The organism is Herbihabitans rhizosphaerae (assembly GCF_004216555.1).
Taxonomy (GTDB): domain Bacteria; phylum Actinomycetota; class Actinomycetes; order Mycobacteriales; family Pseudonocardiaceae; genus Herbihabitans; species Herbihabitans rhizosphaerae.
On sequence record NZ_SGWQ01000002.1, the window covers coordinates 612,216 to 816,207 of the forward strand.

General features: G+C 69.4%; 224 protein-coding genes, 5 pseudogenes and 1 riboswitch (1 of these 230 running past the window's edge). Of the genes and pseudogenes, 93 read left to right on the top strand and 136 right to left on the bottom strand.

What is annotated here, in order from left to right; genetic code table 11:
- The 4 genes from EV193_RS08495 to EV193_RS08510 all read right to left on the bottom strand — a co-directional run.
- Window positions 1–511, bottom strand: partial view of a winged helix DNA-binding domain-containing protein gene (locus EV193_RS08495; protein WP_130343428.1) — the 5' portion only. It extends 707 nt beyond the left edge of the window; the window shows 511 of its 1,218 coding nt (coding positions 1–511); the start codon lies at window positions 509–511; its stop codon lies off the left edge, out of view.
- 21 nt (window positions 512–532) lie between these two features.
- Window positions 533–1,207, bottom strand: coding sequence for a response regulator (locus EV193_RS08500; protein WP_130343429.1), 675 nt, complete (start codon window positions 1,205–1,207; stop codon window positions 533–535).
- Between the two features lie 5 nt (window positions 1,208–1,212).
- Window positions 1,213–2,922, bottom strand: a complete 1,710-nt coding sequence (locus tag EV193_RS08505) for a sensor histidine kinase (protein WP_130343430.1) — start codon at window positions 2,920–2,922, stop codon at window positions 1,213–1,215.
- Between the two features lie 150 nt (window positions 2,923–3,072).
- Complete coding sequence (locus tag EV193_RS08510) at window positions 3,073–3,630, bottom strand: histidine phosphatase family protein (RefSeq protein ID WP_130343431.1); 558 nt, start codon at window positions 3,628–3,630, stop codon at window positions 3,073–3,075.
- 34 nt (window positions 3,631–3,664) lie between these two features.
- A riboswitch (cobalamin riboswitch) is annotated at window positions 3,665–3,791 on the top strand.
- Between the two features lie 32 nt (window positions 3,792–3,823).
- Between EV193_RS08510 and EV193_RS08515 the strand changes: the two genes are divergently transcribed.
- Both EV193_RS08515 and EV193_RS08520 read left to right on the top strand, forming a co-directional pair.
- Entirely contained in the window at window positions 3,824–4,042 is a 219-nt protein-coding gene (locus tag EV193_RS08515; protein ID WP_130343432.1) for a CbtB domain-containing protein, read from the top strand.
- Complete coding sequence (locus EV193_RS08520) at window positions 4,033–4,827, top strand: CbtA family protein (protein ID WP_242613222.1); 795 nt, start codon at window positions 4,033–4,035, stop codon at window positions 4,825–4,827. The genes EV193_RS08515 and EV193_RS08520 overlap by 10 nt, the downstream gene beginning before the upstream one ends.
- Here the strand turns inward: EV193_RS08520 and EV193_RS08525 are convergent.
- From EV193_RS08525 to EV193_RS08560, 8 genes are all read right to left on the bottom strand, one after another.
- Window positions 4,824–5,237 carry a hypothetical protein gene (locus EV193_RS08525; protein WP_130343434.1) on the bottom strand — a complete coding sequence of 138 codons (414 nt, stop codon included), beginning with the start codon at window positions 5,235–5,237 and terminating at the stop codon, window positions 4,824–4,826. The two genes, EV193_RS08520 and EV193_RS08525, sit on opposite strands and share 4 nt — an antisense overlap.
- Before the next feature lie 61 nt (window positions 5,238–5,298).
- A complete protein-coding gene (locus EV193_RS08530; RefSeq protein ID WP_130343435.1) occupies window positions 5,299–5,805 on the bottom strand; it encodes a hypothetical protein in 507 nt (168 codons plus the stop codon).
- Between the two features lie 40 nt (window positions 5,806–5,845).
- A complete protein-coding gene (locus tag EV193_RS08535; protein WP_130343436.1) occupies window positions 5,846–6,193 on the bottom strand; it encodes an SCO6045 C-terminal-like domain-containing protein in 348 nt (115 codons plus the stop codon).
- Window positions 6,190–6,996, bottom strand: coding sequence for an MbnB/TglH/ChrH family RiPP precursor modification enzyme (locus EV193_RS08540; protein WP_130343437.1), 807 nt, complete (start codon window positions 6,994–6,996; stop codon window positions 6,190–6,192). The genes EV193_RS08535 and EV193_RS08540 overlap by 4 nt, the downstream gene beginning before the upstream one ends.
- 5 nt (window positions 6,997–7,001) lie before the next feature.
- A complete protein-coding gene (locus EV193_RS08545) occupies window positions 7,002–7,904 on the bottom strand; it encodes a TIGR04222 domain-containing membrane protein (protein ID WP_130343438.1) in 903 nt (300 codons plus the stop codon).
- Window positions 7,905–7,908: 4 nt separating this feature from the next.
- A complete protein-coding gene (locus EV193_RS08550) occupies window positions 7,909–8,718 on the bottom strand; it encodes a TIGR04222 domain-containing membrane protein (protein ID WP_130343439.1) in 810 nt (269 codons plus the stop codon).
- 72 nt (window positions 8,719–8,790) lie between these two features.
- Window positions 8,791–9,213 carry a peptide-methionine (R)-S-oxide reductase MsrB gene (gene msrB / locus EV193_RS08555; protein ID WP_130343440.1) on the bottom strand — a complete coding sequence of 141 codons (423 nt, stop codon included), beginning with the start codon at window positions 9,211–9,213 and terminating at the stop codon, window positions 8,791–8,793.
- A 10-nt stretch (window positions 9,214–9,223) separates the two neighbouring features.
- Entirely contained in the window at window positions 9,224–9,544 is a 321-nt protein-coding gene (locus EV193_RS08560) for a hypothetical protein (RefSeq protein WP_130343441.1), read from the bottom strand.
- A gap of 95 nt (window positions 9,545–9,639) precedes the next feature.
- Between EV193_RS08560 and EV193_RS08565 the strand changes: the two genes are divergently transcribed.
- On the top strand, window positions 9,640–9,987 hold the full coding sequence (locus EV193_RS08565) for a hypothetical protein (protein WP_130343442.1): 348 nt from the start codon (window positions 9,640–9,642) through the stop codon (window positions 9,985–9,987).
- On the opposite strand, the gene EV193_RS08570 is transcribed toward EV193_RS08565, so the two are convergent.
- From EV193_RS08570 to EV193_RS08620, 11 genes are all read right to left on the bottom strand, one after another.
- Window positions 9,984–10,856, bottom strand: coding sequence for an endonuclease/exonuclease/phosphatase family protein (locus EV193_RS08570; protein ID WP_130343443.1), 873 nt, complete (start codon window positions 10,854–10,856; stop codon window positions 9,984–9,986). The two genes, EV193_RS08565 and EV193_RS08570, sit on opposite strands and share 4 nt — an antisense overlap.
- Window positions 10,857–10,864: 8 nt before the next feature.
- Window positions 10,865–11,080, bottom strand: a complete 216-nt coding sequence (locus EV193_RS08575; RefSeq protein WP_130343444.1) for a hypothetical protein — start codon at window positions 11,078–11,080, stop codon at window positions 10,865–10,867.
- 62 nt (window positions 11,081–11,142) lie between these two features.
- Entirely contained in the window at window positions 11,143–12,714 is a 1,572-nt protein-coding gene (locus EV193_RS08580) for an alpha/beta hydrolase (protein WP_130343445.1), read from the bottom strand.
- 53 nt (window positions 12,715–12,767) lie between these two features.
- Complete coding sequence (locus EV193_RS08585) at window positions 12,768–13,379, bottom strand: Asp23/Gls24 family envelope stress response protein (RefSeq protein WP_130343446.1); 612 nt, start codon at window positions 13,377–13,379, stop codon at window positions 12,768–12,770.
- Complete coding sequence (locus EV193_RS08590) at window positions 13,376–13,912, bottom strand: DUF6286 domain-containing protein (RefSeq protein WP_130343447.1); 537 nt, start codon at window positions 13,910–13,912, stop codon at window positions 13,376–13,378. The genes EV193_RS08585 and EV193_RS08590 overlap by 4 nt, the downstream gene beginning before the upstream one ends.
- A 13-nt stretch (window positions 13,913–13,925) precedes the next feature.
- Window positions 13,926–14,315: an Asp23/Gls24 family envelope stress response protein gene (locus tag EV193_RS08595; RefSeq protein WP_130343448.1), complete on the bottom strand. Its 390-nt coding sequence runs from the start codon at window positions 14,313–14,315 to the stop codon at window positions 13,926–13,928.
- Window positions 14,312–14,488, bottom strand: a complete 177-nt coding sequence (locus EV193_RS08600; protein WP_130343449.1) for a hypothetical protein — start codon at window positions 14,486–14,488, stop codon at window positions 14,312–14,314. The genes EV193_RS08595 and EV193_RS08600 overlap by 4 nt, the downstream gene beginning before the upstream one ends.
- A gap of 28 nt (window positions 14,489–14,516) precedes the next feature.
- Entirely contained in the window at window positions 14,517–14,753 is a 237-nt protein-coding gene (locus EV193_RS08605) for a hypothetical protein (RefSeq protein ID WP_130343450.1), read from the bottom strand.
- The gene (locus tag EV193_RS08610; protein WP_130343451.1) at window positions 14,750–15,061 is read right to left on the bottom strand and encodes an Asp23/Gls24 family envelope stress response protein; all 312 of its coding nucleotides are present in this window, start codon (window positions 15,059–15,061) and stop codon (window positions 14,750–14,752) included. Before EV193_RS08610 ends, EV193_RS08605 begins: the two co-directional genes overlap by 4 nt.
- Window positions 15,062–15,069: 8 nt before the next feature.
- Window positions 15,070–15,543: an Asp23/Gls24 family envelope stress response protein gene (locus EV193_RS08615; RefSeq protein ID WP_130343452.1), complete on the bottom strand. Its 474-nt coding sequence runs from the start codon at window positions 15,541–15,543 to the stop codon at window positions 15,070–15,072.
- A 119-nt stretch (window positions 15,544–15,662) separates the two neighbouring features.
- Window positions 15,663–16,412, bottom strand: coding sequence for a pyrimidine reductase family protein (locus tag EV193_RS08620; protein ID WP_130343453.1), 750 nt, complete (start codon window positions 16,410–16,412; stop codon window positions 15,663–15,665).
- A 34-nt stretch (window positions 16,413–16,446) separates the two neighbouring features.
- Between EV193_RS08620 and zapE the strand changes: the two genes are divergently transcribed.
- The 3 genes from zapE (at window position 16,447) to EV193_RS08635 (ending at window position 18,872) form a co-directional block, all read left to right on the top strand.
- Window positions 16,447–17,478, top strand: coding sequence for a cell division protein ZapE (zapE, locus tag EV193_RS08625; protein WP_130343454.1), 1,032 nt, complete (start codon window positions 16,447–16,449; stop codon window positions 17,476–17,478).
- Window positions 17,475–17,858 (top strand): hypothetical protein, encoded by a 384-nt coding sequence (locus EV193_RS08630; protein WP_130343455.1) that lies wholly within the window; start codon window positions 17,475–17,477, stop codon window positions 17,856–17,858. The genes zapE and EV193_RS08630 overlap by 4 nt, the downstream gene beginning before the upstream one ends.
- Window positions 17,859–18,125: 267 nt before the next feature.
- Window positions 18,126–18,872: a ceramidase domain-containing protein gene (locus tag EV193_RS08635; protein ID WP_341273148.1), complete on the top strand. Its 747-nt coding sequence runs from the start codon at window positions 18,126–18,128 to the stop codon at window positions 18,870–18,872.
- Here EV193_RS08635 and EV193_RS08640 read toward each other — a convergent pair.
- Window positions 18,792–19,517: an SDR family oxidoreductase gene (locus tag EV193_RS08640; RefSeq protein ID WP_130343456.1), complete on the bottom strand. Its 726-nt coding sequence runs from the start codon at window positions 19,515–19,517 to the stop codon at window positions 18,792–18,794. The two genes, EV193_RS08635 and EV193_RS08640, sit on opposite strands and share 81 nt — an antisense overlap.
- 2 nt (window positions 19,518–19,519) lie before the next feature.
- Window positions 19,520–20,758, bottom strand: coding sequence for an ornithine--oxo-acid transaminase (gene rocD / locus EV193_RS08645; protein ID WP_130343457.1), 1,239 nt, complete (start codon window positions 20,756–20,758; stop codon window positions 19,520–19,522).
- A 139-nt stretch (window positions 20,759–20,897) separates the two neighbouring features.
- Between rocD and EV193_RS08650 the strand changes: the two genes are divergently transcribed.
- The gene (locus EV193_RS08650; RefSeq protein ID WP_130343458.1) at window positions 20,898–21,776 is read left to right on the top strand and encodes a PPK2 family polyphosphate kinase; all 879 of its coding nucleotides are present in this window, start codon (window positions 20,898–20,900) and stop codon (window positions 21,774–21,776) included.
- Here the strand turns inward: EV193_RS08650 and EV193_RS08655 are convergent.
- The 8 genes from EV193_RS08655 to EV193_RS08690 all read right to left on the bottom strand — a co-directional run bounded on the left by EV193_RS08655 (window position 21,743) and on the right by EV193_RS08690 (window position 31,475).
- Window positions 21,743–22,876: an HNH endonuclease signature motif containing protein gene (locus EV193_RS08655; protein WP_130343459.1), complete on the bottom strand. Its 1,134-nt coding sequence runs from the start codon at window positions 22,874–22,876 to the stop codon at window positions 21,743–21,745. The genes EV193_RS08650 and EV193_RS08655 overlap by 34 nt on opposite strands.
- 293 nt (window positions 22,877–23,169) lie before the next feature.
- A complete protein-coding gene (locus EV193_RS08660) occupies window positions 23,170–24,177 on the bottom strand; it encodes a TIGR03842 family LLM class F420-dependent oxidoreductase (RefSeq protein WP_130343460.1) in 1,008 nt (335 codons plus the stop codon).
- A 10-nt stretch (window positions 24,178–24,187) separates the two neighbouring features.
- The gene (gene hydA / locus EV193_RS08665) at window positions 24,188–25,573 is read right to left on the bottom strand and encodes a dihydropyrimidinase (RefSeq protein WP_130343461.1); all 1,386 of its coding nucleotides are present in this window, start codon (window positions 25,571–25,573) and stop codon (window positions 24,188–24,190) included.
- A 10-nt stretch (window positions 25,574–25,583) separates the two neighbouring features.
- Window positions 25,584–26,426: a nitrilase-related carbon-nitrogen hydrolase gene (locus EV193_RS08670; protein ID WP_130343462.1), complete on the bottom strand. Its 843-nt coding sequence runs from the start codon at window positions 26,424–26,426 to the stop codon at window positions 25,584–25,586.
- On the bottom strand, window positions 26,419–27,963 hold the full coding sequence (locus EV193_RS08675; protein ID WP_130343463.1) for an NCS1 family nucleobase:cation symporter-1: 1,545 nt from the start codon (window positions 27,961–27,963) through the stop codon (window positions 26,419–26,421). The genes EV193_RS08670 and EV193_RS08675 overlap by 8 nt, the downstream gene beginning before the upstream one ends.
- A gap of 46 nt (window positions 27,964–28,009) precedes the next feature.
- Window positions 28,010–28,807: a hypothetical protein gene (locus EV193_RS08680; RefSeq protein ID WP_130343464.1), complete on the bottom strand. Its 798-nt coding sequence runs from the start codon at window positions 28,805–28,807 to the stop codon at window positions 28,010–28,012.
- Complete coding sequence (locus EV193_RS08685) at window positions 28,804–29,832, bottom strand: LLM class flavin-dependent oxidoreductase (RefSeq protein WP_130343465.1); 1,029 nt, start codon at window positions 29,830–29,832, stop codon at window positions 28,804–28,806. Before EV193_RS08685 ends, EV193_RS08680 begins: the two co-directional genes overlap by 4 nt.
- A gap of 23 nt (window positions 29,833–29,855) precedes the next feature.
- On the bottom strand, window positions 29,856–31,475 hold the full coding sequence (locus tag EV193_RS08690; protein ID WP_130343466.1) for a PucR family transcriptional regulator: 1,620 nt from the start codon (window positions 31,473–31,475) through the stop codon (window positions 29,856–29,858).
- Window positions 31,476–31,587: 112 nt separating this feature from the next.
- On the opposite strand from EV193_RS08690, the gene EV193_RS08695 reads away from it, so the two are divergent.
- Complete coding sequence (locus EV193_RS08695; RefSeq protein WP_130343467.1) at window positions 31,588–32,901, top strand: aspartate aminotransferase family protein; 1,314 nt, start codon at window positions 31,588–31,590, stop codon at window positions 32,899–32,901.
- Window positions 32,901–34,397: a CoA-acylating methylmalonate-semialdehyde dehydrogenase gene (locus EV193_RS08700; protein ID WP_130343468.1), complete on the top strand. Its 1,497-nt coding sequence runs from the start codon at window positions 32,901–32,903 to the stop codon at window positions 34,395–34,397. The genes EV193_RS08695 and EV193_RS08700 overlap by 1 nt, the downstream gene beginning before the upstream one ends.
- A gap of 1 nt (window position 34,398) precedes the next feature.
- Here the strand turns inward: EV193_RS08700 and EV193_RS08705 are convergent, their stop codons facing one another.
- Entirely contained in the window at window positions 34,399–34,863 is a 465-nt protein-coding gene (locus EV193_RS08705; RefSeq protein ID WP_130343469.1) for a hypothetical protein, read from the bottom strand.
- A 64-nt stretch (window positions 34,864–34,927) separates the two neighbouring features.
- On the opposite strand from EV193_RS08705, the gene EV193_RS08710 reads away from it, so the two are divergent.
- Together EV193_RS08710 and EV193_RS08715 are read left to right on the top strand one after the other, a co-directional pair.
- Window positions 34,928–35,137 carry a hypothetical protein gene (locus EV193_RS08710; RefSeq protein ID WP_130343470.1) on the top strand — a complete coding sequence of 70 codons (210 nt, stop codon included), beginning with the start codon at window positions 34,928–34,930 and terminating at the stop codon, window positions 35,135–35,137.
- Window positions 35,134–35,730 (top strand): nucleotidyl transferase AbiEii/AbiGii toxin family protein, encoded by a 597-nt coding sequence (locus EV193_RS08715; protein WP_130343471.1) that lies wholly within the window; start codon window positions 35,134–35,136, stop codon window positions 35,728–35,730. The genes EV193_RS08710 and EV193_RS08715 overlap by 4 nt, the downstream gene beginning before the upstream one ends.
- On the opposite strand, the gene EV193_RS08720 is transcribed toward EV193_RS08715, so the two are convergent.
- Window positions 35,727–37,436, bottom strand: coding sequence for a vWA domain-containing protein (locus tag EV193_RS08720; protein WP_130343472.1), 1,710 nt, complete (start codon window positions 37,434–37,436; stop codon window positions 35,727–35,729). The genes EV193_RS08715 and EV193_RS08720 overlap by 4 nt on opposite strands.
- A 126-nt stretch (window positions 37,437–37,562) precedes the next feature.
- Here EV193_RS08720 and EV193_RS08725 point away from each other — a divergent pair, with 126 nt between their 5' ends.
- On the top strand, window positions 37,563–38,147 hold the full coding sequence (locus tag EV193_RS08725; RefSeq protein WP_130343473.1) for a hypothetical protein: 585 nt from the start codon (window positions 37,563–37,565) through the stop codon (window positions 38,145–38,147).
- Between the two features lie 19 nt (window positions 38,148–38,166).
- Window positions 38,167–38,565, top strand: a complete 399-nt coding sequence (locus tag EV193_RS08730) for a hypothetical protein (RefSeq protein WP_130343474.1) — start codon at window positions 38,167–38,169, stop codon at window positions 38,563–38,565.
- Here EV193_RS08730 and EV193_RS33205 read toward each other — a convergent pair whose 3' ends face one another.
- Window positions 38,566–38,856: an SAV_915 family protein gene (locus EV193_RS33205; protein WP_165401289.1), complete on the bottom strand. Its 291-nt coding sequence runs from the start codon at window positions 38,854–38,856 to the stop codon at window positions 38,566–38,568. It lies immediately after the preceding gene.
- A 145-nt stretch (window positions 38,857–39,001) separates the two neighbouring features.
- On the opposite strand from EV193_RS33205, the gene EV193_RS08740 reads away from it, so the two are divergent.
- The 5 genes from EV193_RS08740 (at window position 39,002) to EV193_RS08760 (ending at window position 43,627) form a co-directional block, all read left to right on the top strand.
- Window positions 39,002–39,352: a VOC family protein gene (locus tag EV193_RS08740; protein ID WP_207222553.1), complete on the top strand. Its 351-nt coding sequence runs from the start codon at window positions 39,002–39,004 to the stop codon at window positions 39,350–39,352.
- Between the two features lie 78 nt (window positions 39,353–39,430).
- Window positions 39,431–41,482, top strand: a complete 2,052-nt coding sequence (locus EV193_RS08745) for a S9 family peptidase (protein ID WP_207222577.1) — start codon at window positions 39,431–39,433, stop codon at window positions 41,480–41,482.
- Window positions 41,483–41,513: 31 nt separating this feature from the next.
- On the top strand, window positions 41,514–42,464 hold the full coding sequence (locus EV193_RS08750; protein ID WP_130343477.1) for an LLM class F420-dependent oxidoreductase: 951 nt from the start codon (window positions 41,514–41,516) through the stop codon (window positions 42,462–42,464).
- Window positions 42,465–42,531: 67 nt separating this feature from the next.
- Entirely contained in the window at window positions 42,532–43,254 is a 723-nt protein-coding gene (locus EV193_RS08755) for an arsenate reductase/protein-tyrosine-phosphatase family protein (RefSeq protein ID WP_130343685.1), read from the top strand.
- Entirely contained in the window at window positions 43,241–43,627 is a 387-nt protein-coding gene (locus tag EV193_RS08760; protein WP_130343478.1) for a VOC family protein, read from the top strand. Before EV193_RS08755 ends, EV193_RS08760 begins: the two co-directional genes overlap by 14 nt.
- A gap of 49 nt (window positions 43,628–43,676) precedes the next feature.
- Here the strand turns inward: EV193_RS08760 and EV193_RS08765 are convergent, their stop codons facing one another.
- Window positions 43,677–45,251, bottom strand: coding sequence for a M28 family peptidase (locus EV193_RS08765; RefSeq protein ID WP_130343479.1), 1,575 nt, complete (start codon window positions 45,249–45,251; stop codon window positions 43,677–43,679).
- Window positions 45,252–45,660: 409 nt separating this feature from the next.
- Here EV193_RS08765 and EV193_RS08770 point away from each other — a divergent pair, with 409 nt between their 5' ends.
- Genes EV193_RS08770 through EV193_RS08795 form a run of 6 tightly spaced genes read left to right on the top strand, consistent with a single transcriptional unit; the run spans window position 45,661 to window position 52,679 of the window.
- Window positions 45,661–46,458 carry a TIGR03084 family metal-binding protein gene (locus EV193_RS08770; protein WP_130343480.1) on the top strand — a complete coding sequence of 266 codons (798 nt, stop codon included), beginning with the start codon at window positions 45,661–45,663 and terminating at the stop codon, window positions 46,456–46,458.
- Window positions 46,455–48,149 carry an acyclic terpene utilization AtuA family protein gene (locus EV193_RS08775; protein ID WP_130343481.1) on the top strand — a complete coding sequence of 565 codons (1,695 nt, stop codon included), beginning with the start codon at window positions 46,455–46,457 and terminating at the stop codon, window positions 48,147–48,149. Before EV193_RS08770 ends, EV193_RS08775 begins: the two co-directional genes overlap by 4 nt.
- Window positions 48,146–49,291, top strand: coding sequence for an acyl-CoA dehydrogenase family protein (locus EV193_RS08780; protein ID WP_130343482.1), 1,146 nt, complete (start codon window positions 48,146–48,148; stop codon window positions 49,289–49,291). The genes EV193_RS08775 and EV193_RS08780 overlap by 4 nt, the downstream gene beginning before the upstream one ends.
- Window positions 49,288–50,886: an acyl-CoA carboxylase subunit beta gene (locus tag EV193_RS08785; protein ID WP_207222554.1), complete on the top strand. Its 1,599-nt coding sequence runs from the start codon at window positions 49,288–49,290 to the stop codon at window positions 50,884–50,886. The genes EV193_RS08780 and EV193_RS08785 overlap by 4 nt, the downstream gene beginning before the upstream one ends.
- A gap of 9 nt (window positions 50,887–50,895) precedes the next feature.
- Entirely contained in the window at window positions 50,896–52,059 is a 1,164-nt protein-coding gene (locus EV193_RS08790; protein ID WP_130343483.1) for an acyl-CoA dehydrogenase family protein, read from the top strand.
- 8 nt (window positions 52,060–52,067) lie between these two features.
- A complete protein-coding gene (locus EV193_RS08795) occupies window positions 52,068–52,679 on the top strand; it encodes a TetR/AcrR family transcriptional regulator (protein ID WP_130343484.1) in 612 nt (203 codons plus the stop codon).
- Here EV193_RS08795 and EV193_RS08800 read toward each other — a convergent pair.
- The gene (locus EV193_RS08800) at window positions 52,676–53,068 is read right to left on the bottom strand and encodes a cupin domain-containing protein (RefSeq protein WP_130343485.1); all 393 of its coding nucleotides are present in this window, start codon (window positions 53,066–53,068) and stop codon (window positions 52,676–52,678) included. The two genes, EV193_RS08795 and EV193_RS08800, sit on opposite strands and share 4 nt — an antisense overlap.
- A gap of 51 nt (window positions 53,069–53,119) precedes the next feature.
- Between EV193_RS08800 and EV193_RS08805 the strand changes: the two genes are divergently transcribed.
- The 4 genes from EV193_RS08805 to EV193_RS08820 are packed head-to-tail and all read left to right on the top strand — an operon-like array spanning window position 53,120 to window position 56,503.
- Window positions 53,120–54,088 carry a helix-turn-helix domain-containing protein gene (locus tag EV193_RS08805; protein WP_130343486.1) on the top strand — a complete coding sequence of 323 codons (969 nt, stop codon included), beginning with the start codon at window positions 53,120–53,122 and terminating at the stop codon, window positions 54,086–54,088.
- A gap of 38 nt (window positions 54,089–54,126) precedes the next feature.
- On the top strand, window positions 54,127–54,783 hold the full coding sequence (locus EV193_RS08810) for a TetR/AcrR family transcriptional regulator (RefSeq protein WP_130343487.1): 657 nt from the start codon (window positions 54,127–54,129) through the stop codon (window positions 54,781–54,783).
- A gap of 29 nt (window positions 54,784–54,812) precedes the next feature.
- Window positions 54,813–55,742: an MBL fold metallo-hydrolase gene (locus tag EV193_RS08815; RefSeq protein ID WP_242613223.1), complete on the top strand. Its 930-nt coding sequence runs from the start codon at window positions 54,813–54,815 to the stop codon at window positions 55,740–55,742.
- Window positions 55,742–56,503: an alpha/beta fold hydrolase gene (locus tag EV193_RS08820; protein ID WP_130343489.1), complete on the top strand. Its 762-nt coding sequence runs from the start codon at window positions 55,742–55,744 to the stop codon at window positions 56,501–56,503. The genes EV193_RS08815 and EV193_RS08820 overlap by 1 nt, the downstream gene beginning before the upstream one ends.
- On the opposite strand, the gene EV193_RS08825 is transcribed toward EV193_RS08820, so the two are convergent.
- The 5 genes from EV193_RS08825 to EV193_RS08845 form a co-directional block, all read right to left on the bottom strand.
- Entirely contained in the window at window positions 56,481–57,491 is a 1,011-nt protein-coding gene (locus EV193_RS08825) for a methyltransferase (RefSeq protein WP_130343490.1), read from the bottom strand. The two genes, EV193_RS08820 and EV193_RS08825, sit on opposite strands and share 23 nt — an antisense overlap.
- 74 nt (window positions 57,492–57,565) lie before the next feature.
- The gene (locus tag EV193_RS08830; RefSeq protein WP_130343491.1) at window positions 57,566–59,212 is read right to left on the bottom strand and encodes a DUF6345 domain-containing protein; all 1,647 of its coding nucleotides are present in this window, start codon (window positions 59,210–59,212) and stop codon (window positions 57,566–57,568) included.
- 78 nt (window positions 59,213–59,290) lie between these two features.
- Complete coding sequence (locus EV193_RS08835; protein WP_130343492.1) at window positions 59,291–59,857, bottom strand: dihydrofolate reductase family protein; 567 nt, start codon at window positions 59,855–59,857, stop codon at window positions 59,291–59,293.
- A gap of 54 nt (window positions 59,858–59,911) precedes the next feature.
- The gene (locus tag EV193_RS08840) at window positions 59,912–61,216 is read right to left on the bottom strand and encodes a M20/M25/M40 family metallo-hydrolase (protein ID WP_130343493.1); all 1,305 of its coding nucleotides are present in this window, start codon (window positions 61,214–61,216) and stop codon (window positions 59,912–59,914) included.
- Entirely contained in the window at window positions 61,209–62,036 is an 828-nt protein-coding gene (locus EV193_RS08845; RefSeq protein ID WP_130343494.1) for a M55 family metallopeptidase, read from the bottom strand. The genes EV193_RS08840 and EV193_RS08845 overlap by 8 nt, the downstream gene beginning before the upstream one ends.
- Before the next feature lie 71 nt (window positions 62,037–62,107).
- Between EV193_RS08845 and EV193_RS08850 the strand changes: the two genes are divergently transcribed.
- The 5 genes from EV193_RS08850 (at window position 62,108) to EV193_RS08870 (ending at window position 69,085) form a co-directional block, all read left to right on the top strand.
- Window positions 62,108–64,027: an ABC transporter substrate-binding protein gene (locus EV193_RS08850; protein ID WP_130343495.1), complete on the top strand. Its 1,920-nt coding sequence runs from the start codon at window positions 62,108–62,110 to the stop codon at window positions 64,025–64,027.
- 12 nt (window positions 64,028–64,039) lie between these two features.
- Complete coding sequence (locus tag EV193_RS08855; protein ID WP_423202149.1) at window positions 64,040–65,080, top strand: ABC transporter permease; 1,041 nt, start codon at window positions 64,040–64,042, stop codon at window positions 65,078–65,080.
- Window positions 65,077–65,988 (top strand): ABC transporter permease, encoded by a 912-nt coding sequence (locus EV193_RS08860; RefSeq protein ID WP_130343496.1) that lies wholly within the window; start codon window positions 65,077–65,079, stop codon window positions 65,986–65,988. Before EV193_RS08855 ends, EV193_RS08860 begins: the two co-directional genes overlap by 4 nt.
- Window positions 65,988–67,640 carry a dipeptide ABC transporter ATP-binding protein gene (locus EV193_RS08865; RefSeq protein WP_130343497.1) on the top strand — a complete coding sequence of 551 codons (1,653 nt, stop codon included), beginning with the start codon at window positions 65,988–65,990 and terminating at the stop codon, window positions 67,638–67,640. Before EV193_RS08860 ends, EV193_RS08865 begins: the two co-directional genes overlap by 1 nt.
- A gap of 272 nt (window positions 67,641–67,912) precedes the next feature.
- Window positions 67,913–69,085 (top strand): HNH endonuclease signature motif containing protein, encoded by a 1,173-nt coding sequence (locus tag EV193_RS08870; RefSeq protein WP_130343498.1) that lies wholly within the window; start codon window positions 67,913–67,915, stop codon window positions 69,083–69,085.
- Between the two features lie 195 nt (window positions 69,086–69,280).
- Here EV193_RS08870 and EV193_RS33210 read toward each other — a convergent pair whose 3' ends face one another.
- The gene (locus EV193_RS33210) at window positions 69,281–69,439 is read right to left on the bottom strand and encodes a hypothetical protein (protein WP_165401290.1); all 159 of its coding nucleotides are present in this window, start codon (window positions 69,437–69,439) and stop codon (window positions 69,281–69,283) included.
- A 9-nt stretch (window positions 69,440–69,448) separates the two neighbouring features.
- Window positions 69,449–69,571, bottom strand: coding sequence for a hypothetical protein (locus EV193_RS34415; protein ID WP_278044168.1), 123 nt, complete (start codon window positions 69,569–69,571; stop codon window positions 69,449–69,451).
- 109 nt (window positions 69,572–69,680) lie between these two features.
- Here EV193_RS34415 and mptB point away from each other — a divergent pair, with 109 nt between their 5' ends.
- Window positions 69,681–71,255 carry a polyprenol phosphomannose-dependent alpha 1,6 mannosyltransferase MptB gene (gene mptB / locus EV193_RS08875; protein ID WP_130343499.1) on the top strand — a complete coding sequence of 525 codons (1,575 nt, stop codon included), beginning with the start codon at window positions 69,681–69,683 and terminating at the stop codon, window positions 71,253–71,255.
- On the opposite strand, the gene EV193_RS08880 is transcribed toward mptB, so the two are convergent.
- The 3 genes from EV193_RS08880 to EV193_RS08890 are packed head-to-tail and all read right to left on the bottom strand — an operon-like array spanning window position 71,252 to window position 74,634.
- Window positions 71,252–71,758: an MFS transporter gene (locus EV193_RS08880; RefSeq protein ID WP_207222557.1), complete on the bottom strand. Its 507-nt coding sequence runs from the start codon at window positions 71,756–71,758 to the stop codon at window positions 71,252–71,254. The two genes, mptB and EV193_RS08880, sit on opposite strands and share 4 nt — an antisense overlap.
- Before the next feature lie 51 nt (window positions 71,759–71,809).
- Window positions 71,810–72,721 carry a S66 peptidase family protein gene (locus tag EV193_RS08885; RefSeq protein ID WP_130343500.1) on the bottom strand — a complete coding sequence of 304 codons (912 nt, stop codon included), beginning with the start codon at window positions 72,719–72,721 and terminating at the stop codon, window positions 71,810–71,812.
- Window positions 72,718–74,634 (bottom strand): S9 family peptidase, encoded by a 1,917-nt coding sequence (locus EV193_RS08890; protein ID WP_130343501.1) that lies wholly within the window; start codon window positions 74,632–74,634, stop codon window positions 72,718–72,720. The genes EV193_RS08885 and EV193_RS08890 overlap by 4 nt, the downstream gene beginning before the upstream one ends.
- A gap of 114 nt (window positions 74,635–74,748) precedes the next feature.
- On the opposite strand from EV193_RS08890, the gene EV193_RS08895 reads away from it, so the two are divergent.
- The 4 genes from EV193_RS08895 to EV193_RS08910 all read left to right on the top strand — a co-directional run bounded on the left by EV193_RS08895 (window position 74,749) and on the right by EV193_RS08910 (window position 77,258).
- The gene (locus EV193_RS08895) at window positions 74,749–75,324 is read left to right on the top strand and encodes a DUF3090 domain-containing protein (RefSeq protein ID WP_130343502.1); all 576 of its coding nucleotides are present in this window, start codon (window positions 74,749–74,751) and stop codon (window positions 75,322–75,324) included.
- 1 nt (window position 75,325) lies between these two features.
- Window positions 75,326–76,120, top strand: a complete 795-nt coding sequence (locus EV193_RS08900) for an SCO1664 family protein (protein ID WP_479723863.1) — start codon at window positions 75,326–75,328, stop codon at window positions 76,118–76,120.
- 90 nt (window positions 76,121–76,210) lie between these two features.
- Window positions 76,211–77,113, top strand: coding sequence for a helix-turn-helix domain-containing protein (locus EV193_RS08905; RefSeq protein WP_130343504.1), 903 nt, complete (start codon window positions 76,211–76,213; stop codon window positions 77,111–77,113).
- Window positions 77,067–77,258, top strand: a complete 192-nt coding sequence (locus EV193_RS08910; RefSeq protein ID WP_130343505.1) for a DUF397 domain-containing protein — start codon at window positions 77,067–77,069, stop codon at window positions 77,256–77,258. The genes EV193_RS08905 and EV193_RS08910 overlap by 47 nt, the downstream gene beginning before the upstream one ends.
- On the opposite strand, the gene EV193_RS34420 is transcribed toward EV193_RS08910, so the two are convergent.
- A complete protein-coding gene (locus EV193_RS34420; protein ID WP_278044169.1) occupies window positions 77,238–77,366 on the bottom strand; it encodes a hypothetical protein in 129 nt (42 codons plus the stop codon). The two genes, EV193_RS08910 and EV193_RS34420, sit on opposite strands and share 21 nt — an antisense overlap.
- 59 nt (window positions 77,367–77,425) lie before the next feature.
- Here EV193_RS34420 and EV193_RS08915 point away from each other — a divergent pair, with 59 nt between their 5' ends.
- The 3 genes from EV193_RS08915 to EV193_RS08925 all read left to right on the top strand — a co-directional run bounded on the left by EV193_RS08915 (window position 77,426) and on the right by EV193_RS08925 (window position 80,193).
- Window positions 77,426–78,082 (top strand): alpha/beta fold hydrolase, encoded by a 657-nt coding sequence (locus EV193_RS08915; RefSeq protein WP_130343506.1) that lies wholly within the window; start codon window positions 77,426–77,428, stop codon window positions 78,080–78,082.
- A gap of 67 nt (window positions 78,083–78,149) precedes the next feature.
- Window positions 78,150–79,202 carry a MerR family transcriptional regulator gene (locus tag EV193_RS08920; RefSeq protein ID WP_242613225.1) on the top strand — a complete coding sequence of 351 codons (1,053 nt, stop codon included), beginning with the start codon at window positions 78,150–78,152 and terminating at the stop codon, window positions 79,200–79,202.
- A gap of 34 nt (window positions 79,203–79,236) precedes the next feature.
- A complete protein-coding gene (locus EV193_RS08925) occupies window positions 79,237–80,193 on the top strand; it encodes an MBL fold metallo-hydrolase (protein WP_130343508.1) in 957 nt (318 codons plus the stop codon).
- A 12-nt stretch (window positions 80,194–80,205) separates the two neighbouring features.
- On the opposite strand, the gene EV193_RS08930 is transcribed toward EV193_RS08925, so the two are convergent.
- From EV193_RS08930 to EV193_RS08940, 3 genes are all read right to left on the bottom strand, one after another.
- Complete coding sequence (locus EV193_RS08930; RefSeq protein ID WP_130343509.1) at window positions 80,206–80,562, bottom strand: SH3 domain-containing protein; 357 nt, start codon at window positions 80,560–80,562, stop codon at window positions 80,206–80,208.
- Between the two features lie 102 nt (window positions 80,563–80,664).
- Complete coding sequence (locus tag EV193_RS08935) at window positions 80,665–81,015, bottom strand: hypothetical protein (RefSeq protein ID WP_130343510.1); 351 nt, start codon at window positions 81,013–81,015, stop codon at window positions 80,665–80,667.
- A 217-nt stretch (window positions 81,016–81,232) separates the two neighbouring features.
- Entirely contained in the window at window positions 81,233–81,697 is a 465-nt protein-coding gene (locus tag EV193_RS08940) for a MarR family winged helix-turn-helix transcriptional regulator (protein WP_130343511.1), read from the bottom strand.
- Window positions 81,698–81,735: 38 nt separating this feature from the next.
- On the opposite strand from EV193_RS08940, the gene EV193_RS08945 reads away from it, so the two are divergent.
- Window positions 81,736–82,062 carry an alpha/beta fold hydrolase gene (locus tag EV193_RS08945; RefSeq protein ID WP_130343512.1) on the top strand — a complete coding sequence of 109 codons (327 nt, stop codon included), beginning with the start codon at window positions 81,736–81,738 and terminating at the stop codon, window positions 82,060–82,062.
- 4 nt (window positions 82,063–82,066) lie between these two features.
- Here EV193_RS08945 and EV193_RS08950 read toward each other — a convergent pair whose 3' ends face one another.
- The 3 genes from EV193_RS08950 to EV193_RS33215 are packed head-to-tail and all read right to left on the bottom strand — an operon-like array spanning window position 82,067 to window position 83,707.
- A complete protein-coding gene (locus EV193_RS08950) occupies window positions 82,067–83,002 on the bottom strand; it encodes a VOC family protein (protein ID WP_130343513.1) in 936 nt (311 codons plus the stop codon).
- Complete coding sequence (locus EV193_RS08955; RefSeq protein ID WP_242613226.1) at window positions 82,999–83,532, bottom strand: RNA polymerase sigma factor; 534 nt, start codon at window positions 83,530–83,532, stop codon at window positions 82,999–83,001. Before EV193_RS08955 ends, EV193_RS08950 begins: the two co-directional genes overlap by 4 nt.
- 4 nt (window positions 83,533–83,536) lie before the next feature.
- Entirely contained in the window at window positions 83,537–83,707 is a 171-nt protein-coding gene (locus EV193_RS33215; RefSeq protein ID WP_165401291.1) for a hypothetical protein, read from the bottom strand.
- Between the two features lie 74 nt (window positions 83,708–83,781).
- Between EV193_RS33215 and EV193_RS08960 the strand changes: the two genes are divergently transcribed.
- The 3 genes from EV193_RS08960 to EV193_RS08970 are packed head-to-tail and all read left to right on the top strand — an operon-like array spanning window position 83,782 to window position 86,387.
- Window positions 83,782–84,597 (top strand): DUF3097 domain-containing protein, encoded by an 816-nt coding sequence (locus EV193_RS08960; protein WP_130343514.1) that lies wholly within the window; start codon window positions 83,782–83,784, stop codon window positions 84,595–84,597.
- 20 nt (window positions 84,598–84,617) lie between these two features.
- Window positions 84,618–85,061, top strand: coding sequence for an NfeD family protein (locus EV193_RS08965; protein WP_130343515.1), 444 nt, complete (start codon window positions 84,618–84,620; stop codon window positions 85,059–85,061).
- Window positions 85,062–85,121: 60 nt separating this feature from the next.
- Complete coding sequence (locus tag EV193_RS08970; RefSeq protein ID WP_130343516.1) at window positions 85,122–86,387, top strand: SPFH domain-containing protein; 1,266 nt, start codon at window positions 85,122–85,124, stop codon at window positions 86,385–86,387.
- Here EV193_RS08970 and EV193_RS08975 read toward each other — a convergent pair.
- Both EV193_RS08975 and EV193_RS08980 read right to left on the bottom strand, forming a co-directional pair.
- Entirely contained in the window at window positions 86,384–87,604 is a 1,221-nt protein-coding gene (locus EV193_RS08975) for an MFS transporter (RefSeq protein ID WP_130343517.1), read from the bottom strand. The two genes, EV193_RS08970 and EV193_RS08975, sit on opposite strands and share 4 nt — an antisense overlap.
- A 1-nt stretch (window position 87,605) precedes the next feature.
- Complete coding sequence (locus EV193_RS08980) at window positions 87,606–88,481, bottom strand: sucrase ferredoxin (protein ID WP_242613227.1); 876 nt, start codon at window positions 88,479–88,481, stop codon at window positions 87,606–87,608.
- A 144-nt stretch (window positions 88,482–88,625) separates the two neighbouring features.
- Between EV193_RS08980 and EV193_RS08985 the strand changes: the two genes are divergently transcribed.
- Window positions 88,626–89,231, top strand: coding sequence for a GNAT family N-acetyltransferase (locus EV193_RS08985; protein WP_242613228.1), 606 nt, complete (start codon window positions 88,626–88,628; stop codon window positions 89,229–89,231).
- Here EV193_RS08985 and EV193_RS08990 read toward each other — a convergent pair.
- From EV193_RS08990 to EV193_RS09000, 3 genes are all read right to left on the bottom strand, one after another.
- Window positions 89,212–89,862, bottom strand: coding sequence for an alpha/beta fold hydrolase (locus EV193_RS08990; protein ID WP_130343519.1), 651 nt, complete (start codon window positions 89,860–89,862; stop codon window positions 89,212–89,214). The two genes, EV193_RS08985 and EV193_RS08990, sit on opposite strands and share 20 nt — an antisense overlap.
- 65 nt (window positions 89,863–89,927) lie before the next feature.
- Window positions 89,928–90,266: a YciI family protein gene (locus EV193_RS08995; protein WP_130343520.1), complete on the bottom strand. Its 339-nt coding sequence runs from the start codon at window positions 90,264–90,266 to the stop codon at window positions 89,928–89,930.
- 10 nt (window positions 90,267–90,276) lie between these two features.
- Complete coding sequence (locus tag EV193_RS09000; RefSeq protein WP_242613229.1) at window positions 90,277–91,572, bottom strand: RNA polymerase sigma factor; 1,296 nt, start codon at window positions 91,570–91,572, stop codon at window positions 90,277–90,279.
- Between the two features lie 129 nt (window positions 91,573–91,701).
- Between EV193_RS09000 and EV193_RS09005 the strand changes: the two genes are divergently transcribed.
- Entirely contained in the window at window positions 91,702–94,020 is a 2,319-nt protein-coding gene (locus tag EV193_RS09005) for an ATP-binding protein (RefSeq protein ID WP_242613230.1), read from the top strand.
- Here the strand turns inward: EV193_RS09005 and EV193_RS09010 are convergent.
- On the bottom strand, window positions 94,006–95,205 hold the full coding sequence (locus EV193_RS09010; RefSeq protein WP_165401292.1) for a PucR family transcriptional regulator: 1,200 nt from the start codon (window positions 95,203–95,205) through the stop codon (window positions 94,006–94,008). The genes EV193_RS09005 and EV193_RS09010 overlap by 15 nt on opposite strands.
- 371 nt (window positions 95,206–95,576) lie before the next feature.
- Between EV193_RS09010 and EV193_RS09015 the strand changes: the two genes are divergently transcribed.
- Entirely contained in the window at window positions 95,577–96,077 is a 501-nt protein-coding gene (locus EV193_RS09015; RefSeq protein ID WP_130343522.1) for an SRPBCC family protein, read from the top strand.
- Between the two features lie 54 nt (window positions 96,078–96,131).
- On the opposite strand, the gene EV193_RS09020 is transcribed toward EV193_RS09015, so the two are convergent.
- From EV193_RS09020 to EV193_RS09030, 3 genes are all read right to left on the bottom strand, one after another.
- Entirely contained in the window at window positions 96,132–96,563 is a 432-nt protein-coding gene (locus EV193_RS09020) for a YciI family protein (RefSeq protein ID WP_130343523.1), read from the bottom strand.
- 145 nt (window positions 96,564–96,708) lie between these two features.
- Window positions 96,709–97,062 (bottom strand): cupin domain-containing protein, encoded by a 354-nt coding sequence (locus EV193_RS09025; RefSeq protein ID WP_130343524.1) that lies wholly within the window; start codon window positions 97,060–97,062, stop codon window positions 96,709–96,711.
- A 57-nt stretch (window positions 97,063–97,119) separates the two neighbouring features.
- Window positions 97,120–97,287, bottom strand: a complete 168-nt coding sequence (locus EV193_RS09030; protein WP_423202143.1) for a WCX domain-containing protein — start codon at window positions 97,285–97,287, stop codon at window positions 97,120–97,122.
- A gap of 69 nt (window positions 97,288–97,356) precedes the next feature.
- On the opposite strand from EV193_RS09030, the gene EV193_RS09035 reads away from it, so the two are divergent.
- From EV193_RS09035 to EV193_RS09045, 3 genes are all read left to right on the top strand, one after another.
- Window positions 97,357–97,821, top strand: coding sequence for an SRPBCC family protein (locus tag EV193_RS09035; RefSeq protein WP_130343525.1), 465 nt, complete (start codon window positions 97,357–97,359; stop codon window positions 97,819–97,821).
- Window positions 97,818–98,156 (top strand): ArsR/SmtB family transcription factor, encoded by a 339-nt coding sequence (locus EV193_RS09040; RefSeq protein ID WP_130343526.1) that lies wholly within the window; start codon window positions 97,818–97,820, stop codon window positions 98,154–98,156. The genes EV193_RS09035 and EV193_RS09040 overlap by 4 nt, the downstream gene beginning before the upstream one ends.
- A 72-nt stretch (window positions 98,157–98,228) precedes the next feature.
- On the top strand, window positions 98,229–98,669 hold the full coding sequence (locus tag EV193_RS09045) for an SRPBCC family protein (RefSeq protein WP_130343527.1): 441 nt from the start codon (window positions 98,229–98,231) through the stop codon (window positions 98,667–98,669).
- Between the two features lie 141 nt (window positions 98,670–98,810).
- Here EV193_RS09045 and EV193_RS09050 read toward each other — a convergent pair whose 3' ends face one another.
- From EV193_RS09050 to EV193_RS09080, 7 genes are all read right to left on the bottom strand, one after another.
- On the bottom strand, window positions 98,811–99,260 hold the full coding sequence (locus EV193_RS09050) for an iron chaperone (protein ID WP_130343528.1): 450 nt from the start codon (window positions 99,258–99,260) through the stop codon (window positions 98,811–98,813).
- A gap of 18 nt (window positions 99,261–99,278) precedes the next feature.
- A complete protein-coding gene (locus tag EV193_RS09055; protein ID WP_242613231.1) occupies window positions 99,279–99,587 on the bottom strand; it encodes a VOC family protein in 309 nt (102 codons plus the stop codon).
- Between the two features lie 104 nt (window positions 99,588–99,691).
- Entirely contained in the window at window positions 99,692–100,930 is a 1,239-nt protein-coding gene (locus EV193_RS09060) for an MFS transporter (RefSeq protein ID WP_130343530.1), read from the bottom strand.
- 14 nt (window positions 100,931–100,944) lie between these two features.
- Entirely contained in the window at window positions 100,945–101,355 is a 411-nt protein-coding gene (locus EV193_RS09065; RefSeq protein ID WP_130343531.1) for a VOC family protein, read from the bottom strand.
- Window positions 101,356–101,360: 5 nt separating this feature from the next.
- Window positions 101,361–101,810 (bottom strand): helix-turn-helix transcriptional regulator, encoded by a 450-nt coding sequence (locus EV193_RS09070; RefSeq protein WP_130343532.1) that lies wholly within the window; start codon window positions 101,808–101,810, stop codon window positions 101,361–101,363.
- Window positions 101,811–101,898: 88 nt separating this feature from the next.
- Window positions 101,899–103,608, bottom strand: coding sequence for a putative bifunctional diguanylate cyclase/phosphodiesterase (locus EV193_RS09075; protein ID WP_242613232.1), 1,710 nt, complete (start codon window positions 103,606–103,608; stop codon window positions 101,899–101,901).
- A gap of 53 nt (window positions 103,609–103,661) precedes the next feature.
- Window positions 103,662–104,045 carry a hypothetical protein gene (locus EV193_RS09080; RefSeq protein ID WP_130343533.1) on the bottom strand — a complete coding sequence of 128 codons (384 nt, stop codon included), beginning with the start codon at window positions 104,043–104,045 and terminating at the stop codon, window positions 103,662–103,664.
- 67 nt (window positions 104,046–104,112) lie between these two features.
- Here EV193_RS09080 and EV193_RS09085 point away from each other — a divergent pair, with 67 nt between their 5' ends.
- The gene (locus tag EV193_RS09085) at window positions 104,113–104,907 is read left to right on the top strand and encodes a glycerophosphodiester phosphodiesterase family protein (protein ID WP_242613233.1); all 795 of its coding nucleotides are present in this window, start codon (window positions 104,113–104,115) and stop codon (window positions 104,905–104,907) included.
- 49 nt (window positions 104,908–104,956) lie between these two features.
- On the opposite strand, the gene EV193_RS09090 is transcribed toward EV193_RS09085, so the two are convergent.
- Window positions 104,957–105,631: a transglycosylase family protein gene (locus tag EV193_RS09090; protein ID WP_130343535.1), complete on the bottom strand. Its 675-nt coding sequence runs from the start codon at window positions 105,629–105,631 to the stop codon at window positions 104,957–104,959.
- 212 nt (window positions 105,632–105,843) lie between these two features.
- Here EV193_RS09090 and EV193_RS09095 point away from each other — a divergent pair, with 212 nt between their 5' ends.
- Window positions 105,844–107,286, top strand: coding sequence for an MFS transporter (locus EV193_RS09095; protein WP_130343536.1), 1,443 nt, complete (start codon window positions 105,844–105,846; stop codon window positions 107,284–107,286).
- Window positions 107,287–107,660: 374 nt separating this feature from the next.
- Window positions 107,661–108,005 carry an RNA polymerase-binding protein RbpA gene (locus tag EV193_RS09100; RefSeq protein ID WP_130343537.1) on the top strand — a complete coding sequence of 115 codons (345 nt, stop codon included), beginning with the start codon at window positions 107,661–107,663 and terminating at the stop codon, window positions 108,003–108,005.
- 64 nt (window positions 108,006–108,069) lie between these two features.
- On the opposite strand, the gene EV193_RS09105 is transcribed toward EV193_RS09100, so the two are convergent.
- The 9 genes from EV193_RS09105 to kdd form a co-directional block, all read right to left on the bottom strand.
- Window positions 108,070–108,762 carry a class I SAM-dependent methyltransferase gene (locus tag EV193_RS09105; RefSeq protein WP_242613234.1) on the bottom strand — a complete coding sequence of 231 codons (693 nt, stop codon included), beginning with the start codon at window positions 108,760–108,762 and terminating at the stop codon, window positions 108,070–108,072.
- Between the two features lie 70 nt (window positions 108,763–108,832).
- A complete protein-coding gene (locus tag EV193_RS09110; protein WP_130343539.1) occupies window positions 108,833–109,606 on the bottom strand; it encodes a polyprenol monophosphomannose synthase in 774 nt (257 codons plus the stop codon).
- Window positions 109,578–111,209, bottom strand: coding sequence for an apolipoprotein N-acyltransferase (gene lnt, locus EV193_RS09115; protein ID WP_130343540.1), 1,632 nt, complete (start codon window positions 111,207–111,209; stop codon window positions 109,578–109,580). The genes EV193_RS09110 and lnt overlap by 29 nt, the downstream gene beginning before the upstream one ends.
- Window positions 111,210–111,238: 29 nt before the next feature.
- The gene (locus EV193_RS09120) at window positions 111,239–111,667 is read right to left on the bottom strand and encodes an SSI family serine proteinase inhibitor (RefSeq protein WP_130343541.1); all 429 of its coding nucleotides are present in this window, start codon (window positions 111,665–111,667) and stop codon (window positions 111,239–111,241) included.
- Window positions 111,668–111,790: 123 nt separating this feature from the next.
- Entirely contained in the window at window positions 111,791–112,204 is a 414-nt protein-coding gene (kal, locus tag EV193_RS09125) for a 3-aminobutyryl-CoA ammonia lyase (protein WP_130343542.1), read from the bottom strand.
- Window positions 112,201–112,935 (bottom strand): lysine 5,6-aminomutase subunit beta, encoded by a 735-nt coding sequence (kamE, locus tag EV193_RS09130; RefSeq protein ID WP_130343543.1) that lies wholly within the window; start codon window positions 112,933–112,935, stop codon window positions 112,201–112,203. Before kamE ends, kal begins: the two co-directional genes overlap by 4 nt.
- Window positions 112,932–114,506: a lysine 5,6-aminomutase subunit alpha gene (kamD, locus tag EV193_RS09135; protein WP_130343544.1), complete on the bottom strand. Its 1,575-nt coding sequence runs from the start codon at window positions 114,504–114,506 to the stop codon at window positions 112,932–112,934. The genes kamE and kamD overlap by 4 nt, the downstream gene beginning before the upstream one ends.
- Complete coding sequence (locus EV193_RS09140) at window positions 114,503–116,092, bottom strand: amidohydrolase (RefSeq protein ID WP_242613235.1); 1,590 nt, start codon at window positions 116,090–116,092, stop codon at window positions 114,503–114,505. Before EV193_RS09140 ends, kamD begins: the two co-directional genes overlap by 4 nt.
- Before the next feature lie 201 nt (window positions 116,093–116,293).
- The gene (kdd, locus tag EV193_RS09145) at window positions 116,294–117,328 is read right to left on the bottom strand and encodes an L-erythro-3,5-diaminohexanoate dehydrogenase (RefSeq protein WP_130343545.1); all 1,035 of its coding nucleotides are present in this window, start codon (window positions 117,326–117,328) and stop codon (window positions 116,294–116,296) included.
- 78 nt (window positions 117,329–117,406) lie between these two features.
- Here kdd and EV193_RS09150 point away from each other — a divergent pair, with 78 nt between their 5' ends.
- On the top strand, window positions 117,407–118,819 hold the full coding sequence (locus EV193_RS09150; protein WP_242613236.1) for a KamA family radical SAM protein: 1,413 nt from the start codon (window positions 117,407–117,409) through the stop codon (window positions 118,817–118,819).
- A gap of 298 nt (window positions 118,820–119,117) precedes the next feature.
- Here the strand turns inward: EV193_RS09150 and EV193_RS34710 are convergent.
- A pseudogene (locus EV193_RS34710) lies at window positions 119,118–120,056 on the bottom strand (DUF222 domain-containing protein); the annotation flags it as partial.
- A gap of 231 nt (window positions 120,057–120,287) precedes the next feature.
- Here EV193_RS34710 and EV193_RS09160 point away from each other — a divergent pair.
- From EV193_RS09160 to EV193_RS09175, 4 genes are all read left to right on the top strand, one after another.
- Complete coding sequence (locus tag EV193_RS09160; RefSeq protein WP_130343547.1) at window positions 120,288–121,148, top strand: phosphatidylinositol-specific phospholipase C/glycerophosphodiester phosphodiesterase family protein; 861 nt, start codon at window positions 120,288–120,290, stop codon at window positions 121,146–121,148.
- A gap of 28 nt (window positions 121,149–121,176) precedes the next feature.
- A complete protein-coding gene (locus EV193_RS09165; protein ID WP_130343548.1) occupies window positions 121,177–121,407 on the top strand; it encodes a hypothetical protein in 231 nt (76 codons plus the stop codon).
- Window positions 121,408–121,543: 136 nt separating this feature from the next.
- Window positions 121,544–122,959 carry a S28 family serine protease gene (locus EV193_RS09170; protein WP_242613237.1) on the top strand — a complete coding sequence of 472 codons (1,416 nt, stop codon included), beginning with the start codon at window positions 121,544–121,546 and terminating at the stop codon, window positions 122,957–122,959.
- 84 nt (window positions 122,960–123,043) lie between these two features.
- A complete protein-coding gene (locus tag EV193_RS09175; protein WP_130343550.1) occupies window positions 123,044–124,102 on the top strand; it encodes a GDSL-type esterase/lipase family protein in 1,059 nt (352 codons plus the stop codon).
- Here the strand turns inward: EV193_RS09175 and EV193_RS09180 are convergent.
- Window positions 124,099–124,689 carry a TIGR03086 family metal-binding protein gene (locus tag EV193_RS09180; protein ID WP_130343551.1) on the bottom strand — a complete coding sequence of 197 codons (591 nt, stop codon included), beginning with the start codon at window positions 124,687–124,689 and terminating at the stop codon, window positions 124,099–124,101. The genes EV193_RS09175 and EV193_RS09180 overlap by 4 nt on opposite strands.
- Window positions 124,690–124,788: 99 nt before the next feature.
- On the opposite strand from EV193_RS09180, the gene EV193_RS09185 reads away from it, so the two are divergent.
- Both EV193_RS09185 and EV193_RS09190 read left to right on the top strand, forming a co-directional pair.
- A complete protein-coding gene (locus EV193_RS09185) occupies window positions 124,789–125,766 on the top strand; it encodes a helix-turn-helix transcriptional regulator (protein WP_130343552.1) in 978 nt (325 codons plus the stop codon).
- A gap of 43 nt (window positions 125,767–125,809) precedes the next feature.
- Window positions 125,810–126,493: an ArsR/SmtB family transcription factor gene (locus EV193_RS09190; protein ID WP_130343553.1), complete on the top strand. Its 684-nt coding sequence runs from the start codon at window positions 125,810–125,812 to the stop codon at window positions 126,491–126,493.
- Between the two features lie 42 nt (window positions 126,494–126,535).
- Here the strand turns inward: EV193_RS09190 and EV193_RS09195 are convergent, their stop codons facing one another.
- From EV193_RS09195 to EV193_RS09230, 8 genes are all read right to left on the bottom strand, one after another.
- Window positions 126,536–128,140 carry an MFS transporter gene (locus tag EV193_RS09195; RefSeq protein ID WP_423202144.1) on the bottom strand — a complete coding sequence of 535 codons (1,605 nt, stop codon included), beginning with the start codon at window positions 128,138–128,140 and terminating at the stop codon, window positions 126,536–126,538.
- Window positions 128,141–128,272: 132 nt separating this feature from the next.
- On the bottom strand, window positions 128,273–128,974 hold the full coding sequence (locus EV193_RS09200; protein WP_207222558.1) for a hypothetical protein: 702 nt from the start codon (window positions 128,972–128,974) through the stop codon (window positions 128,273–128,275).
- 8 nt (window positions 128,975–128,982) lie between these two features.
- Window positions 128,983–129,465: an Lrp/AsnC family transcriptional regulator gene (locus EV193_RS09205; RefSeq protein WP_130343554.1), complete on the bottom strand. Its 483-nt coding sequence runs from the start codon at window positions 129,463–129,465 to the stop codon at window positions 128,983–128,985.
- A complete protein-coding gene (locus EV193_RS09210) occupies window positions 129,462–130,598 on the bottom strand; it encodes a M24 family metallopeptidase (protein WP_130343555.1) in 1,137 nt (378 codons plus the stop codon). Before EV193_RS09210 ends, EV193_RS09205 begins: the two co-directional genes overlap by 4 nt.
- A gap of 9 nt (window positions 130,599–130,607) precedes the next feature.
- Window positions 130,608–131,858, bottom strand: a complete 1,251-nt coding sequence (locus EV193_RS09215; RefSeq protein WP_130343556.1) for an MFS transporter — start codon at window positions 131,856–131,858, stop codon at window positions 130,608–130,610.
- Window positions 131,855–132,436 carry a winged helix-turn-helix domain-containing protein gene (locus EV193_RS09220; protein ID WP_130343557.1) on the bottom strand — a complete coding sequence of 194 codons (582 nt, stop codon included), beginning with the start codon at window positions 132,434–132,436 and terminating at the stop codon, window positions 131,855–131,857. Before EV193_RS09220 ends, EV193_RS09215 begins: the two co-directional genes overlap by 4 nt.
- A gap of 49 nt (window positions 132,437–132,485) precedes the next feature.
- Window positions 132,486–133,079: a TetR/AcrR family transcriptional regulator gene (locus EV193_RS09225; protein ID WP_165401293.1), complete on the bottom strand. Its 594-nt coding sequence runs from the start codon at window positions 133,077–133,079 to the stop codon at window positions 132,486–132,488.
- A 113-nt stretch (window positions 133,080–133,192) separates the two neighbouring features.
- Window positions 133,193–133,738, bottom strand: a complete 546-nt coding sequence (locus EV193_RS09230) for a DinB family protein (RefSeq protein WP_130343559.1) — start codon at window positions 133,736–133,738, stop codon at window positions 133,193–133,195.
- 16 nt (window positions 133,739–133,754) lie between these two features.
- On the opposite strand from EV193_RS09230, the gene EV193_RS09235 reads away from it, so the two are divergent.
- Window positions 133,755–134,777, top strand: coding sequence for a 5'-3' exonuclease (locus tag EV193_RS09235; protein ID WP_130343560.1), 1,023 nt, complete (start codon window positions 133,755–133,757; stop codon window positions 134,775–134,777).
- A 6-nt stretch (window positions 134,778–134,783) separates the two neighbouring features.
- On the opposite strand, the gene EV193_RS09240 is transcribed toward EV193_RS09235, so the two are convergent.
- The 4 genes from EV193_RS09240 to EV193_RS09255 all read right to left on the bottom strand — a co-directional run bounded on the left by EV193_RS09240 (window position 134,784) and on the right by EV193_RS09255 (window position 139,325).
- Entirely contained in the window at window positions 134,784–135,101 is a 318-nt protein-coding gene (locus tag EV193_RS09240; protein WP_165401294.1) for a DUF4333 domain-containing protein, read from the bottom strand.
- Between the two features lie 88 nt (window positions 135,102–135,189).
- Window positions 135,190–135,834 carry a DUF4333 domain-containing protein gene (locus EV193_RS09245; protein ID WP_130343562.1) on the bottom strand — a complete coding sequence of 215 codons (645 nt, stop codon included), beginning with the start codon at window positions 135,832–135,834 and terminating at the stop codon, window positions 135,190–135,192.
- Between the two features lie 122 nt (window positions 135,835–135,956).
- On the bottom strand, window positions 135,957–138,746 hold the full coding sequence (locus EV193_RS09250) for a DEAD/DEAH box helicase (RefSeq protein WP_130343563.1): 2,790 nt from the start codon (window positions 138,744–138,746) through the stop codon (window positions 135,957–135,959).
- Between the two features lie 21 nt (window positions 138,747–138,767).
- On the bottom strand, window positions 138,768–139,325 hold the full coding sequence (locus EV193_RS09255; RefSeq protein ID WP_130343564.1) for an RNA polymerase sigma factor: 558 nt from the start codon (window positions 139,323–139,325) through the stop codon (window positions 138,768–138,770).
- Window positions 139,326–139,365: 40 nt separating this feature from the next.
- Between EV193_RS09255 and EV193_RS09260 the strand changes: the two genes are divergently transcribed.
- The 4 genes from EV193_RS09260 (at window position 139,366) to EV193_RS09275 (ending at window position 142,745) form a co-directional block, all read left to right on the top strand.
- Window positions 139,366–140,793: a serine/threonine-protein kinase gene (locus tag EV193_RS09260; protein WP_165401295.1), complete on the top strand. Its 1,428-nt coding sequence runs from the start codon at window positions 139,366–139,368 to the stop codon at window positions 140,791–140,793.
- An 85-nt stretch (window positions 140,794–140,878) separates the two neighbouring features.
- Window positions 140,879–141,253 carry an SAV_915 family protein gene (locus EV193_RS09265; RefSeq protein WP_130343566.1) on the top strand — a complete coding sequence of 125 codons (375 nt, stop codon included), beginning with the start codon at window positions 140,879–140,881 and terminating at the stop codon, window positions 141,251–141,253.
- Window positions 141,253–141,522: a hypothetical protein gene (locus EV193_RS09270; RefSeq protein WP_130343567.1), complete on the top strand. Its 270-nt coding sequence runs from the start codon at window positions 141,253–141,255 to the stop codon at window positions 141,520–141,522. Before EV193_RS09265 ends, EV193_RS09270 begins: the two co-directional genes overlap by 1 nt.
- Before the next feature lie 32 nt (window positions 141,523–141,554).
- Entirely contained in the window at window positions 141,555–142,745 is a 1,191-nt protein-coding gene (locus tag EV193_RS09275) for a WXG100 family type VII secretion target (RefSeq protein ID WP_130343568.1), read from the top strand.
- A 2-nt stretch (window positions 142,746–142,747) separates the two neighbouring features.
- On the opposite strand, the gene EV193_RS09280 is transcribed toward EV193_RS09275, so the two are convergent.
- From EV193_RS09280 to EV193_RS09305, 6 genes are read right to left on the bottom strand one after another with little or no spacing between them, the layout of a single operon-like run.
- Entirely contained in the window at window positions 142,748–143,632 is an 885-nt protein-coding gene (locus EV193_RS09280) for a diacylglycerol/lipid kinase family protein (RefSeq protein ID WP_130343569.1), read from the bottom strand.
- On the bottom strand, window positions 143,632–144,618 hold the full coding sequence (gene tatC / locus EV193_RS09285) for a twin-arginine translocase subunit TatC (RefSeq protein WP_423202145.1): 987 nt from the start codon (window positions 144,616–144,618) through the stop codon (window positions 143,632–143,634). The genes EV193_RS09280 and tatC overlap by 1 nt, the downstream gene beginning before the upstream one ends.
- 17 nt (window positions 144,619–144,635) lie before the next feature.
- Complete coding sequence (tatA, locus tag EV193_RS09290) at window positions 144,636–144,926, bottom strand: Sec-independent protein translocase subunit TatA (RefSeq protein WP_130343570.1); 291 nt, start codon at window positions 144,924–144,926, stop codon at window positions 144,636–144,638.
- A gap of 22 nt (window positions 144,927–144,948) precedes the next feature.
- Window positions 144,949–145,188 (bottom strand): bacteriophage holin, encoded by a 240-nt coding sequence (locus tag EV193_RS09295; protein ID WP_130343571.1) that lies wholly within the window; start codon window positions 145,186–145,188, stop codon window positions 144,949–144,951.
- An 18-nt stretch (window positions 145,189–145,206) separates the two neighbouring features.
- A complete protein-coding gene (locus EV193_RS09300; RefSeq protein ID WP_130343572.1) occupies window positions 145,207–146,178 on the bottom strand; it encodes a helix-turn-helix transcriptional regulator in 972 nt (323 codons plus the stop codon).
- Window positions 146,175–147,164 (bottom strand): helix-turn-helix transcriptional regulator, encoded by a 990-nt coding sequence (locus EV193_RS09305; RefSeq protein ID WP_130343573.1) that lies wholly within the window; start codon window positions 147,162–147,164, stop codon window positions 146,175–146,177. The genes EV193_RS09300 and EV193_RS09305 overlap by 4 nt, the downstream gene beginning before the upstream one ends.
- 92 nt (window positions 147,165–147,256) lie before the next feature.
- Here EV193_RS09305 and EV193_RS09310 point away from each other — a divergent pair, with 92 nt between their 5' ends.
- Window positions 147,257–147,619, top strand: coding sequence for an MFS transporter (locus EV193_RS09310; protein WP_130343574.1), 363 nt, complete (start codon window positions 147,257–147,259; stop codon window positions 147,617–147,619).
- A gap of 46 nt (window positions 147,620–147,665) precedes the next feature.
- A complete protein-coding gene (locus EV193_RS09315) occupies window positions 147,666–148,550 on the top strand; it encodes an aminoglycoside phosphotransferase family protein (protein WP_130343575.1) in 885 nt (294 codons plus the stop codon).
- Here EV193_RS09315 and EV193_RS34715 read toward each other — a convergent pair.
- Window positions 148,522–148,692 carry a hypothetical protein gene (locus EV193_RS34715; protein ID WP_423202150.1) on the bottom strand — a complete coding sequence of 57 codons (171 nt, stop codon included), beginning with the start codon at window positions 148,690–148,692 and terminating at the stop codon, window positions 148,522–148,524. The two genes, EV193_RS09315 and EV193_RS34715, sit on opposite strands and share 29 nt — an antisense overlap.
- Here EV193_RS34715 and EV193_RS34425 point away from each other — a divergent pair.
- Together EV193_RS34425 and EV193_RS09325 are read left to right on the top strand one after the other, a co-directional pair.
- On the top strand, window positions 148,645–148,773 hold the full coding sequence (locus tag EV193_RS34425; RefSeq protein WP_278044170.1) for a hypothetical protein: 129 nt from the start codon (window positions 148,645–148,647) through the stop codon (window positions 148,771–148,773). The genes EV193_RS34715 and EV193_RS34425 overlap by 48 nt on opposite strands.
- Before the next feature lie 322 nt (window positions 148,774–149,095).
- Window positions 149,096–150,364, top strand: coding sequence for an aminotransferase class V-fold PLP-dependent enzyme (locus EV193_RS09325; protein WP_130343576.1), 1,269 nt, complete (start codon window positions 149,096–149,098; stop codon window positions 150,362–150,364).
- Here the strand turns inward: EV193_RS09325 and EV193_RS09330 are convergent.
- The 9 genes from EV193_RS09330 to EV193_RS09370 all read right to left on the bottom strand — a co-directional run bounded on the left by EV193_RS09330 (window position 150,361) and on the right by EV193_RS09370 (window position 162,152).
- The gene (locus EV193_RS09330) at window positions 150,361–151,824 is read right to left on the bottom strand and encodes an NAD-dependent succinate-semialdehyde dehydrogenase (RefSeq protein WP_207222559.1); all 1,464 of its coding nucleotides are present in this window, start codon (window positions 151,822–151,824) and stop codon (window positions 150,361–150,363) included. The two genes, EV193_RS09325 and EV193_RS09330, sit on opposite strands and share 4 nt — an antisense overlap.
- Entirely contained in the window at window positions 151,821–154,685 is a 2,865-nt protein-coding gene (locus EV193_RS09335; protein WP_242613238.1) for an FAD-binding and (Fe-S)-binding domain-containing protein, read from the bottom strand. Before EV193_RS09335 ends, EV193_RS09330 begins: the two co-directional genes overlap by 4 nt.
- Window positions 154,682–155,935, bottom strand: coding sequence for an aspartate aminotransferase family protein (locus tag EV193_RS09340; RefSeq protein ID WP_130343577.1), 1,254 nt, complete (start codon window positions 155,933–155,935; stop codon window positions 154,682–154,684). The genes EV193_RS09335 and EV193_RS09340 overlap by 4 nt, the downstream gene beginning before the upstream one ends.
- Window positions 155,936–156,161: 226 nt before the next feature.
- Window positions 156,162–156,698 carry a helix-turn-helix domain-containing protein gene (locus tag EV193_RS09345; RefSeq protein WP_130343578.1) on the bottom strand — a complete coding sequence of 179 codons (537 nt, stop codon included), beginning with the start codon at window positions 156,696–156,698 and terminating at the stop codon, window positions 156,162–156,164.
- Window positions 156,699–156,867: 169 nt separating this feature from the next.
- Complete coding sequence (locus tag EV193_RS09350) at window positions 156,868–157,911, bottom strand: S1 family peptidase (protein ID WP_242613239.1); 1,044 nt, start codon at window positions 157,909–157,911, stop codon at window positions 156,868–156,870.
- An 87-nt stretch (window positions 157,912–157,998) separates the two neighbouring features.
- Window positions 157,999–159,159, bottom strand: coding sequence for a S8 family peptidase (locus tag EV193_RS09355; protein WP_242613240.1), 1,161 nt, complete (start codon window positions 159,157–159,159; stop codon window positions 157,999–158,001).
- A 224-nt stretch (window positions 159,160–159,383) separates the two neighbouring features.
- Window positions 159,384–160,520, bottom strand: coding sequence for an aminotransferase class V-fold PLP-dependent enzyme (locus tag EV193_RS09360; protein WP_130343702.1), 1,137 nt, complete (start codon window positions 160,518–160,520; stop codon window positions 159,384–159,386).
- A 23-nt stretch (window positions 160,521–160,543) separates the two neighbouring features.
- Window positions 160,544–161,338: a tryptophan 2,3-dioxygenase gene (locus EV193_RS09365; protein ID WP_130343580.1), complete on the bottom strand. Its 795-nt coding sequence runs from the start codon at window positions 161,336–161,338 to the stop codon at window positions 160,544–160,546.
- Window positions 161,331–162,152, bottom strand: a complete 822-nt coding sequence (locus EV193_RS09370) for a PaaX family transcriptional regulator (protein WP_242613241.1) — start codon at window positions 162,150–162,152, stop codon at window positions 161,331–161,333. Before EV193_RS09370 ends, EV193_RS09365 begins: the two co-directional genes overlap by 8 nt.
- Window positions 162,153–162,200: 48 nt before the next feature.
- On the opposite strand from EV193_RS09370, the gene EV193_RS09375 reads away from it, so the two are divergent.
- Genes EV193_RS09375 through EV193_RS09405 form a run of 7 tightly spaced genes read left to right on the top strand, consistent with a single transcriptional unit; the run spans window position 162,201 to window position 169,646 of the window.
- On the top strand, window positions 162,201–163,004 hold the full coding sequence (locus EV193_RS09375) for an LLM class flavin-dependent oxidoreductase (protein WP_130343581.1): 804 nt from the start codon (window positions 162,201–162,203) through the stop codon (window positions 163,002–163,004).
- Window positions 163,004–165,064: an oxidoreductase gene (locus EV193_RS09380; protein WP_130343582.1), complete on the top strand. Its 2,061-nt coding sequence runs from the start codon at window positions 163,004–163,006 to the stop codon at window positions 165,062–165,064. Before EV193_RS09375 ends, EV193_RS09380 begins: the two co-directional genes overlap by 1 nt.
- On the top strand, window positions 165,058–166,596 hold the full coding sequence (locus tag EV193_RS09385; RefSeq protein WP_242613242.1) for a benzoate-CoA ligase family protein: 1,539 nt from the start codon (window positions 165,058–165,060) through the stop codon (window positions 166,594–166,596). The genes EV193_RS09380 and EV193_RS09385 overlap by 7 nt, the downstream gene beginning before the upstream one ends.
- Window positions 166,593–167,300 carry an SDR family NAD(P)-dependent oxidoreductase gene (locus EV193_RS09390; protein ID WP_242613243.1) on the top strand — a complete coding sequence of 236 codons (708 nt, stop codon included), beginning with the start codon at window positions 166,593–166,595 and terminating at the stop codon, window positions 167,298–167,300. Before EV193_RS09385 ends, EV193_RS09390 begins: the two co-directional genes overlap by 4 nt.
- The gene (locus tag EV193_RS09395; protein WP_130343583.1) at window positions 167,297–168,124 is read left to right on the top strand and encodes an enoyl-CoA hydratase family protein; all 828 of its coding nucleotides are present in this window, start codon (window positions 167,297–167,299) and stop codon (window positions 168,122–168,124) included. The genes EV193_RS09390 and EV193_RS09395 overlap by 4 nt, the downstream gene beginning before the upstream one ends.
- 5 nt (window positions 168,125–168,129) lie before the next feature.
- A complete protein-coding gene (locus EV193_RS09400; protein ID WP_130343584.1) occupies window positions 168,130–168,540 on the top strand; it encodes a RidA family protein in 411 nt (136 codons plus the stop codon).
- Complete coding sequence (locus EV193_RS09405; RefSeq protein WP_130343585.1) at window positions 168,537–169,646, top strand: acyl-CoA dehydrogenase family protein; 1,110 nt, start codon at window positions 168,537–168,539, stop codon at window positions 169,644–169,646. The genes EV193_RS09400 and EV193_RS09405 overlap by 4 nt, the downstream gene beginning before the upstream one ends.
- On the opposite strand, the gene EV193_RS09410 is transcribed toward EV193_RS09405, so the two are convergent.
- From EV193_RS09410 to EV193_RS09420, 3 genes are read right to left on the bottom strand one after another with little or no spacing between them, the layout of a single operon-like run.
- Window positions 169,621–170,490 carry a spermidine synthase gene (locus EV193_RS09410; RefSeq protein ID WP_130343586.1) on the bottom strand — a complete coding sequence of 290 codons (870 nt, stop codon included), beginning with the start codon at window positions 170,488–170,490 and terminating at the stop codon, window positions 169,621–169,623. The two genes, EV193_RS09405 and EV193_RS09410, sit on opposite strands and share 26 nt — an antisense overlap.
- Window positions 170,487–170,837, bottom strand: coding sequence for an adenosylmethionine decarboxylase (speD, locus tag EV193_RS09415; RefSeq protein WP_130343706.1), 351 nt, complete (start codon window positions 170,835–170,837; stop codon window positions 170,487–170,489). Before speD ends, EV193_RS09410 begins: the two co-directional genes overlap by 4 nt.
- 48 nt (window positions 170,838–170,885) lie before the next feature.
- Window positions 170,886–171,314 carry a CBS domain-containing protein gene (locus EV193_RS09420; RefSeq protein ID WP_130343587.1) on the bottom strand — a complete coding sequence of 143 codons (429 nt, stop codon included), beginning with the start codon at window positions 171,312–171,314 and terminating at the stop codon, window positions 170,886–170,888.
- 457 nt (window positions 171,315–171,771) lie between these two features.
- Here EV193_RS09420 and EV193_RS09425 point away from each other — a divergent pair, with 457 nt between their 5' ends.
- The 4 genes and pseudogenes from EV193_RS09425 (at window position 171,772) to EV193_RS09435 (ending at window position 175,225) form a co-directional block, all read left to right on the top strand.
- Window positions 171,772–173,424 (top strand): M14 family metallopeptidase, encoded by a 1,653-nt coding sequence (locus EV193_RS09425; protein WP_242613244.1) that lies wholly within the window; start codon window positions 171,772–171,774, stop codon window positions 173,422–173,424.
- A 112-nt stretch (window positions 173,425–173,536) separates the two neighbouring features.
- A pseudogene (locus EV193_RS33985) lies at window positions 173,537–174,328 on the top strand (S1 family peptidase); the annotation flags it as partial.
- A gap of 135 nt (window positions 174,329–174,463) precedes the next feature.
- The gene (locus EV193_RS33990; RefSeq protein WP_242613257.1) at window positions 174,464–174,694 is read left to right on the top strand and encodes a proprotein convertase P-domain-containing protein; all 231 of its coding nucleotides are present in this window, start codon (window positions 174,464–174,466) and stop codon (window positions 174,692–174,694) included.
- 75 nt (window positions 174,695–174,769) lie between these two features.
- A complete protein-coding gene (locus EV193_RS09435) occupies window positions 174,770–175,225 on the top strand; it encodes a hypothetical protein (RefSeq protein WP_130343588.1) in 456 nt (151 codons plus the stop codon).
- Window positions 175,226–175,229: 4 nt separating this feature from the next.
- On the opposite strand, the gene EV193_RS09440 is transcribed toward EV193_RS09435, so the two are convergent.
- From EV193_RS09440 to EV193_RS34000, 3 genes and pseudogenes are all read right to left on the bottom strand, one after another.
- Window positions 175,230–176,150, bottom strand: coding sequence for an NAD-dependent epimerase/dehydratase family protein (locus EV193_RS09440; RefSeq protein WP_130343589.1), 921 nt, complete (start codon window positions 176,148–176,150; stop codon window positions 175,230–175,232).
- On the bottom strand, window positions 176,147–176,740 hold the full coding sequence (locus tag EV193_RS33995; RefSeq protein ID WP_242613258.1) for a dihydrofolate reductase family protein: 594 nt from the start codon (window positions 176,738–176,740) through the stop codon (window positions 176,147–176,149). The genes EV193_RS09440 and EV193_RS33995 overlap by 4 nt, the downstream gene beginning before the upstream one ends.
- Window positions 176,741–176,827: 87 nt before the next feature.
- Window positions 176,828–177,172, bottom strand: a pseudogene (locus EV193_RS34000) (alpha/beta hydrolase); the annotation flags it as partial.
- A 108-nt stretch (window positions 177,173–177,280) separates the two neighbouring features.
- On the opposite strand from EV193_RS34000, the gene EV193_RS09450 reads away from it, so the two are divergent.
- On the top strand, window positions 177,281–178,501 hold the full coding sequence (locus EV193_RS09450) for an alpha/beta hydrolase fold domain-containing protein (RefSeq protein WP_130343591.1): 1,221 nt from the start codon (window positions 177,281–177,283) through the stop codon (window positions 178,499–178,501).
- A 3-nt stretch (window positions 178,502–178,504) separates the two neighbouring features.
- Here EV193_RS09450 and ligD (EV193_RS09455) read toward each other — a convergent pair whose 3' ends face one another.
- The 7 genes from ligD (EV193_RS09455) to EV193_RS09485 form a co-directional block, all read right to left on the bottom strand.
- Window positions 178,505–179,410 (bottom strand): non-homologous end-joining DNA ligase, encoded by a 906-nt coding sequence (gene ligD, locus EV193_RS09455; RefSeq protein WP_130343592.1) that lies wholly within the window; start codon window positions 179,408–179,410, stop codon window positions 178,505–178,507.
- Window positions 179,403–180,833, bottom strand: coding sequence for a non-homologous end-joining DNA ligase (gene ligD, locus EV193_RS09460; protein WP_130343593.1), 1,431 nt, complete (start codon window positions 180,831–180,833; stop codon window positions 179,403–179,405). Before ligD (EV193_RS09460) ends, ligD (EV193_RS09455) begins: the two co-directional genes overlap by 8 nt.
- Window positions 180,834–180,841: 8 nt before the next feature.
- Complete coding sequence (ku, locus tag EV193_RS09465) at window positions 180,842–181,705, bottom strand: non-homologous end joining protein Ku (protein ID WP_130343594.1); 864 nt, start codon at window positions 181,703–181,705, stop codon at window positions 180,842–180,844.
- An 87-nt stretch (window positions 181,706–181,792) separates the two neighbouring features.
- Complete coding sequence (locus tag EV193_RS09470) at window positions 181,793–182,692, bottom strand: universal stress protein (protein ID WP_130343595.1); 900 nt, start codon at window positions 182,690–182,692, stop codon at window positions 181,793–181,795.
- Between the two features lie 7 nt (window positions 182,693–182,699).
- A complete protein-coding gene (locus EV193_RS09475; RefSeq protein ID WP_130343596.1) occupies window positions 182,700–183,650 on the bottom strand; it encodes an Acg family FMN-binding oxidoreductase in 951 nt (316 codons plus the stop codon).
- Between the two features lie 49 nt (window positions 183,651–183,699).
- Window positions 183,700–184,149 carry a GNAT family N-acetyltransferase gene (locus tag EV193_RS09480; protein WP_130343597.1) on the bottom strand — a complete coding sequence of 150 codons (450 nt, stop codon included), beginning with the start codon at window positions 184,147–184,149 and terminating at the stop codon, window positions 183,700–183,702.
- Entirely contained in the window at window positions 184,146–184,502 is a 357-nt protein-coding gene (locus EV193_RS09485) for a YybH family protein (protein WP_130343598.1), read from the bottom strand. The genes EV193_RS09480 and EV193_RS09485 overlap by 4 nt, the downstream gene beginning before the upstream one ends.
- Before the next feature lie 25 nt (window positions 184,503–184,527).
- Here EV193_RS09485 and EV193_RS09490 point away from each other — a divergent pair, with 25 nt between their 5' ends.
- Window positions 184,528–184,932, top strand: coding sequence for a winged helix-turn-helix transcriptional regulator (locus EV193_RS09490; RefSeq protein ID WP_130343599.1), 405 nt, complete (start codon window positions 184,528–184,530; stop codon window positions 184,930–184,932).
- Here EV193_RS09490 and EV193_RS09495 read toward each other — a convergent pair.
- The 5 genes from EV193_RS09495 to EV193_RS09510 form a co-directional block, all read right to left on the bottom strand.
- Window positions 184,895–185,455: a Uma2 family endonuclease gene (locus tag EV193_RS09495; RefSeq protein ID WP_242613245.1), complete on the bottom strand. Its 561-nt coding sequence runs from the start codon at window positions 185,453–185,455 to the stop codon at window positions 184,895–184,897. The two genes, EV193_RS09490 and EV193_RS09495, sit on opposite strands and share 38 nt — an antisense overlap.
- A 377-nt stretch (window positions 185,456–185,832) precedes the next feature.
- Complete coding sequence (locus EV193_RS09500) at window positions 185,833–186,063, bottom strand: hypothetical protein (protein ID WP_130343600.1); 231 nt, start codon at window positions 186,061–186,063, stop codon at window positions 185,833–185,835.
- A gap of 65 nt (window positions 186,064–186,128) precedes the next feature.
- Complete coding sequence (gene dprE2, locus EV193_RS09505) at window positions 186,129–186,872, bottom strand: decaprenylphospho-beta-D-erythro-pentofuranosid-2-ulose 2-reductase (protein WP_130343601.1); 744 nt, start codon at window positions 186,870–186,872, stop codon at window positions 186,129–186,131.
- 58 nt (window positions 186,873–186,930) lie between these two features.
- Window positions 186,931–187,095 (bottom strand): hypothetical protein, encoded by a 165-nt coding sequence (locus EV193_RS33715; protein WP_207222560.1) that lies wholly within the window; start codon window positions 187,093–187,095, stop codon window positions 186,931–186,933.
- Between the two features lie 25 nt (window positions 187,096–187,120).
- Window positions 187,121–187,327 carry an RGCVC family protein gene (locus tag EV193_RS09510; RefSeq protein WP_207222561.1) on the bottom strand — a complete coding sequence of 69 codons (207 nt, stop codon included), beginning with the start codon at window positions 187,325–187,327 and terminating at the stop codon, window positions 187,121–187,123.
- Window positions 187,328–187,920: 593 nt separating this feature from the next.
- Between EV193_RS09510 and EV193_RS09515 the strand changes: the two genes are divergently transcribed.
- The 8 genes from EV193_RS09515 (at window position 187,921) to EV193_RS09545 (ending at window position 194,317) form a co-directional block, all read left to right on the top strand.
- The gene (locus tag EV193_RS09515; RefSeq protein WP_130343602.1) at window positions 187,921–188,859 is read left to right on the top strand and encodes an acyl-CoA desaturase; all 939 of its coding nucleotides are present in this window, start codon (window positions 187,921–187,923) and stop codon (window positions 188,857–188,859) included.
- Complete coding sequence (locus EV193_RS09520; protein ID WP_341273149.1) at window positions 188,856–189,440, top strand: GNAT family N-acetyltransferase; 585 nt, start codon at window positions 188,856–188,858, stop codon at window positions 189,438–189,440. The genes EV193_RS09515 and EV193_RS09520 overlap by 4 nt, the downstream gene beginning before the upstream one ends.
- A gap of 29 nt (window positions 189,441–189,469) precedes the next feature.
- Window positions 189,470–189,661, top strand: coding sequence for a hypothetical protein (locus EV193_RS09525; RefSeq protein ID WP_130343603.1), 192 nt, complete (start codon window positions 189,470–189,472; stop codon window positions 189,659–189,661).
- A 5-nt stretch (window positions 189,662–189,666) separates the two neighbouring features.
- Window positions 189,667–190,119, top strand: a complete 453-nt coding sequence (locus EV193_RS09530; protein ID WP_130343604.1) for a DUF6292 family protein — start codon at window positions 189,667–189,669, stop codon at window positions 190,117–190,119.
- Between the two features lie 25 nt (window positions 190,120–190,144).
- Window positions 190,145–192,898, top strand: coding sequence for an ATP-binding protein (locus EV193_RS09535; protein ID WP_207222562.1), 2,754 nt, complete (start codon window positions 190,145–190,147; stop codon window positions 192,896–192,898).
- Between the two features lie 100 nt (window positions 192,899–192,998).
- A complete protein-coding gene (locus EV193_RS33220) occupies window positions 192,999–193,172 on the top strand; it encodes a hypothetical protein (protein ID WP_165401297.1) in 174 nt (57 codons plus the stop codon).
- A gap of 109 nt (window positions 193,173–193,281) precedes the next feature.
- A complete protein-coding gene (locus EV193_RS09540; RefSeq protein ID WP_130343605.1) occupies window positions 193,282–194,115 on the top strand; it encodes a helix-turn-helix domain-containing protein in 834 nt (277 codons plus the stop codon).
- Window positions 194,116–194,131: 16 nt separating this feature from the next.
- Window positions 194,132–194,317 (top strand): DUF397 domain-containing protein, encoded by a 186-nt coding sequence (locus tag EV193_RS09545; RefSeq protein WP_130343606.1) that lies wholly within the window; start codon window positions 194,132–194,134, stop codon window positions 194,315–194,317.
- On the opposite strand, the pseudogene EV193_RS09550 reads toward EV193_RS09545, so the two are convergent.
- From EV193_RS09550 to EV193_RS09570, 5 genes and pseudogenes are all read right to left on the bottom strand, one after another.
- A pseudogene (locus EV193_RS09550) lies at window positions 194,314–195,339 on the bottom strand (DUF222 domain-containing protein); the annotation flags it as partial. The gene EV193_RS09545 and the pseudogene EV193_RS09550 sit on opposite strands and share 4 nt — an antisense overlap.
- Window positions 195,340–195,478: 139 nt before the next feature.
- Entirely contained in the window at window positions 195,479–196,909 is a 1,431-nt protein-coding gene (gene der / locus EV193_RS09555) for a ribosome biogenesis GTPase Der (RefSeq protein WP_130343608.1), read from the bottom strand.
- On the bottom strand, window positions 196,896–197,549 hold the full coding sequence (locus EV193_RS09560) for a lysophospholipid acyltransferase family protein (RefSeq protein WP_130343609.1): 654 nt from the start codon (window positions 197,547–197,549) through the stop codon (window positions 196,896–196,898). The genes der and EV193_RS09560 overlap by 14 nt, the downstream gene beginning before the upstream one ends.
- Complete coding sequence (gene cmk / locus EV193_RS09565) at window positions 197,546–198,262, bottom strand: (d)CMP kinase (RefSeq protein ID WP_242613246.1); 717 nt, start codon at window positions 198,260–198,262, stop codon at window positions 197,546–197,548. Before cmk ends, EV193_RS09560 begins: the two co-directional genes overlap by 4 nt.
- Window positions 198,263–198,312: 50 nt before the next feature.
- The gene (locus EV193_RS09570) at window positions 198,313–199,014 is read right to left on the bottom strand and encodes a YqeB family protein (RefSeq protein WP_130343610.1); all 702 of its coding nucleotides are present in this window, start codon (window positions 199,012–199,014) and stop codon (window positions 198,313–198,315) included.
- A gap of 92 nt (window positions 199,015–199,106) precedes the next feature.
- On the opposite strand from EV193_RS09570, the gene EV193_RS09575 reads away from it, so the two are divergent.
- Entirely contained in the window at window positions 199,107–199,589 is a 483-nt protein-coding gene (locus tag EV193_RS09575) for a cation:proton antiporter regulatory subunit (RefSeq protein ID WP_130343611.1), read from the top strand.
- 7 nt (window positions 199,590–199,596) lie between these two features.
- The gene (locus tag EV193_RS09580) at window positions 199,597–200,775 is read left to right on the top strand and encodes a cation:proton antiporter (RefSeq protein ID WP_130343612.1); all 1,179 of its coding nucleotides are present in this window, start codon (window positions 199,597–199,599) and stop codon (window positions 200,773–200,775) included.
- Between the two features lie 1,160 nt (window positions 200,776–201,935).
- Here the strand turns inward: EV193_RS09580 and EV193_RS09585 are convergent.
- Window positions 201,936–203,687, bottom strand: coding sequence for an ORC-CDC6 family AAA ATPase (locus EV193_RS09585; RefSeq protein ID WP_130343613.1), 1,752 nt, complete (start codon window positions 203,685–203,687; stop codon window positions 201,936–201,938).
- 196 nt (window positions 203,688–203,883) lie between these two features.
- Window positions 203,884–203,992, bottom strand: a pseudogene (locus EV193_RS09590) (IS481 family transposase); the annotation flags it as partial.

Consider the following 203,992-nt stretch of genomic DNA (forward strand, 5'->3'; position numbering starts at 1 on the left):
GTGACAGTGCGCCCGCGATGCGCTCGGCCAGCTCTTCCCCGAGTTCGTTGATCGCCAGCCGCCGCCCCGCGAGCACGGCCTCGATCTCCTCGGCGGTGATCTCGACCGCCTCGTCGAGCCCCATCCCGAGTTCGTTCAGCGCCCCCTCGACACCGATGATCAGATGCACTCGCGCCGTCTCGGTGGCCGGCAGGACGCCGGTGGTGAACACCGACGCGTCGACGGTCGGGAAATAGAACGGCGAGCCACGCATGCACCAGGTCTGCAGCAGGCTTTTCTCCTCGCCGGCGAGTTCGTCGACTCGTTCCCGCGTCACATTGTCGACGCGGGCACCCAACGCGGCCAGTGCGGACCCCGGTGGACTGTTCTGAATCGCACACGCACCCGCCACCTCGTGCAGATCGGCGACCGGTTTCCGATTGGTGAGATGGTGTGCGTGGAGTCGAAACGCGATGACATCGCCGGTTTGCACCGTGACGGCTGTGCCGCCGGTGTTCTTACGAGCTGTCACGCCTCAGACGTTATCGGCCGGTCAGGCTCCTGGCGGCGTGACACCGTCGCCGCGCACTCGGGCGCCGCGCCTGCGGGTGGCGTACACGGCCGCCTCGGTTCGGCGGTCGAACCCGAGCTTGTGCAGCAGCGCGGACACGTAGTTCTTCACGGTCTTCTCGGCCAGGTACAGCTTGCCGGCGATCTGCCGGTTGGTCAGGCCCTCCGCGATCAGCTCCAGGATGCGCCGCTCCTGCGGGCTGAGCGTCTTGTACCTCGGGTCCTCCGCCTTGCCGTGCCCGCGCAGCCGCTCCAGCACCGCCGCGGTGACACCCGCGTCGAGCAGCGAGCCGCCTTCGGCCAGCGTGCGCACGGTCGCCACCAGGTCGGTGCCGGACACCTGCTTGAGCACGTAGCCCGCGGCACCCGCCATGATCGCCCCGAACAGCGCCTCGTCGTCGGAGAACGAAGTCAGCATCAGGCACGCTGGCGGCGGGTCCAGTATCGATCGCACCTCCCGGCACACGGTCACGCCCTCGCCGTCGGGCAGCCGGACGTCCAGGATCGCGACCATCGGGCGCACGGCGGGAATGCGGGCCAGCGCCTGCGCGGCGGTCGCGGCCTCGCCGACCACCTCGATGTCGTGCTCCACCTCGAGAAGCTGACGCAGCCCGCGCCGGACGATCTCGTGGTCGTCCACGAGGAAGACGCTGATCATGACGCTCACCCAACCCCTTCGATCGGCACGACCCAGGCGACCGTCGTGCCGTTGCCGCTGGCCGACTCCATGTCGCAGCGCCCGCCCCACCGGTGCGCGCGGTCGGCGATGTTGAGCAGACCGCTTCGGCGCAGTGGTTGCTCCGGCATCCCAGGCCCGTCGTCGGACACCCGGAGCGCCAACTCGGTCGCGGAGCGGTCGACCGTCACGGTCACGGTCACCGAGCAGGCGTGGGCGTGCTTGACGATGTTGGACAGCGTCTCGCGCAGGGTGGCGAGCAGGTCCTGCTGCATCTCGTCGGGGACCACCGAGTCGAGCGGACCGGACAGCCGAACCGTGGGCTCGAACCCGAGCGCCCCGGTCATCTCCGAGATGAGCCGCTGCACGCCACCGCGCACCCGCACCGGTCCGTCCGGCGGCTCCTGCAGCGAGAAGATGGTGCGCCGGATCTCCTGGATCGTCGCGTCGAGGTCGCTGACGAATCCGGTCATCCGGTCGGCGAGGTACGGGCGCATCACCCGGCTCAGCCCCTGCAGCCCCATGCCGATCGCGAACAGCCGCTGGATCACCTGGTCGTGCAGATCGCGCGCGATCCGGTCGCGGTCGGCGTACACGGCCAGCCGGTGCCGGTCGTCCTGCGACCGGGCGAACTCGATGGACAGCGCCGCCTGCCTGGCGAACGCCTGCGCCATCTGGACCTCGGGTTCCTCGAACCTGGCCTCGCCGCGCGCCCTGGCCAGCACGAGCACGCCGAGCAGATGCTGGCCCGCGCCGAGCGGCACGAGCATCGCGGGCCCGAGTTCCTTGGCGGACATCGGCACGCTCTCCAGCATCGCGCTGCTGAGCCGGCTCTGCAGCGCCTGCCCGAAGTCGTCCAGCACACGGCTCACGCCGGAGGTGAACACGTCACCGGCGATCGAGTCCGCGATCGGCAGGCGCAGTTGGGCGAGATCGTGGGTCAGTTCGCCGGCGATCATCTCGTGCAGCAGCCCGTCGCCGATGTCGTCCGGCATGACCACGGCGGAGTGCACCGCGCCGGCCACCTCCATGGCCCGCTCGGCGATCTGGCGCAGCCCGTCCTCGTCGGCCACTCCGCCCAGCAGTGCGGTGGTGACCTGGTGCGACGCGCGCAGCCACCGCTCACGTTGGGAGCTCTGCGCGTACAGCCGGGCGTTCTCGATCGCGATGCCGGCAGCCGCGGCGAGCGCCACCACGACGTCGACGTCTTCTTCGGTGAACTCGCCGCCGTCGAGCTTCTCGGTCAGGTAGAGGTTGCCGAACACCTCGCCGCGCACGTGCACCGGCACGCCGAGGAACGAGCGCATCGGCGGGTGGTTCCGCGGGAAGCCGGACGACGCGGGGTGCGCGTGCAAGTTCTTGAGCCGCAACGGTTTCGGGTCCGCGATGAGTTGCCCGAGGATGCCCTTGCCGGTGGGCAGGTCGCCGATCCGCTCGCGCAGTTCGTCGTCGATGCCGACGTGGATGAACTCGACGAGCTGGCGGTCGATGCCGATGACGCCGATCGCGCCGTACCGGGCGCCGACGAGATCGCAGCCGGATTCGACGATCCGGTACAGCACGTCCGGCAGCGACAGGTCGCTGGCGACCGACACCACGGCGTTCAGCAGCCGGTGCACGCGCTCCTGCGTCGCGACGGCGGCCGTCGCTCGGTCGATCAGGTCCTGGAGGAGGGTGTGTCCTCGAAGCAGCCCCATGCCAGCGGCGTAGGGGGGCGTCCCCTGTCGCGCCCCGTTCTCTTCCTTCGCCACCTGTTCCCGCCCACGCCCGACAATGCCTACGTATTGCAGTCGCGGAAACCCCCACAGGCGATACACGTCAACCGGGTGAAAGCGCCACCCGAACGTTTAGCCGTTCAGCGGTTGACCGATCGCACGCAGTGACCATCGGCGGCCGTCAGTGTGCAGGACCGTGACTGTGAACGGACGGATATCCAGGCGCCACAACGACTCAGGCGTCCCGGCGATCGCGTGCACGACAGCCGCTTTGATCATGGAACCGTCGGCCACGGCGGCGAGGCGGCGGTGCTCGCCGGGCAGTGCGTCCATCCAGGTGACGGCGCGGCGCAGCAGGGCGCGCAGCGACTCCCCACCGGGCGGGGAGAAATCGGGGTCGGCGCGCCAGGCGGCGGCCAGGCCGGGGTCGGACTCGGCCAGCTCGGTGATCGTCCGGCCGGCCCACGAGCCGTACCGCCAGCCGTCCAGCGCCGGCTCGGCGATCGTGTCCAGACCGAGCACGCCCGCGGTCTGGACGCAGCGCAGCGCGGGTGCGTGCCACGCGGCGTCGAGCCGGCCGAGGTCGGCGGCGACCGGGGTGTGGTCGAGCAGCGGCTCGTCGGCGGGGAAGGCGGCTCGCCGAGTCGCCTCGGTGACGCCGGGCGAGATCAGTGACAAGCGGGTCGTCACACTGACGGCCGATTCGTTGACAGTGCCACGTGCCTCAGAATAGGTTCCGCCAGTCCAACGACGGCAACGAGGAAGCCGGTGAGATCCCGGCACGGCCGCGCCACTGTGAACGGTCCAATGTGGACCGTGAGTCAGACCCTCCGTCGTCGCAGCTCCATCGACTGGGCCGCGTGTAGCCCAAAGGAGGTTCCCGATGTCCGTGTCCACATCGGTGTCCCAGCCCGCCGTGCCGCTTCCGGTTGCGGTTCCACTCCGCGCCGCCCTGCCGTGGGCGATCTTCGCCGGAGTCCTCATGCTGTTGGTGACTTACTTCGTCGGCGCCGAGCAGGGCGCGGTCTCCCTGGTCTCCGGGGAATGGGTGCACGAGTTCGTGCACGACGGCCGGCACCTGCTGGGCTTCCCGTGCCACTGAGCGATGACGCGACGTTCTCGGTTCGCGCCCTGCTCGTGCGGGGCCTGATCGCCGGGATCGTCGGAGGACTGCTGGCGTTCGGGTTCGCCGCCGTGTTCGGCGAGCCGTCCGTGGAGCGGGCCATCGGGCTCGAGTCGGCCCCGGCGGCCCACGACCACGGTGATCACGCCACCGCACCGGCCGAGCACGAGCACGCGGAGGAGGAGGTGGTCAGCCGCGGTGTGCAGCGCACGCTCGGGTTGGCCACCGCGACCGGCGCGTACGGGCTCGCGCTCGGCGGGTTGTTCGCGCTGGCGTTCGCCGTGGCGTACGGGCGAATCGGGCGGTTGAGTCCACGTGGGACGGTCGTGGCGGTCGGCGTCGGCGGGTTCGTCGCCGCGTCGCTGGTGCCGTTCCTGGTGTACCCGCCGAACCCGCCGGCCGTCGGCTCACCCGGCACGATCGGGGAGCGCACCGGGCTCGCGTTCGGCATGATCGGCCTGTCCGTACTGCTCGCCGTGCTGTCCGTCTACTGTGGACGCAAGCTCGCCGCGCGGTTCGACGGCTGGGTGGCGACGCTGCTGGCCGGCGTCGGCTACGTGATCGTGATCGGCGTACTCGCGGCGGTGCTGCCGGGGTTCGACGAGGTGCCGCCGTCGTTCCCGGCGAGCCTGCTGTGGGACTTCCGGCTCGCCTCGCTCGGCACCCAGTTGACACTGTGGGCGGGCATCAGCCTGGTGTTCGGCGTGCTCCTGGAACGAGGGCTGCGGCGCGAGTCGCGCTCGCTCATGGTGACGGCCGGCTAGCGCTGGCGTACCCGCTTGTCGGCGGTGACGACCAGGCCGGCCTGTGCGGCCCCACCGCACTCCGGGCCGTGAGGGTACGACATCACCGGGTCGATCGTCAGCCGCTCGTGCACGACCGGCTGACGATCGGCGGTGTACACGGTCAAGGTCACGTCGATCGGGGCATCCGGCATGTCCGGGAGAATCGCGATTCCCCATTTGCGGCCGGCCATCTGAGTGGTCGCCGGCGGCGTGAACATCTGCACGGCCTGCTCGCGGCACCTGTCGGCCCAGCACGCGCGGATCGTGGCGTGGTCGGCGAGCGACGGCTCGATGTCGACACCGATGCCGGTGATCGTCGCGACCGCAGGACAGACGTGCTCCGTGCCCGCATCGCAGCCGACGATCAGCGCGCCGGCCACGGACAGCACCGCGAGCATCGTTTGTGGGCCACACAACGGAGACGAGATCGGTGGCGAACAGGTTGCAGGCTTACCGCTGGCGTACCTGCTTGTCGGCGGTGACGATCAGACCGGCCTGTGCCGCGTCACCGCCGCAGCCGGGGCCGTTGGGATTGGCCATCACCGGGTCGACGGTGAGCTGCTTGTGTACCAGGGGCTCGGTGTCGGCGGAACGCAGCGTCAGGGTCACCTCGACGGGACTGTCCGGCATGCCGGCGAGATTCACGAAGCCGTGCTTGCCGCCCGTCGGTAGCGCCTGCGCACCGCACACGTCGGTCGGTGCGTTGCCGGTGCAGGTCGTCGGCGCGCTCCTGGTGGCGGGCGAGAGCGGTACGGTCTCGTCGCGGCAGGCGGTCGCCCAACACGCGCGGATCGATGCGCTCAGTACCTGATCGGCGAGCGGTGGATCGATGTCGACCGTGATGCCGTTGAGCGCGGCCATCAGCGTGCAGGCACGCGGCGCGGCGGGGCTGTTCCCACAGCCGACGAGCAGCGTGCCGGCCGCGGCCAGTGTCACGAACACCGTTTTCCGTGCCATACCTGGAAGACGGACTCGACCGCCCGATGGTTGCACGGTGTCAGTCTCGGCGGCGCAACAGGCGGGCCAGCGCGGACCGTTTCGGCGGCGCGCTGATCTCGCCACGCTCGCGCAGCCAGTCGGCGAACGCGTTGGCGTCGGCGCGCATCCCGGTGCCGACATGCCTCGGGTGCGCCCTTCCGTAGGTGTCGAACAGCTCGCGATAGCGGGCGCCGAGCGCCTCCGGCAGGTCCGGCCGCAGCATCGCCACCACCCGCCTTCGCTTGGCCAGCAAGGCATCCGCCTCGACGCGCAGCCGTTCGGCGTCGAATCCGGGCGGCACCTCGCCGCCGGCCAGCAGTGCCCGCAGCAGGGCGGCCTGCTGTTCGGCCAGCTCCTCCCGGCTCACGCGTGTGCCGCCAGCACGTCCCGGATCGAGGCCAGCTCGCCGGCCAGCTCCGCGTCGGTGGGGTAGAGGTCGTCGCGTTCCAGCAGCACACCCGGCGGGCGGCGGCGCGCGCACAGCTCGCCGAGCACGTCGAGCACCTCCTGCGGCACCGCGTGCGCGTGAGTGTCGTGGTAGACGCCGTTCACCTCGACGCCGCCCGCGACGTGCACGTAGGCCAGCCGTTCCAGCGGCAGCTCGTCGAGCATGGCGGCCGGATCGGTGCCCAGGTTGCGCGCGTTGGCGTACAGGTTCGCCACGTCGATCAGCAGCAGGCAGTCGGTGCGCTCGACCAGTTCGGACAGGAACCGCGCCTCGGTCAGCTCGGCGTCCGGCCACTCCAGCAGCGCGGCGATGTTCTCCAGCGCGAACGGGGTGTCCACAATGGACTGCGCGGTCTTCACGTTGGCCACCAGCACGTCCAGCGCCTCGCGGGTGCGGGGGAGCGGCATCAGGTGCCCGGAGTCCAGACCGCCGGCCCGCACGAAACACACGTGGTCGCTCACGAGTGGAGCGTCCACCAGGCGCGCCACCGCGGCGAGGTGCTCGACCCGTTGCGTGTCAAGGGGTTCCGCACCGCCGAGGGACAGCGACACCGCGTGCGGCAGCACCGGCACGCCACGCTCGCGCAGCACGCGGAGCGACTCCGGCAGGTGATCGGTGTGCAGGTTCTCGGCGACCACCTCGACGAAGTCCACGCCGGCCATGCGCTCCACCGACAGGTCGATCTCGGACCGCCAGCCGATGCCGACTCCCAGGTCCTCCATGCCGTTCATCCTCCGCAACTCGAACCGCCGCCGCCACAACTCGACCCGCTCGACGACGAGCAGGACGACCCGCCCGAATCGCCGGACGAGGCAGGCGGTGCGGACGGTGGGGCCAGCGCGTGCCTGACGTCGACGTCCGGGTGCGCGGCGAACCCGCCGATCCCCACGGCCGCGGCGATCGCCGGCAGCGCGGCGCTGTCCGCGTCGAGGGACAGCCGCCTCGGCCGGTCGGCGGTCGCGCCCTCGATCACCGCGCGGCCCGTCCTTGTCGGCAGCACCTCCTGGGTGAGGCCCTTCGCGGCGACCAGCGCGCCGCCGGTGAGCAGCAGCACGCCGAACAGCATCCCGAGCAGCGAGCCGACCGGGCGGTCCAGGGAGATTCCGACGATCAGCCTGGCCAGGCCGATCGTGAGGACGGCGAGGTACAGGCCTGCCACCGTGCGGCGGACCCGCATGCGCCACGCCGCCGGTACGACGAGCCGGTCGCGCAGCAGCTCCTCCTGGATCCGGTCCAGCCCTAGCAGCGGGCCGTCGGCCAGCGCGGTGACCACGATCGACGCGCTCGGTGTGCCCTTGCGCTGGACGGTGTCCAGCACCTCCTGTTCGAGCGGGTCGAGCGGCTTGTCGGTGCCCGATCCAGTGGTGGACAGCCGCCCCTCGCCGTTGATCCGCAGGAGCTGCCGGTGGGTCAACTCGGCGATGACGGTCTCCACGAGTCGCGCGCACCCGCCGGCGAGGTAGGCGAGGTGGTAGGTCGTGGGCAGGTTCGTGTGGTCGAACGGCTCGGCTCGGTCCGCGAGGCGGCGGATCACCAGCGCGCCGATCGCCGCCACCATCAGCGGCGCGAACATCGCCGCCGCGTAGATCTCGAGGAACTGCTCGCCGGACAGGCCCCACGGCTCGTCCATCAGCTCACCTCTCCGCCGACTGCGGCTGGGCCAGTGCCCGCATCAGACCGGCGTCCGGGTACATGGCCAGACCGCCGATCGCGACCGCCGCGGCCGCACAACCGAACGTGCTCCCTTGTCCGCCAAGGGAATCGGGACGTGCGTCGGCCACGACCGCCTTGCCGGTCCTGGTCGGCACCACGTCGTGGAACGGTATCCGGATGAGCACGAACGCGATCGCCATGAACACGAACGCGAAGACCACCAGCAGCAGCAGCGGCTCGACCGGGCGCTCGAGCCGGATGGCGTTCACGATCCTGGTCAGCCCCATGCCGAACACGCCGAGGTAGGCCAGCGCGACCGTCCACTTGAGACTCCGGCTCCACGCCTCCGGCACGATCAACCCGTTGCGCGCCAAGAAGTGCTTGGCGTCCTCGAGCGCGCGGCTGCCGTGGAACGGGTCCATCGTGTTCAGGTCGGAGACGACCTCGCCGGTGGTGGGCGCGCCGAGCTTGGCCACCGAGGCGAGCACGTCCTGCTCGAGCGGCTCACCGGCCGGCGAGCCGGTGGCCGACAGCCGCCCCGCGTCGTCGACCAGGAGCACCTGCCGGTGCACCAGGTTCGCGACGATCGTCTCGATCAGCCGCTGGTGGCCGTCCACGAGCAGCCCGAGGTGGTACGCCGTCGGAAGCTGCCGGTGGTCGAACGCGGTGCCGCGGTCGGCCCGGTGCCTGATCACGCGGCCCCACACGATGCCGATCAGCATCGGTGCGAACATCGCGGCCAGGTAGATGTTGACGAACGCCGGCTCCGAGACGCCCCACGGCTCGTCCACAGGTTCCCCAATCACTCGGCATGCGGCGGGAACCCTACCGTCCGGCGATCGGGGAAGTGGCTATTCCTGTGGCTATTCCTGGGGTGTCAGGCGCAACGCGATGCTGTTGATGCAGTACCGCTGGTCGGTCGGCGTGTCGTACCCCTCGCCCTCGAACACGTGGCCGAGGTGGCTGTGACAGCTCGCGCACAACACCTCGGTGCGCGCCATGCCGGCCGAGCGGTCCTCACGCAGCACCACGCTCTCGCCGGCGAGCGGGGTGAAGAACGACGGCCAACCGCAGTGCGACTCGAACTTGGAATCGCTGCGGAACAGTTCGGCGCCGCACGCGCGGCACTCGTACACGCCGGTCGTCTTCGTGTCGGTGTACTCGCCGGTGAACGGGCGCTCGGTGCCGGCCTCGCGGAGTACGGCGTACTCCGCGCCGGACAGCTTCTCGCGCCATTCCTGCTCGGACTTCACCACTCTCGGTGTCGCACCAACAACAGGTTTCATGGTCCCCACGCTACCTGCCGAGCAAGAACGTGACCGTGTCCCAGACGGCGACCATCACGCCGAGCAGGATCAGGCACACCAGCAGGCCGGCGGTGACCCGGCGGTGGCCGCCGAGCCGGTTCGCCGAGTCGGCGAAGTTGGAGACACCGGAGAGATACCCCTCGACGGTGTAGTTGGGCTGGCTGCGCTCGACCCGGTCGAGGTGCTCGGCGAACTCCCGGGCCTCCGGGTCGTCCGGGTCCAGGCCGATCAGGTCGTCGGTGAACCGGTCAGGCGACCGGTCCCGACGGCTGTCGTCGTCGGGATGGGGCAGCGGCGGGCCGGCCAGCATGCCTCCACGGTAGCTGGTCCTCGGTCGAACGCTCAGCTTTGACAGCGTGCGGCGGGCCATCTCACGTACCGTGGCGCTGACTGGGGGAGGTGCCCGTGCGGCGGAGATCTGGGCGGTTCAGCCGGCAGTGGCAGCGGGAACGGGCGGCGCGGGCGAACGATGAGCGCGAGGACGTCAACGCGCGGCTGCGCTGGGCCTTCGGCGGCAATCCGTTCGGCTGGCGTTGGCGTCAGCGTGGCGAGCGGGTGCTGCCCTATCGAGGCTTCCGCGCCGGCAGGGCTCGTGAGCGGCCCGACGACACCGGCTACGACGAGCCGGCCGCGCCAGAACCCGTGCGCGACGAATGGCACGGGAACCGGTGGCTCGCCGGCATGTCGGATCTCCGCACCAACGACGGCGTGATCGGCGACGATCCGGACGAGTATCCCGGCGAGCGGGTCTAGGGGCCTCGGCGGACGGCCAGCTCGGCGCTCACCGGACGGTGGTCGGACGCGAGCGTGTCCGGCACTGTCACCGCCCCGACGTGCATGCCGGGCGAGACCGTCACGTAGTCGATCCGCGCGGTCGGATCCGTTGCGGGATAGGTGAATCCGGGCCCGGTGTTGCCGGCAGCCGTCCAGCCGTCCCGCAGTCGTGTCCACAGTGGACGGAGTTCGGCCGCGTCCGGGCCGGCGTTGAAGTCGCCGAGCAGCAACCGTCGCGCGTGCGGCCGGTCCTCGCCCATGATCCGCAGCATCTCCTCGACCTGGGTGACCCGCACGGCGGGATCCGGCCGGTAGTCCAGATGCGTCCCGTACACGTGCACCAGCGCGCCCCGGGCGGCGACCACGATCTCCGGGAAGCCCGGCGCCGGCTTCGGTACCGGGTTCGGCTCCACGGTGGACAGCCGGGTGATCCAGTGGTTGCGCGCGTGCACGACCGGGAAGGCGCTCAGCATCGCGATCCCGAACTGCCGGCGCGGCGCGCCCGGAGTGGCCGGCGGGAGGTCGTAGATCGGCGCGAAGAACAGCCGCATGCCGAGTGCGTCCGCCAGCTCGCGCGCCTGATCGCGGAACTGGCTGCGCTCCGACCAGTGCACGTCGACCTCCTGCAGCACCGCGACGTCGGGGCGCTGTTCGGCGATCGCGGCGGCGGTGCGGGCCAGGTCCAGCTTGCCGTCCGCGCCGATCCCGGTGTGCACGTTGTAGTCGAGCACGCGCAGTGGCACGTCCGGCGGGAGCGGCGACGCCGAGGGCTGTGCCGCGGAGGACTGCGCCGCACCGATCGCCGTCAGGATGATCATCACCAGCAGCAACGGCGTTCGGCGTCGCATCGTGCTCCTCAGGTCGGCGCCTGGCTGGTCATCATCACGCACAGCTCGCACCTCGGCGTGCCCGGCGCGGGGTCGGTCACGTCCGGCGGGGCGGCGTGCGTGCACTTGGCACGGTAGTGGCGATGCGACAGCGGCGCGCCCACAACCATCGGGAAAGCGTGCAGCAATCCGTCGTAGCAGCTCTGCCACCACAGATACCTGATCTTGACCGCTGTCCGGCGCACGAGGTGGACATTAACCCGAGAGACGCCCGCTGCCCACCCGAGCGCCCGAACGGGTTAGCGGCTTACGGCGGGCAGACGAGTCCGTTGCGCGGAACTTGTCCGTCCAGGAGGAACGCACGGGCCGCGTCGGTCGCGCACGAGGAGCGGGTGAGCGCGCCGTGACCCGTTCCGTGCCAGGTCACGGTGGACGTGGACGACAGCCGGCCGGCCGTGCGCTCGGTGCCGACCTGGGGCGTCACCGGGTCGGCCGCGGTGGCCAGCATGACGATCGGCGGAGTGCCCTTGGCGCTGGGTGTCGGCACGGCCTGCGTCGGCACCGGCCACGGGCTGCAGACCACCAGCTCCTGCGCGACCAGCGCGCCGAACAGCGGCGACTGCGTCTGCCAGGTCTTCGCCGCCGCGTTGAACCGTTCCGGGGGCAATCGGCTGGACGTGTCGTTGCATCCGGTGACCAGGCCGATGTCCAGCTTCGGCGGCTGGCCGCGCACGTCGTCGACCATGGTCGTGGCGGCGGCGGACAGCCCGCTGGCGTCACCCGCGCGCGTCTTCGCCAGTGCTGCGGCGAGCTGCGGCCACTGCTCCGGCTCGGCGAGCTGCTGGCGCAGGATGCCGAGCACCGTGCCCGCCGTGATCGACCGCTCCTCGTCGATCGGCAGCGGCCGCGCGCGCAGCGACTCGAGCAGCGCGGTGACCGCGCCTCTCGGGTCCGGCCCGAGCGGACAGCCGCCCTTGGTGACACAGGCGGCGGCGAACGCGGAGAACGTGGCCTCCAGCCCGGCGGGCACCGGCTCCAGCGCGATCATGCGATCCGCGGACGGGTCGGGGTGGCCGTCCAGCACCATCCGCCCGACCGTGCGCGGATACCGCTCGGCGTAGGTGGTGAGCACTCGCGAGCCCTCGCCCCTGCCGATCGCGTGCAGGTGCGGCATGCCGAGGTCGTTGCGCAGCTTCTCCAGGTCCGACGCGGTGCGCCAGGTGTCGATCGCGGGCAGCCGGTTGTCCAGGTTGATCACGCACTGCTGACCGGCGCGGCGCGCGGCGTCCAGCACCGGCTCCATGTCCAGGCGCGCCGGGTCGTTGTCCAGCAGGGTGGCGCGGATCTCCTCCGGCACGCAGCGCACCGGCTCGGAGCTGCCCGTGCCCCTGCGGTCCATGCCGACCAGCGAGATCCGGTCCAGCATGTCCCGCGGCAGCTTCGCGGCGAGCAGGGCGGCGAACGCGGTGCCCGGCAGCCCGTCGACGTCGTTGACCACGACCACCGGCACCGGCCCGTTGCCCGCCTTGAGCAGCGTGAGGCGGGTGGTGCCGCGGCCCGGCGCGTAGGGCGAGTCGAGCACCGAACTCATCCGCGCGCACTCGACCTCGACGCCGGCCGGCAACGGCGTGGCGAAGCGTCCGGTGATGACGCTGTCACAGGTGTTCCACTGCACGGAGTTGCTCGACGGCGGGCGCAGCGGGGGAGGCGGCGGCGGGCCGGTCTGCGAGGTCTGCCCCGGCGGGACCGGCCCCTCGTTGGTGACCACCGCCGGCCTGATCGACGGCCCGGCGGTGCACCCGGCGACCGTGGCGAGCGTGCCGGCGGCGACCAGCGTGGCCACGGAACGCTTGCGGGGCAACGATTTCTCCTCGGTCACTACCTGAGTACAGCCCACAGGGTGTCACCCGGGAGGTGAGAACTCCGTGAGCGTCAGCGCACCCGCTGCCGTTCGGCGGCACCCAGCTCCAGCCGGACCGCCGTGGGCAGGTGCTCGACGCCGAGCGACTCGCGCGCGCGGCGCAGCACGGTGGAGTCGATCTCCCGCCAGATGGTCTTCACGTCGCTCCCGTCGCGCAGCCACAGGCTCAGCCGCAACGCTGGGTGCTCACGGTCGCCGACGGCGCGCACCCGCGCCCGGCTCACCCCGTCGACCTGCTCGGCGTCGGCCGCGATCGCGGCGGAGATCGCGCCGGCGGTGACGGTCAGCCCCTTGCCGATCGTGCTGTCCAGCGCCAGATCCGGGCGCGCCTCGGGGCGCAGCGACCGGAAGAACCACATCAACCCGAGCACCAGCATTGCCAGCCCGAGCAGAATCGCGGCGATGCGCGCGGTGAGGGCCTGGCGCACCAGCCAGTCGACGGCCATCGGGTCGAGCACCGGGCGCGCCGCGCGATAGGTGCCCAGCCACCCGGCGCCCACCACCAGCGCCGCGACACCGACCAGCAGCGCCACCAGACCGATCACCGAGGTGAGCACGCGTTCGCCTCGGTAGGAGCGGGCCAGCGCGGAGGCGGACCGGGATTCGTCGTCTGATCGGGTCATCGGCGGTCCCTCGGCGAGTCGACGACCACGGAGATCTTCGGCCTGCGCACCAGTGGCAGCGCGTCCACGGTCTCCTGCACCAGCTCCATCAGGCGCGGCTGCAACTGCGCCTCGGTCTCCAGCCGGGTGGTGGCGCGCACGCGGATCTTGCGCGCGCTGGCCGTGACCGACGCGGCCCGCACGTTGTCCGCCGAGCGCACCTGGAAGCCGACGATCCTGGCAAGCGAGCGCGGCGAGGTGGTGACGCTGACACCCTCGGCCGGGTCGTTGAGCCGGACCTCCTTGCGGCGCGCGGTGGCCGCCATCAGCAGGAGCAGCAGGCCGACACCGGCGAGCACACCGGCGGTCACCCGCATGGCGGTGGAGTTCCACGGCAGCGAGCCGAGCTCGTCGCGCCACCGCGGCCAGTCGATCAGCAGCGCGGGGTCGCCCGGCCGCGCCCATGCCCAGGCGATCTCGAGCACCGCCAGGCCGCCGGCGACGGCCAGCGCCAGCCCGAGCAGGCACGACAGGATCCGGACGACGACCCGCATGTCACCGCACCTCCTAGCGAACCCGTGGCGGAATGTCCGGCAGCAGCGCGGAGATCGTCACGTCGACCGAGCGCACCTGGTACGAGGTGAGCCGGCGGACGTCCTCGGTGACCCGCGCCCGCACGTCCTCGACGACCTCGCGCACCGGCGCGGGGTAGTGCAGCGCCAGCTCGATGTGCAGGTCGACGTCGTTGCCGTCGCCGCCCACCCGCACCGCCGATCCCTGCTCGCCGAGCCCGAGGCCGGCCACCTTCTTGGCCACCGTGGTCGTGCCCGGCACGCGGTCGGCCGCGTACTGCGCGATCTTGCGCACCACGGTGTGGTCGATGCGGAGCTTGCCCCGGTCCTCCGGCGGCCGGCGGACGGGGCCCTCGTCGCGGGCGCTGGGGGCGGCGTCGGTCACTTGTCCCGGCCCCTGCCGAACACGTCGCCGAGATCGAGCTCCCCGTCGAGGATCCGGCCGACGACCAGCCCGACGAAGCCGACGGCGAGTGTCACCAGGAAGGCCGTGAAGCCCTGCGTCGCCGCGAGGCCGAGCACGAGCCCCGCGATGATTCCGGTCTGGGTCGCGTTCATCTGGATTGGCTCCTCGTGGGTCGGATGGTCACACCACGCGTGTGCGGCGGCGCCGGCGCCACCATTTGTTGACCTGGACGGCGATCCTGCGCACGCCTCGTGGGCGGCGCACGACGACTACGGGTGGATCGGTGGTCGGCGGCGGGCTCGCCTTGAGTTCCTGGATCCCGGCGACGAACGCGTCCGGATCGCCGCCGCGATCCGGGTGGTGCGCCTTGACGAACGCGCGGTAGGCCGCGCGCTCCTCCGGCGTGCGCCCGCTCACGCGTCACCGTCCACGATGTCGGTGACCGTCACGTCCACCGCGCCGGCCCCGCTGATCGCGCGCACCCGCTCGCGAAGCTCGGCCACCACGGCCGGGATCGGGTTGCCGGCCAGCAGCACCACGGCGATCTCCACGGCCCCCGCCGACTCGTCCACGGTCACGCCGATCACCTTGCGGCCCGGCACGAGCGTGGCGACCACGCCGAACGGCCCGCCGTCGAGCCGCGCGACGGCCGGGTGCGCGAGCACCGCGTCGGCGATCTCGTCGGCCAGTTGGCCTGGCTCGGGCGTCGGGGTCGGCGGGGACATCGGCGAGATCACTCCACGCGGGACTGCGCGGTGGTGTCCTCGTCCTCGTCGGGCAGGTGGATGTCGTTCACGGCGATGTTGACCTCGATGACCTCGAGGCCGGTCATCCGCTCGACTGCGGTGATCACGTTGCGGCGCACCGCGCGGGCCAGTTCGACGATGCCGGCGCCGTACTCGACGACGACGTCCAGGTCGATCGCGGCCTGCTTCTCGCCGACCTCGACGGCCACGCCGGACGTCGACACGGTGCCCGCACCCGGGATGCGCTCACGCAGCGCGCCGAACGCGCGGGACACGCCGCCGCCCAACGAGTGCACGCCCGAGATCTCCCTGGTGGCCATGCCGGCGATCTTCTGCACGACGGTCGAGGAGATCGTCGTCTTGCCGTCGGAGTTCTCGTCCGCGAGGCGAGCGGGGGCCGAGCTCGAGCCGGAGATGGCCTTGCTCTCGTCGCTCTTGCCCGCGCCGCTGGTCTGCGCCATGGGATTGCGCTCCTTCCCTGGGAGTCGACCCGGTGATGTCCGGCGTCGCAGTGGTCTTCTCAGTGATCACCCTGTACCCGCACAAGCCTAGCCACAAACCGGCATGCGGTGCCGGGTGATCAACTAGACTTCACCCGGTACCGCAGCATCAAGAAGCCGTCCTCGGTGAGCACCGACGCCAGGTCGAGTTCGAGTGCCCGTTCGGACAGCGGCCCGACCGCGATCCGGCTCGCGTCCCCGCCGGTGATCAGTGGCGACACCGTGAGACAGAGCTGGTCCACGAGACCGTCGGCGATCATCGTGCCGAACAGGCGCGGCCCGCCCTCGCAGCACACCCGCAGCAGCCCGCGCTCGGCCAGTGCGTCCATCGCGGTGGGCAGGTGCACGCCGTCGTCTCCGGCGACCACCACGTCCGCACCCGCGTCGGCCAGCGCGGCGCGGCGGCCCTTGGGTGCCGCGGCCGACGTGATCACGATCGTCGGCACCTCGGTGTCGGTGATCAGCGGCGCGTCGGGCGCGATCGTGCCGCGTGCGCTGACCACGGCGATCGGCGGTACCGGGGCGAGCCCCAGGCGGGCCCGCCGCTCACCGCGCACCCCGCTCACGCCGATACCCCGATAGCCCTCGACGGTGGCGGTTCCCGCGCCGACCAGCACCACGTCACAGAGGTCGCGGCCGAACCGGAAGATCCGTTGATCGGCCGGCCCGGACAGGCCCTCGGAGCGTCCTTCGGCGGTCACCGCGCCGTCGGTACTGCTCACGAAGTTCACCTGGATCCACGGCCGCACAAGGTTTTCCGGGTACGCGTAGAGCTTCTCGAGGTGTGTGTCGTCCACCTCGTCGAGCGGCTCGGGCCACAGCTGTCGCACGGGTCCATCCCATCACGTGGCTACGCTCTGCGGCATGTCCGCCGCGCACTTGTGCGACCGCAGTCCCGAGGTCGACCCCGAGGAACTGGTCACCTCGATGACCCCGCCCCCGAGGTTCGACCGGGTCCGCTTCGACACCTACGTCCCGAACGAGAACGAGCCGAGTCAGGCGGCCGCGGTGCGCGCCTGCCGGGAGTTCGCCGAGCGGGTGGCCGCGCCCGCGCGCGCGAAGTCGGGCTGGCGACGGTTGTTCGGCGGGGGTGACGCCGAGCCGCACGCGCCCGGTCTGTACCTGGACGGCGGGTTCGGTGTCGGCAAGACGCACCTGCTCGCGTCGCTGTGGCACACGGTGCCCGGTCCGGCGAAGGCGTACGGCACGTTCGTCGAGCTGACCCACCTGGTCGGCGCGCTGGGGTTCGCCGAGGCCGTCGCCCGGCTGTCTCAGCATCGGCTGCTCGCGATCGACGAGTTCGAGCTGGACGATCCCGGCGACACGATGCTGGTCACCCGGCTGCTGCGGGAGTTGACCGACGCCGGGGTGTTCGTGGCCGCGACGTCCAACACGCTGCCGGACAAGCTGGGGGAGGGACGGTTCGCCGCCGAGGACTTCCTGCGCGAGATCCACTCCATGTCGGCCCGGTTCACCGTGGTGCGGGTGGACGGGCCGGACTACCGCCATCGCGGTCTGCCCGACGCGCCCAATCCACTGTCCGATGTGGACCTGGAGGCGAGTGCCGCCACCACGCCGGGGTCCACTGTGGACGGTTTCGCCGAGCTGTGCGCGCACCTGGCCAGGCTGCACCCGTCGCGCTACGGCCGGCTCGTCGACGAGGTCACCACCGTCCACTTGCGACAGGTCGAGCCGGTGGCCGACGAGGCGGTCGCGCTGCGTGTGGTGGCACTGGTCGACCGGTTGTACGACAGGGCGATTCCCGTTGTGGTGTCAGGGAAACCGCTGTCGGCGATCTTCACCGAGGAGATGCTGCTCGGCGGGTACCGGAAGAAGTACCTGCGCGCCACGAGCCGGCTGATCGCGCTCGCACGGGACGCGGCGGTCCACACATGAGCACGTTTCCGGGGAGGCCAGTCCTCGGGGTGCACGTGCGGCACATCAGGCAGACCAGTGGGCCGGGTCAGGTCGCCATCGTCGATGTCGACTTCGAGCCGGCTGCCGATGGGGTCACGATCGGTGTCGCCGCCGACGTCGACACCGGCGACTACTCGTTCCCGGAGGACGTGCCGCGGTACGTCGAGGCGCTCGGCGAGGGCGTCTGCGCGGAGCTGGCCGAGATCGGGGCGGCGCCAGCGGTGGCGGTCACGGTGCGGCGAATCCGCATGCACGAGGTGGACTCGAACGAGATGGCGTTCACGGTGGCCGGGAGGCTCGCGGTGCGGGAGGCACTCAGGCGCGACGGCGACCCGAGCGGTCCCCCTGACGCTCGTTGACCAACGACCACACCGACACCGCGCTACGTGATCCGCTCGCGCCACGCTTACCGGTGGATTCCGACTCGGCGGCATGCCGAGACGCGAGTTCGTGGCGAATCTGGTCGTAGATCGGAGTGTCGGTCACCCGAGTCCTTCCGTCGCGGTGGGGCAGAGGTACGCGCGCAGGGACCGTCGTACGGCGGCAGGTGGGCCACGTTACCCCTCGTGCCGGATCAAGCTCACAGCGCCACACCGAAACCGGCCCAGCCTCGTTAGGGTGAACCCGTGCAGCTGGACACCTACGTCGACAGCTACTGCGAGCGGCTCGAGCCCGGACTGTGGGGCGAGCCGCTCAACGCGCTGAGCAACCTGGCGTTCGCGGTCGCCGCGGTCGCGGTGTGGATCAGCCTGCGTACCACCGACGGCCGCCGCGTGCCGGCCAGTATCGCCGCGCTGCCGGTGCTCATCGCGTTGGTGTTCCTCGGCAGCACGGCCTTCCACACCACCGCGACCCGCTGGGGCGGCCTGCTCGACGTGCTGTTCATCGCGGTGTTCCTGCTGCACTACGTCGCGGTGTTCACGCACTGGTTCGCCGGCCTGCGCTGGCGGCTGGCGCTGGTCGGCGTCGGGGTGTTCGTGCTGTTCACCGGGCTGGTGTCGGTGACCCTGGGCCGGGTGATCCCCGGCGGCTCCGGCATGTACGCGGCGGCCCTGGTCGCCGTGCTGGCGTTCGCCGGCTGGCTGCGGTTCGCCGGGCCGGTCGACGCGCGGCCGCACTGGCGGATGTTCGCTGCCGCCGGTGTGGTGTTCGCCGTGTCGCTGACCCTGCGCACCCTGGACCGCCCGCTGTGCGACTCGATGCCGATCGGCACGCACTACTGGTGGCACACGCTGAATGCGATCGCGCTGTACCTGGTGTCGCGGGCGGCCGTCGCACGCTGGCGACAGGTGTCAGGGTTCCTCGAAGTGGATGGCCTTGATGAAGCAGTCGCGCGGCCGGCTGATCGCGAAGACGACGCAGTCGACCAGTGACTGGCTCGTGAGCGGATCCTTCGCGCTCCTCGGCGTGGTCAACCATTCCGGCGAGAGCGGATCGGTGTTGACGAAGTCCGGCGGGTAGAGCGAGATGACGCGGACTCCTTGCGAGCGCAGCCGCTTGGACAGGATCTCGGCGAACCCGCCCTGCGCGTTCTTGGCGCTGTAGAAGGCATCGTGCGCCGTGGAGCGCTGGTGGCCGGCGGTTCCGGCACTGGAGATCATCGTGAGGATGTCGGGCTTGTCCGACCGCAGGAGCAGGGGCAGGAAGGCCTTGGTCGCCAGGACCGTGCCGGTCGCACCGGAGGCGATGGTGTCGACGACGTCCGTGTCGGAGGCCGACAGCAGGTCCGCGCCGTCCAGGTAGCGGGCGCCGTTGTTGACCAGCACATCGACCCGGCCGGCGCGTTCCTCGACATCGCGCGCGAAGGCGGCGATGGACGGCGGGTCGGTGAGGTCGCAGGCGAACGCGTGGGCTCGTCCGCCCCGCTGGTCGATCTCGTCGCGGGTGCGCTGGGCGGCCTCCAGCGTGCGAGCCGACAGGAACACCTCGGCGCCGAGGTCGGCGAGCCGGATGGCCAGCGTGCGCCCGAAGTCGCGGCCGGCGGCGGTGACGACGACGCGGTGGTCATCGAGTGCCATGGTCAACGAGCCACCACCTCGGCGATCGCGTCGATGCCGTGGTCGAGATCCTCCCGGCTGATCACCAGCGGGGGAGCGACGCGCAGCGTGGTGTCGTGCGTTTCCTTGCACAGCACGCCCTTGCCGGCCAGTGCCTCGGACGCGTCGCGCCCGCTCGGCCCGCCGGGGGCGATCTCGACACCGGCCCACAGCCCGCGGCCGCGCACCTCGGCGACGCCGTTGCCGACCAGTTCGCCGAGCCGGGCGTGCAGGTGCGCGCCGAGGGTGCGGGAGCGCTCCTGGAACTCGCCGGTGGCCAGCAGCTTGATCACCGCGCGGCCGACCGCGCAGGCCAGCGGGTTGCCGCCGAAGGTGGAGCCGTGCTCGCCGGGCCGCAGCACGCCGAGCACGTCGTGCCGGCCGACCACGGCGGAGACCGGGAGCACGCCGCCGCCGAGCGCCTTGCCGAGCGTGTACAGGTCGGCGCGCACGCCCTCGTGGTCCAGCGCGAGCAGCTCACCGGTGCGCGCGAGACCCGACTGGATCTCGTCGGCGATCATCAGGACGTTGTTCTCGTCGCAGATCCGGCGCACCTCGCGCAGGTAGCCGGGCGGCGGCACGAGCACGCCGGCCTCGCCCTGGATCGGCTCGACCAGCACGGCGGCGGTGCGGTCGGTGATCGCGCCCTGGAGCGCCTCGGCGTCGCCGTACCTCACCACGGAGAAGCCAGGCGTGTAGGGCCCGAAGTCGTTGCGCGCCACCGAATCGGTGGAGAAGGAGATGATCGTGGTGGTGCGGCCGTGGAAGTTCGAACCGGCGACCACGATCTCAGCGGTGCCGTCCGGAACGCCCTTCACCCGGTAGGCCCACTTCCGGGCGACCTTGACCGCCGACTCGACCGCCTCGGCGCCGGAGTTCATCGGCAGCACCAGGTCGGTGCCGGTGAGTTCGGCCAGCTCACGGCAGAACAGGCCGAGCTGGTCGTGGTGGAAGGCGCGGCTGGTGAGCGTGACGCGGCCAAGTTGCTCGATCGTGGCGGCGATCAGCGCCGGGTGCCGGTGGCCGAAGTTAAGCGCGGAGTAGCCCGCGAGGAAGTCGAGGTACCGGCGACCGTCCACATCGGTGACCCAGGCACCCTCGGCCTCGGCGATCACGACGGGGAGCGGATGGTAGTTGTGTGTGCTCCACTGCTCGTCGAGCGCGACGAAGTCAGCCGGCGTGGTGGGCGTGCCCGCGGTGGGGCGATCGGCAGTCACGGTCATGCCTTCAGGCTAAGGGGCCGGATGCGTCTGGTTCATCCGCTGGGCGTTGCTTACTGCGGCACTTTGTTGCGCCGATCTCGCATCACACGATTGATTGTTGCGGCGCGCGAAATCGGGGTGACGCGTCTACTCTCCGTCCATGGGTAAGAAGGATGCCAGTGAGCCGTCCGTTCGGGACGCGTTGAGAGTACGTCGCGGCCGGACCCGATCGTTCGCACTCGCGCCGGACGACACGCCGGTCGGTCCGGGTTCGAAGGCCAAGGCGGCGAAGAATCTGGACGAGGTCGCCGACGAGTTGGCGGGCTTGCAGGAGGCGTTGTACGCCGAAGGTGTCACCGGTGGCGAACGGCGGGTTCTCCTTGTGCTGCAAGGGATGGACACGTCCGGCAAGGGTGGAACCATCCGGCACGTGTGCGGTCTGGTGAACCCGCAGGGCTTGTCGATCGCCTCGTTCAAGAAGCCCACCGTGGCCGAGCGCCGGCACCCGTTCCTGTGGCGGATTCGCCGCGAACTGCCCGCCGCGGGCCAGATCGGGGTTTTCGACCGGTCGCACTACGAGGACGTGCTCGTGCCCCGGGTGGAGAACCTGGTGCCCGAGGCCATCTGGCGCGGCCGGTACGACGAGATCAACGAATTCGAGGCGGAGCTCACCGACGCGGGCACCACGATCGTGAAGTGCTTCCTGCACATCTCCAAGGACGAGCAGGCCGAGCGGATAGCGGCGCGGCTCAACGATCCGACGAAGCAGTGGAAGCACAATCCCGGCGACCTGAACAGCCGCGCGAAGTGGGACGACTACCAGGCCGCGTACGCCGAGATGCTGTCGAAATGCTCGACCCGCACGGCGCCCTGGTACGTGATCCCGGCGAACCGGAAGTGGTACCGCAACTGGGCGGTCGCGAATCTGCTGCTGGAAACCCTGCGCGACATGAAGCCCCAATTGCCGGGACCGGACTACGACGTCGAAGAGGAACTCGCCAGACTTCAGAACGGTGGTTCGTCGGGTGGCAAGTCGTAGGTGCGGCCGAGTGGGCTGGTCCAGGTGAAGTGGCCCGGTTTCGGTTGTTCGACGGTCCATCCGTTGTCGTGTTTGGCGTGGTGGTGTTGTTCGCAGAAGGGGCCGAGGTTGCCGTCCCACGTTTCCCCGCCATCACCGTAGGCGAGCGTGTGGTCGATCTCGCAGGACACGGCGGGCCGGTGACACCCATGCCCGCGACAGGTCTTGTCCCGCACCTGGACGTGTTCGGCCAACGCCGCTGACGGATACCGTTTGCGCCCCAAATTGAGCACGGTGTTGTCGATCGGATCGGTGAGCATGCGCCGCCAGGTGGAGTGCTGATCGGCGAGTTCGCGGCAGGCTTGCGCGGTCAACGGCCCGTACCCGGCGAGTTCGCCGGGCTGATCGGAGATCCCGGCCAATACGGTGGCTGGCACGGTGACGTAGACGACGACTTTGCGGCGGCTGTTGTCCTTGCCCAGCAATAGATCCAGCGCCACATCAGCCCGGATCTGGGCGAGGGTGCGGTCGTCGCCGGCGCGCTTGATCTGCCGCGCACACCGGTCGATCAACGCATAGGCGGCCATCGTCCGATCGGACGCACCGGTGATCAACAGCTCCCCAATCCCGTCTTCGAGCGGTTCGTGGTGCACCGCCCGATCCCGCAACCGCACCTGCCGCCGCCGTTCAGCTCCTTCGGGATCGACCTTCACCACCTGCCGACGCGCCCGATCCACGAGTTGCTTGTGGGTCCGCTCCGCACAGTCCCGCAAGACGGCCATCTCCACCGCCTGCGCCTGCTCGCCCTCCAGAGAAGAAACAATGTGGAGAATCTTCTCCCCGGTGTATCCATCGATCGAGCCTTTCTCGATCGCAGTCACCGTGTCAGGCAATCGCGACACCATGCGCTGCGCGGTCTCGATCCGATAATCAGCTTGCGGCTGATCCATTTTCAAAGCGGCCGCCAGCTCCACACTCGCCATCCCCGGCCTGCCGTCATCACGCGATGGATAGGCCCGCCCGAATTCATCGAGCAAGCGAATCAGCCGCCCGTCGATCTCCCGCCGCATCCGCTGCAACGCGATGATCTCGTCAAGCACATCCCCAACCGTTTCGAACATACGTTCGAGTCTATCGGATCGCGACCCCGGAAAGCGTCACTCGACCAGGTGAAACCCGCTGGTCGATCGCCGTCACCAGAGGCGGCGCGGTACGGGCAAAAGGCAGGCGGAGCCTGCCCGTAGCGCCTGCGATTAGGGCCGATCGAGGCTCGCAAGTCAAGGGTGACGAGCGCTAGCGAGGAATCGGCGAAGCCGACGCCGAAGGCGCCCTTGACTTGTGAGAATCGGCCCGCACAATACCGCGCCGCCGCCTCCGATTACCCGCAGAGATCACCCCAAGCCCAGAACGCAGATCACCCCACCGCCGCCCCCACCCGAGGAATGATCTGCTCACCATAAGCCGCAAGCGTCTGCTCCCGCTGATCGTGCATCAGATAAACCGCGAACTGATCCGCCCCAATCTCCGCCAGCTCGTTCAACCGCTCCACATGCCGATCCGCCGTCCCCAACAAACAAAACCGATCCACAATCTCATCGGGAACGAAATCCGTCGACCGATTCCCCGCCTTCCCGTGATGCGAATAGTCGTACCCCTCACGCTCCCGGATGTATTCAGTCAGCTCATGCGGCACAGGCCCCGATTCGCCATAGCGCGCCACCAGATCGGCCACATGATTGCCCACCATTCCGCCAAACCAGCGAAGCTGATCCCGCTGGTGCGCCAGATCGTCGCCCACGTACGCAGGCGCAGCCACGCACATGGTGATCCCCCCAGGATCACGCCCAGCCTCCCGCGCCGCGCTGCGCACCGACTCGATCGTCCACTTCGCGATCGCCGGATCCGCCGTCTGCAGAATGAACCCGTCCGCGTGCTCGCCGACCAACTTCAACGCCTTCGGCCCATAGGCCGCCATCCAGATTTCCAGCCGCCCGTCGCGCACCCACGGAATGCGCACCGGTGACCCGTGCAGTTCGGTTTCCCGACCCTCCGCCAGCTCCCTGATCACATGCATGGACTCGCCCAACGTCGCCAGCGACGCGGGTTTCTGCCCGATCACCCGGCGCGCCGAATCACCCCGCCCGATCCCGCACACCGTCCGATTGCCGAACATGTCGTTGAGCGTGGCGAACAGGGACGCGGTCACCGACCAGTCCCGGGTACTCGGATTCGTCACCATCGGCCCGACGGTCAGATTCGACGTGTTCGCCAGAATCTGCGAGTAGATGACGAACGGCTCCTGCCACAGCACGCACGAATCGAACGTCCACCCGTACCGGAAACCGCGCGCCTCGGCCTCTTTCATCAGCCGTACGACATCGCTTGCCGGCGGGTCGGTCTGCAGCACCACTCCGAATTCCATGGCTAACCCCTCAGCTCAGGTACTGACACAGGTCGCGCCGCAGGAACCGCCCGTGGCCCGCACGACCGTGGAACTCGCCGCCGTCCACCACGATCTCCCCGCGAGACAGCACGGTGGACACGCGACCAGTGATCTCCATGCCCTCGTAGGCGGAGTAGTCGACGTTCATGTGATGCGTCTCCGCGGACAGCGTCTGCTTGGCCGCCGGGTCGTACACCACGATGTCGGCGTCCGAGCCGGGCGCGATCACGCCCTTGCGCGGGTACATGCCGAACATCCGGGCCGGGGTCGTCGAGGACACCTCGACCCAGCGCGCCAGGGTCAGTTCACCGGCGACCACGCCCTGGTGCAGCAGGTCCATCCGGTGCTCGACACCCGGCATGCCGTTCGGGATCTTGGAGAAGTCGTCGCGGCCGAGCTCCTTCTGATCCTTGAAGCAGAACGGGCAGTGGTCCGTCGACACGACCGACAAGTCGTTGGTGCGCAAGCCTTTCCAGAGATCGGCCTGGTGGTCCTTGGGGCGCAGCGGGGGAGAGGCGACGTACTTGGCGCCCTCGAACTCCGGTTTCGCGAGATCCTCGATGGACAGGTACAGGTACTGCGGGCAGGTCTCGGCGAACACGTTCTGCCCGGCGTCGCGCGCCTCCGCTACGGCCTCCAGCGCGTGCCGGGCGGACAGGTGCACGATGTACAGCGGCGCGCCGGTGACCTTGGCGAGCTGGATCGCGCGGTGGGTCGCCTCGCCCTCCAGTTCCGGCGGTCGGGTGATCCCGTGCTGCACCGGCTCGGTGCGCCCCTCGGCGAGTGCCACGGCGACCAGTTCATCGATCGCGATGCCGTTCTCCGCGTGCATCATGATCGTCGAGCCGGACTCGGTGGCCTTGCGCATCGCGCGCAGGATCTCGCCGTCGGTGGAGTACAGCGCGCCCGGATAGGCCATGAACATCTTGAAGCTGTTCACGCCGGCCTCGACGCAGGCGTCCATCTCCTTGAGCGTCGTGTCGTTCACGTCCGACACGATCATGTGGAAGCCGTAGTCGATCGCGCAGTTCCCGTCCGCCTTCTCGTGCCACTTGTCCAACGTGGACTGGAGCAGCGTGCCTTTCTGCTGCACGGCGAAGTCGACGATCGTGGTGGTGCCACCCCAGGCGGCGGCCTTCGTGCCGGTCTCGAAGCTGTCCGCGGAGACCGTGCCGCCGAACGGCATCTCCATGTGCGTGTGTGCGTCGATCCCACCGGGGAGCACGTATTTCCCGGACGCGTCGACAATGCGATCGGCCTCGGTGAAAACACCGGGAGCGGTGACCGCGACGATGGTTTCACCGTCCACCAGAACGTCGGCCGCCACGGTACCCGTCGAATTGACGACCGTGCCGTTTCGAATCAGTGTGCGCATGTCTTCCACCTCACGGCTGGGTCAGCGACTCGTAGGAATCGGGCCGGCGGTCGCGGTAGAACTGCCACAGGTTCCGCACCTCGGCGAGCCGGTCCATGTCGAGATCGCGCACCACCACCTCGTCCTCGGTGTCCGACGCGGCCTCGCCCATGAGCTGGCCACGCGGGTCCGCGAAGTAGGTCTGGCCGTAGAAGTCGTTGTCGCCCAACGGTTCCACGCCGACCCGGTTGATCGCGCCGACGAAGTACTCGTTGGCGACGGCCGCCGCCGGCTGCTCGAGCCGCCACAGGTACTCCGACAGCCCGCGCGAGGTGGCCGACGGGTTGAACACGATCCGCGCACCGCCGAGCCCGAGCGCCCGCCAGCCCTCGGGGAAATGCCGCTCGTAGCAGATGTACACGCCGATCTTTCCGACCGCGGTGTCGAATACCGGATATCCGAGGTTGCCGGGACGGAAGTAGAACTTCTCCCAGAACCCTTTCACCTGCGGAATGTGGTTCTTGCGGTGCTTTCCGAGGTATTTCCCGTCGGCGTCGATCACCGCGGCGGTGTTGTAGTAGACGCCCGGGTGCTCCTCTTCGTACATCGGCACCACGAGCACGATTCCGTGCTGCTTGGCCACCTCGCACATGAGATTCGTCGTGGGGCCGTCCGGGATCGCCTCGGTGTAGGAGTAGTAGTCGGCGTCCTGCACCTGGCAGAAATACGGGCCGTAGAACAACTCCTGGAGGCACACCACCTGCGCACCCTGCGAGGCCGCTGTCGCGATGTGGTCGACGGCCGCACGGATCATCGACTCCTTGTCCCCTGTCCACTTCTGCTGCACCAGGCCTGCCCTGATCACCTCAGGCACGTGCTTCTCCCTCCTGTACTCGAACGGGCACGCTGGCCCGGCGTTCACTCAATGGAGCCAGAATCAGATAGACGACGAAAGCCACGACGAGCCCAACCACCCAACTGTGGTCGTACAGCGGCCGCAGGAACGGGATCAGGCCGTCCGTGGGGAACGGGCCGGCCTTCCCGGCCGCCGTGTACGCGCCGCCGACCGCGATCATCGCGCCGACCACGGTCGCCACCAGGGCCGGCAGGTTCCACCCGGCGCTGAACCAGTAGCGGCCTTCGCGCCGGTACAGATCGGCCACCTCCAGTTGCCGGCGCGAGCGGAACCAGTAGCCGGCGATCAGCACGCCCGCCACCGGGCTGAGCACGCCGCCGTAGAACACCAGCCAGCCGTTGATGTAGGTGTCGGCGTCGGCGATCAGCCGCCACGGCTGGATCGCGATGCCGATCAGGCCGGTGATCAACCCGCCGAGCGCGAAGTTCACCTTCTTCGGGAACGCGTTGGAGAAGTCGTAGGCGGGGCTCACCACGTTCGCCGCGAGGTTGCACGACAGGGTGGCGAACACCAGCGCGATCAAGCTGATGATCACGATCACCGGGCTGGAGAACCGGTTGGCCAGCAGCACCGGGTCCCAGATCGCCTCACCGAACAGGACCACGCCGCCGGAGGTCGTGAAGATCGCCACGAGCGCGATGAACGACATCGTGGTGGGCAGGCCGAGTATCTGACCCATCACCTGTTTGCGTTGACTGCCACCGAATCGGGTGAAGTCCGGCATGTTCAGTGACAAAGTCGCCCAGAACGCGATCATCGCGGTCAGCGAGGGGAAGAAAACCTTCCAGAACTCCGCGCCCCAGCCGAGCGTGGACGGCTGCGACAGGATCGGGCCGACGCCGGCCTTGCTCACCACGTAGATCAACATGATCAGGAAGCCGACGGTGACCAGGGGAGCGGTCCAGTTCTCGAACCGCCGCACCGCCTCCATCCCGCGCCAGATGATCAGCATCTCGAACGCCCAGAACACCAGGAACGACAGCCACAACGTCCACGGCTTGCCCCACAGCGCGGCGGCGCCGAGCCAGCCGTCGCCGGCGATCTTGCCGAGGATGATGTAGATCGCCTGGCCGCCGACCCACGTCTGGATGCCGAACCACGCGCACGCGATGAACGCGCGCAGCAGGGCCGCGAGGTTGGCCCCGCGCAGGCCGAAGAACGCGCGGGCGAGTACCGGGAACGGGATGCCGAACCGGGTGCCGGCGTGGCTGTTCAGCAGCATCGGGACCAGCACGATCAGGTTGCCGAGCGTGATCGTGATGAACGCCTGCACCCAGTCCATCCCGAACCCGATCAGCGACGCCGCCAGCATGTAGCTCGGGATGTTGTGCGCCATGCCCATCCACAGCGCGAAGTAGTTGTAGGTGCTCCAGGTGCGCTTCTCGACCGGCACCGGCGCCAGCTCGGGGTTGTAGAACCGACTGTCCCGAATGGACGAATGGTCGTCGAGATCGACCCGCCCGTCCGGATGGGTGACCTGCGTGATCGCTGCCATCACGGCATCGTCATTGTGGTCGCGGTCACCCGGCAGAGTCACAGTGTCAACCGATGCAGGAGATGGTGAACACTCTGTCGGTTGCGCGGAACCAGCCTTCGTCCGCGAACACCTGCGCGCCCGCCGCCCGGAGTGCCTCGTCGGCACGCGCCGCGGCGACGAAACCGGCCGGATCGTCGCCGAACAGCGCACGCAGCGCCGAGGACTCGGCGAGCAGTGTCGACAACAACGTGGGCTGGTCGACCAGCCGTCGCGGGGTGCCCTGCGAATCGGCGAGCACGCCGCGGCGGTGCACGTAGAGGTACCCGCCGTCGAGCCGTTCGCCGGACCGCAGGGTGACACGAAAATCGTTGTGGGGCAACAGAACCCGGTGATAGTGCACCTCGGTGGCGTCGACCGCGGCGAGTTGCTCGGCGTCCAGGAACGCGACGACGATCGTGGTCTCGACGCCCGGGTCGGCGTACGGCGAGGCGGACACATAACCGGCGCGGCTGATGTGCGATGACACGCCGATACCGACGCCACGCACCCGAACCGGCACCATCGGCACGATCGCGGACGGCCCCAGCTTGTGGCACAACTGCGCCGGCGACGCGTTCGAGCCGACCGCGACCGACGGAACGCGCGCCGTGATCGGGTCGACCCCGAGCCCGGTCAACACAGAGTCGAGCGGCTGGCCGGCCAGCGGCCAGTCGCCGACACCGCCCGGTGCGACCGTGAACGGCGACAGCCGGCGGTCGTGCAACAGCATGGGCTCGGCCGGCGCGCGACCGGGATAGCAGAGCGGGTCGAGAGCCGGCACACGGTCGAATCCGAGTGCCTCGAGGCTTCGGTCCGCGGTCATGGGCGAGCCGGGACGGCCGTGGTCAACCGGGGGAGAACGTGCTCGCCGAACAGCCGGATCACGTCGAGCACGTCCGGCAGCGGCAGCCCGCCGATGTCCGCGATCACCAGGTGCGCGTCCAGTCCGAGCAGCGCGGCCAGCTCGTTGAGCCGGTGCGCGACCTCGTCGGGATCGCCGCAGACCGCCGGGCCGGCCATCAGCTCGTCCACGTCGATCGGATGGCCGTCGCCACGCCAGCGATCGGCGAAGCTCGCGTACGCGGACAGGTGCGGGCGCCACCGCTCGCGCGCCTCCGCCGTGGTCTTCGCGACGTGCAGGTGACTCGGCAGCGCCACCCGACCGGGTCCGAACCCGTTGGCGCGCAAGGCTTTCCGGTAGCGCGTCAGCACATCGACGTAAATCGCCGGATCGCGCAGCGTGCTCGGCAGCACCAGCGGTAGATCGAGTTCCGCGGCCAGATCGGTGGACACGGCCGACGCGCTGCCCACCCAGACCGGCGGCGCCGGACGCTGCACCGGCCGCGGCATCGTGGTGACCGACGACAGCCGGCCGCGGAACCGGCCGTCCCAGTCGACATCGCGTTCGGTGAGCAGCCGCAGCAGCAATCTGAGGTGCTCGTCGAACCGGGTGCGCAGGTCCTGCGGCGCCACACCGAACACGGCGTCCGCACCCGCGTCGACGCCCCGGGCCACGATCAGCTCGGCCCGGCCGCCGGACAGTGCGTCCAGCATGCCCAGCTCCTCGGCGACGCGCACCGGATCGCGGTGCGCCAACAGCGTCACGCCGGTGGACAGGCGCAGCGTCGAGGTCCGCGCCGCCACCGCACCGAGCACGACCTCGGGCGCGGACACGATGTACCGGGTGAAGTGGTGCTCGCCGATCGCCACGCCGGTGAAGCCGGCCTGCTCGGCGGCGACCGCCTGCTCGACCATGCCGCGCAGCCGCTCGGCCTCGTCCACGGCGACACCGGTACCCGGGTCCGGGAGGTGATCGCCGAGGATCAGCAGGTACACGTCGGCCGGCATCTTCGCACGATACCGGCGTTTGATCAGTCGCCGCCGATCTCGTGTGCCAGCAGCGCCACGTGCAGCGACAGCACCGACTCCGGGTCGTCCAGTGACACGCCGAGCACCTGTTCGATCCGCGAGAGCTGCTGGTAGTACGCCGTCCTGGAGACGTGCGCCGCCGCGGCCGCCGCCGACTTGTTCCCGCCGTGCGCGCAGTAGTGCCGCAGCGTGTCGAGCAGCCGGCTGCCGTGCGCCTCGTCCCGCGCGATCAGCGGACCCAACTCGCGGTCGGCGAACGCGGCGACCCGGCCGTCCTCGACGAGCAGGTGCAGCAGCCCGCGCAGCCGCACGTCGTCCAGCCGGTGGTAGGGCCGCCCGTCCGGTGAGCGCGCCGCCGCCTGCGCCACGTGCGCCGCCTCGACCAGGCTGCGCCGCGCGTCGGCCACCCGGTCGACCGTCGTGCCGACTGCCAGCACCACCGGCATCGCACGCGGGGAGGCGGGTGCGGCGTGGTGGATCTCCTTGGCCAGCCGCAGCAGCACCGCGTCCGGATTCGCTTGCGGTGTCAGGGAAAGCAGCGCGCGCACGGTCGTGTCGTCGACCACGCCGACGAGGGCGGAAACCCGGGCGCGCCGGGCCGCCAGCGCGGTCGCCTCGGCGAGGTCGCGCAGGACCTCCTGGGTCGCCATCGCCGGTGCCGGGTTGGCCGCGGCACTCGGGCGCACCGCGACGCCGATCAGTTTGCGGTTCTCCAGTGGCACGCCCAGCGCTCGGGTTCGCGCGGTCAGGTCGGCCGACGTGACGGGCGAGGCGAGCAGCTCGGTGAGCAGCGTGCGGTGCGCGTGCCGCTCCAACCCCTCCCGGTCGCGGGCCACCAGCCGGTGCACGGCCAGCGCCGACGCCGCCCGCTCGGCCACCACGACGTGCCGGTGCGGCGGCTGGTCCTGGCCCACCAACACGAGCCGCCCCCAGTCGTTGCCACGCGCGCCGACGATGGTGACCAGCCAGCCGGAGTCGGGGTCGAAGCTGGTGCGTTCGCCGAGCGTGACCGCCGAGGACCGCTCCGCCCAGTTCGCCAGCAGCTCGGTGGTGTCGGCGCCGGCGCTGTCGTAGGCCAGCACCTCGTGCGACAGCGTCTCCAGCACCACCGGCAGGTTCGCCATCCTGGCCACCTCGCGCAGCACCTCGGCCGGCTCGGCACCCGAGACGGTGAGCGCGGTGAACGTCTCGTGCACCTGCTCGGCCGCGCGCAGCTCGGCCACCTGGGCGTCCACGATCAGGCCCACCACCGCCTCGGTGACCGACACGAACCGGGTTTCCCTGGCCAGGGTGATCAGCGGCAGCCCGAGCGTCTCGGCCGCGCCGACCATGGCCGGCGGCAGCTCGCCCTGCCAGTGCCGCAGCAGCTCCACGACCACGCCGACCACGCCGGCGTCGGCCAGCTCGTCGATGTACCGGGTGAGGCCGGCCGCGTCGTCGGGCAGCGCGATGCCGGTGGTCAGCACCAGCTCACCGCCGCGCAGCAGGTGCGCGATGTCGGCCACCTCGGCCACGTGCACCCACCGCACCCGCTGATCCAGGCCGTCGGAACCCGCGGCCACGCTCGGGCGGCCGCCGCGGATCACCGGCAGGGCGAGCACATCACTGACGGTCGGGTACATCGCGGCGCACCTCCGCGAAGGTCGAGTCCGTTTTCACTGTGTACGGCGAGTGTGCCTATCGCGATACACCTTGTCCATGTGTCGCTCCGGGGCTGGTTGCGACACTGGCCGCATGACGAGCGACGAGCTGCTGACCCGACACAAGACCGTGCTCCCGAGCTGGCTGGCGCTGTTCTACGAGGAGCCGATCGAGATCGTCTCAGGCTCCGGGCGACGCGTGACCGATTCCAGCGGGCGCGAGTACCTCGACTTCTTCGCCGGCATCCTGACCAACGCGGTCGGCTACGACATCGCCGAGATCAGCGACGCCATCCGGTCCCAAGTGGACACCGGCATCCTGCACACCTCGACGCTGTACCTGATCCGCAACCAGATCGAGCTGGCCGAGAAACTGGCCGAGCTGTCCGGCATCCCGGACGCCAAGGTCTTCTTCACCACCTCGGGTACCGAGGCGAACGAGGCGGCGCTGCTGCTGGCCACCCAGTACCGGCGCAGCAACCAGGTGCTGGCCATGCGGAACTCGTTCCACGGCCGCGGGTTCGGCTCGATCGCCGTGACCGGCAACCGAGGCTGGTCGGCGACCTCACTCAGCCCGGTCAACGTGAGCTACGTGCACGGCGGCTACCGGTACCGCGGGCCGTTCACCGGCCTGTCCGACGCCGACTACATCAAGGCGTGCGTCGAGGACCTGCGCGAGGTGCTCGACACGATGACCGCCGGTGATGTGGCCTGTCTGATCGCTGAGCCCATCCAGGGGGTCGGCGGGTTCGCGCTGCCGCCGGACGGGCTGTACGGCGCGTTCGCGGAGGTGCTCGCCGAGCACGGGATCCTGTTCATCTCCGACGAGGTGCAGACCGCGTGGGGGCGCACCGGTGAGAACTTCTGGGGCATCACCGCGCACGGCGTGACTCCGGACATGATGACCTTCGCCAAGGGCCTGGCCAACGGGCTGGCGATCGGCGGCGTGATCGCCCGGGGCGACGTGATGGACTGCCTCACCGCCAAGTCGATCTCCACGTTCGGCGGCAACCCGGTGGCCACCGCGGGTGCCAAGGCGTCGCTGGACTACGTGCTCGATCACGACCTGCAGGGCAACGCGGCCAAGCTCGGTGCCGTGCTCAGGGACGGGCTGACCGAGGCGGCCGCGCGGCACGACGTGCTCGGCGACGTGCGCGGCAAGGGGCTCATGATCGCGCTGGAGTTCGTCGAACCCGGCGGCCGGAAGCCGAGTCCTCGCGCGGCGGCGCACCTGACCGAGGAGGCGAAGGCACGCGGCCTGCTGGTCGGCAAGGGCGGCCTGTACGACAACGTCATCCGGGTGGCTCCGCCGTTGACGCTGACCGAGGCCGAGGCGACCGAGGGCTTGGAGATCCTGCGCGAGTCGATCGCTGTCGTGGACGAGACCGCGAAGAAGGAGAGCACCTGATGCCGGCGACGATCAGCCACCGCATCGGCGGCAAGCCCTGGGAAGGTGTGCCAGAGCGCTCCGGCGAGGTGTTCGATCCGGCGACCGGCACGGTCAGCGGGCTCGTCGGCTTCGCCGGACCGTCCGAAGTGGACGAAGCGGTTTCGGCTGCGGCACAAGCGTTTCCGGCTTGGCGGGACGCGTCGCTGGCAGCCCGCATGTCGGTGCTGTTCCGGTTCCGCGAGCTGCTGGCCGCCCGGCGCGGCGAGCTGGCCGCGATCGTGACCGCCGAGCACGGCAAGGTGCTCGACGACGCGGCGGGCGAGGTGCAGCGCGCGCTGGAGGCGGTGGAGTTCGCGTGTGGCGTGCCGTCCGCGCTCAAGGGCGGGTTCAGCGAGAACGTGTCGTCCACTGTGGACACTTACCAGATCAAACAGCCGCTCGGCGTGGTCTGTGTGATCTCGCCGTTCAACTTCCCGGCGATGGTGCCGCTGTGGTTCGTGCCGAACGCGATCGCGTGCGGCAACACGGTGGTGCTCAAGCCGAGCGAGAAGGACCCGTCGGCGGCGAACTTCATCGCCGATCTGTGGGCCGAGGCCGGGCTGCCGGACGGCGTGCTGAACGTCGTGCACGGCGACAAGGTCGCGGTGGACGCGCTGCTGTCGCACGACGAGGTGCGAGCGGTGTCGTTCGTGGGGTCGACACCGATCGCGCGGTACGTGTACGAGACCGGCACCGGGCACGGCAAGCGGGTGCAGGCGTTGGGCGGCGCGAAGAACCACATGCTGGTGCTGCCGGACGCCGATCTCGATCTGGCGGCGGACGCGGCGGTGTCGGCCGGGTTCGGCTCGGCGGGCGAGCGGTGCATGGCGGTGTCCGTGGTGGTGGCGGTCGACCCGGTCGGCGACGAGTTGGTCGGCAAGATCACCGACCGGATGGCCGGCGTGCGGGTGGGTGACGGCCGTCGCGAAGGCAGCCAGATGGGCCCACTGGTCACCCGCGCGCACCGGGAGCGTGTCGCGTCCTATGTGGACGCCGGCGTGACGGCGGGTGCCCGGCTCGCGGTGGACGGCCGTGGGTCCACTGTGGACGGTGAGCCGGACGGCTTCTGGCTCGGCCCGACGCTGTTTGACCACGTGCGGCCGGAGATGTCGGTGTACACCGACGAGATCTTCGGACCGGTGCTGTCGGTCGTGCGCGCGCCGAGTTACCCCGACGCGCTCTCGCTGATCAACTCCAACCCGTACGGCAACGGGACGGCGATCTTCACCAACGACGGGGGAGCGGCCCGCCGGTTCACCCACGAGGTGGAGGTCGGCATGGTCGGGGTGAACGTCCCGATCCCCGTGCCGGTGGGTTACTACTCCTTCGGTGGCTGGAAGAGCTCACTGTTCGGGGACACGCACGCGTACGGGCCGGACGGGATCCACTTCTTCACCCGCGCGAAGGTGGTCACCTCCCGGTGGCTGGATCCGTCACACGGTGGGGTGAACCTCGGCTTCCCGCGTAACGAGTGACCTACCGCGGCAGCTTCACATCGGCCGGCAGGACGGCGCGGGGCACCTGGAACACGGCGAGTGCCAGGTACCCGCGCGCGCAGTTCATGTTGGTCGGCGTGTCCTGGCCGATCTTGCGCGCGGTCAGCTCGCCGTTGCGCAGGTGCAGGGTCGCTCCGGTCGCCCGGTAGCAGTGGGTGCTGATCGGGAAGGCGACGTACACGGTGTTCGCGAGCGACCCGTCCGTGGCGCGCGGACGCAACGCCGCTCCGACCCGCTCGCCCAGTTCCGCCCGATACGCGTCGGAGTAACCGGTCACCTTGGCCGGATCGTCGAGCACCCGCGGCGGCACGCGGGGCGAGACGTCCGGCTCGAACACCAGCAGGGCGGCACCGGCGACGGTCGGCTCGGGCTCCTCGGACGAGCAGCCCACGATGGTGAGCAGAACGAGCACGCCCGCGGCGAAGGCTCGCAGGATCGTGGACATGCCCGTCCGACGCGCCTCGCCCCGGATCGGCTCCCGGCGAGCGTCCGCGCACTAGAATGAGGTCGTGGACGGATTGACGACCGAGGCGAAGCGACTTCGGCTCGCACTGGACATGTATGAGTTCGGTGTGAAGATGCTGCGCCAACGGATTCGGCGGGAGAATCCCGGCGTCAGCGACCGTGAGGTCACTGACGAGGTCCGTGCATGGCGTCACACGCGGCCAGGAGCGGAAAACGGTGACTATCCCGGGCCGCCGTCGCGCAGGTTCGCGTGAACCTTCTCGCCCAGGCACTGCAATCAGCGGCCGCGCTGCTGGACCGCCAGCAGCGGCACTGGGCCCTCGTCGGCGGGCTTGCCGTGTCAGCTCGCAGCATTCCTCGGTTCACCAGTGACGTCGATCTCGCCGTCGCGGTCGCCGATGACAAGACTGCCGAAGAGTTGGTGCGATCTTTCGCGGCAACCGGGTTCAGGCTCTCGGCGCTGGTCGAGCAGGAAGCTGCTGACCGACTGGCCACAGCGCGCCTGGAGTCGACGACAGCCAACGACGACGAGGTGCTGGTGGATCTCCTGTTCGCCAGTTCCGGCATCGAGGCCGAGATCGTTGCCGCCGCTGAACGAGTCGCCATCTTCCCGGAACTCACCGTTCCAGTGGCGACCCGTGGTCACCTCATCGCGGTGAAGGTGCTGTCGCAGGACGACGACGCGCGTCAGCAGGACTTGATCGACCTGCGGAACCTGCTGGCCGTCGCGACCGACGAGGATCTTCGGCTCGCTCGCGAGTCGGTGCAGTTGATCACCGCGCGCGGGTTCAACCGTGAGCGCGAACTCGCCGTCGATCTTGAGGCCTTTGTCAAGCGGATGCGTTAGCCGGCGCCCACCTGTGCCGCCGCCGGTGCGAACGCGGGCGTGCCGGCGAAGGTCGCCGTGTAGCCGCCGCGCAGCGACTCGACCAGGCTGATCGCACCGGTGCACCCGGCCACCCCGGCCGCGTCGGTGGTCGCCACACACAGTTGGCGGCCAGCGTGTGTGAAGCGGATCTGGTGTCCCGCAAGGGGAACGGCGTTATCCGTTCGGGTCAGCACGGCGCGCGTGGTCATCGCGTACCGCAGCAGCCCGGGGCTGGTGATCTTCGCCGGCGACGCGGCGATCGCGGTCGGCGCGCGGATCACGGTGTACGCGCAGTCGGCCGCGCCGGTCCGTCCGGCGAGGTCGGACCCGGTGACCCGCACGGTGCGCGCGCCGGCCGTGGCGGTGTCGGCACTGGCCGCCGTGCCGGGGGACACCGGCCCGGAGTGCACGTCGGCCACGCCGGCTCCGACCATCGCCGGTGACCCGACCGTGAACGTGGGCGCCTGGCCGCAGCTGACCGCCGGATCCACGAGGTCGACCTTCAGCCCGTTCACCGTCGCCTGCGCGGAGTTGCCCTTCGTGTCGGTCGCGGTGCCGGTCACCGACTGCGGGGTCGCGGCCGACGTGAGCGTCACCGGCGGGGTGCACGACGCGATCCCGGAGGCGTCCGAGCAGGTGAACGTGACAGCCGGAGCCGTTGTGTACCAACCGTTCTGGCCGTTCGGCGCGGCGGGCGACACCGACACGGTGATCGTCGGCGCGACCGCGTCGCCGACGGTCACGGTGGTCGTCTCCGTCGTCCCCGGCGAGCCGTTGATCAGGTACTGCACGGTGCACCGGTAGACACCTGGTGGCGTACCGGCCAGCACCCCGACGGTCTTGGTGAACGGCGCCGGGGTGCCGGCCCGCACGGTCACGCCGGCCGGCCCGACGGCCATGGTGACAGCGGAATCGCAAGTGCCGAGGCGGTGTGTCACGACCATCTCGAGCCGGCGCATGCCGTCCGAGAGCGCGGTCGCCACCTGGTCCGCGGGCGCCGGCGGCATCAGCGCGCCGCCGGTGGCGTCGACGATCGCGGTGGCCTGTCCGAACGCGTCCAGCCCGCCACCGGTCCCGCCGCTGACCGGCACGGCGACGACCCGGATGTTGGCCGCTCGCAACGCGTTGCCCGCGTCGGCGAGCGTGTGGCCGAGGCTCGGATCGTTCGACCGGGCATCGCCGAACCACGCGATGATCCGCGTGCTGTTCGGGCGCCAGGCGATCGCGTCGGTGGCGAGCCGGAAGTGCGCGTTGATGAAGTCGGTCTCCGGTGTGCCGCCCCCGCCGGCCGAGTCGAGCCAGTTCTGGGCGCCGGCTCGGACGGCGTTCATGTCGTCGGTCAGCGGCGTGCGTACCTGAAACACCTGCGGCCCGTTGACCTGCTCCTTGTACTCGGCGATCCCGAACCTCGCGTCGGGCTGGTCGGCGAGAACCCGGTCGGTGATCGTGCCGATGTTGTTGCGCACGTTCGCCAGCACCGGGTCCATGCCGCCCGTCGTGTCGGCGAGGAACACGATGTCCGGCCGTGGACCGACGAGCGGGGTGGGCACGGACGTCGACACCGTCGCCGACTGGCCGGGCTCGAGGGTCAGATCCTCGTCCGCGAGCGCCGTCGCCGGAGCGACGATCGCGGTCGCGATACCGATGATCACGGCCGCTGTGGTGCGCGAGATTCGCCGGGACATGGCCCCTCCTCACCGCGACTGCCCGAAATGGGCGAGTCGTTGCTCTGTTTGGAGTCGCGGTGCCACCGGTGGCCGTTACCCATCGCTATCGTCGGAATGAGTGGCCTACCGACGAGGGCGGTGTCGATGGCGAACGGGCGCGTGCTGTGGATCGACCGGGATTTCGACCGGGAGCAGGACGACACGGGACGCGGGCGGTTCGCCGCACACGTCGAGGCGAGGCTGGACGATCTGCACACCACGCTGGGCGACATCTCGCCGGTGCCGTTCGCGTCCGCGGTCTGGCGGCTGGCGACACCGCCGGACCTGGATCCCGGTTTCGTCCGGTGGCACCGGCGGGTGCTGTCCGCGTCGTGCGCGCCGAGCACGTGGGACGGAACGCTGATCGCCACGGTGCGGCTCGCGTCCCCGCAGCCGACCGGGCTGGCCGTGTCGAAGACCTGGTGGCGCGACCGAGGTTGGCGCGGCTGGCCGGAGCTGTTCGGCCAGTTCGTCGAGCCCACCGACCGCGATCTCGCGGCCAGCCCGCACATTCGGACGTCGGTGCTGATCGAGGCGCCGCTGCCGTTGGACGGGCTGGCCGTCCCGGAGAACCCGTACGACTCGGTCGCGGACAAGGCCGAGCTGTCGGTCGCGGCACTGGTGCGCTCGCTGAACGATCTTCTCGTCCCGGTCGTCGATGCGATGGAATCCGCCGTCGAGCGTCCGTGAAGGTGGTAGACACGCCAGTGTGACGTCCATCGTGGAGTACTTGCGCAGGGGATTCGCCGACACCGGCTACCCGGACGCCGAGGTGCGCGAACCGTCCTGCGCCGGCTGCGGTGGACGCCGGTTCAGCGTGGAGGTGGACGACGAGGACGGCTGTGCCCGCCGCGTGTGCGTCTCGTGCGATCGGCCCGCGTTCATCGCCGACAGCGAGGAACACTGGGCCGACGCCGACCCGGGCGAGTGCGAATGTCCTTGCGGCGCGGGGGTTTTCGAAGTCGCCGTCGGCTACGCGCTGCGGCAGGACGGCGAGGTCGGGTGGATCGCCGTCGGGCTGAGGTGTGTCGCGGACGGCAACGTCGGGGTCTACACCGACTGGAAGATCGACTACGAGCCGAGCCGTGACCTGCTGGCGAAGGCCTGATCAGGCGGTCAACCGGTTCGCCGCCGGGATCTCCGGGTCGAGCACGAGTGCGTCGAACCTCGGGTCGTCGTCCGGGGTGAGGCGCTCGATCGCGACGACGATCCACGGGTGCGTCTCGCCGTGGCTGGCGGCGAGCCGGCCGAGCGTGGAGTACACCGGCAGCGCGCGCCGCCCGTCGGGCAGTTCGTGGGTGTCCAGGACGAAGCCGCCGCCGGTCAGGATCGTGCTGACACAGGGGACGAAAACCATCGGGGGCAACGATTCCCGCCGCTCGAGGAACAGACCTGACACCCGAACCACCCTCCCTCGCGTTTGCTTCGGCAACTGTGACGACGCGACCACGCGGTGGGTTCCTCCGCGACGATTTTCCGTCTTCCGGCCGGTCATACCTGTGCGTCGCGATCGTCGCGGCGCCGAAACGACAGGAGTGATCGCGTTGACGAAAGCACCGGCCTGGTTCGACATCACCGCACGGAACGCCGAGCGGTCCCGCCGGTTCTACGGCGAGCTGTTCGACTGGGAGATCGCCGTGGACGAGTCGATGAACTACGGCCTGACCAGCACGGCCGACGGGGTGCCCGGCGGAATCGGCGAGACGGGCGACGGCAGCCCGCACCCGGCCGGGGTGGTGCTGTACTTCCCGGTCGAGGACCTGGACGGCGCGGTGGCCAGGGCCGAGCGGCTCGGCGGCTCGATCGCTGTGCCCGCGTGGGAGCTCCCCGGCCTCGGCCGCATGGCGGTGATCCTCGACGTGGACGGCAACCGGATCGGCCTGTGGCAGCGCTGATCGTGCTCGGCGGGGTGGCGCGGGCACGACCAACGTAGGTCTGATTAGGTCGAGATCGTGACCGACGACTTTCTCCGCATGCAGGCCAGGACCCAACGATTCACGCTCGGGACGCCCAGGGGGTTCCAGGTCGCGCCGGACGGGTCGCGGGTGCTGTTCCTGCGGTCCAACTCCGGTGAGGACCGGGTGCACTGCCTGTGGCGGCTCGACCTGGCGACCGGCGAGGAGACCCGGCTCGCCGATCCGGCCGAGTTGCTCGGCGGCGACGAGGAGCTGTCCGATGTGGAGCGGGCGCGCCGCGAGCGCAGCCGGCAGCAGGCGGGCGGAGTGGTCGGCAACGCCACGGACGCCGAGGTGCGGATCGCGGTGTTCTCGTTGTCCGGCAAGGTGTTCGTGACCGACGCGATCACCGGCGACACCCGCGATCTGAGCACCGCGACGCCCGTGGTCGACCCGCGTCCGGACCCGACCGGCACGCAGGTCGCCTACGTGGCGGACCACGCGCTGCGGGTCGTCGGCGTGGACGGCACGGGCGATCGCGTGCTGGCCGAGCCGGGTGGCGAGGACGAGGCGTACGGGCTCGCCGAGTTCATCGCCGCAGAGGAGATGGGGCGCTCGCGCGGGTTCTGGTGGTCGCCCGACGGCACCCGGCTGCTGGTGGCGCACACCGATCGGTCGGCGGTGCAACGGTGGCACATCAGCGATCCGGCCGATCCGTCGGCGGCACCGCGCACGGTGGCCTACCCGGCGGCCGGCACGTCCAATGTGGACGTTCGGCTGGTGGTGCTCGGCCTGGACGGCACGCGCGTGGAGGTCGACTGGGACCGGATCGCGTTGCCGTACCTGGCGTCCGTGCACTGGTCGGCGAGCGGGCCACCGGTGATCACCGTCCAGTCGCGAGACCAGAAGGTGATGCGGTTCCTCGCGGTGGACCCGGACAGCGGCGCGACGAGCCTGGTGCGCGAGGACACCGACGTGCACTGGGTGGAGATCGTTCCGGGGACGCCCGCGTGGACGGCGGCCGGTGATCTGGTGACGGTGTCCGCGATGGACGGCGCGTACCGGCTGATGATCGGCGACGAGCCGGCGACGCCCACCTCGCTGCAGGTGCGCTCGGTGCTGGACGTCGGCGAGGACGTGCTGTTCACCGCGTCGGAGGCGGACCCGACGCAGGTGCACGTGTACCGCGCCGGAGAGGGCGAGCCGGTGCGTCTGTCCACTGTGGACGGTGTGCACTCGGCGGCCCGCGGCGGCGAGGTGACCGTGCTGACGTCGTGGTCGATGGACCGCTCCGGGCCGGACGTGCGGGTGCTCGGCACCGAGCGGACCGTGCGGTCCTCCGCGGTGACACCGCCACTGGAGCCCGAGGTGATCACGCTGACGCTCGGGGAGCGCGGCCTGCGGGCGGCGCTGCTGTTCCCGCGCGGGCACCAGCGGGGGAGCCGAAAGCTGCCCGTACTGCTGGATCCGTACGGCGGCCCGCACGCGCAGCGGGTGTTGTCCACGCGCAACGCGTACCTGACCCCGCAGTGGTTCGCCGACCAGGGGTTCGCGGTGCTGGTCGTGGACGGGCGCGGCGCACCGGGCCGTGGACCGGCCTGGGATCGCGAGATCGCGCACGCGTTGGCCGACGTGACGCTGACCGACCAGGTGGACGCGCTGCACGCGGCGGCGGAGGAATTCGAGGACCTTGATCTGTCCACTGTGGCCATTCGCGGCTGGTCCTTCGGCGGGTACCTGGCGGCGCTGGCGGTGTTGCGCCGGCCGGACGTGTTCCACGCGGCGATCGCGGGCGCGCCGGTGACCGACCAGCGGCTGTACGACACGCACTACACCGAGCGGTACCTCGGGCACCCCGACGAGCACCCCGAGGTGTACGAGGCGAACTCGCTGCTCGGGCTGGCCGGTTCGCTCGAGCGGCCGCTGATGATCATCCACGGTCTGGTGGACGACAACGTGGTGGTGGCGCACGCACTGCGGCTGTCCGGCGCACTGGTCAAGGCGGGAAAGCCGCACACGATGCTGCCACTGTCCGGTGTCACCCACATGACGCCGCACGACGAGGAGGCGGCGGTCAACTTCCTGCGGCTGCAGGTGTCGTGGCTGAACAACGCGCTGCGGCTGAACTAGGGTCCGGGTGAACGCACCTGGAGGAGTCGCGATGGACCGGTGGGGAATCACGCTGCCGCTGACCGGCGTGCCGCTGACGGCGCACCGGGAGCTCGTGAAGGAACTGCCGGATCTCGGGTACACCGATGTGTGGTCGGCGGAGACCGCGGGCACCGACGCGTTCTCTCCGCTGGTGCTGGCCGCCGAGTGGGCGCCGGAACTGCGGCTGGGCACGGCGATCGCCCCCGTGTACACCCGGGGAGCGGGCCTGCTGGCGATGAGCGCGGCCACCGTCGCGGAGGTCGCGCCGGGCCGGTTCGTGCTGGGCATCGGCACGTCCTCGCCGACGATCGTGGAGGGCTGGAACGGGCTCTCGTTCGACGAGCCGTTCGCGCGCAGCAAGGACACGATCGCCTTTCTGCGGTCGGCGCTGGCCGGCGAGAAGGTGACGCGGGAGTACTCGACGTTCTCGGTGCGCAAGTTCCGGTTGGAGCGCCCGCCGGACCCGCCGCCGCAGATCATGCTGGCGGCGCTGCGGCCCGGCATGTTGCGCCTCGCGGCTCGGGAGGCGGACGGCGCGATCACGAACTGGCTGGCGCCGGCGGACGTGCCGACGGTGCGCGCGGAACTCGGGCCGGAGCGCGAACTCGTCGCCCGCATCTTCGTGTGCCCGACCGAGGACGCGGACGCCGCGCGCGGGCTCGGCCGCCTGTTGATCTCGAGCTACCTGACCGTGCCGGTGTACGCGGCGTTCCACGAGTGGCTCGGCCGTGGGGACAAGCTGCGCCCGATGCACGAGGCGTGGGCCGCCGGCGACCGGGCGACGGCGAACACCGCGATTCCGGACGACGTGGTGGACGAGCTGATCGTGTACGGCAGCCCGCAAGCGTGCCGGGAGCGCGTGGCCGAGTACGTGGAAGCGGGACTTGACACGCCGGTGATCTCGGTGCTCCCGTCCGGCATGGACCAGTTCGAGGCCGTGCGAGTCCTCGGTCGGACCTAATACATCAAACAAGATTGATGTATTATCAAGCCCCGTGAAGGTCGAGCCGACCCCGGTTCCGCTGCTGATGCGGATGGCCGCGCACCCGCTGCGCTGGGCGCTGCTGACCGAGTTGGCGGCGAGTGACCGCCGGGTGCGGGAACTCGTCGCGGCGGTCGGCGAGCCGCAGAACCTGGTGTCGTATCACTTGCGTCTGCTGCGCGCGGCCGGGTTGATCACGGTGCGCCGCAGCGATTTCGACGGCCGCGACAGCTACTACCACCTCGATCTCGCCCGCTGTGGTGCCGCTTTCGCCGAGGCCGCCGCCGCGCTGCACCCGGCGCTGACGGGTGCCGCCGCGAGGTCCGAGGAGGCGGCCGGCGGTGCGGTGTTGTTTCTGTGCACCGGAAACAGCGCGCGTTCACCCATCGCCGAGGCGCTGCTGCGGCACCGCGGAGGCGGGCGGATCGAGGTGGCCAGCGCGGGCAGTCATCCCAAACCCGCGTTGCACCCGAACGCCGTGCGGGTCATGGGGGAGCGTTACGGCATCGACCTTGGTGATCACCACACCACGGCGCTGTCGGCCGTCGCCGGCCGCCGCTTCGACTACGTGATCACGTTGTGCGACAAGGTTCGCGAGGTTCCTCGCGATCACGGATCGGCCAGGACCGCGCACTGGAGCCTGCCGGATCCGGCCGCCGCCGGCTATCCCGAGTTCCGCCGCGTCGCCGAGGAAATCGATCTCCGCAACCGATTCCTGCTGCCGCTGCTCACAACCACAACGAGGAGTGTCGATCATGTCGAGCACTGAACAGGCCATCGTCCGTTACCTCGTCGACGACGTGGCCGCCGCCGTCGAGTTCTACACCACGCACTTCGGCTTCGCCGTCGACCTCGACGCCGGCCCCGCGTTCGCGGCGGTCAGCCGAGGCCCGCTGCGACTGCTGCTGTCGGGGCCGAAGAGCTCCGCTGGTCGCCCCATGCCCGACGGCGCCACCCCGGAAGCGGGTGGCTGGAACCGCGTCCAGTTCGTCGTCGCGGACATCGCCGCCGAAGTGGAGCGGCTGCGCGCCGCCGGGCTGAGCTTCCGCAACGACATCGTCAGCGGTCCGGGCGGACAGCAGATCCTGTTGCACGATCCCGCTGGCAACTTCGTCGAGCTGTTCCAGCCGGCTGCGCGGTAGGCCGCACCGACGCGGACGTCGGTGCGGCTTCCGCACTACGAACTGTCGCCTACAACGTCAGCGTCCAGGTGTCGATGGTTCCGGTGTCGATGGCCGCGGCGTCTTGGACTCGGAGTGTCCAGTTGCCGTTGGCGGTCTCCCCGGCGACGTTGGCCGTGTAGGTCTGGTTGATGTTGTCGGTACTGCCGCCCGATCTGTTGTGCAGCGTGTAGGCCGTGCCATCCGGCGCGACCAGACTCACCACGAGGTCGCCGATGTAGGTGTGCTGAATGTGCACTTCGACTTTGGAGGTGGTTGACGGGCTCCGGTCACAGTTGGAGATCGTCAGTGGTGAGGTCACGGTGGTGTTGTCCGGAATGGCGACGTTGTTCCCGTTCGTGCCGGAACAACTGGCACCTCCGGTCGGATTGATCGTCCAGGAGAACTGTGTGCTGCCGCTCTTGACGGGGCTGGAGTTGTCTGTCGCGGTCGCGGTCACATTGAACGTGCCGGCGGTCGACGGCGTGCCGGAAATCGCACCGGATGCGCTCATGGTCAAACCGGTGGGCATTCCGGTGGCCGACCAGGTGTACGGCGTCGCACCACCGGAAGCGCTCAACTGCAGATTCACCGGGGTGCCGACCGTCCCGGTCTGGTTGCCCGGATTCGTGACGGCCACACTGCCGGTTCCGCTGCCGACCGCGGTCCACACCGCGTGCGCGATGCCGTCCGCGGCACGGTTCAGGACCGTGGCGCTGATGTTGCTCGTGGTGTCGCACGACCGGTGGTAGCACGGGTCGAACGCGCCACCGGACGTGCCGCCCCACTTGCTGGCCTGCGCCGAGGTCTTGCGCGCGCTGGCGCCGGCGGCGTAGCCGGACGTCGGGATGCCGCCCTGCTGGAAGGAGTAGTCGTCGGACCGCCCCTGGCCCTCGGTGTTCTCCTCCGGGGACAGGTTCAGCGAGTCCCAGTACGCCTTCAGCGGTGCCGCCGTCGTCGAGGTGATCCGGTTGATGAAGTAGCCGCCGTTGATCGAGCCGACCATGTCGAAGTTGTAGTACGCCTTGATCGACGCCCGCTGAGTCGAACTCAGGTTGTTGACGTAGAACTCGGACCCGTTCAGGCCCTGCTCCTCGTCGGTCCACCAGGCGAACCGGACGTGCTTGGTCATGGTCGGATTGGCCTGGGCCAGCGCCAGCGCGTTCTCCAGCAGCGCGCCCGAGCCGGAGGCGTTGTCGTTGATGCCCGGGCCCGCCGACACGCTGTCGAGGTGCGCGCCGAACATGATCACGTTGTCCGCGGGGCCGCCCGGCCAGTCCGCGATCAGGTTGTTGGACCGATAGGTGCAGGTGGTGCAGTCCTGTAGGGCGACCGTGTAGCCGGCCTGGGTCAGTTTGTCCTTGATGTAGTTGACCGACGCGGTGTAGCCGGCACTGCCCGCACGCCGGTGTCCGCCACTGTTGCTGGCGATCGTATTGAACTGGGTGAGGTGTGCCTGAATGTTGCTCACGCTGATGTCCGGGGGTGCCAGGACGGTGGCAGCGGGCGGGGCCTCGGCCGTGGCTGGTGTGACACCGAGCGCGGCCACGGCGAAACCGGCGACGAGGGCGAAAGTTGCCCCAGCCGCCAAGGATCTGCGGAACATGGGTGGTTCCTCCAAATGGGTGCAGGGAGAGAAACCGGCTCGATCGAGCGCCTGTCGCGCCCGCTCCGCAGCCCAGGGGAGTCGGACGACGGCCGGCAACGCGATCGATCGGGTGTAGCGACATTCGCATGTACGCATAGGACGAACAAGAGGGCGTCCTGTTTACGGGTACTCATTTATTCGTGACCGTTGTTCCTGACGAGAAATCGCGGCCCGTTTGGGAATTCCCAACTCCCTCAGTGCGCCCTACGGGCGGTGCGGAACGCGGGACTCGCCGGTGCAGGGCGCGGGACTCGCGCGGTCGGGGCAGTCGGGCGCGTCGGGGCGAAGAAAAAGCAAGCACGCATGCTTGATTTCGGTTGAGCCGTGTGCGACGGTGAACCTCGAGGCACCCCGACGAGGAGGCACCGTGGTCGCGCTGTCCGCCCTGCTCCAGGATCTCCACGACGAAAGTGCGGAGCTCGACGCACTGGTCGAGCCGCTCTCGGCGACTCAGTGGGCGGCCCCGACCCCGGCGGAAGGCTGGACGATCGCCCACCAGGTCGCCCACCTCGCCTGGACCGACGACCGCGCGATCCTCGCCGCCACCGATGAGGTCGGCTTCCAGCAGGAGATCCAGGAATTCGCCGCCTCCGGCGCGTTCGACAAGGTCGTGGACAACGCCGCCGACGACGGCGCGAAAGCCACACCGGACCGGCTACTCGAACGCTGGCGCACCGGCCGCCGGCAGCTCGCCGAGGCCCTGGCCGCGCTGCCGGAAGCGGCGACCGTGCCGTGGTACGGCCCGCCGATGCGCCCCGCGTCCATGGTCACCGCGCGAATCATGGAGACCTGGGCGCACAGTTTGGATGTCGCCGACGCGTTGGGTGTCACCAAACTGCCCACCAACAGGATCAAGCACGTCGCGCACATCGGCGTCCGCACTCGCGACTTCGCGTTCAACGTCCACGGACTGACTCCACCAGCCGAGCCGTTCCGCGTCGAGCTGACCGCACCGGACGGCGAGGTGTGGACCTGGGGCCCCGACGACGCCGCCGAGCGGGTCACCGGACCGGCGATCGACTTCTGCCATGTGGTCACCCAGCGCCGCAACCGCGCCGACACCGCGCTGGAAACCGTTGGGACACAGGCGAACCAGTGGCTGGATATCGCGCAGGCGTTTGCCGGCCCACCCGGGCCGGGACGGGAAGCGGGGCAGCACGCATGAGCGCCCCGATCCGCATCGGCAACGCGTCGGGCTTCTACGGCGACCGGTTCGAGGCCGTGCGGGAGATGCTCACCGGCGGCGAGTTGGACGTACTCACCGGCGACTACCTCGCCGAGGTGACCATGCTGATCCTCGGGCGCGACCGGCTGAAGGATCCGAGCCGCGGCTACGCCAAGACCTTCCTGCGCCAGATGGAGCAGAACCTGGCGCTGGCCAAGGCCAAGGGCGTCACCATTGTCGCCAACGCGGGTGGGCTCAACCCGGCTGGGCTCGCGGATGCCTTGCGGGACTTGGCGAAACGGCTCGACGTTGACGTGTCGATCGCGCACGTGGACGGCGACGACCTGTTGCCGCGCGCGGCCGAGCTGGGCCTCGGGTCGCCGGTCACCGCCAACGCCTACCTCGGCGCGTGGGGCATCGCCGAATGCCTACGGGCCGGCGCCGACATCGTGGTCACCGGCCGGGTGACCGACGCGTCGGTCGTGGTCGGCCCAGCCGCCGCGCACTTCGGCTGGGCTCGCGACGACTACGACAAGCTCGCCGGCGCCGTGGTCGCCGGGCACGTGATCGAGTGCGGCGCCCAGGCCACCGGCGGCAACTACGCGTTCTTCACCGAGCTGCCGGACCTGCGCCATCCGGGTTTCCCGATCGCGGAGATCAGCGCCGACGGCTCCAGCGTGATCACCAAGCACCCGGGCACCGGGGGAGCGGTGACCGAGGGAACCGTTACCGCGCAACTGGTCTACGAGATCACCGGCGCACGGTACGCCGGCCCGGACGTGACCGCCAGGTTCGACACGATCACCCTCACCGACCCCGGAGACGACCGGGTGGAGATCACCGGCGTGCGCGGCGAGCCGCCACCGCCGACGCTGAAGGTGTCGGTCAACGGGCTCGGCGGCTTCCGCAACGAGGTCGTGTTCGTGCTGACCGGGCTGGACATCGAGGAGAAGGCGCGGCTGGCGCACGACCAGATGTCCGCGGCGCTCGCGGCGAACGCGCCGAGCCAGATCTCCTGGACGCTGGCGCGCACCGACCACGCCGACTCCGGCACCGAGGAGACCGCCAGCGCACTGCTGCGGTGTGTGGTGAAGGACCCCGATCCGAAGGTCGTCGGACGCCCGTTCAGCAACGCCGCGGTCGAGATGGCGCTGGCCAGCTACCCGGGCTTCCATCTCACCGCGCCGCCTGGTGAGGCCAAGCCGTACGGCTCGTACCGCCCGGAATTCGTTGACGGTAAAGAGGTTCCGCACCTCGCGCACCTCGCCGACGGGTCCACTGTGGACATCCCACCGGCCGACGACACCCGCGAGTTGGCCGAGGTCGAGCAGCCGGACCTGCCCGCACCGGTGGACGGACCGGCCCGGCGAGTGCCGCTCGGCACGATCGCGGCGGCCCGCAGCGGCGACAAGGGCGGCAGCGCCAACGTCGGCGTGTGGGTGCGCACCGACGAGCAGTGGGCGTGGCTCGCGAACACCCTGACCGTGGAGCGGTTCCGCGAGCTGCTGCCGGAGACCGCCGACCTGCCGGTCACCCGACACGTGCTGCCGAACCTGCGCGCGCTGAACTTCGTGGTCGACGGCCTGCTTGGAGACGGCGTCGCCGCGCAGGCCCGGTTCGACCCGCAGGCCAAGGCGGTCGGGGAGTGGCTCCGCTCGCGGCACGTCGACATTCCGGAGGGCCTGCTGTGACCACTCCGTTCGAGACGGCCGAGCGCCGCCAGCTCCGCGAGACCGTGCGCGCGTTCATGGTCTCCGATGTGTTGCCGCATTTGGATTCCTGGGAGCGCGAGGGCGAACTGCCGCGCGAGCTGCACCGGCGTGCGGGTGACCTTGGCCTGCTCGGGGTGGCGTTCCCGGAGCCGGTCGGCGGCGGTGGCGGCGAGCTGATCGACGCGATGGTCGTGGTGGAGGAGATGCACTACGCCGGCGCGTCCGGCGGGCTGATCGCCTCGTTGCTGACCTGTGGCATCGCGGTGCCGCACATCGTGACCGCCGGCGACGAACGGCAGATCGACCGCTGGGTGCGGCCGACGCTCGCCGGTGAGCTGATCGGGGCGCTGGCGATCACCGAACCGGACGGCGGCTCCGACGTCGCGTCGATCCGCACCACGGCCAAGCGCGACGGCGACCACTACATCGTCAACGGCGCCAAGACCTACATCACCTCCGGCTGCCGCGCCGACTTCGTGACCACCGCGGTGCGCACCGGCGATCCGGGCGCGCACGGCATCTCGCTGCTCGTGGTGGAACGGGACACGCCGGGGTTCACCGTCACCCGCAAGCTGGAGAAGATGGGCTGGCTGTGCTCCGACACCGCCGAACTGTCCTATGTGGACTGCCGGGTGCCGGCCGTCAACCTGGTCGGCCAGGAGAACTCCGGGTTCGTCCAGATCGTCACACAATTCGTGGCCGAGCGGCTCACCCTCGCCGTGCAGGCCTACGCGGCGGCGCAGCGCGCGCTGGACGTGACCGTCGAATGGTGCCGGCTGCGCGAGACGTTCGGCCGGCCGCTGATCTCCCGGCAGACCGTCCAGCACACGCTCACCGAGATGGCGCGCCGAGTCGACGTGGCCCGCACGTACACGCGGGGCGTGGCGCTGCGGCACCTCGCCGGCGAAGACGTGATCGCGCAGGTGTGCTTCGCGAAGAACACCGCCGTCGAGGCCGGCGAATGGGTGGCGCACCAGGCGGTGCAACTGCACGGCGGGCTCGGCTACATGCGCGAGTCCGAGGTGGAGCGGCACTACCGGGACATGCGCATCCTCGGCATCGGCGGCGGCACCAACGAGATCATGACCGGCCTCGCGGCGAAACGGTTGGGGTACAAGTGACTCAGCTCAAGTCCACTGTGGACACAGGATCCGACGAGTTCGCGGCGAACCGGGACGCGATGCTCGGCAAGCTCACCGAGATCGAGGGCGAGCACGCCAAGGCGGTGGCCGGCGGCGGCGAGAAGTACGTGACCCGGCACCGCGATCGCGGCAAGCTGCTCGCCCGCGAACGGGTGGAATTGCTCGTCGACGAGGACTCGCCGTTCCTCGAGCTGTCCCCGCTGGCCGGATGGGGCTCGGACTACAAGGTCGGCGCGAGCATGGTCACCGGCATCGGCGTGGTCGAGGGCGTCGAGTGCGTGATCACCGCGAGCGACCCGACGGTCAAGGGCGGGTCGATGAACCCGTGGAGCGTGAAGAAGGGCTTCCGGGCCGCGGACATCGCCGCGCAGAACCGGCTCCCGTCGATCAACCTGGTCGAGTCCGGCGGCGCGGATCTCCCGACACAGAAGGAGATCTTCATCCCGGGCGGGCGCACGTTCCGCGACCTGACCCGCTCGTCGGCGGCCAAGATCCCGACCGTGGCGCTGGTGTTCGGCAACTCGACGGCGGGCGGCGCGTACCTGCCCGGCATGTCCGACTACGTGGTGATGGTCAAGGAGCGCGCGAAGGTGTTCCTCGGCGGGCCGCCGCTGGTGAAGATGGCCACTGGCGAGGAGTCCGACGACGAGTCCCTCGGCGGCGCGGAGATGCACGCCCGCACCTCCGGCCTCGCCGACTACCTCGCGGTGGACGAGAAGGACGCGATCCGGCTCGGGCGCAGCATCGTCAAGCGGCTCAACTGGCGCAAGCACGGGCCGGCGCCGGAGCTTTCCTACGACGAGCCCATGCACGATCCCGAGGACCTGCTCGGCATCGTGCCACCCGATTTGAAGACGCCCTTCGACCCGCGCGAGGTGATCGCCCGGGTTGTCGACGGCTCCGACTTCGACGAGTTCAAACCGTTGTACGGCAACAGTTTGGTGACCGGATGGGCCACCGTGCACGGCTATCCGGTCGGGATTCTGGCCAACGCGCGCGGTGTGCTGTTCAGCGAGGAGTCGCAGAAGGCGGCGCAGTTCATCCAGCTGGCCAACCAGACCGACACGCCGCTGATCTTCCTGCACAACACGACCGGCTACATGGTCGGCAAGGACTACGAGCAGGGCGGGATCATCAAGCACGGCGCGATGATGATCAACGCGGTGTCCAACTCGACGGTCCCGCACATCTCGATCCTGATGGGCGCCTCGTACGGCGCCGGTCACTACGGCATGTGCGGCCGCGCCTACGACCCCCGATTCCTGTTCGCCTGGCCCTCGGCGAAGTCCGCGGTCATGGGCCCGCAGCAGCTCGCCGGCGTGCTGTCGATCGTCGCGCGCGCGGCGGCGCAGAGCAGGGGACAGGACTACAGCGAAGAGAACGACAAGGCGATGCGCTCGATGGTGGAGAACCAGATCGAGGCGGAGTCGCTGCCGATGTTCCTGTCCGGGATGTTGTACGACGACGGGATCATCGATCCGCGCGACACCCGCACGGTGCTCGGCATGAGTCTATCGACTATCCACAATGGACCGATCAAAGGCGCGGACGGCTTCGGCGTCTTCCGGATGTGAGGTGTACCAATGGTTTTCTCCGAATCCGATGAGCGGATCGCACTCCGGTCGGCGGTCTTCGAGCTGGGCAGGAAGTACGGCCACGAGTACATGCGCCGGCAGGTGCGCAGCGGCGGCAAGACCAACGAGCTGTGGGACGAGGCCGGCAAGCTCGGCTACCTCGGCGTGAACGTGCCGGAGGAGTTCGGCGGCGGGGGCGGCGGCATCGGCGATCTCGCCGCGGTGTGCGAGGAGTTGAGCGCGGCCGGCTGCGGGCTGTTGCTGATGGTCGTGTCGCCGGCGATCTGCTCCACGATCATCGCCCGGTACGGCACCGGCGAGCAGAAGCGGCAGTGGCTGCCCGGGTTCGCCCAGGGGACCACCCGCATGGCGTTCGGGATCACCGAGCCGGACGCCGGGTCCAACGCGCACAAGATCACCACCACGGCCCGCCGGGACGGCGACGGCTGGCTGCTGTCCGGCCGCAAGGTGTTCATCTCCGGCGTGGACGAGGCGGACGCCGTGATGATCGTCGGGCGCATCAGAGACGAACACAGCCGCGAAGGCCGATTGAAGCCGGCGCTGTTCATCGTGCCGACCAACGCGGAAGGCTTTACCTACCAAGAGATCGAGATGGACATCGCGTCGCCGGACAAGCAGTTCCTGCTGTTCCTGGACGACGTGTCGCTGCCGGCCGACGCGCTGGTCGGGTCCGAGGACGCGGCGCTGCTGCAACTGTTCGCCGGGCTCAACCCGGAGCGGATCATGGCGGCCTCGTTCGCGATCGGCACCGGGCGCTACGCCCTGGACAAGGCGGTCGAGTACGCCAAGACCCGCACGGTGTGGAAGGAGCCGATCGGCGCGCACCAGGGCATCGCGCACCCGCTCGCCGACGCCAAGATCAGCCTGGAGCTGGCCAAGGTCATGACGCAGAAGGCGGCCGCGCTGTACGACGCGGGCGACGACATGGGTGCCGGCGAGGCGGCCAACATGGCGAAGTACGCGGCGGCCGAGGCGTCGATCAAGGCGGTGGACGTCGCGGTGCAGACGCACGGCGGCAACGGGCTCGCCAGCGAGTATGGGCTGGGCTCGCTGATCGCGGCGTCCCGGATCAGCCGGATCGCGCCGGTGAGCCGTGAGATGATCCTGAACTTCGTCGCCCAGAACTCACTGGGATTGCCGAAGTCCTACTAGGAGAAGGAATGCGGGTCACCGAAGACGGTTCACGCGCGCCGCAGCAGGACCGCAGCCGGGCCACCCGGCAGCGGCTGCTGGAGGCCGCCGTGGACTGTCTGGCCGAGGTCGGCTGGACGGGCAGCACGGTGGCGGTCGTGGCCGAGCGGGCGGGTGTGTCCCGAGGGGCGGCGCAGCACCATTTCCCGACCCGCGAGGATCTGTTCACCGCGGCGATCCCGTACGTGACCGAGCAGCGGATCGCCGGGCTCGCCGAGCGGCTGGGCACACTGCCGGCCGGCCGGGCGCGTACGGCGGCCGTGGTCGACATGATCGGCGCCATGTTCACCGGCAAGCTGTTCCGGGCCGCGCTGCAGCTCTGGGTGGCGGCGTCGTCCGACGAGCAACTGCGCGCGCAGATCGTGCCGTTGGAGGCACAGCTCGGCCGCGAGTGCCACCGGCTGGTGGTGGACGCGCTCGGCGCTGACGAGTCGGTGCCCGGGGTGCGCGAGTCGATCCAGGCGACGCTGGACATGGCGCGCGGCTTCGGTCTGGCCAACCTGCTGACCGACGACTCGAAGCGCCGGGCCCGGGTGCTCAGCGTCTGGGCCGACGCGCTGGATCGCGCGCTCGCGGGTTAGGCGACTCGGCGGCCGGTCGTGGTCGTGATGTGCTCGGGAAGCGCGTCGTGACGATCACCGGTGCTCGGGGTTCCGGTCGGTTCGACCACCATGATCGTCGCACCGTCCACTGAGGACGGTTTGTGCTCGATTCCGCGTGGCACCACGAAGACCGACCCTCGGGGGAGTGTCACGTGGCGTTCGCCGTGCTCGTCGCGCACCCCGATGCGCAGCTCGCCGTCCAGGACGAGGAAGAACTCGTCGGTGTCGTCGTGCGTGTGCCAGACGAACTCGCCGGCCACCTTGGCGACCCGGACGTCGTAGTCGTTGATCCGGGTGAGGATGCGCGGGCTCCACAGGTCGGTGAAAGTGGCCAGGACGGATTCGATGGCGATGGGTTCGTTGCTCACGTTTTCATCGTGGTGCGGGCGGCGGCTCGACGGGAGTGCTAGAAATCGCGTATGTCGCGTGGATCCTCGCATCGGGTGGCGGTGATCGTCGACGAGGGCTCGAACCCGTTCGAGCTGGGCGTCGCCACCGAGCTGTTCGGGTTGCGACGGCCGGAACTGGACCGGCCGTGGTACGAGTTCTCCTTGTGTGCCGCCGAAAAGTCGGTGCGGATGCACGGCGGACTGTTCGCGCTGTCCGAGGTGGCCTCGCTGGACGCGGTGAAGGACGCCGACACCGTGATCGTGCCGAACCGGCCGGACCCGGAGGTGGATCCGTCGCCGAAGGTGGTCGCGGCCGTTCGGCGAGCGGCCGCGCGGGGTGGGCGGCTGGTGAGCTTCTGCACCGGTGCGTTCACCCTGGCGGAATCGGGCGTGCTGGACGGGCGCCGGGCCACGACGCACTGGCGGTGGGCCGAGCGCTTCGCCGTCCGCTATCCGGCGGTGCGCCTGGAGCCGGACGTGCTCTACGTCGACGACGGTGACGTGCTCACCTCGGCGGGCAGCGCGGCCGCGTTGGACCTCGGCCTGCACCTGATTCGCCGCGACCACGGCGCCGAGATCGCGAACGCGGTCAGCCGCCGCCTGGTGTTCGCCGCGCATCGCGACGGCGGGCAGCGTCAGTTCGTCGAGCGACCGGTCGCCGTCGTCCCGGACACCTCGCTGGCGCCCGTACTCGCCTGGGCGCAACGGAATCTGAGCCGGCCGGTCACCGTGGTCGACCTGGCCAGGCATGCCGCCGTGAGCGCGGCGACGCTGCATCGCCGATTCCAGACCGAGCTGGGAACCACGCCGTTGGCCTGGCTCACCGCCGAGCGCGTGGCGCTGGCCTGCCGGTTGATCGAACGGGGCGAGTTGCGGCTGGACCGTGTCGCCCAGGAGAGCGGATTGGGCACGACGTCCAACCTCCGAGTCCAGATGCGCAGGCGAACCGGGCTGACGCCGACCGCCTACCGCCGCCGGTTCGCCGAGCCGCTCGCTTGACGCTTGACAAATTGAGCGAGCGCTCATTAAATAACCACATGGACGAAGCACCGACCGTCAGGCGGCGAGGCCGGCCACCCAAGAGCGAGGGCCGGGCAACCCGGGAAATGCTGCTGGACGCGGCGCTCGAACTGTTCGCCCGCCAGGGTTTCGCGGCCACCACGGTTCGCCAGCTCGCCGCTCAGGTCGGTGTCCGGGACAGCGCGATCTACGGCCATTTCTCCGGCAAGCAGGAGATCTACGACGCGCTGTTCGCCGAGGCGGGCCCGGCGTCGTTCGAGTTCCTGCGGATCGACGTGGACGCGCTGATCGCCGCCGGGCCGCGTGCGGCGGTGCCGGACCTGGTGTCGCGGGTGATGGCGAGCTGGTGCAGTCCCCGGTCCCGGCGGTTCACCAGCGTGCTGCTGCGCGACGGGAGCGGGGCCGGCGGGTTGCGCGGCCTGTCCGCCGCCATCGAGGAGGCCAGGGACCGCCTGCAGGAGCCGTTCCTGCGCTGGCAGGACACCGGCCAAGTCCGGAGCGATCTGCCCGCCCGGCAACTGGTGTGGGAATTGTTCGCGCCGCTGCAGGTGCCGCGAATGCTGCATTTGCACGCCGATGCCACCGACGACGACCTGGCCACCGCCCGGCGCCTGGTCGACGACCACGTGCGGTTCTTCCTGAGCTGCGCGCTACCGACGGAGAGGAGCGAGTGATGTACGGACACATTCCGGTCGTTCACGAAATGAGCGAACGGCCGCCCGAATTCGTGGCACCGAATCTCAGCCCGGCCGGTCTGCGGCTGGCACCTCAGGAATTGGGGGAGGGCGTCTATGCCTTGATGGCCAACGAGGTGCCCAAGGACAACAACGGGCTCATCGTCGGCGAGAAGGCGGCACTGGTGGTCGATTCCGGGATCAGCCCGGACGTCGGCCGGTACATCCAGGAAGTGGCGGCGGGCCTGACCGGCAAGCCGATCCAGTTCTTGGCCAACACCACCTACCACGGCGACCACACGTTCGGTAACACCGCTTTCGGCGACGAGGTCACCGTGTTCTCCTCGCGGGTCAACAAGGCCGCGATGACCGACCTCACCGCGGAGAAGCGGATGCGGGCGGAGAGCATGTACGGCGACGATTCCTTGGACCAGGTGCACACCTGGCGCAAACCGGACGTGGTGTTCGATCGGTTCTGCGAGATCGATCTCGGCGGCCGGATCGTCCACCTGTGGCATCTCGGCCCCGGCAACGGTTCCGGCGACACGCTCGTGCACGTGCCCGACGCCAAGGTCACCTTCACCGGCAACTTCGTCCTGCCAGCCGGTGTCACGCCGATGATGCTGATCGGCGACCCGCTCGGCTACGCCCGAAGCCTGCGCACGATGCGAACGCTGCTCGACACGGACACCATCGTGCCGGGACACGGCTTTCTCGGCCCCGCCGAGCCGGGCATCACGGCGTGGATCTCCTACCTCGAACACCTCGCCGCCGCCGTGCACCGAGGCCGGGAGGCGAACGTGCCGGTCGAGGTGCTCTACGACGAGCTGCCCATGTGGGGAATCGAGCCGCCGGCCGCCGCGCCCGAACGGTTCCACGCTCTGGTGCGCTCGCTGCACCGGCTGAACATTCTGCTCACCTACCGCTGGCTCGACGGCGTGCGCACCACGGCGGCCTGATGGACACCCGGGTCATCGGGTCAGGCCCGCACCGGGTCCTGGTGTTGCACGACTGGCTCGTGCCCACCGACGCGTGGGGTTCGTTCCTGGACTACCTCGACGGGGTCCGGTTCACCTACGCGCTGCTGGACGCCCGAGGCTACGGGCGCCGGCGTGACGTGGCGGGGGAGTACACCATGCCGGAGTTGGCCGGCGACGTCATCGCGCTCGCCGACCAACTCGGCTGGGACGAGTTCTCGCTGATCGGGCATTCCATGGGAGGCAAGGCGATCCAACGCGTCATGGCCGACGCGCCGACACGGGTGCGCAACCTCGTCGCGATCACGCCAACGCCGGCCGGGCGGGTGCTGCTCACTGACCAGAAGCAGGCGACGTTCGCTTCCGCGGCGCACTCGGCCGACGCCCGCCGCGAGCTGCTGGACTTCTCGACTGGGAACAGATGCAGCCGTGCGTGGTTGCGTCACATGGTCACAGCATCTGAGAACGGTTCCACAACAGAGGCCTTCGCCGCGTACCCGAAATCGTTCCTGCACAACGACTTCACCGCCGACGTCACCGGCAACCCGACACCCGTCAAGGTCATCGCGGGCGAGCACGACCTGGCCATTCCGGAACAAGCGATACGGAACGCCTGGTCGGCGTGCTACCCGAACCTGGAGATCGAGGTACTCGCCAACGCCGGCCACTATCCGATGCACGAGACACCGGTCGCGCTCGCCGCCGCCATCGAGAACTTCCTCAACCGGTGGTGGTCGCCGTGAACTCGACCAGCGTTCGGTCCACGGCGACCGGGGTCTTCGACACGGCCGTGAGGCCGAACGGGCGGGCCATTTCGTTCAGCTCCTCGATGGTTCGCTCACCACCGCCGAAGAACACCAGCATGCAGAGGTCGTACATAGTGTTGACGTCGTGCTCGCGCAGCATTTCGATCACGAGTACCCGACCGTGCTCGCCCGCCGCCTCGGCACATCGGGACAGGATCACGCGGGCGTGCTCGTCGTCCCAGTCGTGCAGGATGTCGCAGAGCAGGTAAGCGGCAGCACCTCGAGGCAGTGGATCGAAGAAGCTCCCGGCGACGGTCGTGACACGGTGGTCGAGACCGGCCGCCGCGAACGCCTCCGCGGCGCGGGTGACGGTGGGCTCCAGATCCACCACTTGCCCGGTCACCGTCGGGTGCTCCTCGACGATCGCGCGCAGAACGGTGCCCACTCCGCCGCCGACGTCCACGATGGTGCCGAAGCGGCTCCAGTCGAACCGCCTCGCCATCTCCGGCGCCCGGACGTCGAACCGCCGCTCCATCCGGGCGTCGAACGACTGGCGCAGGGCCGGCCGGTCGGCGAGGTCCGCCCAGAAGTCACGGCCGTACCGGCGCGGGTACGCGGCGGTCGAGGTCTTCACCACGTCGAGCAGGTCGACGAACGCCAGTGTGGCTCGCCCGATGGCGGAGTCGATGTCGAGCTGATCGAGAAGGTGGGTGTCGTGGTCGGCGCGCAGCGGACCGGCGAGCGCGGTCAGGCCGTACCGGTCCTCGACGAACTCGAGCACGCCGATCGTGACGAGGTGGTCGAGGACTCGCGTCAACGCCATCGGTGCCGTCGCGGTGGCTTCGGCGAGTTGCGCCGCGGTGGCACCGGTGTCGCCGATCAGGTCGGCCAGGCGCAGTGTCGCGGCGACTCGAATCGACATCGGCGTCGCCAAGCTCGCCATCTCCCACAGCGTCTCGGTCGGCGAACTGTGTCGATCAACCATGGACCGAGGCTAGCCGCGAAATGAGAGCGGCGGAACCCGTTGCGGTACAACGGGTTCCGCCGCACTACCTCCCCTTACAGCGGCTGCTCCAGCACGTACTGCTTGCGCAGTCCCTCGCCGCAGTCCACCTCGACGGTGCGGCGGGCGACCAGCGTGCCGTCACCGTTCTGCAGCGAGTAGCCGACCTCCGTGGTCTCCGGGACCACGGTCACATTGGTCGGCACCCGACCACTGGCCGACAGCCGGCGCAGCAGCCGTTGCTGCTGCTGGTCCAGCACCTCGTCCACCGACGACGCAGAGGACCGCGCACTGGACGCGGAACCCGACGGGTCCGGCGGCACGGACGCCGACCGGTCGAGCACGTCCTCGACCCTGCGGCTGGCGTCCACGATGCGGGTCACCGTGCCGGTGCCGTCCACGCTCACCCGGACCTCGCCGACGCCCGGCGTGACGACCGGAACGCCGTCGATCACCTGGGTCAGCACCACGGTGGTCTCCTGACGACGCGGGTCGACCGTCTCCTCGCGGCTCGCGCCGGCGTTGTACGCGTGGCGCACCTTGTCCGCGATGAGATCGACGTTCTCCGCCAGTCCGAACGATTCCACGGCCTGCTGGGCGAGCCGCACCGCTTCCTCGGCGTCCGGCGCGTCCCGGCCGCCGCCGTCCGGCCTGGCGAACCTGATCTCCCGGGTGCCGTCGGCGGTGACCGACAGCGTCGGGCCGTCCCCGCCGGAGCGGAGCACGATGCCCTGCGAACCCGCCGGCATCTCGGCGCGCTCCTCGCTCGACACGCCGAACTGTTGTGCCAGTTGGGAAAGCCGGTCGGTGGACAGGTCCGGTGCGAGGAACCGAACGCTGGTCACGGCGTCCGGCAGCGTCTCCAACGGCGCGGAGATCTGCTTGGCCGCGTCGTACCAACGCCACCACCACCAGGCCTTGCTCGGCCTGCCGTCGAAGAAAGCGCGCTCGTTGAAGCACCGGTCCTGCGCCTCGGCCTGAGTGGCACCGAATCCGACGGCGGACGGCGCCTGCTTGGTGTAAATGCGCCACGACGCGTCCAGCCACGCGTCGCTGAACGAGTGGTCCGCGCCCTTGTTCCATTCCTGGAAGAAGAACTTCCCGTAGTTCGGGCTGTCGATGCTGATCGTTTCGAAACCGAACAGCATGCGCAGTCCGAGATTCGAGTTGTACCAAGTGCGAATCGGACTGTGGCCGGCGTGCACCCGCAGCGAAAGGCACGTGGAGAAGAACACGTACCGCGCCATCTCGTTGCCGAGCCGCATGTCGTTGGAGCTGGCCCAGGCCGTTCCGCCCCAGGTCGCACCCATGGGAATCCAGAAGACGCCGTTGCCGTCCATGTCGCCGTGGCCGGAGTGGTAGACCACTCGCGCCGCGTCGAATCCGTAGTCGTCCTGCCAGTTGTCGTATGTCTCGCCGTAGATCCAGGCCTGGACGTTTCCGTCCTTGTACCAGAAGTTCGGCGTGTTGAACTGTTTGACGTAATCGTGGAAACCCAGAGCGTCTTCATGCGTGGCACCCAGGTCGCTGATTCCCGCTGGGAAATCCTCGATCGAACAGAAGCCGTACATGTCCTGCTTGACGCCCTTGGTTTCCTCCCGCGTCGCCTTGCCGGGCGCGAACGGGTTAGCCGCACCGATCACGCTCAACCCGGCGGTAGCCGTCTCCGCCGCGGTCGCGGTGTCGGGCTTCAGTAAAGCCATGGTCCCTCCTCCTGCAGCTGCGCGTGGGTGGCCCCACGCTTAGGAGGAGGGCGCGGCGTTACCGGAGATACACCCTGACTAGGGATTCTCCGGAGCGAAGCTCGAGTACGTGATGCCGCTGCGGAACGCCTGGACGTCCAGCCGCCGCAACGTCGGGACCTCGAACCCGTCGGGGAACAGCCGCCGGCCACGCCCCTGCACGACGGGGAAGGTGTACAGGCGGTACTCGTCGACCAGACCCGCCTCGATCAGCGTGTGGCACAGCGTGATGCTGCCGGTGACCACGATGTCGCGACCCGGCTGTTCCTTCAGCGCGCGAACCTCGGCCACCGGATCACCGGACAGCACGGTCGTGTTCTGCCACGCCGGATCGGTGATCGTCGACGAGACGACGTACTTGTGCACGTCGTTGAGGTAGGCCGACACACCCGTGGTGTCCTCATCGATCACAGTCGGCCAGTAGCCGCGCAGGTCCTCGAAGGTCTGCCGGCCGGCGAGGAACGCGTCCGCCGCGCCCATGTGCCGGTGCTGCACCTCCAGCAGATCGGACATGTCGACATCGCCGCCCTGCGCGGCGAACCAGTCGCCGAGCATCTCGATCGAACCGTCGAGCGTGATGTTCTGGGTGATCGCGAGCGTGCGCATGTGGTCCTCCTTCTGGTCGTCACCCGTACCGACTCGCGCGGCGGCGAGAACTCATCACACCCGGCTCAGGAAATGGTCCAGCACCTCGACGCCGAACCGCAGCCCGTCGACCGGCACCCGCTCGTCCACGCCGTGTGCCATCGCCCGGTAGTCGAACCCGACCGGGAGCCGCAGCGGCGCGAACCCGTAGCACTGGATCCCGAGTCGGGAGAACGCCTTCGCGTCGGTGCCGCCACCGAGGCAGTACGGCACCACGATCGCCTCGGAATCGTTGGCGCGCAACGCATCCGCCATCGCGTCGAACCACGGCGAATCGATCGGCGCGTGCACGGCGGGGGAGCGGTGCAGGAACTCGCGGGTGATCTTCGGCCCGAGCAGTGAGTCCACTGTGGACAGGAACTCGTCCTCGCTGCCGGGCAGCGTGCGGCCGTCCACGTGCGCGTGCGCGACGCTCGGGATCACGTTCACCCGATTGCCCGCGGACAGCACGGTCGGGGTGGTGCTGCTGCGCACCGTGGACTCGACGATCTTCGCCGCCGGGCCGAGCCGCGCCAGTGTTCCGTCCACATCGGACAGATCCACCTCGACGCCCAGTGCCGCGCCGGCGCGCTCCAGGAACGCCTGCGTGGCGGAGAACAGCCGCACCGGCCAGTCGTGCGCGGCCAGCCGGGACAACGCGTCGACCAGGGTGCGCACGGCGTTGTCGTCGTTGCGACGGGAGGCGTGGCCGGCCCGTCCGGTCGCGGTCAGCCGCAGCGACGACGTGCCGCGCTCCGCGGTCCCGACGGGGTAGAGGCGCACGGGCTCGCCGGACGCCGAGGTGGCGTGGTAGCTGTACCCGCCGGACTCGCTGATCGCCGCCGCGCAACCGTCGAACAGCTCCGGGTGCTCCTCGGCCAGCCACGCTGCGCCGTAGTGCCCGCCGGTCTCCTCGTCGGCGACGAACGCCAGCACGATGTCGCGGCGCGGCCGCCGACCGTCCAGCGCCCAGCGGCGCAGCACGGCGAGCAGCATCGCGCACATGTCCTTCATGTCCACCGCGCCACGCCCCCACACGTAGCCGTCCGCGATCTCACCGGCGAACGGCGACACCGACCACAGCTCCGGGTCGGCCGGCACGACGTCCAGGTGCGCGTGCACGAGCAACGGGTCCAGCGTCGGGTCGCTGCCCGGCACTCGCGCCACGACATTGGTGCGCCCCGGCTCGCGTTCGTAGGACCGCGGGGCGAGCCCGGCGGCGGTCAGGTGATCGGTGACGAACTCCGCCGCCGCCGCTTCTCCGCGCGCCTCGCCGACGGCGAAGTTGGTGGTGTCGAAGCGGATCAGCTCCGCGAGCAACTGCTCGACCGACTCAGCCATATTCCTCGACCACCGCCCCGCCCGCGATCGCCGTCACGATCTTGAACGCCTTCATCGCCTCGGTCATCGACTCCGCGTCGAACCCGATCCTGCGCGTGTCGACCAGTTCCACGGTGGGGATCACCGCGGCGGCGTGCGCCAGATGGGTGGCGTCGAACTCGACCTCGATCCGGTGCGGCGCGACGGATTTCGCCACCCGGCCGGCGATGGCCATGGCTGCCTTCGACGCGTCGGCGATCTGCTTGGCGGTGACCGAGGGCGGTGCGCAGATCGCCGCGTACCGGCTCACGCATTCCTTCACGGCGACCCGCTCGGCGGTCGGCGCGTACTCGGTGGCGTCGGCGCAGGTGCGGTCGTCGCCGGTCACCACGAGTACCGGGACACCGTGCTCGGCGGCCAGCGCCGCGTTGAGCCGTCCTTCGCTGGCCGGCACGCCGTCCAGGAACACACCGGTGATCGAGTTCTCCAGATAGGTGTGGGCGAGCACGCCGTCCTCGCCGGCGCCCGCGTGATATCCGAGAAGCACCACACCGTCCACTTCGGACTCGATACCCTGCATCATGGACAACGGCTTGTGGCGCCCGGTCAGCATCCGTGCGCGCGGGTCGAGCTGCTCGAGCAGCAGGTTCCGTTGCGACGAATGCGCTTCGTTCACCAGTACGCCGGTCGCCCCGCCATCGAACAGCCCGGCGACGCACGCGTTCACGTCGCCGGTGAAGATCGGGCGGAACCGATGCCACTGCTCCGTTCCGGGAATGACGTCGGACGCGTGGGTGACGCCGGTGGCGCCTTCCATGTCCGCAGAGATCAGGATTCGCACACCGCTAACGTTACGGCTTGGCATGATCTGTCGACAGTCGTTGACACTCCCCACTGGCAAATGGTTATTTCTTGGCACCTTCGAGGCTGGAAGAGGTGGTGCGCGTGGTCGCCACGGGTAAACAGGGACGCAAGCGGAGTCGGAGAGGCCCCGCGATCGGCGTGGTCGCCGCGGCGCTGGGCATGGCGATGCTGCCCGCTGTGGCGGTGCCTGACGTGGCGCCGGTCGCGAAGGCCGAGCAGCCGCAGGGCAAGGTCCTGCGTGTCGCGGTCACGCAGGACATCAAGAAGCTGAACCCGTTCCAGGGGACCTCGCTGGTGGACACTCAGGTCGGCCGGCTCATGTACGAGTTCCTGGTCATCCCGAACGCCACCGATTCCACGCCGGAGGGTGCTCTCGCGGAGAGCTGGACGCCGTCGCAGGACGGCAAGACGTGGACGTTCAAGATGCGCAAGGGCGTCCAGTGGTCCGACGGGCAGCCGATCACCGCCAAGGACGTCGAGTTCACCTACAACCAGATCATGACCAACCCGGGGGCCAAGGACGCCAACGAGGTCGCGGTGGCCAGCTTCGAGTCGGTGAAGGCGACCGACCCGGAGACCGTGGAGATCAGGACCAAGTTCGTCAACGTCGCGGTGATCGGCAGCGTCGGCGAGATCCCGATCGTCCCGGAGCACGTGTGGCGGGACAAGGTCGCCGGGATCAAGGACTTCAAGAACGAGCAGACGCCCGTCGTCGGCAGCGGGCCGTACGTGCTGTCCGGCGTCGAGTCGGGTCGCTCGGTCACCCTCAAGGCCAACGACAAGTTCTGGCGCGGCCGGCCCAAGGTCGACACGCTGCAGATGGTCAAGTACGAGAACACCGAGGCGGCCAGCCAGGCGCTGATCAAGGGCGACGCCGACCTGGTGTACAACCTGACGCCGGCCCAGTACCGCACGCTGGAGAAGACCTCGGGAATCAAGGCCAGCGCCGGCCGCAACCGCCGGTTCACCGAGATCATCATGCACACCGGCGCCAAGAAGGCGGACGGCAGCACCTGGGGCACCGGCAACCCGGTGCTCGCCGACGTCGAGTTCCGCAAGGCGCTCGACCACGCGGTGAACCGCAAGACGCTGATCGAGAAGGTCTTCGGCGGATACGCGGAGGAGGCCACGCAGCTCATCCCGCCGGTGTACCCGGACTGGACGTTCAAGCTGTCCGACGACAAGAAGCGCAACTTCGACATCGGCAAGGCGAACTCGATCCTGGACGCGGCCGGTTACCGCAAGGGTGACGGCGGGGCGCGGCTGGACAAGCAGGGCAAGCCGATCACGCTACGGCTGCTGAGCCGCAACGACCGCGCCGAGCAGGCGCAGATGGCCGAGTACGTCAAGGAGTGGTTCGGTCAGCTCGGCGTCACCGTCGACCACAAGAGCATCGCGTCCAGCCAGCTCAACGACGACACCACGTCGGGCAACTTCGACCTGTCGTTCTCCGGCTGGAGCGTCGGGCCCGACCCGGACAACATGCTGGGTCAGCAGCTCTGCAAGCTGGTCGGCACGGAGTTGGGTGACACCAACATCTGCAACCCCGAGTACGACCGGCTCTTCGCGCAGCAGCAGGCGGAGTTGAACAAGGACAAGCGCAAGGAGACCGTCCAGCGGATGCAGCAGATGCTGTACGACAACGTGTCCGCGATCATGCTCAGCTACGACAAACTCCTCGAGGCGTACCGGTCCGACCGGTTCACCACGTTCGTGACGCAGCCGCAGAACGGCGGCATCATCAACAACCAGAGCGGTTACTGGGGCTACTACGGCGCCACGCCGGTGGGCGAGACCCCGCCGGCTGGTGCGCCGAAGGCGGCTGAGCAGACGAACTCCGACAGCGACAGCTCGGGGCTGGGCACCGGCGGCTGGGCGGCGATCATCATCGGCGCCGTCGTGGTGCTCGGTGGTCTCGGCCTGCTGGGCGCTCGGCGCAAGCGCGTCTCAGCGGACGACAGGGAGTAGGGCTTGGCGGACATACCGGCCACGACCGAGCCGGCCGCGGAGGCATTCGGAGGGCGTCGGGCACGAGGTGGCGGGCAGAGCACCGTCCGCTACCTCGCCACCAAGCTCGGTGGCGGCGCGATCAGTCTCGCGCTCGTCGCCGTGCTCGGCTTCTTCCTATTCCGCGCCATGCCCGGAAACCCGGTGCGCTCCGTGATCGAGGGACGCGGGTCCGCTTCCTACGAGGAGATCAAGCGGATCAAGGCCGAGTGGAAGATGGACGAGCCGCTGTGGACCCAGTTCGTCGACTACATGGGCGACCTGCTGCGCGGTGATCTCGGCACCTCGATCAAGTACCGCGCGCCGGTCGCCGAGCTGATCGGCGAGCGGTTCTGGTGGACGATCCTGTTGACCGGCACCGCATTGCTGCTCGCCGTGGCGCTCGGCCTGTTGCTGGGCTCGCGGGCGGCGTGGCGGCACGGCAGCCGGTTCGACCGCTGGTCCACCGGCACCGCGCTGGTGCTCTGGTCGGTGCCGACGTTCTGGCTCGGCCTGATCATGCTCGTGGTGTTCTCGGTCGGGCTCGACCTGTTCCCGACGGCGGGCATGACCACACCGGGCGGCGTGTCCGGCGGCTGGTTCGCCGAACTCCTGGACGTGTTGCACCACCTGGCCCTGCCGGCGATCACGATGACCGCGGTGATCTACGCGCAGTACCTGATGGTGATGCGCTCCTCGCTGCTGGAGGAGATGAACGCGGACTACCTGACCACCGCGCGCGCCAAGGGCCTGCGGGACAACCTGGTGCGCCGCCGGCACGCGGTGCCCAACGCGCTGCTGCCCACGATCACGATCATCTTCCTGCACATGGGGCTGGTCGTGTCCGGCGCGGTGACCGTGGAGAAGGTGTTCTCCTGGCAGGGGCTCGGGCTGCTCACCTACGAGGCGATCGGTGTGCCGGACTACCCGCTGCTGCAGGGCACGCTGATCGTACTGGCGGCCGCGGTGATCGTGATGAATCTGCTCGCCGACGTGATCTATCGGTTCGTCGATCCCCGGGTGAGGTCGGCATGACGACAAACCAGAGTCCCCGAAACAGTCCCAGAGCCGTCGCCTGGACGCGGCGGCGTGCCGCGCTCGGCAAGGTGTGGCGGGAGTTCGCGGCCAACAAGTCCGGCCTGTTCGGCCTCGCCGCGCTGGTGGTGATCGTTCTGGTGGCGGTGACCGTGCCGCTGTGGCTGGACCGGGAGGTCCTGTCGGTCACCAGGGCCACCGGCGAGATCCTGGCCCCGCCGGCCGGCGACTTCTGGCTGGGCACCGACCACGCCGGGCGCTCGGTACTGGCGCTGACCTTGTGGGGCGCGCGGATCTCGTTGCTGGTCGGCATTTCCGCGGCGATCCTGTCGGTCGCGATCGGCACCATCGTCGGCATGCTCAGCGCGCACTTCCGCGGCTGGACCGCCGCCGTGCTGATGCGGGTGACCGACTTCTTCCTGGTGCTGCCGGCGCTGGTGCTGGCGATCGTGTTGTCCACCATGCTCGAACGGGGCGTCGGCACGATCATCCTCGCGATCGGCGTGACCTCGTGGCCGTCCACCGCGCGACTGGTGCGCGCGCAGACGCTGACCATCGAGACCCGCCCGTACATCGAGCGGGCGCACGCACTCGGTGGCGGTCACATGCACGTGCTCAGCAAGCACGTGCTGCCCGCCGTGCTGCCGCTGGTGCTGGCGAACACCACGCTCGCCGTGGGCAGCGCGATCATCTCCGAGTCGACGCTGGCGTTCCTCGGACTGGGTGACGCGAGCACCGTGTCGTGGGGCGGGATGCTCAAGTCCGCGCTGGACACCGGCGCGGTGACCGCGGGCGCGTGGTGGTACCTGCTGCCGCCCGGATTCGCGATCGTGCTGATCGTCCTCGCGTTCACGCTGTGCGGCCGCGCGTTGGAGACAGTGTTGAACCCGAACCTGCGAGAGCGCTGATGAGCCAACCACTGCTGGAGTTCCGCGACGTCTCGGTGCACTACCGGGCCCGGGCCGCCGACACCACCGCCGAGGAGATCCACGCCGTGCGCGGGGTGAGCCTGTCGTTGGCGGCGGGGGAGAAGCTCGGACTGGCCGGCGAGTCGGGGTGCGGAAAGTCGACCCTGGCGATGTCGGTGCTGCGCCTGCTGCCGAAGTCGGCGCGGCTCGAGGGCGAGATCCTGCTGGACGGCGAGGACATCTCCACGATGAGCTGGGGGCGGCTGCGCGCGGTGCGCTGGGCGGCCGGCTCGGTGGTGTTCCAGGGTGCGATGAACGCGCTGAACCCGGTGCACCGCATCGGCGACCAGATCGCCGAGCCGATCAGGCTGCACGGATCGCTCGGCTCGTCGCCGTCCACGTCGGCGGTCGATCGCAGGGTCGCCGAGTTGCTCGAACAGGTGGAGCTGCCGGTCGAGCGGGCGCGGGCGTACCCGCACGAGCTGTCCGGCGGGCAGAAGCAGCGCGTCATGATCGCGATGGCGCTGGCCTGCGAGCCGAAGCTGATCATCGCCGACGAGCCGACGACGGCGCTGGACGTGGTGGTGCAGGCTCAGGTTCTCGACCTGATGACTCGGCTGGTCGAGGAGCGTGGGATCGGTCTGGTGATGATCAGCCACGACCTCGCGGTGCTGGCGTCGACGTGTGAGCGGCTGGCCGTGATGTACCAGGGCGAGTTGGTCGAGCAGGGTGAGTCGGCCGCGGTGATCGCTCGTCCGGAACACGCGCATACCAAGGCGCTGGCGGCGGCGTTTCCGACCGTGGGCGATCCGGTGTATCGGTACGCGCCGGCGACGTCGAGTCCGCTCGGGCTGCCGGAGGCACCGTCCACTTCGGACGATGAGCCGGCGGAACCGTTGCTGCGCACGGAGGATCTTCGTGTGACGTTCGGTGGGACGCACGCTGTCGCCGGAGTCGATCTGTCGGTGGCGCCGGGGGAGATCGTGGCGCTGGTGGGGCAGTCGGGGTCGGGGAAGACGACGCTCGCGCGGGCGGTGTTGGGGTTGCAGCGGCCGACGTCCGGCTCCGTGTACTTCGAAGGGGAGCGGGTGCCCCGGTCGGCTTCGGGGTTGAAGGCGTATCGGCGGCAGGTGCAGTTGGTGTTGCAGGATCCGACGAGTGCGCTGAATCCGCGGCACTCGGTTTACGAAGCGGTGGCTGAGGGGCTGCGGATTCACAAGGTGCCGGGGGATGAGCGGGAGCACGTGGCGGCGGCGCTGGAGGCGGCGGAGTTGCGGCCGGCTGATCGATACATGTCGGTGTTGCCGCACGAGTTGTCGGGTGGGCAGCGGCAGCGGGTGGTGATCGCCGGGGCGTTGGCTTTGGAGCCTCGGTTGTTGGTGGCGGATGAGCCGGTGGCGTCGCTGGATGCTTCGGTGCGGGGGGAGATTCTGGCGTTGCTGTTGCGGTTGCGGGCGAGGTTGGGGTTGGCCGCGCTGGTGATTACTCACGATTTGGGGTTGGCGTGGAATATCGCTGATCGGGTGGCGGTGATGTTTCGCGGTGAACTGGTTGAGGTCGGCGCTGTCGACTCTGTTTTGCGATCGCCGTCGCATTCGTATACGCAATCGTTGTTGGATGCTTTGCCTAGTGCGAGCGTTTTGGGGCGTTGATCGGCGTTGGGGCTTGGGGTGATCGGCGGCGCGGTATTGTGCGGGCCGATTCTCACAAGTCAAGGGCGCCTTCGGCGTCGGCTTCGCCGACTCGGCCCTGGGGGGCCGAGCCCTGGACTTGTGAGCCTCGATCGGCCCTAACGGCTGGCGCTACGGGCAGGCTCCGCCTGCCTTTTGCCCGTACCGCGCCGCCTCTGGAACGGTGATCGACCAGCGGGTTTCACCTGGTCGAGTGACGCTTTCCGGGGTCGCGATCCGGTAGGCTCGAACACATGTTCGACACGACGATGGCGCGGCTGCTCGACGCGCTCGCTGACACCGAGCGGGTGAAGGCACGCGCGGAGGCGGAGCAGATGCGCATCCTCACCGAGATTCGGCAATTGCGGGCCGGCACCCATCTTGAAGAATTCACTGCCGATGAAGTTGCCGCACACATGCGGTGGTCCACCCGCACCGCGCAAAACCGGATCGATGATGCGATGTCGATTGTGACACGCCTGCCCGGGACATTGGCAGCCCTGGAACAGGGTGCCATCGACCGGATCAAAGCCGCCGCGATCAACAATGCGACGGCGACACTGTCACCCGAGCACGCTGGCACGGTGGAAACCCGGGTACTCGGGAAAGCCTCCGAGCAGGTGGTGTCCACCCTGCGCGGCCACCTCCGGGGTGAGGTGGCCGCGATCGACCCCGACGGCGCACAACGCCGGCATCGGGAACGTGCCCAGGGGCGGAAGGTGTGGGTGGTCGCCGAAGAGGACGGCATGGCCACCCTCTCCTGCTACACCACCGCCGCAGCAGCCGAAGCCTGCTACCGCCGAATCATGGAGTTGGCGCGCAAGGCGAAGACCGAGGGTGATGAGCGCACCGAGCCCCAGCGGCAGGCCGACGTGTTCCAGGACGCCTTGTGCGGCAAGGATTTTGAGCACGTGCAGGTGGTGTTGACGTTGACCGGCTCAGCGGAGGAGCCGTCGGTGGTCGAGTTGGACGGGCACGGACCGCTCACCCCAGACGCCGCCACCGACCTGCTGTCGCAAGCGACGGTGATCCGCAAAGTCGCGACCACACCCACCAAGAACAACAAGCCACTCAACCGGAAAGCCCGGTGTTACCGGCCGCCACCGGATCTGGTCGAGCATGTGCGGTCACGCGACAAAACCTGCCGCTTCCCGGGCTGTCACCGCAAAGCCGAACGTTGCGACCTCGACCACACCATCCCCTTCCACCAACACGGTGACACCGTGCCCGAAAACCTGGGACCACTATGCCGGCACCACCATCGGTTGAAACAACAACAAGGCTGGACACTCCTGCAACCCGAACCGGGCGTGTTCGTGTGGCGAACCCCCACCGGCACCACCATCACCATCGAACCCGACCACGCACAACGACAACAACCCGACCCCGTACCAAGTCCTGGTGGTAGCGATGACCCACCTAACTAACCCAACCACCCACGAAACGGGCGTGCCCCGCTTCTCGGTGGCAAGCCGGTCGCCGGAACACCCCCACAACGACCAACCCGCAACCGGCGACCGGCGCGGCAGCACCCCACCCACCCGGCAAGCTCCACAACAGAGACAAGCCGGCCCTCGTCCAAGCCCCCTCAGTGCACCAGCCGATCGATCAGCCTCCCAAGCTCACCCGCAACCGATCCTCGACGCCTCGACACTCGTGTCACCGTCGCGAAACACCTCCGCGTCGAACGAGCCGCTCCGCGTGTCCACGATGGACAACGCACCCTCGGCCACCGCCCGCAGCCCGTCCACCACGGCAAGCCCGCGCACCACGCCCGGCATGTCGACCAATCACAGGCGCTCGCGCTCGTCCCACAACACAGTCAACTCCGCTGTCCGACCGGTCCGGAACAGCTCCGCCGGCCCGAACCGCACGATCGGCTCCGCGCGCGCCACCACGCCGTCGAGATCCACGCCGCGAGGCTAGCCATGACCTACCCTCTCCGCGTACCGCAACGCCCTCAACCGCCACACGGTCACCACTCCCATGACGACAAATCGCCCTGTGTAATCTCGATACGCCATGCCGACCACCCCTTCCTCGGCGTCCGACAGCGACGCATCGACGGACACCGCTCCCGACGGCGCGACAGCCCAAGCCGCAGCGCCGGTCGCTCCCTCGACACCGGCCGATCCGGCCCCCACAAAGCCGTTCCCGTACCGCACGACGATCCTGGGACTGGTCGGCTCCCTGATGATCCTGCTCGGCGGGCTCGGAGCGGCCGGCATCCTGGTCCACGACCCGATACTCGGCAACGGCCCGCTCTCCTGGCTGCGCTACGGCCACGGGCAGATGCTCGCCACCGGCGTTCTCTACCTGGGCTTCGGCTTCGTGGTGTGGGCCTGGGTACGTATGGGCCGGTACGTCCTCGCGGGCGACGTGGACACCCGATCGGTGCTGATCGCGGCGGGCTGCTGGATCGCGCCGCTGATCATCGCACCGCCGGTGTTCACCAGGGACGTCTTCTCCTACCTCGGCCAGGGCACGCTCCCGCTGTACGGCTACGACCCGTACGAGGTCGGGCCGATCGTGCTGGATCTGCCGGCCGTCGTGCAGAACGTGCACGAGTTCTGGCAGACCACCCCGGCGCCGTACGGGCCGATGTTCATCCTGGTCGCCAAGGCCGTCGCCTGGATCTCCGGCAGCAACATGATCCTCGGCGTCATCCTGATGCGGCTGGCCATGTCCACCGGCATCGTGCTGGTGCTGATCTCGCTGCCCGGCCTGGTGCGCCACCTCGGCGGCAAGCTCTCGGTCGCGACCTGGCTCGCGATCGCCAGTCCGATGACGGTCGTGCACCTCATCGGTGGCCCGCACAACGACTCGCTGATGCTCGGCTTCCTGGCCGCCGGCACACTTCTGGTGCTCAATCGCCACCACGTGCTCGGCATCGCCCTGGTGACGGCCGCGATGGGGGTCAAGCCCACCGCCGCGCTCGCGCTGCCGTTCCTCATCTGGGTGTGGGCGGGCCACCTCAAGTCCACCCAGTGGCGCAACTTCGCCCGCGCCATGGTCCTTGGCGTGTCGACCTTCGTGGTCACCTTCGGGGCGATCACTCTGGTCGCCGGTGTGAACTTGGGCTGGCTTCCCGCGCTGCGCGCGCCCGCGATGATCGTCAACTGGCTCTCGTTGCCGACCGCGGTGGGGGAGTTCTTCTACTGGTTGACCGACTTCGTGGTCGACGTCGACAAGACCCCGTTCATCGTGGTCACCCGCATCATCGGCGCCCTGCTGTTCTTCTACATCGCGATCCGGCAGTGGTGGGCGGCCCGGCACGGCGGCGTCGAAGCGGTGCGCCGCATGACGCTCGTACTGTTCGCCATCGCCGTGCTGTCGCCGGCGACGCTGCCGTGGTATCTCACCTGGGGCCTGGTGATCGCCGCCGCGATGCCATGGCAGCCACGGCAACTCGTCTATGTGGTCACCGGCTCGGTCTTCCTGGTGCTGGTGTACTCGCCGGCGGGGGAGGACCTGCTCTACAACTGGCCGTTCATCATCAGCGCGATCGGCGTGAGCCTCCTCGCGGGGCAGTCGCTGCGCAAGGCGGATCCGCTGCGGCTGTTCAGCGTCGGCAAGCAGCCGTCACCGTCCCCTTAGGACAGTCCACTGTGGACGGTGGGCGTCACGCGGGTCCGTTGCGCCCACCGAACGGCCGGCCCCGTCGCCGCACCGGCCACCAGGAACAGTCCACCGAGGACGAACCAGCCCGGTGTTCCCCAGGACACGATCAGACTGGTCAACAGCAGCGGCCCGAGCATCCTGGCGATCGCCGTACTCATGCCGAAGAAGCCCTGGCAGGCAACCAGCGCCGACGTGTCGGCCGAGGACACCGCGAACACCGCGCACGCGGCCAGCATCACGAGTCCGGACAGGCGCACGTAGCGCGCCGCCGAGTCGAGCCCACGCACCCCGCGTGCCACGCGTACCTGGAACAGCACCACGCTCAGCGTGTTCGACACGAGCAGCGTGGACACGGCCCAGCGAGGCGCGTCGGTCCGCTCCACGATCCACAGCGGCAGCACGAGGCTGAGCAGCGGCATGTACAGCAGCGTGATCGAGTTCAGCAGCGTGATCACCGCGTACGGGCGATCACGCAGCACGGCAAGCCTGGGCGCGCCGTCGGTGGTGGCGGGCGCCGGCGGGCACGATCTTCACGTGAGCGCCGGCTCCTCGATGACGAGCGTGCCCTCGTCCGCGTTCAGTTCCGCCATGACGCCGAGCGGCACGGTCAGCGCGTCCTCACAGTGGCCGAACCCCAGCTCCCACACGGTCGGCATTCCCAGGCTCGCCAACAGATCCGCCATCACCGCGTACACGGCGTCCGGATCGCCGCACTTCCGCCACGACCCGAGCGCGATGCCGGACACCCCGGTGAAGAACCCCGTGCGCTGCAACTGCGTGATGTACCCGTCGAGCCGGTACGGGCTCTCGGTGATGTCCTCCAGGAGCACGATCGCGTCGTCCGGAGGCGGCGGCGAACTGCCCACGGTCGCCGCGAGCAGGCTCAGGTTCCCGCCGACCGTGATGCCCCGCGCCACGCCGTGCTCCATCGTGGCCGCCTTCGGCCCGGACAGGCGCAACACCGTCTCCGGCTCGAACAACGTCGACCGCAGGTGCGTGAGTGCCTCGCCGGTGAAGCTCTCGGTCGCGGCCATCGGCCCGAACAGGGTGCTCACGCCGAGGTTGTCGCCGATCGCCTGATGCAGGACTGTCACGTCGCTCGACCCGACGAACACCTTCGGACCCGCCGCGGCCATCGCGTCCCAGTCGAGCAGGTCCACCATCCGCAGACAGCCGTACCCGCCCCGGACGCAGAACACCGCCTCCACGTCCGGGTCGCACCAGGCGCGCTCCAGGTCGGCGGCGCGCGCCGAGTCCGTGCCGGCCAGGTAGCGGAGCTTCGGGTGCCGTTCGCGCACGTGCTCGCCGACACGGACGTCGAGGCCCCATTCGCGGAGCACGGCCAGACCGGTGTCCAACAGGTGTTCCGGCGCGGGCCCGGCCGGCGCGACCACGGCCACCCGACTGCCCTCGCGCAGCCGGGGCGGACGAATACGCTTCACAACGCCAGATCCAACACCGGTACTCCGGGTGGCGTGAACCCGAATACCTGTCCGTAGAACGACAGCTCCGCCTCCAGCGTGCGCTCGATGGTCTTGGCGCGCCTGAACCCGTGCTGCTCGCCCTCGAACGTAAGGTACGCGTGCGGGATGCCGGTACCGTCCAGCGCTGCCACGAACCGGTCCGCCTGCTCCGGCGGGCACACCTCGTCCTCGAGCCCCTGCAGCAGGAGCACCGGCCCGGCCAGCTTGTCGATGTGGTTGATCGGGGAGCGTTCGGCGTACCGGTCCGCGTGCTCGGGCAGCGTGCCGACCAGGTTCTCGATGTAGCGCGACTCGAAGTCGTGCGTCTCGCCGCCCGCTCCGGTCCACCCGGTGAGGTCCAGGATCGGGTACATGATCGTGCCGCACCGGTAGGTCCGCACGGTGGTCATCGACGCGGCCGACGTCCAGCCGCCCGCACTGCCGCCGCGCACCGCCAGCCGCTCGCCGTCCGCGGTGCCCTCCTCGGCCAGCGCCTCCGCCACCGACGCGCAGTCCTGCACGTCGACCACGCCCCACTCGCCGATGAGCAACTCGCGGAACGCGCGCCCGTAGCCGGACGATCCGCCGTAGTTCACCGCGACCACGCCCAGCCCACGGCTGGTGAAGTACGCGATCCTCGGATCGAGTGCCCGGCTGGACGCGCCGGTCGGGCCGCCGTGCACGTGCACCAGGTACGGCGGGAGTTCGCCGTCCGGGCCGGCGAACTCCGGGTTGGTCGGCGGGTACACGTAGGCCGGAATCGACCGCCCGTTCTCACCCGTGAACCAGCGCTTCTCCGGCACCGGCAGGTACGCCTCGTCCGGGATGCGCTCCGGCGCCTCGGTCAGCGTGGTCAGCTCGCCAGTCGACAGGTCCAGCCGCACGACCGCCGAGGACTGGCGCGGCCCGGCCGCCACCGACACGATCACGCCGTCCCGCGCGACCAGGTTCGGCGTCCACAGTGGATAGTCGTTGTCCACCTCGGTGATCGTGCCGGTGCGCTCGTCCAGTACGGACAGCGCGCCGGACACCAGCACGGCGTGCCGCCCGCCGCCGAGCGGGGCGAACCAGTGCCAGCCGAGCTTCCACATCGGCCCGCCGAGGTCGTCCTCGATCGTCGCCAGGTTCCGCGCCTGGCCGTCGAGCGTCACCCGGTGCAGGTTCCACCAGCCGTCCGGGTCGGTCATCGCGAGCAGCGCGTCGTCGGACTCCCACTCGAACTGGCACACCGACTCGCGTTCGCCACCGGCGATCACGCGGTGCTCGCCGAACGTGCCGTCGTCGTTGATCGGCGCGACGCACAGCTCGGCTGAGTCCCACGGCATGTCCGGGTGATTCCAGCCGATCCACGCGGCGTGCCGGCCGTCCGGGCTCGGCCGGGGCGCGGTGAGGAAGTGGTGGCTCGCGGTCAGCACGCGCGGCTCGCCGCCGGCGGCCGGGAGCGCCACGAGATCGCGGCGCACGTCGGTCGGGCGATCGCCGGTGATCGTCTCGCGGACACACCACACCTCGTCGCCGGTGGCGCGCAGATCGCCGTAGCGCAGGCCGTGCTCGCGCTGTGGCTCGGCGCTGATCGGCACCGGCTCGCCGCCCGGTTCGGCCAGGTAGACACGCTGGTCGTGCCAGTTGGTGAACGCCACGCGCCCGTCGTCGAGCACCGTGAACGGGCGACCGCCGTACTCGTGCACGCGGTTGCGCACGTTCCACCGGTCGTCGATCACCTCGACTCCGTCACGCAACAGGGCGACCCGCCCGGACTCGTGCGGGCGGCTCTCCGCCCACCACACGTGACCGTCGTGCAGGTCCGTCCACTCGGGACTCGTACCGGCCGCCGCTGCGTCGGCCGCGCTGATGGGGGACGTCCAGGTCCCGTATGCCGCGATGTTGACCACAAATGGACCCTATCCATCCGGGCCAACGAGAAACACGCGCCGGAAGCAGGAAGAATCGCGGCGAAGGGGACGTTTTCGCTCTGCAGGGGCATGTGCCCTAGGGTCGGAGGTGCCATGGCTCGCGTAATCCACGTCTTTCGTCAACCCGACCGGTTCGTCGCGGGAACCGTCGGGGAACCCGGCGACCGCACGTTCTACCTGCAGGCCTCCGAGGAGGTCCGCACGATCAGTGTGTCGCTGGAGAAACAGCAGGTCTCCGTGCTGGCCGACCGGATCGGGTCGCTGCTCGAAGAGGTACACCGGCGCTTCGGCGCCGAGGTGCCGGAGGAGACACCCGAGGAGGAAGTCGACACCGAACCGCTCCAGGTGCCCCTCGAGGAGGAGTTCCGCGTCGGCACGATGGGGCTGGGCTGGGACTCCGAATCGCACGCGATCGTGATCGAGTTGCTGGCGGTCACCGAGGGCGAGGTCGACGAGTCGGTCGTGCTCGACGACACCGAGGAGGGCCCGGACGCGGTGCGGGTGTTCCTCACGCCGTCCGAGGCGCGCGCGTTCGCCGAGCGGGCCGACCGGGTGCTCAACGCCGGCCGCAAGCCGTGCCCGCTGTGTGCCGAGCCGCTCGATCCGGACGGTCACGTCTGTCCACGTCAGAATGGCTACCGCCGGCCGAGTGACGAGCCAGAGGCCTGAGGTGCGGCCGACCGACCCCGCGGCCGTCGAGCTGATCACGCACGGGACGATCGACGTCGAAGGACGGCTCGTCGACGCGTCCAACGCCACCCTGTTCGGCGGGATCTCGCTGGACGGTCTCGAGGCCAAGTGCGTGTACAAGCCGATCAACGGCGAGCGCCCGCTGTGGGACTTCCCGGACGGCACGCTGGCCGGGCGCGAGGTCGCGTCGTACCTGATCTCCGAGGCGTCCGGCGCGGGGCTGATCCCGCCGACCGTGCACCGCGAGGGGCCGTTCGGGGCCGGCATGGTGCAACTCTGGGTGGACACCAAGGAAGGCGACGATCTGGTCGACGTCACCGCGCCGTCGGACGTGCCGCCGGGGTGGAAGGCCGTGCTGCACGCGATGGACCGGTTCGGCGAGCCCGCCGTGCTCGCACACTCGGACAATCCCGGGGTGGCGCTGATGGCCGCGCTGGACGTCGTGCTCAACAACGCCGACCGCAAGGGCGGCCACGTGCTGCACGCGACCGACGGTGGCGTGTACGGCGTGGACCATGGCATCTGCCTGCACACGGAGAACAAGCTGCGCACGGTGCTGTGGGGCTGGATGGGCGAGGCTCTGCCGGCCGAGGCGGTGGACATGTTGCGCGCTCTGCTCGACGCGCTGGCTGGTGATCTCGGCGAGCAACTGCACGAGCACCTGACCCGGCGCGAGGTCCGCGCACTGGTCGAGCGGACCGAGAACCTGTTGCGGGACAACGCTTTTCCGGAGCCCAGCTCCGAGTGGCGCGCGATCCCATGGCCAGCGTTCTGACTGGACCACGGGTAACCCGCTGCCCCTTTGGAGTGGAACCACGCGCGCAATCCCGTGTTCGCGGCTGCTCTCTCAGTAGCGTCGACAGACATGAGCGAGAGAGAAATCGCGGCCCGGGATCGTGCGGTCGGTGCCGAGTTGCGGCGGTGGCGTGAGCACGCCGGCTTCGAAGCGAGGGACCTGGCCCGTGCGCTGAACTGCTCGCCCAGCAAGGTGTCCCACATGGAGCGCGGCACCAGAGGAGTGTCCGAAGTGGACGCTGCCAGGTACCTGGGGCACTGCCGCCCGCCACACCAGCACATCGACGAGATCCTGGAGTTCTTCCACGAGCACAGCGGCTACTGGGTCCAACACCACGGCATCGAACTCGCGGACTCACTGCGCAGCCTCATCGCATTGGAGACAACGGCGAGTGCGATCGTGTGCTACGAGTTCGGCGTGGTTCCCGGCTTGTTGCAGACGGAGGACTACACGCGCGCGCTGGCCATCGAGAGTGGCCTCACGCCTGAGAAGGCCGAGTCTTGCGTGGTCGTGCGCCGCCAGCGACAGGCGCTGCTCGCGCGACGGATGCCTCCGTGGAGCACCTTCTTCATCCACGAGAACGCCTTGCGAATGGCCGTTGGCAGTCGCGCGGCCATGAACGAGCAGCTTCTCCACCTTGTGTTCACCGGCTCACGGCAACGAGTCCAGATCCGTGTCGTGCCGACATCGAGCAGTGCGCATTCGGGCCTACGCGGCCCGTTTCAGTCGATGGCGTACCGCATCGGCCATCCAGTCGTATGTCTGGACAGCGAAGTGGTCACTGTCCTCGTCGACCGCTCCGAAGCTGTGAAGCGGTACCGATCCATTACCCGTCATCTTGAGACGGTTGCTCTGAACGAGGGACAATCGCGGTCGTGGCTTGCCCAGATGGCAAGCGAGTACGAGCGACCGCGAGAGGCACCTGATGAGCACGTCGACGCTGGATGTCCGCTGGCGCAGGAGCAGCTATAGCCAGGGAGATGCGACCAGCTCCAACTGCGTCGAGGTGGCACATCCTGGCGCCGCGGTGTCCGTCAGGGACTCGAAGAACGCTGACGGCGAGATCATCTCGGTATCGCCGCGCGCGTGGGCACGCCTAATGCGTCAGCTCGGATAGTCCGCGCCGCAGGCCGTGCCGGTCCGCGAGGCGCCGCGCGATGGTCGACTTGCCGGCACCGCTGCCGCCACCGATCCGGTAGACGTGCCGCAGCCGCTCAGCCAGCACTGTTCCGCTCAGAGTGAAAGTGAATCGACGGCACACCGATCGAGGCTAGCTTCGATTGCATGGTGCTCGCATTCAGAGAAACCGGCCCGGCCGACGGGCATCCAGTGGTGCTGCTGCACGCGTTGGGCGGCTCCGGCGCGGACTGGGAGGAGTTCACAGAAACCCTTGTAGCACAAGGCTTACGGGTGATCGCGGCGGACTTGCCGGGCCACGGTGCCAGTTACCGGGCGGCCCGCTACACCGTCGGCGGGATCGCCGACGACGTGGTGGAGCTGATCGACTCGTTGAGCCTCGACGCGTTCGACCTGGTCGGTCACTCGCTGGCCGGGCGGGTCGCGCCCGTGGTCGCCGCGCGGCTGGGCGACCGGGTGCGGCACCTGGTGATCGAGGACGCGATGGGTCCGCCGGACGAGCCGGTGCACGTCGAGATCTCGGCGCCTCCGGACGAGGAGCTGGACTTCGACTGGCACGCGGTCGAGCAGCTCTTTCCCTTACTGCGCATGCCCGATCCCGAGTGGTGGTCCGCGCTGGAGAAGATCACCGCGCGCACGTTGGTGCTCGACGGCGGCCCCACCACCACGATGGATCGCGCGCTCGTGCTCAAGGTCGGCGAGGCGATCCCGGGCGCGAAAGTGATCACCATCGACGCGGGCCATCATATTCACGAGACCAAGCCGGACGAGTTCACCGAGGCGGTGATGCCGTTCTTGAGTTGACCTTGTCCCTGGGGGAGACCTCAGGGTGGGTGTGGCCGGGCACCGTGCTCGGCATGGGGAGGTTTCAGTGCTGACGATCGGCGCGTTCGCGCGGGCGTCCCGCCTGTCGCAGAAGGCCTTGCGGCTCTACGACGAGCTGGGGTTGCTCAAGCCAGCGACCGTGGACCCGGTGTCCGGCTACCGCCGGTACGCACCGGAGCAACTCGAGCGCGCGCGGCTGGTCGCCTGGCTGCGGCATCTCGGCATGCCACTGGCCCGCATCCAGCAGGTGTGTGATCTCGACGCCGCGCAGGCGGCCGACGAGGTGCGCGCCTACTGGGTACAGGTCGAGGTGGACACCGCCGAACGGCGAAAGCTGGCCGCCTTCCTCATCGAGCAGCTGTCCAGAAAGGACGCTCCCATGACCGGTGAGGCACCGACACTCGACATCCGCTTCGCGATGCGCACCGATCGCGGCCTCGTGCGGGAGTCCAACCAGGACTCCGGCTACGCGGGCGCCCGGCTGCTCGCGGTGGCCGACGGCTTCGGCGCGCACGGCGAACCGGCCAGCGCCGTGGCCATCGACGCGTTGAAACCGCTCGACAGCGCGCTGCCGGCCGGCGACCTGCTCAACGCGCTGTCCGACGCGGTCGACCGGGCCGGCGCGGCGGTCGGCGACTGCGTGGCCGACGGCACGAGCGGGACGACGCTGACAGCGATGGTCTGGTCCGGCTCACAGCTCGGCCTGGTGCACGTGGGCGACTCGCGGGTCTACCTGATGCGCGACGGCGAGCTGTTCCGGTTCACCCACGACCACACGATCGTGCAGTCGTTGATCGACGAGGGGCGGCTGACCGAGGAGGAGGCGGAGACGCACCCGCAACGGGCGATCCTGGCGCGGGCGCTGCACGGCGAGGCGGTCCAGCCGCACCTGGAGCTGCGGGACGCGCGGGCCGGTGATCGCTACCTGCTGTGCTCGGACGGGCTGTACGGCGTGGTCCACACCGACGAGCTGCGCATGGTGCTGACCACGAAGCCCGACCCGGAGCAGGCCGTGCGGCACCCGGTCGAGTTGGCCAACTCCAAGGGCGGCCCGGACAACGTGACCTGCGTGGTCGCCGATCTCGTGGCGGCCACATGACGCGTTCTCAGCAAACGGGTGGCACATTGGAGACATGCTGACTGGATCGAACTCGAAGAGGGGCGCGCGGCGGGTGTGGCCTCGGTCGTTCTCCGACCGGCTGACCGCACCGCTGCCGCGGCCGGCCGACATGGTCCGGATCATGCGCGAGGGCGGGTTCCGCGGGTCCACAGTGGACGCGGACCGGATTCCCGTGCTGCGCAACGGTTTGGCGCCCGTTCCGACCGGAACGACGGCGCTCACCTGGGTCGGCCACGCCACGTACCTGATCCGGATGGGCGGCGCGTGCGTGCTGGCCGACCCGGTGTGGTCGGACAAGATCCCCGGCGTGCCGCGCCGGCTCACTCCGCCCGGCGTCGCCTGGTCCGAACTGCCCAAGGTGGACGCGGTGGTGATCAGTCACAACCACTACGACCACCTGGACGCGCCGACGATCAAGCGGCTGCCGAGGAACACGCCCGTGCTGGTGCCCGCCGGGCTGGGCGAGTGGTTCACCCGCCGCGGGTTCACCGACGTGACCGAACTGGACTGGTGGGAGTCCGCCGAGGTGGCAGGCCTGCGGTTCGACTTCGTGCCGGCCCACCACTGGAGCCGGCGCGGCGTGCGCGACACCTGCCGCAGCCTGTGGGGCGGCTGGGTGATCACCGACGACCCCGGCTTCCGGGTGTTCCACGCGGGTGACACCGGCTACGGCCACTGGTTCGGCGAGATCGGCGAGCGCTACCCGGACATCGACGTCGCGATGCTGCCGATCGGGGCGTACGCGCCGCGCTGGTTCATGAAGTCGGTGCACATGGATCCGGACGAGGCGGTCAAAGCACTCGACGACCTGGGCGCACAACGGCTGGCCAGCATGCACTGGGGCACGTTCGTGCTCACCCAGGAGCCGGTGATCGAACCGCTCGACCGGATCCGTGAGGTGTGGGCGGCCCGCGGCAAGGATCAAGCGGACCTGTGGGATCTCGCCGTGGGGGAGACCCGCTGCCTCTGATGTCGGGTTGTCTCAGCAGTGGGCGTTGACGGCGGCCAAGAACTTGGAACCGGACCATCGGTGCGGACCGAGCTCACGGAATCCCACGGTCACCGTCGTCGAGGCGCGCACGATCTGTCCCTGTTTGAGGAATCCGACTATCTTGGCGTTGTTGTTCGGCGCTTCGCGGATCCTGAGCGATGCCGTGGTCACCTTGTAGCAGGCAGTCGCGCCCCTTGGTACCGCCGCCACTTCATGCACACCAGGAACCTCACGCGTTTGGGTCGCCGCGGACATGTGCGATACCTCCGGAGTCGCGGCCGCGGGGAGAGCGAATAGTCCGGCTCCACCGATGGTCAGCAGTGCGACAGCGGCAAGTTTCGTTTTCATCGTCGTTATCCTTCCCCTCATTGGTATTAGACAGAGTGTCCCGGCAGGGTTTCTGCCGGAACACTCGTCTCTATGCTCGTGGTCCCGCCGTGAATGGTCAGATCACACGATCTTCAAACCAGGTACCGGTTGGTTGTTCGCGCCACCCTTGATGTACACGACGCTGACCCACACTTTCTTGTGGCCATTGTCGTCGTCGGTCAGCGCCCACCAGGTGTTCTCGTACGCGCCCACCTTGACCCGAACCTTCGTGTTCGACTGGTGGTAAAAGTAGTTGCGACCAGCTTTCAATCGCCCCACCCGCCGGCCGCCCGGCTTGTCATAGCTCGGCGCTTCCGCCCACGTCACCTTCCACGTCACCCCAGGCGGCGCAAGGGTTTCCGCGAAGGACTCCATGGCGTCGTCTTCGAGTTCCTCCGCTGGCACGACAATCTCGTCAACGGCACTGCTCACGGTTGATCAGCCTCCCCGTAGATAAAACAGCTTCACATAAGTGCGACTGTTATCGACGTTCCGCCAATCACTATCCCCGCGCCTGTATCGGAAAGCCAGGGTGGTCACCGTGTCGTGTCCGGGCCTCACTCACATAGTCTCGCGATTGCGCAATCGGTGACGTCTTACTCGTTCTTTCGTCCACCAAGAGAGGTAGCGCCCATTCGGCGCCAAGCCGCTATCCGGGCAGCGACGGGTCACCGCCGACATTGGCGATCATGCGCCGCAGCACGCCGAGCGTCCGCGCGTACTCCTCGTCGGTGACGCCGGCGTGGATCTCCGCACGCACCCGCTTGATGTCGACCATGGTGCGCGCACGTCCAGCGCGCCCCTGCTCGGTGAGGTGCAGCAGGCCGTCGGAGGACACGGAGATCCAGCGACGGTCGATCAGGTCCTCGATCACCTGGTCGACGGACTCACGGTCGCCGATCGTGGGGGTGACGAACGGCCGGACCAAGTCGCCGAGCCCGATCCGCGTGATGCGGCCGTCGTTGCGGGACAGCATGTTCAGGGCCATCCAGTGGCGCTGGGTGTTGCCGAACCGGGCGTGGGCCGCGTTGATGTGCCGAATAATGGCCTCGTGGGCGAGGCCGGTCCAGTAGCCGATGGGCTGCTTGGCCAGCTCAGCCGTGGTCTCGTTCATGATTCGCACGCTAGAACTTCTACTTAACTGGAGGTCAAATGACAGATTCCGTGACGCTGGCGACACGTGACCGTGGCGAGGGAAGCCCGGTCGTGCTGCTGCACGGCCTCGGCCTGGACGCCACCACGTGGGACACCTTCGCCGGCGCACTCGCCGCCGCTGGGCGGCGAGTGCGCCGTGGATCTTTGGGGCCACGGCGACAGCCCGCGCACGAGCTTCCGTTCGACTGGCCCGTGGTGCCGTCGAGCCGCCGGGAGATGCGCCGGCCGGACCCGCGATGGTGGACCGCACTGTCCACAGTGGACATGACCACATCCACCGGGACGCGCCGGCCGAGTTCAGCGCCGTCGTCCTGCCGTTCCTGACCGGCTAACTCGCTGGCGGCTGGTACAGCTGGAACCGGGTGCCCTGGTCGTCCGAGCACTCGACGAGTTGGCCGTACGGCTTGGACTCGATCTCACCGACCTGCCCGCCGTTGGCACGTACCCGCTCGACCGCCGCCGCCATGTCGTTGACGCGGTAGCACAGCTGCACCTCGGGCCGCTCCGCCCCGCCGGACATGCCGAACGAGTCCTCCTTGCCGGTGAGCACCCAACCGCGCTCCGCCGACCCGGACGCGAAGTCCCAGCCCAACACCGCGCCGTAGAACGCCTTGGCCGCCTCGTCGTCCGGCACGAAGATCGTCGTGAACGCGACCTCTCCGTGCCGGGCGCGAGGAGCGGCGCCGCGCGGCTGGTTGAACATCCACCGGTGGCCGAACGGGTCGACGATCGTGGCCACCCGGCCGTACGGCTGGTCGTCCGGACGGCGCTCAATCGTGGCACCGGCCGACTCGGCGCGCTCGATCGTCGCGTCCACATCGGACACCTGAAGGTTCAGCGACGTGCTGTGCAGCTCGCCGGTCGGCGGCGCCACCGGAATACCCGGGTAGGTGCCCTCGGCGAGCATCAACACCGCGTCTCCGAACCGCAGTTCGGCGTGCCCGATGCTGCCGTCCGGCATCACGTACGCCTCGCCCCTTCGCTTGGCGCCCAACACATCCACGTACCAGTCCAGCGCGCGGCGGGCGTCCGCCACGTGAATGTGCGGCTGCAGTGTGGGCCCCCAGGCGAGATCCTCGGGCTCCTCGACGGTCTGCTGTGTCACGGTCTCCGCCATCGTCCTCTCCGTTCCAGTCGAGTCCATTGTGGACGGTGCTCCGGAGAGCACCGCGCGGCGCAGGCGCTCGCGTAGCCGCTCGGCGAACGCGGCGTCCGGCCGCACCGGCTCGACCTCCGCGCGGAGGGCGTCGAGTGGATCTGTCATGGCGCGCCCTCCTCTCCGCGATAGGTCCGCCGGAACGCGTTGCGGGCGCGCACCAGCAACGCCTCGGTGGCGTGCACGGTCCGTCCGAGATGCTCGGCCACCTGTGGCACGCCGAGCCCGTCGAGATAGCGCAGGGTCAGCGCCGCCTGGTGGTGCGGGCCGAGCTGACAGAGCACCTCGTGCGCCACCATCACGTCGACCTCTTCGTCCCAGGGGTCGACGGTGTCCTGCTGGTCGCTGTCCACCAGCCGCAGGCCGCGCTGCTCGCGCTCGGCCCGCCGCCAGTGGTCGGCCAGCTTGTGCCGTGCCACCCCGATGAGCCAGCCGACCGACAGCTCCGGCGCCGGCTGTTTGCGCAGCGCGCTCACCGCGGCGAGAAACGTCTCCGCGGTGAGGTCCTCAGCGAGCGGCACGTCGCGCACGCGGGCCAGCAGGTAGCCGTAGACGTGCGGCAGCGCGTCGTCGTACAGCTCCAGCAGCCCGAACGCCGGGTCGGGCCGCACGTCGGGTGCGCCCCTGTGTCCGCTCACATCTCTATCGTCGTCCGGCGAGCGCCTCCTCCGACGCCCGAGTGCGCGAATTTCTCAACATCCACACGATCGGGATCCCCGCCAGCGCCACCACGGCGATCCCGAGCCCGTTGCCGTGCGACTCGGCCAGCGCGCCCCAACTGAGCGCCGCGACCATGGCGGCCAGCTCCGTCATGTGCCGATCATCGCCTCCGGACGTCCGGCGTGGCGGTGAGTGTGGCGGACGCCAACTTCGCTACCTTCGCGCTCGTGCGTTCCATGGACTACGGCGATGTGTTCGCCGGCAAGAAGAAGCGGTCCGTCCCCGAGGTGCCGGCCGAGCCGGGCCTGGTCGTGGAGGACCCGGGCAGCGGCTACTGCGGCGCGGTCGTGAAGATCGAGTACGGCAACGTGGTGCTCGAGGACCGGCACGGCAAGCATCGCGTGTTTCCCTTGTCCGAGGCGGGTTTCCTGGTCGACGGCAAGCCGGTCACGCTTATCAAGCCGAAGGTCGAGCCCACGAAGCAGCGCACCATGTCCGCCTCCGGCTCGGTGCGCGTCGAGGGCCACACTGCCCGCACCGCGCGGGACAGCCGGATCTGGGTCGAGGGCATCCACGACGCCGAGCTGGTCGAGCGGGTCTGGGGACACGACCTGCGCGTCGAGGGCGTGGTGGTGGAACCGCTGCACGGGGTGGACGACCTGCCCGGCCTGGTGGCCGAGTTCGGCACCGCGCCGGACCGCCGGCTCGGTGTGCTGGTCGACCACCTGGTCGCCGGCAGCAAGGAATCCCGCATCGTGGATTCGGTGCGCGACGACAACGTGCTCGTCACCGGTCACCCGTACGTGGATATCTGGCAGGCGGTCAAACCCGCGGCGGTCGGAATTCGCGGCTGGCCGACCGTGCCGAAGGGCCGGCCGTGGAAGGAAGGCGTGTGCGCGGCGCTGAACTGGGGCGATCCGCTCGACGGCTGGCGGCGGGTCAGCGCGGGCGTGCGCGACTACCGTGATTTGGAGACGCCACTCATCGGCGCGGTGGAGCGGCTGATCGACTTCGTGACCATCGACTCTGGATCACCACGGTAGCCTTCTGACAACATAGGGTCATGGGAGCAGCGCTGATCTGGCTGGGTGGCGGCGTCGTGTTGATCGCCGCGGAGGTTCTCTCGGGTGACCTGTGGCTGCTCATGGTCGGCATCGGCGCGCTGTGCGGCGCCATCGCGGCCTGGGCGGGCGCGGAAGTGGTGCTCAGCGCCGGCGTTTTCGCGCTCGCGTCGATCGCCCTGGTCACCGTCGCCCGTCCGTGGCTCAAGAACAAGCTGCAGACGATCGACTACAAGACGAACGTGGACGCGCTGATCGGCGCCAAGGCGATCGTGTTGTCCGTCGTGGACTCCAACCGCGGCGAGGTGAAGATCGGCGGGGAGATCTGGACCGCGCGAACCTTCGGCGACGGCGAGAAGTTCGACGAAGGTGACGAGGTCACGGTCATCCAGATCGCCGGCGCCACGGCGGTGGTGTCCGATTCGCTGCGCGTCGACCGTTCTTGATCCAGAATCAGAGCACCATGACAGACTGATCACCAACGTATCCACTGAGTGGAGGCACAGTTGCCCGTCACACTGATCGTCGTCGCGGTCATCGTCTTGTTCGCGCTCGTGGTCGTGGTCAAGTCGGTGCTGGTGATCCCGCAGTCGCAGTCGGCGGTGGTCGAGCGACTGGGCAAGTTCCGCACGGTGGCGACCGCAGGCCTCAACTTCCTGGTGCCCTTCCTCGACCGGGTGCGCGAACGGCTGGACCTGCGCGAACAGGTGGTTTCGTTCCCGCCGCAGCCGGTGATCACGCAGGACAACCTGACCGTGTCGATCGACACCGTCGTGTACTTCCAGGTGACCGATTCCCGTTCTGCGGTCTACGAGATCTCCAACTACATCGTCGGTGTCGAGCAGCTGACCACCACCACGCTGCGCAACGTGGTCGGTGGCATGAGCCTCGAGGAAACGTTGACCTCCCGCGACTCGATCAACAGCCAGCTGCGCGGCGTGCTCGACGAGGCGACCGGCCGGTGGGGGATCAAGGTCAACCGAGTCGAGTTGAAGGCGATCGACCCGCCGCCCTCCATCCAGGACTCGATGGAGAAGCAGATGCGCGCCGACCGTGAGAAGCGCGCCATGATCCTCACCGCGGAAGGTACGCGGGAAGCGGCGATCAAGACCGCGGAAGGTCAGAAGCAGAGCCAGATTCTCGCCGCCGAGGGTGCCAAGCAGGGCGCGATCCTGGAGGCCGAGGCGGAGCGGCAGTCCCGCATCCTGCGCGCCCAGGGTGAGCGCGCGGCCCGGTACCTCCAGGCGCAGGGTCAGGCCAAGGCGATCGAGAAGGTGTTCAACGCGATCAAGGCGGGCAAGCCGACGCCCGAGGTACTCGCGTACCAGTACCTGCAGACGCTGCCGCAGATGGCGCAGGGCGACGCGAACAAGGTGTGGCTGGTGCCCAGCGACTACGGCAAGGCGCTGGAGGGCTTCGCCAAGATGCTCGGCGCGCCCGGCGACGACGGCGTGTTCCGCTACGAGCCGCCGGAGCCCGAGGTCGAGTCCCGTCCCGAGGAGGACGACGAGTCGATCGCCGCCTGGTTCGACACGTCGACCGACCCGAAGGTGGCCGAGGCCGTTCGTGCGGCGGAAGCCGTTGCGCGGCAAGAGGTTCCGGGTCCGCTCTCGGTCCGGCCGACGCCGACGGTGGCCGCCGGCCTGCGCGGCGCACCGGTCCCCGAGCCCACCGAGGAGCTGCCCGGCCTGCCGATGCAGCCGCCGCTCCCACCCGTGCCGCCGCGGCCGCAGGAGTCGACCGAACTGTCCGACGAGCCGCCCAACCGCTAACGCAGCGCGCGGATCAGCGACACGGCGGTCAGCGCCGTCACGAGCGTGCCGGCGGCGCCGGCGATCACGAAGGTCACCGGCGCGCTGGTGGCGTCCAGCAACACGCCGCCGGCGATGTACGACACTGCCGCCGCGATGCCGATCAGTCCGTAGAGGTTGCCGAACACCCGGCCGAACATGCTGGTCGGGACCAGCCGGTGCAGCAGCGTGTTCGACGCGACGTCCATCGCGGCGAGCCCCAGACCGCGCACCGCCTGCACGGTGAACGCGGCCGCGACGGCCCACGCCAGGCCGGTGAGCAGATTGCCGACACTGCTGATCGCGAACCCGGCCAGCAGCAGCACGGGCATCGACAGGCGTGCTGAGTACTTGGCCAGCAGGGCGTATCCGACGATCAGCCCGATGCCGACCGAGGCGAGCAGCAGGGCCACCGCCGAGTCACCGGAGGCGAACGTGTCCTTGGCCAGCAGCACCAGCGCCACGTCGTCGATGCCGTTGGCCGCCACGACCGAGCAGAACCCGATCGTGATCACCCGGACGGCGCGGGTGTGCCAGATGAACCGGAGACCCGCTTTCGCTTGTCCGACAAGGGAATCGTCGTGATCGCCGTCCGGGTTGGGCGGGAGCGTGGGCAGCGTGCACAGCAGTATCGCGGAGAGCACGAACGACGCCGCGTCGACCAGCAGCACGCCGCTCACGCCGACGAACGGGAAGAGCGCCGCGGCCACCAGCGGGCCGATCACCTCCGCGCCGTTGGTGCCGAAGCCGATCACCGAGTTCGCCGTGGGCAACTCGCGGTCGTCCACCAGCGCGGGCACGGCGGCGCGTGAAGCGGGCTGGAACACCTGCCCGGCGATCGCGCGCAGGGCGACCAGCACCAGCAGCACGGGCAGCGGGGGAAGGGTGAACGCGATGATCGCGAGCAGCGCGCCCTGCACCAGCTCGCAGGTGATCATCACCTTGCGCAGGTCGAACCGATCGCTGATCGCGCCGGTGATCGGGCTGAACAGCGCCGGCGCCACGTCGCCGACCAGCAGCAGTACGGACACCGCGAGCGCCTGGCCGGTGCTGCTCGCGACGTACAGCATCAGCGCGACCAGGCTCAGCGAGTCGCCGACGAACGAGACGATCCGCGCCACGCACAGCGACCGGAACCGGGGGCGTGCTCGCAGCAGGGCTAACGCGCCGGGCTGCTCCGGCTCCGTGGTCTCGCTCATCTCACCCCAGAAGTCGAACGCCGGCCGGTGCCAGCGCGGTCGCCGGCTCGGGTGCGGCGCCACAGCTCGGCGGACGCCTCATTGGCAGGTCCTCCTGCCGCACGGACGCCAGCCACCGCCGACCGTCCACATGGGACACCTCTACCGTCCATAGCGGACCATCTTCGCCGGACTCGCCGACCGTCAACGCGTCGGGGTCGTGCTCGCCGATGGCCGAGCGCACGGCCAGCTCGCCGACCTGTGCCGGCTTGCTCCAAGTGGACCGGCCGCGGCACCGGTCGGTGACGGCGCCGGCCCCGGCGAGCAAGCGGCTCGCCAGGTCGAGATCGATCCGGCCGAAGCAGTAGCCGGACGGCAGGCACAGCGCGGTCGGGGCGAACCGGTGGCCGCCGAGGTGGGTGCTCTCCCACACCGCGTCACCGTGGCTCTCGGCCAACGTGGTCGCGATCGGCCGGCCGCGCAGCGCACAGCAGACGTCCCGCTTTCCGTTGGTGCATACCAGAAGGAGGGGAGTGGTGCGCGGTTCGCCGAGGACCGGGGCCTCGCCGGCGCCGATCGCCGCGAAGTCGAGATCGAGGAGCTCCTTGGGCTCGCCGATCAGCCCCTGGCGCAACCACGTCCGGCCGGGCCGGGTGTGCGCGAGGTAGACCCGCCGGGGGACCGGCTGATGCCGGTCGGGGTGGCTGCCCGGACGCCTGATCAGCACCATCCGCACGCCGGTGCCCTTGATGCGCGCGGCCAGCTCGGCGGCCACGTCGTGATCGAGGTGACTGTGGGTGATCGCGTCCGCGCCCCACGGGCCGGGTTGCTCGAGGCACAGCCAGCTCGTCGCCACGGCGGCCGTGCCGGCCAGTGGCTCGCTCAGGCTCTCGGCCACGGCAGCGCAGTGTGCTCCCGTGCGTGCATCGATCACGAGGTCAGCCTCTCATGCCCGGTACCGCCGACGGAGTGAACAACAGGACACCCGATCGGAGGACAAGGGTGATGGTCGCCCCGTCCGCACCCGCGTTAGCGTCACGGCGTGGAGACGACCGCGCAGCCCGCCCTGCGAACCGAACGGCTGCACCTCGTGCCGCTCGCCGACGCGCACCTCGAACTCGAGGTCGAGCTGGACTCCGATCCCCAGGTCATGCGCCATCTCACCGGACGAGCGGCCCCGCGCGCCGAGGTGGAGCAGGCGCACCTGCGCCGGATCGCCTCCGCGCACGAGGTCCCCGGCCTCGGCTTCTGGATCGGCTTCGACGCCGACGAGTTTGTCGGCTGGTGGCTGCTGCGCCCACCCAACGGACCGGATCAGCCGAAGGTCGCCGGCGAGGCCGAGATCGGTTACCGGCTGATGAGCCGACACTGGCGCCGCGGCTACGCGACCGAGGGTGGGCGCGAGCTGATCCGCCACGGCTTCGAGGACAGCGGCCTCAACCGGATCTTCGGCCAGACGCTGGCGGTCAACACCGCGTCACGCGCGACGATGACCGCGTTGCGGCTCACCTTCGCCCGAGCGTTCGTCTCCCAAGACCCTTACGGAGCCGCGGTTCCGGGCGCTGACGAAGGCGAGGTCGAGTACGAGATCACCCGCGCCGCCTGGCTGGGCTCGCGGAACGCGACGGTCAGCTCTCCGCCTCGCTGAGGGCGATCAGCTTCTCGGCCAGTTCGACCGGGCGGCTGAGGTACACGCAGTGGCTGCCGCCCATCTCGTCCGGCTCGGTGATCCCGAGCCGCTCGCGCACCAGTGGGCGGATGAACTCGGGCGTGAAGAACCGGTCGTCGCGCGGCATCAGGTACCGCGTCGGCACGTCCGGCCACTTCGCCAGCGGCCACGGCTTGCTTGTCGGCGTGCCCGACTGGTCGCGGCCGCGCCGCAGCGCCTCCTCGGCGAGGTCGCGCGGCACGTCGTGCAGAAACATCGCGATGTCGTCGCCCTCGGGCCAGACATGCCCGGTCTTCGCCCACCAGTCGCCGGGATTCTCGCCGGGCTTGGGGATCATCGCGGACAGCATCACCAGCAGCCGCACCGGCACCCGCTCGCACATCAGCGGCGCCGTGAACCCGCCGAACGAGTGACCCACCACGACCAGGTCACGCCGGTCGCCGATCTCGGCCACCACGGCGTCCGCGTAGTCCTCGAAATCCAGCGCGTCGTCCTCGGTCGGCATGTCCGGCGCCACCACGTCGTGGCCGCGCCGCCGCAGCTCCGGCTCGACCAGGTGGTACTCCCAGCCGGAGCCGCCGCCACCGTGAATGAACACGAAAGTCGTCATGTGCCTGTCCTTCTCTTCTCGACGGTGTCACCCCACCGACGAACGGCCGCACGCGAGACAGACACTCACTCCGCGAGCGGACGCACCTCGATCAAGCCGTACTTCGCCACCGGGTGCTTCGCCGCGATCTCCAACGCCTCGTCCAGGTCCGCGCACTCGATCACGCACAGGCCGCCGATCTGCTCCTTGGTCTCCGCGAACGGGCCGTCGGTGCGCAACACCTCGCCGCCGCGCACCCGCACGGTCACCGCGTCCTCGACCGGTCGCAGCACCGCGCCGGACACGAACATGTCCCGCCGCACCAGGTCCTCGGCCCACGCCCGCGCGTCGTCGGCGGCGCACACCTCGGCGGACGTGGCATCCGACGCGTCCTCGTCCCCGCCGATCAGCAACGCGTACCGCACGATGTCCTCCTCATGCCTGCGCCGCGCGGGCCAGCAGCAGCGCGCGCTCCCGCTCGTTGCGGGTCAGCGACGCGGCCCGCTCCCACTCCCGGCGCGCCTCGTCGGTCTTGCCCAGTTTGCCCAACATGTCGGCGCGCACGCTGGGCAGCAGGTGGTAGCTCTTCATGGCCGGCTCGTCCAGCAGCCCGTCCACGATCTCCAGGCCCGCCGCCGGCCCGAACGCCATGCCGATCGCCACCCCGCGGTTCAGCTCGATCACCGGCGACGGCACCCGCTGCACGAGCGCGGCGTACAGGGCCGCGATCCGCGCCCACTCGGTCTCCTCGGCGGTGCGCGCCCGCGCGTGGCACGCGGCGATCTTGGCCTGCAGCGCGTACGGGCCAGGGGAGTCGGTCAGCTCGTCGACCCGGTCCAGCGCGGCCAGCCCGCGCCGGATCAGCAGCTGGTCCCACCTGGCCCGGTTCTGCTCCAGCAACAGGATCGGCTCGCCGTCCTTGTCGGTGCGCGCCGCCGACCGTGACGCCTGGATCTCCATCAGCGCGACCAGCCCGCGCACCTCCGGCTCGTCCGGCGCGAGGCCGGCGAGGATCCGGCCGAGCCGCATCGCGTCCTCGCACAGCGCCGGGCGCATCCAGTGGTCGCCGGTGGTCGCCGAGTAGCCCTCGTTGAACACGAGGTACACGACCTCCAGCACGGACGACAGCCTCGGCGCGAGATCGGCACCGCCCGGCACCTCGAACGGCACCTTCTTCTGCGCCAGCGTCTTCTTCGCGCGCACGATCCGCTGTGCCACGGTCGGCTCCGGCACCAGGAACGCGCGGGCGATCTCGTCGGTGGTGAGCCCGCCGAGCAGGCGCAGCGTCAGCGCCACCCGCGCCTCGGTGGACAGCACCGGGTGACACGCGGTGAACACCAGCCGCAGCATGTCATCGCCGATGTCGCCGTGCAGATCACGGTCCGCGGCGGCGATCGCGGCGTCGTCGATGTCCGGCTCCTGGCTGGTCTCCAGGTCCCGGCCGATCTCCTGCTGCTTCTGCTCCAGCCGCTGGTCGCGCCGGATCTGGTCGATCGCGCGGCGCTTGGCCGTGGTCATCAGCCACGCGCCCGGGTTGTCCGGAACGCCTTGCGCCGGCCACTGTTCCATCGCGGCGACCAGCGCGTCCTGGGCCAATTCCTCGGCGAGCCCGACGTCGCGAACCATCCTCGCCAGGCCCGCGATCAACCGCGCCGACTCGATGCGCCACACGGCCTCGATCGCTCTGTGTGTCGCCGCCTCCGACGTCACGCCCGGCGCTGTACCCGTCACGAGGGATCATCAGAACACCTTCCGGTCGGGAGTGCCACCCTCGGTGTGTGTCAAGGATTGATCAGCATCTTTCGTGAACTCCGGCCGAATAGGACACAATGGCGGCCCGAGGTTTGGGTGGGTGATGACGTGACAGCGGGTGCGGCCGCCGATCGATCTCCAGCGAACACTCTCCCCGCGGAGCTGACCACGTATGTGGGGCGCCGCGCGGAGATCCTGGAGGTGCGCCGGTTACTGGGCGCTGCGTCCGTCATTACGCTGACCGGGCCCGGCGGAGTCGGCAAGACCAGGCTCGCGCTGCGAGTCGCGGCAGCCTCGCGCAGCACCTTCCCCGACGGGGTGGTGTTCGTCGCGCTGGCCGACCTGCACGAGCCGGCACTGCTGATGAACACGGTGGCGAGCCGCCTCGGCCTGGAGAACCGGTCCGTGATGTCGGCGATCGACGTGATCGTGGATCATGTGCGCAACCGCCGGATGCTGCTCGTGCTGGACAACTGCGAGCACATGGTGGAGCCGTGCGCCCGGTTCGTCGAGGCACTGGTGACCGCCTGCCCTGGGCTCGTCGTGCTGACGACCAGCCGGCAGTCGCTCGGCGTCGCCGGCGAACGCGTGCTCCCGCTGCCGCCGCTGAGCGTGCCGGACACCGGTGCGGCCCCGACCGGGCTCGACCAGTACGACGCGGTGCGGCTGTTCGTGGACCGCGCCACCGCGATCGTGCCGGCGTTCACGATCACCGAGGACAACGTCACCGACGTGGTCACCCTGTGCCGCAGGCTGGAGGGCCACCCGCTGGCCATAGAGCTGGCCGCGGCCCGGCTCCGCGCGCTGTCCGTGCGGCAGGTGACCGAGCGGCTCGACGAGCAGCTCACCGTGCTCACCGGCGGCAGCCGCAGCGGCCCAGGCCGGCACGAGACGCTGCGCGCGATGGTCGACTGGAGCTACGACCTGTGCACCGAACCGGAACGCCTGCTGTGGGGACGCGCGTCGGTGTTCTCCGGCAGCTTCGACCTGGACGCCGCCGAGCAGGTGTGCTCCGGCGACGGGCTCGACCGCGACGCGGTGCTCGACGTCCTCGACGGCCTGCTGGACAAGTCGATCCTGCTGCGCGAGGAGGACGACGGGCTGGCCAGGTACCGGATGCTGGAGACGATGCGCCAGTACGGCGAGGACCGGCTGCGCTCGTCCGGCGACCTGCTCCGCATGCGCCGGCGGCACCGCGACTGGTGCTTCGCGATGACCAGCCGGTTCGAGTCCGAGTGGATCGGTCCCGACCAGGTGGCGTGGATCGACCGGCTCCGCCGCGAGCACCCCAACCTGCGGGTCGCGCTGGACTTCTGCGCCGGCGACCCGGCCGAGGCGGCGGTGGCACTGCGGACCGTGCTCTCGTTCAAGGAGTACTGGATCATCCGCGGCCTGACCGAGGGGCGGATGTGGCTCAGCCGGCTCGTCGCGGCCGCGCCGGACGACGCGCCGGGACGCGGGCACGCGCAGTGGATCGCCGCCTTCCTCGCCCTCGTGCAGGGCGACATCCCCGCGTTCGAGGCGAGCCTCGGCGACGCGGCCGGGGTCGCCGAGCGCACCGACGACGACCGGATCCGCGCCTACGTGTACCACGTGCGCGCGTACCAGGCGCTGATCGGTGATCAGATGTCCGAGGCGATGGAGCTGTTCGGCATCGCGAAGGACATGTTCCGCCAGCTCGGCGACCAGGGCGGCGAGTTGTGGTCCACCTACAACTACGGGCTGGCGCTCAGCCTCGGCGGCGAGCTCGCCGCCGGCCGCCGGGTGCTGTGGGACTGCGTGGACACCCTGGTGTCCAACGGCGAGGTGTTCTGGCGGTCGTGGACGCTGTGGTCGGTCGGCGCGGCCGAGTATCTGCGGGGCGACATCGACGAGGCGCGCAAGGCGTGCAAGGAGGTCCTGCTCCTGCAGCGGCGGGTGCACGACAGGGTGATCGTGGCGTTCGCGATGACCGTGATCGCCGGCTGCGCGGCGCACAGCGACCGGCCGAGGGAGGCGGCACAACTGCTCGGCGGAGCCGCCACGGTGTGGCGCTCGCTCGGCGCGTCTCCGAACAACTACGCCGCGTTCGTCGAGCCGATTCGCAAGGACACCGAGCTGGTGGCCGGTCAGCTCGGGTTCGACGAGGCCGCACGGGAGTTCATGGTGGGCGCGGCATGGCCCACCGAGGACGCCGTCGCCTACGCGCTGGGGGAGAAGCGCGCGGGCAACGGCGCCACGGTCGGGCGGACGGACAGCCCGTTGACCAAGCGGGAGACCGAGATCGCCGGTCTGGTGGCCGAGGGCCTGACCAACCGGCAGATCGCGGTCAAGCTGAGCATCGCGCCACGCACCGCGGAGACGCACGTCGAGCACATCCTGACCAAGCTGGGCTTCACCAACCGGGCGCAGATCGCGGCCTGGGTGGTCGAGTCACGCCGCTCGTGAGTCCTCCTCCGGCGGGAGCTCCTCCTCGGCGACGGCGTCGTTGTTGCCGGTCAGCAGCAGCTTGGCGCGCGCGGCCAGCTCCAGCTCGAAGCGCCCCTGCGGGTCGGTGAGCGAGTCGCCGAACAGCTCCTGCAGCTTGTTGACGCGGTAGCGCACCGACTGTGGGTGCAGCCGCAGCCGCTCGGCCACCTCGGCGACCCGGCCGCGCGAGCTCAGCCACTCGTGCAGCGTCACCAGCAGCCGGTGCTGCTGACGGTCGGTCAGGGTGCGCAGCGGAGCGAGCCGGCGATCGATGATCTGGTCGATCAGCAGGTCGTCGGCGAACAGTGTCAGCGGCAGCGGGTGGTCCGCGCAGTCGATCACCGGCTGCGGCGTGATCAGCCCGCGCTCGGCCAGCGTCAGCGCGCGCCGGGCGACCCGCAGCGAGGCGGCCGCGTCGGCGATCGGCACCGCCGGGCCGATCGCGGCACGCCAGCGGGGAAGTGCCGCGGTCAGCGTGCGCAGCGCCGGGTCACCGGCCGGCACGATCAGGCACGGCTCGGCCGTCTCGAAGTCGGCCAGCACTGCCGGCCCGAGATCGTTCGGCCGCCCGGTCGTGGGACCGCTCAGCGCCACGACCGTCACCCGCTCCGGCAGCTCCCAGTTCGCGGCACGCGCGGCACCGGTCAGGGTGCGCTCGTCGGTGGCCGTGTCGGCCAGCATCAGCCGCACGAGCTGCCGGCGGCTCACCTCCACGGTGTCGCTGTGGTCGGCCCGCTCGAGCAAGTAACTGTCGGTCGACAGCCCGCACGCCATCGTCAGGTACTTGGAGATCGACTCGGCCGCCCAGCGCAGCAGATCCGGCGGCGCGCCGTGCGACCGCAGATAACGGGACACGTGCCGCCACGCGACCTGCCCACCGGCGCGGTACGCGGCCTGCAGCGACTCCAGCGAACGCCCCTCGGCGCGCTCGGTCTTGCCGATACCGCGGAACACCGGCGTCCAGTCGTCCTGCGGCGCGTTCGGGTCGGCGAGCATGTCCACACACCGGAGCGTGCCGGCCTGCACGGCCGCCTTCATGATCTCGCCGAACGGGCCGGACAGCGGCGCGTCGTACTCCGGCACGGCCTGCCGGATCGCGGTGACGACGTCCCGGGCCAGATGCGGCGCGTGCGGACGGAAGCCGTCCACGATTCCGCGCGGCAATCTCCTGGTCCGCGTCGTCGTCGAGTTGGTTCCCCCGCTCGGGACCGCACACTGCTGTAGCGACATTGCTCAGCTCCCTGCTCAGAACCGGGCCGCCCTCTTACGACCACGGCATGACCATTCCGTACGGGGTGCAGAGCGCGCGTCGTCAGGAATACGTACGTAGGTACGTAATTTCGTGTTCACATGGTGGGTACTTGGCGGTCAACGACTCACCCGCGTGCGACGGTAACCGTGCCCATGGAGCACCGCCACCATCGTTTCCACTGGTCAAGGCCGTTGCTCTGGCTGATCGTCGCGAGGTTGGCCCACCCTTGCCGGCGTTCCCTGTCCGCTGGTCTACTCACGACCACACCAGCGGAGGAGTGCCCATGCGGATCCCACGCATCCCGCGGTTCCCGGAGCCGGCCGCGACCGGCGCGGTGACCATCCACGCGGACGCCGCCGAGGCGTACCGAATCATCAGCGACCCACCGGTCATGATCCAGTTCGCCGAGGAGGCACACCGCGCCCGCTGGCTGGACGACGCCGGCGGTGCCGCCGTGGGCGCGCGCTTCCGCGGTTACAACCGCAACGGCCCGCGTCGCTGGGTCACCACGTGCCGGGTCACCGACGCCGACCCGAACCGGCGGTTCGCCTACGAGGTGACCGCGCCACTGGGCATCCCCATCTCTCGCTGGCAGTACGACATCGAGGCCGGCCCGGACGGTTGCACCGTCACCGAGACCAACTGGCTACGGGCTCCACTGTGGTTCATCCCGTTCGCCATTCTGATCACCGGTGCGCTCGACCGTCCTGGCGTGAACAAAGCCAACATCGCCACGACGCTGCACCGGCTGAAGGCTCATTTGGAAGGTGCCGCCGCGGCGTGACCGCGTAGACGGTGGCGGCGCCCGGGGGAGCACCGCCACCGTCGTCGCCGCAGATCAGGACTGCTGGTTCTGCTCGATCTGCTCGCGGATACGCTGCTCGGTCGCGCGCGACTCGTCGGAGTAGGCGTCGCCGAAATCATCGGCCTCGAACACCTGGCGAATCTCGATCTCCTCGGTGCGGTTGGGGTCGCTCGGGCACCGCTTGATCCACTCGACGGCCTCTTCCATCGACTTCACCTCGAGCAGCCAGAAGCCCGCGACGAGCTCCTTAGTCTCGGCGAACGGGCCGTCCAGGACGCTGGTCTTGCCGCCCTCGAACCGCACGCGCGCACCCTTCGTGCTGGGGTGCAGGCCCTCGCCGGCGAGCATGACGCCCGCCTTCACCAGCTCCTCGTTGTACTTCATCATCGCCGTGAGAACCTCCTCGGAGGGCATCTCGCCGGCTTCGCTCTCCTGGGTGGCTTTGACCAGGACCATGACTCGCATCGGGATCTCCTTCGTGCTGACCGGCTCGTTCCGGCTCACCAACGCGTCGAACCGGCACCCGGCCGATCGACACGGCGCGCCAACTTTTTCGCAGATTCCTCGATCCCGCACGTGTCCGGCGTGTGTCGGAGGTATGTCGGACCGATCAGCTGCCGTACTGCTTGGTGTCCGGGTGCTCGATCAGCAGGATGTGGGCGGTCTCGTCGGCGACCGGACGGTGCCGCAGTCCGCGCGGGACGACGAACAGCTCGCCCTGCCTCAACACCACCGGATCACGACCCTCCAGCTCGATCCGGAAGGTCCCGTCCCAGCACAGGAACAGCTCGTCCTCGTCGTGGTGGTGCCAGGGGAACTCGCCCTCCAGCCGGGCCAACCGCACGACCGTGGTGTCGTTCACCGCCGCCAGGGTGTGCTGCTGGAAGGGGCCGGGCAGCGCCGCGATGGCGTCGGACACCGAGACGGCGGCCAGGGCGCGTGGGTCCTCGTGGTGTGTCGTCATGCGGCGATCCTCACCGTCGCCGTACCGAGCGAGAAGAGCCAATGCCCAACGATTGGCTCAGCCGTAGCGCGCGGCCAGCTCGGCGCCGATCCTGGCCGTTTCGGCGCGGACCTCCGGCGGATCGAGAACCTCCACCTGCGCACCCCATCCGGCGAGGTCGCGGGCGATGTCCAGGGGAGTAGGGGCGGCGACGCGCAGGGGAGGGCGGCGCCCGATAGCAACCATCGGTTGCGTATCGCGTGCCGGTGGGCTAACGTGACACGCAACCGAACGTTGCACTACACGGGAGATCACATGGAGTACGGCAGCATCGAGCGCGAGATCTACGTCGAAGCCTCGCCTGAGGTGGTGTACGAGGTCGTCAGCAGCCCCGAACACCTCAAGGAATGGTGGCCGGACGACGTGGAACTCGATCCCGTTCCCGGTGGCACCGGTGAACTGGTCTGGGGTGACCGGAACGCGCCCGAGGCGCGCATCTCCACGGTGACTGTCGTGGACGCCCAGCCTCCCCGATTGTTCTCGTTCCGCTGGTGTCACCAGGAAGGGGAGGTGGCGAGCCCGGGCAACTCGACGCTCGTGACGTTCGAATTGACCCCTTCCGAGAACGGGACGACCGTTCACCTCACGGAAAGCGGATTCCGTGAGCAAGGGTGGGAGGCCGCGGTTCTCGAAGCGTCGTACAACTCGCACGTCGAGGGCTGGGATTACTTCGTTCCGCGCCTCGGCGCGTACGTCGCCCGTCTGGTGTCCACGCCATGACCACCGCGGTGGACGACGACCTCTGGTCGGCGATCGGAGATCCCACCCGGCGGCGGATGCTCGATCTGCTGCTGTCCGACGGGCAGGCGACGGCGACCTCGCTCAGCGAACGACTGCCGGTGAGCCGGCAGGCCGTGGCGAAGCATCTCGGCGTCCTCGATCGGGTCGGCCTGGTTCGCAGTACGCCGGCCGGACGGGAGCGGAGATACGACGTGGACGAGGCGCAATTAGCCCGCGCGATAGCGCAACTCAATTCGGTCGGCGCCACCTGGGATTCCAGGCTGCGGCGCATCAAGCGGATCTCCGAGGCGATTCAACGCGCGCAGAACAAGTGAATTCGAGAATTCGCTAGCTCTGCAAGGTGAATGCTTCGCGGGGTGAAGTATGTCCAAAATGAAGGAGGAGAAATGGTAGACATTCTGCATCGGGTAGGCGTCAAGTCGGATCTCAACAGTGTTTACGACACACTCGCCACGATCGACGGCCTCGCCGGATGGTGGACGACGAGTACGAGCGGCGACAGCACGGTGGGCGGAATCGTCGAATTCCGGTTCGGCGACGCCGGCGGTTCCGACATGCGGGTGCGCGAACTGGAGCCGGCCAAACGGGTGCTGTGGGAAGTCGTGGCAGGCCCGGACGAGTGGGTCGGCACGACGATCAGCTTTGATCTCAAGCAGGAGGACGATTACACGATCGTGCTGTTCAACCATCAGGGCTGGCGCGAGCCGGTGGAGTTCATGCATCACTGCGGCACCACGTGGGCCAAGTTCCTGATGAGCCTGAAACAACTCGTCGAGACCGGGAAGGGCGCGCCCTACCCGGACGACGTCAGCGTCGGCAACTGGTGAGTCGCGGACCTTCTACTTAACATAATGTAGATTATCGAACTACGACGACACGTTGGGGACGAGCGTCTTCGGCACGCGGATCATCGCCGAATGCGCTCGTCCCCAGGGGCACGCTCACGAAGGTCGACTGACGTTCCAGCCTCAGCTGACCGCTTTCTTGATCAGCGCGACGATCTTCGCCTCGGCCGTGGCGTTCAACTCCGTCAGCGCGAAGGACGTCGCCCACATGGTGCCGTCGTCGAGGTTCGCGTCCTGCTCGAAACCGAACGTCGCGTACCTCGCGTTGAACTTCGCCGCGGCCTGGAAGAAACAGACGTTCTTGCCGTCCTTGTTGGCGTAGGCGGGCATCCCGTACCAGGTCTTCGGCTGCAGCTCCGGCGCGTTGGCCTTGACGAGTTCGTGGAACCGCTCGGCCATGACCCGGTCGGAGTCCGGCATCTCGGCGATCTTCGCGAGCGCCTCGGCCTCCTGGTCCGCCGCCTTCTTGCCGCGGCGTGCCTCCGCCTTCAGCTCCTTGGTCCGCTCCTTCATCGCGGCGCGTTCGTCGGCGGTGAGTCCGGTGTACTCGCTGGTGCCTTTACTCTCAGTCATGGCGTCCACTCCCCTTCGTCAGTCCTGAAGCAGCCCGACGACATTGCCGTCGGGGTCGGTGAAGGTGGCGACCACGCGGCCACCACCGACGTCGTGCACGGGCTCCTTGACGGTCGCCCCGGCGGCGGTGACCTCGGCAAGCTTCGCATCGATGTCCGGCACGTGCCAGTAGGCAACCGGCGAGGTCATGGCCTGCGGTCCACCACCGGGAACCAGCCCGATGTGCTGGCCCTCGGCGTCGAAACCGACGTAGTAGGACGAGTCGGCCTGCGGCGCGATACCGAGCAGCGCGGTGTACACAGCCTTGGCCTTGTCCAGGTCGGACACGGGGTGCAGCAGGGTCTTGAAACCCCCGGGTGGTCGAGTCGCTCATGGTCACTCCTTCACGTCGTGATCTCACTATGGCGATTACGCTATGTACTCCGTGCCGGTCAGTGCTTCTTGATTCCTGACCAGTCCCGCCGGCTCACCAGAAGCACCACGCAGGCGGTCACCCCGAGCAGCACGGTGACCAGCCCGGAGCCGCCGAGGGTCGTGCTCGGGCCGAGTGCGGTGGTGAGCGGACCGCCGAGTGCCGTACCGAGGGGCGCGGCGGTAAGCAACGCCGCGCTGCGGGCGGCGAGCATCGACGCGAGGTGTTCCGGCGGCGCCGTCTTCTGCATCAGGGTCACGGAGAGCGCGACGAACGGCCCGTAGATCGCGCCGCCGAGCGCGAAGCACCCGACGGTGACGGCTGTCGGCACGTCGAGCCCGAACGGCGACAGGGTGAGCCCCCAGCCGATCACGATGGCGATCGTCACCGGCCACAGCGGCAGCCGCCGCAACGCGCCGATCGCGAGCGAACCCAACACCGCGCCGACGCCGAACAAGGTCCAGTAGAGGCCCAGCAGGGTGCCCGGCGCGTGCAGGTCGTCGGTCACGTGCAGCGGCAGCGCGACCTCGACGGGCCCGTACAGGAAGTTGAAGAACCAGGTCAGCGCCAGCAGCCCGAGCAACTCGGGATGCGTGCGCAGCAGCGCGAACCCGCCGCGCGCGGCCGTCTTGTCGACGATCGAGACGTGTCCGGACGCGGGCAGTCGGGTGCGCGCGACGAGCACGGCGAGGAAGACGTAGGTGAGTGCGTCCAGCCCGAGTACCAACGCCGGGCTGATGTAGGTCACCAGCACGCCGGCGATCGCCGGTCCGGCGATCATCGCCGCGAATTCGAGCGAGCTGACCAGCGTGTTGGCGGCGAGCCGCTGCTCGTCCGGCAGCAGCTCGGCCAGCAGCGTGTACTTGCCGGCGTTGCCCCACGCGTGCAGCAGCGACGAGACCGCGAGCAGCGCGAGGTACAACGGCGGTGACAACAGCCCGGCGAGCCAAGCAAGCGGGACGGCGCCGAGGAGCACGCCGCGCACCACGTTGTCGATGAGCAGCAGCCGCCTGGCCGGCACCCGCCGAAGACGGCGACCGAACACCAGCGCGCCCACCACACCCGGCAACGTGTACGCGGCCACCGCGCCGCCGACCCACAGGCCGGCCTGCCCCGGTGGCGCGAGTTCGATGGCGAGCCACGCCACCGCGACGAAGCTCATCCCGTCCCCAAGGTAGGAGACCGCGAAGCCGAGGATCAGCCGCCGGAACACCCGGTTGCCGAGCACCGGCCGATAGGCGGACGGGATGAGCCCCATGATCGGCGGACGGCTCAGTTGACCTGTTTGACGCGGATCTCGTTGCCGGCCGGATCGCGGAAAGCACAGTCGCGAACGCCGTAGGGCTGGTCGGTCGGCTCCTGCACGACGTCGACGTCGTGCGCCTGCAACTGCTCGAACAGCGCGTCAAGGTTCTTGGTGGCCAGCAGGATCCAGCCGTAGGTGCCCTTGGCCATCATCTCGGTGATGGTGCGCCGCTCGTCATCGGTGATGCCGGGAGCGACGGCCGGTGGCGCCAGCAGGATGTTCGTGTCGGGCTGGCCGGCGGGGCCGACGGTGATCCAGCGCATCGCGCCCTGCCCGACGTCGCCGCGGACCTCGAAGCCGAGAACGTCGCGATAGAAGGCCAGGGACTCCTCCGGATCGTCGTGCGGGAGGAACGTGGTGTTGATGGTGATGTCCATGGCGATCACGCTAGCTGTGGCTCGATGACCTGCGCTTCTCGATTCCTGACCGGCCTGCTCACCTGTCGCGCGATGCACGGCGGCATCCCCTCGGTCACGCGCGCCCCATCACGCCGGTAGGCGCTGGGCGGAACACCTACCAGTTCGGTGAACCGCGTGCTGAAGGTGCCCAGCGACGAGCTGCCGACCGCGAAGCAGACCTCGGTGACACTGAGATCGCCGCGACGCAACAGCGCCATCGCACGCTCGATGCGCCGCGTCATCAGGTAGCTGTACGGCGATTCGCCGTACGCCTGCCGGAACTGGCGGCTGAGGTGCCCGGCCGACATGTTCACGCCGCGCGCGAGCGCGTCGACGTCCAGCGGCTGCTGGTACTCCCGGTCGATCCGGTCGCGAACTCGGCGCAGCAGCGCGAGATCGCGCAGGTTCTGTTGGGCGGCTGGTCTGCTGGTCACCCGGTGATCGTACTTCTCGGCGCCACTCCCCTCGCCCGAAACCGGCCGAACGGCAGTTGCGTCACGTGACGCAACTGCCCTGGGCCGCTCAGTTGGGCGCGGTGTTCTCCACCGACGGCATCTCCCTGGCGATGTCGGCCATCAGCTGCGGCCGGCGCGTCCAACGGCCCGACGCGTTGGCCAGCAGGCTCGACAGCGGCTCGGGCTTGCCGAGGTGGAAGCCCTGCGCGACACGCACTCCGAGCCGGGACAGCGCGTCCACCTGAGTCGGCCGCTCGACCCACTCGGCCACGACCGACAGGCCGAGGCCACGCGCGATGTCGACGATCCCGCTGACCAGGACGGTGTCCCGGCTGCCGTAGTCGATGCCGCGCACGAACTCCCCGTCGATCTTCAAACCGGTGATCGGCAGCTGCTTCAGGTGCACGAACGACCCGAAGCCGGCGCCGAAGTCGTCCAGCGTGATCCGGCAGCCGCTGGCCCGCAGCTGCTGCGACAGACTCCGCGCCGCGTCGAGATTCGTCACGGCGGCGGTCTCGGTGATCTCGAATCCCAGACGACCGGGAGCGACTCCGGCGGCGGCCAGCCGGTCCAGCACGAAGTCGCCGAAGTCCTCGTCCTCCAGCGTCCGTCCGGACACGTTGACGTTGAACCGCAGCCCCGGATACGGGTGCTCGACGAGTGCGTCGATCGCCGTATCGGCCACCCAGCGGTCGATGTCCAGAACAAGATCGGTACGCTCAGCCGCCGGCAGGAACTCGCCGGGCCCGAGGTGCGGAAGCCGATTATCCTCTAGCCGCAACAACAATTCGTGCCCGACGACGCGGCCGGTGCTCAGCTTCACCATCGGCATCGCGTGCAGCGCGAGCCCGCCGTCGGCCAACGCGTTGCGCACTCTGTCCAAAACGGACACTCGCATGGCGGTGTCCATGTAGTGCCCCTGCTCGTACACGGTGACCCGGTTGCGACCGGCCGTCTTGGAGGCGAACAGGGCGAGATCGGCGTTGGCGAGCACCGCCTGCCAGTTGTCCCCAGCGTCGAATTTCGTCACACCCGCGCTGACCGTGGCGTGGCTACCCGACAGGCTTCCGCCCAGTGGAGTCGCCGCCACGGCGGTGCGTAACCGGTCGGCGACGGTTCTGGCCTCGGCCTCGTTGGCGTTCGGCATCAGCACGGCGAACTCGTCACCGCCGAACCGGCCCAACACGTGCCCCTCGCCCAGCCGGTCGCGCAGCAGATCGGCGAGCGCGCTCATCACCCGGTCGCCGACCGTGTGCCCGCGCAGGTCGTTGATGTCCTTGAAGTTGTCCAGATCCAGCAGCACCAGCGCGCCGTGACCGCCCCTGGCCAGCTCGCGCTCCAGCACCCTGGTGAGCGCCCTGCGGTTGGGCAGCCCGGTCAGCGGGTCCTCCTCGACCATCCGCAGCAGGTCGTCCTGCCAGTGCGCGATGTGCGCGGACTCCAGCTCCCGCTCACGCCAACTGGACACGTCCACGGCGCGGTACAGCAGCCGCCCGTCGGCCAGCGCCACACAGCTCACCTCGAGCCAGCGGCCGTCCGGCTTGTCCCCCGACCGCCACGGCACCACGGCCGGCGGATGCGGCACCGACGGCGCGCCGGTGAGCAGGGCCGGCAGCGACCGTCCCGCGGCCTGCTCGGCGTCCAGTTCCAGCAGGTCGGCCATCACGGGGTTGACCCAGCTGATCTGGCAGCGCCCGTCGGTCACGGCGAAGGCGACGTCGGTCGCGGACAGGACCTCGCGGGCCGCGACCTCGTCCTCACCCGTGAACTCGTCCACCGGGCACCCCTTCACACGATCGGCTGTACACGAAGCGTAGTTGACCTCGGCCGTCAGCGCAGTCGTTCCATGCTCTGCGCCGCCCGGGCCAACTCGGCGGCCATCGCACGCAACTCCCCCGCTTCCGCGCCGTCCTCGGCTGCGGTCGCCACGTCTTCCGCCGCACACCGTAGCTGGAACAGCCTGTCTTGGAGATCCGATAGTTCGTTTCCGGACAATACGACGGCGTCCTCAGGCAGGCCGCCGCGCTGCACGGCCGTGCGTCGCTCGTAGGCGCGCTGGCGGCACGGCTGGGCGCAGTACCGCCTCGGGCGGCCCACCCGATCCTCGTCCGGCAGCCGCCGACCGCACCAGCCACAGTGCCGCGCCTCGGCACGGCGCGGCAGGTACGCCGGCTCGGTGCTCGGCTCGGTGCTCGTTGGTGTCGCCGCGTTCATGACGTGCGACCGTATCTGGACACCCAGCGTGCACCCATACGCCACGCCGCTGAGGCAAACTTCAAGGATGCGTCTCGACTTCGCGGCAGACCACGGCTACCTGCGCGGACCGCATCCGCGTGCGTTCGTCCACCGGGGCTGGCACGTGGACGACCTCGACGGCATGGAGAACTCGCTCAGCGCGTTCCGGCGTGCCGTCGACGAGGGCTACCGGTATCTGGAGACCGACGTGCACGCCACGTCGGACGGCGTGGTCGTGGTGCACCACGACGCGGCGCTGGATCGCACCACCGACGCCACCGGCCAGATCGCGCGGCTGCCGTGGCAGACCGTGCGACGCGCCAAGGTGGCCGGCAGGGAGCCGGTGAGCCGGCTGGAGGACCTGCTCGAGGAGCTGCCGGAGGCGCTGGTCAACATCGACGTCAAGGCCGACACGGCGGTCGAGCCGGTGCTGGACGCCGTGCGCCGCACCGACGCGTGGGAGCGCGTCTGCCTCGGCACGTTCTCCGACACGCGGCTGGCCCGGGTGCGCAAGCTCGGCGGCGCCCGCCTGATCACCTCGATGGGCCCGCGCTCGGTGCTCGCGCTGTGGGCGTCCGGGTGGAACCGCAGGCTGCCGGTGAGCCGGGCGATCCGAGGCTTCTCGGCGCAGGTGCCGGTGCGCCACGGCCGGCTGGAACTGGTCACCCGGCGGACAGTCGAGGCCGCGCACCGCATGGGCCTCGAGGTGCACGTCTGGACGATCAACGACCCCGTCCAGATGAACGCCCTGCTCGACCTCGGGGTGGACGGTCTGGTCACCGACCGCCCCGATCTGCTGCGCGACGTGCTCACCCAGCGCGGCACCTGGGCCACTACTTAAAGTCGGCCCGCTTGACCGCACCGAGCGCAAGCCACGCTGAGGTCGCACGCTATTTGAACGCAGCCTTCCACGTCTTGGGACCGAGCCGGCCGGAGTCCCTGATGTGGTTGGCACGCTGCAGATCCAACACGGCCTGGTGGGTCTCCTGGTAGTAGCAGCCGCTGCCCTGGAAGTCGTAGCCGAACGCGTTCATGCGCAGTTGGAACGCCTTGAGCGCCTCGTCGCAGTCGCCGAACGCGTAGACCTTGCCCGGCCACGCGGCGGGCGCCGACGGCGGAACGGGCGGCCTCGGCGGTGCCGGCGGGCGCACGTGACCGCCGATGTAGGCGGAGTCGGCGCGGCTGGGCACGACCTTGCTGCGCGCGTCCCGGTCGTTGCGCAGGGCCAGGTGCTTGCCGTCGGCGCACTCCCACGGCTGCCAGCCGCGCATGCGGTAGAGGTACAGCGCCCGGTAGTCCTGCTCGGACGATGATGCCTGGTGTGGCAGGCCGGCTCCCTTGACGCTGCGCCAGGTCGACAGGTCGAACTGGTACGCGCCGTAGTAGCCGTTGCCGGTGTTGGTGTTGTACCGGCCGCTGGCTTCGCACGCGCGGAGCTTCGACCAGTCGTGCCGCGGCGGGTCGGCGGCCGCGGACACGCTCATGACGAAGACCTGGATTCCCGCCGCGGCGGCCGCCACGAGCAGCAGTTTCGCAATCCCACGCACAACTCGCTTACCGCTCATGAGTGGAACGGTAAGTCGAAGTCACAACTTTCACAACAGCAACATGTAAACCATTAGCATCACACGTCACCCTCGCGGGTGAGTGCGCGACACGCCGGTGAATCCGAAGCCTGATCGATCTCGTATCGAGCCGGCCACAGCCGCCCGTGCGTGACCCCGGGTTCAGTACCCTCCGCGTACCCGGACACCCATCCGGGGCCGAGGAGGGGTTGATGAGCGTCGTGGACGACAGCCCGGGGGCAGCGGAGAGCGCGACGAGCCGCCGTCGCGAGCAACGCGCCTGGTACTGGTACGACTGGGCGAACACGACGTTCTACACGTCGGTCACCACGGTGTTCGGCGCGATCTACTTCAGCTCGATCGCGGCCGAGGACGCGAAGACCGACATCGCGCGCAACGGGCCCCAACCGTGCATGGCGGTCAACGCCGACACCGGCGTCTTCGAGAAGAACACGCTGGTCAACTGCGACGTGTCGCTGTTCGGTATCGAGTTCCCGGCCGGCGCGCTCTGGGGCTACCTGCTCGCCGCGGCGACGCTCATCCAAGTGCTGGTCCTGCCGATCACCGGCGCGATCGCCGACCGCAGCCACGCCAAGAAGCGCATGCTCGCCACGTTCGCGTTCATCGGCGCCGGCTCGACCTGCCTGCTGGTGACCGTGGTCGAGACGACCTGGCAACCGGCGCTGATCTTCTACACGATCGGCCAAGTCGGGTATGGCGCCTCGATCGTCGTCTACTACTCGTTCCTGCCCCAGATAGCCGAGGCCGACGAGCGTGACGACGTGTCCGCCCGCGGCTGGGCGTTCGGATTCCTCGGCGGCGGGTGCGCGCTCGCACTGCAACTGGTGCTGGTGACGCTGCACGAGACGTTCGGGATCGCCGAGGGCACCGCGGTCCGCCTCTGCTTCGTGATCTCCGGTCTGTGGTGGGCCGGCTTCACGCTGATCCCGCTGCGCCGGCTCAAACAGCACCAGGTGCCACCGCACGAAGCCGAGCGCGGCGCGTCGGTGCTCACCGCCGGCTTCCGCGAACTGCGCACCACGTTCAAGGCGGCCAGGGCGTTCCCGCTCACGCTGGCGTTCCTCGGCGCGTATCTGGTGTACACCGACGGCATCTCGACGGTCGTGTCGGTATCGGCCCAGTACGGCACCGAGGAGCTGAAGTTCGGCGAGCAGACGCTGATCATCACGATCCTGGTGATCCAGTTCGTGGCTTACCTCGGCGGCATGCTGCACGGGCTGGTGGCCCGCCGGCTCGGCGCGAAGCGGACGATCCTGGGCAGCCTCGTGGTGTGGATCGTGGTGCTGGTGTGCGCCTACTTCGTGAAGGCCGGCGAGGAGCTCCAGTTCTTCGCGCTGGCCGCCGGGATCGGGCTGGTGCTCGGCGGCACGGTGGCGCTGTCCCGGTCGCTGTTCAGCCAGATGATCCCGAGGGGCAAGGAAGCGCAGTACTTCTCCCTGTACGAGATCTGCGAGCGCGGCACCGCGTGGATGGGGCCGCTGCTGTTCGCCAGTATCGGCCACGCCACCGGCACGTTCCGTTACGCGATCATCGCGCTCGGAGTGTTCTTCGTGGTCGGGTTCGTGCTGCTGTGGCTGGTGCCGGTGCGCAAGGCGATTCGCGCGGCCGGCAACGCCGAGCCCGAGCGCCTGTGACCCTCAGTAAGTACGGACAGTGAGCAACTCCCTCACAGCCGATCGGCTACCGTACGTGTCGGTAGCACATCACCGGTTCGGAGACCTCTTGACACGCCGCCAAAGGGGCGTGCATCACACGTCATGACACCCCAGTTCGGCAACGGCCCTACACGGATATCCCCCGTGCGGGTGATATCCCGGATGACCATCGCGATAACGCGTCACAAATCCGTGCCGATTCGCTCCCTAAGGAGGAAGCTTTTGTTGACGGGTGAATGACGTCACCGTGTGCTACCGGACCCTGCATCCGGGAACGATTGGACCAGTCCGGTCGTTGCACTCGGTGAGCAACACCCCGGGGCTCTACACGAGCCGAAGGAAAGGACACCGCCATGGCCGACCGTGTTCTCCGTGGGAGCCGGCTTGGGGCGGTCAGCTACGAGACTGACCGCAACCACGATCTCGCGCCGCGCCGTACGGTTCGGTACGCGTGCCCGAAGGACCACGAGTTCGAGGTCCCGTTCTCCGATGACGCCGAGGTTCCCCCCACCTGGGAGTGCCGCCTGCACGGCAGCGAGTCGAAGATCATCGACGGCGAGCAGCCGGAACAGAAGAAGACCAAGGCTCCGCGTACGCACTGGGACATGCTGCTGGAACGGCGCACCATCCCCGAGTTGGAGGATCTGCTGACCGAGCGGCTCGAGGAGCTGCGCGGTCGTCGTAGCCGCAGCGCCTGACACACACGACCGCGAAGACCCCCGGAGCCCCTTGCCGGGGGTCTTCGCATGTCCAGGCCCCGGATCAGGCGACAAGCAGACGCACGCCAAGCTCTGCCGCGTCGAGATCGATCAGGTCGCGGTTGCGTTCGGCCCAGTGGCCGGATGCGAGGTCATCACGGAGGCCGCGCACTGCCCGCTGCTCGGCGACCGGCCCGACTCTGGCCCAGATCGACATCCCGCGACGGATATCCTCGTCCAGGTACGCCTCGGGCCGGCGCCAGTAGGCCTCGTAGAAGCCGTCCGCGCAGTCCCACGGAATGAGCACCGGTTCCACCGTGGCACCGATCGAGCAGGCCAGCTCGGGCAGCGACGGCCGGCCGACGAGAAGGCCGGCGCGCTCGGGCAGATAATCGCGATCCAGCCAGAATAGATCGAGGGCGCTGAAGTCCTTGGTGAACACCACCACGCGGCGCGTGACCCGCCGCATCTCGCGCAGACCCGCGATCGGGTCCTGCCAGTGATCGATGGTGGCGAAAGCCATCGCGGCGTCGAAGGACTGGTCCTCCAACGGAAGGCTCTCCGCGAACGCAGCCACGCACGGCGCCGCGCCTGCTTGGCGCTGCGCCCGCATGACCGCCGACGGTTCCACCGCGGTGACGTCACGGTCGGAGGGCTCGTAGGAGCCGGTGCCCGCCCCGACATTGAGCACGGTCCGCGCATCGCCGAGCGCGGCCCAGACCTGGCTCGCGATCCGCGGCTCGGTGCGCCGAGTCACGGTGTAGGTGGCTCCGATGGCGTCGTACAGCTGATCTCCGGACTCATGTCCGGCGGGACCCGAGTCCATGTCAGCCCTGGCGGCTGAACACTCCACGCAGCTGCTGGCCGCGGCGGCGCAGGCCCCACTTGGTGACCCGGAGCAGCGCCTCGCGGATCACGCTGCCGGTCATCTTCGACTCGCCGCGCTCGCGCTCGGTGAACGTGATCGGCACCTCGACCACGGTGAACCCGGCCTCCAGCGTGCGCCACGCGAGATCGATCTGGAAGCAGTAGCCCTGCGAGGCGACGTTGTGCAGCTTGATCTTCTCCAGCACGGCGCGCCGGTAGGCCCGGAAACCCGCGGTGAACTCCTTGATCTGGCCGCCGAGCGCCATCCGCGAGTACAGGTTCGCGCCCCGGGAGAAGAACTCGCGGCGCTTGGGCCAGTTGACCACCTTGCCGCCGGGCACCCAGCGTGACCCGAGCACCAGGTCGGCGTCGGACAGCGCGTCCAGCAGCCGAGGCAGGTCCTCCGGCGCGTGCGAGCCGTCCGCGTCCATCTCCACGACGACCGCGTAGTCGCGCTCCAGCGCCCAGTCGAACCCGGCCACGTAGGCGGCGCCGAGGCCGGCCTTCTCCGTGCGGTGCATGACCTTCACCCGCTCGTCGGCCGCCACCATCTGGTCGACGATCTCACCGGTCCCGTCCGGGCTGCCGTCGTCCACCACGAGCACGTGCACCTCGGGCAACGCCGCGTGCAGCCGCTTGACGATCGGCTCGATGTTGTCCCGCTCGTTATAGGTCGGGATCACCACCAACACAGGTGTGAGAGTGTCACCGCTGCTCTGTGGCTGGGCCGCCATTGTTCTCCTCTTCCCGACCTGGATCACGACGACGCCGGCGCATCACGATCGCCACTCCGAGTGCGGCCAGCCCGGCGGCGACCATCAACCACTCCGGCAGCGCGCCGAGTCGATCCGACAGCGTAGTCGCTGTCCGCAGCGGCACCTCTTCGACCAGGGCTGCCGGCACGAACAGGTCCGTGTTGGCGACGACCGAGCCGTCCGGGCGCACGATCGCGCTGGTGCCGCTGGTTGCCGCGACGATCACCGCGCGGCCGTGCTCGACCGCGCGCACGCGGTCCATGGCCAGCTGCTGGTAGGTCATCTCGGTGAGCCCGAAGGTGGCGTTGTTGGTGGGCACCGCGAGCAGGTTCGCGCCGTTGAGCGTCGAGTCGCGCACCCGGTCGTCGAACGCGACCTCCCAGCAGGTGGCCAGGCCGATCCGAGCCGCACCCACGGCGAACACGGTCGGCTCGCTGCCCGGCTGGAAGTTGCCCGCCTTGTCCACCGTGGAGCTGAACAGCCGGAAGAACGAGCGCATCGGCATGGTCTCGCCGAACGGCTGCAGCTGGCGCTTGGTGTAGGTGTCGGTCGGCCCGGCGTCCGGGGTCCAGAGCACGACCGTGTTGCGCGGGTTGCCGTCGTCGCCGACCAGCACCGCGCCGACCGCGATCGGCACCCCGATGGCGCGCGCCGCGCGGTTGATCGCCTCGCGGGCGTCGCCGTTGCGGTACGGGTCGATGTCCGAGGAGTTCTCCGGCCAGATGACCACGTCCGGCCGCTTGACCCGGCCGGCGTTCACGTCGGCGGCGAGCTGCTCGGTGCGCTTGACGTGGTTGTCGAGCACGGCGCGCCGCTGGGCGTTGAAGTCCAGGCCGAGGCGCGGCACGTTGCCCTGCACGGCGGCGACGGTGATCGTGCCGGCCTGCGCGTCGGTGCCGACCATGGGCAGTGCGGAGACCGCGGCGACGATCGGGAGTACGAAGGCCAGCGCCGGCGCGACGATCACCCGGACCGCCACGCGCCGCTCGACGATCACGCGAACGAACGCGGCCAGCCCGAAGCCGGTGAGTGCCACGGCGAAGGCGACCAGCGGCGTGCCACCGACCGCGGCCAGTGCCACGTACGGGCCGTCGGGTTGCCCGAAAGCCGTTTTGCCCCAAGGGATCCCGTCGAACGGGAAGATCGAGCGGAACCCCTCACCCGCCACCCAGAGCATCGCCGCCCACACCGGCGCGGCGGGCAGCACGGTGGACAGCACGGAGATCGCCGCGCACGGCAGCGCGAGCAGCAGCGACATGGCCAACGCGAGCGGCACGGAGGCGATCAGGCCGACGTACACCCCGGTCCAGGCCAGCAGCGGGATCATGAGCCCGAGGCCGAACAGCAGTCCGTAGCCGTACCCGGCGCGCCCCCGGCGGCCGTGCAGCAGCCAGTACAGGATCGCGAATCCGATGGGCGCGAGGAACCAGACGGTCCTCGGCGGGAAGCTCAGGTACTCGAGTACGCCAGCGCCGACCGCCAGCGCGCCGCGGGCCAGCACCGGGGCTGCCCGGCGGGCCCGCGACGGCGGCGAGGTCTCTGGCGTGGCCGGTTCGTCCGGCGAGAGGGTGGGTGCGACCACCCGACAAGCCTACGGCCACGGCTGGACGGTCAGATGTCCGGCAGGACCGGCACCATGTTGCTCCAGCGGCCCAGCTCGCAGCCGGTCTCCCGGGAGAACTCGGCGTCGATCCAGCGGCCGCGCCAGAACCCGGTGACCCGGGCCTCCTCCGGCCCGCCGTAGATCAGCGTGCACGCGGTGCCGGGCGGCACCGGTGCGAACGGGTTCTCGGTGTTGCCGGCAGAGGCGAGCCGGTGGCAGGCGGGGCCGACGTTCGGGTGGGTGCCGGTGTCCGGCGAGCACTTGAGCGACCACACGGCGGCGGGCATGGGCGTGCTGCCGTCGGTGTACCTGATCGTCAGCTCGGTGCGGTTGTCTCGCGTCGGCTCGGCCGGGTCGGCTTTGGCGGCGAAAGACGTGACGGTCGCGGCGGCGATGCCGATGACAGCCACCGCGGCGACGACGCGAACGGTCTTCATTCAGGGCGCTCCCAAGGGTGTGGTTGTTCTGCCCTGCAGGACTACCGCCGATGGGGCGCCTACCTCCCAGTACTCACCCCATCGTGCGCCCGTCGATCGGGTGATCGTTCGCCGATGTCACGATCAGTCACCGCTGTCGGCCGGCTTGGGGACGACCACGGTGCCGGTGGCTCGGGTGACCACGACCGGCGGGTCGAGCGCGTCAGCCGCGGACGGGCCGCGCTCCGGGGCGGCCCGGCAGACCACGCGCGCCTCGAACTCCATGGTGCGCGACCGGTTGCCGATCCGCGCCAGCGTGGCCGTCGCCTCGATCACGTCGCCGGCCTGGATCGGCGCGAGGAACTCGACGTTCGAGTAGCCGGCGAACAGGCCCTCGTCGCCGTCGGTCCGGATGCACATCTCGGTGGCGACATCGCCGAACATCGTCAGCCCGTACGCGCCGTCCACGAGGTTTCCCCCGTAGTGCGCGTGCGAGTAGGGCACGTAGTGCCGCTGCGTGACGGTGAAACCCACGGACAAACTCTCTGCCAGGCTCATACCTTCTCCTTGATCGCGTGCACGAGGTAGCTGGCCACCTCGCCTGGTGTGGTGCCGCGTCCGAAGACCCGGTCGACGCCGAGTTCGGGCGCCATCAGCGGGTCGAACCGCGGCCCGCCGGCGATCATGAGCGGCCGGCGCTCGCCCATGGCCTCCCGGAACGCCGCGGACATCTCCTGCGTGTTGAGGATGTGCGCGTCCCGCTGGGTCACGACCTGCGACACCAGTACGGCGTCGGCCTTCTCGGTACGCGCGCGCTTGACGATCTCCGGCACGGTCACCTGGGCGCCGAGGTTCACCACTCTCAGCTCCCGGTAGTACTCCAGGCCCTTCTCCCCCGCGAACCCCTTGATGTTGAGGATCGCGTCGATGCCCACCGTGTGCGCGTCCGTCCCGATGCAGCCGCCGACGACGATCAGCTTGCGGCGCAAGGACTTCTTCACGTAAGAGTTGACCTCGGCCGGGCTCAGCAGCGGGTACTCGCGCTCGACGACCTTCACCTCGTCGAGGTCGACGATGTGGTTGACCGAGCCGTACACGACGAAGAAGGTGAAGCCGTCGCCGATGGCGTGCGAGTGCACCACCATCGCCGGATCGATGCCCATCTTGTTGGCGAGTTGCTGGGCGGCGCCGTCCGCGCGCGGGCCGTGCGGCACCGGCAGCGTGAACGACACCTGCACCATGCCGTCGCCGGTGGCGTCGCCGTAGGGGCGGACATGTCGCTTGGTCATTTCGTCGCCCCCGTCTCCAGCATCTCGATCGCCGGGTTGACGTAACCGTCGGCCTTGGACACCACGCCGTCGGTGCCCTTTCCCTTGTCCTGCGGGCGTTTCATCAGCCCGAAGGTGCCGTCGCCGATCGCGTTCAGCAGACCGTCGTCCACGATCCGGTCCAGCAGATCGACCGCCTCGCCGAGCACCTGATGCGCGCGTTTGACGATGTACCCGTCGCGCGCCGGCACGAAGTCCTCGCTCAGGTTGCCGGCCGCGTTGAGCACGTAGCGCACGTTCGCCACGGCGAGATCGCGATCGGACAGCCACGGCGTGACGACCGCTTCGGTCATCATGCCGACGAGCAGGATCGACTGTCCGGTGAGCACGCCGGCGAGGTTGAAGAACCCGTCGAGCAGGTGGCCGCGGAACACGTCGCCGGTCATGTGCTTGGTCGGCGGCATCCACTTCAGCGGTGCCTCCGGGAACAGCTCGCGGGCCAGCAGCGCGTGCGCCAGCTCCATCCGGAACGACTCGGGCAGATCGGGGTTGATCTCGAACGCGTGCCCGAGCCCGAGCAGCTCGTTGGGCAGGCCCGCCTCGTGCGCGAAGTGCTCGTTCAGCAACTGCGAGACGGTGACCGTGTGCGCGGCCTCCACGGCGTCCGCGGTGGTCAGGTAGTTGTCCTCGCCGGTGTTGATGATGATCCCGGCGCGGGCGTGCATGGCGCGCGAGAACCGTTGGTCCACAAAGGTTCTGATCGGGTTGATGTCGCGGAACAGGATGCCGTACATGCAGTCGTTCAACATCATGTCCAGCCGCTCGAGGCCGCCGAGTACGGCGATCTCCGGCATGCACAGGCCGGACGCGTAGTTGGTGACCCGGATGTAGCGGCCGACCTCCTTGGACACCTCGTCCATGGCGGCGCGCATGATCCGGAAGTTCTCCTGCGTGGCGTAGGTGCCGGCGAACCCGTGGTGCGTGGCACCTTCCGGCACGTAGTCGAGCAGGGACTGCCCGGTGGAGCGGATCACCGCGATGATGTCGGCGCCGGCGCGGGCGGCGCTGGCGGCCTGCACGACGTCCTCGTCGATGTCGCCGGTGGCCACGATCAGGTAGATCCACGGGCGCTGCGGCGGATCGCCGATCTTGGTGATCAGCTTGTCGCGCTGCGCCCGGTTGCGGTCCACCTGGCGCAGGCCGCGCGCGATGGCGACCCTGCCCGCCTTCGCGGCCCGACGAGCGGCGGCTCCGGTCGGCACCGTGTACTGGATCTGGCCGGCGGCGGTCGCCTCGGCCAGTTCGGTCAGTGTCCCGATGTCGTTGCGCGCCAAGGCATCGAAGACCGGCAGTACCGCGCCGTGCTCCAGCCCGCAGTGCTCGCGGACGGTGTCCACCACACGGTTCACCCAGGGGATGTCGCCGGCCCGGTGGGTGGTGTCCGCGCCGGTGATGCCGGCCAGCCGCAGCGTGGCCCGTTCGACGGCGACCGTGGTGTGCGCCTTGGCGATGTCCACCACCGGCTCGGCCGCCTTGGCCGCGAGCCGGCGCGCGGTCGCGACCACTTTCGGGTCAAGGTCCAGCAAGCTCACCGGACTACTCCTTCGTAGATCGTCCGTCCGTTGAGGACGGTGCGCAGACAGGTGGGCAACGCGTTCTCGTCGTCCAGCGAGGGCAGTGGCGGCACTCCGGAGCGCGGGTCTGTCGACCACCGCTGAACCCGCGAATCCTGTTGTGCCGCAACGAGTTCTCCGGCTTCCCAGACGGCGTAGGTGGCCGGTGCGCCGGGTGTCAGGGTGCCGGTGACGCCGTCGTCGACGCCGGCAGCCCGCCACCCGCCTCGGGTGTGCGCGGTGAACGCGGCGCGCGCGGACAGGCCGGCGCCCTCGGTGCGGTGGTGCACGGCGGCGCGCACGGTCCGCCACGGGTCGACCGGCGTGACCGGCGCGTCCGAGCCGAGCGCGAGCACCAGTCCGGACGCGGCCAGCGTGGCGTACGGGTTGAGCGCGGTCCCCCGCTCCGGCCCGAGCCGCTGGGCGTACATGCCATCGGTGCCGCCCCATTCCGCGTCGAACAGCGGCTGCACGGAGGCGACCACGCCCCAGCCGCCGAGCTGTGCTGCCTGTTCGATGGTGACCATCTCCAGGTGCTCCAGCCGGTGCCGGGCGCTGGCCAGCGCCAGCCGTCCGACGATCTTCTCGGCGCACGCGAAGCCCTCGATCACCTCGGCGACGGCCGCGTCCCCGATCACGTGGAAGCCGGCCTGGAACCCGGCGTTCGTGCAGGTCACCAGATGATCGGCGATCGCGCCCGCGTCCAGGTACAGCGCACCCGTGTTGCCCGGATCGTCCACATAGGACTCCAGCAGCGCGGCGGTGCGGGAACCCAGCGCGCCGTCCACGAACAGGTCACCGCCGAGGCCGAAGGCGCGGTGCCGGACGGCGAGTTCCGCGTCACCCCGCTCACCCCAGTAGCCGACCACCTCGGGGAGATCCTGTCCCGACAGCGCGAGGAGTTCGGCGAAGTCGTCCGCGCCGGCGATGTCCGGACCGCCGCATTCGTGCACGCACGCGACCCCGAGGGAGGCGACGTGGGTGAGAAACGCGGTCTGGGCGTCGCGGCGGCGCCGTGCCGAGATCGTGTCCCGCGCGGCGGCCCGCACGTGGTGGTGTGCCGCCCTGCTCAGCGGCCCGTCCGTCGACCAGCCTTCCGCCTCGCGCACCCCGGGCGCGCGGTCCAGCAGCGCCGTGGTGGCGAGTGCGGAGTGCACGTCCACCCGGGACAGGTAGACCGGCACGCCGCGCGCGGCCTCGTCCAGCTCCGCGCGCGTCGGCGGACGGTTCTCCGGCCACCGCGTCTCGTCCCAGCCGTGACCCCACAGCGGCTCGCCGTCCGCGTGTTTCCCAATGGTGGCAAGGAGTTCGCCGAGCGAGCCGCAGCCGGTGAGGTCGAGGCCGGTGAGCCGCAGGCCGGCGGAGCTGGCGTGCACGTGCGCGTCCACGAACGCCGGGGTGACGAACGCGCCGTCGAGCGGGACGACCTCGGCGTCGGGGTGCAGCGCGCGGCCGGGCCCGTCCTGGCCGACCCAGACGACGGTGCCGTCGGTGACGGCCATGGCGGTCGCGTCCGGTGCGGACGGCGAGTAGATCCGTCCTCCGGTGAGCAATGTGGTGGTCACGGTGGGAGTCTCCGCTAGAGCCTGTTCCAAAGAGCTGCGTGGGTGGTCCGGTAGGGCACGCCCAGGCGGCGATCTACGGCGTTGGCGTCCGCTCGAGTATGCCCAATACGAGTCGCGAACGCCGCCTTGTAGCTCATCCACCTGGACGCGCCCGGGTGGTCACCCGGCGAGGACCGGGGTAGGCGACCCTTCGAAGCACGGCTAGCGGGCCTCGAACAGCGAACGCACCCCGGGCTCGGCCCGCAGCAGGTCCAGCGCGAACGCCGCATGCCCTGGCACGTAACCGTTTCCGACGAGCATGGTCACGTCCGCGGCGAGCCCCTCGGCGCCCAGCGCGGCGGCCGGGAACGACGTCGCCATGGAGAAGAAGATCACCGTGCCGCCGTCGCAAGTCGCCAGGATCGCGCCGTGCTCGCAGCCGGGGACGTCGACGCACACCACCGTCACGTCGACCTGTTCACCCACCGCCGCCGCCACGGCGACCGGGTCGCGCGCGTCGGCCAGCACCACCTCGTCGGCGAGCCCGGCTTCACGGACGGCGGCCGCCTCGGTCTCCGTCGGCACGAGCGCCACCAGCCGGCCCGCGCCCGCCCGCCGCGCAGCGACCAGTGACAGCGAACCCGATTTGCCGCCGCCGCCCAGCACGCACACCGAGGGCGACTCGCCCACACCCCGCACCACGCGGTCGGTCAGCGCGGGCGCGCCGCACACATCAAGCACAGCCAGCGCCAGCTCGTCCGGCAGATCATCGGGCAGCTTGGCCGCGATCGACCGTCCGAACAGCACGGCTGTGCCGGCGCACGGCACCTGCTCGCTGTCGCCGTCCCAGGTGGACAGTCCGTCGGCGATCCGCAGCGGGGTGAGGGTGAGCGACACCAGCGTGGCGATCCGGTCGCCGACCGCGAGCCCGAGCGGCGAGTCCGGCCCGACCTCGCGCACCGTGCCGAACAGCATGCCGCCGGAGCCGGTGACCGGGTTCTGCATCTTTCCGCGTCGCTCGACGATCTCCAGCACGGCGGCGCGCACGGCGTCCCCGGAGCCGTGCTGCTCGCGGAGCTGGCGGTAGGACGCGGCGTCCAGGTTCAGCCGCTCGACGTCCACCACCACCTCGTCCGGCCCGGCGGCCGGTGTGGCGTCCAGAACGTCGGCCTGCTGGGGCAGCACACCGGCGGGCGACACGACTCTGTGCAACCCGTACGCGGTTTGAAGCCGCTGGTCGAGCGTCGACGACGTCACACACACCTCCGAAGAATTTACGTCTGCTTGTTCATCTGGCAGCATATCTTTACGCCACACTGACGGCTAGGAGCACAGATGACCGCGGTTACCGAACCTACGGCCACCACGACGACCGTCTCCGATGCGATCCATCGGAACGGCCACCAGCCATACGAGTACGCGCGCAAGGAGCTCGTCGAGCCCGACTGGCGCAGATTCCCCGGCTGGCAGGACGTCACCGAGGCGCAGTGGCGTGACGCCCAGTGGCAGCGCGTGCACTGTGTGAAGAACATCAAGCAGCTGCACGCCGTGGTCGGCGACCTGCTCACCGAAGAGTTCTACGACGAGCTCGCGGTCGACCAGGAGAAGCTCGCCACGATGTCGATGCTGCTGCCGCCGCAGATGCTCAACACGATGGCGCCCGCCGCGGAGGCTTCGCCCGAGGCGTTCACCAAGGCGTTCTACGCCGACCCGATCCGCCGCTACATGGTGCCCGTGCGCAGCGACCGCGACCCGGTGTGGCCGAACCACCCGCACTCCTCGCGCGACTCGCTGCACGAGGCGGAGATGTGGGTGGTCGAGGGTTTGACGCACCGCTACCCCACCAAGGTGCTCGCCGAGCTGCTGTCCACCTGTCCGCAGTACTGCGGCCACTGCACCCGCATGGACCTGGTCGGCAACTCCACGCCGCAGGTCGACAAGCACAAGCTCACGCTGAAGCCGGTCGACCGCCAGGACCAGATGATCGAGTACCTGAAGAAGACGCCAGGCGTGCGCGACGTCGTGGTGTCCGGTGGCGATGTGGCCAACGTGCCGTGGAAGCAGCTCGAGTCGTTCCTCATGCGGCTGCTGGACATTCCGACCGTGCGCGACATCCGGCTGGCCACCAAGGCGCTCGCCGGCCTGCCGCAGCACTGGCTGCAGCCCGCCGTCGTGGAGGGCCTTGAACGAGTGGCCCGCACCGCCGCGCGGCGCGGCGTGAACCTGGCGATCCACACGCACGTGAACCACGCCCAGTCGGTCACGCCGCTCGTCGCTGAGGCCGCGCGCACCGCGCTGGAGGTCGGCGTGCGAGACGTGCGCAACCAGGGCGTGCTGATGCGTGGAGTGAACGCCACACCGGACGATCTGCTCGACCTTTGCTTTGCCCTGCAAGGAGAAGCGAGCATCCTGCCGTACTACTTCTACATGTGCGACATGATCCCGAACGCCGAGCACTGGCGGGTGGCCGTGTGGGAGGCGCAGGAGCTGCAGCACGCGATCATGGGCTATCTGCCCGGGTACGCGACGCCCAGGATCATCTGCGACGTGCCCTACGTCGGCAAGCGCTGGGTGCACCAGCTCGCCGAGTACGACCGCGAGCGCGGGATCTCGTACTGGACGAAGAACTATCGGACCGGCATCGAACTGGACGATTCGGACGCGTTGGACCGCCGTTACCCGTACTACGACCCGATCGCCACGCTGCCGGAGTCGGGCCAGCAGTGGTGGCGCGACCACCAGGACTGAGCGAGCGTCGGAGGCTCGGGCCGACGACTAACGGTGGTGGGTCGGGGTCGGTGATGGGTTCCGCGCGGACGGTTGTTTTGTGTCCGAGTGGGCTGCGGGTGATCACGGTGTCGGGTTCGGGTTGTTCGACCTGCCAGCCGGGCTTCTCTTTACACAGGTTGTGCCGTTCGCAGCGCGGATTCAGATTGCACAAGCAGGTTCGGCCGTCATCAGCGTGCCGGAGGGTGTGATCGATCTGGCACCGTGTGGCCGGCCTGTCACACCCGGGGTGAGTACATCGGCGGAACCGCAATCGCACATTCTCGGCCATCGCCGCCGGCGGATACCGTTTCCGCCCCACATCAGTGATCATCCCGCTCGCCGGATCATAGAGAATTCGCCGCCACGTTGATTTCTCGTCGGCCGCAAACTCCCGCACGACCTGCGCGGGGAGTATGTCGACGCCGAACAGTTCACCCGGCTTGTCGTCCACACCCAACAGCGTGGTGTGCGGCACGGTCACCCACACAATCGTCTTGATGTGCGACTGGTTCTCCCCGCAGAAGTGCTCGACGGCGACATCGAACCGCAAATTATCGAGACTGCGCGCGTCACCCCGTTGCTTCAACCGCCGGGCGTGTTGGTCAATCCGCACATACGCGGGGTAGAGCTGCTCCACCGGCCCTCGTATACCGAGGAAGGCCTCCCCGTCCTCGTCCTGCTTGAAGGTGACACACCGGTCCTTGCGGCGCACCAGGCGGCGTTGCTCCGCGCCGTCGGGGTCGACCTTGTTCACCCAGTAGCGCACCTTGCGCTGAAACCGGGTGTAGTAATCCGGCGGATCCGCCAACACAGCGGCCTCCACCCGGGCGGCGTGCTCATCCGACAACGGGCGCGTGACCTCATACATCGCCCGAGCCTTCGCCCAATCGATCACACCCCGCCCCAACGCGGACAACGTCGCCGGCAGCCGAGCCACCAACGCCTCAGCCATCACCACCTGATGACTGGCGTGCCCCGGTGACCACTTCAACGCCTGCCCGATCTCCTCAGACACATTCTCCACCCCACCACGCAACTGGTCGTACCGAGCCAGCAGCCGAACCTCATCAGCACACAACGCAGCCTTATCCCGCTCAACAATCTCCAACTCCGCAACCGTGCTCGCCTCATCCGGCGTAAACGGCCCATCCGAGAAATCGAACTCAGGCTCGCCAAATTCTCGGGGCGCGGTTGCGAGAACCGCGTCCCAAGACATTTCCTCACCTATTACCAACACACCACAATTCTACCGGACCATCCACGAAAATGGCGTCCCCCATTCCGGTGGCAAGCTGGTCGCCCTGACACGCGAACGATGTCCAACCACGAGAGGGCGACCAGCGCGGCAGTCAAACGACAGAAAGTGCACAAGAGAACGCCGATCAACCCGCCAAGAGATCGCCCAAAGTTCACCACCAGATCACCCCTCCCCGCTAGCGTGCCCGACATGCGCTCCCGCCTGTTACCGCTGCTCCTCGTCGCCCTAGCCGCGCTCGTCGGTGCCGCCTCCTCCCCCGCGGCCGCCGACCGCCCGCACAGTCCACATCGGACAGAGCCACTCGCAAAAGCCCACGCGCACAACGACTACGAGCACGCCCGCCCCCTGCACGACGCGCTCGACCACGGATTCACCAGCGTCGAAGCAGACATCTTCCTCGTCGACGGCCAGCTCCTGGTCGCACACGAAATCGGCCAAGTCGATCCCGAGCGCACCCTCACCTCGCTCTACCTCGAGCCCCTGCGCCAGCGAGTGATCGACAACCACGGCACCGTCTACCGCGGCAAGCCGATCGAGTTCCAACTCCTGATCGACATCAAGAACTCCGGCACCGCCACCTACGAGCTGCTTGACCGCACCCTGCGCGACGAGCGCTACGCCTTCCTGTTCACCCACTACCGCGACGGCAAGGTGAAGCACGGCGCAGTCGCAGCCGTGATCTCCGGCGACCGCCCGCGCGCGATCATGGAAGGACAGACCGACCGCCTGGCGTTCTACGACGGCAGGATCGCCGACCAGACCGACCTCGGCCCAGGCGCCGACGCCCGGCTCACCGCACTCGTGAGCGACAACTGGACGAAGCTCTTCACCTGGACCGGCACCGGCGAGTTCCCCGCCGCCGAGCGAGCCAAGTTGCGCGACCTGGTCCGCCGCTGCCACGACGCCGGCCAGCGCATCCGCTTCTGGGCCACGCCGGACTCCCCCGGCCCGGCCCGCGACGCGCTGTGGCGTGAACTCGTGAACGCCGACGTGGACCACATCAACACCGACGATCTCGCCGGGCTCGCCGAGTTCCTGTCGAACCCCTAATACGTTCGTAGGGATCACAGATATTTGATTGCGTAGCCATACGTGTTGCTCGATCTACGACAAAGGCCCGCTGGCACTGCACGCCCTGCGGAAAGCGGTCGGCGACGAGTCCTGGAATCGGCTCATCAAGCAATGGACGCAGGACAACGCCGGCGGAAACCAGGGCATGACCGATTTCCAGAACTTCGTGGAGAAGGCCTTCGGGCAGCAACTGGACGAGCTCTTCACCGCGTGGTTCGACGGGACCGTGATCCAGTGAGCTGCTCCGGACGGCCTACGCCGTCCGGCTCTCACCCTCCCCACCAGCAGGATCTACCGGATTCCGTCACGATAGGCGAAGATCTGTCGCTGATGGCCGCAGGTCCATGCGGCCGCCATTGCGAGGGAGAAGTTACGTGCGACAACGACACAGGCGTGGGCTCGTCGCCCTGCTGACGACGGTGCTGGCGGTGACCGGCGTCGGGTTGGCGGCGACGTCGTCCGCGAACGCCGGACCGAAGGCCGCTGACATCGTCGACCAGTTGAAGGCGATCCCCGGCATGGCGGTGGTGTCGGAAGGCCAGCCGCCGGTGCCCGGCTACCGGTTCTTCTTCCTCACCTACGACCAGCCGGTCGACCACCGCAAGCCGAACGCCGGCACGTTCAAGCAGCGGTTCCAGTTGCTGCACAAGTCGACCGACCGACCGATGGTGCTGCACACCACCGGCTACAACATGCCGGAGTACGCGTTCCGGTCCGAGCCGACGAAGATCATCGACGGCAACCAGATCTCCACCGAGCAGCGGTTCTTCGAGCCGTCGCGGCCGGAGCCGGCCGACTGGTCCAAGCTGGACATCTGGCAGGGCGCCACCGACCACCACCGGCTGGTGGCCGCGCTCAAGCCGATCTACTCCGCGAAGTGGGTCTCCACCGGTGCCTCCAAGGGCGGCATGACCTCGGTGTACCACCGCAGGTTCTATCCGTCCGATGTGGACGGTGTGGTCGCGTACGTCGCGCCGAACGACACGATCAACCCGGAGGACCGGCGCTACAACCGGTTCTTCGAGACGGTCGGCACCGACCCGGGGTGCCGCGCGAAGCTCGACGAGGTGCAGCGGCAGGCACTGCTGCGGCGCGAGGAGATGCTCGGCAAGCTGCGGGCTCAGGCCACCGCCGAGGGCTGGACGTTCGACCAGGTGCTCGGCACCGCCGACCGCGCATTCGAGATGGCCGTGCTGGACACCGTGTGGGCGTTCTGGCAGTACACCGTGCAGGACGCCTGCGTGACGGTGCCGGCGGCGAACGCCTCGACCGACGAGCTCTACAAGTTCATCGACGAGATCGTGAGCTTCGGGTTCTACGCCGACCAGGGCATCCTGCCGTACACGCCGTACTACTACCAGGCCGCGACCCAGATGGGCTGGGCCGACCTGAAATTCCGGCACCTCAAGGGTTTGCTGCGCTACCCGGGGCTGTACCAGGCCAACTCCAGCCTGCCGCCGGACCTGCGCTCCCGGCACGAGGCGTGGCCGATGATCGACGTGGACATCTGGGTCCGCACGCGCTCCAGCCAGATGCTGTTCGTCTACGGCGGCAACGACCCGTGGGGCGCCGAGGCGTTCGAGCCGAGCCGGCAGGACTCGTTCAGCTTCACCGCGGCCGGTGCCAACCACGGTGCGAACATCGCCGCGCTGGCCCAGGCGGACAAGGACGCGGCAACCTCGGCGCTGCTGCGCTGGGCCGGCGTCTCCACCCAGGCGACCGCTCGGACGCAGACATTCCTGCCCGAGTTGGACCTGCGCGACCCGCGTGACCAGCGCCGTCCCTTGTAGACGGCTCGAGTAGCACTCGCGCGGCGCGGGGAAACGGTTGCCGCCTAACCGTTTCCTCGCGCCGCGCCGCTACCCTGGGAGACGATGCGTCTGTCCCGGTGGCACCTCGGTGCGCTCGTCCTGCTCGCCGCCATGATCGTGGTCGGCGCGTTCCTGGTGGTCGGCGATCAGCCGTCGCCGCAACCCTCCCCCGAGCCGGCGCCCGGCCCGGCCGCGCCCAGAGTCGTGGTGGCCATGGGCGACAGCACGGTCTCCGGCGAGGGTGCCGGCGACTACGAGACGGGCACCAACGGCGAGCGCGGCAACTGGTGCCACCGGTCCCGCAAAGCCTTGGTGCACAACATAAAACTGCCCGGCGTCGAGCGGACGATCAACCTCGCGTGCTCGGGCGCCGCCTCGGCGCAGGTGGGACTCGGCGACGCCATCCAGTACACCGAGCCGTCCCAGGCCGGCCGGCTCGCCGAGATCGCCCGGACCGAGCGGGTGGTCGCCGTGGTGATCGCGGTCGGCGCGAACGACGACCCGGCGTTCGCGCACTCGCTGGACGCGTGCGTGCGCGCCCGGTTCGGCGGCACGCCGTGCAGCCAGAAGCTGTCCGAGGACTGGCAGCGCAAGGTGGACGCGATGGTGCCCAAGGCGACGCGGGCCGTGCGCGACGTGAACCGGGTGCTCACCGACGCCGGGTACGGGCCGGACGACTACCAGCTCGTACTCCAGTCCTACGCCGCCCCGATCGCGCCGAACATGGTGTCGGAGCTGCAGAACCTCTCCGGGTGTCCGTTCAAGACGGAGGACCTGCGGTGGGTGCGCGACGTCGCGGTGCCCACGCTCACCGCCGGGCTGCGCAAGGTCGCCGACCAGACCGACGCGCGGTTCCTGGACCTGTCCTCGGCCGGCACGGGGCACGAGGCGTGCACCAACCGCACCGAGCCGACCCGCGAATGGTTCCGCCGGCTCGCGGTGTCCTGGCAGGACCTCAACGACGACCAGCGCGCCGGGCACGCGCTGCAGGAATCCTTCCACCCCAACGCGCTGATGCACGCCGAGATCGGCCGCTGCCTCTCGGAGTTCCTGGCGACCTCCGAGAGGCGCGCGGCCTGCCTGCTCGGCGGCGACGGCCAACTACACGCGGCCCCCAGCTAGGCCGCCACCCACTTCGGGTCGCGGCCCATCCACGCGGCGAGCCGGTCGAACGCCGGCGCATCGTCGGACACTGCCACGACCGGGCCGAACGGGACGCCCTCGTCCTCGCGGATCGCGGCCGGAAGGTACTGCATGGCGACCGGAAGGCAGTGCGCCGCAACGGAATCGTCCAACAGGTCAGGTCGGCCGATCGCCCTGGCGAGGTCCCACGCGTGGGTGGCGAGCTCCGTGCAGTAGCTGCCGAGCGCCGAGGTGGCCGGCACGATTCCCCACGGCACCGTGACCGTCCCGTCAAGCACCGCGTCGCCGGCGAGCACTGTCTCCAACTCGGCTCGGCTGTCCTTCCATCGCTCTGCCCAGCCGTCGTCCGGCACGCCGCTGGTCACCGTCGGCGCCGTGGAGACGTCGCCACCGGTGAACACGATCGCGATTCGGCGCAGCACGGCGTCCAGGTGCGCGATCAGGGTGCGCGCGTCGTACTCGGTGCACGGCGTCGGCACGTCGAACGCGGCCGCCTGCGTGGCGAACACGATCCGCTCGACGTGGTCGATCGCCGTGCTAAGGGCCGGGCGAGGGTCGTCGGTCATGGGGTCTCCTTGAGGATTTGGGTTTCTCACCTGCTTTCGAGCACCCTCTCAATCAGTAGGTGACACCTTCTGTCACCTTTGTCTGGCAGTGTTCGAGTCATGCGCGCCGACCGGTTGCTTCGCCTGCTGCTCCTGCTGCAGCAGCACCCGAAACTGTCGGCGGCCGCGGTCGCCGAGCGCCTGGAGGTGTCGCGGCGGACCGTGCTGCGCGACATGGAGGCGCTGTCGACGGCCGGTGTGCCGGTGTACACCGAACGCGGTCGCGGCGGCGGGTGCGTGCTGCTGCCCGGCTATCGCGCCGATCTGAGCGGGCTGACCGCGCGCGAGGCGCAGGCGCTGTTCGCCTGGACCGGACAGGCCGCGCTGGCCGAGCTGGGGTTGGACGGCGCGCTGCGGTCGGCACTGGCCAAGCTGTCCGCGACCATGCCCGAGGTGACCCGCGCGCAGTCCGCCGCGCTGTCCGACGTGGTCGTGGTGGACCGCAGGCCGTGGTTCGCCACCGCGGGTGGCACCGACGCGCTGCCGGCACTGCGCCAGGCGGTGCTCGCGGGCCACCGGGTGCGTGTCCGGTACGCGTCCAACACGTCGGGCACCGGCGCCCGCACCCTCGACCCGTGGGGACTGGTCGACCACAGTGGACGGTGGTATCTGGTCGCCGCGCACCGCGGCACCGCGCGCCTGTACCGGGTGTCCCGGGTGGAACGCGTCGATGTGCTCGACACGCCGTGCCAGCGGCCTGATGGGCTGGACGTGCGGGCCGAGTGGGAGCGGCTGCGCACCGGGTTCGAGGCGAAGCGCGGCGCCGTCCCGGGCGTGACCGTCACCGTGCGCGTCGATCCCGACCAGCTGTCCTGGGTGCGACGGATCTGCGCCTCCAGGTTGGGCGGCGGTGCGAGGCCGGAGCAGCTCCCGCCGCTGGACGGCGACGACTGGCCGAGACTGCGGCTGGCGTTCGACATCCGCAAGCAGGCGCTGGGCATGCTGCTCGGCTTCGGCACCACGGTCCAGGTGCTCGAGCCGGCCGAGTTCCGCGACGAGCTGGCGCGCACGGCGGCGGAGGTCGCCGCCCTGTACTGACGTGTCGGCCGGCACCGACACGTCGCTCGCCTACCGTGGACGCATGCGCACCCGTGGCCTCGCCGAAACCGCCGCCGTACTGGCCGAGCCGGCTCGGGCGGCAATGTGCCTCGCGTTGCTCGACGGACGTGCCTGGACGGTCGGCGAGCTGGCGACCGCGGCGGGTGTCGCGCCGTCCACCGCCAGCGAGCATGTGTCCACATTGGACGGTGCGGGGTTCGTGGAGTCGCTGAAGCAGGGCCGGCACCGGTACGTGCGGATCGCCGACGCCCAGGTCGCCGCGCTGATCGAGCGGCTGGCCGAGCACACCGACCACCGGCCCGCGCCGGCCGGCCTGCGCGCGTCGATCAGGGCGAAGCACCTCACCGCCGCGCGCACCTGCTACGACCACCTCGCCGGCCGGCTCGGCGTGGCCGTGCGCGCCGGCATGGTCGACCACGGCCTCGTCGACCTGTCCAGCGGGATTTCCCTGACGTCGCAAGGGAAGTCGGTGCTCGCCGAGCTGGACGTGCCGCTCCCCCTTGCCGGCCGCCGGCCACTGCTGCGTGACTGTCTCGATTGGACGGAGCGCACTGAGCACCTCGGCGGCGGAGTGCCGGCCGCACTGCTGGACCGCGCGCTGGCGGCCGGCTGGGTGCGTCGCGGCGACGGCCGGGCGATCACCGTGACACCCGCCGCGCGGGAACCGTTCGCCGCACTCGGCGTGGACATCGACGCACAGCGGTAGGCGCCGGCCCCCGGACCGGCGCCTACCGCGTTCACGTGTCCTCTATGCCGCCGCGGGCTCCGGCTCGCAGGGCTCACGGTCCTCCGAGTCCAGCGCCTCGTCCGGCTCCGGCTCCTCCACGCCGGTCGGCGGAACGTGCCGCAGGACTCGGGCCACCACCGCGGCGAGCACCAACACCAGCACCGTCCCCACGCCGGCCGCCGTGTGCAGCCCGTCCACGAACGCCTCGCGGGCCGGGGCGAGCAGGTCGGCCGCCGCCTGCGGAGGCAGGTGCTGCGCGGTGGCGACCGCACCGGCGATGCTCTCCCGTGCCACGTCGGCCGCCTGGGCGGGAATCTCCGCCGGCACCGCACCGGCCATCTGGTCGCGGTAGATCGCCGTGCCGATGCTGCCGATCGTCGCGACGCCGAGCGCGATGCCGAACTCCGCACTGGTCTCCGACATCGCCGACGCCGAGCCGGCCTTCTCCGGCGGTGCCGCGCCGACCACCAGGTCCGGGCTGAGCGCGAACGGCCCGGTGCCGATCGACAGGACCACCAGCGCGGCGATCAGCATCGCCAGCCCGCCGACCGCGCCGACCTGCAGCAGCATCACGAACGCGATCGCCATGACCACGAAGCCGCCGGCCATCACGTAGGCCGGACGGACCCGCCGGGCCAGCAGCGGCACCCGCATCGACGCGACGATCATCACCACCGCGCCCGGCACCTGCCACAGTCCGGCCTCCAGCGGCGACATGCCCTCGACCATCTGCAGGTACAGGGTGATGAACATGAACAGCCCGCCCATCGCCGCACCGCCGAGCAGGCCCATCGTGAGCGCCGTGCTGAACGAACGGTTGCCGAACAGCCGCACGTCCAGCAGCGGGTTGTCCGAGGTGCGCTGCCGGCGCACGAACACGGCGCCGAGCACGAGACCGATCACCAGCGCGCCGATCGGCACCGGCTGCCAGCCGTGCTTGGCCAGTTCCTTCAGGCCGTAGATCACCGGCAGGATCGCGCCTAGCGACAGCAGCACGCTGACGAAGTCCAACCGCTTCGCCTGGCTGGCGTCACGGAACTCGGGCAGCAGGATCGGGCCGGCGACCAACAGCAGCACCATGACCGGGACGCCGAGCAGGAACGCCGAGCCCCACCAGAACCATTCCAACAGCGCGCCGCCGACCACCGGGCCGATCGCCATGCCCGCCATGAAGCTGCTCATCCACGCCGCGATCGCGACACCCCGTTCGCGCGGGTTGGTGAACATGTTGCTGATCAACGCCAGCGTCGACGGCATGAGCGTGGCGCCGGCGATGCCCATCAACGCGCGCATCGCGATCAGCATCTCGGCGCTGGCCGCGAACGCCGCGAGCACGGACGCCACGCCGAACGCGGCCGCGCCGAGCAGCAGCAGCTTGCGTCGCCCGATGCGGTCGCCGAGCGTTCCCATGGTCACGAGGAACCCGGCGATCATGAAGCCGTAGATGTCGGTGATCCACAGCTGTTGGGTCGCGTCCGCGCCCAGGTCGGCGCTGAGCCTGGGCAGGGCCAGGTACAGCACGCTCATGTCGAGCGACAGCAGCAGGGTGGGCAGCGCCAGTACGCCCAGCCCGATCCACTCGCGCCGCCCGGCGCGGGCCTGTGTCCCCTGGTTCGTTTCCATCATGGTTCCTCTGTTCCGTGAAGATCCTTGTCCCAAGCTTGCGACCTCGACCAAACTGGAGGTCAAGGACGCCGTCGGAGATACAGACCACACCGGCGCGAAAAACTCATCGGTCGGACCCCGAGAAATCTGGAATCAGCCGGGGAGCAGTCGGTTTCCGTGCCAGGTGCCGTGTTCGGACAGCGGGCGGAAGCGCATGAAGGTCGACTCGTGGTGGAAGTCCCTGCGCCGCTGCTCCCCCATCGCCACCGCGTGCCGCTCCGCCGACGGCACCTCACTGTGGCCGTGCACCATGTCGGTCATCTCGCGAGCCGTCCGCCAGATGGAGAAGGTGGCGAACGTCCGCGGCGGGCGGTTCGCGGCCGTCGCGAACGTCGCGCCAGGGTGGTCGCGCACCAGGCGTTCCACCGGTCGGCCCCAGTGCAGGAACCGAGGGAGCTCGGGCAGCTTGAGCCGGGCGAGCGTCACGGCGACGACCGGTTCGTCGGGATCGGTTCGATCTGCCCGCGGTGGCAGGTCGGGCAGCGCGGCGACCTGACCGTAGCGCCGAAGAAACCGCAGCCGCACGTGCCAGCCGCCGGCCAGTCGCCGGCCGAGGCGGTCGTGGGTGAGGAACCGCTCCAGCGCGTTCTCGTCGTCCCATTCGGCGAACATCGCCAGCCGGCCGAGTTGCAGCCGGTCCAGTGAGACGACGGGCGCTCCCAGCCGCATCATCGCCAGGCACTCCGCGTGCCGCAGCCCGGGTGTCGTCCGGGCGGACGGCGGCCGAACGAGTGCGCGCGCCGCCGACGTTCTGGTCAACTCCGCGAGATGGAACGTGTGGATCCGGCTGTTCACGACGTCGCTCAGAGCGCCGGTGCGCGGCCTTCGTACGGCGTGGACAGCACCACCGTGGTGCGGGTGGACACCTTGGCCGCCTCGCGGATCCGGCGCAGCAGATCCTCCAGCGCTGCCGGTGAGGCGACTCGCACCAGCAGAATGTAGGACTCCTCGCCGGCGACCGAGTAGCACGACTCGATCTCGTGGATGCCCTTGAGCCGCTGCGGATAGTCGTCCGGCGCGGCCGGGTCGATCGGCGTCAGCGAGATGAACGCGGTGAGCGGCAGGCCGACCGACTCAGCGTCCAGATGAGCCGAGTAGCGCGTGATCACCCCGCGCTGCTCCAACCGGCGAACCCGCTGGTGCACGGCCGACACGCTGAGGCCGACCCGCTCGGCCAGGTCGGTGAAGCTGCACCGCCCGTCCTTGGCCAGCTCGCGCACGATCGCGGTGTCGAGCGGTTCGAGCGAGCTCTGCGGGCCCGAACCTGATGCGCTGACGGTGCTCATGCTGGCAGTACCACCAACTCGTGCGGGCGGCTGTTGAGCGGCTCGACACCGTCCTCGGTCACCACCACGATGTCCTCGATCCGCGCGCCCCAGCGGCCGGGCAGGTAGATGCCCGGCTCGACGCTGAACGCCATGCCCGGTTCGAGCCGCAAGTCGTTGCCCGCCATGATGTACGGCTCCTCGTGCACGTCCAGCCCGATGCCGTGGCCGGTGCGGTGGATGAAGTACTCGCCGAAACCGGCGTCGGCGATGATCTCACGGGCCGCGCCGTCCACTGTGGACGCGTTGACCTCCGGTCGAACGGCCGCCACGGCGGCGGCCTGTGCGGCGCGCAGCACCTCGTAGGTAGCGGCCACATCCGGGTCGCGGGGTGTGCCCACGGCGTAGGTGCGGGTCGAGTCGGAGTTGTAGCCGCGCGCGGTCCGGCCGCCGATGTCCACCACGACCACGTCACCCGCCTCGATCACACGCTCGGACACGTCGTGGTGCGGGCTGGCGCCGTTCGGCCCGGCGCCCACCACCACGAACTCGACGGTGGCGTGTCCCTCGGCCACGATCGCCTCGGCGATGTCCGCGCCGACCTCGGCCTCCGTGCGGCCCGGCTTGAGCCACTCGGCCATCCGCGCGTGCACCCGGTCGATCGCGGCGCCGGCCTCGCGCAGCGCGTCGATCTCCTCGGCGTCCTTGCGCATCCGCAACTCGCGCAGCACCGGACCGGCCAGCGTCTGGTCCACAGTGGACAGTTCGTCGCGCAGGCCGAGAACGTGCAGCGCCGGCATGAAGTCGCTGATCGCGACCCGGCCTCGCGCGCCGGCGAGCTTCGCGACCAGCGCGTACGGGTTCTCGCCGTCCACCCACGTCGCCATGCGCACGCCCAGCTCGTCGGTGGGCAGGCCCGCGTAGCCGGGCGCCTCCAGCTTGGGCACCACGAACGCCGGCGGAGCGTCGCCGGCCGGGAGCACGAAACAGGTCAGCCGCTCGTAGGAGTCGCCGGCCACGCCGAGCAGGTAGTTGAGGTCCGAACCGGGCGTGATCAGCAGCGCGTCCACTCCGGCGGAATCGGCGGCGGCGCGGGCCCTGGCGAGGCGGTCACGAACGCTGGCGACGTTCACCGCGGAGACGCTGGTCGACATGAGCGCAGCCTAGTCGGACAACGCGCCCACCGAAGCATGCGTTCGAGGGATCACCGGCCGGTCGTCCATCTGCCGCCACAGCGGGAACAGCAACGGGCACACCGTGACGGCGAGATAGCCGACGCCGACGATCAGGATGGTCGTGGTCAGCCCGAACGCCTCCACCGCGACGCCGCCGAGCATCGCGCCGAGTGGTGCCGCGGCCAGCACGCCGCCCTGCATCACGCCGAACACGCGGGCCCGCTGCTCTTCCGGCAGTCGTTCGAACTCGACCACGGTCAGGATCGGGTTGATCGCGCCGCACGCGATCCCGATGATCAGGAACCAGGCGAGGATCACCGGCAGGCCGGGCTCCAGCGCCAGCAGACCCCAGCGGGGCGCGCCGACGAGCAGGAACGCGAACGTGTACGTCGACCATCTGGGCAGCCGCGAGCCGAGCCAGCCGAACAGCGCGTTGCCGGCCACCGCGCCGCCCGCGAACACACCGGTGATCAGTCCCAACGCGACACTGCTGTGCAGTACTTCCTTGGCGTACAACGGGATCAGCACGGCGCTGCCCGCCGCGTCCAGCATGTTGGTGGCCATCACCATGACGGTGATCGCGCCGATCAGCCGGTCGGAGCGCAGGTAGGCGAACCCGGCCCGCAGTTCGTCCACATAGGACCCACGACGGTGCTCCGGCGGCGCGCTGTCCGGCACGAGGAGCACCATGATCGCGGCGGACACCACGAACGTGGCGGCGTCCACCCACAGCACGCCGGCCGGTCCGAGAACGGCGATCAGCACACCGGCGGCCGGTGCGCCGAGCATCCGCGCGCCTCGGGACACGCCGTCGTAGGCGCCGGCCGCGCGCTCGAACGACGTGCCGGCCCGCCTGACCAGGGTCGGCATCATCGCGCTGCGGGCCGTCTCGCCCGGCGCGCGGCTCAGCCCGAGGAGCAGCGCGGCGGCGAGCAACTGCCAGAAGGCGAGCCCGACGGTGTAGTGCAGCAACGGGATGGCGGCCACCGAGACGGCCGCGAACCCGTCGGACAGCACGCTGGATCGCTTGCGCCCCAACCGGTCCACGATCGGACCGCCGAGCATCGAGGACGCCACCACACCGGTCAGCTCGACGCCGAGCACCAGCCCGGTGCGCACCGGGCTGCCGGTGGTCTCCAGCACGAACCACGGCACGGCGAGGAACGTCATCGTGGTGCCGCAGATCGAGACGACGTTCGCCGTGAGCAGCGCGATCAGCGGCAGCCGGGCGGCACTCACGGTCGCTCCGGGTGCCGCTTGCGCGGGAACGCGTGCCACTGCACGGCCACCAGCTCGTCGCCCTCGCCCGGGTCGCGCCGGTAGCTCTCGACCAGTGCGTCGACCTTCTCGTTCAGCTCGCGCGCCTTCTCCGGCGTGAGGTGCAGCAGGTAGTCGGAGAAGTCCCACGCGCCCTGCCACGCGGGCCACTCCTGCCGCTCGGACACGAAGTCGGCGGCAGCGCGATAGTGCGTGGTGAGGATCGAGTGCAGGTAGTCGCTCGCGGGGCCGGCCAGCTCCGGATCGCTGTACAGCTCATGGCCGGTGCGGTGGCCGGCGTGCGCCGCCCGCCACCAGCGCTCGCGCTTGTTGCCCCGGTCGGCGTCCTCCTCGACCATGCCCACCTCGGCGAGCTGGCGCAGGTGCCAGCTCGTGGTGCCGGAGGACTCCCCCACCCGCTTGGCCAGGCCGGTGGCCGTGGCGGGACCGTCCATGCGGAGGATCCCGACGAGCCGAACCCGCAGCGGGTGCGCCATGGCGCGCAGCGTCTTGGCGTTCAGATCGGCGGTCTTGCGGCCGCGGGCGTCTCGCTCGGTCATGCGGACAAGGTACAACCGCAGAGACTTCTTTGCAAAGATCTCTCTGCGATCAGTCTCCGCACAGCCGCCCGAGGGACGCGTCCAGAGCGGCGACCGCGTTGGGGATGGGGCGATGACCGACCAGGACGTGCACGCCAAGCCCTTCGGCCAACGCCAGCAGCGTGGCGGCTTCCGACTCGGCGTCCCGGTCCGTCGAGATCTGCCCGTTCTCCTTGCCGCGGACGATCAGCAGCGTCAGCAGCCGGTGCAGCGACTCGTATCCGTGCCGCAGGTGGTCGGCCAGCAGCGGCGCGACCAGTGCCCTGGTGGTGAACGCGGTCGCGATCCGCACGCCCGCCGCGCTGCGTTCGTCGGTCGGCAGCAGCTCGACGAGAATCTCGCGCAGCACGATCGCGACCGGCAACGAAGCCGGGATGGCGCCGAGACGCTCGCGCACCCTCGCCTCGCCGCGCTCTCGCACATACTCCAGCGCGAACAACATCATCTCGTCCTTGCCGCGGAAGTAGTGCTGCACCCCGCCCAAGGACACGCCCGCCTCGGCGGCCACGTCACGCAGGCTCGCCGCCTCGATCCCTCCTCGGTCGACGATCGTCACCACCGCCTCGGCGATCCGGCGCCGGCGCTCGGCGTACCGCGGATCCACCCCCCGTGCTCGCTTCGCCATCCCGCCCGAAATTCCCATACAGTCGACTTGATCAACTTCGCGGGATGACAATACAACCAGCGCTACCAGGGCTGATCATCACCAGTCGATCTTCACCAGGGAGCCGGCGCGCCTTCCATCGCCGCCCAGTTCACGTAGAAGTTCGAACCGTCGATCGACTCCCGGATGATGTCGGCGTGGCCGCCGTGCCGCGCGGTCTCCTCGATCAGGTGCAGCAGCACCCAGCGCAGCGTCCAGTGCTCGACGTCCTTCGGGAACCACGGCTGGTCGGGCACCTGCACCCGGTACTCCAGATCGCCGATCTCCGCCACGATCCGCTCGGTCTCGCGGGCCACCTCATCGTAGAAGGCCAGCGCGCCTTCCAGCGTCTCGTCGGCCGTCAACTCGAAGCCCTTGAGGTAGTCCTCCTCGGTGCGCTCCAACTGCTTGCCGAGCACCGTCTCCACCATCCACCCGCGCTCCACGTTCGCCACGTGCTTGATCAGCCCGCCGAGGCTCAGCGTGCTCGCCGTCGGCGTGAGCCGCGCCTGCTCCTCGGTGACGCCGAAAGCCGCCGCGCGAAGGCCCAGCCGCTGCTGGTCGATGTAGTGGAGCAGACCGTCGGTCTCGTCGGCGATCGTGCGGGCGTATGCGGGCATGGAGCGTCCTTCCTCAATGGCTGATACCCGCTCATCGTCGCAGCGCGCACCGACATTTCCACCCGTGTGGCAAGCTCTGCGAGTGACCACAGCTTCCAGCGGGCGGCTCGCACTCCTCGACTCGGCCAGCCTGTACTTCCGCGCGTTCTACGGACTCCCGGACACGCTCGTCGCGCCGGACGGCATGCAGGTGAACGCGATCCGAGGGTTCGCCGACACGATCGCGCGGATCATCATCGAGCGGAAGCCGACTCGCCTGGTCTGCTGCATGGACGCCGACTGGCGGCCGGCCTTCCGGGTCGAGGCGCTGCCGAGCTACAAGGCGCACCGGGTTGCCGAGGAGGCCCCGACCGGGCCGGACGTCGAAGAGGTGCCGGACGCACTGACGCCCCAGGTGCCGGTCATTCTCGAACTGCTGGACGCCGTGGGGCTGGCCACCGCGGAAGCCGAGGGCTACGAGGCCGACGACGTGATCGGCACGCTGGCCACCCGCGAGAAGGTCGACCCGGTCGAGGTGATCACCGGCGACCGCGACCTGTTCCAACTCGTGCGCACCGAGCCGACCGCGGTGGACGTGGTGTACGTCGGGCGCGGCTGGGCGAAGGCGGAAACCCTTGGGCCGCAAGAGCTTGCCGCTCGCTACGCGCTTCCGGTGGAGAACGCCGGCTCGGCGTACGCGGACATGTCCATGCTGCGCGGCGACCCGTCCGACGGGCTGCCCGGGGTGGCCGGCATCGGCGAGAAGGGAGCGGCGAAGCTGATCACCGAATTCGGCACGCTCGCCGCGCTGCTGGCGGCGGCCGAGGCCGGCGACAGCCGGGTACCCCCACGCGCGCGAGCCAGTTTGGCGGCGGCGGCCGACTACCTCGCTGTCGCGCCCAAGGTGGTGCGGGTGGCCGCCGACGCGGAGATCGACCAGGACCACGAGGACGTCATTCCGGCCGAGCCGCGTGACCGGGCCCGGGTGCTGGAACTCAAGGAGCGCTACAACCTGGGAGCACCGGTCGACCGCCTGCTCGGGGCACTCGACCGGCACTGACTGGCCTCACTTGGGTATCGACACCTGGTAGTCGCCGTACTCGTTGCTGACCCGGATGTGCACCTTCTTGTTCTGACCGTCGACCTTGATGTCGCAGTCGAACTCGTGGCCTTCCTTCGCCTCCTGGTCGGCCGGGCACTTCACCTCGCCGACCGCGCCGGGTTTGGCGAATTTGGACTCGACGACGCCCTTGATGCCTTCACGTAGCTTCTCGTCGTCGAGGACCTTCACAGTCTCCGACTCCGGCGGCGTGACGAACGGTGGATCGTTCTTCGAGTCGTCTCCACACGCACCCACGGCGGCCGCGGCACAGACGATCAGCACTATGCGAAATACACGCATAGCCCCCACTTTCAATTGTTCAGCGAATGGCGCGACCTCCCCGGCCGCGCCATGTCCCCCGCCGCCTTTTCTACTTCGGTTGCGACACCTGGTAGTCACCGTTCTCGTTGGTGACCCGGACGTGCACCTTCTTGTTCTGACCGTCGACCTTGATGTCGCAGTCGAACTCGTGGCCTTCCTTCGCCTCCTGGTCGGCCGGGCACTTCACCTCGCCGACCGCGCCGGGCTTGGCGAACTTCTGCTCGACGACACCCTTCACGCCGTCCTGCAGCTTCGCCTGGTCGAGCACCTTCTTGTTGAAGAAGCCCGGCGTGACGAAGCCGAGAATTCCGACCGCGGCGACCGCCAGCACGACGACCACCACGACGATCCACACCCAGGCGTTCGACTTCTTCTGCGGCGTCTGGGGCACCTGACCCGGGTACCCGCCGTACTGCTGCTGGGGCTGCTGCGGCTGGGCGTACGGGTTCGGCTGCTGCTGCGTCGGCTGGTAGCCCTGCGGCGGCTGCTGAGGCTGTTGCTGCTGCGGGTAACCCTGCTGCTGAGGCTGTTGGGGCTGCTGCGGGTAGCCGCCGTACTGCGGCTGCTGGGGCTGGCCGTACCCACCCTGCGAAGGAAACCCGCCAGATGGCGTGCCCTGCTGGCCGCCGTAGGGCTGCTGACCCCACTGCTGGTTCGGGTCGTTCCCGCCGGATGGTCCGTACGGGCTGGTCATCGTTCGCCTCCGTGGGTGGGCCTCGTGGTGTGCACGCGCTACTGCCCGCGATCAAACCACAGCGGGGGCCATCAGCCACACCCGACCCGCGCGGCCGTTTCGAAGTCGTTGACCGGCCGCCGTCACGCTACGGCCAGGGCCACCACGCCGCGTCTGATCGCGGTGACCGCCTTCTCCGCGGCGGCACCGGTGGGGTCCTGGGGGCCCAGCACGTCCCTGATCTGGTCCAACAAGTCGATCACCTGCCGGCACCAGCGCACGAAGTCGCCGGCGGACAGCTCCTGGCCGGCCGACTCGGCGGCGGTGAGCACCTTCTCCAGCGTCTCGCCGCGTGCCCACCGGTACACCGGCCAGGCGAACCCGGCGTCCGGCTGCCTGGTCCGCTCCAGCTTGTGCCGCCGCTCGTCGTCCTCGATGTCGGCCCACAGCTTCGCCGTCTCGGCGAGCGCGTCGGTCACCGCGCCGGACGGCACCCTCGCCTCCACGGTCGCGTCCCGCCGCGCCTCGTACACCAGCGCCGACACGACCGCGGCGAGTTCGGCCGGGCCGAGCCCCTGCCACACGTGGTGCCGCAGGCACTCCGCGGCCAGTAGATCGGACTCGCTGTAGAGCCGGGCCAGCCGCCTGCCGTGCTCGGTGACCCGCTCCTCGTTCTCCTCGGTGGCCAAGTAGCCGCGCTCGCGCAGCAGTCCGCGAATCCGGTCGAACGCGCGGGCCAGCGAGTGCGTCGTGGCCGCGACCCGCCGCTCGACCTGCTCGGTCTCGGCGAGCAGCCGGTGGTACCGCTCGCCCCAGCGCGCGTGGTCCTCGCGGTCGGCGCAGCCGTGACACGGGTGTGCCCGCATCGCCCTGCGCAGCGTGACCAACTCGGGGTCCTCGTCGGCACTCGACCGGCGGCGCCGGCGATCCGGCAGTTCGATGCCGGTGTTGCGCAGCGTGGACGCGAGATCGCGACGCGACCGCGGCGAGCGCACGTCCACCTGCTTGGGCAGCTTGATCTTGCCGAGCACCTCCACCGGCGACGGGAAGTCCGCGACCGACAGCCGGCCGGCCCACCGGTCCTCGGTGACCACGAACGGACGCGGATCGGCCATCGGGTCCAGGCCCGGGTCGATCACCAGCGCCAGCCCGGAGCGTCGCCCCGCCGGCACGGCGATCACGTCGCCCTTGCGCAGCCGCTCCAGCGACGCCGCCGCCTCGATCCGCCGGTCGGACTTGTTCCGCCGGGACAGCGTCTTCTCCCGCACGGACACCTGCCGCCGCAGCTCCGCGTACTCGGTGAAGTCGCCGAGGTGGCAGTGCATCGACTTGGCGTAACCGGCCAGGCCCTCCCGGTTGCGCTCCACCTTGCGGGACAGGCCCACCACCGACCGGTCGGCCTGGAACTGGGCGAAGGACTGCTCCAGGATCTCCCGCGCCTGCCGCGCGCCGAGCCGGTCGACCAGGTTGACCGCCATGTTGTAGCCGGGGCGGAACGACGAGCGCAGCGGATAGGTGCGGGTGGACGCGAGCCCGGCCACCTGCTTCGGGTCCACGCCGGGCTGCCACACCACGACCGCGTGGCCCTCGACGTCGATACCCCGCCGCCCGGCACGTCCGGTGAGCTGCGTGTACTCGCCCGGCGTGAGATCGACGTGCGCCTCGCCGTTGTACTTCACCAGCCGTTCGAGAACGACCGTGCGGGCCGGCATGTTGATGCCGAGGGCGAGCGTCTCGGTGGCGAACACGACCTTCACCAGGCCGCGCACGAACAGCTCCTCGACCGTCTCCTTGAACGCGGGCAGCATGCCGGCGTGGTGGCTGGCGACCCCGCGCTCCAACGCGTCGCGCCACTCCCAGTAGCCCAGCACCACCAGGTCGGCCTCGGGCAGATCACGCGTCTTGGCGTCGATGATCGTGCGGACCTCGTCCACCTCGGCCGGGCTGTTGAGCCGCTGGCCGCCGCGCACGCACTGCGCCACCGCCGCGTCACAGCCGGCGCGGCTGAACACGAACACGATCGCCGGCAGCAGGCTCGCGCCGTCCAGCCGGTGCACGACGTCAACCCGGGACGGCGGCCGGAACCGTGGCCCGCCCTGCTGTCCGCGCCGGCCGCGACCGCCGCGGTTGCGTGGGCCGTGCCAGGGCGCGTGCGCCCGGCCGACCTCCTCGGCGCGGCGCACGAGCTGCGGGTTGATCGACGCCTCTCCCCCGGCCTCGCTGAGATTGCCTCCAGTGCCGGCCGGCACGCTGAACAGGTCCATCATCCGACCGCCGACGAGCATGTGCTGCCACAGCGGCACGGGCCGGTGCTCGTCCACCACGATCGTGGTGTCACCGCGCACCTCGACGAGCCACTCGCCGAACTCCTCGGCGTTGCTGACCGTCGCCGACAGGCTCACCAGCCGCACCCAGTCGGGCAGGTGCAGGATCACCTCTTCCCACACCGCGCCGCGGAACCGGTCGGCCAGGTAGTGCACCTCGTCCATCACCACGTAGCCGAGACCGTCCAATGTGGACGATTCGGCGTACAGCATGTTGCGCAGCACCTCGGTGGTCATGACCACGATCGGCGCGTTGGAGTTGATCGAGCTGTCACCGGTGAGCAGGCCGACCGACTTGGCGCCGTACCGCGCGGTCAGGTCGGCGTGCTTCTGGTTGGACAGCGCCTTGATCGGGGTCGTGTAGAAGCACTTCCGGCCCTCGGCGAGCGCCATGTGCACGGCGAACTCGCCGACCACGGTCTTGCCGGCGCCGGTCGGGGCGCAGACCAGTACGCCGTGGCCGTCCTCGAGGGCGACGCACGACTTGTACTGGAACGGGTCCAGCTCGAAGGACAACTGCTGGACGAAGTCCGTGAGTTGCGGGTAGTCCGCCCGGGTCTTGGCTGCTGTGAATGCCTCGGCCGGGGACCGATCAGGGCGCTGCGCCACGCCTCCAGGGTTTCACACCCGTCAGGAGGTCTCCTTCATGTGCCTCTTGATGGCGTTGCGAGCCTCGTGAATGCGAAACTTGATCGTGCTCAGCGGAAGGCGCAGTTGCTCGGCGATGTCGTTGTACTGCCAGTCGGCCAGGTCCCGCAGCACGAACGGCGCGGTCAGCTCCGGCGAACGCCGCTCCAGCTTGTCCAGCGCCTCCAACAGGTCGATCCGCGAGCCGGCGATCACGCTCGTGGTGCGCGGGTCGGGCCGCTGCGGCAGCTCCTCCGTGGGGTGCTCCAGCGACTTTCGCTTGAGCTTGGTGTAGGTCTGCCGCAGGCTGTTGACCACGACGCGGTACAGCCAGGTGCTGAACTTGGACCGGCCCTCGAACGTCGTGATGTCCTTCGCGACGGCCCACAGCGCGTCCTGGCAGGCCTCTTCGGCGTCGGCCCAGTACTGCAGCATCTTGGCGCACCGGCTCAACACGGCCGGCCGAATCCGGCGAAGCAGCTCGTCGAGCGCGTGCTTGTCGCCGGCGGCCGCACGGCGGGCCAGTTCGTCGTCGGTCGCGTCGTCCACCCTGGTTCGCACCCGTCGTATCGCACTGGTCGCTGTCCGCCATCATAGAGGCGTGACTCCCCCGGCCTTCATCGGGCGCTACGCGATCAGGAGGTCACTCGGCTCCGGCGGTTTCGCCACCGTGTGGCTGGGCTTCGACGAGCGCCTCGACGATCAGGTCGCGATCAAGGTGCTCGCGGAGAACTGGGCGCAGCGGCTGGATGTGCGCGACCGGTTCACGCAGGAGGCGCGGGTGCTGCGCCGCGCCCGGTCGCCGCACGTCGTGCAGGTCTACGACATCGACCAGTTGCCCGACGGGCGGCCCTACTTCGTGATGACCTACGCCGACGGCGGGAGCCTGTCCGACCGGCTGGCGCACGGTCCGCTGCCGGCCGAGACCGCGCTCGGATACGGCGCCGTGATCGCCACCGGCGTTCAGGACCTGCACGACAGCGGCGTGATGCACCGCGACATCAAGCCGTCCAACGTGCTGTTCCGGTCCACGTCGGAGCTGCTGATCGCCGATCTCGGGCTGGCCAGGGACCTCGATCGCGGCTCACGCCTGACCCTGACCGCGGGCACGCCCGGCTACATGGCACCCGAGCAGGCCGACGGCGACGCGACGATCGACCATCGGGTGGACGTCTACGCCATCGGGGCGACGGTGTACCGGGCGCTCACCGGCCGTACGCCGACGGTCGGTGCGGTCACGCCCGTCGGCCAAGTGCGCCCGGACCTGCCGCTGGGTACCGACGCGGTGCTGATGCGGGCGCTGGCCACGCACCCCGGCGACCGCTGGTCCACCGCCGGCGAGCTGGCCGAGGAGCTTCGGCGGGTGGTGAACGGCCGGGCCAGCACGGCACCGCTGGCCGTCGATCCCGAGCGCACCGACGAGGTGGTGGCCCCGCCGTCGAAGTCGGGGCGCCGTCGCTGGTGGATCGCGGCCGCCGCGGTACTCGCCACGGCCGCGGCCGTCGCCGGTGTGCTGCTCGCCGTGAACTCGGCTGACCGCCCGGCCAGCGCGCTGACACCGCCCGAGACCACCACATCGTCGTCCAGCATGGCGCCCGCGCCACCGAGCCCCAGTCCGCCGACACCGTCGACGGCGCCCCCGACGACAACGCTCGCGCGGGCCACGCCCCCACCATCGACCACCACGACGACAACGGTCCCTCCCGCACCCACGACACAGTCGCCCCAGCCCCCGTCCCCACTACCGTCGTCGCAGGCCGAGCCGCGTCCCCAGGGTTGTCCGGCATACCGGATGTGCTTCTACCCGGAGAACCACTACTACGGGACACCCGAGGTGCGCCACATGGACTACAGCGAGACCTCGCACTGCCAACCCACCGCGAAGCCGTTCAAGTCGGTCTACAACAGCGCCGACCAGAACCAGCAGGTGTGGTCGACCACCGCTTGCGGCGTACGCGAGCAAGGCCCTCTGGTCAAAGCGGGCCAGGGCTTCCGCTACATCGAGGGCCGCTCCTTCCGACACTCATGACACCGTTACCTGTTCGTTACTAACTTAGGCGCTCCGGCCGGCCACCTCATGTACGACACACCCGAGGTGGTGAAAGGGGAAAGCCGTGTTCGTCAACGAGCATCGAGGAGCGGGATTCGCCGTCGCGGACGACGTTCTGCGGAACGCACACGAGGAAGAGCCGCTACACGGACGTCAGGAACTGCCGGAGGTCGTCTATCTGCCGACCGAGGAACCGGTGCATCGAGCGGACGCCGACTGCGTAGTGGAAATGCGCCAGCTTACGGATGGTCGCATCGGGTTGCTGACCTACACGTCTCGCGAATCATTGGTCGAGTGCTGCGGCGACGCGCAGCCGTGGGTTTCGATTCCGAACTGGAGGTTGGAACTCCTTCAAGAGGAGACGAATGCGGACGTGGTGGTATTCGACGCGCCGCTGAGGGCCGAACAGATGCGGAACGCGGACGGCGGTGAATTCTGATGTTGGGCTATGAGGTCGACGAGACCGATCTCCACGGGCTGGCGCGCAAACTGACTGCGGGCGCCACCGACATCGAAGACACCGCCGATGCGCCCCCCGCGCCACAGGCAGGACCGCTGACCGGTTTGATCGCCGGACACCTCGGCAACGTCGCGGGAGGAATGGCCTCGGTGTCGGAGTTCGCCAGTGCCGCCGGCCAGAACGTGACCCGTAGCGCGTCCACCTACACCAACGTGGACAAGGGGAACGCCGATGCGTTCAAACCGTGACATGACGACGGTAAGCCAGTCAGAGGAGAAGGGTGACTGAGGTGCTGACCACCGAGGTGAAGGGCGATCCGGCGAGCCTGCGGGCGACGGCGACGTGGCTGAGCATGGCTAACGGATCGATCCACGGCGCCGCGACTCAGGTCTACGCGGCCCGTAACGAATCGACGAGCAGTTGGACCGGAGAGGCCGGCAGTGGTTTCCGCTCGGTAATGACCAACGCTGCCGGGAAGATCGATCAGATAGCGGGCAACGCGACGACTCTCGGCAGCGCGCTGTCCGGGCATGCGGCCGACTTGGATACCGTTCGATCGCGTATGGCAATGGCACGTCAGGTCGCGACCGACGGCGGGCTGACGGTCACGGCGACGGCAATCATGCCGCCCGGACCTGCTCCGGCCGCGCCGAGCGCACTGCCCAAGAATGCGACTACCGAGGAGAAGGCGGCGCACAAGAATTCTGCTGCGGCGCGCGCGGATTACATCAAGAAGGTGAAAGCATATCACCAATCTGGAACCATTGTCGCGGGTGCCAGAAAGACCGAGACGACATCGCAGAACAACGTATTGACAACTCTCAAGAACGTCCGGCTCGTCAGTGGCACGTTGGCGGCGATGGCCGGCGCTGGTGTCGAGGCGGCCAGCAAGTTTCGAACCGCTCAACACTCCTACGACGACTTCGCGGAGCGGGCGATACGTGTCGCGAGTAACACCAAACTGAGCACGACGAATCGAATGCGGGCTCTGCAGGTCGCGGCGAAGAACAATATCAAGCTCAGGCAAACAGCTCAGATCATCGAACGAGACCTGTGGTTCAAGTACACGGATCGTCTGCCGAGTTGGGCGAAGTCCACGCTGACCTTCACCGTGGCAGGAAAACCGCAGCCACCGGCGCCGCCAGGGGTTCGCGCGTCAAGCCCTCCGGCCGCGTCCGCAGGTGCGAAGGTCGCCAAAGTCGCAACGAAGGTCGGCGGCAAGATCCCCGTCGTCGGACTTGGGTTCACCGCCGCCGGCGTTGGACTCGATATCGCGGGCGGCAAGGATCCCGGTAAGGCCGTGGTATCCGGTGCCGCAGGCCTCGCCGGTGGTATCGCCGCGGGCGCCGCCGTCGGAGCGGTCGTCGGCGGGCCACTCGCACCAGCGACAGTGCTCGTGGGCGGCCTCGTCGGAGGTTTGCTTGCCAGCGGGGCGGCTGAGGCAGCCTGGGACTTCTGCTCCGGGAAGTAGGCCTATCCGACGACGGCGAGCGCGCCGGAGACGCAGGTTGTGGTAAGCGGCAGCGGGCGGAGTGGATCACCGTCGGCGTAGGCGGTCCAGCCGTTGGCCGGCTCCAGGGTCACCCGGCTCGCGCGCAGGGTGGTCACGGCCGGGTGGTCGATGTGCCGGCCGCTGCGCAGGGTGGGCAGCAGCCGCAGCAGGTCGCGGCGGTGCGCGGCGCCCACCAGCGTCACGTCGAACAGCCCGTCGGACGGGTCGGCGTCCGGGCACACCGGGATGCCGCCGCCGTAGTACGCCGTGTTGCCCACCGCGACCAAGGTGGCCTCGGTCTCCAGCCGACCGGCGTCGGTGTCCACGATCAGCGGGGCCGGCCGCAGCCTGGCCAGCTCGGCGACCACGGCGACGTCGTAGCGCCTCGGCCCGGACGGCCAGCGCAGCGCGTTGGCGCGCTCGTTGACCGCCGAGTCGAAGCCGGCACACAGGACGGTCGCGAACCAGGTGTCGCCGACCTTGCCGAGATCGATCGTGCGACGGGCACCGTCGGCCAAGCTCGCCGCCAGATGATCGAGGGCGGCGTGCGGCTCACCCGGCACGCCGAGCGCCCGCGCCAGGTCGTTGCCGGTGCCGGCGGGCACGATGCCCAGCGCGACACCGTGCTCGGCGCAGAACTGCACGCCTTGGTGCATCGAGCCGTCGCCGCCGATCACGACCAGCACGTCCAGCCCGGCGTCGGCGGCGCGGCGCATCAGCTCGCGCGACTCGTCGACCGTGTCCGCCACCGCCAGCGACAGATGATCGACGACCTCACGCAGGCGCTCCGCGACCGTGCCGGACACCCGAGCGGCCGCGCCGCGCCCGGAAGCGGGATGAACCGCCAGGGCGGCGCGCACACCCATCAGGTGACGTCGTCCAGCTTGCTCGCCGCTTCTTCGGCGCGTTCCTCCTCGGCCTTCTCCCGCGCGACGCGCTCCCGCTCGGCGGCGAGCTTCTTGTCGTCGGGCTTGAGGCCGTACTCCTCCGGCTCGCCCCAGCCCTCGGCCACCGCGCGGCGCGCCTTCTTGCGGTCGTGCAGGCGGGAGAGCTGGATGGAGAACTCCAGCAGCACGGTCATCGCGGCGGCGAGCACCACCATGGACAGCGGGTCGGTGCCGGGGGTGGCGATGGCGGCGAACACGAACAGCCCGAAGATCAGCCCGCGGCGCCAGCGTTTCAGGTTGGCGTAGGGCAGCATCCCGATCCGGTTGAGCATGGTCACCAGCAGCGGGAGCTCGAAGCTCACGCCGAAGATCAGCAACATGATCAGGATGAACGAGATGTACTTGTCGGCGGCCAGCGCGGTGGCGAACTGGTCGCCGCCGAAGCTGACCAGCACCTGCAGACCCTCGGGCACCACGAAGTAGGCCAGCACGGCGCCGGCCGCGAACAGCATGGAGGCCAGGCCGACGAAGGTGATCGCGAACTTGCGTTCCTTGGCGTAGAGGCCAGGAGTGATGAACGCCCAAATCTGGTACAGCCAACCCGGGCTGGTGAGCACCATGCCCGCCGAGATACCCACCTTGAACCGGGTCATGAACGCCTCGAACGGCTGTGTCTGCAGCAATTGGCACTTGCCGTCGTTCAGCTCCACTCGCAAATGCCGTGGCAGACCGCAATACGGGCCGGTGACCAGGTCACCCAGGGAGGGCAGCCCGAAAGGCCGGATCTCCCACCACAGGAAGCCGACGACACTGCCGAGAACCACGAACAGCAGCGCCAGCGCGAGGCGGTGCCGCAGTTCGTACAGATGGTCTTTCAGCGACATGGTGCCGTCGGGATTCTGCCGGCGGTTGCGCTGTCGCTTCTTGTCCCGGCGGGTCTCCCGGCGGCCGTTCTCCCGCGCCACCGTGTCTCCCGTCTTTCTCAGCTGGCGTTCTTGTTTTCCGTCGTGTCCTTGACGGACTCCGACTTCACGGACTCGGCGACCGGCTGACCGTTCGACTTCGCCTCAGGAAGCTGCGCCGGCGGATCGGCCGGCTTGTCGGACTTGTCCTTGTCGTCGTCCTCGTCGCGGAGGTTCTTGGTCTCCTCCTTGAACGCCTTCGCCGACTTGCCGAGCGACCGAGCCATCTCCGGGAGCTTCTTCGCCCCGAACAGCAAAATGATCACACCAGCGATGATCAGAAGCTCGGGAACACCAAAGTTGCTGAACACCTGCTCTCCTCCTGCCTCTCCCCTATTGGCTAGATGGTACGCGCGGGGCCTCGCCGTCGGAGCCCTCCTGGCGTCGCTCCGCGACGGCCACCTTCAGCGCGGCCGATCGCGCCTTCAACAAGCCCACCTCGTCCCCGACATGGCCGTTCACCAGGCCGGCGACCTGGCTGAACCGGCCAAGCGCGCGCAGCGTGCGAACCACAAGGAACGCGAGCAGCACCAGCCCGACGGCCAGCAGCACGATGATCGGCAGGTAGGACACGCGTATACCGTAGCCGTCTCAGGTGGCCGCGAGATGACTTGCCCGTGCCAACGCCTGCTCGGCCCTGGTGCGCACGGATTCGGCCAGGTCAGCGGGCTGCTCGACGGTGACCTCGCCGCCGAGCCCGAGCAGCAGGCGCACCATCCACGGCTCGTCGGCGTAGCGCATCCGCACCCGCAGCCGGCCGGAGTCCAGCTCCTCCAGGTCGTCCACCGGGTAGTACTCGGACACCCACGCCGCGTCCGGCTCCAGCACGAGCGTCGCCACGAGCTGGTCGGGGCTGCGGCGGAACAGGCCGTCCGACACATCGGTGGGCCGGGCGTACGGCGGCGGTGCGGCGGCCTCCTCGAGCACGGTGATCTCGTCGATCCGGTCCAGCCGGAACATCCGCATGCCCTCGGCGCGCCGACACCACGCCTCCAGGTACGAGCGGCCGTCCACGAGCAGCAGCCGCATCGGGTCGATGGTGCGCTCGGTGATCTCGTCCTTGGACGCCGTGTAGTAGGTGATCGTCGCCGCGCGGCCGTCCAGCAGTGCCGACTGCACGATCTCGCGCACCTTCGCGGTCCGCTCCCCCTCGCGCACGCCGAGCCCGACCGCCACGGTGGCCGGCTGCGCCTGCCCGGCGGCCGACTCGATCTTGGCGACGGCCCGGCGGACGGCGTCGCTGTCCACCATGCCCGGCGTGTCGGCGAGCGCCCGCAGCGCCACGAGCAACGCGGTCGCCTCCGCGCCGGTGAGCCGCAGCGGGCGGTTCATCCCGGCGTCGAAGGTGACCGTGACCGTGTCACCGTCGAACGACAAATCGATCAGGTCGCCGGGCCCGTACCCGGGCAGCCCGCACATCCACAGCAGTTCGAGATCGCGCCGCAACTGCTTGGGGGTGACCCCGAAGTCGGCGGCCGCCTCGGCGATCGGAATGCCCGGCCGCGCGATCAGATACGGCACCAGCGCGAGCAGCCTCGGCAGCCGCTCCTGTGCCGCGCTCATCGGAGATTTCCTTTGCTGGTCAGGGAAAGCAGCCGATCCGCGACCGCCTTGCGGAGCACGTCCGGCTCCAGCACCACGACGTCGGGGCCGTAGCCGGCGATCCAGCCGGCCGCCGTGTCCGGGTGGTACAGCTCGATCTCGACCTCCTCGCCGGCGACCCCGTCGACCGTACGCTCACCGAGCACGGTGGCCCGGCGGCGCAGCCCGGCGGCCCGTCCCCGGGCGAGCCACAGCCGCGCGGTGGACGCGGGCGACGGTTCCGCACCGCCGGAGTGCGCGACGAACTGGAGCAGGTCCACGTTGTCCGGTCGAGTCACCACGCCCGGCTTGCCGACCGTGGACACGTCGCCGACGATCCGGGACAGCCGGAAACAGCGCGGCGCGTCCCGGTCGCGGTCGTGGCCGACGACATACCAGCGCCCGCGCCAGGAGACCACGCCCCACGGCTCCAGCGTGCGGCTGCGCAACTGGTCTGTCGGCATGCCAGGGCGGCGGTACTCGAACGTGACCGCCTGGCCTGCCTGCACGGCGGCGAGCAGCGGCGTGAACGTGCGCTCGGTGGTGCGCACCTTGGGCTCCACCACCGACGGCGCGCCGTGGTCCACGTCCACGCCGGCGGCCCGCAGCTTGAGCAGCGCGCCCTGGGCGGCGCCGGTCAGCTCCGGCGAGTCCCACAGGCGGACGGCGAGCGCGACCGCGGCGGCCTCGTCCGGCTCCAGGTCGATCTCGCCCAGTTCGTAGTCGCGGCGCGCGATCCGGTAGCCGTCGATCGCGTCGAATGCCGAGTTGCGGCCCACTTCCAGCGGAATGCCCAGCTCGCGCAGCTCGGTCTTGTCCCGCTCGAACATGCGGAAGAACGCCTCGTCGGTGGGCGCGTCGGCGTAACCGGGCACGATTCCGCGCACGCGTTCGGCGGTGAGGTACTGGCGCGTGGACAGCAGGCAGAGCACCAGGTTCACCAGGCGTTCGGCACGGGCGACGGACACTTGAGCACCCTAACGCGCGTGCGGGTGCGTGCCGACGCCGACACACGTGCGCGGGTTGAACCGGCGGGCGGTTTCGGAGTAGGCACGGACAGGTGCTGATCAACCACGCCAGGCGCGGGGTGCTCGCCGCGCTGTGCGTCACGGTGATCACCAGCTACGGGGTCCTGTACTACGCCTTCCCGGTGCTCGCGGGGGCGATCACGCGGGACGGCGCGGCGCGCGGGATCTTCACTCTGCTGCAGGCCACGGCGATCACCGACCGCTGGGGGCCTGCGCACTACGGCCGGCTCAACGGCGTGCTGAGCGCGCCGGCGATGGTGGCAACGGCCGTCGCGCCCGGCGCGGGTGCGGTGCTGGCCGGCCCGCTCGGCGGTTATCCGGCGATGTTCCTGATCCTGGGCGGGATCGGACTCGCCGCGGTGGTGACAGCGGCGGCGGCGCGTCCTGTCGAATGAGGTTGACCCGCCGGCCGGTTGATGATCTTGTGGGTGGGTGGCCACGATGCATGCCGACGAAGCGGACATCGACGAACACCTCGTCCGCCGGCTGATCCTCGGCCAGTTCCCGGCATGGGCGGACCTGCCGATCGCGCGGCTGGCGTCGGGCGGGACCGTCAACGCGGTCTACCGGCTCGGTGACGAGCTGTCCGTGCGGCTGCCGCTCACCGCCGGCGGCGTGGACGACCTCGCCCGCGAGGTGCGCTGGCTGCCCCGCCTCGCCTCCGCGCTCCCGGTTCCGATCCCGACCGTGGTGGCGACCGGTGCGCCCGCCGAGGGCTATCCGTGGCCGTGGGCGGTACACCGGTGGATCAACGGCGAGAACCCGCTCGAAGGCCAGGTCGCGCGGCCGGAGGCGCTCGTCGGTGATCTGGCCGCGTTCGTGCTCGCCATGCGCGGTGTCGCGGTGGACGGCGGCCCGCCGGCGCACCGGGGTGGCCCGCTGACCGACCAGGATCCGGAGACCCGCGCCGCGATCGCCGCGTTGGGGCGCACCGACGAACCGTTCGACATGGGCGCGGCCTCGGCCGCGTGGGACGCGGCGCTCGCCGCGCCGCCGTGGACCGGCTCGCCGTGCTGGATCCACGCCGATCTGATGCCAAGCAACCTGATCGTGGCCGACGGCCGGCTCGCCGCCGTCCTCGACTTCGCCACCGTCGGTGTTGGCGACCCCGCCTGCGACCTGATCCCGGCGTGGAACCTGCTGCCGCCCGAGGCGCGGCAGGCCTTCCGTGACGCCGTGGACGTGGACGACGCCACCTGGGCGCGAGCCCGCGGCCGGGCACTGTCGATGGCGCTGATCCAGCTTCCGTACTACCGCGACACCAATCCGGTGATCTCCGCGAACGCCCGCTACGTGATCAGCCAGGTGCTGGTCGAGACGCGCTGAGCAGACCGGCCTCGATCGCCTCGTCCCGAACGCGTTCGTACAGTTCCCGCAAGGTGTCACTGACCAGCTTCGCCTCCAGGGTGGCGCCGGCCTCGTGTTCCTCCCAGAGTGCGAGGAACTCGGCGGCCAGCGGCCGCGGCAGGGCCTCGAACCGGGCCTGCGCGACGGCCTGCTCGGCGACCGACTCGCGCCGGTCCGCCGTCGCGTGGTTGTGCCTGGATGACCTCGCGCAGTCGCGCGGAATAGCAGATGACGTCGAAGACCGCGTCGTTGGGGCTGGCTGACATCGGATCTCTCGTCGTATGCGACATTTGGGTTAGTGATCGTAAACGTCGACCAAGTTTACCGAGCAACCTGAAAGAAAACTGAAGTGTTGGTCCGAACGGATGAAACCGTTGCGGCTCACCGAACGGTGGTTGCCTGCCACCACTTTCGGAGTATGTTCTGAACCCTAGGTCGGGGCCACACCGCTACGCAGGGGAATTAATGACCAAGGAATATTCGGTTGCCCATATTGTCGACAACCGTGACGAATTCGGCCAGCGGTGAGCACCGTCACAGTACTCGATGCCGACAGATTGCGCGCCGACTTCCCAATCCTGTCGCGCCCACTGGTCTACCTCGACTCGGCCGCGACATCGCAGCGGCCGAGGCAGGTCCTGGATGCGGAACGGACATTCGCCGAGACGTCCAACGCGGCGGTACATCGCGGCGCGCATCGCTTGGCCGTCGAGGCGAGCACGGCCTACGAGAACGCCCGCGCCACTGTCGCGGCGTTTCTGGCGGTGGGACGGTCGGAGATCGTGTTCACCAAGAACGCGACGGAGGCGATTAATCTGGTCGCCTATGCCATGAGCAACGCCGACGCGGCGTGTACTTCGCAGGCCGGCCTGTGTCTGCGGCCGACCGACGACATCGTGGTCACCGAGCAGGAACATCACGCGAATCTGGTGCCGTGGCAGGAATTGTGTCGCCGAACCGGCGCGACACTGCGGTGGCTTCGCTGCCGCCCGGACGGCACGCTGGATCTCGATTCGCTCCGGCAGACCGTCACGACCCGGACGCGCCTGGTCGCCTTTACCCACCAGTCGAACGTCACCGGCGTGATTAATCCTGTCGAGGCGATTGTCGAACGGGCCCGGCAGGTCGGCGCGTTGACATTGTTGGACGCGTGCCAGTCCGCTTCCCGCATGGTGCTGCGCCCTCGGGATCTCGGTGTGGATTTCGTGGCGCTGTCCGGATACAAGATGTTGGGGCCGACCGGCATCGGCGTGCTTTACGGGCGAAGCGAACTGCTCAATGCCATGCCACCGTTTCTGGCCGGTGGTTCCATGGCCGAAATCGTGTCGATGGAAGGCGCGACGTACGCCGAACCACCCCGGCGTTTCGAACCAGGTGTTCCGCCCGTCGCGCAGGCCATCGGGCTCGCCGCGGCGATCGACTACCTGACCAATATCGGAATGGACGCGATTCAGGCGCACGAGGTCCGGCTGACCGGTCTCACGGTCGCCGCGCTGTCGGATCTCCCCTGGATTCGGATCGTGGGACCGGACAACGGCAGGAGCCGACCGGGGATCGTCAGCTTCGTCGCCGACGGCATTCACGCGCACGATCTGGCGCAGGCCCTGGACAGCGCCGACATCGCCGTCCGCGCCGGCCAGCACTGCGCCGGCCCGCTGCACCGCGCGCTCGGCCTGCAGGCCAGCGTCCGCGCGAGCCTGCACGTCTACAACACGATCGACGACATCAGTCGTCTGATCGACGCCGTGACCGATACTCGCCGGCACTTCGCCGCACACAGGATGGTCTGCTAGCGCGGAGTCGCCACGTATTTGTACTCGAGGAACTCCTCGATACCGACACGGCCGCCCTCCCGGCCGAGGCCGGACTGCTTGACGCCGCCGAACGGCGCGGCCGGGTTGGACACGAGGCCCGTGTTCAGCCCGACCATGCCGACCTCCAGGTTCTCGCTCACCCGGAGCGCACGGGCCAGGTCCCTGGTGAACACGTAGCCGACCAGGCCCCAGTCGGTGTCGTTGGCGGTCCGCAGCACCTCGTCCTCGTCGTCGAAGGTGATGATCGGCGCGACCGGCCCGAAGATCTCCGTGCGCAGCATCTCGCTGCCGGAATCGACGTCGGCCAGCACGGTCGGCGGGTAGAAGTGGCCCGGTCCGTCCGGCGCCGCTCCCCCGGTGAGCACCCGCGCGCCCCGGCCGACCGCGTCCGCCACCAGTTGCTCCACTTTGGACAGTCCGGCCGAGTCGATCAGCGGGCCGACCTGCGCGCCGTCCTCGGTGCCGGGTGCCACCCGCAGTTCGGCCATCTTCGCCGCCAGCCGCGCGCCGAACTCCTCGACCACCGACGAGTGCACGTAGAGCCGGTTGGCCGCGGTGCACGCCTCGCCCATGTTGCGCATCTTCGCGACCATCGCACCGGCGACCGCGGCGTCCAGGTCGGCGTCGGAGAACACGATGAACGGCGCGTTGCCGCCCAACTCCATCGACGTGCGCACCACCCCGTCGGCCGCCTGCGCGAGCAGGATCTTGCCGACCGCGGTGGACCCCGTGAACGACAGCTTGCGCACGTTTCCGCCGCGCAGCAAGGGTTCCACGACCTCCCCTGCCCGCGAGGTGGTGATCACGTTGAGCACGCCGTTCGGCAGGCCGGCCTCGGTGAGGATCGCCGCCAGCGCGAGCGCGGACAGCGGGGTCTGCTGCGCCGGTTTGAACACCATCGTGCAGCCGGCCGCCACGGCCGGGCCGATCTTGCGGGTGCCCATCGCCAGCGGGAAGTTCCACGGCGTGATCAGCAGCGACGGGCCGACCGGCTGACGCAGCACCATCACGTGGTTCTTGCCGTCCGGGGTGGCGGAGAACCCGCCGTCGACGCGCACCGCCTCCTCGGAGAACCACCGGAAGAACTCCGCCGCGTAGGTCACCTCGCCGCGCGCCTCGGCCAGCGGCTTGCCCATCTCCAACGTCATGATCGTGGCCAGCTCATCGACCCGCTCGATGATCAGGTCGTAGGCGCGGCGCAGGATCTCGCTGCGCGCACGGGGCGCGGTGGCGGCCCAGTCCCGTTGTGCGGCGACGGAAGCGTCCAGCGCACGGGCACCGTCCTCGGGTGTCGCGTCGGCCACCTCGCACAGGACCTCGCCCGTCGCCGGGTTCTCCACTGGCATGGTCCGCCCGTCCGACGCGTCGGTCCACGCGCCGGCCACGAGCAGCTTCTTCGGCACGCTGTCCATTGTGGACGGCACAACCGTGGCAGTCATGGTGTTCCTCCCATTCGTCGGGCGTCATCGATCAGCTCGGCCAGGTGCTTGGCCTGTCGTGCGCCGTCGAGGTGTGACACCTGGAGCTGGCAGCTGAACCCGTCGGCAAGCACCGGCGCATCCGGCGCGCGCTCCAGTGCCGGCCGCAGTGCGAGATCAGCCACAGCCATCGAGGTGTCGTAGTGCTGTGCTTCGAACCCGAAGTTGCCGGCCAGCCCGCAGCACCCGGTGGCCTCGTCGAGTTGCCCGATTCCCCACTGCCGCAACAGGTTCGCCTGCTTGGCGTGCGGAAACGTGGCGTACTCGTGGCAGTGTGTCTGCAGTACGGCGTGCTCGGGCAGCTCGGGCGGCTCCCAGTCCGGCGCGGCCAGTTCGGCGAGCGCGCCGGGGAAGGTGCGCACCCGCTCGGCGACCCGGCGGGCGGCGTCGGTGCCGAGCAGATCCGGCACGTCGGTGCGCAGCGCGGAGGCGCAGCTCGGCTCGGCCACCACGATCGGCAGATCGGGCCGCAGCTTGTCGAGAGCCTTCACGGTCCGCCGCATCACCCGCCGCGCCACCGAAAGCTGCCCGGTACTCACCCAGGTCAGTCCGCAGCACAGTCCACTTCGGACACTCGTGGGCACGCCGGCGTCATCGAGCACCCGGCGGGCCGCGCCGGCCACCGACGGGCGGAATCCTCGGGTGAAGCTGTCCACGAACAGCACCGCGGCCGGGTCGGCCTGCTTGCCGCCGACCGCCGCGCGCAACTCCTTGCGAGACGCGAACGGCGGCAGTGACCGCTGCGGCGCGACTCCACCACGGCGGGCCATCCATCGCCCGAAACGCTTGTCCAACAACGGGTTCACCGCACGCGGAGCCCGGGTGGCCAGTGCTGCCCAGAGCGGGAGCCAGCCCAGCGAGTAGTGCGACGCCGGCCGGATCCGCCGCGCGTAGTGGTGGTGCAGGAACTCGGCCTTGTAGGTCGCCATGTCCACGTCGACCGGGCAGTCGGCCGAGCACGCCTTGCAGGACAGGCACAGGTCCAGCGCGTCGGCGACCTCCTTGGAGCGCCACCCGGTGGTGATCGTGTCGCCGCGCATCATCTCCTGCAGGGCGCGCGCACGCCCTCGGGTGGAGTCGCGCTCGTCGCGGGTCGCCCGGTAGCTCGGGCACATCACCCCACCGGAGTGGCTGCGGCACTTCCCCACCCCGACGCAGCGCTGCGGCGCCTGCGCGAACCCGTTGGCGTCGTGCGGAAAGGTGAACTTCGTCGGCCAGTTCAGCGCGGTCGGCGGGTTGTGCGGGGCGAGGTGCGCGTCGACCGCGTCCGGCGCGACGATCACGCCGGGGTTGAGCAGGCCACACGGGTCGAACGCGCGCTTGAACTCGGCGAACGCGGACAGCATCGCGGCGCTGTACATGGTGGACAGCAGCGCGCCGCGGGCCCGGCCGTCGCCGTGTTCGCCGGAGAGCGTCCCGCCGTGCGCCACGACCAGTTCGGCGGCCTCGGCGGTGAACGTCCGCATCGCGCGCACGCCCTCGTCGGTCGCCATGTCGAAGTCAATCCGCACGTGCATGCACCCGGCGCCGAAGTGGCCGTAGAGCACGCCGGTGTAGCCGTGGCGGGTCAGCAGGTTCCGGAAGTCGCGCAGGTAGCCGGCCAGGTTCTCCGGTGCGACGGCGGCGTCCTCCCAGCCGGGCCAGGACGGGGCACCGCCCACGAGTCGGGACGACAGGCCCGCGCCGTCCTCGCGCACCCGCCACAGCGAGCGCCGCTCGGCGAGATCGGCGACCACGCGCCCGTCGACGAGCCTTCCGTTGGCGCGCAACGACTTCAACAGGTCCTCCGCGCGGGCGGCGACCTCCTCGGGTTCGGGGCCGTCCAGGTCGACGTACAGCCACGCGTGCCCGCCGGGCAGCCCGACCACGGAGTCCTTACCGCGCCGGTGCCGCATGGTGGCGACGATCGCCTCGTCGATGCCCTCCACGGCGGCCGGCGAGTAGCCGAGGATCGTGGTGATGTCCTCGGCGGCGTCGGCCACGTCGTCGTAGCCGAGCGCGAGCAGCAGCGCGTTGTGCGGCAGCGGCACCAGCGCGACCGTGGCGCTGGTGATCACCGCGCAGGTGCCCTCGGTGCCGACGAGCGCCCGCGCGAGGTGGAAACCGTTCTCCGGCAACAGGTTCCCGAGTTGATAGCCGGACACCTGGCGTGGGATCCGGCCCAACTCGGTGCGGATCTCGGCGAGATGGCGCGCCGCCACGGCCCGCAGCTCGTCGGCGACCGCGGCCACCCGCGAGGCGTCCTCCGGGCGCACGGCACGCAGTCCGGTCGCGTCCGCCACGGCCGGTGTGCCGTCGGCGAGCACGATGTCCAGCGCCACGACGTGATCGCTGGTGCGGCCGTGGCGCACGGAGTGGTTGCCGCACGCGTCGTTGCCGATCATCCCGCCGAGCGTGCACCGGCTGTGCGACGACGGGTCCGGCCCGAACGTCAGCCCGTGCTCGGCCGCGGCCGCGCGCAGGTCGTCCAGCACCACACCCGGCTCGACCACGGCCGTGCGGGTGTCCACGTCGATGCGCGTGATCCGGTTCAGGTGCCGCGAGGTGTCGATCACCAGCCCGGCGCCGACCGTGTTGCCGGCCATCCCGGTGCCGCCGCCGCGCATGGTGATCGGCACTTCGTGCTCGTGACACGCCTTCACCAGCGCGGCAACGTGTTCCGCCGTCTTCGGGAACGCCACGGCGGCGGGCGCGATGCGGTAGTTGGACGCGTCGTAGGCGTACTGCGCGCGGCGGCCGGCGTCCGTGTCGATCACACAGCCGGGTGCCACGCGCCCGACGTCGGCAGCGACACCGAGCACGAGTCCGCGCACGTCCGTCACGAAACCGCGCGCTCCACCGCGGCGGCCCAGGCGCGCAGCCCCTCGTCGATCGCCGGTTCGTCCACGATCAGCGCCGGAATCATCCGCACCACGTTGTTGAACGGGCCGCAGGTCAGCAGCAGCAGACCCTCGTCGACGGCGGCCTTCTGTGCCCGCTGGGCGGTCTCCGGGTCCGGATCTCCTTGTGGCGTCACGAATTCCGAGGCCAGCATCAGGCCGAGACCGCGCACGTCACCGATCGCGTCGTGTGCCGAGCCGACCCGCTCCAGACCCGCGCGCAGCCGCTGGCCCATGACCTCCGCGTTGTGCACGAGCTTCTCCTCGTGCACGACCTCGAGGGTGGCCACGGCGGCGGCGCACGCGACCGCGTTGGCGCCGTAGGTACCGCCCTGCGAGCCCGGCCACGCCTTGCTCATCAGCTCTTCGGACGCCGCGATGCCGGACAGCGGGAAGCCGCTGGCCAGGCCCTTCGCGGTGACCAGGATGTCCGGGGTGACGCCGAAGTGGTCGTGTCCCCAGAACTTGCCGGTGCGCCCGACGCCGGTCTGAACCTCGTCCACGATCAGCAGGAAGCCGTGCTTGTCGGCGCGCTCGCGCAGGCCGCGCAGGAACTCCTCGGTGGCCGGGATGTAGCCGCCCTCGCCGAGCACCGGCTCGACGATCACCGCGGCGGTGTCGGCGGGCGCGGTGAGCGTCTGCAGCGTGTAGTCGAACTCGCGCAGGGCGAACTTGGTGGCGGTGTCGGCGTCCCAGCCGTACCGGTACGCGGTCGGGAACGGCGTGTGCACCACGCCGGCCATGAGCGGCGCGAACCCGGAGCGGAACTTGGTGCCGGAGGTGGTCATGGACGCGGTGGCCACCGTGCGGCCGTGGAAGCCGCCGTGACACACGATGATGTTGGGCCGGCCGGTGGACTGGCGGGCCAGGCGCAGCGCCGCCTCGATGGCCTCGCTGCCGGAGTTGGTGAAGAAGAGGCTGTCCAGCTTGCTCGGGAGCACCTCGCCGAGGCTTTCCACCAGGCGGCGCAACGGTTCGTGCATCACGGTGGTGTACTGGCCGTGGATCAGCGTCGCCACCTGTTCCTGTGCGGCGGCGACCACCTTCGGGTGACAGTGGCCGGTGCTGGTGACACCGATCCCCGCGGTGAAGTCGAGGTAGCGCCGACCGTCCGGGTCGATGATGCGCACCCCTTCTCCCCGGCTGGCGACGACCGGGGTGGCCTGGCGTAGTTGCGGCGAAAGCTTGGTCATGTCGCGAACCCCTGACTGGACAACCCTGACCGGACAACGACAAAGCCAGACGGTCCATTGTGGGCGATGTGGGACGGTCTGGCATGGCATGGCGCACGACGTCATTGTCGGCGCGCGTGTACCCAGGATGAGGGCTTGGCCGCGAGATTGTCAACAATCCTACGACTCAGCGCGTGTCGGCGCGGACGCCCACCGCGATTGCCGGTGCAACCGGTCGTTTTGCGCGCTATGCCAGAGTTCGCGACAGGTGGGCGCGTGCCTCGGCGGTGCGGCCGTTGCCGTAGATCCGCAGGAACTCGGCGAGGTCGGGGTATTCGGCGGCGAGCATCGCCGCGGCCTGCTCGATCTCCCCCGCCGACGCGGCGGCCCGCAGCAACCGCTGGATCACCGCGACCGGATCGACCTGCCCGGCGTCGGCCGGCAGCGGAAGCGGCACCCGCGTGGTGGTCACCGTGGGGCTCGCCTCCTCCCGGATCGCGTCCAGGCGCAGCTTCACGTCCTTGGCGGGTAGCTGGTCGAACGACGGATCGTCGACCAGCGCGCGCACCGCGACCAGCCGCGAGTACACCATCGGGTTACTGATCTTCGCCCGGTTGCCGGACATCAACTGCGACAGCATCGGCGCCGAGAGACCGAGGATCTCCGCGAGCCCGGCCTGCGACATCGACAGCCGGTCGAGCACTCTGCGGATGAGTTCGCCGAGCGGTTCGCCGTACCACTCGACCTGGCGCTTGCGGTTGCGTGCGACGACGTCCTCGGTCACGCCGACCTCCCTCGATCCCTTTTCAGATGGAGCCGACCGCTTTGCGATGTGGTGTGTCGGTCATCTGCAGTCGCGAAGCCTACCGCTGTGTGATCGCGACACAACGGAGGCGGCCCCGACCGGTGCGGGATCGTGTCCCGTGCCGGTCAGGGCCGTCAGTGATCTTTGGTCAGCCGGTGACCAGGCTCAGACCGTAGCGCTGCAGCGTACGGTTGATCGGCTCGAAGTAGCAGGTGGAGGAGTTGCCGCCGGACACGATGCCCTGCGCCTGCGTACCAGAGATGAACGAGCCGCCGGAGTCACCCGGGCGGCACTGGGCGTTGGTCGCGGTGAGCCCGTAGATCGTGCCCTCCGGGTACCGCACGGTCTGGTCCTTCTCGCCGATGGTGCCCCGAGTGACACCCGTCGTGGAGCCGGACTTGGTGACCTGCGCACCGGTGTCGGCCTCCTGCGAGCCCGAGACGCCACCGACGCCGGTGACCTGCCCGACCGGGTTCCAGCCGCTGGACGTCTGAACCCACGCGTTGTCCTCACCCGGGAACTGGGAGCCGCCCCACTCGCCGAGCGCCTCGCCGTTCTTGGTCAGCGCACCGCCACCGGTCAGCGCCTCGCAGTGGCCGGCGGTGGCGAAGCCGCCCTGCACCGAGAAGCCCACCGAGCAGCGGGACTGGCCGATGTTGTACGCCTCGCCGCCCTGGATGTCTCCGGCGACCGCGACGAATGGCCGCGGGATCTCGTCGGACTCGGTGATCTTCACATCGTTGATGCCCAGTCCGGCGGCGAACTTCTTCGCCTCGTCCGCGGCACCGCGCAGCACGGTCATGTTGACGGTGTTGGCGCGCTTGTCGACACCCCACGCGGTGATCGACCTCGGCGCGATCCGCTCGACCGCGTTGAGCGAGCCGACCATGGCCTTCAGTGCCGCGGCGCTGTGGCGCACCACCGTGGCCGTCGCACCCTTGGCGGTCACCTCGGCGGCCTTGGCCGCGTCGGTCACCGCGACGACCAGCTTGCCGTCCTCGATCCAGGAACCGCCGAAAGTGTTCCCGAGCACGCCACTGAGGGTGTCAGCGGTCGCGGCCAGGGCGCCGTCGTCCGGCAGCGGTGGCTGCGCGGGCGCGGCGGAGGCGCTCATCGGCAGGACGACGGCCGCCGCCACCGCGGCGGTGACCGCGGCCGCACCGGCGATCAGCGCCAGTTTCTTCGTTCTCACGGACTTTCTCCTTCACAGGGGGAGCGATCAGAAAATCGCAGTGGAGAACTAGCCACAGCCGGCGCAGGGGCCGACCGCGATCGTGGGTCACCCGAGTCCGGTGACGTTGAGCAGCAGGTTGGGTGATCCGCTGCCCGGGTTCTGCACGGCGTCCTTCTCCGCGGCGTCGGTGATCGCCTGCGAAACCTGGTCCGGCGTCGCCTGCGGGTTCTTGGACAGGTAGACGCCCGCGGCGCCGGCGACGTGCGGCGAGGCCATGGACGTGCCGCTCATGCCGGTATCGCCGTCGTCGGACATGTGGCTGGCCGAGGTGATCATGCCGCCGGGCGCGAACAGGTCCAGGCACGTGCCGAAGTTGGAGAAGCTCGACTTGCCGTCACCGTCGTCGATCGAGCCGACGGTGATGATCTCGGGAATCCTGGCCGGCGAGGTGTCGCACGCGTCCGCGCCGTTGTTGCCCGCGGCGACGACCACGGTGACACCCGCGGCGACCACGTTCTTGACGGCCTGCTCCTGCGCGTCGCTGACCGTGTCGAAGGTCAGGCTCATGTTGACCACGGCGGGCTTCTTGGCGTTCTTCGCCACCCAGTCCAAGCCCTCGACGGTCACCGAGTCCGGCGCGCTGCCGCCGTTGCCGAGCACCCGGACGCCGACCAGCGCGACGTCCTTGGCGATGCCGTACTCCTCGCCGCCGACCGTGCCGGAGACGTGCGTGCCGTGACCGTGGCCGTCCTCGGCGTCGTCATCGTCGTCGACGAGGTCGCGGCCGGAGGTGGCCCGTCCCTCGAAAGTCTTGTGGCTGTACCGAATGCCGGTGTCCAGCACGTAGACCGTCGCCCCGGTGCCCTCGTTGGGGTAGACGTACTTGTCGTCCTTGGCGCCGTCGGAGCGGTCGATGCCCCAGGACGGCGGGTTCGGCTGTTCGCCGGCGGTGTGGACCAGCACCGACTGCTGGACGTAGGCGACGCTCGGGTCGGCGGCGAGCCGCTCGGCCTGGTCGCGCGTCATGTCGGCGGAGAAGCCGCGCAGCACCGTGGAGTAGACGAACTCCAGCCGGCCGCCGTACTCGCTCAGCAGTCCGTGCGCCGCGGCGGTGGCCCGCGACTCGGCGTCCGCGGCCATCGAGCCCTGCTGATCCAGCACCACGATGAACTTGCCCTCGACCGCGCCCGGCGCGCCCAGTCCTCTGACCTCGCCGCGGGCGGCCTGAGCCGGCCCCGCCGCCATGATCACCGTGGCGGTCGCCACCGCGGCCGTGACACCGACCGCTGCGACTCTTCGGCTTCGCTTTCCGGACAACCCTCGCATTCCAGACCTCCGTCAGTTACAGAACGCAATGACCCAGGGGCAGGTGGTCACCGTATTCAGCTTCGATGAGGTCGAACGGGTGAAGCAATAGGGGCTTAGGACCTACGCATACGCAATCTGTTCACGATATGGACCCAGGTGTTGAAAAGTTGCGAACAAACCGACTAATGGAGGTTGCTGACGATCTCCGCGAGCGCGTCGACCGCGTCGGAGAGCTGTCGATCGGCCAGATAGGGCGCCGGGCCGAACCGCAGGTACTCCCCCCGGCTGTCGGTGAGGACGCCACGCTCCGTGAGCCTCGCGCGCAGCGACCCCGCTATCGGGGAGCGCAACGCGAGGAAGCCGCCGAACCCGTCGAGCGGTGTCACTCGATCGCGCGTCACCACATCGGCCGGCAGGTCGTGCTCGTCGAACCGCCGCGCCAGCACATCCTTCTGATGAGTGGACACCTCGCGCAGGAACTCCGCGGTCAAACCGTGCTCCTCGTGGAACCGGAACACCCTGGCCGCCCGGTAGTGGCTGGTCGGGTCGTACGTGGACCCGGCGAACCGCGTCGCGCCCGCGCCGTAGGCCACCCGGCTCGGGTCGGCCGCCGCGTCGAGCGTGTCGAACTCCGCGTACCAGCCGGTGATCACCGGCCGCAGCGCGCTCGCGTGCTCGGGCAGCCGAAGAAAGCAGTTCCCCTCGCCGAGCTGCAGGTACTTGTACCCGCCGCCGACCACCCAGGCGCGTTCGATCCCGTCCAGGGAGAACGGCACCACACCGAGCGCGTGGTAGGCGTCCACGAGCAACTCCGCACCCCGGTGATCACACGCGTCGGCCACAGTCGCAAGCCCCGGAACGATCCGCGAATTGCCGAACAGCACCGACGACACGAGCACGGCCGCGGTGCGATCGTCCACCTCGGCGGCCAGCCGCTCGGCCAGCGTGTCGACCGGCTCAGCGGGCACCCGCACCACCTCGACGCCGGCCTCGGCCAGCCGGGCGAGCTGCCGGCGCAGCGTGTGAAACTCGCCGTCGGTGGTGATCAACGTCGGCCGCGCGGAGAGGTCCAGCGCGGACAGGAATCGCACGACCAGCTCGTGCGTGTTGGCCCCCAACGCGATCTCCGCCGTATCGCCGCCGAGGAAGCGACGGAACCCGGCGCGCACCTCGTCCGCCTTGGCCAGCGCGTGCGCCCACTTCTCGTCCACGTCCCGCGCGGCCACCTCGAACGCCTCGAGCTGCCCCTCCACCGCGACGTCCGGCCACGCCTGGTGCGAGTGACCGGTCAGCAGCAGCCGGTCGGCCACCCGGAACATCGAGTACTCCCCCGCCAGCGCGATCACAGGGAACTCCGCACGGCCCACAGATCCGGGAACACCGGGTGGAACAGCGTCCCGCGCAGGTATTCAGCACCCGATGAGCCGCCGGTGCCGGGCTTGCCGCCGATCGTGCGCTCGACCATCTTCACGTGCCGGTAGCGCCACTCCTGCAGGCCTTCGTCCAGGTCGACCAGGTGCTCGGCCACGGTGGCCGGCCCGGAGTCGTCGGCGTACACCCGCAGCAGCAGGTCCTGCACCACCTCGGACGGCTGGTGCGGCTCGCGCACGTCCCGGTCCAGCAGGTCGGCCGGCACCGGGTACCCGTGCTTGGCGAGGTAGACCAGGAACGAGTCGAGCAGGCTCGGGCTCGCCATCGTGTCGGAGATCCGACGCCATGCCTCGCCGTCCGGCGGGTACGTGTCGAGCATCCGCTTGTCCCGCCTGCCGAGCACCGCCTCCAGCTCGCGGAACTGCGCGGACTGGAACCCGCTGGACGCGTCCAGCCGCGCGCGGAAACCGGTGAACTGCCGCGGTGTCATCGTCTCCAGCACGTCCACCTGCGCGACGACGACCTTGAGGATCGTGAGGGTCCGCCGCAGCGTGCGCACCGCGTGCGGGGTGGACGCCTCGCCGGCCAGTGCCCGCTGCAGGTGCCGCAGCTCGTGCAGGATCTGCTTGAACCACAGCTCGTACACCTGGTGGATCACGATGAACAGCATCTCGTCGTGCTCGTCGGAGCGCGGGTGCTGCGCGGCCAGCACGTCGTCCAGTTCGAGGTAGGACGTGTAGGTCAAGGCTGCCGAGTGGTCACTCATGAGCGGTCACCTCATCGAAGTGGCGCTGCGCCGGGGGTTCCAGCGCGGCGTACAGATCGTGGAACAGCCGCACCGCGCGCGCCCGGTCGGCGGGCGGCGGCACGAGGTCGTCGGGCAGTTCGGGGTCCAGGAACGGGAACTGGCGGAACGTGTGGGTGAGCCGGGTGCGCAGCGCGAACGCGCCCCGGTCGTCCAGGTCGCGTCGCGCGCGGGCGGTGGTGTACTCGCCGAACCGGGCGACGAAGCCGGTGTACCCGGCTGCGACGGCATCCAGGTCCCATGCGCGTGCCAGGACCGTCCGCACGTCGACCACGGCGGACGGCGCGCCGAGGAGCAGGCCCGCGTGCTCGGTGACGGACAGCTCGTCCAGCAGTGCGGCGACCTCGGTCTCCCGGTCGTGCGGCGCGATCCAGGTGCCGTCCTGCACCTGCCCGAAGCCGAGGAACCGCAGCCGGCGGACCAGCCGCTCGCGTGATCGCCGGTGCTCCTCGGGGATCGTGTGCCACAGCACGGTCCACACGGTGGCGGCGGGTTTCTCCTTACCCAGCAAGAAGATTCGCCGATCGCCGTCGGAGAGGACGGCGAGCGCGCGGATGGTCAGCGAGTAATGCACGTGCCGCCCGCGTTTGGTGCGCGCCAGTAGATCGCGCTGGACGAGTCGGGCCAGCGCCACCCGTGCCGCGCCCTCGGTGAACCCGAGTTGGGCGAGCAGGTCGACCAGCCCGCCGGACCAGACCAGCCGGCCCTCGCGCGGGTTGAGGTGCGCGCCGAGCACGGTCACCGCGACCTCGCCCGGAGTCCCATCGTCCGCCACGCGCTCAAGCCTATACACCGCACCCCGCTGCGGTGTAATTTATTCGTTGTGCGAATCGGCATCGGTCTGCCCAACACGACTCCCGGCGCGGACGGGACACTGCTCCTGGAGTGGGCCCGCCGCGCCGATGCCGGCCCGTTCTCCTCGGTCGCGGTGCTCGACCGGCTCGTCTACGACAGCATCGAGCCGTTCGCCGCGCTGTCCGCCGCCGCCGCGATCACCTCGCGGGTACGGCTGGCCACCATGATCGCGATCGGCCCGCTGCGCGGCGCCGCGATGCTCGCCAAGCAGGCCGAAGCGGTGAACACGTTGTCCGGCAACAGGTTCACCCTCGGGCTCGCGGTCGGCGCACGGCGCGACGACTACACCGCTGCCGGCGTGGACCACCGCACCCGAGGCGCCACGCTGTCCGAGCAGCTCGCGTATCTGCGCGGTCGCGGCACGGACGGGATGCAGGTGCTCGTCGGCGGGAGCAGCGGCCCGGCGTTGCAGCGGATGGCGCGCTACGCGGACGGGTACGCGCACGGCGGCGGCCCGCCCCGCGCCTTCGCCTCCGCGGCGACCAAGGCCCGCGCCGCGTGGTCCGACCTCGGCCGGCCCGGCGAGCCGGCGCTGTGGGGCCAGGGCTACTTCGCGCTCGGCGACACCGAGCGCGGCACCGACTACCTGCGCGACTACTACTCGTTCACCGGCCCGTTCGCGACCCAGATCGCTGCCGGCAACCTCACCACCGCGCGCGCGATCAAGGATTTCGTGCGCGGGTACGCCGACGCCGGCTGCGAGGAGCTGATCCTGCTGCCCACGGTGTCGGACATCCATGAGGTGGAGCGACTGGCCGAGGTACTCGACTGATGAAAGTCACCATCGTCGGGGCCGGGCCGGCCGGACTGTACCTCGGAATCCTGTTGCGGACGGCCGATCCGGCGAACGAGATCACGATCCTGGAGCGCAACGCGCCGGACGCGACGTTCGGCTGGGGCGTGGTGTTCTCCGAGGAGACGCTGGGCGCGCTGCGGGACGCGGACTACCCGACGTATCTGGAGATCACCGACACGTTCGCCCGCTGGGACGCGATCGACATCCACTACCAGGGTGAGTCGCTGCGCTCACGCGGACACGGGTTCTCCGCGATCGCCCGGCGGCGGCTGCTGGCGATCCTGCAGCGGCGGTGCGCCGAGCTGGACGTGGTGCTGAGGTTCGGCGTCGAGGTGGACGACGTCGCCGCACTCGCCGCCGAGACCGACGTGCTGGTCGGCGCGGACGGGGTGAACAGTGTCGTGCGAAGGGCGGACGAGTCCACCTTCGGCGCGAGCGTCACCCCACAGGGTTGCAAGTACGTGTGGTTCGGCACCGATCTGGTGCTCGACGCGTTCACCTTCATCTTCCGGGAGACCGAGCACGGCCTGTTCCAGGTGCACGCCTACCCGTTCGACGAGAACACCTCCACGTTCATCGTGGAGTGCCCGGAGCACGTGTGGCGGCGCGCCGGGCTGGACACGATGACCGAGCAGGAGAGCATCGCGTTCTGCCAGGACCTGTTCGCCGACGAGCTCGGCGGGCACACCCTGATGTCCAACAAGTCGGTCTGGCTGGACTTTCCATTGGTGCGCAATCGCCTGTGGCACAGTGCGAATCAAGCTGGAAACACTGTACTTATCGGCGACGCGGCGCACACCGCGCACTTCACCATCGGCTCCGGCACCAAGCTCGCCATGGAGGACTCGATCGTGCTGGCGCAGGCGTTCGTGCGGCACCCGGCCTCGATCGAGTCGGCGCTGGTGGACTACGAACTGGAGCGCTCCCCCACGGTGGAGCGGTTCCAGCAGGCGGCCGGCCAGAGCGCGGAGTACTTCCGGCGGGTCGGCCGGCACACGCACCTGGAGCCGGTGCGGTTCGCGTTCAACCTGCTCACCCGCAGCGGCCGGATCACGCACGCCAGCCTGTCCGTGCGCGACCCGAAAACCGTTGCCACGCTTGATTCCTCGTTCGCCGGCGGCCGGGCCGTCACTCCCCCGCCGATGTTCGCGCCGCTGGAGCTGCGCGACGTGCGGCTGACCAATCGGGCTGTGCACCAGGTGTCCACCGTGGACAAGATCGCCGGCGCCGCCGACACCGGCGTCGGCCTGGTGCTGGTCGGGCCGGTCGCCGTCTCAGCGGAAGGTCGAATCACACCGGAGTCGTCCACTGTGGACAGCCTGCGGCCGACGACGGGTGCGACCGTCGGCGTGCTGCTGAGCCACGCGGGCCGGCGCGGCGCCACCCGGCCACCCACACAGGGCGTCGACCTCCCACTGCCGGCCGATCAGGCGTGGCCGCTGCTGGCGCCGTCCACGCTGCCGTACACCCCCGGCTCGGCCGTCCCGAAGGCGATGGACGCGGACGACATGGCGAGTGTCCGCACCGCTTTCGCCGACGCCGCACGGAAAGCGGCAGCCGCCGGGCTCGATCTCGCGCTGCTCGACCTGGCGCAGGGTCACCTGCTGGCGAGCTTCCTGTCGCCGCTGACCAACAAGCGCGACGACGAGTACGGCGGCTCGCCCGAGGCACGGCTGCGCTACCCGCTGGAGGTGCTCGCCGCCGTGCGCGAGGTGTGGCCGGAGGACCGTCCACTCGGGATCCGGCTGACCGTCGCCGACTGGGCGCGCGGCGGGCTGACCGAGGACGACGGGGTGTCGATGGCCGAACGATTCGCCGAGGCCGGAGTCGATCTGATCCAGATCTCCGCCGGGCACACCGTGCCGAACAGTCAGCCCGAGTACCGCCGTGGGTATCTGACCGCGCTGGCCGACCGGGTGCGCAACGAGGCCAGGGTGACCACACTGGTCGGCGGGTACCTGACCACGGCCGACGAGGTGAACACGATCATCGGCGCCGGTCGCGCCGACCTGTGCGTGCTGGAGGGGCCGTGCTGACCTACGACGATCTACCGCGAGAGTTGAACCTGGCGTCCCACTTCGTGGACGCGAACCTGGCCGAGCGGGCCGACCACACGGCGCTGCTCAGCCAGGGCCGGGCCACCACCTACGCCGAGTTGGCCGAGCTGACCAACAAGATCGGCAACGTGCTGCTGTCCCTCGGCGTCCGACGTGGACAGCGGGTGCTGCTCGCGCTGTCGGACGGCGTGGAGTTCGTGGCCACCTGGTACGCCGCGCAGAAGATCGGCGCGATCACCGCCGAGGTGTACACCTTCTTGCGCGCCAAGGACTACGAGTACTACCTGAACTACACCGAGGCGGTCGCTGTCATCGCGGACGCGGTGACACTCGAGCCGCTGCGCGAAGCCGGCGTGCGGGTGCCGGTGCTCGTCGCCGGAGGCGCGAGCCTGGAACTCCGCGACGGCGAGCACGCCCTGGAGACATTGACCGCCGACGCACCCGGCACGCTCGAACCCGCGCCCACCACCCGCGACGATCTCACCATCTGGAAGTTCACCACCGGCAGCACCGGCCGCCCGAAGGCCTGCCCGCACCCGACACACAGCGCGGTCCTGTCGCACGAGTGGTACGCCCGGGGCGTGCTCGACATCCAGCCCGACGACATCGTGCTCCCGGTGCCGAAGCTGTTCTTCGGCTACGCGCGCGACCTGGCCGCGCTGTACCCGTTCGGGGTCGGCGGCGCGGGCATCGCCTTCGCCGAGCGCAGCACACCGGACAAGATCTTCGACCTGATCGAGGCGCACCGCCCGACGATCCTGGTGAACGTGCCGACGATGATGAGCGCGATGGTCGCCCATCCCCGAGCGTCCACTGTGGACATGAGTTCGCTGCGCCTGTGCACCTCGGCCGGCGAAGCCCTTCCCGCAGAGCTGCACCGCAAGTGGGACGAGGCGTTCGGCGTCGAGGTGGTGGACGGGATCGGCTCCTCGGAGGCGTACCACATCTATATCTCCAACCGGCCCGGCTCGCCGCGCCCGGGCAGTATCGGCCGCGAGGTGCCCGGCTACACCGCGCGGATCGTCGACCTGGACGGCAACACGCTGCCGGACGGCGAGGTCGGCACGCTGGAGATCACCGGCGCGACCGTGGCGCACGGCTACTACGGCGACGCCGAGAAATCGGCCGGCACGTTCTCCGGCGACACGCTGCTCACCGGTGATCTGTTCGTCCGCGACGCCGACGGCTACTTCCAGTACCGGGGGCGGGCCGACGACCTGCTGAAGGTCGGCGGCATCTGGGTCGCACCCAGCGAGATCGAGCACTGTCTGATCGGCCATCCCGACGTACTCGAATGCGCGGTGGTCGGCTACGAGCAGGACGGCCTGGTCCGCCCGCGCGCCTACGTGATCACCCGCGACGACGCGCGGCCCGATCTGGAGGCGTACGCCAAGGAGCGGCTGTCCCCGCACAAGCGGCCGCGCGACGTGCGGTTCGTGGACACGCTTCCCCGCACGGACAACGGAAAACTCGACCGCAAAGCCCTCCGCGCCCTGGACGGTGTCGCGTGAGCGACCGCGTGGTCGTGGTAACCGGTGGCACGCGCGGCATCGGCGCCGCGATCGCCGAGCGGTTTCGCGACGAGGGTGACATTGTGCTCGCCGTCGGACGCGCGGACTGCGACGTGACCGACGAGCAGGCCGTCGCCGAGTTCTTCGCCGGCGTCCTGAAAGATCACCGATGGATCGACGTGCTGGTCAACAACGCCGGCATCTCGGCAAGCGCGCCCACGCACCGCACCACGCTGGACGACTGGCGCCACCAGTGGGAGGTCAACGCGACCGGTGCGTTCTTGTGCACCCGCGCGGTCCTGCCCGGCATGCGCGGCGAGGACAGCGGGCGCATCGTGACCGTCGCGTCGACCGCCGGACTCACCGGATTCCCTTACACGGCAGCATATGGCGCGTCCAAGCACGCCGCGATCGGGCTGATGCGATCGGTCGCCGCCGAGGTCGCCGGCACCGGCGTCACCTGCAACGCGGTGTGCCCGACGTTCGTGCGCACGGACATGACCGACCAGTCGGTCGCGCGGATCGCGGAGAAGACCGGCCGGACCGCCGAGGAGGCGGAGGACTCACTGGCCGACGCGTCCGCGCTGGGCCGGCTGCTGGAGCCGGACGAGGTCGCGCACGCCGTGGCGTTCCTGGCCGCGCCCGAGTCGGCCGCGATCAACGGCCACGCACTGGTCCTCGACGGAGGAGGAAGCACCGCATGAGCCCGTTCCGCGCGTCACCCGGTTTCACCGAGGACTGGCGGCACTTCGACTTCGAGGTGGCCGACGGTGTGGCCACCGTGACCCTGTCGCGGCCGGACAAGCTGAACGCGCTGACCTTCGACGTGTACGCCGACCTGCGCGACCTGCTCGCCGAACTGCCGCACCGGGGTGACGCCAAGGTGCTGGTGATCACCGGCCAGGGGCGCGGCTTCTGCTCCGGCGGGGACGTCGAGGAGATCATCGGCGAGCTGCGGAAGATGTCCTCATCGGAGCTGCTGGAGTTCACCAGGATGACCGGCGCCGTGGTGAAGGCGCTGCGCGAGTGCCCGCTGCCGGTGATCGCCGCGATCAACGGGATCGCGGCCGGCGCCGGCTCGGTGATCGCGCTGGCGTCGGACTTCCGGCTGCTCGCCGAGTCGGCATCATTCGCGTTCCTGTTCACGAAGGTGGGCCTGGCCGGCGCGGACATGGGCTCGGCGTACCTGCTCCCCCGGCTCGTCGGGCTGGGCAGGGCGACCGAGCTGCTGATCCTCGGTGACAAGATCGACTCCGCCCGCGCGGACGCCGTCGGGCTCGCCACGCAGGTCGTGCCGGACGCCGAACTCGGTGCCACGGCGGAGAAACTGGCCCGCCGGCTGGCCGACGGACCGGCGCTCGCCTACGCCACCACGAAGGTGCTGCTGACCCGCGAGCTGGACATGGACCTGGGCAGCGCGATCGAGCTGGAGGCGATCACCCAGGCGCTGCTGATGACCACCGACGACCACCGCGAGTTCTACCGCGCCTGGTCCGAGGGCCGCCGTCCACAGTGGACCGGGAGGTGAACGGCGTGACCCCGCATCGAATCGTCGACGTGCCGGGGCTGCCCGAGCCGGTCGGCTTCGCGCACGCCGTGGTGGCGGCACCCGGCCGGACGGTGTACCTCGGCGGGCAGACCGCGCAGGGGTCAGGCGGCGCCATCACCGGTGCCACCATGGCCGAGCAGTTCGACGTGGCGGCCGGCAACGTGATCGCCGCGCTGACCGCGGCCGGCGGCTCGCCGGAGCACCTGGTGCGGTTGACCTTCTACGTGACCGACGTGCGCGAGTACCGCGACGCGCTGGCCGACCTCGGCCCGCTGTACCGCCGCCACTTCGGCCGGCACTACCCCGCGATCGCGCTGTTCGGCGTCGCCGCGTTGTTCGACGACGCGGCCAAGATCGAGCTGCTCGCCACGGCCGTCATCCCGGAGGCGACATGACCGACCTGCTCCGGAACGCGGAAACCGTTGCCGAACAACACCTTTCGGCCATCGCGGCGCGCGGCGAGCCGGGGCGGGTGAACCGGGCACTGGTCGCCGCCATCGCCGACGCCGGCCTGTTCGGCCCGGTCTTCCCGACCGTCGACGGTGCCCATGTCCCCGGATCGGCCGTCGATCTGTGCCTGCTGCGTGAGGGGCTCGCCCGGCACTGCACCGAGGCGGAGACGACGCTCGCCGTGCAGGGACTCGGTGCCTACCCGATCCTCACCGACGGCGCCCCCGACGTGGTCGTCGAGTGGATCCCGCGGCTCGCGGCGGGCATCGCGGTCGCCGGATTCGCGCTGACCGAGCCGGACGCCGGCTCCGACGTCGCGGCGCTCGCGCTGGCCGCCACCCCGGACGGCGACGGATTCCGGCTGACCGGTGAGAAGTGCTTCATCTCGCACGCGCCCGACGCCGACGTGTACTCCGTGTTCGCGCGCACCTCGGAGAACGGGTCGCGCGGCATCACGGCCTTCGCGGTCCCGGCTGACTCGACCGGCCTGTCCGGCAAGCGCACCAGGCTCGTCGCGCCACACGCGATCGGCCGGCTCGTGTTCGACGGCGTGTCCGTGCCGGCGAGCCACGTGCTCGGCGAGATCGGCGGCGGCATGCGGGTGGCGATGAAGACGCTCAACCGCTTCCGGCCCAGCGTCGGCGCGTTCGCCGTCGGCATGGCGCAGGCGGCACTCGACGCCGCGATCGCACACGCCGGCACGCGCACCGCGTTCGGCCGGCGCCTGCACGAGTTCCAGGGCGTGTCACACCAGCTCGCCGACGTCGCCACGAAGATCGCCGCCGCACGGCTGCTGGTCCGCGACGCGGCGGCCAACTACGACGCCGATCCGTCCGGCCCGACCGTCGCGCGCACGTCGGCCATGGCCAAGCTGTTCGCCACCGAGACCGCGCAGCACGCCGTGGACGTCGCGATCCAGGTGCACGGCGCCAAGGCGCTCGAGGAAGGCCACCCGCTGGAGCACCTGTACCGCGAGGTCCGCGCGCCGCGGATCTACGAGGGCGCCTCCGAGGTACAGCGCGAGATCATCGCCCGAGAACTGTTCCGCTGACCAGCGTGTGCGGCGGCACGAGCCGACCGGCCAGCGTCGCCGCGTCGATCGACTCAGGGCGGTACGGCAGCGCGTCGAGTCGCTTGACCAGGGGCGGGTCGACCTCGTCCGCGCGCCCGTAAAGAAAAGCCCACTCGTGCTCGTCCGATCCGAAGTAGACGGTCGTGCCGAACACCTCGTGGAACCGTCGCCAGGCCAGCTTCAACGTGTCGTTGCGCCACAGTGTCGGGCAGCCGGCCTGGGCCGCCACCACCCCGCCGGACGTGGTGATCTCCTTGCACAGCGCCAGAAACTCCGCGCCGTAGAGCCGGTTGTGCTGCGCGTCAGTGTCCGCCTGCTCATCCGGCAGATCCACCACGACCACGTCGTACCGCGCGCCGTCCGTGGTAGCCGCCAGATCGCGGACCCAGGCGTACCCGTCGGCGTAGTGCACCCGGACGGCGCCGTCACCGGCCACCGCGGCGGCCAGCTCGGACGGCGTGTACCCGTACGGCAGGTGCCGCGCGCACGCCTCCACGCACTCGCGATCGATGTCCACGTGGTCCACCGTGCTCGCCCCGGCCGCGACCGCGAGCTGGCTCGCCACACCCTCGCTGGAGCCGATCACCAGCACCCGCTCCAGCCGCTCGGCGAGCAGGAACGCCGGCACCATCAGCGCCTCGTGATAGACGAGCTGGCTCAGCTCGGCGCTCTGCCGCTCGTCGTCGCAGAACAGCGTGACACCGTGGGTGGTGCGCGCGATCAGCAGCCGCTGGAACGCCGTCTCTGCCTCGAAGAGCACCTCATCGACGCGCCACACCCGCTCAAGGCCGTCGCCCAGCGGCTCGGCCACTACTCGGGTCACGCGCCGACTCCTCGGTTGATCACTGTCGACCGCACGTCGTCGGTGTGTAACCTCTCGGCGAGCAGCCGCAGCGCCTCGACCGGACGCGCGCGGTCACCGCAGGTGAAGATGTCCACGAACGCCGCGCCCTTCTCCGGATAGGTGTGCACGGACGCGTGCGACTCCGACAGCAGCGCGAGCACGGTCACGCCCTGCGGCTCGAACCGTTTGGACACGACCTCGCACACGGTCGCCTTCGCCTCGATCAGCGCGCTGCTCAGCGCCTCCCGAAGCAACGCCTCGTCGTCCAGCAGCCCCGGGTCGACGCCGTACAGCTCAGCGAGCACGTGCTGCCCGGTGAACGGCATCGCCGCGGTCAGGTTCCCATGCACATCCGCAGATTACGGGGCACCTGGTCACCCTTGGGTGATGTAGGCCTGCAACTGGCTGCGTTCCTGGTCGAGCTGGCTGATCCGGCTCTTCACCACGTCGCCGATGCTGACGATGCCGATCAGCTCGCCGTCCGAGACGACCGGCACGTGCCGGATCCGCCGCTCGGTCATCAGCACGGTGAGGCTGTCCACGGTGTCGTCCGGCGTGCAGGTGACCACGGCCGCGGTCATGATCTCCGCGACCGGCCGTTCCAGCAGCTCAGCGCCATGATCGGCCAGCCGGCGCACGACGTCCCGCTCGGAGACGATGCCGGCCAGCCCGTCCGGCCCGACCACCACCACGGCGCCGATGTTGTGCTCGGAGAGTGTTCTCAGCAGCTCTGCTACCGACATCTGGGGGTCGACGGTCGCAACGTCGGAACCCTTGCCTCGCAACACATCCGCGATGCGCATGTCGCTCGCCTCCGATCCTCGACGGTCCGGTGACACGGTGCCGGTAGTGCACCTTTCAAGCACAGTAGCGGCCGAACCGGGCATTGCGGAAGATCGAACCGATCGGCGGCACGCACTCACCCGTTCGCGCACATCTCGGCATTCCCGAATACGCATCTGGGAATAACTTCGGCGATCGTCACGGGATCGGAGCCTTGTAACCGACGCCCCCACCAGTAACGATGACAACTCACACACCCTCGTACGCGGTGTGTGACCTCGGGAGGAACGCATGGCCTGTCGACATGCTCCCCAGCTCCGCAAGTACCTTCGCCGCGCCACGGCGCGGGACGCCGCGGGCTGAGCTCCCGCCGCTCGGTGACACCGGGACACCGGTGCCGAGGGCCCGAGCGGATTCCTGTTTCACATCCTTCCTCCGGCGCCGCATGCCCGGCGCTCCCCCTGTTGGAGGTCTCACGTGAGACGAACACGTCTGTCCATCCTGGCCGGCGCCATCGCGGCGTTGACCGTCATGGTGCCGCTCGGCGCTGGCGCCGAGGCACCACCACCCACCGATCAGGCGGCCGAGTACCGGGTCGCCGATGTCCGAACCGTGCAGGCACGCGACGCGATCACCAAGACCGGCGTCGCGGTCAACTCCTCCGAGCACGGTGCCCTGCACATCACCGCAACACAGCAGGAGGTCGACAAGATCAAGGCGCTCGGCTACACGGTCGAGCGCGAAGCCTCCGGAGTGCGTGAGGTGACACCGCGCGGTGCGGCCGGGATCAACGACTTCCCGCCCGCGGACGCCGGGTACCACAACTACGCGGAGATGACCGCGGAGATCGACAAGGCGGTGCGCGACCATCCCGGGCTGATCACCAAGCAGGTGTACGGCAGGTCGCACGAGGGCCGCGACCTGATCGCGTTGAAGATCTCCGACAACGCGGGTACCGACGAGGACGAGCCGGAGGTGCTGTTCACCCACCACCAGCACGCCCGCGAGCACCTCACCGTCGAGATGGCGCTGTACCTGACAAACCTGTTCACCGACAGCTACGGCAGCGACTCGGCGATCAAGTCCATGGTGGACAGCCGGGAGATCTGGATCCTGCCGGACGTCAACCCGGACGGCGGCGAGTTCGACATCTCCACCGGCACCTACAAGGGCTGGCGCAAGAACCGGCAGCCGAACTCCGGCTCGTCGTACGTCGGCACGGACCTCAACCGCAACTGGGCGTACAAATGGGGCTGCTGTGGCGGCTCGTCGGGCAGCACGTCCAGCGACACCTACCGCGGCACGGCCGGCGAGTCGGCACCCGAGGTGAAGGCGATCGCGAACTTCGTGCGCGGCCGCAACATCCTCGGCAAGCAGCAGATCACCACCGCGATCGACTTCCACACGTTCAGCGAGCTGGTGCTGTGGCCGTACGGCTACACCAACGACGACACCGCACCCGGATTGACCGCGGACGATCAGCGGGTGTTCTCCACGATCGGCCGCGCGATGGCGCAGACCAACGGGTACACGCCGGAGCAGGCCTCCGACCTGTACATCACCGACGGCTCGATCGACGACTGGCTGTGGGGCGACCAACGGATCTACTCGTACACGTTCGAGATGTTCCCGCGCTCCGGCGGCATCGACGGCTTCTACCCCGGCGACGAGGTGATCGCCAGGGAGACCTCGCGCAACAAGGCGGCGGTCATGCACCTGCTGTCGCTGTCGGACTGTCCCAAGCGGGCGATCGGCCAGACCTGTGGCGACACCACGCCGCCCGGCAGGTCCTTCGAGAACACCAACAACGTGAACATCCCGGACGCCGGTGCCGCGATCACCAGCGATGTCGGCGTCACCGGTATCGCCGGCAACGCGCCGTCCGCCCTCAAGGTGGACGTGGACATCAAGCACAGCTATCGAGGCGACCTGGTCATCGACCTGATCGCACCCGATGGAAGCGCCTACCGACTCAAGAACTCCAGTTCGTCGGACAGCGCGGACAACGTGATCGCCAGCTACAACGTCAACGCCTCCAGCGAGGCCGCCAACGGAACCTGGAAACTCCGCGTCCAGGACGTCTACCGGGTCGACACCGGCTACCTCGACAGCTGGAAGGTCACCTTCTGAAAGCTCGCGAGGGTGGGAGGTGTTGTCTCACAACGGTTCCCACCCTCGGAGGTAGTTCACATCCCTGCATTTGTTTCATGTGGACATTCGAAAGGAAGAGCAGTTGAGAAGACTGAGAAGCTTCGCGAGGGCAGCGGTGCTCGTCACGGGTGCGGCGGTCGCACTCGGTTTCGCGGCGCCGGCCGCGTCGGCGACACCGCCACCGGGCGAACTCGGCCCCATGGTGGTCGGCGGAACCCGTGCGGCACAGGGTGAGTTCCCGTGGATGGTGCGGTTGTCCATGGGCTGCGGCGGTGCGATGTACACGCCGCAGATCGTGCTCACCGCCGCGCACTGTGTGAGCCGGACCGGTGACAACACCAGCATCACGGCCACCTACGGCGTCGTCGACCTGCAGAGCTCGGCCGCGGTGAAGGTCAACTCGACCTACGTGCACCGGTCGCCGACCTACGGCACGTCGACCGGCGGTGACTGGGCGCTGATCAAGCTGGCCAACCCGATTCCGAACGCGGCCACGCTGCCCATCGCGACCACGAACGCCTACAACACCGGCACGTTCGACGTGGCGGGTTGGGGAGCCGACCGCGAGGGCGGCTCGCAGCAGCGGTACCTGCTCAAGGCGCAGGTGCCGTTCGTGGACGACGTGGCGTGCCGGGACTCCGACCCGTACTACAGCGACCTGATCTTCTCGGCGGAGCTCTGCGCCGGGAAGCTGGACACCGGTGGCGTGGACACCTGCCAGGGTGACTCCGGTGGTCCGATGTTCCGCAAGGACGCCAACAACGCGTGGATCCAGGTGGGCATCGTGAGCCACGGGCTCGGCTGCGCGCGGCCGAGCGCACCGGGTGTGTACGCCGAGGTGAGCACGTTCGCCACCGCGATCAAGGCGGCCGCCGATCAACTCGGAGGCGGCACACCTGGCGGCAAGTCGTTCGAGAACACGAACAACGTGAACATCCCCGATGCGGGAGCAGCGGTCACCTCGAACGTCGGTGTCACCGAAGTCGCCGGCAACGCGCCGTCCGCCCTCAAGGTCGACGTGGACATCAAGCACACCTACCGAGGCGACCTGGTCATCGACCTGATCGCACCGGACGGAAGCGCCTACCGGCTCAAGAACAGCAGCTCGTCGGACAGCGCCGACAACGTGATCGCCAGCTACAACGTCAACGCCTCCAGCGAGGCCGCCAACGGAACCTGGAAACTCCGCGTCCAGGACGTCTACCGGGTCGACACCGGCTACCTCGACAGCTGGAAGGTCACCTTCTAGTTCTGTTGTGACACAACGGAAATCCGAGCTGGGCCCGTCCGCGGTGGACGGGCCCAGCCTGTGTCAGGATGACGTGTGCGCCTCGACGACCTCCCCGAGCAGTTGATCACCCTCGGCCTCGCCGCCGAGGCCACCATCACGCCGTGCACCCCGGCCGAGGTGGACGAGGTGCGCGCCAGCCACGGCGTCGACACCCTGTCCGAGCCGTACGAGCGGTTCCTGCTGCTGATGGGCCGTGGCGCGGGAGAGTTGTTGCGCGGCACGGACATCTACTACCCCACCGCGCTCAACCTGGCCGAGTACACCGAGGAGTACCTCGCCGAGAACGACGTGGCCCACCTGTTCGCCCCCGGGTCGATCGTCGTCGCGATGCACCAGGGCTACCACGTGTCCTGGATCGAACCGTCCGGCGTCGTGCACGAGAACGTCGAGCCGGACACCACGATCCACAAGACCTGGCCCGGCATGGCGGATTGGCTGCTGACCTACGCCCAGGCGCAGCGCGCCAGCAGGGACAGGTACCGAACCTAGACCGTCAGCGGGGGTTGCCGGCGCGCCAGGCGACATAGTCGGCGACCGCCGCGGCGATGTCGAAGGCCGGTTCGAATCCGGTGTCCTGGGTGAGCCGGGTGATGTCGAGGTACGGGTCCTCCCCTGGGCCGTTCTGCCGTCCTGGCAGGAGATCGAGTCGCAGGCCCGGAGTGATCGTCTGCAGGGCATCGACCAGCTCGCGGTTGGTGAACGACCTGCCTCTGGACACGTTGTAGGTGTTGTGCCGCAAGGTTTCCGCGGTCGTCAGCAGAGCGATCGCGCGTCCGGCGTCGGGTGCGTAGCAGCAGTCACCGCCGTCGTCGGCGTACAGCGGCTTCGGTTGCTCGCCGCGGAGCACGGCGCTGATGTAGGGCGGGATCGGGTTGAACGGTGATTCCGGGTCCATCAGCGGACCCCAGACGGTTCCGATCCGGAGCACGACCGGCTGGACGCCACTGCCCCGCAGGCCGTGTGTGGTGAGCGGCTCGACGGCCTTCTTGTAGGCGATGATCAGGTGCGGCAGGTCCGCGGTGGGCAGATCGAGGTCCTCGTGCCAGGGAATCTCGGATCGGCCGATGTACGCGCCGAGACTGCTGGCCACGGCGAACCTGCGCACGCCCCAGGTGCGAGCGGCGTCCAACGCGTTGAGCAGCCCGGTCACGTCCGTGCGGAAATAGTCGACCGGGTTCTCGCCGGGGATGCTGCCGGCGAGATGGACGATGTCGCTGATCTCGTGACGATCGCCGAGCGCGAGGAACGCGTCCCGGTCGGTGACGTCCAGGGATTCCACGGTGACCTTGCCGGCCAGGAACGACGGCACCTCGGCCCGCCGGTGGGCGGTGACGAGCACGTCGTGTCCGAGGTCGACCAGCGCGCGGGCGGTGTGCGCGCCGATCATGCCCAGCCCTCCGGTGACCAGGATCATCGGACCACCTCGTAGTGCAGGTGGGTCACGCCGGGTGCCGCGACGGCCTGCAACAACCGCAGGTTCACGTGCTCCGGAAGCTCCTGGAAGAAGCTGCGACCGCCACCCAGCAGGATCGGTATCTGGTGCAGGATCACCTCGTCGACCAGACCCGCGTTCAGCGCGGAGGTCAGCACGCCGCCGCCCATCAGCCCGATGTCCTTGCCGCCGGCGACCGCGCGAGCGGCGGCGATGGCGTCCTCGATGCCGGTAGTGACGAGGGTCTGCCGCTCGCTGATCTCGGGCGCGGGCCGGTGGCTGAGGACGAACAGCGGCGCCGTCGGGTGCGGGCTGCCGCCGCCGAAGTGCTCGGAGTCCTCGTAGGTGTTGCGTCCCGCCACGATGGCGCCGTCGCGTGCGGCGATGGTGTCGAAGAGTCGGGCGCTCGGCTCACTCAGCGTGAACCCGTCGAAGACCTTGCTCGGCGTGTCCCCGTCGAAGTACCAGTCGAAGAGCATCGTCCCGTCGCCGAGTCCCCGCCCGGCACCGGGATCGCGGCCGGTGATGTAGCCGTCCACCGAGACGGAATGGGCGCTGTAGACCTTGCTCATGTCTCTCCTCCGCTGTTGATGGGAAGTAGTTCGTCGACCGAAAGGTGGACCAGCGGCGGCCATCCCCGCTCGCGTGCGTGCGACGGCCGCGGCCAACTCGGCGCCGGCACCGTCGCCGGCCAGCAGCAGGCGATCGGGGTCGGCGCCCAGGTCGCGGGCGTGGTCGGCGGCCCAGTCGGTGGCCAGGATCGCGTCGCACCGCCCGTCCGGCCACAGCGGTTTCCGGTACGACACGCTCAAGACCACCACCCCGGCGTCCGAGCACACGGCGCGGCAGAACTGGTCGGCGCGTTCGATGCCGTCGGCCGGCAGGAACATCAACATCGGCGCGATCCGATCCGTCGGCGGCCAGTACGTGCGCGCCAGTTGCGGTCCGGCCAGGCCGCGCAGCCAGGTGTCGGCGACCAGCCGCACGGCTGACGGATCGGGCATGCACAGAGACTCGCATCAGTGTGGTCTGCAGGGGAAAGACCGATCACGCATGGCCGTCTTGCCGGCCAAGCATCACCGGCGTCCCGAGGTGGGGCACATAATGCCCGCATGGCCGCCGGCGAGCAGAAACCCGACGAGCGACAGCAGCCCGGTCGGGTGCTGCCGCTGCCGGCCGCGCCCGACGCGATCGAGCTGCGGCACCTGCGGGCATTCGTGGCGGTCGCCGACGAGCTCAACTTCGGCCGGGCCGCGTCGCGGCTCTACCTTTCCCAGCCGGCACTGAGCAGGCAGATCCGCACGCTCGAGCGGCTCGTCGGCGGCGACCTGCTGCGCCGTTCGACGCACCGGGTGGAGCTCACGCTGGCCGGTGACGCCCTGCTGGACCGGGCACGCCGGTTGCTGACCGACCTCGACGACGCGATCTCGGCGACCCAGTCGATCGGCGGCGAGTTCGCCGAGCGGGCCGCCCGCGCCTGGCAGTCGGTCCGCGACCTGACCGACGACGGCACCGAGATCGAGCAGTTCCGCGGCGCGGTGGAGGACTTCAACGCCGGGATCGCGCTCCCGGAAGGCACCCGCGTACGGCCGGTCAACGCCGGTGGGGTGCCCGCCCTGGCGGTGGCCGCGGCGGCGGACCGGCCGCTGACCGTTCTGCACCTGCACGGTGGCGCGTACGTGGCCGGCTCGGCTTTCGGATTCCGGCCGCTTGCCGGTGCGCTCGCCGTGGCCACCGACGCCGGCATCCTGTTGCCCGACTACCGGCTGGCGCCCGAGCACCCCTTCCCGGCGGCCGTCGACGACGCGGTGCACGCGTACACCTGGATGCTGGACACCGGCACCCCGCCCGCCGAGATCACCGTCGCCGGTGACTCCGCCGGCGCCGGACTGGTCGTCTCCATGCTGATCACCCTCAAGGACCACGGGCTACCGCAGCCCGGCCGCGTCCTGCTGCTGTGTCCCTGGGTCGACCTGACATGCGAAACCTGGCCACCCGACGAGCAGGAGCCGCAGCCGATCCTGGACCCCGAGCGGTTCCGCCGGTTCGCGGCCGCGTACCTGAACGGTCACGACCTCGGCGACCCGCGGGTCAGCCCGCTCACCGCGGACCTGTCCGGCCTGCCGCCGATGCTCCTACAGGCCGGCACTGGCGAACCACTTGCCGGTGACGCCCACCGGCTCACCGAACGGGCCCGCTCGTTCGGCGTCGACGCGCGGCTCGAGCTGTATCCGTCGTCCACCCACATGTTCCAGTACTTCTGGTCGTTCCTGCCGGAGGCCGCCAACGCGCTGGAACACGCGGGCGCTTTCACCCGGCGCGTGCTCGACTGATCCTCACGTCGGCAGCCGCACCGGATCACTGTCGACGAACAGGTCACCCAGATCGTCCACCCGCTCGAGCACTTCTTCGGCGGTGAACCGCAAATCCGCCACAGAAGAGCACGATTCCACTTCGTCCCACGACAACGGAGTAGACACAGTCGGCTCGTCGCGCGCCCGCAACGAATACGCCGCCACCGTGGTCTTGTACGGATTGTTCTGGCTCCAGTCGATGAAGATCTTCCCCCCGCGAGCCGCCTTCGCCATCGTGGAGACCACCTCCTTCGGCGTCTCCCCCGCCAGCCGCTCGGCCAGCGACTTCGCGTACTTCGACGTCGCCTCGGGAGAGGAGACCTTCACCGGCGCGTAGACCTGCATCCCCTTGGAGCCACTGGTCTTCGGGTACGCGGTCAACCCGTCCTCCGCGAGTGCCTCACGCAGACGGACGGCGATCCGCGCGCACTCCACGACGGTCGCCGGCGCACCCGGATCCAGGTCGAACACCAGCAGATCCGGCGACCGCACCCCACCCCGCGGCCCGACCGTCCACTGTGGAACGTGCAGCTCCAGCCCCGCCAACTGGGCCACCCACACCAGCGTCGGCAGGTCGTCGATCACCACGAAGTCGAGGTACTCGTGCCCGCGAGAACTCCCCGGCGTCTCGATCCGCTCGGTCCGCACCCAACTCGGCGCGTTGCGTGCCACGTTCTTCTCGAAGAACGACTGGCCCGTGACACCGTCCGGATACCGAATGAGCGTCACCGGCCGGCCGGCCACGTGCGGCAGCAGCACCGGCGCCACCCGCACGTAGTAGTTGATCACTTCGCCCTTGGTGAACCCGGTCTCCGGATACAGCACCTTGTCCAGGTTGGACACCTTCAGCCGGCGCCCCTCCACCTGAACGGTCTGGGTCTCACTCAACGAGCCGCACCTCCTCGGGCTCCTTGTCCGGCCGCAGCCCGCGCCACACCGGCGCCCGCATCCGGTCGTCCGGCGTCCACTCCCGGAACACCACCTCGCCGACCAGCGCCGGCCGCACCCAGTTCGCGTGGCGGGCCCGGTCAGGCGGCACCTCGTGGAACGGGGATGTCTTGCGCGCCAACGGTTTCAGCTGATCGGTGAGCCGCTCCAGCATCGCGTCGGTGAACCCGGTGCCGACCGCGCCGACGTAGCGCAGCTTCTTCCCGTCCGGCACACCGAGCAGCAGCGAGCCCATCACGCCCTCGCGCCGCCCCTCCCCCGGCCGCCAGCCGCCGATCACCACCTCCTGCGGACGCACGTCGGTGATCTTGATCCAGTCCGTGCTGCGCCGGCCGGCCAGGTAGCGCGACTCCAGCCGCTTGGCGACCGCACCCTCCAGCCCCTGCGCCCGGCTCGCCGCCAGCACCGCCGCGCCGGCCCCCGGGTACGCGCGCGGCGTCTGCCAGTGGTTGCCGCGCAGCTCCAGCTTGTCCAGCAGCGACCGGCGAGCCGAGTACGGCAGGTCGAGGCACGGGCGCCCGTCCAAGTGCAGCAGGTCGAAGATCAGATACGTCACCGGGTGCGCCGCCGCCAGCCGCCGCACCTGCGACTCGGACCGCACGTGCATTCGCTGCTGCAGCACCGCGAAACTCGGCCGGCCCTTCTCCAGCGCGACGATCTCGCCGTCCAGCAACACCTGGGTGCTGCCCAGTTCCTCACCGAGCCCGCGCAGCTCCGGGTACCCGCCGGTGATGTCGTTGCCCTGCCGGCTCACGAGCCTGATCCGGCCACCGTCCACAAAGGCCAGTGCGCGCACGCCGTCCCACTTGAACTCGTAGGACCACTGCTCGTCGACCTCCACCGGCGGCAGCGCCCCGGCCGTCGCGAGCATCGGCTTCACGTTGTCCGGCAAGGGTTTCCAGTCCGGGCGGGCCGCCGTCCCGTGCCGGCGCACGATCCATCCGTCACGGGTCTTGATGAAGAAGAACTCGCCGTCCACCCGCTCGCCGCGCAGGACGACGTTCACCTCGCGGTCGCTCCACTTGATCGTCTCGTAGGTGCCGCGATCCCAGATCTTCATGGTGCCGGCGCCGTACTCGCCCTTGGGGATCTCGCCGGAGAACGTGGCGTACTCCAGCGGGTGGTCCTCGGTGTGCACCGCCATGTGGATCGTGCCCGGCTCGTTCGGCAGGCCCTTCGGCACCGCCCACGAGACCAGCACGCCGTCGCGCTCCAGCCGCACGTCCCAGTGCAGCGCACGGGCGTGGTGCTCCTGGATGACGAACGTGTCGTCGTCACCATGCGGCAGCACCGCGTCCGTGGGTACCGGCTCCGGCGTCTTACTCGCGTTCCGCTTGCGCCGGTACTCGGAAAGATCGCCCACGGCCGCCCTTACGCCGTGCGCTTGCCGCTACGTGTCTTCTTCTTGTCCTCGGTCTTCGCCGGCGCCTTCTTCGCGGGCTTGGCCTCCGACTTCTTGGCGCGGCTGGATCGAGCCGCCTCGACGCTGCGCTCCAGGGCGGACATCAGGTCGATGACCTCGCCCTCCTCCTCGGCCTCCGGTTTCTCCGGCAGCTCGGCGCCCTCGGCCTTGGCCTCGATCATCTCTTTCAGCGCCTCGGTGTACTCGTCGCTGAACTCCTCCGGCTCGAACGTGCCGGCCATGCTGTCGATCAGGGAGGTGGCCATGGACAGCTCCTGCTGGCGCACCTCGACCGTCTCGTCCAGGAACCCGAAGTCGGGCTTGCGGATCTCGTCCGGCCACATGATCGTGTGCATGACGATCATGTCGTCGTAGACGCGCAGGACCGCCAGCGACTCCCGCTGCCGGATCGCGATCTTGACGATGGCCAGCTGTTCGGCCTGCTCCAAAGCCTTGCGCAGCAACACATACGGCCGCACCGCGGCCTTGTCCGGCTCGAGATAGTAGGTCTTCTGGAAGTAGATCGGGTCCACTTCGGGCGCGTCGACGAACTCCAGTACCTGGATCGAGTGGTCGGTGTTGATCGGCAGCTTCTCGAAGTCCTCCGGCTCGACCATGACCATGCGGCCGTCCTCGAGCTCGTAGCCCTTGGTGATGTCGGCGTACGCGACCTCCTTGTCGCACGCCTGGCAGACCCGCTTGTACCGGATGCGGCCGCCGTCCTCGCGATGGATCTGGTTGAACCGGAAGTCGTGCTCCTCGGTCGCGGTGTAGAGCTTGACCGCGATGGTCACCAGTCCGAACGAGATCGCGCCTCGCCATACTGATCTCATAGTGCCTGGTTACCTCTCCCGCGCCGGTCCCGCACGACCTGTCACCCACAAGGACTACCCAGCGTAAGTCGGATGCACCCACCGGCGCTAGTGATCACCGGCGACGGCCACAACTGGACACGGTGCGTAGTGGACCAGTGCCTGGCTGGTCGATCGGAGTAACAGTCCGCTGCCCCCTGCCTGCGGCGTTCGCGCCACCACCACGAGCTGCGCGCGCTCCGCCTGGGTCAGCAGCGCCTGCACCGGCCGGTCCCGCACGGTCACCTGCCGCACCCGCACGTCCGGGTACTTGCGCTGCCACGACGCCAGCCGCTGTCGCAGGTGCACCACGGCGGCGCCCTCGATCGCGTGCCAGTCGAGCACCGCGCGGGCCGCCTCGAACGCCGAGTCGTTCAGCATCTCCGGCCACAGGTAGACGGCGATCAGCTCGGCGTGCCGCGCGGACGCTTCCTCGAACGCCAGCGCGACGGCCGCGTCGGCGCGCGCGGCACCGTTCAGCCCCACCACCACCGGTCCGTAGTCGGGCGGCCTGGCACCCGGGCGCGGCCCGCGCACCACGGTGACCGCGCAGCGGCCGTGCGCGATGAGCGCCATCGCCACCGAGCCGACCGCGAGTCCGGCGAACCCGCCGAGCCCGCGCGCGCCGACCACCACCATCCGCGCCTGCTCGGACAGCTCCAGCAGCACCGAGATCGGCGGCGCCGTACGCAGGTCGACCTGGGTACGCACCAGCGGCGCCACGTCGGTCGCCGAGGTGAGCGCCGACCGCAGCCAGTGCTCGGCCTGCTGCCGCACCGCGTCCCGCACGTCGCCGTGGCTCGGCAGCGTGTACGGCAGCTCGGTGCGCGGGAGCAGGTAGCCGTGCACGACCCGCAGCGGCGCTCCGAGCCTCGATGCTTCCTCCGCGGCCCACCGGACCGCGTGCACGGCCGAACTCGACCCGTCGACCCCCACCACCACGGGAAGACTCGGCCTGGACGCGGTCATCGGTGGCTCACGAGACCACCTCCTGCGAAGCCTGCTTGGAGACCCCCACGACGAGCACGTCGGCGATCGGGCGTCGCGCGGTGATCTGGCGCGGGTAGCCGTAGCCGAGCCGAACGACCGCCTGCGGGTGGCCGCGAATGTCCAGCATCGAGCGCAGCGCCGCCCGGCTCTCGGCCAGCTCGACCACCGGGGACAGGAACGACGCGGTGGCACCCCAGGCGGTCGCGGTGAGCAGCACGCGTTGCAGAGCCAGGCCCGCGCGCACCTGATCGGCGGCGGTGTCACCGGACGTCAGCAGGACACCGACGAGCTGCTCGCGTTGATCCGGAACCTCCTTGTGCCACAACGGGTTGGCGTCCCTCGGTACGCCGTCGGACGCACGCGGGCAGTCGGTGGTCCAGCGCGCCAGCTCGGCGAGGTACCTCGGATCGCCGTGCTGCGCCTCGGCCGCGGCCTCGACGAGTTCGCTGACCGCCCGGCACCCCGCCGGATCGTCCACCAGGTACAGCCCGGTCCCTTCGCACCCGGCGGCGCGCACCAGGGCGTGCCGGGTACGACCGGGCAGCGGGCGCGGCAGGAACGGCTCGCGATTGGTGTGCCGGTTCGGGATCGCGGCGGCGAGCATGTGCTCCTCACCGCACGACTTCTGCCGGGCGCCGAACCGTACGTCGGCGAGCAGCTCGCCGGAACTCGGGCTCGGCGTCAGCCGCACGTGTACGCCGATCTCCTTGGTACGCAAGGAGGTGCGCAGGTTGAACAACGCCGCGCCGCACGCGATGCGCGCCTCCCGGCCGTCCTGGTCGGCCACCGCGAGCACCCGGTCGCGGTCGAGCAGCACGTCGACGCCACCGCGCCGCGGCCCGAACCGCCACGGCTGCGTGTTGTACGGCGACGGAGCCTGGATGGCGGCGTGCAGCACCGAGGTAAGCAGGTCTCGATGCACGTGCGCCCCGGGCATGGGACAACGGTCGCTCAACGGCAGGCCCAGGTATCAGGGCCGATGGACCTCAATCGGGCCGCTGCTCGAGGGGAAGGACGTACTGGATGAATCCCCGGTCCTCCGCGACCCGGTCGTAGAGCCGGCGAGCCGTGTGGTTGTCGGCCTTGGTGTGCCAGTAGACCCGTGCGCACCCCTGCTCGCGTGCCCAGTCCGCGACGGCCTCGATCAGCGATCGGGCAACGCCCCGGCCGCGCGCCGCCTCGGCGGTGAACAGGTCCTGCAGGTAGCAGACATCGGCGGACGTGGTGCTCGGATGCGTGAAGAAGTGCGTGATGCCGACCAGCCGCTCGTCCAACCGGGCGCCCAGGGCGTGAATGCGGTCCCCGATGGTCACCTCGCGCCACGCGCCGTCGAGCAGGGCCACCGACGGGGTGCGCCCGTAGAACTCGTTGTACCCGGTGAACAGCTCGGTCCACACTGGGCGGTCGGTGGCGACGAGCGGGCCGACGGTGATCACGCCGCCATCGTAGAACCCATCGGGTTGTCGATCACGTAGCGCCAGAATCCGTCCGGGCCCCGGCGCACGACGTCGGTAGCGGTGCCGCCGATGTGTCCCTCGATCGCCCAGTCCACGATCAGCAGCGCGATGTCGCCGGACACGTGTACCTGCCGAGGGTTGACCCGAACAGGCGCGCCCAGGTCCAGGTGCGCTCGCAACGCGTCGGCCCGCCGCCGGCCGGTGAGCTGTTCCCCGTCGGCGACCAGCACGCCATCGGGCTCGTAGAGTTGGTCGACGAGCTCGATCCGGCCGGTGTTGAACGCGCGCTCGAACACGTGCGGGTGTCGCGCCGCCTCAGTGGTCAATTCCATGGCGGTCAGTGAAACGGAGCCGGAAATGGGTCACCAAACGGAAACCCACGCGTTCGACGCCGAGCTGGTTCCGGATTCGCGCGGCCGCACCCGCCGGCCGTCGCCGGAGTGCCCGGTCGAGGTGGCGCTGGCCGCCGTCAGCGGACGATGGACGACCTTGGTACTGCGCGAGTTGATGGCCGGGCCGATGTCGTTCAGCGATCTCCGCGCGGCCCTGCCCGACCTGTCGCCGAAGGTGCTGGCGGACCGGCTGCGCACCCTCGACGCACGTGATCTCGTTGGGCGGCAACGAATTCCCGGCTTCCCGCCGCGCACCAGCTACCGGCTCACGACAGCCGGCGAGGCCCTGCGCCCGCTGCTGGTCGCGCTCTACAGCGTCGGGAGCGAGTTGCTCAGTCGAGGTAGTCGACCACCAGGTCCTCAGGCGTGATCGTGACCGGGAACGGCTCGGTGAGCCTGGCCGTCTGGTCGCCGCGCACTTCGGCCACCGTGCGGTACTCGCCGTCGTGCAGGCTCAGGCACAGCAGGGACGGCTCGTACGGATCGATGATCCAGTAGTACGGACAGCCCGCCTTCTCCAGCGTGGCGCGCTTGAGCTGGGTGTCGATCATCCGGCTGGACGGCGAGATCACCTCGACGGACAGCACCGGCACGCCGACCAGCGCGCGTTCGGTGAAGTCGCCGCGCCGGCCGACCAGGACGTCGGGAATCAGCACGGTGTTGTCGGTGAGCACGACGTCCACCGGCGCGGGCAGCGCCTCCCATTCGCGCGGGCACTCGCGGGAGACCGCGGTCAGCACCCGAGCCACGACGCGCTGATGCAACGGACGGGGTGAGGGGCTCATCAGCAGCACCCCGTCCACGAGCTCATAGCGGCGACCGTCATCGTCGATCGACTCCAGGTCCGTGCGCGTCAGCGGCTCACGGTGTGGAAACACCGGGACAGTCCCCATGCTGCTCCCTAGATCGCGTCGACTCGAACCGCGCTTGCGTACAGCCTAGACACGTTCGAATCCGGTCCGCGCAGAACGCGGCGTAGTCGGACACACGATCGGACTAAACCGGCAGGTGTGCGGCCGGACGGCACGGCGGTGTCGTCACGCTCGGGTGTCCGGGCACCGGCACGTTTCTCGCCGCGATCCTTTTCTTACGCCAAACGTGTGCATAACACGAATTCGCCAAGTCGCCATTCTGATTATGCTGATCTGTCATTTTGGCCTTGACTCCGCGTCATTTTCACAGCGAGTAAGCATGGCCGTTCGATGCCCAAGAGCATAATGGTACGCGCGCACCACGCGCCGGACAACGGAAAGTCGTCTTACGATTCGGACTATCTTCCAGGGTAGATGTCGCAGAAGTCCTCCGGCCGCAGCAGGCTCCCCTCGCGGGCGATCCGCGACCGCTGCTCGTCCAGGCATTGCTCGTAGGCGTCGCCGCTCGACGGTTCGACGTCCGTTTCGATCACCGCCGCCGCGATCGAACATATTCCCGCGATGATCGCGCACACGACCGCGACGCCTCGCCGCGCCGGCGACAAGTCGCCCTTCGATTCCTCCGTCATTCCGGCCCCTTCCCCGGTCACTCCCTGATCCAGTGACGCGCGGAATCGGCCGGCGGTTCCCCCGATCAGCGGGGCATGCGCCGCCAGATGGCGCGCGGGAGCAGTTTCAGCACCGCGAATATCGGCCGCAGCACGCCGGGAACCCACACCACCGAGCGCTTGCGTCGCAGCGCCTTCACGGTCTTGTCGGCCACCTGATCGGGTGTCGAGGAGAAGGGGGCCGGCGACATGCCCTCGGTCATCCGGCCGATCACGAACCCGGGCCGGACCAGCAGCAGGTGTACGCCGCTGCCGTGCAGCGCGTCGGCCATGCCGCTGGCGAACCCGTCGAGGCCGGCCTTGGCCGACCCGTACACGTAGTTGGCGCGCCGCACCCGAACGCCGGCGACCGAGGAGAACACCACAAGGCTGCCGCCGCCCTGCCGGCGCAGCAGGTTCGCCACGCTGGTCAGGATCGCGACGTGCGCGACGTAGTCGGTGTGCACGATCTTCACCGCGTGCTCCGGCTCGCGCTCGGCCCGCTCCTGGTCGCCGAGGAGGCCGAACGCGACGACCACGGTGTCCACCGACCCGTGCTCGGCGACGACCCGCTCCAGCAGCGGCTCGTGCGAGGAGAGGTCGTCGGCGTCGAACTCCACCCGCTCGACCGTGCCGGCGCCCGCCTCGCGCAGCGCTTTCTCTTGCGTGTCAAGGTCTTCCGCGCGGCGAGCGGCGAGCACGAAGGTGTCCGCATCGCCGCGTGCCAGCCGTTCCGAGACGGCTACCCCGATCTCGCTGCGCCCGCCAAGGACCAGCACCGCGCCAGCCATTCGTGCCCCGCCTTCCGTCGACGTCGGCGAACATCATGCCCAACGTCGGGCGCGGCGGTCAGGCCGGTGCGTCAGGGCGGCTCGAGCCGGCGGCGCCAACGTCGCTGAACAGGCTGTGATAGGTGGTCTCGTGGCCGCCGGAGTTTTCCGCCCGTTCTCCGGGAGCGTCGACGGGCTCATGGCTGAACACGACTGGCGCCGTGTTCCGGCGATCGTGCTTCATTGTGCTCAAGATGATCTGGTTGTCCTTAACTTGTGGTCTGTCCAGGGTCGATTGACTCGGCCAGCTCGGTTGTGGCGGGGCACACGCACCCTCGCTCGTGCTTGCGGGCGAGGGTCGCCGCGCAGAAGCGCGCCGAGATCTTGTCGTGTGTGGCCCAGTAGTGCGGGCACGCCGGGCACACCGCCCCAGCGATCATGGTGCGGTCGGTCGGCATGGTGACGCTCTGCGTCATCGTCGCCGCGCTCCCGTCTGTCCAATGTGGACGATACGGTGCCTCTCCAGAACGCTCGACGAGCTCACGGGAACGGACGTCGTCCGGTCCGCTGAACTGGGAAACCCGAGGACGGAGTCGACGCTGATGTCGGCACTCGAAAGGTCCCCGGCACCCCCAACGGTACACGTCCGACGCCCATCCATGAGGTACGGTGAGGAAGTCGAGGACATCTCGCATGCTGGCAGTAGAGCCTGCTTCGTCTTCGGCGCCAGTCCGGTCGCCTGTCGATCGGGGACGGGAGCACCGACATGACGTCGGGCCCGCGCAGCCGTTTCAGAACTCCGAACACCCCTACGGGTCACCGAGCCGCCTCAGCTGACACTCCACGCGAGACCGAAGCTCAAGGCGCCCACCACGGAGTCGACCGACCACGCTGCCTCGCGCCGATCAACGCCCCCGCCGACCGAGTTGCCGGGCCATGCCTGGTCCGGCAGCTCCCCTGGTCTCACACCCCACGCACCGCCTCCTCCGAACTGACCGCATGGGACTTCGCCGCACACCGTGTCGATGGCCGCGACCGGCAGCAGGCTTTCCACTGAAATGAGCACTACATGACCACGGCCACCCGAGCTGAGCCGCGCGCGACACCGAAGCCCATGATCTCCGGCAGTCATTCGTTCGCCGAGCTGTTCACCATCCGCGCGTTCCTGATCATCCCGTTCGCGGCGCTGATCGCCGCCGTCCCGCTCACCTGGGGCTGGGGCCTGACCTGGGTGGACATCGGGATCGCCGCCGTCTTCTACACGGCGTCCACGCTGGGCGTCACCGTCGGCTACCACCGCTTCTTCACGCACGGCGCCTTCAAGGCCAAGCGGCCGCTGAAGATCGCGCTGGCGATCGCGGGCGGATTCGCCGCGCAGGGTTCGGTGATCGGCTGGGTCGCCGACCATCGCCGGCATCACGCGTACTCCGACCGCGAGGGCGACCCGCACTCGCCGTGGCTGTTCGGCACCTCGCCGGTCGCTCTGGCGCGCGGCTTCTGGCACGCGCACATGGGCTGGCTGTTCGGGCGCGACAAGACCAACATCGACCGGTTCGCGCCGGACCTGGCCGCCGACCGTGACCTCCGTGCCGTCGACCGCCTGTTCCCGCTGTGGGTGGTACTCAGCGTCGCGGCCCCCGCCGTGCTCGGCGGTGTCATCACACTGTCCTGGTGGGGCGCGCTGACCGGCTTTCTCTGGGCCGGCCTCGCCCGCGTCTCCTTCCAGCACCACGTGACCTGGTCGGTGAACTCGATCTGCCACATGATCGGCAACCGGCCGTTCGCCAGCCGGGACAGGTCGGCCAACTTCTGGCCGCTGGCGATCCTGTCCATGGGCGAGTCCTGGCACAACTCCCACCACGCGGACCCGACCTCCGCCCGCCACGGCGTGCTGCGCGGCCAGATCGACATCTCCGCGCGACTCATCTGGATCTTCGAGAAGCTGGGCTGGGCGACCCGCGTCCGGTGGCCCAACCAGCAGCGACTGGGCAGGCTGGCCCGCTCGTGACCCGGCTGCCGGTGTTGCGCACCCCGCGGTTGACGCTCCGCGGCTGGACCTTCGCCGACACCGCCGCCGCGCTGGACGTGTACGGGCACGCCGAGGTCGCACGCTGGCTCAGCCCGGAGATGACCCGGGTGCCGACCCCTTCCGCCATGCGGCTGCTGATCACCCGATGGATCGCCGAGTGCGTCGGGCTGCCGCCGCCGGCGGGGCGCTGGGCGATCGAACGTGACGAGGACAAGCGCGTGGTCGGTGGCGCGGTACTTCTGCGACTGCCGCCCGGACACGAGGACCTCGAGATCGGCTGGCAGCTGCACCCCGACGTCTGGGGCAACGGGTACGCCAGCGAGGCGACCTACGCCCTGGCCGGCTGGGCGTTCAGCCACGACGTCGACGAGATCTTCGCCGTCGTCCGGCCGGACAACGCCCGCGCCGCCGCGACCGTGCGACGCAACGGCATGTTGTGGGTCGGCGAGACGCGCAAGTACTTCGACCTCGATCTCGAGATCTACCGACTACGGTCGGCTGATCTGAAACTCGGAGCACAGACCAGCCAACGACCACCCGGCCACGGCAACGACGACTGACCGGCCACCAAACCGAACAGAGGAGCGAAATGACGTCCGCGGAGCACCTCATCGCCGGAGCCGGCAACAGCGAGCTGGCGAAAGCACGCGAGCGGGAACACGCGCACAACGTCGTACAGCGGAACAAGGCGCTCCGTACGGTCGCCGGATGCGCGGTCGACGTCGAGGACTTCCAGGGTCTGGTGGCCATGCTCGGCCTCGACCGGGAGCCCTCTGAGTGAGGACGATGGCCACGACATCCGAGACCACCCACGCGTTCGGCCGGTCGCTTGCCGGTTACGTGCGGGCTGTCGCGGTGGAGCTCGGCGTCCCGCTCGAAGCCACCGGCTTCGAGATCAGCGACACCGTGACCGTCTACATCGGGCTGGCCGAGCGCTGGCCGGAGTTCCCGACGAGGGATCTGATGCTCGTCTGGACGGAGCGGCACGGCTGGTACGTCGCGGTCGAGACCGATCCCGGCGAGGGCACGATCGTCGCCGACCACCTCGGCGGCGACGATCTCGTACCACCGCCGCCCGTCGTCGCACGGTTCGTGGCCGCGCTGCTGGCTGGCGACCGGAGCAGTGCGCACCCGCTCGGTCGCACTGTCGACGCCACGGACCTGGCACGGCGGTTGAGTCGCTACGCCGACGGCATGGGCTCGACCACGCGCGGCGCGCTCGAGGGTGGGCTGAGCTGACCGTCCCGCGTGGCATGCTTCCCCCGTGGCAGCGACGACCGGACCGGTGGAGGAGATCTCCGCACGCGAGGCCGAGGTCCTCGACGCGCTCGGCGAACACCTGACCAACGCGGAGATCGCCGCCAAGCTGTTCATCTCGATCCGCACCGTGGAGAGCCACGTCTCCTCGCTGCTGCGCAAGTTCGGCGTAGCGGACCGCCGCGCGCTGGCCCAGGCCGCGTCGTCCCGGTCGCAAGCTTCGACCGGTGCGCCCGCGCCGCCGACACTCCCCTCCCCGCTCACCTCGTTCGTCGGCCGGACCGAGGAGCGGCGCGCCCTGGCCGAGGCCCTCGGCGAGCACCGCATGGTCACCGCGCTCGGCCCGGGCGGCGTCGGCAAGACCCGGCTGTCGCTCGCGGTCGCCGCCGATCTGGCGACCAGCCTGCCGGACGGCGCCTGGTTCGTGGACCTGGTGCCGGTCACCGACCCGTCGATGATCGCGCCGGCCGTGGTCACCGCGCTGGGTGCGGGCGAGCAGGCCGGACGGTCCGCGGTGGACACGCTGGTGTCGTGGCTGGCCGGCAAGCGGGCGCTGCTCGTGCTGGACAACTGCGAGCACCTGGTCGACGGCGTCGCCACGCTGGTCGAGCGGCTGCTCACGGCGAGCCCCGGACTGACCGTGCTGGCCACCAGTCAGGCGCGGCTCCTGGTGCCGTTCGAGTGGGTGTTCACCGTGCCGCCGCTGTCGCTGGCCGACGACGCGGTGGAGCTGTTCCTCGGGCGCGCCGCCGCGGCCGGCGCTCGACTGTCCGATGTGGACCGTTCGCGGATTTCCTCGATCTGCCAAGGACTCGACGGCATGGCGTTGCCGATCGAGCTGGCCGCGGCCCGGCTGCCCGCACTCGGATTGGACGGCCTGGAGGCGGGGCTGGCCGGTGCACTGCGGCTGCTGTCTGGTGGCCGGCGGCGCGACGAGCGACACAGCTCGCTTCGGTCCACTTTGGACTGGAGTTACGACCTGCTGGCGGAGGACGCGCGGGCCGTGCTGCGGTGGTCGTCGGTGTTCGCCGCACCGTTCACCGCCGACGCGGCCGCGGAGGTCACCGGGCGCGCGGACGCGGCGGCGATCCTCGCCGAGCTGGTCGACCACAGCCTGCTCACCCCGGTCGGCGGCACCGGCCGCAGCCGCTACCGGATGCTGGAGACGATCCGCCAGTACGGCCAGGAACGGCTCGCGAAGGACGGCGAGTCCGACGCGGCCACCGAGGCACACACGCGTTGGTGCCTGCGTGCGGCCGATGAGCTTTCCCGTTCCGCCACAACGGATTCCGGCTCGTGGCGGGCGGCGTTCGACGATGTGGCCGACGATCTGCGCGACGCCCTCGGCCGCGCCACCGGTCAACCGGCACACGATCTCGCGGTTCGCCTGGCCGAGTTGACCTTCGTCCGAGGCATGCCGTCCGAGGCGCAGCGGCGCTTCGAGCAGGCGGCCACGCTCACCGACGACGTGGAGGCGAAGGCCGCCGCGCTGCGCCGGGCCGCGGGTGCGGCGCTGTCCCGGCTGTCCGGCCCGGAGGCCGTTCGGCTGCACCGCGAGGCGGCCGACGCCGCGCTCGCCGCGGGAGACGGACCCGGCGCCGCCCGGTTGCTCGGCAAGATCGCCGAGATGATTCACCGGGGCGCCGGCCTGTTCCCCGAGTTGCCCGACGACGAGTTCGTCGACGCGCTGTTGACCGAGGCGCGCGAGCACGCCGGAGACGACCCGGTGGCCGCGGCGCAGGTGCGCGTCGCGGAGGCGTTCAAGACCATCACCTACGACCCGAGGTGCATCTCGTGTGCCGAGGACGCGCTGCGCCTCGCCCGCGCGGCCTGCGATCCGGCGATCGAGAGCGCGGCGCTGGACGCCGTGACCGTGGTGCGGCTCGCGGAGGGCGAGGTGCGTGCGGCACTGGACGGCGCGATGCGTCGCGTCGAGTTGATCGGCGAACTGCGGGTGCGGCCGGAGTTCGGCATCGAGTTCGCCGACATGCACGCGATGGCCGCCGAGTGCGCGATCGCCACCGGCGACCTGGGCACCGCGCGCCGGATGGCCGAGGGCCTGCGCGATCTGCCGTTCGTGCGCGAGGAGGGCCACATCGCGACGTCCCGGCTGATGGTGGTCACCGCGCTCGCCGGGGACTGGCCGGAGACGATCGCGCTGGCCGACCGGTTCACCGAGGGTTGGGTGCGGGCCGGGCGGCCGTTCGTGTGGAGTCTCAGCCGGGGGCCGTACGCCGCGTCGGTCGTGCATCGGCTGCGTGGCGAGATCGAGGCGGCCCAGGCGATCCGCGCGGTCGCGGACGCCTCGGTCCCCGATCCGGCCGGGCGCTCGGTGGCGGGCGGCCGGATGCTGGACGCGCTGGTGCCGTTGCACCTGGGTGAGGCGGAACGGGCGGTCGAGGTGCTCAGCGTGCCGCCGGAGGACTTCGACAACGCGTTCGACGACGTGTGCCGGCCTTGGTATGCGGCGATGTGGGCGGAGGCCGCCGTGTTGGCCGGGCGGGCGGACGCCCAGCAGCGCATCGACCGCGCCACCGTGCTGACCAGGCAGAACCCGATCGCGGCCGCGATGCTGGCCCGAGCCGTCGCGCTGGCCGAGCGTTCGCGGGACGGTCTGGTCGCCGCCGCCGCGAGCCTGCGCGAGACGGCGTGTCGCTACCAGTGGGCGCGCACGGCGGTGTTCGCCGGCGGGGCCGAACGCGAGGCCGGTGAGGCGTTGTTCCGCGAGATCGGGGCGGTACGGATGCCCACCACGTACTGAGGTTTCCGTGGTGGATCCGTGGTGAGCACGGATGGCGTGCGGCCGTCGCCGGAGCAGTCTTGGTGCTGTCAGCAGGAACGACCACCAAGGAGTGAGCACGATGAGCACGGAGTACTTCGCCGAGACCCTGATCGCCGACCAGCACCGCCGCTACCTGGCCGAGGCCGCTCAGGAGCGCCTTGGCCGCCAGGTTCGCGACGCTCGGGCCGCCAAGCACGAGGCCCGGCGGGCTCGCCGGTGGTCGCTGCGGCCGCGCCACGCGCACGCCGCGTGACCCGGGCACCTCGAGCACCGCCGACGCACGGTTACTCCGGCGCGTCGGCGGTGCCGAGTGGAATTGCATGTGCAGGCTGTAGCCACTTGGGAACCGTGGGGAGGCCGGCGTGGAGGAAAATCCGGTGCTGCTGCGCGCAGCGATCGGCGAGAAGCTGCGTGTCGCGCGCGAGGCGGTGGGCATGAAGATGGCCGAGGCCGCGCCGTTGCTGGACTGTTCGGAGAGCAGGCTGTGTCGGATCGAACAGGGACACGGCCTCGATGTGCATTTCGTGCGCACCGCGATGGATGTGTACAACCTCGTCGATGACACGTTGCTGGACGAGGTCCGCCGCGCGCGCAATCCCGGATGGTGGAAGGAATACGGGATCTCCGACAAGGACTACATCGCCCTGGAAAGCGGCGCGAGCGTGGTGTCGACGTACGCCGCGAACGTCGTGCACGGCCTGCTCCAAACCGCCGACTACGCGCGAATGCTGTTCGAGTCGCGCCGGCGGCCGATGTCCGAGGAGTGGATCGCCAAGCAGCTCACCGTGCGCCTGATTCGCCAAGAACGACTGACGGACGAAGACCAACCGCTCCAGCTCCACGCAGTGCTGGACGAGCACATGCTGCATCGTCCGATCAAACGGCCGGAACTTATGCGCACGCAGTTGGATCACCTGGCGTTGATCTCCGAGCTGCCCTCGGTCGACATACGCGTGCTGCCCGCCGAAACTGTGGCCAACGAAGCCCTACTCGGATCGTTCACCGTGCTGGACTTCTTGCAGCACGAACGGCCAAGCATCGCCCAGGTCGAGCACCCACTCTGCGTCGAACGCAAGCGACACCGCAGTCTGGTGCGGTTTGCTAGGGTCCAGTTCGAACACGTTCGATCGCTGGCGCTCGACCCGGTGGAATCGACCGCCCTGATCGAGCGATTGGCTGACGACTGGGCGAGCTAAGAACGGCGGTGTGCGTATGTCCACTGTGGACATGTCGGGTTCCCGGTGGCGCAAGAGCAGCTTCAGCAGTGGGAACGAGAACGCAGAATGCGTCGAGCTGGCCGTTCTGCGCGATGTCACAGCCGTCCGTGACTCCAAGAATCCCGTTGCGGCCCTTGCCTTCCCGAGCACGAGCTGGTCGGCGTTCCTGGAGCGCCACTAGTACGGCGGCGGGTCCGGGTCGGCGATCGGCTCAGCTCGGACCGTTGCCTCGTGTCCGAGCGGGCTGCGCGTGATCACCACATCTGGTTCGGGTTGCTCGACATGCCAGCCGGGGCGTTCCTTGCACAGGTTGTGCCGCTCGCAGCGCGGATTCAGATTGCACAGGCAGGTACGGCCACGGTCGGCATGCCGGAGGGTGTCGTCGATCTGGCAACGGGTCGCTGGTCGATCGCAACCGGGATGTGTACATCTGCGGAACCGCAATCGCACATTCTCCGCCATCGCCGCCGGCGGATATCGCTTCCGCCCCACATCAGTGATCATCCCGCTGGCCGGGTCACTCAGTATCCGCCGCCACGTGGAATTCTTATCGGCGGCCAACTCGCGACACACCTGCGCGGGAAGCGAATCGACACCGAATAGTTCACCCAGTTTGTCATCGATTCCCATGAGTGTTGTGTGCGGGACGGTGACCCACACGATGGTTTTGATGTGCGACTGGTTCTCTCCGCACAGGTGATCCATGGCGGTGTCGAACCGCAACTGATCCAACGTTCGCGCGTCACCCTGCTGCTTGGCGCGTCGGGCGTGCTGATCGATCCGCACATACGCCGGATACAACTGCTCCACCGGCCCCCGAATACCAAGGAACGCCTCGCCGTCGTCCTCCAGTTTGAAACTGACACACCGGTCCTTACGCCGCGCCAACCGACGCTGCTCCGCACCGTCCGGGTCGACCTTCTTCACCCACCGGTTGACCTTGTCCCGAAAGGACTTGTAGAAACACGGCGCATCAACCAACACGCCAGCTTCCACCTGCGTGGCGTGCTCATCCGACAACGGCCGCGTGACCTCGTACATCGCACGAGCCTTCGCCCAATCCAGGTCCCCACGTCCAAGTGCGGCCAGTGTCTTCGGCAGCCGAGTCGCGATAGCGGCGGCCATCGTCACCTGATGCGACGCGTGCCCAGGTGACCACTCCAGAGCCTGCCCGATCTCCTCGGACACATTCTCCGCCCCACCCGCAACCGGTTGTACTGAGCGAGCAACCGAACCTCATCAGCACACAACGCGGCCTTATCCCGCTGAACAATCTCCAACTCCGCAACGGTGCTCGCCTCATCCGGCGTAAACGGCCCATCACCCATTACGGTGGCAAAGATCAGCGCTTACGGGCCTTCTTCTCGCGAACCCGAACCGAGATCCGCACCGGACTACCGGCAAACCCAAACCGCTCCCGCAGCTTCCGCTCGATAAACCGCCGGTACCCCGCCTCCAAAAACCCCGTCGTGAACAACACAAACATCGGCGGCCTGGTCTGCGCCTGCGTCGCGAACAGGATCTTGGGCTGCTTGCCACCACGCACCGGCGGCGGAGTCGCCGCGGTCAGCTCCGACAGCCACGCGTTCAACTGCCCGGTCGAGATCCGCTGATCCCACGAGTCCAACGCGGTGCGCAGCGCCGGCGCGAGCTTGCGCACCGCGCGCCCGGTCAGCGCGGAAATGTTGACCCGCTCGGCCCACGGCACCCGCACCAGCCCACGCTCCAACTCGCGCACGAGCTGGTGCCGCCGGTCCTCGTCGACCAGGTCCCACTTGTTCATCGCCAGCACGCACGCGCGCCCGGCCTCCACGACCATGGTCAACACCCGCAGGTCCTGCTCGGCGATCGGCTCGCTCGCGTCCAGCAGCACGATCGCCACCTCGGCCGCCTCGATCGCCGCCTTGGTGCGCAGCGACGCGTAGTACTCCGTGCCGCTCGCCGTCCGCACCCGCTTGCGCAACCCGGCCGTGTCCACGAACCGCCACAGTTGGTCGTCCAGTTCGACCAGCGAGTCGACCGGGTCGACCGTGGTGCCCGCGACCGCGTCGACCACCGCCCGCTCCTCGCCGGTGAGCTTGTTCAGCAGGCTGGACTTGCCCACGTTCGGCTTGCCGATCAGCGCCACCCGGCGCGGGCCGCCAGTGCCGCCGGTGTCCTTCGGCGTCTCCGGCAGCGCGTCCAGGATCGCGTCCAGCAGGTCACCGGAGTTGCGACCGTGCAGCGCGCTCACCGGGATCGGCTCGCCGACGCCGAGCGACCACAGCGAGGCCGTGTCGGCCAGCAGCCGCTCGTCGTCCACCTTGTTCGCGGCCAGCAGCACGGGCGCCTTGGCGCGGCGCAACACCTTCGCGGCGGCCTCGTCGGTCGCCGTCGCGCCGACCGTCGCGTCCACGACGAGCAGGATCGCGTCGGCCGTCGCCATCGCCAGTTCCGCTTGTGCCGCAACGGAAGCCTGCAACCCCTCGGCGTCCGGCTCCCACCCGCCGGTGTCCACCACGGTGAACTTGCGGCCGTTCCACAGCGCGTCGTAGGCGACCCGATCGCGGGTAACCCCCGGGGTGTCCTGCACGACCGCCTCACGCCGGCCGAGGATGCGGTTCACCAGGGTCGACTTGCCCACGTTCGGCCGGCCGACCACGGCCAGCACCGGCTGCGGCGGCGCGCCGTGCTCCTCGTCGGAACCGTCCACATCGGACAGCGCGTGCCAGTCCGTCTCTTCGGACCAGGTGCCGTCCAGGACGGACTCGGTCACGCCGTCAACCTCTGCCATTTCGCTTCCTCTGCTCGTCGAGCTCGGCCACAAGATCGGCGAGCAAAACTCGAATGTCCTCGGTCCCCTCGGCCAGTCCGGCCCGGCCGCGCGCCACCTTCACGGTATGCGGCCGTCCGATCAGCACGTCCACCGCGGGGCGGAACCGCCGTCCGGAGCCCTCCGGCCGCCTGGTCCCCCGGCAGGCCACCGGCAGCACCACCGCGCCGGTCGACCGGACCAGCCAGGCCGCACCCTGCTGCGCGGTCTCCACGTCGCCGCTGCCTCGGCCGCCCTCGGGGAACACCCCGATCATGCCGCCGGCCTTGAGAATCCGCACGGCGGTGAGCAGCGCGACACGGTCCGGTTCGCCTCTGCGCAGCGGCAACTGGCCGATCGCGACCAGCATCGTGCCGAGCACACCACGGTACAGCTCGTTCTTCACCCAGAACACCGAGTTGCGTCCGGTGGCGCCGAACACGAGCTGCGGCTCGATCAGCGAGCTGTGGTTGGCGACCAGCACGACCGGCCCGGTCTTCGGCACGTTCTCCTTGCCGCGCACCCGAATCCGGTACGCCGGCCGGTACAGCCAGGTCGCGAGCCAGCGGGCGACCCGGTGCAAGCCCGGTCGCGCACCCTCGGGCAGTAGCGCCGTGCTCATCGCCTGGTCGTCTCCTCGGTCACCCGCATGCCACGCTCGTCCACATTGGACAGCAGGGCGGCGAGCACACCGTCCACGTCGAGTGCGGTGGTGTCCAACTCGATCGCGTCGTCGGCCCGGCGCAGCGGGGCCGCGGCCCTGCTGGAGTCGAGCCGATCGCGCCGCTCCACATCGGCCAGCACGGCGTCCACAGTGGACAGACGACCGTCCTGGGTGGCGCGGCGGCGGGCGCGCGCGTCGGGCGACGCGGTGAGGTACACCTTCAGCTCGGCGTCCGGCGCGACGACCGTGCCGATGTCGCGGCCCTCCACGACGATCCCGCCGCGGTCGTCGAGCACGCGCTCGATGATCGCCCGCTGCTGGTCGCACAGTAGTTCGCGCACCCGGGGCACCGCGGACACCGCGGACACGGCCGTGGTCACCTCGGGCCCCCTGATCTCGACGGCGACGTCCTCGCCGTCCAGGTGCACGGCGGCCACCCCAGGCTCGTCGGAGATCTCCAGCCGCATCCGCTCGACCACCGTCGCGGTCATCTCGGCGTCGGTCACATCGACGCGCGCGCGGAGCACGGAAAGCGTTGCGGCGCGGTACATCGCACCGGTGTCCAGATAGCCGGCGCCCAGCGTCGAGGCGAGCCGGCGGGCCACCGTGGACTTGCCGGTACCGGACGGGCCGTCCATCGCCACAACCCCGCGAAGCTGACCTCGCCGCACCGTTCCTCCTCCTGTCGCCGCCAGCCGTCCATTCTGCCTGGCGGCACAGGTCACACCGTCGGCGGCTCGACCAGTCGCCAGTACTGCTTCTTCTTCACGTCCCGCACCACGACACCCAGCTCGGCCAGCTCGCCGCGCAGTTCGCGGGCGTCGTCGGTCTCCTCCAGCGAGTGCAGGAGCTTCTCGCGCGCCTTCAAGATCGCGTTCGCACCGGCCGGCAGCCCGTGCGCGCCGGGCACCCAGCGGTGGAACTCGGCGGCGTGCGGGTCCTCTGCCACCCAGGTGTAGCCGTGCTCGCGGAACGCCTCCGCGAGCGTCTTGGCGCTGTGGTCGCACCATTCACGGGCCACGTCCTCGCCGCGCTTTCCCTGGAGCACCAGGCAGTTCGCGTCACGGAACACCACGTGGACGTGGTCCGCGGCGATCACCCGTGACGTCCCCTTGCGCTTGAGGATCACCGTCTCCGGCGAGACGGTGACGATCACACTCTCGTGCCTGCCGATGAGCCCGAGGCCGACGCCGACAGCCGCACCGATCGCCACCGCACCGATCGTCACCTGCGGCTCGGGCAGTGACTCCAGCATGCGCAGCGGACCGGGCGCCCAGTCGTAGCCGCCGACCCACTCGGCGACCACGCGCAGCAGCACGCCGAGTAACGCGCCGCCCACCGGAAAGCCCAACCAGAACAACACGGCCATCCACGTGGGTGCGGTCACCACGGTCTGGCCGTGCTGGGTCTCCCTCGAACTCAAGATCATCCTCCCTGCTTCCCCCGACTCAGTGACGGTATCGACACCCGGAGTGCCGGGAAGAAACCCCTCACCTCGATCGTTACCCTGACGTGGTGAACGTCGACGTGACTCCGCTGCCGGGGATCGGCACGCGCCAGGATTTCTCGACCCGCGCGGGTCGCCGCGTCGGTGTGGTGACGCATCGGGACGGCCATTTCGAGCTGATCGTCTCGCGGCAGGACGACCCGGACGCGTGCACGGCGTCCATTCCGCTGTCCGCCGAGGAGGCCGGCGCGCTGGCGAACCTGCTCGGCGCCCCGCAGCTCGTCGCGCAGCTCAACGACGAGCACCGGGACGTGGCGGGGGTGAGCACCCGACAGCTTCCGCTGCCGCACGGCTCGCCGTTCGACGGCCGCACGCTCGGTGACACCGCGCTGCGCACCCGCACGCTGGCGTCGGTCGTCGCGGTGGTGCGGGCCGGCACCGTGCACCCGTCGCCCGGTCCGGACTTCACGCTGGCCAGTGGGGACACGTTGATCACCGTCGGTACACCGCAGGGTCTCGCCAAGGCCGTGGACATTCTCGATCGCGGCTGAGACGTCCGTGGATCACACCGCCCTCGCTCTGATCGAACTCGGCGCTGTCTTCTTCGGCCTCGGCATCCTCGGCCGGCTGGCGTGGAAGATCGGCATCTCCCCCATCCCGCTGTATCTGATCGGCGGTGTGTGCTTCGGCGCCGGCGGCGTGGTGCCACTGCACGGCATCGAGCAGTTCGCGCACCTGGCCAGCGAGATCGGCGTGATCCTGCTGCTGCTTTTGCTGGGGCTCGAGTACAGCGCGGGTGAACTGGTCACCGGGCTGCGGCGGTCGTGGGTGGCCGGACTGGTGGATCTGGTGCTCAACGCGCTGCCCGGGGTGGCCGTCGCACTGATGCTCGGCTGGGGGCCGGTCGGCGCGCTGGCGATGGCCGGGATCACCTACATCTCCTCGTCCGGGATCATCGCGAAGGTGCTCGGGGACCTGGGCCGGCTCGGCAACCGCGAGACGCCCGTGGTGCTCTCGATTCTCGTGTTCGAGGATCTCGTGATGGCGCTGTACCTGCCGATTCTGACGGCGGTGCTGGCCGGGGCGACGCTGGTGGGTGGGCTCACGGCGGTGGGGATCTCGCTGGTCGTGATCACGATCGTGCTGGTGGTGGCGTTGAAGTTCGGGCGCTACGTGTCGGCGCTCGTGGACAGTCCTGATCCTGAGGTGTTCTTGTTGCGGGTGCTCGGGGCTGCGCTGTTGGTGGCCGGCATCGCGTCGCAGTTGCAGGTGTCGGCCGCGGTGGGGGCGTTCTTGTTGGGGATCGCGATTTCGGGGTCGACGGCGGAGAACGCGACTCGGATGTTGGAGCCGTTGCGGGATTTGTTCGCGGCGATGTTCTTTGTGGTTTTCGGGTTGAATACTGATCCTCGGACGATTCCTCCGGTGTTGGTCGCGGCGGTGGGGCTGGCTGTGGTGACGACGGTGACGAAGGTGATCACTGGGTGGTTCGCGGCGAAGCGGCAGGGGATCGCTCGGATGGGTCGCGCTCGGGCTGGGGCGGCGCTGGTGGCTCGTGGGGAGTTTTCTATTGTGATCGCGGGGCTGGCGGTGTCGGCTGGGGCGGTTGATGATCAACTGGCGGCGTTGGCTACGGCGTATGTGTTGTTGATGGCGATCTTTGGGCCGGTGGCCGCGCGGGTGGTGGAACCCGTCGCGCGGGCGGTCAACGCCCGCCTCCGTCCCGCCACCGCCTAACCTCGTCAGTCCGCGTTCTGCGCGACATCAGCCCGCGCCTGTTCAAAGCTATGCTGCCGGCCCCGGCTGCGCGCGTACCAACGCCCACCGAGCCTTGCTCGGCTGCGGCTCGTGCAATCCTGTTGCGATAACAAGCAATCTTCCGGTTCACCAGTCAGTCTGTGCAGCATCCACGTCCTTCGGCCGCCACAATCGCCATCGTCTTTGCAAGCGCAAGCTGCACAGTCGCGGTGTGAGCAATGAGATTTGGTCAGTCGTCATGCATAACGAATTGACAGGCGATCTTCACTTACCGTCGACGACCTATCGACTTAGTAGATATCGCCACAACTGCAGCCTTGACAATTTTGAACAATTCAGAGTTGCCAGTCACCGATCGACCCGAATCTGAATCAATCGCACTGCCTAGCTGTCTCAATAGTCGGCCAAGATGAGCTCGGTCCTTACGGTTGTCGCCGGTGAGAATACCACGTTTAACCCAGTCCCATACAATACTTCTGGCAATTTCATTATTTGCGTCTCGAACCAGATTCAGAGCAACAGCCGCTACCAATTGCAGACACCGACTATCAATACAGGTTTGCAACGACCTTGCGGGGTCAATACCCAGCTTTGCGGCATTCGACGAATTTACCACACCGTGCGAGTGAACAAGTGAATGTCGGACTTGACATAGCTTCTCATAGTCTTCAATAGAACGATCCAGCGACGACCTTGGTACGACCTTGACCCCTAGCCTGCCATCCAGCTGGTTCTTGATCGTTCCAGGCTCACTGAACGACACCCTCTCCGTAAGCGCGTTTTCCAAAGAATCCTTGTGATAGTAGTCGAGCGCGCCGAACGGGATCATCTGTTGCCCGTTTGCCTGCCGAATTATCGGACACAGTGCTACGCATCGCGATATCATTTGCCGAAAGTACAGTTCGGTCGCACTTACATACCCAAGGAGCAGTTGGCCACCTAATAAATACTGAACATCCTCGTCTACCTGATCCCCCTGCAGCAACGACCCAAGCTTGTTTAGACCTTGATGCTCGACATAAAACGAATCGATCGGCGAGCTCGACCGGGCCTTCCCTGAGCTGGTCACAAATATCGTCCAGTCTGCCGAAACTGCAGACGGTGGAGCACAAATACTCAACGAGTCGATCGCTGCGTGTCTAGACACCGACGAACTCCTCCGCGAGTGAGTAGACGCGCCTTGCCCACACCGGACCGATTCGTTGTGCCTTGCTGATCTCCGTGAGACCGCGATCTCGGATCAAATCCTCAATCTTATGCATTTCCTGATCATGAAGCGCTCTAAGCTTCTTACGTGTAAGGGAAAGCTCGTCAATTGACGTAGCCATGAGCTCTTCGAACCTGCTCGCGTCAACAAGCTCTGCTCCGCACGCGCCGCAGAATCGGGCGTTCTCCATCGGGCGTGGTGTGCCGCACTTCGCGCAGTTGGCGACGACCAACTGACACGCCTCCGCTTGTTTTGGAGTAAGAATTCCTTCGCTACCGACGCGCTTGTATGATCCCGTTCTAGAGGTCTTGACTAGCGCGTTTGCGCGCTGCTCCATCGTCGGGTTCTGCCCGAACTTCAACGCTCCCGCAGCGACAAGAAGGCAGCCGTGAATCGCGAACTTGCTATAACGGTCCGCGCCGTGGCTAACGGCCTCGTTTGTCCGCCGAACCAGGCCTGCATACTCCAACAGTCCTAGAATTGTAACGAGTCTGGAATCAATTGGATGGCGAATTGCAACGTCAAGTGCCTGGGCATCCGTTTTCGCGCGGTGACGCGTCTCATTCAGTTCACCAATCAGCAGTAACAGCTTATCCAAGGCTTTTTCGCCAGTTTCAACATATTGGCGATACCGCGGCAATTTTCTTGATAGAGAACGGTGCAAGTCTCTCAGCTGATCCGAGTTCTGGATAATAGTGTTGTTAGCTGCCTGCGCGGAACGTGCCGGCTGGCCACGCCAGTTCTCCAGATAGGTTTCAATCAAAGCAAAGAACGTTCGCGGCACACCAAATGAGGCTGCAGCAAAAAGCAACACAACTCCGACCGATATTCGATTCCTTATTGCTGGAGGTAGTCGCCTCTCATAAATCGACCGCATGAAGTCCAGGTACTCACTACCTTCAACCGGTACCCAAGCATGCACCAACTTCGCGTCATGCCCGACATGAAAGTTCGGACTAAATTCGGTAACGCCAGGATAGATGGCCGCCTTGTACGTAACTGCCGGAGTCCTAAGGTTACGGAGGTATTCGAAAAATACTCTCTGTTGCTCAGGCACAAAAGCATGAGCGGCATCGTCAAGTAGCAGAACTATCCGTTTCGCTTTCGCCTTTTCAGCCCATGATTCAAGCGCTTTAGTCAAGGCCGTTGGCCCTGGGAGATCCGGTCTAGCTGCATGAGGATTGCGCTCGGCCAAATCGATAAACGATCGAGCTATCTCGCCTTGGCTACGCAGGTCGGGGGCATGCACCTCCAGCCTTTGAAACGTCTCATCCATTGCGGCGATAACTTTGGCGACTAGCCAGTCTTGAAAGAAACCATCGGCGTCCGAGCGTTGATTGAAAGCTGGCTCGGTAAACATTGACCGCCCATAGTTGACATAGACAGGGAGCGCAGAACCTCGCTTTCGTATTTCGGCTGCTGCGCGGAGGAGAAGGGTCGTTTTCCCACATCCACGCGGACCCGTTAACAGCTTTGGGCCTTGCGTCTGAAGCTGACGGAGAATCTGCTCATCATGTGGCGTAGGAGCCGTCCACGCTTCAAACTCCTCCGGAGTGAGGTTTTCCGCCCGCTCCTCGAACAGCGAGACCTCGTGTTCCTCGGCGATAGCCACCATATCGTTCCTTACCTGCTCCAGCTCAGCTACCAGAAAGGTACCAGTACGATCCAGATCATGCCTCGGCATATCGCTACCGTCGTGCCCGAAGCCCGATGAGGTTGCGCGTTGACTACCTTCGATCTACTGACAGGGCACGAACCTGATGACGCGTTGCTTGATTCCCTTCGACTCCAAGGGCCGCAGCTCAGCTACATCCGGCCGCACTGTCCACCAGGACGCAAAAACCCATACGAAACACCATCGGCGGGCCTGAATCCGAGCGCTAGTTGTGATGTCCAGGCAGGTTGTCCAGTCGGCTGATTGGTGGGTGGCCTCCGATGGCGCTGTGGGGTCGGTGGTGATTGTAGAAGTGGGTCCAGCCGGGTAGGGCT

Coding starts and splice junctions, on each gene's coding strand:
- EV193_RS09395 (WP_130343583.1), top strand. CDS start 167,297: ATGAGCCCGTTCCGCGCGTCACCCGGTTTCACCGAGGACTGGCGGCAC.
- rocD (WP_130343457.1), bottom strand. CDS start 20,758: ATGACCGTGACTGCCGATCGCCCCACCGCGGGCACGCCCACCACGCCG.
- EV193_RS08805 (WP_130343486.1), top strand. CDS start 53,120: ATGTCGCGTGGATCCTCGCATCGGGTGGCGGTGATCGTCGACGAGGGC.
- EV193_RS08990 (WP_130343519.1), bottom strand. CDS start 89,862: ATGACGACTTTCGTGTTCATTCACGGTGGCGGCGGCTCCGGCTGGGAG.
- zapE (WP_130343454.1), top strand. CDS start 16,447: ATGTCCGCCGCGCACTTGTGCGACCGCAGTCCCGAGGTCGACCCCGAG.
- EV193_RS09190 (WP_130343553.1), top strand. CDS start 125,810: ATGCGCACCCGTGGCCTCGCCGAAACCGCCGCCGTACTGGCCGAGCCG.
- EV193_RS09530 (WP_130343604.1), top strand. CDS start 189,667: ATGGCCACGACATCCGAGACCACCCACGCGTTCGGCCGGTCGCTTGCC.
- EV193_RS08910 (WP_130343505.1), top strand. CDS start 77,067: ATGAGCACGTCGACGCTGGATGTCCGCTGGCGCAGGAGCAGCTATAGC.
- EV193_RS09150 (WP_242613236.1), top strand. CDS start 117,407: ATGACCGCGGTTACCGAACCTACGGCCACCACGACGACCGTCTCCGAT.
- EV193_RS09080 (WP_130343533.1), bottom strand. CDS start 104,045: ATGAACGCGGCGACACCAACGAGCACCGAGCCGAGCACCGAGCCGGCG.
- EV193_RS09020 (WP_130343523.1), bottom strand. CDS start 96,563: ATGCGAGTCATGGTCCTGGTCAAAGCCACCCAGGAGAGCGAAGCCGGC.
- EV193_RS08675 (WP_130343463.1), bottom strand. CDS start 27,963: ATGGCAGCGATCACGCAGGTCACCCATCCGGACGGGCGGGTCGATCTC.
- EV193_RS08545 (WP_130343438.1), bottom strand. CDS start 7,904: ATGGACGAGCCGTGGGGCCTGTCCGGCGAGCAGTTCCTCGAGATCTAC.
- EV193_RS08650 (WP_130343458.1), top strand. CDS start 20,898: ATGGGTAAGAAGGATGCCAGTGAGCCGTCCGTTCGGGACGCGTTGAGA.
- der (WP_130343608.1), bottom strand. CDS start 196,909: ATGGCAGAGGTTGACGGCGTGACCGAGTCCGTCCTGGACGGCACCTGG.
- EV193_RS08775 (WP_130343481.1), top strand. CDS start 46,455: ATGAGCGCCCCGATCCGCATCGGCAACGCGTCGGGCTTCTACGGCGAC.
- EV193_RS08660 (WP_130343460.1), bottom strand. CDS start 24,177: ATGGAATTCGGAGTGGTGCTGCAGACCGACCCGCCGGCAAGCGATGTC.
- EV193_RS09230 (WP_130343559.1), bottom strand. CDS start 133,738: ATGCCCGCATACGCCCGCACGATCGCCGACGAGACCGACGGTCTGCTC.
- EV193_RS08560 (WP_130343441.1), bottom strand. CDS start 9,544: ATGCTGGCCGGCCCGCCGCTGCCCCATCCCGACGACGACAGCCGTCGG.
- EV193_RS09405 (WP_130343585.1), top strand. CDS start 168,537: ATGACCGACCTGCTCCGGAACGCGGAAACCGTTGCCGAACAACACCTT.
- EV193_RS08540 (WP_130343437.1), bottom strand. CDS start 6,996: ATGGAGGACCTGGGAGTCGGCATCGGCTGGCGGTCCGAGATCGACCTG.
- EV193_RS33215 (WP_165401291.1), bottom strand. CDS start 83,707: ATGACGGAGCTGGCCGCCATGGTCGCGGCGCTCAGTTGGGGCGCGCTG.
- EV193_RS08905 (WP_130343504.1), top strand. CDS start 76,211: ATGAGCGAGAGAGAAATCGCGGCCCGGGATCGTGCGGTCGGTGCCGAG.
- EV193_RS08530 (WP_130343435.1), bottom strand. CDS start 5,805: ATGGCACGGAAAACGGTGTTCGTGACACTGGCCGCGGCCGGCACGCTG.
- EV193_RS08720 (WP_130343472.1), bottom strand. CDS start 37,436: ATGTCCCGGCGAATCTCGCGCACCACAGCGGCCGTGATCATCGGTATC.
- EV193_RS08755 (WP_130343685.1), top strand. CDS start 42,532: ATGCGGATGGCCGCGCACCCGCTGCGCTGGGCGCTGCTGACCGAGTTG.
- EV193_RS09110 (WP_130343539.1), bottom strand. CDS start 109,606: ATGGCGGCCCAGCCACAGAGCAGCGGTGACACTCTCACACCTGTGTTG.
- EV193_RS09095 (WP_130343536.1), top strand. CDS start 105,844: ATGAGCGTCGTGGACGACAGCCCGGGGGCAGCGGAGAGCGCGACGAGC.
- EV193_RS08760 (WP_130343478.1), top strand. CDS start 43,241: ATGTCGAGCACTGAACAGGCCATCGTCCGTTACCTCGTCGACGACGTG.
- EV193_RS09485 (WP_130343598.1), bottom strand. CDS start 184,502: ATGGAATTGACCACTGAGGCGGCGCGACACCCGCACGTGTTCGAGCGC.
- EV193_RS09180 (WP_130343551.1), bottom strand. CDS start 124,689: ATGACCGACGACCCTCGCCCGGCCCTTAGCACGGCGATCGACCACGTC.
- EV193_RS09490 (WP_130343599.1), top strand. CDS start 184,528: ATGGGTCACCAAACGGAAACCCACGCGTTCGACGCCGAGCTGGTTCCG.
- EV193_RS08655 (WP_130343459.1), bottom strand. CDS start 22,876: ATGTTCGAAACGGTTGGGGATGTGCTTGACGAGATCATCGCGTTGCAG.
- EV193_RS09420 (WP_130343587.1), bottom strand. CDS start 171,314: ATGCGCATCGCGGATGTGTTGCGAGGCAAGGGTTCCGACGTTGCGACC.
- EV193_RS08765 (WP_130343479.1), bottom strand. CDS start 45,251: ATGTTCCGCAGATCCTTGGCGGCTGGGGCAACTTTCGCCCTCGTCGCC.
- EV193_RS08870 (WP_130343498.1), top strand. CDS start 67,913: ATGTTCGACACGACGATGGCGCGGCTGCTCGACGCGCTCGCTGACACC.
- EV193_RS09440 (WP_130343589.1), bottom strand. CDS start 176,150: ATGATCCTGGTCACCGGAGGGCTGGGCATGATCGGCGCGCACACCGCC.
- EV193_RS08840 (WP_130343493.1), bottom strand. CDS start 61,216: ATGGCTGAGTCGGTCGAGCAGTTGCTCGCGGAGCTGATCCGCTTCGAC.
- EV193_RS09525 (WP_130343603.1), top strand. CDS start 189,470: ATGACGTCCGCGGAGCACCTCATCGCCGGAGCCGGCAACAGCGAGCTG.
- hydA (WP_130343461.1), bottom strand. CDS start 25,573: ATGCGCACACTGATTCGAAACGGCACGGTCGTCAATTCGACGGGTACC.
- EV193_RS08810 (WP_130343487.1), top strand. CDS start 54,127: ATGGACGAAGCACCGACCGTCAGGCGGCGAGGCCGGCCACCCAAGAGC.
- EV193_RS08585 (WP_130343446.1), bottom strand. CDS start 13,379: ATGACCCGATCAGACGACGAATCCCGGTCCGCCTCCGCGCTGGCCCGC.
- EV193_RS08750 (WP_130343477.1), top strand. CDS start 41,514: ATGGACCGGTGGGGAATCACGCTGCCGCTGACCGGCGTGCCGCTGACG.
- EV193_RS08795 (WP_130343484.1), top strand. CDS start 52,068: ATGCGGGTCACCGAAGACGGTTCACGCGCGCCGCAGCAGGACCGCAGC.
- EV193_RS33220 (WP_165401297.1), top strand. CDS start 192,999: ATGAGCACGGAGTACTTCGCCGAGACCCTGATCGCCGACCAGCACCGC.
- EV193_RS09090 (WP_130343535.1), bottom strand. CDS start 105,631: ATGAGCGGTAAGCGAGTTGTGCGTGGGATTGCGAAACTGCTGCTCGTG.
- EV193_RS09120 (WP_130343541.1), bottom strand. CDS start 111,667: ATGAAGACCGTTCGCGTCGTCGCCGCGGTGGCTGTCATCGGCATCGCC.
- EV193_RS09365 (WP_130343580.1), bottom strand. CDS start 161,338: ATGAGTGACCACTCGGCAGCCTTGACCTACACGTCCTACCTCGAACTG.
- EV193_RS09510 (WP_207222561.1), bottom strand. CDS start 187,327: ATGACGCAGAGCGTCACCATGCCGACCGACCGCACCATGATCGCTGGG.
- EV193_RS33995 (WP_242613258.1), bottom strand. CDS start 176,740: ATGAGCAAGGTCTACAGCGCCCATTCCGTCTCGGTGGACGGCTACATC.
- EV193_RS09270 (WP_130343567.1), top strand. CDS start 141,253: ATGTTGGGCTATGAGGTCGACGAGACCGATCTCCACGGGCTGGCGCGC.
- EV193_RS08515 (WP_130343432.1), top strand. CDS start 3,824: ATGTCCGTGTCCACATCGGTGTCCCAGCCCGCCGTGCCGCTTCCGGTT.
- EV193_RS09495 (WP_242613245.1), bottom strand. CDS start 185,455: ATGGGGACTGTCCCGGTGTTTCCACACCGTGAGCCGCTGACGCGCACG.
- EV193_RS08695 (WP_130343467.1), top strand. CDS start 31,588: ATGACGAGCGACGAGCTGCTGACCCGACACAAGACCGTGCTCCCGAGC.
- ku (WP_130343594.1), bottom strand. CDS start 181,705: ATGAGATCAGTATGGCGAGGCGCGATCTCGTTCGGACTGGTGACCATC.
- EV193_RS08630 (WP_130343455.1), top strand. CDS start 17,475: ATGAGCACGTTTCCGGGGAGGCCAGTCCTCGGGGTGCACGTGCGGCAC.
- EV193_RS08915 (WP_130343506.1), top strand. CDS start 77,426: ATGGTGCTCGCATTCAGAGAAACCGGCCCGGCCGACGGGCATCCAGTG.
- EV193_RS09025 (WP_130343524.1), bottom strand. CDS start 97,062: ATGACGACACACCACGAGGACCCACGCGCCCTGGCCGCCGTCTCGGTG.
- EV193_RS08745 (WP_207222577.1), top strand. CDS start 39,431: ATGCAGGCCAGGACCCAACGATTCACGCTCGGGACGCCCAGGGGGTTC.
- EV193_RS09100 (WP_130343537.1), top strand. CDS start 107,661: ATGGCCGACCGTGTTCTCCGTGGGAGCCGGCTTGGGGCGGTCAGCTAC.
- dprE2 (WP_130343601.1), bottom strand. CDS start 186,872: ATGGCTGGCGCGGTGCTGGTCCTTGGCGGGCGCAGCGAGATCGGGGTA.
- EV193_RS08640 (WP_130343456.1), bottom strand. CDS start 19,517: ATGGCACTCGATGACCACCGCGTCGTCGTCACCGCCGCCGGCCGCGAC.
- EV193_RS08975 (WP_130343517.1), bottom strand. CDS start 87,604: ATGAGCGAGACCACGGAGCCGGAGCAGCCCGGCGCGTTAGCCCTGCTG.
- EV193_RS09175 (WP_130343550.1), top strand. CDS start 123,044: ATGCGTCTGTCCCGGTGGCACCTCGGTGCGCTCGTCCTGCTCGCCGCC.
- EV193_RS09340 (WP_130343577.1), bottom strand. CDS start 155,935: ATGACCAAGCTTTCGCCGCAACTACGCCAGGCCACCCCGGTCGTCGCC.
- EV193_RS09315 (WP_130343575.1), top strand. CDS start 147,666: ATGCATGCCGACGAAGCGGACATCGACGAACACCTCGTCCGCCGGCTG.
- EV193_RS09060 (WP_130343530.1), bottom strand. CDS start 100,930: ATGGGGCTCATCCCGTCCGCCTATCGGCCGGTGCTCGGCAACCGGGTG.
- EV193_RS33715 (WP_207222560.1), bottom strand. CDS start 187,095: ATGAAGCACGATCGCCGGAACACGGCGCCAGTCGTGTTCAGCCATGAG.
- EV193_RS09360 (WP_130343702.1), bottom strand. CDS start 160,520: ATGTTCCGGGTGGCCGACCGGCTGCTGCTGACCGGTCACTCGCACCAG.
- msrB (WP_130343440.1), bottom strand. CDS start 9,213: ATGAAACCTGTTGTTGGTGCGACACCGAGAGTGGTGAAGTCCGAGCAG.
- EV193_RS09030 (WP_423202143.1), bottom strand. CDS start 97,287: ATGGTTGCTATCGGGCGCCGCCCTCCCCTGCGCGTCGCCGCCCCTACT.
- EV193_RS09085 (WP_242613233.1), top strand. CDS start 104,113: ATGCGTCTCGACTTCGCGGCAGACCACGGCTACCTGCGCGGACCGCAT.
- EV193_RS08925 (WP_130343508.1), top strand. CDS start 79,237: ATGCTGACTGGATCGAACTCGAAGAGGGGCGCGCGGCGGGTGTGGCCT.
- EV193_RS08820 (WP_130343489.1), top strand. CDS start 55,742: ATGGACACCCGGGTCATCGGGTCAGGCCCGCACCGGGTCCTGGTGTTG.
- EV193_RS08505 (WP_130343430.1), bottom strand. CDS start 2,922: ATGGGGCTGCTTCGAGGACACACCCTCCTCCAGGACCTGATCGACCGA.
- EV193_RS09280 (WP_130343569.1), bottom strand. CDS start 143,632: ATGGGTGTGCGCGCCGCCCTGGCGGTTCATCCCGCTTCCGGGCGCGGC.
- EV193_RS08830 (WP_130343491.1), bottom strand. CDS start 59,212: ATGGCTTTACTGAAGCCCGACACCGCGACCGCGGCGGAGACGGCTACC.
- EV193_RS09045 (WP_130343527.1), top strand. CDS start 98,229: ATGGTAGACATTCTGCATCGGGTAGGCGTCAAGTCGGATCTCAACAGT.
- EV193_RS09035 (WP_130343525.1), top strand. CDS start 97,357: ATGGAGTACGGCAGCATCGAGCGCGAGATCTACGTCGAAGCCTCGCCT.
- EV193_RS08615 (WP_130343452.1), bottom strand. CDS start 15,543: ATGGCGCAGACCAGCGGCGCGGGCAAGAGCGACGAGAGCAAGGCCATC.
- EV193_RS09545 (WP_130343606.1), top strand. CDS start 194,132: ATGTCCACTGTGGACATGTCGGGTTCCCGGTGGCGCAAGAGCAGCTTC.
- EV193_RS08610 (WP_130343451.1), bottom strand. CDS start 15,061: ATGTCCCCGCCGACCCCGACGCCCGAGCCAGGCCAACTGGCCGACGAG.
- EV193_RS08600 (WP_130343449.1), bottom strand. CDS start 14,488: ATGAACGCGACCCAGACCGGAATCATCGCGGGGCTCGTGCTCGGCCTC.
- EV193_RS09330 (WP_207222559.1), bottom strand. CDS start 151,824: ATGACTGCCACGGTTGTGCCGTCCACAATGGACAGCGTGCCGAAGAAG.
- EV193_RS09160 (WP_130343547.1), top strand. CDS start 120,288: ATGCGCTCCCGCCTGTTACCGCTGCTCCTCGTCGCCCTAGCCGCGCTC.
- EV193_RS08680 (WP_130343464.1), bottom strand. CDS start 28,807: ATGACCGCGGACCGAAGCCTCGAGGCACTCGGATTCGACCGTGTGCCG.
- EV193_RS08690 (WP_130343466.1), bottom strand. CDS start 31,475: ATGTACCCGACCGTCAGTGATGTGCTCGCCCTGCCGGTGATCCGCGGC.
- EV193_RS08500 (WP_130343429.1), bottom strand. CDS start 1,207: ATGATCAGCGTCTTCCTCGTGGACGACCACGAGATCGTCCGGCGCGGG.
- EV193_RS33210 (WP_165401290.1), bottom strand. CDS start 69,439: ATGCCGGGCGTGGTGCGCGGGCTTGCCGTGGTGGACGGGCTGCGGGCG.
- EV193_RS09470 (WP_130343595.1), bottom strand. CDS start 182,692: ATGACCGCGTCCAGGCCGAGTCTTCCCGTGGTGGTGGGGGTCGACGGG.
- EV193_RS09205 (WP_130343554.1), bottom strand. CDS start 129,465: ATGAGCACCGTCAGCGCATCAGGTTCGGGCCCGCAGAGCTCGCTCGAA.
- EV193_RS09050 (WP_130343528.1), bottom strand. CDS start 99,260: ATGACTGAGAGTAAAGGCACCAGCGAGTACACCGGACTCACCGCCGAC.
- EV193_RS08725 (WP_130343473.1), top strand. CDS start 37,563: ATGGCGAACGGGCGCGTGCTGTGGATCGACCGGGATTTCGACCGGGAG.
- EV193_RS08940 (WP_130343511.1), bottom strand. CDS start 81,697: ATGAACGAGACCACGGCTGAGCTGGCCAAGCAGCCCATCGGCTACTGG.
- EV193_RS09500 (WP_130343600.1), bottom strand. CDS start 186,063: ATGACGGAGGAATCGAAGGGCGACTTGTCGCCGGCGCGGCGAGGCGTC.
- EV193_RS09195 (WP_423202144.1), bottom strand. CDS start 128,140: ATGATGGAAACGAACCAGGGGACACAGGCCCGCGCCGGGCGGCGCGAG.
- EV193_RS09585 (WP_130343613.1), bottom strand. CDS start 203,687: ATGCCGAGGCATGATCTGGATCGTACTGGTACCTTTCTGGTAGCTGAG.
- EV193_RS09245 (WP_130343562.1), bottom strand. CDS start 135,834: ATGACCAGCCCGTACGGACCATCCGGCGGGAACGACCCGAACCAGCAG.
- EV193_RS09220 (WP_130343557.1), bottom strand. CDS start 132,436: ATGACCGAGCGAGACGCCCGCGGCCGCAAGACCGCCGATCTGAACGCC.
- EV193_RS09040 (WP_130343526.1), top strand. CDS start 97,818: ATGACCACCGCGGTGGACGACGACCTCTGGTCGGCGATCGGAGATCCC.
- EV193_RS08950 (WP_130343513.1), bottom strand. CDS start 83,002: ATGACAGATCCACTCGACGCCCTCCGCGCGGAGGTCGAGCCGGTGCGG.
- EV193_RS08965 (WP_130343515.1), top strand. CDS start 84,618: ATGGGAGCAGCGCTGATCTGGCTGGGTGGCGGCGTCGTGTTGATCGCC.
- EV193_RS09380 (WP_130343582.1), top strand. CDS start 163,004: ATGAAAGTCACCATCGTCGGGGCCGGGCCGGCCGGACTGTACCTCGGA.
- EV193_RS09475 (WP_130343596.1), bottom strand. CDS start 183,650: ATGCCCGGGGCGCACGTGCATCGAGACCTGCTTACCTCGGTGCTGCAC.
- EV193_RS08590 (WP_130343447.1), bottom strand. CDS start 13,912: ATGCGGGTCGTCGTCCGGATCCTGTCGTGCCTGCTCGGGCTGGCGCTG.
- EV193_RS09210 (WP_130343555.1), bottom strand. CDS start 130,598: ATGTCGACCAGCGTCTCCGCGGTGAACGTCGCCAGCGTTCGTGACCGC.
- EV193_RS09560 (WP_130343609.1), bottom strand. CDS start 197,549: ATGAGCACGGCGCTACTGCCCGAGGGTGCGCGACCGGGCTTGCACCGG.
- mptB (WP_130343499.1), top strand. CDS start 69,681: ATGCCGACCACCCCTTCCTCGGCGTCCGACAGCGACGCATCGACGGAC.
- EV193_RS08835 (WP_130343492.1), bottom strand. CDS start 59,857: ATGCGCACGCTCGCGATCACCCAGAACATCACGCTCGACGGTTCGATC.
- kal (WP_130343542.1), bottom strand. CDS start 112,204: ATGAGCCTGGCAGAGAGTTTGTCCGTGGGTTTCACCGTCACGCAGCGG.
- EV193_RS08865 (WP_130343497.1), top strand. CDS start 65,988: ATGAGCCAACCACTGCTGGAGTTCCGCGACGTCTCGGTGCACTACCGG.
- EV193_RS09235 (WP_130343560.1), top strand. CDS start 133,755: ATGGCTGATACCCGCTCATCGTCGCAGCGCGCACCGACATTTCCACCC.
- EV193_RS08815 (WP_242613223.1), top strand. CDS start 54,813: ATGAGCGAACGGCCGCCCGAATTCGTGGCACCGAATCTCAGCCCGGCC.
- EV193_RS08860 (WP_130343496.1), top strand. CDS start 65,077: ATGACGACAAACCAGAGTCCCCGAAACAGTCCCAGAGCCGTCGCCTGG.
- kamE (WP_130343543.1), bottom strand. CDS start 112,935: ATGACCAAGCGACATGTCCGCCCCTACGGCGACGCCACCGGCGACGGC.
- EV193_RS08685 (WP_130343465.1), bottom strand. CDS start 29,832: ATGCCGGCCGACGTGTACCTGCTGATCCTCGGCGATCACCTCCCGGAC.
- EV193_RS09065 (WP_130343531.1), bottom strand. CDS start 101,355: ATGGACATCACCATCAACACCACGTTCCTCCCGCACGACGATCCGGAG.
- EV193_RS09515 (WP_130343602.1), top strand. CDS start 187,921: ATGACCACGGCCACCCGAGCTGAGCCGCGCGCGACACCGAAGCCCATG.
- EV193_RS08705 (WP_130343469.1), bottom strand. CDS start 34,863: ATGTCCACGATCCTGCGAGCCTTCGCCGCGGGCGTGCTCGTTCTGCTC.
- EV193_RS08570 (WP_130343443.1), bottom strand. CDS start 10,856: ATGCGACGCCGAACGCCGTTGCTGCTGGTGATGATCATCCTGACGGCG.
- EV193_RS09300 (WP_130343572.1), bottom strand. CDS start 146,178: ATGAGCGCGGCACAGGAGCGGCTGCCGAGGCTGCTCGCGCTGGTGCCG.
- EV193_RS08825 (WP_130343490.1), bottom strand. CDS start 57,491: ATGGTTGATCGACACAGTTCGCCGACCGAGACGCTGTGGGAGATGGCG.
- EV193_RS08790 (WP_130343483.1), top strand. CDS start 50,896: ATGGTTTTCTCCGAATCCGATGAGCGGATCGCACTCCGGTCGGCGGTC.
- speD (WP_130343706.1), bottom strand. CDS start 170,837: ATGCCGTTCACCGGGCAGCACGTGCTCGCTGAGCTGTACGGCGTCGAC.
- EV193_RS08700 (WP_130343468.1), top strand. CDS start 32,901: ATGCCGGCGACGATCAGCCACCGCATCGGCGGCAAGCCCTGGGAAGGT.
- EV193_RS08895 (WP_130343502.1), top strand. CDS start 74,749: ATGGCTCGCGTAATCCACGTCTTTCGTCAACCCGACCGGTTCGTCGCG.
- EV193_RS09185 (WP_130343552.1), top strand. CDS start 124,789: ATGCGCGCCGACCGGTTGCTTCGCCTGCTGCTCCTGCTGCAGCAGCAC.
- EV193_RS08945 (WP_130343512.1), top strand. CDS start 81,736: ATGACAGATTCCGTGACGCTGGCGACACGTGACCGTGGCGAGGGAAGC.
- EV193_RS08930 (WP_130343509.1), bottom strand. CDS start 80,562: ATGAAAACGAAACTTGCCGCTGTCGCACTGCTGACCATCGGTGGAGCC.
- EV193_RS09450 (WP_130343591.1), top strand. CDS start 177,281: ATGGCCGCCGGCGAGCAGAAACCCGACGAGCGACAGCAGCCCGGTCGG.
- EV193_RS09015 (WP_130343522.1), top strand. CDS start 95,577: ATGCGGATCCCACGCATCCCGCGGTTCCCGGAGCCGGCCGCGACCGGC.